This is a genomic window from Nostoc sp. C057 (assembly GCF_013393925.1).
GTDB lineage: Bacteria > Cyanobacteriota > Cyanobacteriia > Cyanobacteriales > Nostocaceae > Nostoc > Nostoc muscorum_A.
In genome coordinates, this window is the sequence record NZ_CP040281.1 from 2,208,708 (window position 1) to 2,439,393 (window position 230,686).

At 40.6% G+C, this 230,686-nt stretch carries 150 protein-coding genes and 12 pseudogenes (2 of these 162 only partly in view); 85 read left to right on the forward strand and 77 right to left on the reverse strand.

Annotation, left to right across the window (positions count from 1 at the left end):
- Together FD724_RS40310 and FD724_RS09935 are read right to left on the reverse strand one after the other, a co-directional pair.
- Positions 1-11,534: the 5' portion of a non-ribosomal peptide synthetase gene (locus FD724_RS40310; RefSeq protein ID WP_218651512.1), read on the reverse strand. 2,902 nt of this gene lie to the left of the window's left edge; the window shows 11,534 of its 14,436 coding nt (coding positions 1-11,534); its start codon is at positions 11,532-11,534; its stop codon lies beyond the left edge, outside the window.
- Positions 11,531-22,792: a non-ribosomal peptide synthetase gene (locus tag FD724_RS09935; RefSeq protein WP_179072498.1), complete on the reverse strand. Its 11,262-nt coding sequence runs from the start codon at positions 22,790-22,792 to the stop codon at positions 11,531-11,533. Before FD724_RS09935 ends, FD724_RS40310 begins: the two co-directional genes overlap by 4 nt.
- Positions 22,793-23,476: 684 nt before the next feature.
- On the opposite strand from FD724_RS09935, the gene FD724_RS09940 reads away from it, so the two are divergent.
- The 5 genes from FD724_RS09940 (at position 23,477) to proC (ending at position 30,113) form a co-directional block, all read left to right on the forward strand.
- Positions 23,477-25,495 (forward strand): ABC transporter ATP-binding protein/permease, encoded by a 2,019-nt coding sequence (locus FD724_RS09940; RefSeq protein ID WP_179072499.1) that lies wholly within the window; start codon positions 23,477-23,479, stop codon positions 25,493-25,495.
- A gap of 65 nt (positions 25,496-25,560) precedes the next feature.
- Positions 25,561-27,198, forward strand: coding sequence for a serine hydrolase (locus FD724_RS09945; RefSeq protein WP_256874513.1), 1,638 nt, complete (start codon positions 25,561-25,563; stop codon positions 27,196-27,198).
- 101 nt (positions 27,199-27,299) lie between these two features.
- The gene (locus FD724_RS09950) at positions 27,300-28,097 is read left to right on the forward strand and encodes a hypothetical protein (protein WP_179072500.1); all 798 of its coding nucleotides are present in this window, start codon (positions 27,300-27,302) and stop codon (positions 28,095-28,097) included.
- A 48-nt stretch (positions 28,098-28,145) separates the two neighbouring features.
- Positions 28,146-29,252 (forward strand): zinc-binding dehydrogenase, encoded by a 1,107-nt coding sequence (locus FD724_RS09955; RefSeq protein WP_179072501.1) that lies wholly within the window; start codon positions 28,146-28,148, stop codon positions 29,250-29,252.
- A gap of 39 nt (positions 29,253-29,291) precedes the next feature.
- A complete protein-coding gene (proC, locus tag FD724_RS09960; protein WP_179072502.1) occupies positions 29,292-30,113 on the forward strand; it encodes a pyrroline-5-carboxylate reductase in 822 nt (273 codons plus the stop codon).
- Positions 30,114-30,295: 182 nt separating this feature from the next.
- On the opposite strand, the gene FD724_RS09965 is transcribed toward proC, so the two are convergent.
- The 5 genes and pseudogenes from FD724_RS09965 to FD724_RS09985 all read right to left on the reverse strand — a co-directional run bounded on the left by FD724_RS09965 (position 30,296) and on the right by FD724_RS09985 (position 33,030).
- Entirely contained in the window at positions 30,296-30,472 is a 177-nt protein-coding gene (locus tag FD724_RS09965) for a hypothetical protein (protein ID WP_218651513.1), read from the reverse strand.
- A gap of 52 nt (positions 30,473-30,524) precedes the next feature.
- Positions 30,525-30,863, reverse strand: a pseudogene (locus FD724_RS09970) (hypothetical protein); the annotation flags it as partial.
- Positions 30,864-31,157: 294 nt separating this feature from the next.
- Positions 31,158-31,568: a peptidoglycan-binding protein gene (locus tag FD724_RS09975; RefSeq protein ID WP_179072504.1), complete on the reverse strand. Its 411-nt coding sequence runs from the start codon at positions 31,566-31,568 to the stop codon at positions 31,158-31,160.
- Positions 31,569-31,896: 328 nt separating this feature from the next.
- Positions 31,897-32,190 (reverse strand): annotated as a pseudogene (locus tag FD724_RS09980) (transposase); the annotation flags it as partial.
- Positions 32,191-32,406: 216 nt separating this feature from the next.
- Positions 32,407-33,030, reverse strand: a complete 624-nt coding sequence (locus FD724_RS09985; protein ID WP_179072505.1) for a class I SAM-dependent methyltransferase — start codon at positions 33,028-33,030, stop codon at positions 32,407-32,409.
- A 369-nt stretch (positions 33,031-33,399) separates the two neighbouring features.
- Here FD724_RS09985 and FD724_RS09990 point away from each other — a divergent pair, with 369 nt between their 5' ends.
- The 5 genes and pseudogenes from FD724_RS09990 to FD724_RS10010 form a co-directional block, all read left to right on the forward strand.
- Complete coding sequence (locus FD724_RS09990; protein ID WP_114082691.1) at positions 33,400-33,687, forward strand: Mo-dependent nitrogenase C-terminal domain-containing protein; 288 nt, start codon at positions 33,400-33,402, stop codon at positions 33,685-33,687.
- A gap of 150 nt (positions 33,688-33,837) precedes the next feature.
- The gene (locus FD724_RS09995; RefSeq protein WP_179072506.1) at positions 33,838-34,335 is read left to right on the forward strand and encodes a hypothetical protein; all 498 of its coding nucleotides are present in this window, start codon (positions 33,838-33,840) and stop codon (positions 34,333-34,335) included.
- 48 nt (positions 34,336-34,383) lie between these two features.
- The gene (locus tag FD724_RS10000) at positions 34,384-34,686 is read left to right on the forward strand and encodes a hypothetical protein (protein WP_179072507.1); all 303 of its coding nucleotides are present in this window, start codon (positions 34,384-34,386) and stop codon (positions 34,684-34,686) included.
- A 163-nt stretch (positions 34,687-34,849) separates the two neighbouring features.
- Positions 34,850-35,305, forward strand: a pseudogene (locus tag FD724_RS10005) (transposase family protein); the annotation flags it as partial.
- A gap of 135 nt (positions 35,306-35,440) precedes the next feature.
- Positions 35,441-35,809: pseudogene (locus tag FD724_RS10010) on the forward strand (transposase family protein); the annotation flags it as partial.
- Positions 35,810-36,043: 234 nt separating this feature from the next.
- Here FD724_RS10010 and FD724_RS10015 read toward each other — a convergent pair.
- The 3 genes from FD724_RS10015 to gatB form a co-directional block, all read right to left on the reverse strand.
- Positions 36,044-36,355, reverse strand: coding sequence for a hypothetical protein (locus FD724_RS10015; RefSeq protein ID WP_256874514.1), 312 nt, complete (start codon positions 36,353-36,355; stop codon positions 36,044-36,046).
- A 74-nt stretch (positions 36,356-36,429) separates the two neighbouring features.
- A complete protein-coding gene (gene argJ / locus FD724_RS10020) occupies positions 36,430-37,671 on the reverse strand; it encodes a bifunctional ornithine acetyltransferase/N-acetylglutamate synthase (protein ID WP_179072508.1) in 1,242 nt (413 codons plus the stop codon).
- Between the two features lie 671 nt (positions 37,672-38,342).
- Entirely contained in the window at positions 38,343-39,818 is a 1,476-nt protein-coding gene (gene gatB, locus FD724_RS10025) for an Asp-tRNA(Asn)/Glu-tRNA(Gln) amidotransferase subunit GatB (protein WP_179072509.1), read from the reverse strand.
- A gap of 130 nt (positions 39,819-39,948) precedes the next feature.
- Between gatB and FD724_RS10030 the strand changes: the two genes are divergently transcribed.
- A complete protein-coding gene (locus FD724_RS10030) occupies positions 39,949-40,473 on the forward strand; it encodes a DNA topology modulation protein (RefSeq protein ID WP_179072510.1) in 525 nt (174 codons plus the stop codon).
- A gap of 356 nt (positions 40,474-40,829) precedes the next feature.
- Positions 40,830-41,180, forward strand: coding sequence for a hypothetical protein (locus FD724_RS10035; RefSeq protein ID WP_174710700.1), 351 nt, complete (start codon positions 40,830-40,832; stop codon positions 41,178-41,180).
- A gap of 312 nt (positions 41,181-41,492) precedes the next feature.
- Here FD724_RS10035 and FD724_RS10040 read toward each other — a convergent pair whose 3' ends face one another.
- Entirely contained in the window at positions 41,493-42,503 is a 1,011-nt protein-coding gene (locus FD724_RS10040) for a cyanophycin synthetase (protein ID WP_179072511.1), read from the reverse strand.
- 383 nt (positions 42,504-42,886) lie between these two features.
- Between FD724_RS10040 and FD724_RS10045 the strand changes: the two genes are divergently transcribed.
- The 3 genes from FD724_RS10045 (at position 42,887) to FD724_RS10055 (ending at position 48,982) form a co-directional block, all read left to right on the forward strand.
- A complete protein-coding gene (locus tag FD724_RS10045; protein ID WP_012408924.1) occupies positions 42,887-43,123 on the forward strand; it encodes a hypothetical protein in 237 nt (78 codons plus the stop codon).
- Between the two features lie 775 nt (positions 43,124-43,898).
- Entirely contained in the window at positions 43,899-48,017 is a 4,119-nt protein-coding gene (locus FD724_RS10050) for a PAS domain S-box protein (protein WP_179072512.1), read from the forward strand.
- Positions 48,014-48,982, forward strand: a complete 969-nt coding sequence (locus FD724_RS10055) for a PleD family two-component system response regulator (protein WP_114084403.1) — start codon at positions 48,014-48,016, stop codon at positions 48,980-48,982. The genes FD724_RS10050 and FD724_RS10055 overlap by 4 nt, the downstream gene beginning before the upstream one ends.
- A gap of 272 nt (positions 48,983-49,254) precedes the next feature.
- On the opposite strand, the gene FD724_RS10060 is transcribed toward FD724_RS10055, so the two are convergent.
- Positions 49,255-50,133, reverse strand: a complete 879-nt coding sequence (locus tag FD724_RS10060) for an alpha/beta hydrolase (protein ID WP_179072513.1) — start codon at positions 50,131-50,133, stop codon at positions 49,255-49,257.
- Positions 50,134-51,372: 1,239 nt separating this feature from the next.
- Here FD724_RS10060 and FD724_RS10065 point away from each other — a divergent pair.
- Positions 51,373-52,581, forward strand: coding sequence for a hypothetical protein (locus FD724_RS10065; RefSeq protein WP_256874515.1), 1,209 nt, complete (start codon positions 51,373-51,375; stop codon positions 52,579-52,581).
- 66 nt (positions 52,582-52,647) lie between these two features.
- Here FD724_RS10065 and FD724_RS40760 read toward each other — a convergent pair whose 3' ends face one another.
- Positions 52,648-52,770 carry a hypothetical protein gene (locus FD724_RS40760; protein WP_256874516.1) on the reverse strand — a complete coding sequence of 41 codons (123 nt, stop codon included), beginning with the start codon at positions 52,768-52,770 and terminating at the stop codon, positions 52,648-52,650.
- A 34-nt stretch (positions 52,771-52,804) separates the two neighbouring features.
- Between FD724_RS40760 and FD724_RS10070 the strand changes: the two genes are divergently transcribed.
- Together FD724_RS10070 and FD724_RS10075 are read left to right on the forward strand one after the other, a co-directional pair.
- Positions 52,805-55,114, forward strand: a complete 2,310-nt coding sequence (locus FD724_RS10070; protein ID WP_179072515.1) for an FAD/NAD(P)-binding protein — start codon at positions 52,805-52,807, stop codon at positions 55,112-55,114.
- A gap of 205 nt (positions 55,115-55,319) precedes the next feature.
- Entirely contained in the window at positions 55,320-60,656 is a 5,337-nt protein-coding gene (locus FD724_RS10075) for an ATP-binding sensor histidine kinase (protein WP_179072516.1), read from the forward strand.
- A 37-nt stretch (positions 60,657-60,693) separates the two neighbouring features.
- On the opposite strand, the gene FD724_RS10080 is transcribed toward FD724_RS10075, so the two are convergent.
- On the reverse strand, positions 60,694-62,322 hold the full coding sequence (locus tag FD724_RS10080) for a NuoF family protein (protein WP_179072517.1): 1,629 nt from the start codon (positions 62,320-62,322) through the stop codon (positions 60,694-60,696).
- Positions 62,309-62,842: a bidirectional hydrogenase complex protein HoxE gene (gene hoxE / locus FD724_RS10085; RefSeq protein WP_179072518.1), complete on the reverse strand. Its 534-nt coding sequence runs from the start codon at positions 62,840-62,842 to the stop codon at positions 62,309-62,311. Before hoxE ends, FD724_RS10080 begins: the two co-directional genes overlap by 14 nt.
- Before the next feature lie 395 nt (positions 62,843-63,237).
- Between hoxE and FD724_RS10090 the strand changes: the two genes are divergently transcribed.
- The gene (locus FD724_RS10090; protein ID WP_179072519.1) at positions 63,238-64,338 is read left to right on the forward strand and encodes an ATP-dependent 6-phosphofructokinase; all 1,101 of its coding nucleotides are present in this window, start codon (positions 63,238-63,240) and stop codon (positions 64,336-64,338) included.
- A 135-nt stretch (positions 64,339-64,473) separates the two neighbouring features.
- Here FD724_RS10090 and FD724_RS10095 read toward each other — a convergent pair whose 3' ends face one another.
- Positions 64,474-64,863, reverse strand: coding sequence for a response regulator (locus FD724_RS10095; RefSeq protein ID WP_179072520.1), 390 nt, complete (start codon positions 64,861-64,863; stop codon positions 64,474-64,476).
- A 919-nt stretch (positions 64,864-65,782) separates the two neighbouring features.
- Here FD724_RS10095 and FD724_RS10100 point away from each other — a divergent pair.
- Together FD724_RS10100 and ppsA are read left to right on the forward strand one after the other, a co-directional pair.
- On the forward strand, positions 65,783-68,707 hold the full coding sequence (locus FD724_RS10100) for a PAS domain S-box protein (protein ID WP_179072521.1): 2,925 nt from the start codon (positions 65,783-65,785) through the stop codon (positions 68,705-68,707).
- Positions 68,708-68,855: 148 nt separating this feature from the next.
- Complete coding sequence (gene ppsA / locus FD724_RS10105; protein ID WP_179072522.1) at positions 68,856-71,297, forward strand: phosphoenolpyruvate synthase; 2,442 nt, start codon at positions 68,856-68,858, stop codon at positions 71,295-71,297.
- A gap of 261 nt (positions 71,298-71,558) precedes the next feature.
- Here the strand turns inward: ppsA and tnpA are convergent, their stop codons facing one another.
- On the reverse strand, positions 71,559-71,939 hold the full coding sequence (tnpA, locus tag FD724_RS10110; protein WP_218651532.1) for an IS200/IS605 family transposase: 381 nt from the start codon (positions 71,937-71,939) through the stop codon (positions 71,559-71,561).
- A gap of 86 nt (positions 71,940-72,025) precedes the next feature.
- Here tnpA and FD724_RS10115 point away from each other — a divergent pair.
- Positions 72,026-72,628: pseudogene (locus FD724_RS10115) on the forward strand (RNA-guided endonuclease InsQ/TnpB family protein); the annotation flags it as partial.
- A 59-nt stretch (positions 72,629-72,687) separates the two neighbouring features.
- On the opposite strand, the gene FD724_RS10120 reads toward FD724_RS10115, so the two are convergent.
- A complete protein-coding gene (locus FD724_RS10120; RefSeq protein ID WP_179072523.1) occupies positions 72,688-73,518 on the reverse strand; it encodes an IS5 family transposase in 831 nt (276 codons plus the stop codon).
- Positions 73,519-73,534: 16 nt separating this feature from the next.
- Between FD724_RS10120 and FD724_RS10125 the strand changes: the two are divergent.
- Positions 73,535-74,170 (forward strand): annotated as a pseudogene (locus FD724_RS10125) (RNA-guided endonuclease InsQ/TnpB family protein); the annotation flags it as partial.
- 39 nt (positions 74,171-74,209) lie between these two features.
- Here FD724_RS10125 and FD724_RS10130 read toward each other — a convergent pair.
- The 5 genes from FD724_RS10130 to FD724_RS10145 all read right to left on the reverse strand — a co-directional run bounded on the left by FD724_RS10130 (position 74,210) and on the right by FD724_RS10145 (position 81,526).
- Complete coding sequence (locus FD724_RS10130) at positions 74,210-75,241, reverse strand: dihydroorotate dehydrogenase-like protein (protein ID WP_179072524.1); 1,032 nt, start codon at positions 75,239-75,241, stop codon at positions 74,210-74,212.
- Between the two features lie 17 nt (positions 75,242-75,258).
- Positions 75,259-78,894 (reverse strand): pyruvate:ferredoxin (flavodoxin) oxidoreductase, encoded by a 3,636-nt coding sequence (gene nifJ, locus FD724_RS10135; protein ID WP_179072525.1) that lies wholly within the window; start codon positions 78,892-78,894, stop codon positions 75,259-75,261.
- Positions 78,895-79,535: 641 nt separating this feature from the next.
- Positions 79,536-79,721: a hypothetical protein gene (locus tag FD724_RS10140; protein ID WP_179072526.1), complete on the reverse strand. Its 186-nt coding sequence runs from the start codon at positions 79,719-79,721 to the stop codon at positions 79,536-79,538.
- 87 nt (positions 79,722-79,808) lie between these two features.
- Complete coding sequence (locus FD724_RS40315) at positions 79,809-79,973, reverse strand: hypothetical protein (protein ID WP_218651514.1); 165 nt, start codon at positions 79,971-79,973, stop codon at positions 79,809-79,811.
- Positions 79,974-80,032: 59 nt separating this feature from the next.
- On the reverse strand, positions 80,033-81,526 hold the full coding sequence (locus FD724_RS10145) for an alpha-amylase family glycosyl hydrolase (protein WP_256874517.1): 1,494 nt from the start codon (positions 81,524-81,526) through the stop codon (positions 80,033-80,035).
- Between the two features lie 266 nt (positions 81,527-81,792).
- Here FD724_RS10145 and FD724_RS10150 point away from each other — a divergent pair, with 266 nt between their 5' ends.
- Positions 81,793-83,013, forward strand: coding sequence for an ISAzo13 family transposase (locus tag FD724_RS10150; protein WP_179072527.1), 1,221 nt, complete (start codon positions 81,793-81,795; stop codon positions 83,011-83,013).
- Between the two features lie 556 nt (positions 83,014-83,569).
- Here FD724_RS10150 and FD724_RS10155 read toward each other — a convergent pair.
- Positions 83,570-84,543: pseudogene (locus FD724_RS10155) on the reverse strand (transposase).
- Positions 84,544-85,001: 458 nt separating this feature from the next.
- Here FD724_RS10155 and FD724_RS10160 point away from each other — a divergent pair.
- The 18 genes from FD724_RS10160 (at position 85,002) to FD724_RS40765 (ending at position 120,214) form a co-directional block, all read left to right on the forward strand.
- Positions 85,002-89,282 (forward strand): SDR family NAD(P)-dependent oxidoreductase, encoded by a 4,281-nt coding sequence (locus FD724_RS10160; protein ID WP_179072528.1) that lies wholly within the window; start codon positions 85,002-85,004, stop codon positions 89,280-89,282.
- Positions 89,283-94,094, forward strand: a complete 4,812-nt coding sequence (locus tag FD724_RS10165; protein WP_179072529.1) for a non-ribosomal peptide synthetase — start codon at positions 89,283-89,285, stop codon at positions 94,092-94,094.
- 142 nt (positions 94,095-94,236) lie between these two features.
- Positions 94,237-94,833, forward strand: a complete 597-nt coding sequence (locus tag FD724_RS10170) for a LysR family transcriptional regulator (RefSeq protein WP_147262558.1) — start codon at positions 94,237-94,239, stop codon at positions 94,831-94,833.
- A gap of 9 nt (positions 94,834-94,842) precedes the next feature.
- Complete coding sequence (locus FD724_RS10175; protein WP_179072530.1) at positions 94,843-95,541, forward strand: cupin domain-containing protein; 699 nt, start codon at positions 94,843-94,845, stop codon at positions 95,539-95,541.
- Between the two features lie 12 nt (positions 95,542-95,553).
- A complete protein-coding gene (locus FD724_RS10180) occupies positions 95,554-96,348 on the forward strand; it encodes an SDR family oxidoreductase (RefSeq protein WP_179072531.1) in 795 nt (264 codons plus the stop codon).
- A 93-nt stretch (positions 96,349-96,441) separates the two neighbouring features.
- Complete coding sequence (locus tag FD724_RS10185; RefSeq protein WP_179072532.1) at positions 96,442-101,379, forward strand: non-ribosomal peptide synthetase; 4,938 nt, start codon at positions 96,442-96,444, stop codon at positions 101,377-101,379.
- Positions 101,380-101,431: 52 nt separating this feature from the next.
- Positions 101,432-102,448 carry a fatty acid desaturase gene (locus FD724_RS10190; protein ID WP_179072533.1) on the forward strand — a complete coding sequence of 339 codons (1,017 nt, stop codon included), beginning with the start codon at positions 101,432-101,434 and terminating at the stop codon, positions 102,446-102,448.
- A 29-nt stretch (positions 102,449-102,477) separates the two neighbouring features.
- The gene (locus FD724_RS10195) at positions 102,478-103,647 is read left to right on the forward strand and encodes an aldo/keto reductase (RefSeq protein ID WP_179075465.1); all 1,170 of its coding nucleotides are present in this window, start codon (positions 102,478-102,480) and stop codon (positions 103,645-103,647) included.
- A 19-nt stretch (positions 103,648-103,666) separates the two neighbouring features.
- Positions 103,667-105,466 (forward strand): ABC transporter substrate-binding protein, encoded by a 1,800-nt coding sequence (locus FD724_RS10200; protein WP_179072534.1) that lies wholly within the window; start codon positions 103,667-103,669, stop codon positions 105,464-105,466.
- 20 nt (positions 105,467-105,486) lie between these two features.
- Positions 105,487-106,416, forward strand: coding sequence for an isopenicillin N synthase family oxygenase (locus FD724_RS10205; RefSeq protein WP_179072535.1), 930 nt, complete (start codon positions 105,487-105,489; stop codon positions 106,414-106,416).
- A gap of 23 nt (positions 106,417-106,439) precedes the next feature.
- Positions 106,440-108,083 carry a glycosyltransferase family 39 protein gene (locus FD724_RS10210; RefSeq protein ID WP_179072536.1) on the forward strand — a complete coding sequence of 548 codons (1,644 nt, stop codon included), beginning with the start codon at positions 106,440-106,442 and terminating at the stop codon, positions 108,081-108,083.
- A gap of 54 nt (positions 108,084-108,137) precedes the next feature.
- A complete protein-coding gene (locus tag FD724_RS10215; RefSeq protein ID WP_179072537.1) occupies positions 108,138-108,632 on the forward strand; it encodes a GtrA family protein in 495 nt (164 codons plus the stop codon).
- Positions 108,633-108,641: 9 nt separating this feature from the next.
- The gene (locus FD724_RS10220) at positions 108,642-109,778 is read left to right on the forward strand and encodes a hypothetical protein (RefSeq protein ID WP_179072538.1); all 1,137 of its coding nucleotides are present in this window, start codon (positions 108,642-108,644) and stop codon (positions 109,776-109,778) included.
- Positions 109,779-109,910: 132 nt separating this feature from the next.
- A complete protein-coding gene (locus FD724_RS10225; RefSeq protein ID WP_179072539.1) occupies positions 109,911-111,359 on the forward strand; it encodes an MBOAT family protein in 1,449 nt (482 codons plus the stop codon).
- A gap of 109 nt (positions 111,360-111,468) precedes the next feature.
- Positions 111,469-116,112 (forward strand): non-ribosomal peptide synthetase, encoded by a 4,644-nt coding sequence (locus tag FD724_RS10230; RefSeq protein WP_179072540.1) that lies wholly within the window; start codon positions 111,469-111,471, stop codon positions 116,110-116,112.
- Between the two features lie 256 nt (positions 116,113-116,368).
- Positions 116,369-117,742 (forward strand): MFS transporter, encoded by a 1,374-nt coding sequence (locus FD724_RS10235; protein WP_218651515.1) that lies wholly within the window; start codon positions 116,369-116,371, stop codon positions 117,740-117,742.
- A 229-nt stretch (positions 117,743-117,971) separates the two neighbouring features.
- Positions 117,972-119,984, forward strand: coding sequence for an ABC transporter ATP-binding protein/permease (locus FD724_RS10240; protein ID WP_179072541.1), 2,013 nt, complete (start codon positions 117,972-117,974; stop codon positions 119,982-119,984).
- A gap of 95 nt (positions 119,985-120,079) precedes the next feature.
- Complete coding sequence (locus FD724_RS40765; RefSeq protein WP_256874518.1) at positions 120,080-120,214, forward strand: hypothetical protein; 135 nt, start codon at positions 120,080-120,082, stop codon at positions 120,212-120,214.
- Positions 120,215-120,375: 161 nt separating this feature from the next.
- On the opposite strand, the gene FD724_RS10245 is transcribed toward FD724_RS40765, so the two are convergent.
- Both FD724_RS10245 and FD724_RS10250 read right to left on the reverse strand, forming a co-directional pair.
- On the reverse strand, positions 120,376-123,183 hold the full coding sequence (locus FD724_RS10245) for a bifunctional acetate--CoA ligase family protein/GNAT family N-acetyltransferase (RefSeq protein ID WP_179072542.1): 2,808 nt from the start codon (positions 123,181-123,183) through the stop codon (positions 120,376-120,378).
- A 31-nt stretch (positions 123,184-123,214) separates the two neighbouring features.
- Positions 123,215-123,670: a hydrogenase maturation protease gene (locus tag FD724_RS10250; RefSeq protein WP_179075467.1), complete on the reverse strand. Its 456-nt coding sequence runs from the start codon at positions 123,668-123,670 to the stop codon at positions 123,215-123,217.
- Positions 123,671-124,309: 639 nt separating this feature from the next.
- Between FD724_RS10250 and FD724_RS10255 the strand changes: the two genes are divergently transcribed.
- On the forward strand, positions 124,310-125,380 hold the full coding sequence (locus FD724_RS10255) for a Photosystem Q(B) protein 1 (RefSeq protein WP_179072543.1): 1,071 nt from the start codon (positions 124,310-124,312) through the stop codon (positions 125,378-125,380).
- 168 nt (positions 125,381-125,548) lie between these two features.
- Here FD724_RS10255 and FD724_RS10260 read toward each other — a convergent pair whose 3' ends face one another.
- The 7 genes and pseudogenes from FD724_RS10260 to FD724_RS10295 all read right to left on the reverse strand — a co-directional run bounded on the left by FD724_RS10260 (position 125,549) and on the right by FD724_RS10295 (position 132,268).
- Positions 125,549-126,304 carry a TspO/MBR family protein gene (locus FD724_RS10260; RefSeq protein WP_179072544.1) on the reverse strand — a complete coding sequence of 252 codons (756 nt, stop codon included), beginning with the start codon at positions 126,302-126,304 and terminating at the stop codon, positions 125,549-125,551.
- 187 nt (positions 126,305-126,491) lie between these two features.
- The gene (locus FD724_RS10265) at positions 126,492-127,940 is read right to left on the reverse strand and encodes a Ni/Fe hydrogenase subunit alpha (protein ID WP_179072545.1); all 1,449 of its coding nucleotides are present in this window, start codon (positions 127,938-127,940) and stop codon (positions 126,492-126,494) included.
- Between the two features lie 102 nt (positions 127,941-128,042).
- Positions 128,043-128,681 (reverse strand): CP12 domain-containing protein, encoded by a 639-nt coding sequence (locus FD724_RS10270; protein WP_179072546.1) that lies wholly within the window; start codon positions 128,679-128,681, stop codon positions 128,043-128,045.
- A 71-nt stretch (positions 128,682-128,752) separates the two neighbouring features.
- Positions 128,753-129,298, reverse strand: coding sequence for an oxidoreductase (locus FD724_RS10275; RefSeq protein WP_179072547.1), 546 nt, complete (start codon positions 129,296-129,298; stop codon positions 128,753-128,755).
- Between the two features lie 405 nt (positions 129,299-129,703).
- Positions 129,704-130,366: pseudogene (locus FD724_RS10285) on the reverse strand (DUF3122 domain-containing protein).
- Between the two features lie 178 nt (positions 130,367-130,544).
- Positions 130,545-131,261 (reverse strand): bidirectional hydrogenase complex protein HoxU, encoded by a 717-nt coding sequence (gene hoxU / locus FD724_RS10290; protein WP_179072549.1) that lies wholly within the window; start codon positions 131,259-131,261, stop codon positions 130,545-130,547.
- Between the two features lie 356 nt (positions 131,262-131,617).
- Positions 131,618-132,268 carry a DUF938 domain-containing protein gene (locus FD724_RS10295; protein ID WP_179072550.1) on the reverse strand — a complete coding sequence of 217 codons (651 nt, stop codon included), beginning with the start codon at positions 132,266-132,268 and terminating at the stop codon, positions 131,618-131,620.
- Between the two features lie 203 nt (positions 132,269-132,471).
- Here FD724_RS10295 and FD724_RS10300 point away from each other — a divergent pair, with 203 nt between their 5' ends.
- Positions 132,472-133,521, forward strand: coding sequence for a J domain-containing protein (locus FD724_RS10300; protein WP_179072551.1), 1,050 nt, complete (start codon positions 132,472-132,474; stop codon positions 133,519-133,521).
- Between the two features lie 6 nt (positions 133,522-133,527).
- Here FD724_RS10300 and FD724_RS10305 read toward each other — a convergent pair whose 3' ends face one another.
- The 4 genes from FD724_RS10305 to FD724_RS10320 all read right to left on the reverse strand — a co-directional run bounded on the left by FD724_RS10305 (position 133,528) and on the right by FD724_RS10320 (position 139,359).
- Positions 133,528-134,649, reverse strand: a complete 1,122-nt coding sequence (locus FD724_RS10305; protein ID WP_179072552.1) for an ABC transporter permease — start codon at positions 134,647-134,649, stop codon at positions 133,528-133,530.
- A 157-nt stretch (positions 134,650-134,806) separates the two neighbouring features.
- A complete protein-coding gene (locus tag FD724_RS10310; RefSeq protein WP_179072553.1) occupies positions 134,807-135,913 on the reverse strand; it encodes an ABC transporter permease in 1,107 nt (368 codons plus the stop codon).
- A gap of 24 nt (positions 135,914-135,937) precedes the next feature.
- Positions 135,938-137,986, reverse strand: a complete 2,049-nt coding sequence (locus tag FD724_RS10315; RefSeq protein ID WP_179072554.1) for an ATP-binding cassette domain-containing protein — start codon at positions 137,984-137,986, stop codon at positions 135,938-135,940.
- The gene (locus FD724_RS10320; RefSeq protein ID WP_179072555.1) at positions 137,983-139,359 is read right to left on the reverse strand and encodes an HlyD family secretion protein; all 1,377 of its coding nucleotides are present in this window, start codon (positions 139,357-139,359) and stop codon (positions 137,983-137,985) included. Before FD724_RS10320 ends, FD724_RS10315 begins: the two co-directional genes overlap by 4 nt.
- Positions 139,360-139,468: 109 nt before the next feature.
- Here FD724_RS10320 and FD724_RS10325 point away from each other — a divergent pair, with 109 nt between their 5' ends.
- Together FD724_RS10325 and FD724_RS10330 are read left to right on the forward strand one after the other, a co-directional pair.
- The gene (locus FD724_RS10325; protein ID WP_179072556.1) at positions 139,469-140,107 is read left to right on the forward strand and encodes a TetR/AcrR family transcriptional regulator; all 639 of its coding nucleotides are present in this window, start codon (positions 139,469-139,471) and stop codon (positions 140,105-140,107) included.
- Positions 140,108-140,442: 335 nt separating this feature from the next.
- Positions 140,443-140,892, forward strand: a complete 450-nt coding sequence (locus FD724_RS10330) for an Hsp20/alpha crystallin family protein (RefSeq protein ID WP_179072557.1) — start codon at positions 140,443-140,445, stop codon at positions 140,890-140,892.
- Positions 140,893-141,039: 147 nt separating this feature from the next.
- On the opposite strand, the gene FD724_RS40770 is transcribed toward FD724_RS10330, so the two are convergent.
- Both FD724_RS40770 and FD724_RS10335 read right to left on the reverse strand, forming a co-directional pair.
- Positions 141,040-141,165, reverse strand: coding sequence for a hypothetical protein (locus FD724_RS40770; protein WP_256874519.1), 126 nt, complete (start codon positions 141,163-141,165; stop codon positions 141,040-141,042).
- Positions 141,166-141,168: 3 nt separating this feature from the next.
- On the reverse strand, positions 141,169-141,876 hold the full coding sequence (locus tag FD724_RS10335) for a hypothetical protein (RefSeq protein WP_242060622.1): 708 nt from the start codon (positions 141,874-141,876) through the stop codon (positions 141,169-141,171).
- Positions 141,877-142,390: 514 nt separating this feature from the next.
- Between FD724_RS10335 and FD724_RS10340 the strand changes: the two genes are divergently transcribed.
- Complete coding sequence (locus tag FD724_RS10340) at positions 142,391-142,702, forward strand: hypothetical protein (protein ID WP_306297086.1); 312 nt, start codon at positions 142,391-142,393, stop codon at positions 142,700-142,702.
- On the opposite strand, the gene FD724_RS10345 is transcribed toward FD724_RS10340, so the two are convergent.
- From FD724_RS10345 to hisG, 6 genes are all read right to left on the reverse strand, one after another.
- On the reverse strand, positions 142,699-142,935 hold the full coding sequence (locus FD724_RS10345) for a hypothetical protein (protein ID WP_179072558.1): 237 nt from the start codon (positions 142,933-142,935) through the stop codon (positions 142,699-142,701). The two genes, FD724_RS10340 and FD724_RS10345, sit on opposite strands and share 4 nt — an antisense overlap.
- A 55-nt stretch (positions 142,936-142,990) precedes the next feature.
- Positions 142,991-143,902, reverse strand: a complete 912-nt coding sequence (locus FD724_RS10350; RefSeq protein WP_179075470.1) for a hypothetical protein — start codon at positions 143,900-143,902, stop codon at positions 142,991-142,993.
- 182 nt (positions 143,903-144,084) lie between these two features.
- Positions 144,085-146,373 (reverse strand): response regulator, encoded by a 2,289-nt coding sequence (locus FD724_RS10355; RefSeq protein ID WP_179075471.1) that lies wholly within the window; start codon positions 146,371-146,373, stop codon positions 144,085-144,087.
- A 5-nt stretch (positions 146,374-146,378) separates the two neighbouring features.
- Complete coding sequence (locus tag FD724_RS10360; RefSeq protein ID WP_175586658.1) at positions 146,379-146,804, reverse strand: response regulator; 426 nt, start codon at positions 146,802-146,804, stop codon at positions 146,379-146,381.
- Positions 146,805-146,821: 17 nt separating this feature from the next.
- Positions 146,822-149,383 carry a GAF domain-containing protein gene (locus FD724_RS10365; protein WP_179072559.1) on the reverse strand — a complete coding sequence of 854 codons (2,562 nt, stop codon included), beginning with the start codon at positions 149,381-149,383 and terminating at the stop codon, positions 146,822-146,824.
- A gap of 451 nt (positions 149,384-149,834) precedes the next feature.
- Positions 149,835-150,479 carry an ATP phosphoribosyltransferase gene (hisG, locus tag FD724_RS10370; RefSeq protein WP_179072560.1) on the reverse strand — a complete coding sequence of 215 codons (645 nt, stop codon included), beginning with the start codon at positions 150,477-150,479 and terminating at the stop codon, positions 149,835-149,837.
- Between the two features lie 66 nt (positions 150,480-150,545).
- Between hisG and rppA the strand changes: the two genes are divergently transcribed.
- Entirely contained in the window at positions 150,546-151,244 is a 699-nt protein-coding gene (rppA, locus tag FD724_RS10375) for a two-component system response regulator RppA (protein WP_179072561.1), read from the forward strand.
- Positions 151,245-151,448: 204 nt separating this feature from the next.
- On the opposite strand, the gene FD724_RS10380 is transcribed toward rppA, so the two are convergent.
- The 5 genes from FD724_RS10380 to dpdE form a co-directional block, all read right to left on the reverse strand.
- Entirely contained in the window at positions 151,449-152,174 is a 726-nt protein-coding gene (locus FD724_RS10380) for a biotin/lipoate A/B protein ligase family protein (protein ID WP_179072562.1), read from the reverse strand.
- 38 nt (positions 152,175-152,212) lie between these two features.
- A complete protein-coding gene (locus FD724_RS10385; RefSeq protein ID WP_114082430.1) occupies positions 152,213-152,692 on the reverse strand; it encodes a YbjN domain-containing protein in 480 nt (159 codons plus the stop codon).
- Positions 152,693-152,817: 125 nt separating this feature from the next.
- On the reverse strand, positions 152,818-153,768 hold the full coding sequence (locus tag FD724_RS10390) for a MoxR family ATPase (RefSeq protein WP_114082403.1): 951 nt from the start codon (positions 153,766-153,768) through the stop codon (positions 152,818-152,820).
- A 72-nt stretch (positions 153,769-153,840) separates the two neighbouring features.
- Positions 153,841-154,935, reverse strand: a complete 1,095-nt coding sequence (locus FD724_RS10395) for a DUF4350 domain-containing protein (protein ID WP_179072563.1) — start codon at positions 154,933-154,935, stop codon at positions 153,841-153,843.
- A 237-nt stretch (positions 154,936-155,172) separates the two neighbouring features.
- Positions 155,173-158,484 (reverse strand): protein DpdE, encoded by a 3,312-nt coding sequence (dpdE, locus tag FD724_RS10400; protein WP_179072564.1) that lies wholly within the window; start codon positions 158,482-158,484, stop codon positions 155,173-155,175.
- Between the two features lie 694 nt (positions 158,485-159,178).
- Between dpdE and FD724_RS10405 the strand changes: the two genes are divergently transcribed.
- Positions 159,179-159,433 (forward strand): RNA-binding S4 domain-containing protein, encoded by a 255-nt coding sequence (locus FD724_RS10405; RefSeq protein ID WP_012412565.1) that lies wholly within the window; start codon positions 159,179-159,181, stop codon positions 159,431-159,433.
- A 45-nt stretch (positions 159,434-159,478) separates the two neighbouring features.
- Positions 159,479-159,895, forward strand: a complete 417-nt coding sequence (arfB, locus tag FD724_RS10410) for an alternative ribosome rescue aminoacyl-tRNA hydrolase ArfB (protein WP_114082400.1) — start codon at positions 159,479-159,481, stop codon at positions 159,893-159,895.
- Between the two features lie 3 nt (positions 159,896-159,898).
- Here the strand turns inward: arfB and FD724_RS10415 are convergent, their stop codons facing one another.
- The 6 genes from FD724_RS10415 to FD724_RS10440 form a co-directional block, all read right to left on the reverse strand.
- Positions 159,899-160,507 carry a Uma2 family endonuclease gene (locus FD724_RS10415; protein WP_114082399.1) on the reverse strand — a complete coding sequence of 203 codons (609 nt, stop codon included), beginning with the start codon at positions 160,505-160,507 and terminating at the stop codon, positions 159,899-159,901.
- Positions 160,508-160,653: 146 nt separating this feature from the next.
- Positions 160,654-161,970 carry a GTPase family protein gene (locus FD724_RS10420; RefSeq protein ID WP_179072565.1) on the reverse strand — a complete coding sequence of 439 codons (1,317 nt, stop codon included), beginning with the start codon at positions 161,968-161,970 and terminating at the stop codon, positions 160,654-160,656.
- Positions 161,971-162,062: 92 nt separating this feature from the next.
- A complete protein-coding gene (locus FD724_RS10425; protein WP_179072566.1) occupies positions 162,063-162,386 on the reverse strand; it encodes a type II toxin-antitoxin system RelE/ParE family toxin in 324 nt (107 codons plus the stop codon).
- On the reverse strand, positions 162,386-162,613 hold the full coding sequence (locus FD724_RS10430; protein WP_114082397.1) for an addiction module protein: 228 nt from the start codon (positions 162,611-162,613) through the stop codon (positions 162,386-162,388). The genes FD724_RS10425 and FD724_RS10430 overlap by 1 nt, the downstream gene beginning before the upstream one ends.
- 85 nt (positions 162,614-162,698) lie before the next feature.
- Positions 162,699-165,341, reverse strand: coding sequence for a PAS domain S-box protein (locus FD724_RS10435; RefSeq protein ID WP_179072567.1), 2,643 nt, complete (start codon positions 165,339-165,341; stop codon positions 162,699-162,701).
- A 177-nt stretch (positions 165,342-165,518) separates the two neighbouring features.
- The gene (locus tag FD724_RS10440) at positions 165,519-166,220 is read right to left on the reverse strand and encodes a rhomboid family intramembrane serine protease (protein ID WP_179072568.1); all 702 of its coding nucleotides are present in this window, start codon (positions 166,218-166,220) and stop codon (positions 165,519-165,521) included.
- A 214-nt stretch (positions 166,221-166,434) separates the two neighbouring features.
- Between FD724_RS10440 and FD724_RS10445 the strand changes: the two genes are divergently transcribed.
- From FD724_RS10445 to FD724_RS10455, 3 genes are all read left to right on the forward strand, one after another.
- On the forward strand, positions 166,435-168,564 hold the full coding sequence (locus tag FD724_RS10445; protein ID WP_179072569.1) for a tetratricopeptide repeat protein: 2,130 nt from the start codon (positions 166,435-166,437) through the stop codon (positions 168,562-168,564).
- Positions 168,565-168,992: 428 nt separating this feature from the next.
- Positions 168,993-171,419, forward strand: a complete 2,427-nt coding sequence (locus tag FD724_RS10450) for a hybrid sensor histidine kinase/response regulator (RefSeq protein WP_256874520.1) — start codon at positions 168,993-168,995, stop codon at positions 171,417-171,419.
- Positions 171,416-172,711 carry a response regulator gene (locus FD724_RS10455; RefSeq protein ID WP_179072570.1) on the forward strand — a complete coding sequence of 432 codons (1,296 nt, stop codon included), beginning with the start codon at positions 171,416-171,418 and terminating at the stop codon, positions 172,709-172,711. The genes FD724_RS10450 and FD724_RS10455 overlap by 4 nt, the downstream gene beginning before the upstream one ends.
- A gap of 355 nt (positions 172,712-173,066) precedes the next feature.
- On the opposite strand, the gene FD724_RS10460 is transcribed toward FD724_RS10455, so the two are convergent.
- Entirely contained in the window at positions 173,067-174,836 is a 1,770-nt protein-coding gene (locus FD724_RS10460) for a serine/threonine-protein kinase (protein WP_256874589.1), read from the reverse strand.
- Positions 174,837-175,392: 556 nt separating this feature from the next.
- Complete coding sequence (locus FD724_RS10465; RefSeq protein WP_179072572.1) at positions 175,393-176,943, reverse strand: YcjF family protein; 1,551 nt, start codon at positions 176,941-176,943, stop codon at positions 175,393-175,395.
- Between the two features lie 371 nt (positions 176,944-177,314).
- On the opposite strand from FD724_RS10465, the gene FD724_RS10470 reads away from it, so the two are divergent.
- From FD724_RS10470 to FD724_RS10480, 3 genes are all read left to right on the forward strand, one after another.
- Positions 177,315-179,036, forward strand: a complete 1,722-nt coding sequence (locus FD724_RS10470; protein ID WP_179072573.1) for an ATP-binding protein — start codon at positions 177,315-177,317, stop codon at positions 179,034-179,036.
- Between the two features lie 156 nt (positions 179,037-179,192).
- Positions 179,193-179,717, forward strand: coding sequence for a DUF937 domain-containing protein (locus tag FD724_RS10475; protein WP_114082384.1), 525 nt, complete (start codon positions 179,193-179,195; stop codon positions 179,715-179,717).
- Between the two features lie 238 nt (positions 179,718-179,955).
- On the forward strand, positions 179,956-180,522 hold the full coding sequence (locus FD724_RS10480; protein ID WP_114082383.1) for a pyridoxamine 5'-phosphate oxidase family protein: 567 nt from the start codon (positions 179,956-179,958) through the stop codon (positions 180,520-180,522).
- A gap of 218 nt (positions 180,523-180,740) precedes the next feature.
- Here FD724_RS10480 and FD724_RS10485 read toward each other — a convergent pair whose 3' ends face one another.
- Entirely contained in the window at positions 180,741-180,917 is a 177-nt protein-coding gene (locus FD724_RS10485; protein WP_179072574.1) for a hypothetical protein, read from the reverse strand.
- Positions 180,918-181,132: 215 nt separating this feature from the next.
- Positions 181,133-182,365, reverse strand: a complete 1,233-nt coding sequence (locus FD724_RS10490; protein WP_179072575.1) for a DUF4336 domain-containing protein — start codon at positions 182,363-182,365, stop codon at positions 181,133-181,135.
- A gap of 582 nt (positions 182,366-182,947) precedes the next feature.
- Here FD724_RS10490 and FD724_RS10495 point away from each other — a divergent pair.
- The gene (locus FD724_RS10495) at positions 182,948-183,409 is read left to right on the forward strand and encodes a hypothetical protein (protein WP_179072576.1); all 462 of its coding nucleotides are present in this window, start codon (positions 182,948-182,950) and stop codon (positions 183,407-183,409) included.
- On the opposite strand, the gene FD724_RS10500 is transcribed toward FD724_RS10495, so the two are convergent.
- On the reverse strand, positions 183,406-183,804 hold the full coding sequence (locus FD724_RS10500; protein ID WP_179072577.1) for an ankyrin repeat domain-containing protein: 399 nt from the start codon (positions 183,802-183,804) through the stop codon (positions 183,406-183,408). The genes FD724_RS10495 and FD724_RS10500 overlap by 4 nt on opposite strands.
- Positions 183,805-183,922: 118 nt before the next feature.
- Between FD724_RS10500 and FD724_RS10505 the strand changes: the two genes are divergently transcribed.
- Together FD724_RS10505 and FD724_RS10510 are read left to right on the forward strand one after the other, a co-directional pair.
- Complete coding sequence (locus tag FD724_RS10505; protein ID WP_179072578.1) at positions 183,923-184,888, forward strand: acetamidase/formamidase family protein; 966 nt, start codon at positions 183,923-183,925, stop codon at positions 184,886-184,888.
- Between the two features lie 23 nt (positions 184,889-184,911).
- Positions 184,912-185,283 carry a TSUP family transporter gene (locus FD724_RS10510; protein WP_179072579.1) on the forward strand — a complete coding sequence of 124 codons (372 nt, stop codon included), beginning with the start codon at positions 184,912-184,914 and terminating at the stop codon, positions 185,281-185,283.
- Positions 185,284-185,288: 5 nt separating this feature from the next.
- On the opposite strand, the gene FD724_RS10515 is transcribed toward FD724_RS10510, so the two are convergent.
- Together FD724_RS10515 and FD724_RS10520 are read right to left on the reverse strand one after the other, a co-directional pair.
- Entirely contained in the window at positions 185,289-185,867 is a 579-nt protein-coding gene (locus tag FD724_RS10515) for an NADPH-dependent FMN reductase (protein WP_179072580.1), read from the reverse strand.
- Between the two features lie 335 nt (positions 185,868-186,202).
- Positions 186,203-186,739, reverse strand: coding sequence for an isochorismatase family cysteine hydrolase (locus FD724_RS10520; RefSeq protein WP_179072581.1), 537 nt, complete (start codon positions 186,737-186,739; stop codon positions 186,203-186,205).
- A gap of 331 nt (positions 186,740-187,070) precedes the next feature.
- On the opposite strand from FD724_RS10520, the gene FD724_RS10525 reads away from it, so the two are divergent.
- A complete protein-coding gene (locus tag FD724_RS10525) occupies positions 187,071-187,559 on the forward strand; it encodes an NUDIX hydrolase (protein ID WP_179072582.1) in 489 nt (162 codons plus the stop codon).
- Here FD724_RS10525 and FD724_RS10530 read toward each other — a convergent pair.
- The 9 genes from FD724_RS10530 to FD724_RS10570 all read right to left on the reverse strand — a co-directional run bounded on the left by FD724_RS10530 (position 187,556) and on the right by FD724_RS10570 (position 196,950).
- Positions 187,556-188,290, reverse strand: coding sequence for an amino acid ABC transporter ATP-binding protein (locus FD724_RS10530; protein WP_179072583.1), 735 nt, complete (start codon positions 188,288-188,290; stop codon positions 187,556-187,558). The two genes, FD724_RS10525 and FD724_RS10530, sit on opposite strands and share 4 nt — an antisense overlap.
- Positions 188,283-189,764, reverse strand: coding sequence for an ABC transporter permease subunit (locus tag FD724_RS10535; protein ID WP_179072584.1), 1,482 nt, complete (start codon positions 189,762-189,764; stop codon positions 188,283-188,285). The genes FD724_RS10530 and FD724_RS10535 overlap by 8 nt, the downstream gene beginning before the upstream one ends.
- Positions 189,765-189,911: 147 nt before the next feature.
- Complete coding sequence (locus FD724_RS10540) at positions 189,912-190,904, reverse strand: 2-dehydropantoate 2-reductase (protein ID WP_179072585.1); 993 nt, start codon at positions 190,902-190,904, stop codon at positions 189,912-189,914.
- Between the two features lie 44 nt (positions 190,905-190,948).
- Complete coding sequence (locus FD724_RS10545; protein WP_179072586.1) at positions 190,949-191,818, reverse strand: inositol monophosphatase family protein; 870 nt, start codon at positions 191,816-191,818, stop codon at positions 190,949-190,951.
- A 476-nt stretch (positions 191,819-192,294) separates the two neighbouring features.
- Positions 192,295-192,933 carry a glutathione S-transferase family protein gene (locus tag FD724_RS10550; protein ID WP_179072587.1) on the reverse strand — a complete coding sequence of 213 codons (639 nt, stop codon included), beginning with the start codon at positions 192,931-192,933 and terminating at the stop codon, positions 192,295-192,297.
- Positions 192,934-193,243: 310 nt separating this feature from the next.
- Positions 193,244-193,360, reverse strand: a complete 117-nt coding sequence (locus FD724_RS10555; protein ID WP_179072588.1) for a VOC family protein — start codon at positions 193,358-193,360, stop codon at positions 193,244-193,246.
- A gap of 669 nt (positions 193,361-194,029) precedes the next feature.
- Positions 194,030-194,854 (reverse strand): SIMPL domain-containing protein, encoded by an 825-nt coding sequence (locus FD724_RS10560; RefSeq protein WP_179072589.1) that lies wholly within the window; start codon positions 194,852-194,854, stop codon positions 194,030-194,032.
- 134 nt (positions 194,855-194,988) lie between these two features.
- A complete protein-coding gene (locus FD724_RS10565) occupies positions 194,989-195,366 on the reverse strand; it encodes a hypothetical protein (RefSeq protein WP_114082370.1) in 378 nt (125 codons plus the stop codon).
- 519 nt (positions 195,367-195,885) lie between these two features.
- Positions 195,886-196,950, reverse strand: a complete 1,065-nt coding sequence (locus FD724_RS10570; protein ID WP_179072590.1) for an NAD(P)/FAD-dependent oxidoreductase — start codon at positions 196,948-196,950, stop codon at positions 195,886-195,888.
- A gap of 138 nt (positions 196,951-197,088) precedes the next feature.
- Here FD724_RS10570 and FD724_RS10575 point away from each other — a divergent pair, with 138 nt between their 5' ends.
- The 7 genes and pseudogenes from FD724_RS10575 (at position 197,089) to FD724_RS10605 (ending at position 205,014) form a co-directional block, all read left to right on the forward strand.
- Entirely contained in the window at positions 197,089-197,931 is an 843-nt protein-coding gene (locus FD724_RS10575; protein ID WP_179072591.1) for a hypothetical protein, read from the forward strand.
- On the forward strand, positions 197,913-199,241 hold the full coding sequence (locus FD724_RS10580; RefSeq protein WP_179072592.1) for an O-antigen ligase: 1,329 nt from the start codon (positions 197,913-197,915) through the stop codon (positions 199,239-199,241). The genes FD724_RS10575 and FD724_RS10580 overlap by 19 nt, the downstream gene beginning before the upstream one ends.
- Before the next feature lie 970 nt (positions 199,242-200,211).
- Positions 200,212-200,733: a Ycf51 family protein gene (locus FD724_RS10585; protein ID WP_179072593.1), complete on the forward strand. Its 522-nt coding sequence runs from the start codon at positions 200,212-200,214 to the stop codon at positions 200,731-200,733.
- 705 nt (positions 200,734-201,438) lie between these two features.
- Complete coding sequence (locus FD724_RS10590; protein ID WP_012411383.1) at positions 201,439-202,629, forward strand: iron-containing alcohol dehydrogenase family protein; 1,191 nt, start codon at positions 201,439-201,441, stop codon at positions 202,627-202,629.
- On the forward strand, positions 202,626-203,837 hold the full coding sequence (locus tag FD724_RS10595; RefSeq protein ID WP_179072594.1) for an aspartate aminotransferase: 1,212 nt from the start codon (positions 202,626-202,628) through the stop codon (positions 203,835-203,837). Before FD724_RS10590 ends, FD724_RS10595 begins: the two co-directional genes overlap by 4 nt.
- Before the next feature lie 282 nt (positions 203,838-204,119).
- A pseudogene (locus FD724_RS10600) lies at positions 204,120-204,206 on the forward strand (aquaporin); the annotation flags it as partial.
- A 256-nt stretch (positions 204,207-204,462) separates the two neighbouring features.
- Positions 204,463-205,014: a hypothetical protein gene (locus FD724_RS10605; protein ID WP_179072595.1), complete on the forward strand. Its 552-nt coding sequence runs from the start codon at positions 204,463-204,465 to the stop codon at positions 205,012-205,014.
- A 40-nt stretch (positions 205,015-205,054) separates the two neighbouring features.
- On the opposite strand, the gene FD724_RS10610 is transcribed toward FD724_RS10605, so the two are convergent.
- Together FD724_RS10610 and FD724_RS10615 are read right to left on the reverse strand one after the other, a co-directional pair.
- Complete coding sequence (locus FD724_RS10610) at positions 205,055-208,792, reverse strand: PAS domain S-box protein (RefSeq protein WP_179072596.1); 3,738 nt, start codon at positions 208,790-208,792, stop codon at positions 205,055-205,057.
- A gap of 1 nt (position 208,793) precedes the next feature.
- Positions 208,794-209,048 carry a DNA-binding transcriptional regulator gene (locus FD724_RS10615; protein ID WP_114082362.1) on the reverse strand — a complete coding sequence of 85 codons (255 nt, stop codon included), beginning with the start codon at positions 209,046-209,048 and terminating at the stop codon, positions 208,794-208,796.
- Between the two features lie 597 nt (positions 209,049-209,645).
- Here FD724_RS10615 and FD724_RS42020 point away from each other — a divergent pair.
- A pseudogene (locus FD724_RS42020) lies at positions 209,646-210,832 on the forward strand (ISAs1 family transposase).
- Positions 210,833-211,174: 342 nt separating this feature from the next.
- On the opposite strand, the pseudogene FD724_RS10630 reads toward FD724_RS42020, so the two are convergent.
- A pseudogene (locus tag FD724_RS10630) lies at positions 211,175-212,089 on the reverse strand (IS630 family transposase); the annotation flags it as partial.
- A gap of 229 nt (positions 212,090-212,318) precedes the next feature.
- Between FD724_RS10630 and FD724_RS10635 the strand changes: the two are divergent.
- The 8 genes from FD724_RS10635 to FD724_RS10670 all read left to right on the forward strand — a co-directional run bounded on the left by FD724_RS10635 (position 212,319) and on the right by FD724_RS10670 (position 219,511).
- Positions 212,319-213,359 (forward strand): 1-acyl-sn-glycerol-3-phosphate acyltransferase, encoded by a 1,041-nt coding sequence (locus tag FD724_RS10635; RefSeq protein WP_179072600.1) that lies wholly within the window; start codon positions 212,319-212,321, stop codon positions 213,357-213,359.
- A 385-nt stretch (positions 213,360-213,744) separates the two neighbouring features.
- Positions 213,745-214,167: a hypothetical protein gene (locus FD724_RS10640; protein ID WP_256874521.1), complete on the forward strand. Its 423-nt coding sequence runs from the start codon at positions 213,745-213,747 to the stop codon at positions 214,165-214,167.
- A 226-nt stretch (positions 214,168-214,393) separates the two neighbouring features.
- On the forward strand, positions 214,394-214,720 hold the full coding sequence (locus FD724_RS10645; RefSeq protein WP_179072601.1) for a DUF6464 family protein: 327 nt from the start codon (positions 214,394-214,396) through the stop codon (positions 214,718-214,720).
- Positions 214,721-214,946: 226 nt separating this feature from the next.
- Positions 214,947-216,191, forward strand: a complete 1,245-nt coding sequence (locus FD724_RS10650) for an ABC transporter substrate-binding protein (protein ID WP_179072602.1) — start codon at positions 214,947-214,949, stop codon at positions 216,189-216,191.
- A gap of 7 nt (positions 216,192-216,198) precedes the next feature.
- Complete coding sequence (locus FD724_RS10655) at positions 216,199-217,149, forward strand: branched-chain amino acid ABC transporter permease (protein WP_163927698.1); 951 nt, start codon at positions 216,199-216,201, stop codon at positions 217,147-217,149.
- Positions 217,150-217,163: 14 nt separating this feature from the next.
- Positions 217,164-217,766 (forward strand): Uma2 family endonuclease, encoded by a 603-nt coding sequence (locus tag FD724_RS10660; protein ID WP_179072603.1) that lies wholly within the window; start codon positions 217,164-217,166, stop codon positions 217,764-217,766.
- 15 nt (positions 217,767-217,781) lie between these two features.
- Entirely contained in the window at positions 217,782-218,744 is a 963-nt protein-coding gene (locus FD724_RS10665; RefSeq protein ID WP_179072604.1) for a branched-chain amino acid ABC transporter permease, read from the forward strand.
- A complete protein-coding gene (locus FD724_RS10670) occupies positions 218,741-219,511 on the forward strand; it encodes an ABC transporter ATP-binding protein (protein ID WP_163927702.1) in 771 nt (256 codons plus the stop codon). The genes FD724_RS10665 and FD724_RS10670 overlap by 4 nt, the downstream gene beginning before the upstream one ends.
- Positions 219,512-219,526: 15 nt before the next feature.
- Here FD724_RS10670 and FD724_RS10675 read toward each other — a convergent pair whose 3' ends face one another.
- Both FD724_RS10675 and FD724_RS10680 read right to left on the reverse strand, forming a co-directional pair.
- A complete protein-coding gene (locus tag FD724_RS10675; RefSeq protein WP_179072605.1) occupies positions 219,527-220,408 on the reverse strand; it encodes an Rpn family recombination-promoting nuclease/putative transposase in 882 nt (293 codons plus the stop codon).
- 93 nt (positions 220,409-220,501) lie between these two features.
- Positions 220,502-221,362, reverse strand: coding sequence for a DUF4351 domain-containing protein (locus FD724_RS10680; protein WP_179075474.1), 861 nt, complete (start codon positions 221,360-221,362; stop codon positions 220,502-220,504).
- A 224-nt stretch (positions 221,363-221,586) separates the two neighbouring features.
- Between FD724_RS10680 and FD724_RS10685 the strand changes: the two genes are divergently transcribed.
- The 9 genes and pseudogenes from FD724_RS10685 to FD724_RS10725 form a co-directional block, all read left to right on the forward strand.
- On the forward strand, positions 221,587-222,318 hold the full coding sequence (locus FD724_RS10685) for an ABC transporter ATP-binding protein (protein WP_179072606.1): 732 nt from the start codon (positions 221,587-221,589) through the stop codon (positions 222,316-222,318).
- A gap of 33 nt (positions 222,319-222,351) precedes the next feature.
- Positions 222,352-222,915: a Uma2 family endonuclease gene (locus tag FD724_RS10690; protein ID WP_179072607.1), complete on the forward strand. Its 564-nt coding sequence runs from the start codon at positions 222,352-222,354 to the stop codon at positions 222,913-222,915.
- Positions 222,916-223,209: 294 nt separating this feature from the next.
- On the forward strand, positions 223,210-223,857 hold the full coding sequence (locus tag FD724_RS10695) for a histidine phosphatase family protein (RefSeq protein ID WP_179072608.1): 648 nt from the start codon (positions 223,210-223,212) through the stop codon (positions 223,855-223,857).
- An 84-nt stretch (positions 223,858-223,941) separates the two neighbouring features.
- Entirely contained in the window at positions 223,942-224,967 is a 1,026-nt protein-coding gene (locus FD724_RS10700; protein ID WP_179072609.1) for a glucokinase, read from the forward strand.
- A gap of 45 nt (positions 224,968-225,012) precedes the next feature.
- Positions 225,013-225,615 carry a hypothetical protein gene (locus FD724_RS10705; protein ID WP_179072610.1) on the forward strand — a complete coding sequence of 201 codons (603 nt, stop codon included), beginning with the start codon at positions 225,013-225,015 and terminating at the stop codon, positions 225,613-225,615.
- A 336-nt stretch (positions 225,616-225,951) separates the two neighbouring features.
- Positions 225,952-226,343 (forward strand): annotated as a pseudogene (locus FD724_RS10710) (fasciclin domain-containing protein).
- A 1,136-nt stretch (positions 226,344-227,479) separates the two neighbouring features.
- Positions 227,480-229,792 carry an NACHT domain-containing NTPase gene (locus tag FD724_RS10715; protein ID WP_179072612.1) on the forward strand — a complete coding sequence of 771 codons (2,313 nt, stop codon included), beginning with the start codon at positions 227,480-227,482 and terminating at the stop codon, positions 229,790-229,792.
- Positions 229,783-230,028 (forward strand): hypothetical protein, encoded by a 246-nt coding sequence (locus FD724_RS10720; RefSeq protein ID WP_179072613.1) that lies wholly within the window; start codon positions 229,783-229,785, stop codon positions 230,026-230,028. Before FD724_RS10715 ends, FD724_RS10720 begins: the two co-directional genes overlap by 10 nt.
- 408 nt (positions 230,029-230,436) lie before the next feature.
- Positions 230,437-230,686, forward strand: partial view of a two-component system response regulator gene (locus tag FD724_RS10725; RefSeq protein ID WP_179072614.1) — the 5' portion only. Its footprint extends 206 nt past the window's final position; only the first 250 of its 456 coding nucleotides appear in the window; its start codon is at positions 230,437-230,439; its stop codon lies beyond the right edge, outside the window.

The window sequence follows — 230,686 nt, forward strand, 5'->3', positions numbered from 1 at the left end:
ACACCCAATGAGCGCAAGTAATGCGCCAACTGGTTAGCACGACAATTCAACTGGTGGTAAGTCAGTTGTTGATTCTCAAATACCACCGCCACGGCATCGGGTGTACGTTCCACCTGTTCTTCAAACAACTGATGAATACATTTATCTTGGGGATAATCTACGCTTGTATCATTCCACTCAACTAATAACTGCTGTTGCTCAGATGCTGTTAACATTGGCAATTGTGAAATGCGATCGCTGGGATTAGCAACAATACCTTCTAGCAATGTCACAAAATGACCCGTCATCCGTTCGATAGTGCTGCTATCAAACAAGTCAGTGTTGTATTCCCACCCTCCCACTAGTCCAGTGCTAGTGTTTTCCATTGATAAAGTTAGATCAATCTTTGCCGTGGAACTTTCTATTGGCAAGGAACTGACAGTTAACCCAGTCAACTCTATTTCAGACATGGGAGCATTCTGGAGACCAAACATCACCTGAAATAGTGGTGTATGACTCATGTCTCTTTCTGGTTGCAGAGTTTCCACCAACATTTCAAAGGGCAAATCTTGATGTGCGTAGGCGGACAGTGCCATTTCTCGGATACGTGGGAGTAATTCGTTAAAACTAGGATTAAGAGATAAATCAGTCCGCATCACTAAAGTATTGACAAAAAAGCCAATTAACCCTTCTATCTCGGTGCGATCGCGGTTAGCAATTGGTGTCCCCACCAAAATATCTGTTTGTCCTGTGTAGCGATAAAGCAGGGTATTATATGCCGCTAACAAGGTCATAAACAAAGTTACCCCTTGCTGTTGACTCAGTTTGGTCAGTTGTTGAGTTAGTTCACCAGACAAGGCAAACTCAAGATATGCGCCATTGAAAGTCTGCACAGCAGGTCTAGGTCTATCTGTGGGTAATGGCAAGAACGTGGGTGCATTTGCCAATTGTTGTTCCCAGTAACTCAATTGGCTCTTCAGTACTTCTCCTTGCAACCATTGTCTTTGCCATAAGGCAAAATCTGCATACTGAATCGGCAGTGGTGTTAAAGGTGACGGTTGACCTTCAGAATAAGCATTGTATAGTGCTTGTAACTCCTGGACAAACACACCTATTGACCAGCCATCAGAGACAACGTGGTGCATACACACTAATAACCACTGTTCTGTCTTGGACAGTATCATGAATGTCGCTCTGATTAATGCTTCATTTGCTAAGTCAAAAGGCTGAATTGCTTGTTGTTGAACTAATTGCTGTGCAGCGATTTCTTGTTCTGTTACGGGTAAATGCTGTAAGTCAACAACTGCAACTGTCCAATTCGTTTGAGTTTGAACAATTTGTGAAAGCTTTCCATCAACGGCAACAAAGTTAGTACGTAATGCTTCGTGGCGATGAATAATTTCAATTAAGCTTTGTTCTAAGGCAACAACATTAATAGTTCCGACTAAGCGCAAACCAACGGGGATGTTGTATGAGGCACTGTTCGGGTTTAACTTGTCTAAAAACCACAAACGCTGTTGAGCATAAGACAGTGGTAGTTCTGCATTCTCTACCCGCTTTAATATGGGTGGTGCAACAACTTCTAAGTCTTGTTGCTGCAACTGTTGAATGTTTTGGGACAATTGAGAAATTGTTGGTGCAGCAAATAACTCACGTAATGGCAGTTCTACTTTCAAGTTGGTGCGGATGCGGGAAACCAGTTGCGTTGCTAGTAGCGAATGTCCTCCAAGTTCAAAGAAGTTATCATGTATGCCTACAAGCTCTAATTTCAGCACTTGCGCCCAAATTAGTGACAAAATTTCTTCAATTGGGTTACGTGGAGCAATATACTGGTCTGATAATTGACTGTGTAAATCAGGTGCAGGTAAAGCGCGACGGTCTAATTTTCCGTTGGAGGTAATTGGTAAAGCTTCCAAGATAACTATTGCACTTGGCAGCATATACTCTGGTAACTTCTCCTTCAGGAAGCTACGCACAACGTTTACAGAGACTCTCTGCTCTGGCTGTGGCACAATGTAAGCGACTAAGCGTTTATCACCTGGGGTATCTTCTCGCACAACCGCACAAGAAGCTTGTACATTAGTATGTTGGCTCAGTACTGCTTCAATTTCGCCCAACTCGATGCGGAAACCGCGAATTTTCACCTGATTGTCAATGCGTCCCAAGTATTCGATATTGCCATCTGGCAGATAACGTGCTAAATCCCCAGTTTTGTAAAGGCGCTCAGAAGAGGCAGAGGGGCAGAGGGGATAGGGGGCAGAGGGGAAAGACTGCTCCTCTGCTACCCTGCTCCTCTGCTCCCCTGTTCCCCTGCTTCCACCGAAGGGATTTGGGATGAATTTTTCTTGTGTTAACTCTGGGCGGTTCAAGTAGCCTCTGGCTAAAAGCACACCAGCAATGTACACTTCCCCTGGTACACCAATGGGTACAGGCTGTAAATATTTATCTAGGATGTAGATTTGAGTATTAGAAATGGGTCGCCCAATTGGAGGTAGTAGCGGCCAAGTGTCTACTAAATTAGGCAAAGTAAAACTGGTGGCTACATGGCTCTCGGATGGCCCGTAATGATTGTGCAGAGTACAGTTACTTAGCTGACTCAGCCACTTGGAAATGGCAGGAGTAATCTGCAACTGTTCCCCAGCAGTAATGATTTCCCGCAAATGAGTATTTACTAACTCACTACCAACAGCGAATTCTGCTAGTTGTTGTAATCCCACAACGGGGAGAAACATTCTTTGAATTGCTTTTTCTTGGATTACTCTTAACAAATTTGAGGTATCGTGGCGTAATTCCTTAGTTATTAAGAACAATGTACCGCCAGAACACCAAGTAGTGAAGATTTCTTGGAAGGAGACATCAAAGTTAATCGAAGCAAATTGTAGGGTTTTTGCTCCACGAGCAATTTTCAGATTGTCTGGATGCCACAAAATCATATTGCAAAGGGCAAGCTGATTCATGGCTATACCCTTTGGTTGACCTGTAGAACCAGAAGTGTAAATTATGTAACCTAAGTTATTAGCTTGTACGCCAGTGATGAGATTATCCTGGCTGCACTGAGAAATTAATTCAGCGTCAGTATCTAGGCAAACAAGCTGTGTTTGATAAGAAGCAGGAAGACTCAAAACCTCCTCTTTCCCTTTGGTTGAAGCCCTATCCCTTGTAGATGGACTTTCTCCCCTGCTCCCTGCTCCCTGCCCCCCTGCTTTTTCACACTGGGGCAGTCGGTCAAGAAGCGATCGCTGGGTGAGCAAGACTTTAACTTGAGTATCCTCTAAAATAAAGCTCAAACGCTCAGTTGGATACTCTGGATCAAGTGGTACATACGCTCCCCCTGCTTTGAGAATTCCCAACAGTCCAATGACCATCTCCAAAGAACGTTCTACACACAGACCAACTAAGGTATCTGGTTTTACACCCAAAGACTGCAAGTAGTGCGCCAACTGGTTAGCGCGATCGTTTAATTGGTTGTAAGTAAGTTGTTGCTCTTTAAACTCCACTGCCACTGCATTGGGTGTCAGTTTTACCTGTTCCTCAAACAACTGATGAATGCACTGATCAAGGGGATAATCAACTTGAGTATCGTTCCACTCAAAAAGTAATTTTTGTTGCTCAACTTCACTCAGCAGAGGCAATTGTGAGATTTGCTGTTGAGGATTAGCAACAATGCCTTCAAGCAAGGTGACAAAATGACTTGTCATGCGATCGATAGTACTAGCGTCAAACAAGTCAGTGCTGTACTCCCACAATCCTATCAGCCCAGTAGGACTGTTCTGCATGATTAAGGTTAAATCAAACCTGGAAGTTGTCAGTTTTACTGGCAATGGACTGACATTTAGCCCAGTTAGGTCTAATCCAGATGCAGTGGGCGCATTTTGGAGGACAAACATTACCTGAAACAGTGGTGTATGGCTAAGATTCCGTTCTGCCTGTAATGCTTCTACCAGCATTTCAAAAGGTAAGTTCTGATGAGCGTATGCCTCCATTGCCATGTCACGGACGCGAGTCAATAATTCGCTAAAACTGCGATCGCCTGATATCTCTGTCCGCATGACTAAGGTATTGACAAAAAAGCCTATTAACCCTTCTATTTCGGAGCGATCGCGGTTAGCAATTGGCGAACCCACCAATATATCTTCTTGTCCCGTGTAGCGATAAAGCAGGGTATTATATGCTGCCAACAAAGTCATAAACAAAGTCACCCCTTGCTGTTGACTCAGTTTGGTTAGTTGTTGAGTTAACTCAACAGATAGAGCAAACTCAAGATATGCACCATTGAAAGTCTGCACAGCAGGTCTGGGTCTGTCTGTGGGTAGTGGCAAGAAGGTGGGTGCATTTGCCAATTGTTCTTTCCAGTAACTCAATTGGCTGTTGAGTAGTTCCCCGACTAACCATTGTCTTTGCCATAAGGCGAAATCTGCGTACTGAATTGGCAGTGGTAATAAGGGTGACGGTTGACCTTGAGAATAAGCATTGTACAGTGCTTGTAACTCCTCGATAAATACACCTATTGACCAGCCATCACTAACAACGTGATGGATAGACACTGATAACCACTGTTCTGTAGGAGACAACACCACTAATGTGGCTCTGATTAATGCATCATGAGCTAAGTCAAAAGGCTCAATTGCTTGTTGTTGGACTAATTTCTGTGCAGCTTTTTCTTGTTCTGTTAAGGCTAAATGCTGCAATTCAACAACTGTCAGTGACCAATTTGGTTCTATTTGAATGATTTGAGTTGGTTTTCCATCAACGGAAACAAAATTAGTGCGTAATGCTTCGTGGCGATGAATAATTTCAATTAAGCTTTGTTGTAGCGCGGCAATATTCACACTTCCGACAAAGCGCAACCCAATTGGGATGTTGTAGAAGGGACTGTCCGGCTCGAACTGGTCTAAAAACCACAAACGCTGTTGAGCATAAGACAATGGTAGTTCTGCATTGTTTGTCCGCCTTAAGATGGGTGGTGCGGCAAGTTCTAAGTCTTGTTGCTGTAATTGCTGAATTAATTGTGCTAACTCTGCAATTGTTGGTGCAGCAAATAACGAACGTAATGGCAGTTCTACTTTCAAGCTGCTACGGATACGAGAGACGAGTTGCGTTGCTAATAGGGAGTGTCCTCCCAAGGTAAAAAAGTTATCATATCTGCCTACAAGCTCTATTTTTAGGACTTCTTGCCAAATAAGTGCCAGGATTTCTTCTAGGGGCGTGCGTGGAGCTACATATTTATCTGATAATGTACCACTTGGCTCTGGTGCTGGTAAAGCGCGACGGTCTATTTTGCCGTTGGAGGTTAGGGGTAAAGATTCTAAGATGGCGATCGCACTTGGTACCATATATTCTGGTAGCTTTTCTTTGAGGAAGCTACGCAGTTCTTTAACTGTGGTTGTCTGCTCTGGTTGCAGTACGATGTACGAGACTAGGCGCTTATCACCAGGAATGTCTTCGCGGACGATGACTACAGATGTTTGCACATCTTTATGTTGACTTAGTGCTGCCTCGATTTCTCCCAATTCGATACGAAATCCACGGATTTTTACTTGATTGTCGATACGACCCAAGTATTCGATATTGCCATCTGGTAGATAACGAGCCAAATCTCCGGTTTTATACAGGCGAGGACTGGCAACTGGAGATTGCACTATTTTTCTCCTCCGCTCCCTTACCCCTCTGCTCCTCTGCTCCTCTGCTCCCCTGCTTCCACTGAAAGGGTTGGGGATGAATTTCTCTTGTGTTAACTCTGGGCGGTTGAGGTAGCCTCTTGCTAATCCTGCACCACCTATGTGTAACTCTCCTGGAACACCCACAGGTACTGGTTGTAAGTTTTGATCGAGTATGTAAATTTGCGTATTGGAAATTGGGCGACCAATAGGCACGGTCTTCAAATTGCTCTCTGGTTGACATTCCCAGAAGGTGACATCAATTGCCGCTTCTGTCGGCCCGTAGAGATTATGCAATTGACACCCTAAACAAGCAAAAAAGCGTTCCTGAAGTTCTTTTGGCAGTGCTTCGCCACTACAAATAACTTGCTTCAAGCTACTGCAATCTTTTAAACCTTGTTCTTCTAGAAAAATCTGGAGCATCGAAGGAACAAAATGCAGTGTAGTAACTTGCTGTTCTAGTATTAGGTTGACCAAGTAACCACTATCTTTATGTCCACCTGGTTTAGCTACAACTAAACGCGCTCCAGTCAATAATGGCCAGAAAAACTCCCAAACGGAGACATCAAAACTGAAAGGAGTTTTCTGTAAAACGCAGTCTATTTCTGTTAATTGATATGCTTGCTGCATCCACAGGAGGCGATTGCAAATCCCTAGATGCGTATTTATCGCTCCTTTAGGCTTTCCGGTAGAACCCGAAGTGTAAATTACATAAGCCAAGTTACTAGCTTGCACACCAGTGATTGAATTTTGCTGATTCGACTGAGGAATGATTTGCCAGTCGGTATCTAAGCAAACAACACGCGCCTGATGTTCTGGTAATTTCTCAACTAATTGCTGCTGACTCAGTAATACTGAAACTTGAGCGTCTTCGAGCATAAAACTCAAACGGTCTTGGGGATACTCTGGGTCAAGCGGTAAGTAAGCCCCACCAGCTTTGAGAATGCCCAACAATCCCACCACCATCTCCAAAGAGCGCTCTACACATATCCCCACTAGCACATCTGCGGACACTCCCAAAGAACGTAAGTAGTGCGCCAACTGGTTAGCACGACAATTTAATTCGTGATACGTCAATTGTTGATTTTCAAACACCACCGCGACTGCATCGGGTGTACGCTCTACTTGTTCTTCAAACAAATGATGAATACATTTATCTTGGGGATAATCTACTTGAGTATCATTCCACTCCACTAATAATTGTTGTTGCTCAGATGCTGTGAGCATTGGTAATTGAGAAATCCGCTCTTGGGGATTGGCGACAATACTTTCCAGCAGTGTCACAAAATGACCAGTCATGCGCTCAATGGTGCTGCTATCAAATAAGTCAGTGTTGTACTCCCACCACCCGACGAGTCCATTGTTAGTGTTTTGCATTCCTAAGGTAAGGTCAAACTTAGCGATCGCACTTTCTATTGACAATTCACTGACACTTAACCCAGTCAACTCTACTTCAGATGTGGGCGCATTATTAAGAACAAACATCACTTGAAACAGTGGTGTATGGCTCAAGTCCCGTTCTGGTTGCAATGCTTCCACTAGCATTTCAAAGGGCAAATCCTGATGAGCATAAGCGGATAATGCCATTTCCCGGATACGTGGGAGTAATTCGTTAAAACTGCGATCGCCTGATATCTCAGTCCGCATGACTAAGGTATTGACAAAAAAGCCAATTAACCCTTCAATTTCGGTGCGATCGCGGTTAGCAATTGGCGAACCCACCAATATATCTTCTTGTCCTGTGTAGCGATAAAGCAGGGTATTATAAGCCGCCAACAAAGTCATAAACAAAGTCACCCCTTGCTTTTGACTTAACTGCACCAATCGTTGAGTTAGTTCACCAGACAGAGTAAATTCTTGATATGCACCATTAAAAGTTTGCACAGCAGGTCTGGGTCTGTCTGTGGGTAGTGGCAAGAATGTGGGTGCATTTGCCAATTGTTGTTTCCAGTAACTCAATTGGCTGTTGAGTACTTCCCCCTGCAACCATTGTCTTTGCCATAAGGCGAAATCTGCGTACTGAATTGTTAGTGGTAGCAGGGGTGACGGTTGACTCTGAGAATAAGCATTGTACAGTGCTTGTAACTCCAGGGCAAACACACCTATTGACCAGCCATCAGATACAACGTGGTGCATACACAATACTAACCACTGTTCTGTATTAGACAGCATCAGTAATGTTGCTCTGATTAATGCTTCTGACTCTAAGTCGAAAGGAAGAAGTGCTTGTTGTTGGACTAATTTCTGTGCAGCAGTTTTTTGTTCAGTTAAAGGTAAATGCTTTAACTCAACAACTGATAGTGTCCAAGGTATATTTTCCTGTTCCCTGTTCCCTGTTCCTTGTTCCCTCCAATTGTGAATGATTTGAGCAGCTTGTCCATCAACAGTAATAAAGTTAGTACGTAATGCTTCGTGGCGATCAATAATTTCAATTAAACTTTGTTGTAGCGCGTCAACATTAAGAGTTCCGACTAAGCGCAACCCGAAGGGGATGTTGTATGAAGCACTGTTCGGCTCGAACTGGTCTAAAAACCACAAACGCTGTTGAGCATAAGACAGTGGTAAGTTTGCATTCTCTGCTCGCCTTAAAATGGGTGGTGCAGCAATTTCTAAGTCCTGTTGCTGTAACTGCTGAATGAATGGCGCTAATTCCGTAATTGTTGATGCAGCAAATAACTCACGTAATGGTAGTTCTATTTTGAAGCTAGTGCGGATGCGTGAAACCAGTTGCGTTGCTAAGAGTGAGTGTCCCCCAAGTTCAAAGAAATTATCGTAAATACCCACTTGCTCTACTTTCAAAACTTGCGCCCAGAGGAGTGCAAGCATTTCCTCAACGGGTGTACGCGGGGCGACATATTTTTCTAGAAGTGCGGTGTCTAAGTCTGGTTTTGGCAGGGCGCGGCGGTCTACTTTGCCGTTGGGAGTCAAGGGAAAAGATTCCAAGATTACTATTGCCGAAGGTATCATGTAATCTGGTAACTTTGCTTTGAGGAATTGACGTATTTCACCCATCGTAGGTTGACAGTCTTGATGCGTTACGATGTAGGCGACTAAACGTTTATCTCCAGGGGTATCTTCGCGCACAATCACACAAGCTCCCTGCACATCGCTGTGTTGGCTCAGGACTGCTTCAATTTCGCCCAACTCAATCCGTAAACCACGTATTTTTACTTGGTCGTCGATGCGTCCTAAGTATTCAATATTTCCATCGCTTAAATAACGTGCTTTATCTCCGGTTTTGTAGAGGCGCTCAGAAGAGGCAGAGGGGAAAGACTGCTCCCCTGCTCCCCTGCTCCCCTGCTCCCCTGCTCCCCTGCTTCCACCGAAGGGGTTTTGGATGAATTTTTCTTGTGTTAACTCGGTGCGGTTAAGGTATTCCCTAGCTAGACCATCTCCACCAATGTATAATTCTCCCGGTACACCAATACCCACTGGTTGTAGTTGGGAATCTAACAAATAGATTTGTGTGTTAGAAATTGGTTGCCCGATGGGAATAGTTGTCGCGCCTTCTGGCACATCCTGTACCAAGTACCAGGAACTAAATGTTGTATTCTCTGTTGGCCCATAAACATGGAGTAGTCGCTGCGGCGCACCATTGTTGAGTACTTCTTTAACCCATTTAGGATCGACAGCCTCGCCGCCAAATAGAAGATGCCGTAGTGAATTGAAAGCAGAGGGGACTTCTTGAGCAATTTGATTGAACAAAGCAGTCGTCAAGAATAATACACTGATACTTTGCGATCGCATAAAGTCCGCAAAATCTTTGGGCGAAAGTGCCAAATCTTTGCTCACCCCTACCAACCGCGCTCCGTTCAGTAACGCTCCCCAAATTTCAAAGGTAGCAGCATCGAAGGCGTGATTTGAGGCTTGGGCAATTACGTCATCAGCAGAAATGTTGATATAGTTGGTTTCTTTGACCAGTCGAACTACACTTCGATGGATAATGCTCACACCTTTGGGTTGACCTGTAGAACCGGAGGTGTACATTACATAAGCTAAGTTATCAGCTGTGACGCTGGTAGTTGGGTTATTTTGTGTTTGTTGATTGATGATATCCCAGTTTGAGTCTAAGCAAATTACACTAGCGTTGCGTTCGGCAAAGCCGCGCCGGAGGCGTTCGCCTAGTTTATTAACTAGTTTTTCTTGAGTCAATATGACTGATAACTGAGTATCTTCGAGCATGAAGGTCAATCGCTCTTGAGGATATTCTGGGTTAAGTGGCACATAAGCACCACCCGCCTTGAGAATCCCCAATAGTCCCACGACCATTTCTAAAGAACGCTCCACACATATCCCCACCAACGCATCAGCTTTCACACCCAAAGACTTCAAGTAGTGCGCCAATTGGTTAGCACGGCTGTTCAATTCGCGGTATGTGAGATGTTGATTCTCGTACACCACTGCTACAGCATCGGGTGTAAGCTCCACCTGCTCCTCAAACAACTGATGAATAGATTTATCCTGGGGATAATTAGATTGGGTATCATTCCAGTCAACTAATAGCTGTTGCTGCTCAGATTCTGTTAGCATTGGCAACTGGGAAATTCGTTGCTGAGGATTAGTAGCGTAGACGCAAAGCGGCTTGTCGTCAGACATCGCCTCAAGCATTGTTACAAAATGACCCAGCATCCGGCTAATCGTTCCATCTTCAAATCGACTAGCATCGTACATCACCCTCAGCGATAATTGCTCACCAGGGGAAACTAAAACCGCCAGAGGATAATTTGTTTGTTCAATCCACCTAAAATTCGAGAGGGAAAAATTGCTATTGCCTTGTAGAACAGCAGTATCAATAGGATAATTCTCAAAAACAACAATACTCTCAAACAAAGACGTACCTTTGGGAACATCACTTAGCCCCTGAATCTCTGCCAATGAGCTATAGGAAAATTGCTCAGATTCAATCTGTTGCGCCTGTAAATCCTTTAACAAACCGAGCAATTCAGTCTGCTCAGAGATTTGCACCCGCACTGGCAGAGTATTGATAAATAACCCCACTATCGACTCTACACCAACAAGTTCAGGCGGACGACCAGATACAGTTGCACCAAAAACCACATCTGTTTCTTGACTGTAGCGAGACAGCAACAATCCCCAAGTCGCCTGCACCAAATTACTCATCGTCAATTGATGCTGTCTGACAAAAGACACCACTGCTGCTGTCGCTGGCACAGTTAAGTCAATTTGTTGTTCGCTATAGCCCGAATGCTTCTCCCGCATTGACAATGGTTTATCCACAGTCAAAGGAGTTGGTGTAGTAAAACCTTGGAGTTTTTGTCGCCAAAATTCTTTAGCTAAATCTCGATTCTGCTGCTGTAACCAAGCAATATAGTTGCGGTAGCTGACAGTTCCAATGTTAGATAAACTTTTACCTTTAGAAATAGCTTGATAAAACTCCAACAGGTCTTGGAAAACCAAAGGTGACGACCAGCCATCAAGTAATAAATGATGATGACACCAAACAAACTGATAAGTATTCCCATCCAACTGGATTAGATGTAGACGCATCAATGGCGCTTGCGACACTTGGAAACCCTGTTGTCGCTCCGAATCCAGAAAAGTTTCTAATTGCTGTTGCTGCTCTTGTGTAGATACCTCCCGCCAGTCATAAGTTTCGACTGTCACATTTACCTGTCGATACACCACTTGAACTGGCTGGCTCAAAGACTCCCATAGAAACGCTGTGCGGAAGACGGGATGCCGAGCGACGACTTGCTGCCAAGCTTTCTCGAAAGTTTTTACATCTAGGTTTCCCGTCAAAATGCAAGTTATCTGCTCAAAATATACGCCTGAGTCTGGAGCATATAAACTTTCAAACAGCATCCCCTCTTGCATGGGAGATAAGGGATAAATATCTTCAATATTTTGGCGATTAGTTTTGCTAAGTTCTAATTTCATAAATTTTGTAATATCTGATCTATTTCTAGTTGGTTAAGTTGAATTAATGGGAAATCTGTAGGCGTATAACCTGCATTTTCTGTTAATAAACAATGAGCAATTAACTCTTGCAAAGTTTCGACAAATTCTTGAGCAACATTCTCAATCGTTTCGAGCTGATGTATATTGCTGCTGTATGTCCAATCTATTTGCAGTTGTTCGTTGATAACGATGGCATTAATGTCTAGCAAACAATGGCGCTGACCTTGTAAACTCTGGCTATTTCCGCTAGGTTCATTAGCTATTTGCATTAGAGAAGATGTATTCACAACTTGAGCAAATTGTCCCAAATAATTGAAGCTAATTTCTGCCTGGGGAATTTTTTCTAATTGGGTGCTAATTTCTGAATCAATATTTAGATAACGCAATAAGCCATAGCCAATGCCTTTATTAGGAATTGCACGTAATTGTTCCTTGACGGATTTTAACGCAGTACCAAGATCATCTATAGTTCCCAGTTCCACAACAACTGGGAAAATCGTTGTAAACCAACCAACGGTGCGTGATAAGTCTACACCATCAATGATCTCCTCCCGCCCATGACCTTCTAAGTTGAATAACACTGACTCAGAGTTAGTCCATTCGCTTAACACCAGTACTAAGGCAGTTAACAAGATATCGTTTATTTGCGTTTTATAAGCTTTCGGAACATCTTGCAGGAGGGAAAGTGTTTCGGTTTCGTTTAATGATACTGATACTGTCCTAGCAGATGCAGTAGTGTTTATTCCTTGTGCATAGTCTACTGGGATGGAATCAACTGCATCGTAAGATGGACTCAACCAATAATCTAGTTCTGATTTCAAGACTTCTGATTGTGCATATTCTGTCAGTTGTTGCGCCCAATCTTTGAAGGATGTAGTTTTTGCAGGTAGCTGAATGGTTTTGCCTTGACTGAGTTGCTGGTAAGCTGTCTGCAAATCTTCTAATAATATCCGCCAAGAAACACCGTCTACTACGAGGTGGTGAATAATTATCAGTAATCGCGCTTTTTTGTCAATACCCAACCAGAAAAATGCTATTTGTACGAGATTTTCTGAAAGATTTAAACTCGCCTGTAATTTATTGGCTGTGGTTTCAATGACAGTTTCTATCTCAGTTTCTGGAACTGTGGATAAGTCAAAACGGGGGATAGTAATATTATCAGTTGGCGCAGCATGAATCTGCTGCCATATTGTGTCTGTTCGAGTGAATCTTAGCCTAAGAGCATCGTGATGTTTTAGTAGTTGCTGCCATACTTGCTCTAATATTTCTAGGTTGAGGTCTGATGGTACTGTGAGGAGAAATGATTGATTAAAGTGGTGTTTCTCTGGTAATTTCTGCTCGAAAAACCAGTGTTGAATTGGTGTTAGGGGTAATGTCCCTGTGACTAATCCTTGTTCAATTGCAAGTGCTTTTGTTGTACCTGCGACTGTGGCTAATTGGGCGATGGTTTGATTGGCAAATAGTTGTTTGATTGTCAGTTCTATTCCGGCAACTTTTGCTCTGCTGATGATTTGAATACTGAGGATGGAATCTCCTCCTAGTTCAAAAAAGTTATCGTGTATGCCTATTTGCTCTACTCTTAATACTTGCTCCCAAATTCGGGTTAATTTTTCTTCAATGGGGGTACGCGGTGCTACTAGGCTGCTTTCTATTCCTGTGCGTGCTTCTGGTTCTGGTAAGGCGCGACGGTCTATTTTGCCGTTGGGAGTAAGCGGTAGGGATTCTATAATGACGATCGCACTTGGTACCATATATTCTGGTAGCTTTTCTTTGAGGAAGCTACGCAATTGGCTAACTGTGGGTGTTATCTGTGGCTGCGGTACTATGTAACCGACTAGACGCTTATTTCCAGGAATGTCTTCGCGGACAATGACCACAGATGTTTGCACATTTTGATGTTGGCTTAGTGCTGCTTCGATTTCTCCCAACTCGATGCGGAAACCCCGGATTTTTACTTGGTTATCGATGCGACCCAGGTATTCGATATTTCCATCTGGTAGATAACGTGCTAAGTCCCCTGTTTTATACAACCGTTCTCTCCCCCTGCTCCCCTGCTCCCCTGCTCCCCTGCTTCCTTGGAAGAGGTTGGGGATAAATTTTTCTTGCGTTAACTCTGGACGGTTGAGGTATCCTTTTGCTAATCCTGCACCACCAATATGCAGTTCTCCTGGTACACCCACAGGTACTGGTTGTAAGTTTTGGTCGAGTATATATATCTGGGTGTTGGAAATTGGACGACCAATAGGGATAAGTTGTGGATAAATCTCACGCTGACAATTCCAGAAAGTTGCATCAATACACGCCTCTGTTGGGCCGTAGAGATTGTGTAAATTTACATCTAGTTTACTTAACAAGCTTTCTTGCAGAGTAATGGGTAAGACTTCACCGCCACAGAAGACGTGTTTGAGGGAGTGACAAGTTTCGATTCCTCCCTGCTCTAAAAGCATTTGCAGTAAAGATGGAACAAGTTGAATAGTAGTTACCTGCTGCTGGGCAATTAACTTTAAGAGATAAGCACTGTCAGTATGACCTCCGGGTTCAGCTATTAACAACTGTCCACCTGCTAACAATGGAGCGTAGAATTCCCAAACTGAGGCATCAAAGCCAAAAGGAGTTTTTTGCAGTACTTTGTCTTTTTCAGTCAGGGGGAATGTTGTTTGCATCCAGAACGTATGGTTGCAAAGGTTACTGTGAGATAGTATTACCCCCTTCGGTTGACCAGTAGAGCCAGAAGTAAAAATAACATAGGCTATATTACTAGCTTGCACCTGGGCAATTGGATTCTCTTGGCTAGACTTAGCGATCGCAACCCAGTCTTTATCTAAGTGGACTACACGCGCTTGATGTTCAGGTAATTTCTCAACTAGATGCTGTTGGGTAAGTAGCACCGAAACTTGAGCATCTGCGAGCATAAAACTCAGACGGTCTTGGGGATACTCTGGATCAAGTGGTACGTAAGCCCCACCCGCCTTGAGAATACCAAGTAATCCCACCACCATCTCTAAAGAACGCTCCACACATATCCCTACCAGCACATCGGCGGACACTCCCAAAGACTGCAAGTAATGCGCTAACTGGTTAGCACGACAATTCAACTCGTGATACGTCAATTGTTGATTCTCAAACACTACCGCTACAGCATCGGGGGTGCGTTCCACCTGTTCTTCAAACAACTGATGAATACATTTATCTTGGGGATAATCTACGCTTGTATCATTCCACTCAACTAATAATTGTTGTTGCTCAGATGCAGTGAGCATTGATAATTGAGAAATCCGCTCTTGAGGATTAGCAACAATAGCTTCTAGCAATGTCACAAAATGACCAGTTATCCGTTCAATTGTGTTGCTATCAAACAAATCAATGTTGTATTCCCACCCTCCCACTAGCCCAGTGCTAGTGTTTTCCATTGATAAAGTTAAATCAAACTTGGCGATCGCACTTTCTATAGGCAAGTCACTGACAGTTAACTCACTCAACTCTATTTCAGATGTGGGCGCATTATTGAGAACGAACATTACCTGAAATAGTGGTGTATAGCTGAGATCCCGTTCTGGCTGCAATGCTTCCACCAACATTTCAAAAGGCAAATCTTGATGTGCATAGGCGGATAATGCCATTTCCCGGATACGTGGGAGTAATTCGTTAAAACTAGGATTTTTAGATAAATCAGTCCGCATCACCAAAGTATTGACAAAAAAGCCAATTAACCCTTCTATCTCGGTGCGATCGCGGTTAGCAATTGGTGTCCCCACCAAAATATCTGTTTGTCCTGTGTAGCGATAAAGCAGAGTATTATATGCCGCTAACAAAGTCATAAACAAAGTCACCCCTTGCTGTTGACTTAACTGCAACAACCGTTGAGTTAGTTCACTCGACAAAGCAAACTCAAGATATGCGCCATTGAAAGTCTGTACCGCAGGTCTAGGTCTATCTGTGGGTAATGGCAAGAACGTAGGTGCATTTGCCAATTGTTGTTTCCAGTAACTTAATTGGTTTTGTAGAACCTCCCCTTGCAACCATTGTCTTTGCCAAATTGCAAAATCTGTGTACTGAATTGGTAGTGGCAACAAGCGTGATGATTCACCTTGAGAATAAGCGTTGTACAGTACTTGTAACTCCTGGACAAACACACCTATTGACCAGCCATCAGAGACAACGTGGTGCATACACACTAATAACCACTGCTCTGTAGAAGACAGCACCATTAATGTCGCTTTGATTAATGCATCATGAGCTAAGTCAAAAGGAAGAAACGCTTGTTCTTGGACTAATTTCTGTGCAGCAGTTTTTTGTTCTGTTAAAGGTAAATGCTTTAAGTCAACAACTGCAACTGACCAATTTGGTTGTGTTTGAATGATTTGAGCAGCTTGTCCATCAACAGTAATAAAGTTAGTACGTAATGCTTCGTGGCGATGAATAATTTCAATTAAGCTTTGTTGTAGCGCGGCAACATTAAGAGTTCCGACTAAGCGCAACCCGAAGGGGATGTTGTATGAGGCACTGTTCGGCTCAAACTGGTCTAAAAACCATAAACGCTGTTGAGCATAAGATAGTGGTGTTTCTGCATTCTCTGCCCGCTTTAAAATGGGTGGTGCGGCAAGTTCTAAGTCTTGTTGCTGCAACTGTTGAATGTTATGCGATAGTTCAGCGATCGTTGGTGCAGCAAATAGCGATCGCAATGGCAGTTCTACTTTCAAGCTGCTACGCACACGGGAAATAAGTTGCGTTGCTAATAGTGAGTGTCCCCCTAGCTCAAAGAAGTTATCATGTCTGCCTACAAGGTCTACTTTTAGGACTTGTTGCCAAATCAGTGACAGTATTTCTTCGATGGGGTTGCGTGGGGCGACATATTTCTCTAATAATTCACTACTTGGCTCTGGTGCTGGTAAAGCGCGACGGTCTATTTTGCCATTGGGGGTTAGGGGTAAAGACTCCAGGATAACTATTGCCGAAGGAACCATGTAGTCTGGTAACTTTTCCTTGAGGTTGCTACGTAGTTCGCTAATTGTGAGTGTTACTTGTGGTTGAGGTACGATGTAGGCAACTAAGCGCTTGTCACCAGGAGTATCTTCACGAGCTATGACATAAGATACTTGAACATGGGGATGTTGGCTTAGTGCTACTTCTATTTCTCCCAACTCAATGCGGAATCCCCGGATTTTTACTTGGTTATCGATACGTCCCAGGTATTCTATATTTCCATCTGGTAAATAACGAGCCAAGTCCCCAGTTTTGTAAAGTCGGGGACTGGGGATTGGGGACTGGGAATTGGGAAGAACTTCTGCCCCCCTGCTCCCCTGCTCCTCTGCTCCCCTGCTTCCACTGAAGGGGTTGGGGATAAATTTTTCTTGTGTTAACTCTGGTCGGTTCAAGTAGCCTCTTGCTAATCCTGCACCACCAATGTGCAGTTCTCCTGGTACACCTACAGGTACTGGTTGTAAGTTTTGGTCTAGTATATATATCTGGGTATTAGAAATTGGGCGACCAATAGAAATCAAGCTCTCACTGGATTCGAGTTGACATATTGATGACCAAATAGTAGCCTCTGTTGGCCCATAAAGGTTCCACAAAGAAGCGCTCCTAGCAAGCAATTTACTAACTAGATCCCAAGGTAAAGCTTCACCCCCGCAAAGTATTTTTAGATCGCTAAATTGGTAGTTGGAGTCTAAAAGCAATCTCCAAGTAGCTGGAGTTGCTTGCATAATTGTTGCCTTAGACTTAACTAGCAAATCACATAACTCTCTTCCATCAAGGGTCGCGTCACGACGGGCTATGACTAGACATGCACCTACAGTTATAGGCAGAAAAATTTCTAAGGCAGCAATATCAAAGGAAATAGTAGTGACCGCAAGCAGTGTATCTTGTTTTGTTATTCCTGGGCGCTGCTGCATAGCAGATAGGAAATTGCTCACAGCCGTATGTGAAATTTGCACACCTTTGGGCTGGCCTGTAGAACCGGAAGTATAAATCACATAAGCTAAGTTACTAGCTTGGACATTAGTGATGGGATTTCCTTGAGGTAACTGAGAAATAAACTGCCAGTTAGTATCTAAGCTTACAAGCTGCGCCTGACATTCAGGTAATTTATCAACTAAATGCTGTTGGGTTAGCAGCACGGAAACTTGAGCATCTTCTAAGATAAAGCTCAGACGGCCTTGGGGATACTCTGGGTCAAGTGGTACGTAAGCGCCACCTGCCTTGAGAATCCCAAGTAATCCCACCAGCATCTCTAAAGAACGCTCCACACATATCCCCACCAGTACGTCGGCTCCCACACCCAAAGACCGCAAATAATGCGCCAACTGGTTAGCACGACAATTTAATTCGTGGTACGTCAATTGTTGATTCTCAAACACCACTGCGACGGCATTGGGTGTACGCTCTACTTGCTCTTCAAACAACTGATGGATACATTTATCGTGGGGATAATCTACGCTTGTATCATTCCACTCCACTAATAACTGTTGCTGCTCAGATGGTGTGAGCATTGGCAATTGGGAAATCCGCTCGTTGGGATTTGCCACGATCGCTTCAAGTAGTGTCAGAAAATGACCAGTCATCCGTTCGATAGTGCTGCTATCAAACAAGTCAGTGTTGTATTCCCACCACCCAAAGAGTCCATTGGGAGTATTTTCCATTGATAAAGTTAAATCAAACTTTGACGTGGTGATTCCTATTGGCAAGCCACTGACACTTAACTCAGTCAACTCTATTTCAGACATGGGAGCGTTCAGGAGAACGAACATCACTTGGAACAATGGTGTATAGCTGAGATCCCGTTCTGGTTCCAATGCTTCCACCAACATCTCAAAGGGCAAATCTTGATGAGCGTATGCTCCTAATGCCATTTCCCGGATACGTGAGAGTAATTCGTTAAAACTGGGGTTCCCTGCTAAATCAGTCCGCATTACTAAAGTATTGACAAAAAAGCCAATGAGTCGTTCTAGCTCGGTGCGATCGCGGTTGGCAATTGGTGTCCCCACCAAAATATCTTCTTGTCCGGTGTAGCGATAAAGCAGGGTATTATATGCCGCCAACAAAGTCATGAACAGAGTACAACCTTGCTGTTGACTTAGCTCCAACAACCGTTGAGTTAACTCAACAGACAGAGTAAACACATGATATGAGCCATTGAAAGTCTGCACAGCAGGTCTAGGTCTATCTGTGGGTAGTGGCAAGAATGTGGGTGCATTTGCCAATTGTTTTTCCCAGTAACTCAAATGGTTCTGTAGAACCTTCCCTTGCAACCATTGTCTTTGCCAAATTGCAAAATCTGCGTACTGAATTGGTAGTGGCAACAGGGGTGACTCTTGACCGATTGAATAAGCATTGTACAGTGCTTGTAACTCCTGGACAAACACACCTATTGACCAGCCATCACAGACAACGTGGTGCATACTCACTAATAAGCACTGTTCTTTTGGAGACAGCACCACTAATGTTGCTCTAATTAAGGCATCATGAGCTAAGTCAAAAGGCTCAATTGCTTTTTGTTCTAGTAATTTCTGTGCAGCAGTTTGTTGTTCTGTTACTTCTGCTGAGGCAGAGGCTTCGCCAACGGCTTCGCTCAGTACAAGTGTCGGTAAATGCTGCAAGTCAACAACTGCAACTGTCCAATTTGTTTGAGTTTGAATTATTTGTGTTGGCTTTCCATCAACAGTAACAAAATTGGTGCGTAAGACTTCATGGCGATCGATAAGTTCTTTTAAACTTTGTTCTAAGGCGGCAACATTAAGAGTTCCTACTAGACGCAAACCAATGGAGATATTGTATAAGGCACTGTTCGACTCTAACTGGTTTAAAAACCATAAACGTTGTTGAGCAAATGACAGTGGTATTTCTATATTCTCTACCCGCCTTAAGATGGGTGGTGCTGACAGTTCTATATTTTGCTGCTGTAACTGCTGAATTGATGGTGCTAACTCGGCAATTGTTGGTGCAGCAAATAACTCACGCAATGATATTTCTACTTTTAATCTGCTACGCACACGGGAGATGAATTGCGTTGCTAGTAGGGAATGTCCCCCTAGTTCAAAGAAGTTGTCATGTCTGCCTACAAGCTCTAATTTCAGAATTTGTTGCCAAATTACTGCGAGGATTTCTTCGATAGGGGTGCGCGGAGCTACATATTTCTCTGATAATTCACTACTTGGCTCTGGTAAAGCGCGACGATCTATTTTGCCGTTGGGGGTTAGGGGTAAAGATTCTAAGATGGCGATCGCACTTGGTACCATGTATTCTGGTAGCTTTTCTTTGAGGAAGCTACGCAGTTCTTTAACTGTGGCTGTCTGCTCTGGTTGCAGTACGATATAGGCTACTAGGCGCTTGTCATCAGGAGTATCTTCACGGGCTATGACACATGATGCTTGCACATGAGGATGTTGGCTTAGTACTGCTTCGATTTCTCCCAACTCAATGCGAAATCCCCGGATTTTTACTTGGTTGTCGATACGACCCAAGTATTCGATATTGCCATCTGGCAGATAACGAGCTAAATCCCCAGTTTTGTAGAGACGTTCTCTCCCCCTGCTCCCCTGCTCCCCTGCTCCCCTGCTTCTACTAAAGGGGTTGGGGATGAATTTTTCTTGTGTTAATTCTGGGCGATTGAGATAACCTCGCGCCACTCCCGCACCACCAATGTGCAGTTCTCCTGGTACACCAATTGGTACTGGTTGTAATTGTGAATCTAAAATGTAGATTTCTGTATTGGCAATTGGACGACCAATGGTAATTTTTTCGTCCTCTGGAGTGCATTTGGCCACTGTTGCACAAACACTCGCTTCTGTCGGGCCGTAGGCGTTGAAGAAGTTTCTGCCTTTTGACCATTGTCGCATCAGTTCCAGAGGACAGGCTTCTCCGGCAACAACGATCGCTTGCAATGTTGGCAGTTCTTCTACTGGCAGGACTGCTAAGGCTGATGGTGGTAGGGTAACATGGGTAATGCCATCATTCTTTAATCGCTCAATTAAAGGCATACCCGGCATTATCGAGTCTTTTGTTCCTAAGTAAAGTCTTGCCCTAGATCCCAAAGCCATCAGGATTTCTGATATGCAAGCATCAAAACTGAAGGAGGCAAACTGGAGAACTCGACTATCACCAGACAAGCCGAAAACCTGAATTTGAGCTTGAGCAAGATTGCACAATCCACTATGCTCAACCATTACCCCTTTGGGTTTGCCTGTGGAGCCGGATGTGTAAATCACATTCGCTAGATTGCTACTCTTTACTACCTCAATCAGGTTGTTCTGTTTGTTTTGCAGAATTTCTGACCAGACTTCATCTAAACAAATCAGTTTTGCCTGATACTCAGGTAGTCGATCCAGGAGTCGCTGTTGACTTATTAATACTGGAACTTGAGCATCTGCAAGCATGAAGTTCAGACGGTCTTTGGGATATTCTGGGTCAAGTGGTACGTAAGCTCCACCCGCCTTGAGAATGCCAAGTAGTCCCACCACCATATCTAAGGAGCGCTCTACACAAATCCCCACCAGCACGTCGGGTTTCACACCCAAAGACTGCAAGTAATACGCCAATTGGTTAGCACGGCTGTTTAATTCGCGGTACGTCAATTGTTGATTCTCAAACACCACCGCCACAGCATCAGGTGTACGCTCTACTTGCTCCTCAAACAACTGATGAATACATTTATCGAAGGCATAGTCTACTTGAGTATCATTCCACTCAACTAATAACTGCCGTTCCTCAAATTGTGTGAGCATTGGTAATTGGTCAATTCGTTGCTGTGGATTTGCCACAATTGCTTCGAGCAAAGTTACAAAATGCCCCATCATCCGCGCGATCGCACTGTCATCAAATAAGTCGGTGTTATAATTCCACGTACCTTTGAGTGAGTCTGTGCCCTCAAGAATAGTTAAGGTTAAATCAAAGGCAGCCCCTTTAGACTCTGAAATCAATGATTCCAAAATCAAACCATCATTAATGTCTATATTCTGGTAAGAGCGATCGCAGACGAAGGCTACCTGATAGAGTGGCGAAAAACTGGGGTTGCGGATAGGTTGCAATTGCTCTACCAGCAGGGGAAAGGGATAATCTTGATGGTCTTGGGCATCTAATACACAAGAGTGCGATCGCTCTAGCAACTCTTTAAAAGTCGGTTTTCCTGAAATGTCTCCTCGCAAGACCACAGGATTAGTAAAATAACCCACAATATTTTCAAACTCTGAACGGCTCCGATTCACCATTGGAGAGCCAATTAAAATATCTTCTTGATTGGTATAACGTCGTAATAGTATTTGTAATGCTGTTAATAAAAGGATATATAGAGAGGCACTTTCTCTCGTCGCCAATTCTGTGAGCTTTTGCCGCAGTTCTTTCTCAACAGTAAAAAAGCGGGAAGCACCATTGTAGGTTTTGGTCTGAGGTCTTGGTCGATCTGTTGGCAAATTTAGTAATGGCAACTCACCAGATAGTTGTTGCTGCCAGTAAGCCCACAAACTTTCTCCATGTGAACTAGCGAGCATTTGCTCTGAGCATTTGACGTAATCTTGATATTGATAATTTTGTGTTGATAGTTGGGCTGTTTCACCTGTGGCGTAGGCGTAGCCCGTCGTAGACATCGCTTTATACAAAGCTCTCAGTTCGCCAATTATGATTTCTAAAGAACAGAAATCTCCCACTATCTGATGTAGCGCGATTAAGAGAATATGTTCTTTTGTTGCTAATTTATCAGTTTTAATATGGTTAATTAATAAATCAAACCGCAATATCGGCCCTTGTTCTAAGTTGAAAGGGCGATCGCTCTTTTCTGAAAGCCAGTTGTTTACATCATCTTGTCCAAGATCGGAAGCTTCTTGGATGCTAAAGTCAACTTGCTGATTTTCGTGAACTGTTTGCACAGGTTCGCCGTCAATGGTTGTAAAGGTAGTCCTCAAAAGTGGATGCCTTTCAACTAGAGCTTGTGCTGCCTGCTTTAGGGCAAGAATATCTAAACTTATAACTAATTTTGCTGCATACGTGACATTGTAAGCAGTACTGTTGGGTGCTAATTGATATAAAAACCAGAGTGACTTTTGACCGTGAGAGAGGGGATAAGTTGCAGCCTGAGCGGTACTCTGGGATAAAATTTGGATAATTTCTGGTTCAGATTGCTGAATTTCGCGCAATAACTCAGGGGTTAGGGAGTTTTCAGGCGAGCGATAGCGCAGTTTGTCTCCATCAACCCAAAGTTCAACATTCTTTGCTGAAAGATTTTCTAGAAGCTTTATTAAATTCATGATTCTACTCTAATAATCGATACTAATTTTAATAAATTAATATTTTCCTCTAAAGCTATCTTGAATTTTTACAGTCTTAGCTAAGAGTAAAGTTAATATTAACTAGACTTTCTGATAGTAATAAGTATCAAAAATTTGCTTTTCAAATGATATATTTTACTAGTTTTCAATAAAAGTTGACTTTTAAATAAGCGGAGTTTGTTTATTTAAAGCTGTACTTTTTAATTGAACTTATGAATTATCTCACCTTAGTCAACAAAATACAATACCAATTAAGACAGTTAAGCGGACAGTTAAGACAGTTAAGACAGTTAAGAGATATCCGCTTGGTAAATTGGGGTAAAAACAAAAAATAAAATGTAAATTGGTTTATACTGCGTTATAGAATATGAAACATTGCTGAAAACTTATTAACTGCTGTCAACTCTCGACACCAAGGTGCTTACAGCAGATTAATAAATGGGTTAGTTAGTAGAAAAGTTGGGCTAAATAATACCTTCACAAGCATGTTTACCGATTTGTGATAAAAAGCCTATTTTTCTCCAAAAAACCCAATAATTACACTAGGACAATTTGCTACTTTCTTTATGGCTATAATGCTTATTTAGTAAGGAATTGAGCCTTAAGATAACTTCCATATAACTATTTTAATTATTAGCTAAAGTCTTAGTTTAGTCTCACAATATGCCAACCCAAGTTGTTCAAGCTCAACCTTCAACAAATGCTTTTTTAGGTTTCATTCAATTTTGGAAAGACGTAAAAGCAGTCGCACAACCTTACTGGTATCCAAACGAGCCAGGAGATAGAGCATTCTCAGAAGTGATTCGCTCATGGGGAATGCTTATTCTCCTAATATTATTAATAATTGTCCTTGTTGGTGCAAATGTTTTTAATAGCTTTATTAATCGCTATTTGGCAGATATCATCATTCAAGAGAAGGAAATCTCTAAATTTTATGATGCTTTACTGCTTTATGGTTCAGCTCTAGCATTGGGAACTCTCTTAGCCGGGTTCTCCAGACTAGTGAGAAAAAAAATTGCTTTAGATTGGTATCAATGGCTGAATAATCAGATTTTATCAAAATATTTAAACAGTCGAGCTTATTATAAAATTAACTTTACATCTAATATTGATAATCCAGATCAACGCTTATCTCAAGAAATCGAACCCATTGCAAGTAATGCTTTAAGTTTTTCAGCTACTCTCCTAGAAAAAATCCTGGAGATGACAGCTTTTTTATTAGTTCTTTGGTCAATCTCTCAGTCTGTTGCACTGATTTTAGTTAGTTATACGGTTATAGGCAATTTTATTGCTGTCTACTTGACCCAAGAATTAAATAAAATTAATCGACAAGAACTCGAAGCGAAAGCTGAGTACACCTATTGCCTGACTCATTTCCGCACTCATGCTGAATCAGTAGCTTTCTTTAGAGGAGAGAACCAAGAATTAAATATTATTAACCGCCGATTTAGCAATTTGATAAAAAATGCTAAACGCAAAATTGATTGGGAGAAGAACAATGAGATTTTTAATAGAGGTTATCAATCTGTAATTCAAATATTTCCATATATAGTATTTGGGCCTTTACAGATTAGAGGTGAAATGGAGTTTGGAGAAATTATCCAAGCGTCTGTATGTTGCTATTTTTTCGCTAATGCTTTGGGTGAGTTAATCAATGAATTTGGGAATTCTGGAAGATTTTCTAGCTATGTTGAACGGTTATCCGAATTTTCAGATGCGTTAGAAGCTGTTACCAAAGAACCAGAGCATATAACTACCATTAAAACAATAGAAGAAAATCAGATCGCTTTTGAGAATGTCACTTTACAAACGCCCGATTATGAACAGGTAATTGTTGAAGATTTATCACTGTCTGTCAAAGCAGGAGAAGGTTTATTGATTGTTGGGCCGAGTGGCCGAGGTAAAAGTTCTCTATTGAGAGCGATCGCTGGTTTGTGGAATGCGGGGACTGGCCGTTTGGTGCGACCTCCATTAGAAGAAGTTTTATTTTTACCCCAACGTCCTTACATAATTTTAGGAACCTTGCGCGAACAGTTGCTTTATCCTACTACAAATAGTCAGATGACTGACGCAGAACTTACAAAAGTTTTGCAACAAGTCAACCTACAAAACTTGCTAAGTCGAGTCGATAGCTTCGATACAGAAGTTCCTTGGGAGAACATACTATCGCTAGGAGAACAACAACGTCTGGCTTTCGCACGATTATTAGTTACCCATCCAAGGTTCACGATATTAGATGAAGCAACAAGTGCCTTGGATTTAAAAAATGAAGGAGGTTTATACCAACAGTTACAAGATACGAAAACAACGTTTATTAGTGTTGGGCATCGAGAAAGTCTATTTGATTATCATCAATGGGTTCTGGAACTTACAGAAGATTCCAGTTGGCAACTTATGAGAGTACAAGATTACCGGGAGCAGAAAAGTCAAAAAGTAAGTATTACTAAATCCACCGCAAATGTCCAAATAAAAATAGATGATTCATCTCAAGATAAGTCCCTAAATGATTCAGAGAGCAGCACAACTAAAAAGCTCAGTCATAAGGAAATGAATGAATTAACCTACTATTCTGTTTCCACTATTAGAAGTAAGGCAAGCAAAGGGGAGTTTATCACTACTAGGGATGGCGTTACATATGGATATGATAAAGATCCAAAAATATTGAAATGGGTGAGACTTTAGTGGCTGAAGGTAATTTAGTTTTTTCCTATAAAAGGTAAAAGTAGCGGTGTGATGTAGAAGATATTGTGAGATGGAAATATATCAATCAGAAAGAAATCATGTTGCTAATTACCAAAGTCGATGAATTATTCATCCGGTGGAATAAACCTAATTCCCCTGGCTGTGCTATTGCTGTTATTCAGAATGAGGAGATAATTTACCAACGCGGTTATGGTATGGCTAACTTGGAATACAACATTCCCATAACCTCTAATTCTGTATTTGATATCGCTTCCAACTCCAAGCAATTTACAGCAATGTGTATCGTCTTACTAGCCAGACAAAAATTGCTTAACTTAGATGATGAGTTACAAAAATATATTCCAGAAATTCCTCAATATAGTCACTCTATTACTATCCGCTATTTAATCGACCACACCAGTGGTTTGCGTGACTATTTACATTTAATGTTATTTGCTGGAATGAGGTTTGAAAATAAGTATTCAAACGAAGAAATTATTGCCTTAATTGCTCGACAACAAAGCTTAAATTTCGAGCCTGGAACTGAGCAATTATACTGTAATTCTGGCTACATTATACTAGCAGAAATTGTGAGACGCGTCTCTGGCAAATCTTTACGTGTATTTGCCCAAGAACATATTTTTGCCCCGCTAGGAATGAAAAATACCCATTTTCACGATAACTTTAGAGAAATCGTGAAAAATAGAGCCGATGGATACGCTCCAAAAGATGGAGGGGGTTTTCAGATCGATATGTCTTTTCACGATTTCTGTGGAGATGGACAGCTTTATACAACTATCGAAGATTTACTACTTTGGGATCGAAATTTCTATCACAATATCTTAGGTGGATATGGACAAGATTTAATTGAAGAGATAACTACTCCACGCCAACTCAATAATGGCGAAATTATATCAGGTGCATTTGGGTTGCAGATTGGCGATCGCGGCGGCTTAAAAACAATTAGTCATGGAGGCTCTTGGACGGGTTATCGGAGTGATTTTATTCGATTTCCCGAACGCCAGTTTTCTGTTATCTGTCTGGCTAATTTAAGTACGCTTAACCCGACTAAATTAGCTTTTCAAGTTGCTGATATATATTTAGAAAATGATTATATTGAAAATATTACTAAACCTATTTCGCGTTCTATTAGCTATATTAATTTACCTGTAGAGGAGCTACAAATCAAAGTTGGATTTTATCATAACCCCACGACTGGAAGCATATTGGAATTGGAGATAAAAGATGAAAAATTAATGGCTAAACTAGCATCGATGTATTTTCAACTTATTCCAATTGACAACAATCATTTTCAATCTGTCGATAATGAAATTGACTATAGTATTGAGTTTTCTGAAGATATTATTCGCCTGATAGAAAAATTAGATATTGGTGATGGTATTAAAACCTACACCTTTGAAAAAATACTAGATTCTCCAAAAGATATATTAGCCGATTATCCTGGTACTTATTATTCTGCTGAATTAGAGTGTGACTTTAAAATAAATCTACTAGATAATAAATTATATTATAAGAGCAAAGGCTATCCACCATCTCATCTCATAGTTGCTGGAAAAAATGCTTTTCTTAGATATTTTACATATGTAGATAAGTTTGAATTGGTGCGAGATCGAGAAGGTCAAGTTATCGGTTTATATCGTTGTTGTGACAGGGTACGAAGACTGTATTTTAGTAAACAGTAAATAATCAAGTTTGCACTCATCACAAGCAAACATAGCGTTGCTGAATATGAATTGAGTTTGACTAAAGCTGAAGTTTAAATTTAAATGCAAGGAGTTGTATTATGGCTGCTACTTCTAACCAGATTAAATCCAAAGTTTGGGACAATAAGCAAGAGTATCCCTTAACTATAGAGTCTTTAAGAATGTTGTGGGAAAACCGAATTCCTTTAATTCGGCTAAAAGAATTTGCTACACCCCAAGAGTGTGAGATGTTAGTCAATCAAGCTGAATTATTCAACTTTGATTGCTATCAAAATGTGAATCCCAAGATTGAGAGAATTGGTATCACAGTGTTTGAATATAATCGCATTAGTAAAGCAGCTTATTTTCAAGCAGTAGAACGCACAACTAAATTAAGAGACTGCATTATGGCAGCCTCTTTTAATCCATTAGAACGCTTAATGGTGAAAATTCGAGATTGTACAGGCGCGACTGTACGAATTGCTTCGGAACCACTCTATGGTAGTTATTATGCAGGACTGATCAGAAAAATAGAGCAGGGTACTCAACTTCATATTGATTATGCTCCGTTAGAACAATCAAAATGGGAAATTGGTACAGTTATTTATCAACTTTCTTGGAATTTGTACTTGAAATTTTCTCCAAACAATCATGGTCAAACACGCATCTATGATCGCCAGTGGAAACCAGGAGATGACCAATATAAACTCGACTCCTACGGCTATGGTGATACAGTAATTGCAGATGCAGACGCGATCGCCTTCCAACCTTATGTAGGAGATGTGTTCATTTTCAATACACGCAACTATCACACTGTTGAGCCGATGGATGGACAACGTGTGACTTTCACCTCTGCGATCGGATTACTTCCTAACGGTGAAATCATTTTGTGGTCTTGAAGCTGATAAGTAGGAAGCAATTTGGTAAACATAGTGAGGAACTGATTCATGCCCTTAGCAGCTGTGATGACTGCACCTAATCAACCAGTTGAAATCCAACAATTAGCAGAGCCGATTCTGGAAAAGGGTGGAATCATTCTTGAAACCTTATATTCTGAGGTTTGTGGAACTGATGTACATTTACTACATGGGCGTTTAGAGGGAGTACCATATCCCATCATCCCTGGACACTTCTCAGTTGGTCGTGTGGTGGAAACAGGTGGAGCAGTTAGTGATGTCAATGGTAAATTAATTCAGCCTGGAGCGATCGCAACTTTTCTGGATGTCCACGAAACCTGTTACAACTGCTGGTATTGTCTAGTAGCCAAAGCATCCACTCGCTGTCCACAACGCAAAGTTTATGGTGTCACCTACTCAGCCAAAGATGGGTTACTAGGTGGTTGGTCTCAATTAATTTACCTCAAACCAGGAGTTAAAGTTCTCACTTTACCCGAAGAAGTCTCACCAAAGCAATTCATTGCTGGAGGGTGTGCTTTACCAACTGCATTACACGCTATTGATCGAGCGCAGATTCAAATTGGTGATGTCGTCGTGGTGCAGGGTTGCGGGCCTGTGGGTTTGAGTGCGGCAATTCTAGCTTTGCTCTCAGGTGCAGGCAAAGTAATTGTAATTGATAAATTTGAGAGCCGATTAGTAGTTGCCAAATCCTTTGGTGTCGATGAAACCCTTGCAATTAGGGCTGATGATCCACGACAACATATTGAGCGAGTTTTGGAATTGACAAACGGACACGGTGCTGATGTCACTATTGAAGCCACAGGCATTCCTATTGCTGTCAAAGAGGGCTTAAATATGACCAGGAATGGAGGCCGCTATGTTATTGTCGGGCATTACACAAATACGGGTGAAATACTCATCAATCCCCACCTGGAAATTAATCTAAAACATATTGATATTCGCGGAACTTGGGGAATTGATTTTAGCCATTTTTACAGAATGATTGAATTACTAAAACGTCATAGTGATTCCAGGAAAAATATTGCTTGGTCAAGCATAATTAGTCGTTCATATACACTACAAGAAATTAATCAAGCGCTGGCAGATGTAGAGCAAGGCTCTGTATTAAAAGCTGTGATTCAACCTAATCTATCTTGATGCCAATATATCAAATGACTTAGATAAGAGAGAGAAGAGATGCTCGAAGATTTACAAATTGCCTTTATCGGCGGTGGCACGATGGGCGAAATGATAATGGCTAGATTGTTATCAACGAAAATTGTTCCCAAAGCCGATATAATTATAGTCAGCGATCCAGTTTCTGCGCGATGCCTTCATTTAGAAAGTGAATATGGAGTACGTACTACAACCTCCAATATAGAAGCGGTTGTTGGCGCGTCTATTGTGATATTGGCGGTGAAACCGCAGGTTTTAGCAGAGGTTCTGGCTATACTTAAGGGTAAAATTCCACCTGATGCTTTAGTAATTAGTATTGTGAGTGGAGCGAGTATTCCATCTCTGTGCGAAGGGTTGAATCATCCAGCTGTTGTTCGTACAATGCCCAATATTGCAGTACAAGTTGGGCATGGGACTACGGTTTGGAGTGCATCATCAAGTGTGACAGAAATACAGCGATCGCATACTCAAGTCATTTTACAAGCGTTGGGCAAAGAATTTGTTACCCAAAATGAACATTACCTTGATATGGCAACGGCGTTGAGTAGCGCAGGGACTGGATTTATATTTCTGTACATAGAGGCGATGATTGATGCTGGGGTTCAGATGGGTTTAACTCGGACACAAGCCCAAGAACTAACATTGCATACAATTGCTGGCAGTGTAGAACTGATGTTTCAGACTGATGAACATCCAGCAGTCTTACGAAACAAGGTAACGAGTCCTGGGGGAGTGACTGCTGTTGGCCTTTACGAGTTAGAAAAAGGTGGTATGCGAACTCTCATCTCTAATGCAGTGCTTGCTGCTTTGAGTCGCACTCAACAATTAGGTAATATCAGTTGAAATATGCTCGACTGCAAAGATAGTTCCGAGTTGCAAGTGCTGAGGAGAGGTTCCTCAGTCGGTACTTATTACTGATTATCCCGCGCTAAAAATAACTAAATTTGATAAAAGATTTGTTATTACTCAGCTCAAAGGACGAATGGCACTAAGAAAAGCTGAAACACTTGTGATTATGCAGTTTTTTATTGCTTTCGTAATTCACGCCGGGGTTTAGTCATCAAGGGATAAATTTTTGGGCGACGTTTGCGGACTCGTGGTTCGCTTCTACCTGGGCGATCGGGAACAGCCTTGTGAGCAATAACTTTTAGCAAAGTGCGATAAATTCGGAGACGTTTTTGAGAATAACCCTCTTTTGTCACTCTAGGCAGAGAAAAAATAGAAATAAGGGATATTGAAGTTTTGAAAAATTGAGCGCTCAAATAATTCAGAAGGGAAAACTAAAAATCTTTCTGATAGAGACTGTTGAGCAACTTTAGTAACTCCACACCATAACAAACCTTCTCGTGCTAATAGACGATTTAACTCTTGAACGCCAGGAACTTGTTGCCACAACAGTGTTAATACTGCTGCCACCATTAACGACAAATTTAGAATTATATTTCGTAATCCCAACTGCTTATAATATTTTTGTTGAGCAAAAACTGCTGGGGTTAATAAAGCTTCTAAATGATTAGCGATCGCTTCATTATCTATCGTGGGAGTATTATGCCGTTGTGCGTGATCAGAGTTTTGTTTTGGTTGCTTGGGCATGACAGTAAATCAAACTTTTCATTACCTCGTTTGATAATTGAATTTACCTAAGAATTAAACACACTTTTGACAAAGTTATTTTCTCGTTACAATACTTTTTCATCCCCTATTTAAGTTGTCAAAAATTTCAAAGATAATGATAATCAAATAAGGGGAAGAAGGCAAGCGCCGCTTGCCTTCTTCCCCTACCTAAGCACGATTATCATTTTCAATCAGACTATTTTGAGTATTTTAACTGATTGACAAAAGAGGCTTTATCTTAACCTCTCACCGATGGGATATTAGTAAACTGTTTTATTTCAGAGCTGCTAAAGTCCGGTGTCCAATTATTCCGTCTGCTCTTAATCCTTTAGACTTCTGAAATTTGATCACAGCGGCCCGAGTCTTGTTATCAAACACACCATTCACACTTGCTGTATAGAATCCTTGTTGCTTTAAAGAATTCTGAACAGTTTTCACTGTATCTCCCCTGCTACCTACTGTTAATACAGTACCAGTACTACGCTTTGCCACATTATTGGACTTGTGCTTGGCATTAACCTTTGGTACAGCATTAGGTTTTTTCATGGTGTTGCCTTGCTGAGTACTTTGGGCAATGTGGGTAGCAGGAGCTGAAGTTTGGCTTCTATTATTAGTTAAAGAGTAAGCAGGCACAGCAGTAGCTAGAGTCAAAGCAGGGAGCAAAGCAATTACCTTCCAATTCATCTTCTTGTTCCTTCCAACTGTATGAGATTTTGTAATTTCTATTTGAAGAGTCATCTTGATAAGGGACTGTGCCTTAAGTAGATTTTCCTCTGTAGATTCTGGTGTGTGGGTTTAGTCTGAGACTATTTCCGAAGCCAGAGCTATAGCATCACACGTTGTATTGACAAAGTTATTGCAAAACTGTGACAAAAGCATGACTAAATGTATTAAAATTTATGTCGCACTAAATTGCGCTCTTGATTTATGAAAATTTCCCTAATATCTTTCTGCAATAAGTAAAATTGTATGTCCGTCAGAGTCTTTTATTAAATAACCTTGCTTATCAGAGATTACTTCTTATCGCTACAACATAATCTAGTTTATATTCAGCTAGGTTTCTAATAAATTGGCTACTTTCACCATATAAACTATCCGCTAGTACTAATTCAATATTAAAGCCTGATTCAATTAGCTCTGTAATAATTTCTGATGCTAATTCTATTTTAGTTTGATATTTATCTCCTTCTTTTAGCGTCCCTTTTGGTTTGAATATTTTTACACTTAAAGGAAAAGTTATATTAGAGTAAAGTCCATAAGCATTCACTGAAACTATTCCATTATCGACTTTTCCGACACTCCCTAAATTTGTCGCAATTAGCTAAAAAGCTGCTCAAAGTTCCTGTGGTGTTTATGGAATATCGAGGTCATACTAATTCGTAATTCGTAATTCGTAATGGGCAACTCTTGAAGATGCTAAAAGCGAACGCCCGCCACGCTAACGTAATTCGTAATTAAGATATAGAGAATAATGACTGATACAAGCTGTTTACAATCTTTTACTGTTTCCAATTTTCTATTTTCAAATCGGAGGTTTAGCAAAAATTGTTAGTAAGACTGGCCCTAATAAATAGTGGTGATTCAAACACAATAGCCCAGCAGAAGAGCCAAGAAGTTGACGTTGATTAGGGCTGTAGAGTCTAATTCCACGGGGAGTAAGTGGCAATAATTGAGGTTCTGCGTCTTTTTTAGAAGTAATGTTAATGTCAACTAAGTAGAAACGTCCACCGGGAGAAAGTACCCGTGCTATCTCACTAACTACCTGTTTCGGTTCTAAATAGTGCAAGAAGCTGATAGTGCTGAAGACAGCATTAAATTGACCATCAGCAAAGGGAAGAGACTCAGCTTTACCCTCAATATAAATTAAACGTGGACGGTGGTGGTTGCTCTGTCTTGCTAACCGCAACATATTAGCAGAGAAATCCAATCCAGTACCCCGCAGGTCAGGAAACTGAGTAGCAAGGCGCTCAAGTAAGCGGCCAGTACCACAACCGATATCAAGTACATTTGCTGGCTTTGGTAAATCGACATACTCCAGCAAGCGTTTGTGAATGGCTCGATAAAACACTGAAGGAAAGAGCCAATCATAACTTGGTGCCCATCGGTCAAAAAGTAGCTTTTTGTTACTGAAGAAGTTATCAGTCATAAGTTTTCGCAGCTTTCTTAAAGCTTGATGCTTTTTTAGGGTAAGTTTAGCTGCGCCTCCCAGAATTTTGTTATATTTTGCAGTTCGGTAATATCTAGCCTAGCGTTTGGCACAATATAGCGGTTATCGACGCAGTGAGATAGAGCTTTAGCCGATTCATTTGTTGCAAAAGTTTTTGGAAATTGTAGAAATCATCAGGAATTTTGACCCTTGAATGTGTAGTTTACAGTGTACCTAGAGATTCATTCTATCTTTGTAGAGAACGAACTAGGAATCAGTGCATAAAACTATAGAACCTAAGTGTATGTATTTATATAGGTTCAAATAGAACAAACTCAATCTAGTTTGAAATTATTAAGGTGAAAAATTATGACAAGCTTTATTCAAGTACGGTCACACAATGATTTACTACACCCAGTACGCGAGTGGTTGGAAAAGATAGAAATTCATAACTCTAAATTGGCTCATTTCTTGTGCAAAGCTATTCCTGCTCAGTGTCCCTTTGAGCAAGATATCACACTGTTTGGTCGGAAGCTATTTCATATTCCTCCGATGTGTAAATTAAATCCACTATACGAGGAAGTGGTTGGTTTGCGTTTTAAAGCACTCTGTTATCTTGCCGATAAATGTGGTGAAGATGTCACAAGCTATTGCTAATAGTCAGTTTGATTGTTCTTTGATTAAGCAGCCATCGGTATTTTCAAATATACTGTTGTTACTTACTCAGGTTTATCTCAGGATAAACGCATATATGGATAAAGGTTGATTTATGATATCTTTGCTCTATAGGCGTTCCAAGCATCATTTATGGCACAATCTCAGATCCCCCTAACAGAATTTGGGGAAGCAATTAGAGAGATTTATAAAAATCCTGATCTACCTACAGAAGTATTGCCAGAGTCTAAAATTACACCTAAAGAAAACGAAGCACTTAGAGAAAAGTGGACAAAAATTATCTTCAAAAAGAATAATGTAGGTGCTAAAAAGGGTTTATCTCTAGATGACTTTATTGAATTAATTAAAGAATTTTTTGGCTTTCCTGCTATAAATCGAAGTTTACTGGATCGTTTGATTCACACAGGTAATCCAGCTAGAGATCATTATGCCAAGGAAGTACGTGAAGATAGTTTAAAAATCGTTAGTTTGTTTACTAAAAAATATAGTTTTGATGACTTGTTATCAATTGGTAACAAAGTCTTGAAAGAACGTGAGAATGAATTTCGTACTTATCCCGTAGGTCAGGGCGAACGCACGGGATTTCTGAAACCCTTGCTGGGCAAGGATCTTGATGAAAAAATAGGCTAAATTAAAAAACGCCAAAACCCTTGCTATTAAAGGATTCTTATACTTTAGATGCGTTTGCCCTGTCCCGTAGGTGCGATCGCATCTGAACCAAAACCCGATATAAAATCTGATATAAAACCAAAGTTAGAACAAAAACCAGATTATAATTTAAAATCTTTAATTAAAAAGCATATAGATAAATATGGCTATAAATCTTTAGTTGGTGAAGATAAAATTAGTTGCACTGATTTATTAGAAATTCTGTTTGAGGATCACCCCAAATTAACTTTAGCAACATTTTTAAAATTGCCTAACATTTTAGGCATAAGTAACGATGATTTTATAGAATTAGCTAAAAAAGATATAGAATAAGAATAGGTTTAATTCATGCGCCACCTCTGGCATTAAAAAACCACCTAAGCCAAAAAATCTGCTTAGGTGGTTTTTTAATGACTGAAAGTATTAGAACTCTTGCAAAAGTGTTTTGTGGTATAATTAGGGGTTTGGCAATTTGTGATTAGGACTTTGAGGAGCAGTGAAAATAGAGAAAGCCAAGCAGCTTACTGCAAAAAAATTTAAGCGAATGACTGGAGTGAGCCGTAAAACCTTTGAATTAATGGTTGATGTAGTTAAAGCTGATGCTCAAAAGAAGAAGAAGCCTGGTCGCCGTCCTAAATTAATTATTGAAGACCAAGTTTTAATGGTCATCCAATATTGGAGAGAGTACCGCACTTACTATCATATTGGATTAGATTTTGAGCTTTCAGAATCTGCGGTTTGCCGAATAGTTTTTAAAATCGAAAATATTTGAATTAAGTCCAGAAAGTTTAGTCTACCAGGGAAAAAACAATTATGGAAAATATCATCTGAGGAAGGTTTAGTCGTAATGGATGTTACCGAGAGTCCAATTGAAAAACCTCAGAAAGGTCAAAAAGGATTTTTTAGCGGAAAACAGGGAGAACATACTTTAAAAACGCAGGTAGTAATCCAATACTGCTCGGTTAAGCATTTTTAACTCGGCATTGGGTTTGGGGAAAAGGTTAAAGGGTAAAGGTTAAAGGTTTTTTCTTGCCCCTTTCCCCTTCCCCTTTTCCCCTTAACCGACAAGTATTGGGTAGTAATCTACCAAAAAAGCAGCCAAATCATCTGTTTGGGGCATGATAAGGAAAAAATCCATGATTTTCGCTTATTTAAAAATAGTGGAATAAAATTTGGAGAATTAGTTAAGGTAATAGCGGATAAAGGCTATTAAGGAATTGCTAAAATTCATCAATTAAGTGAAACACCAATTAAAAAACCGAAAGGAAAAAAGTTGACGAAAGAACAGAAAAAATACAATCGGGAACTCAATCGATTAAGAATTGTTGTTGAACACGTAAATCGTCGTTTAAAGATATTTAAAATTTTGTCTGATAGATATCGAAATCGTCATCGACGTTTTGGGTTAAGATCGAATTTAATTGCGGGAATTTATAATCACGAATTAGCCATATAAATCGGATATAAATTGGATAAAAAATCGAATTAATCCAATAACTTCAGTATTAATCAATAACTGAAGTGATGTTTACTGCCATCTTCTTGACTAGCGGTAAGCGAAGCCATGCCGTAGGCTTATCGCCAGATAATACTTGTTAGAAGAAAATCATAATCTCTTACTATTTTAATGTCCCTAAATTGAAAATAAAAATAACCCTTAATTATACCACAAAATATTTATGCAAGAGTTCTAGTAAGTCGGTAGGTTATAAAGGTTTCTGGTGGAGAACAGGTTATCAAATTCGATATTTGTAACCGGAACACGTTTCACAAAAACTTTGGATTCACCAAGGACGATGGTGTGATTCGTTCCCCAACCCGTACTCGACTCATTTGACTCACTATTGTCAAACAGAGAACGCAATTGTCTATTATCCAACTGAGCGATTTGTGAACTGAGCTTGAAGTACCTCTTCCTTCTAAGTTCTATATGCTTCTTAGGCATTTTTCCCCGTCCAGCCACAGCATGAGAAACTGTCAGACTATTCTGATACCAATTCAATTAATGATTGCAAAACATCCTTGACTCAAGACGCGATGAATCGCGTCTCTACAACGCAAACAATTGGGAGTAGTTTACGTAGTGTATTCGGCGTTAATCTTCACGTAGTCATAACTCAAATCACAACCCCAGGCTTTACCCACACCATAACCATTGCCAACATTAACGGAGATTAACACCGTATCCTGTTGCAGATAAGCACCAACCGATGCTTTTTTCAAATAAGCACTTGCTGCTGCACGGTCAAATTGTAGAGGTTGTCCATTTTCTAACATTAAGAAATTTCCTAGCTTAATTTGCAGATTTTCTTGCTCAAAGGGTATACCTGCACGTCCGGCGGCGGCGGCGATGCGTCCCCAATTTGGATCGCGTCCAAAGATTGCAGATTTAACTAAGGATGAACCAGCGATGGTTTTGGCAATTTGACGGGCTGATAGTTCATCATGAGCGCCAGTTACTTCCACTTCAATTAGACAAGTTGCGCCTTCACCATCACGAGCGATCGCTTTGGCTAAATGCTGGCAAACTGCTGTTAACATCGCCTCTAATTTCTCTGCTTCTGCGCCCCATTCTATAATTGCTGGGGTGCGAGATTGACCATTTGCCAAGGCGATTAAGCTGTCGTTGGTGCTGGTATCGCCATCCACGGTAATGGAATTAAAGCTTCTATCAGCCGCCCTTGCTAACATTTGTTGCCAAAGAGCTGGCGAAACCACAGCATCACAAGTAACAAATGCCAACATAGTTGCCATGTTGGGGTGAATCATGCCGGAACCTTTAGCAATACCGCCAATTCGTACCGGGCGATCGCCTACAGTTGTCTCTAGGGCAATAGATTTTGTTACCAAGTCTGTAGTGATAATCGCCCCAGCTGCGGCATCTGAACCTGTTGCGGATAGTGCTGCTACTACTTTGGGAATTCCACTTCGCAAAGCATCCATCTTAATTCTTTGACCGATCACACCAGTGGAAGCCAATAAGACAGATTCAGACGAGATGTTTAGTGCTTGGGCTATTGCCAGAGAAGACTCTAGGGTATCAAGGTAGCCTTGATTACCTGTAGCGGCATTTGCTTGTCCAGCGTTGCAAAGGATGGCACGAGCGCTAGGTTTGGCTTGCAAGCGTTGGCGACAATATTCGACACAGGCAGCTTTAACTTGACTGGTGGTGAATACACCAGCTGCGATCGCTTCCACCTCTGAGAATATCAAAGCTAAATCTGGCAACCCCGAAGGTTTCAATCCTGCGGTTATTCCCGCCGCCTGATACCCCCTTGGTGCTGTGATGCCACCTGTGATTTTTTGCCAATCTGCCATTTTCTTCCTTATAACTATCAGGTTGGATAGGTCAATTTGTGCTTTAAAAAAGTGCGAAGAGACGCGATTAATCACGTCTTTACAAGAGTTATGAGTTTCCCCCCAGTTCCCTTGCTCCCCAATTTCCAATGACTATTATGAGTTTATTTGCTGATGGCAATAATAATGCACTAGTTGGCGATTAGCATAATTGTTTTACCTTTCTTATGACGAAAGACAAATACGAAAAAAGAGAGCAACTTCGGTCGCTCTCCAAATCATTACGGTGCATCTTTTACTCACAGTACATATTTGATTATCTAAGAGTTAATACTTATTGATTAAGATTTCTTCTAAAATTTTAATGAAGCTGCTCCGTAAATACCACAGACTAGATAAAAAAGAGAGCTACTTAGGCAGCTCTCCAGATCATCAGGGTGCATCTACTTACCACACTATATCATTTTAGGTATGCGGGTAGTCACCAGCTTTTATATGAAGATTTTATGAAGAAACACCGAGAAAATACTTACCTTGGATTTCTCACAAGTGAGAAATCCAGGAGTGTGGGAGGTGTGGGAGGTGTGGGAGGCGTGGGAGGATGGGGAAGAAGTCTTACCCCCCACACTCCCCACACTCCCCACACTCCTCTACCCAAACCCAGGGATGAGATGTTTTTTTACTGGAAGTCCCTAAGCATTCAGTTTCTTTTCTACCAATTCGTTAGTCAGCTTAGGATCGGCACGTTTGGCTGTTTTTTTAAGAACTTGTCCAACAAAGAAGCCTTTAAGGTTGGTGTTACCGTTGCGATACTTTTCTAGTTCTTTGGGATTGGCGGCTATGACTTCATCAACGATAGGTTCTAGTACACTAGGATCAGTGATTAACTCTTGACCTGCAAAAGCTTTTTCAGGAGAAATCCCACTGAGCAAATCTGGTAACTTTTCTTTAGCTTGAGCATTGCTAATTTTGCCCGTTTCAATGCGAGTAATAATCTCAGCTAAATTGGTAGGAGTCAGCCCGATTTGAGTAATACTGAGTTTTTGCTTATTAAGGTAGGCGGCGATATCTTGAGTAATCCAGTTTGCAGCAGCTTTGGGATTTGCTCCAGATGCGATCGCAGTTTCAAAATATTCCGCTACTGGACGATCTTCTGTCAACACTCGCGCATCATAAGCCGAAAGCCCCAACTCACTTTCATAATGATGGCGTTTTTGGGCTGGTAATTCTGGTAATTCGCTGCGCCACTTCTCTAATTCTGAATCCGTCACCTCAATTGGTGCTAAATCTGGTTCGGGAAAGTAGCGATAATCGCTAGAACCTTCCTTCACCCGCATACTACTTGTACGTTGAGCGCCTTCTTCCCATAGCCGAGTCTCTTGGATGATGCGATCGCCTGCTTCGATGGCGGCGATTTGGCGCTCAATTTCGTAGTCAATCGCTCGTTGGATGGCGCTGAAGGAGTTCATATTTTTAATTTCTACCTTGGTGCCAAATTCCTCTCGTCCCACAGGACGCACAGAGATGTTGACATCGCAACGCAGAGATCCTTCTTGCATATTGCCATCACTCACGCCGAGATAGCGCACAATCCGGCGTAACTCTTCGGCATATTCAGCAGCTTCTAATCCAGAACGTAAATCAGGTTCCGAGACAATTTCGACTAACGGTATACCTGCGCGATTGTAGTCTACCAGAGAATAGGAAGAACCGGAAAGGCGATCGCTACCGGCGTGTACCAATTTTCCTGCATCTTCTTCCATGTGCAGACGCGTGATACCAATGCGTTTGCGGCTGGGATTGCCCTCGGCATCTACCAATTCAATTTCTAACCAACCATGTTCTGCGATCGGTAGATCGTATTGAGAAATTTGGTAATTCTTAGGTAAGTCAGGATAAAAATATTGTTTCCGGTCAAACTTACTATATCTAGCAATTTGACAATTCAGTGCCAAACCAGTTTTGACAGCGTATTCTAATACTTTTTCATTGAGTACAGGTAAGACCCCAGGTAAACCCATACAAACCGGGTCAATGTTAGTATTTGGGTCAGCACCAAATGCCGTAGAGCTATTAGAGAAAATTTTGGTCTTGGTACTCAACTGACAATGGGTTTCTAGACCAATAATCGCTTCATACTCAGTTTTTACAGTTGTAGCAGTCGTCATAATATCACTAATTTCGGCATAATCCTTGTAGTGGTACTATTGTAGCGGCGTATTGAGCTGCGCTGAAGACGGTTCTTTGGGTGAGTAATGCTTACCCTGATGAGCTTGAAAAGGAAGTTGTAAACCTAAGATGAAGAAAATCTTGATTATTGGTTCGGGGGGTGCTGGTAAATCTACCCTAGCCCGCGAACTGGGAACCATCTTAGGCTTAGAAGTCATTCACTTAGATACTTGGTACTGGAATCCTGGCTGGGTTGAGACTCCAAAAGCTAAATGGCAAAGTATTATCCAAGACCTAACCTTGCGAGAATCTTGGATTATGGATGGTAACTATGGCGGTACTCTCGACATTCGTTTATCGGTTGCAGATACGGTAATATTTTTGGATTTTTCTCGGATTTTATGTTTGTCGCGGGTGATTAAGCGTCGCTTCATGTATGCTGGACAATCCAGACCTGATATGGCATCAGATTGTCCTGAAAGATTGAATTGGGAATTTCTCAAATATATCTGGTTATACCCAATTACTCGCCGTCCTATAATTTTAGAAAAACTTAATCAACTAACACCAAATCAGCAAGTCATTATCCTCCACGAGCCCAAAAAAGTTAGAGAGTTTTTGCAAAAATTTTCTCACTATAGCAATCCGATTTGACTTCTGTTCGCGCAGCGTGGCGTAGCCATATTTATTTTTGTGGGCAGGCAACAGACAATAGGCAAGAGGAAAGAAGGCTCTTTGAGCTATACTGAATTTTTTCAAAAATCAAATATGAGTCCTATCTAATTAAAAATGTATACAAATTTTAATCAATGTTTTAAACTATTTAATAATAAATTAAAATTTCAAAATTTAGCACTCAAAGCTTGTTAGTGCTAATATCCAACTGAACTTTAATACCTATGATATAAACCAAAAGTCTACTTTTTATAGATGCTTAAGTTAGGTTAAAAGTATTATAATAGAGAAAAAGTAAAGCTTCCTGCAAGTAATTTATAACTCGGAGTACTAGCATGAAATACACTTTTGATATTGTAGGAGTATCTCCACTTTTGCAGTTTTTTAATCACCAACAGCAAAATGAGCAAAAACCACCCCACCAAGGCGTGGAATACTTGGGGATGTATACGTGTACACTAGATACCTTTCTAGAATCGGTAGAATCCGTTCCAGCCAAGTGGGGTTGGAATCTAGATCAAGTGGTAGATACCGTGATTCAGTTTTGGCTGAACAACTCAGACAGTATTAGTTATTGGAAAGTACGTTTAAGTAATGCTGGTAAAGATAATTTACTAGTCGCAAGATTGGCAGATATAACCGCCTTACAAGCTGAATTTGAATCCCTTCTAGATAAGAAGTGGTGAATAGATAGCTAGATATACAGGGCAAACGCATCTAAAGTATAAGAATCCTTTAATAGCAAGGGTTTTGGCGTTTTTTAATTTAGCCTATTTTTTCATCAAGATCCTTGCCCAGCAAGGGTTTCAGAAATCCCGTGCGTTCGCCCTGGCTAGATATAGGACTCATATTCTATTTTTGAAAAAGCTCAGTACAACTCAAAAATCCTTCTTGCCTCTTGCCTGTCAACGCAAGTAAGTATGGCTACGCCACGCTGCGCTAACAAAAATCAAAGCGGATTCCTATGAGAGTAGGGATTGCTGCGCCTCCAAGCAAAATCAATGATTTTCTCTGTTATTTTCGTTTTCAATTATTTTGAGAATTTTGAGATATAGATTTTCTACTCTTTTGGTCTGAACTTCACCAAATGATGCATAGTGACTTAAGCTAGGAGCGCCATTTACTTCAAGGATTGTATAATCTACTATTGGTGAGGTTATATCACTAGCAAGAATGTCCACACCTGCTAATCTCAGTTGCATATCTTTTGTAATACTTACTGCGAGTTTTTGAAAATCAGGATGAATGCTTTCTGTAAAGTCTACTGCCTCGCCTCCAGTCGATAAATTTGCGTTGTCTAAAAGATATACAATATTATTTTTAGGTATCACACTACTAAAATTTAGCTTCCGTCTTCGCAAGTTTTTTTTAATTCTGTAATCTTCAAAATCTATAATTTCTTTTCTACCATTTTTGATAAAACTTTCCTGCTTCTGTTGCATAAGTTCTAAAACATTAGACTGACCATCCCCGGTTATAAATAGGGGAATTCTTTGATATGCCGAAACTACTTCATCATCAAGTACTACAATTCTATAATCATTGCCACTATAAAATCGTTCTACAATAAAGCCTGAGACTTTTTGCAAGATTTTTTTGGCTATTTGATAATATTCTTGCTTATTATAAATCTTGGTAACAAATATTCCTTGACTAAGATTAATTGGCTTGACAATTACAGGAAATCCCAACTCCTTAGCATAATAGAATCCTTGATCTATATTTCTGATATTATCTATTTCTTCGCATAATTCTTCACTAAAAAATGTTTTTCCTTCGGTAACTTTGTAGCCAAAATTTTTCAAAAAAAAGCTGGAAACACTTTTATCTTTTGCTATTGCTGTTGAACCCGAAGAATTAATACTAAATCTGGTATTCCTAAAAAAAGTTTTATTCCCATTTTTAAAGGTAATCAGTCCTACAAAGGTGCATTCTGGATCTACTAAAACTACTGCTCCTATTTCCTCTGCTACTTTTTGAATGATTGATGTTACAAATGGTGTTTCCATTATGATAACTATAATTTTATCGGGGGAACTTAATATTAATTCTTAAATGAGTTTTTGATAGTCTCTTTTAAGACATTAGCGTTAAGTTTACCACTGATACTGGTTTTCCTTCTGCGTATGCAAACAAATCATGAAAACTCAATATTTGGCAAACCTTCTGCTTGAAGATTTTTTGGTGCTGAAAACAGTTGCAAATTAAGGCTTTGAGATTCATAGCTACCTGAAAATTACAACTTAGTTGGTCTAAAATTTAGCGCTAAGTGTTGACAACTTATTAATAATCGAATAACAAGGTGGCAGCAGCATAAAAAAAAAGCGTTAGTGCATTCCTACTTAGAAACTAATTAACGCCCTTCATTAAACTTCATACGGATAACATCATTATGCCAGAAAATACGGTTAACCAAGCTTCTAAATCAGACAATCAGCCTATTGCTTATAAAGAACGCCTCAATTCTTGGGCGATCGCTCGTCAGCTTCCTAATACCCAACGGGAAATTGTTGCTCGCTTCCGCAGTCGTTCTGATGCCGATGGCTATATGCGACACCTCCCCCAGGAAATACCAAATGCTTCATATATGGTTGTTTTTGATTGCCAACGCGAAGCATCTGTGATTTAAAGTACAAATTTCGGCAATAGACCTATTTTGAAAATAGGGAACAGAGAAAGAAATTTTCGTTCTAGATTGTGTTTGCGTAGGGGGTGCTTTGTCCTTACTCTGTTCATTAGTATCTTTTTACATTCTTGTGGTGAAAAAGGAAGGGTTAAGGGGAAAATCCAATCCCTTTAACCCTTGCTCTTAATGTATCTTTTTGCCAGCAAAAAAATTAAAAATGTGTAGGTGTAGTTCGTCGAAAGCGAACAGCGCTCACTACAAACTAATTTCAATACAGCAGTTTTCCTTTGCATAAAGTACAAAGTTACTGGTTTAGAGGCAGGAGACAGGAGGCAGGAGGTAGAAACTCTTTATATATGATGCGTGAATTCTGCATTATGTACCTCACTTACTGCCAATCCACTGTATTTATTACATTACTTAATTTCCTTTGATTATTCTCGCTTACTTACTTAATTAGAAGCAGAAGTTATTAAATTTTTTTACCATTATATTAAACCTCATCTATGTTGAAACCTAGAGTTTTTTAAAAAATATATTTATTGATGTAGGTTGGGTGGAGTGAAACGCAACATTACCACCTTATTTATGTTGGGTTACGCGATCGCTGCACCCAACCTACAAAACTACAAAACTACACTTGGTCTTTCCTGTCAATGCCTAACTCATAATTACTTAAAAAAATCCGTAATTGCCCCCTTGCTATTGATATTTTAAATTACTTAAAAGTAAAGGTTAGTGTAATAAGCCCTGAAAGAAAGTGCTTGAGGGTTAATAAGTGGTCAAACAGTGCCGATATCACTGGTTAAAAGCTGTAATATTTTTCCACAAAGAAAAATTACTAGCTTTATTGCTAGGGATCTTCTTCTCAATCTCTGTAGTTTTACTCTGCCAGCAACTTTCAATTCAGACTCCAAGGTTATTAACACAAGTAGTATTGATTACAGGGTTATTGGTTGTCACGCTGACATTACCAATCTGTTTAGTCCTGGTGATAAAAGCAATAAATCAGGATTTAACTCACAAGATTTTTGAACAGAAACAAATAGAACTTGCCCTTCGTTGCAGCGAGAAGCGTCTGCACCAGTTACTGGAAACTGTCAAAGTCATCCCTTGGGAATTAGACTTGAAAACTGGTCGATTTACCTACGTTGGGCCGCAAGCAGTAGACTTGCTAAATTATGCGATCGCAGAATGGTACGAGAAAAATTTTTGGTACAATCATCTGCATCCAGACGATCGGGAAAAATCCGTTCGTTTTCGTCAAGAAGCAACTGCTAGGTGCGAGAATCACGAATTAGAATACCGGATGCTAGCAGCCGATGGGCGAGTTGTTTGGCTGCGAGACGTTGTTAGGGTAGTTGAAACAGCAGAAACTCCTACTACGCTGAAGGGGTTTATGTTTGACATTAGTGATTTAAAGCAGATTGAAGAAACCTTGAGGCTGAAGGAGAGGGCACTTGCTGCTACCAATAATGGAATTATCATTGCCGATGCTAGACTTCCCTATAATCCAGTAATTTACGTCAACTGCGCCTTTGAACAAATAACAGGTTACAGCGCTACTGATGTGATTGGGCAAAACTGTAGATTTTTGCAACGCGCAGATATACAGCAATCAGGACTCAATGAACTGCGCTCATCTATTCAAGCTGGAACAAGTTGTAAAGTTATTCTCCGTAAATATCGCAAAGATGGTATCTTATTCTGGAATGAATTGGGTATTTCTCCTATTGATGACGAAAATGGGAAGTTAAGCCACTTTATTGGAATTCAGACAGATATTAGCCACCGCAAGGAAGCTGAAGCCAGCCTGCATCAGCAAGCTCTCACTTTTGAAAACATGAATGATGGCGTAATTATCACAAATTTAACCGGAAATATTATTGACTGGAATCCTGCTGCCCAAAGCATGTTTGGTTATACTAAAGCTGAGATTTTGGCTAAACATATCAGTATTTTGCATCAACCGGAAGTAGCCGCAACATTAAGCACTAAAATTCTCGAAACAGTCAACCAGCAAGGACGCTGGTCAGGGGAAATACACTTTCTTGGTAAAGATGGCAGTGAGAGAATTTGCGAAACAACTGTAGTCCCTTTACAGGATGAACAGGGAAAAACTGTTGCCACTGTTGGCATAAATCAAGATATTACCGAAAACAAACGAGCTAAAGAAGCATTGCAACGCCAATTGCATCGCACCCTACTACTTGAACAAATTACTCAAGAAATTCGTCAAAGTCTTGATACCAGCAAAATCTTTGAGACAGCTGCTACCCAAATTGGACAAGCGTTTAAAGTTGATCGCTGTCTGATCCATTCTTATGTTTGCGACCCCATTCCGAAAATTCCTTTAGTAGCACAGTATAATACACTTTCTAGTCCCTGCTCAGTGTTGGGATTGGAAGTTCCCATGACTAATAATCCCCATGCAGAGAAGATGATGGCACAAGAAACTGCGATCGCCTCTCCTGATGTGTATGCCGATCCTTTACTTAAGGCGGCCGAACCTATCTGCCGAAAAATTAAACTGAAGTCTATGCTGTCAATCCGCACCTCCTATCAAGGAGAACCCAATGGTGCGATCGGATTACATCAGTGCAGCTATTTTCGCCAGTGGACACCAGACGAAATCGAATTACTAGAAGCAGTAGCGGCTCAACTGGGTATTGCTCTAGCACAGGCTCACTTACTGGAACAAGAAACCCGCCGACGGGAAGAACTTACCTTGAAAAACTTTGCTTTGGAGCAGGCAAAACGTCAGGCTGAAGCCGCAAATCGGGCAAAAAGTGAGTTTTTAGCAATGATGAGCCACGAAATTCGGACTCCAATGAATGCTGTTATTGGCATGACCGATCTTCTGCTGGATACTGACCTCACCCCGCAACAGCAAGACTTTGTAGAAACAGTTCGCAGTAGCGGAGATGCTTTGCTCACTATCATCAACGACATTCTAGATTTCTCCAAAATTGAGTCGGGAAAGCTGGAATTAGAAGAACAGCCTTTTGATTTGAGAGCTTGTGTAGAACAGGCTATTTCTCTATTAGCCCCGAAAGCTGCCCAAAAAGATATCGAACTAGTTTACCTAATCCAACCGCAAGTTCCGACTCAGATCGTTGGCGATATGACACGTCTGCGCCAAGTCTTAATGAATCTCCTCAACAACGCCATTAAGTTTACTGAATATGGAGAAGTGTTACTCTCTGTTGAACTGGGGGCTGGGGATTCAGGGAAGCAGGGGGAAAATTCCTCTCCTCTGCACCCTTCCCCCTGCTCCTCTGCCTCTTCTGAGTCCCCAATCCAAATTCAATTTGCCATCAAAGATACAGGTATTGGCATCACACCAGAGAAAATAGAGCGGTTATTTCATCCCTTCACTCAGGCTGATGTCTCCATGACTCGACGATATGGCGGCACAGGGCTAGGGTTAGTCATTAGCAAGCGGCTTAGTAAGATGATGGGGGGTACTCTTTGGGTGGAAAGCCAAGGGATTGTTGGTGGCAATCCTAGCCCTAGATGGAAAAGTAGAAAATCATTATCATCTCCTTATTCTTCCCAAGGTTCAACATTCTACTTCACCATTACTGCCCAAGTGCCTGCTGTTCCAGAAGGTGAACTTAGTAATTCGTCGATGCAGCTTCAGGGAAAGCGCCTGTTGATTGTGGACGATAATCTGACTAACTGTCAAATTATCAGCTTGCAAGCAGAGTCTTGGAAAATGGAAACTTATGCTGCCAAATCTGCGAAAGAAGCGTTAGCTCAACTTGCTCAGGGAACACAGTTTGACATTGCCATTTTAGATATGGAAATGCCAGCAATGGATGGCATAACCCTAGCTCGTCAAATCCGCAGGCAATCTGGTTGTCAAAATCTACCTTTAGTGATTCTTACTTCTTTAGGTAGAGGAGAAACATTCTCTGACTTTGGTGATCTCGATGTTGCCTTTTTGAGCAAACCCATCAAACAGTCTCAACTCTACGATGTTATGACCCGTGTTTTAGGAAATCAGCCAAGCCAAGCGAGTATTTCTGATTTTCCCTTGGTTGATCGGCATTTGACCCATCCACTGCCATTACGGATTCTTTTGGCAGAAGATACGGTTGTCAATCAGAAAGTTGCCTTACTGATGCTACAGAAAATAGGTTATTCAGCTGATGTCGTAACTAATGGGGTAGAAGTACTCAAGGCTTTGCAAAAACAGCCTTATGACCTAGTGTTGATGGATGTCCACATGCCCGAAATGGATGGGTTAGAAACAGCTCGGAGAATCTGTCAAGAATGGGAAGTTGGTTTTCGTCCGCATATCATTGCGATAACTGCCAATGCGATGCGAGGCGATCGCGAAATTTGTCTTGCTGCTGGTATTAATGACTACATTAGCAAACCGATTCAGCTTCAAAAATTAGCTCAGGCACTCAGCAAATGCCCACGCCAAAGAAGTCTTGAAGTCACTTCCATAGTCAAACAAGATCGAGCGATGTACTTAGAATTGCAACCTTGGCAAAATATTCTCCAAGAAGGGCAAAACCAGACATTAAAAAGTGCCAAAATTGATGCCAAAATTCTCCAATCCTTACGGGATATCGTCAGAGGCGATCGTGTTGTATTTGCTGAACTAATTAAGTGTTATCTTACAGAGACACCGAGACTGGTACAAGATATTAGCACTGCGATCGCAAATCGGGATACCCAGACTATATGGAAGGTAGCCCATCAACTGAAGTCTAGCAGTGCCTCTATTGGAGCGATCGCTTTAGCACAGCTTTGCAAGGTTTTAGAAGCACAGGGACGGAGCAGTGAATTAGAAAACACCGTAGAATTACTCCCGCAGTTATACCAGGAATATGAACAAGTTAAAACTGCGTTAGCAAAAGAACTTGCGAAGGAAATACCATGACAGCTACTGCTCAAGAAAGCCAATCTTTAGTTCTAATTGTTGATGATGAGCCTTTTATCCGGATGATACTTCGGCATTTCTTGGAGCGGGAAGGCTATAAAATAGCGGAAGCTCAAAATGGCAGAGAGGCTTTAACTGCTTTTAAAGAACTGCGCCCTGACATAATACTTCTTGATGCCATCATGCCGGATATGGATGGGTTCGAGTGTTGCACTAACTTAGAACTTCTTGATTGCAGCAAGCACACTCCAGTTTTAATGATTACAGGACTTGAGGATCAAGAGTCAGTTGACCGGGCATTTGCAGTGGGAGCAATGGACTATGTTACCAAACCGATTCACTGGCCAGTTTTGCGACAACGGGTAAAACGCTTGATTCAGCAATCTCAGTTACAACGAAAACTGGAAACCGTTAATTTGGAATTGCAGCGATTAGCTACTATTGATGGATTAACTCAAATAGCTAACCGCCGACGCTTTGAAGAGTATTTTAACCAAGAGTGGCAGCGTCTAAAACGGGATCAACGGCCTCTTTCCCTGATTCTTTGCGACGTTGATTTCTTCAAATTATATAACGATACTTATGGGCATCGAGTAGGCGATCGCTGTCTTCAAGAAATTGCTAAGGCCATCAAATATATTATTAAACGTCCCGGAGATTTAGTTGCCCGTTATGGTGGGGAAGAATTTGCTGTGATTTTACCTAACACAGACACCGAAGGGGCGACTCATGTTGCCAAGAAAATTTGCCATACTGTCCGAACATTAGCAATACCTCATGAAAATTCCCAAGTTAGTCCTCATGTAACCATTAGTGTCGGGTTTACGACAGAAATTCCTCAGTCAGATTCTGACTTGGAAGAAATGATTGCCGCAGCAGATCGGGCATTGTATCAAGCAAAGGCAGCAGGACGCGATCGCTTTGTGCAAAATATTCTACTACCCAAAAATAAAAATTTCCGCTAGTGCGCCAAACTGTCAGGCAGGGGAGTGTGGGAAGTGTGGGAAGTGTGGGAAGTGTGGGATTTGTGAAGTAGTGCGATCGCGGCTTGATTCATTAGAAAAGCGATCGCGGTTCCGTATGAGCGATCGCTAGATTAATCCCTAACCACAGGGATTGATGATGACAATTATATTTGTTGCAGTACTTTAAAGATTGCAGTGCTAGCCCCCTCATCCCGACGTTCTTAAAAGATAAAAAGAATTGCTCTACTGTAGTATTAGAAGAAACTAAAGCTTCAAAATTTGGGTTCCTTTTCCAATACCATTATTTGTCTCAAAATAGCCGTACACAATGGACTGTCACTATCTAAAAAACCATTCACGATCGTAAAGTGGTTTTCATTAGGGTGTGGTAAATATTCACCAGGCAATTCTTTTTCTTTCCATGCAGCCAGAAAATCTAGCGATTGTCGTTCAAACTCTGAAGTCTCTTTGCCGCCATAAGTTACAAGTAGAGAACCAGCTTTTTCAGGAAGATGGCGGATAGGACTATTGCGAAGAACTTCACCCCAAGTAAATTGGATTTTGGGTTGTAGCCAAGTGTAGGGAAATGGCATCAAATCAAACAAACCGCTAATAGCACAACCACTTTTAATGATGTCATCTGGTAGTCCATAGTCGTTTTTCCAGTCTGTAGCCATGAGCATCGCAGTTAAGTGACCACCGGCTGAGTGACCAGCTACATGGATGCGATTGGGGTCTGCACCAAAGCTTTCTGCATTATTATAAATCCAGGCGATCGCTGAACGATTTTGGCGGACAATCTCATCAATGGTTACTTTGGGACACAAGGCATAGTTGACCACCACCACTGTAACATTGGCAGCTACAAGACCTTGGGCGACAAAGCTAAAATCTTTACTGTCGGACATTATCCAATAGCCACCGTGGATAAATACCAAAATTGGTGCTTGTGGTTGCGTGGCAGGAAAAATATCTAGATGTTCGACTAAGGTAGAACCAAAAAAAACATTTAGATGACAGCGCAATTTTTCACGCACCTTAGCACTGTTTGCGGCATACAAATTCATGTATCCAGGTATATCAAGACCTAGTTCACTGGGATTGTACTGGTAATCTAGCTCGGCTTGAGTTTGAAAATTTTGATACAGCATTGAGTTTTCTGGTTTAGGGCAAGTGATTTTAATCAAAACGAATTCATTCTGTTAGCGGATAGCTAGGGTTTAGCCCATTCTGACTCCTGACCGAAAGAGCCGCCTAAGAGGTTGTTTAAAAAGTAGTTGGCTGTATCTTTGCACTTATTGATCTCCCCCTAACCCCCCCAGTCGCTCCACTACAGCGCTTCGCGCATCCTGCGGCGGGGGAGACCCCATCGCTTTTAGCGTCTCCCCTTGGGAGAAGACCGCGCTGGCTCCCCTTAAAAAGGGTGGAACCGGAGTCAAAGTCCCCCTTTTTAAGGGGGATTTAGGGGGATCTAAAGGCTTTGTTACCGAGAAGAGGACTTTTCAAACATCCTCTAAAACCTGCGGCATAGCAATTAGAGACCCTATACATAGCTTGCTTCTTTGCAGGAGTATGCTTAGAGCGAGTTTACGATAGCGAGTATTCTAGCCTCGCGTCTTGATTCTGACTTCTGAATTCTTCTCCAACTAAATTTTTGAATGAATTAATTCCTTATAAAGTCTTACGTTGCTTTAAATTAGTCAGTATAATCACTAGCCGATTATATGAACTGTGATGTGAAAAATAGCCTATGATATGACTGGAATATTCATCATAAAAAGTAAGTGATAGTACAGAAGGCAAAACCTTTACACCACGCATTACATTACTTGATTTCATAGGATATTCCTAAAGGATTTAAAACATTTATTCACACAAATCAAGAAGATACAAAAGGTAAATAATTCAGTACAATTTCGGTGTAAGTCTTTTGAGCAATTTACTGCTTCTACGTCCTATTACGCAAGTTTAAATTTTATTCTTGAATAAAATTTCACTATTTTCTGACCTTTGTAAAGTTAACATCAAATTATTGGTAATTATGGTGGGAACCTCTACCTGAGCAATGTTTAGCTGGAGCAAGACAAACTAAAGAGGTTAATTCATGTTGCTCAAACGGTTGAACTGGGCACCAGAGAAGTATATGACACAGCATCCCTGAACCAGAGAAAAGCTTAAAACGCACTTAATATAAGCATTTTTAAGCATTTTTCCAAAATTTCTAATTTTAATAAGGACAAATTAAAACTCCTTTGACACAATAGGACAGAAACAGAGAGGTATCTAATATTCTCATCTCTCTGTATATATGATTAGGCAACTAGACTGGTATAAAAAGAACCAAGCCACTTACCCAAAATACGATGAACCCCAACAACCCTTTGCAGACAATGCAAACAAGTTTCCATACAGCTTTAGGTGCTGTTAGTGAATTTACGGCCCTACTTCAGGAGCCCCAAAAACTCACGAATTACTTTACCCGGATGCAACAAAAGCCGGATCAATTGTTCCAAGATTTAGCAGTAAAAGGCAAAAATATGGAACAAGATATGAATAGTTTTTTCAAAAATTACTTTTGCGGAGGTGGTGACAAATCACCATATCCCAAATATATAGAACGGGCAGATGGACAGGCTTTTAACCAACCCTATGAAATCAAAGGGACAAAAATGTACGGCTTTGTCGTTGAGGGTTCAATGGCGAAGTTGCAAGAGGTGTGTGATAAATATCTCAACGATCCCAATAATGGAGAGATTGAATATCGCCCAGCCATGAACTATCTCGTCCTGACCTTCAACAAGATAGATTCTTTAAGTTCCATCTATCCTCCCGACTATGACAAAGGAACTGTGCATGAAGAAGAAGCCATCTTTTGGATGTTGACAGTGGTAGGTAAAAGAGTCGGGCCTTTATTCATAGCCGAACGCCTAGCTTGGTTTATGCCTTACGTGTACGTGAATAATTCTCCCATCCTAGTTTCGGGTAGAGAAGTCTATGGCTTCTTTAAAGAACTTGGCCTATTTCAGATCCCTGAATTAAATAAAGAACCGGATTTATTTACTGTAGATACCTTAGTATTTAAAGAATTTTCTCCTACAAGCCAATCTATAGAGGCTCGCCTGCTGGAAGTTCAACGCATCAATACAGAAGAGAAACATCAAGCCATCAAGACATGGGACACCTTTGAGGAAGCAGCAAGAGCGATCGCTAGTTTATTATTTGACAATAATGAAATTCTGATTCCTGGCTTACAGTTACCCTTCAATCTCCTCGAATATCTCCTAGAAAAAATCGTCCCTCTCGTTACCCTCAAACAAATCCGCGACGTAGAAAACAGCAAAAAAGCCTGCTATCAAGCACTGATTGAATCCCCCATGCAGCTACAAACCTTCTATGGCGGAAAACTCTTTGGCGATCAATTTCAACTAAAAATCAATAATTTCGCTAGCCAACCAATCGTCCAAGACTTAGGACTACACAAAGGCTATCCCGCAGGTAGCGAATCCATAACTATCCCCGTAAAACTTGGTTTCGTACTGCACTTCGACTTCACCCTCAAAGATGGGAAAGCCGTTTGGCAAGCACCACAGAAAAATTAGCATTGGGCAAATATATAATTCCCTACTACACAAGCAAAGTCCATCTAATGCAAAATCAAGGGTTTACTAACCTGCGAAGGCAGGTTTTGCCTGTGTAGCCAAGCCAGTGCGTTGGGCGGCTTTGCCGACTTGTTCGCTCTTAGCGTTCCCGTAGGGTAGCACCTGGCGTGCGACTTCTAGTCGCCCCAACTTTCTCAACTCGCATCTATCAGGAAAAACAAATATGTCTGAAACCTTGAAGCCCAAAAAAATCGCTATTTTAGGCGGTGGAATATCATCCCTAACCACCGCTTATGAATTAACCAGTCAACCAGGGTGGGATAGTCTCTACGATATTACTATTTATCAAACAGGTTGGCGTTTGGGTGGTAAATGTGCAACTGGACGCAACATCAAACCCCATACACCCAATTCTGAACCAGACTATCGCATCGAAGAACACGGACTACACATTTTTTTTGGATTCTACGAAAATGCTTTTCGTCTACTCAAGCAATGCTACGACGAATTAGGTGGTAACGGGCCTTTCAGCACCATAGAAGATGCATTCAAACCCCACAGTCTCATCGTCCTAGAAGAATACATCAATAAAAATTGGAAAACTCTGCCTTTTGATTTTCCTACCAATACTCTAGTTCCTTGGAAAGGTGGCGGCATTTCTTCCCTTTGGGAACATATCTGCACAACCATTGAATTCGTCATTCAGACTTACGGAGTAATTGATGATTATAGTCAGTCAAAGTCTACCAAAAGTTCTTCAACATCTCTTGCCAAACAAATAGCATTAGGCAAAGAGGTAATGGAATTTTTATCAGATAGTGGTCTCTTACAGTTTCCTAGCGAGTTGATTCAGTTATTTATCCAACAACCCATGTTTTGGGGAGGATGGCTGAACAATATCAACCAATTTATTGGTAATATCCTTCAAAACCTAGATTTTACTTCTGAAAAAGTATTCTTAAATCTTGCCTACAACCTAGCTAAATCACTGCCCAAAAATACCAAAAATCACAGACGCGAACATCATCAGCTAATTATTAAGCTCATAGACCGCTTTAAAGAACAGTTAATCTGTCAGATAGAATGTAAGATTGGGCAAAACCCTGATATGCTTTGGCGTTTAACACTCATCGATTTAGCATTAGCAAACATCCGGGGTTTGTTTGTGGATGAGATCATTCATTTTCGTTCCCTAGATAGTTTAGATGAGTACAACTACAGAGATTGGCTACTAAAACACGGAGCTAGAGAATCAAGCGTTAAATCAGCATTTATTCGCGTCTTATACGATTTAGTGTATGGTTTTCCAGAAGGTAATACCGATAGACCCCAACTAGCAGCCGGAACAGCTATTCGTATCCTCACCACTATCTTGTTCAAATACAATGGCGCAATCATGTGGAAAATGCAATCAGGGATGGCAGAGGTAGTCATCACTCCACTATATGAAGTGCTAAAGCGTCGCGGTGTAAAATTCAAGTTCTTCCATGTTGTCAAGCAGTTGCATTTGGATCACAATCAGCAATCAATTGCCAGTATAACTTTGGCTCGTCAAGTAAATTTAAAAAATCCAAAGCAAGAATATCAACCACTTATCACAGTTAAAGACATTGGTTGTTGGCCTAGTGAACCTCTTTATGATCAGATTGTCGATGAAGAAGCCCAAAAACTCCAAGACCAAGAAATTAACCTTGAGTCATATTGGACACCTTGGCAGAATGTAGACACAATTACCCTCACCAAAGGCAATGATTTTGATATTGTGTTGCTGGGAATTTCTATAGCCGCCTTACCCTCCATTTGCAGTGAATTGCTCCATGCTAAAAAAAATCCGGCTCACCAAAAATGGAGCGATATGTTAATGCAAGTCAAGACAGTAACTACTCAAGGGGGACAAATATGGCTTAAGCCTACCTTATCGCAATTAGGATGGCAACAATCTAGCCCTGTACTAGGAGCTTACGTTGAACCACTCGATGTCTATGCAGATATGAGCGAGTTAGTACAACGAGAAAATTGGCCTTCCGATCATTATCCTTACAATGCAGCTTATTTCACCGGTGTAATTCCAGATCCAGGGATTCCTCCCCACACAGCTTATGATTTTCCAGCTAAAGCCCAAAAAAAGGTAGAACAAGAAGCAATTAACTTCCTCAACAATCACATCGGACAGCTTTGGCCTGATGCTACTCAGTCAAAAAATCCCCAAGGTTTGAATTGGGATTTACTAATAGATTTTCAAAATCGTCAGGGAGTAGAACGCTTTAAAGCTCAATACTGGCGAGTTAACATTAACCCATCAGAACGCTATGTACTGTCTGTACCTGGAAGTAGCAAGCATCGACTCAAAACTGATGAATCTGGGTTTGATAACCTTTATCTAGCTGGCGACTGGATTAACAACGGTTACAATTCCGGTTGTGTGGAAGCTACAGTTATGTCTGCAATGCAAGCAACACGAGCCATTCTAAACCAATGCTTCAATATAAAATACACCAAAGAAATTATTGGTGAGTGGGATTCTTGGTTATAAGGGTATATTCAAATTAATCAAGAGCATTTTGACAAATTTAACAGAATTTAGCATTATTGAGGTTGCTAAAACCTAGACTATTTCGTAAACCGATACATTTTTAAAGTTTGTTGTACAATGGACTTTAAAAATGTATTTATTATTCTCTGAATAATAGGATCGTTAGTTAAAACTTTGAAATGTTATTCAAATATTAGTATTACCAATGATTACATTATCAAATTATCAAATTATAGAATTAATTGATGAAGGGATAAAAACTGCTGTTTATCGAGCTAGGAGAAATAAAGATGGTCAAATAGTAGTTATTAAGCTTTTAAAAACAGAATACCCTGAGCTAAGAGATATAGCAGCCTTTAAACATGAATATGAGCTAATCAAAGATTTAGATATTCCAGGAGTTATTCAAGCTCATAGTTTAGAAAAATACAACAATGGTTTTGCTATTGTTTTAGAAAACTTTGATGGCATTTCTCTCTACAAAACTATCCAGACAGAAAAAATTGAATTACGAAATTTTCTCAATATAGGCATTCAAATTACTCAAGCTTTAGGTGAATTACATCAAAGTTATATTATCCATAAAGATATTAAACCACAAAATATTATTGTTAATTTAGCAACCTGTCAAGTTAAAATCATTGATTTTTCTATCTCATCATTACTTTTTCAAGAGAAACCCAAACTCAGTAATCCTGGTTTGCTTGAAGGAACTCTAGCCTATATGTCTCCAGAGCAAACTGGAAGAATGAATCGGTCAGTTGATTACCGTACAGACTTTTATTCTTTGGGTGTAACTTTTTATGAAATGCTCACAGGTCAGTTACCATTCTCAGCAACCGATCCAATGGAGTTAGTTCATTGTCATATTGCTAAACAACCCATAGCAGTAGAACAATTAAATCCACAAATCCCTCAAGTAATTTCTGCAATTATTATGAAATTACTCAGCAAAACTGCTGAGGGAAGATATCAAAGTGCTTTTGGGATTAAAGCGGATTTAGAAACCTGTCTCGATCAATTAGAGCAAACTAACTCTATAACCAAGTTTGCTATTGGTCAGCATGATCATTCTAGCCAACTGCAAATTCCCGAAAAGTTGTATGGACGAGAAGCAGAAATAGATATCTTAATGAATGCTTTTGAAAAAGTTAATCAAGGAAATAAAGAATTAATATTGGTTGCAGGTTACTCAGGTATTGGTAAATCAGCATTAGTTAACGAAATTCATAAACCTGTTATCAAAAACAGAGGCTATTTTATTGCTGGTAAATTTGAGCAATTTCAGCGCAATATTCCTTATGCTTCCCTGATTCAAGCATTTCAAGAGTTAATGCAGCAATTACTGACAGACAGTGAAGCACAACTATCTACTTGGAAAGAAAAACTTTTAGAGGCTTTAGTTCCGAATGCTCAAATTATTATTGATGTCATTCCTGAACTAGAACTGATTATTGGAAAACAAACAGAAGTCCCACAACTAGCTTCAGCAGAAGCACAAAATCGCTTTAACTTGGTTTTTCAAAAGTTTATCAATGTGTTTGCTCAAAAAGAACATCCATTAGTTGTATTTTTAGATGATTTACAATGGGCAGATTTAGCTTCATTAAAATTAATTCAGTTATTGATTACAGATGCTGAAATCCAATATTTATTGCTCATCGGAGCTTATCGAGATAATGAAGTTGATGCTAGCCATTCTTTAATGCTAGTTTTGCAGGAAATTGAAAAAAATAATAGCCCTGTACAGATTATTCACTGTCAAAATCTAAAAATTACTCATGTTTGTAAATTGGTTAGTGACACTCTAAAATCTAGTTTAGAGAACTCCAAAGAATTAGCAAAATTGATTTTCAATAAAACTGCTGGCAATCCATTTTTTATCAATCAATTACTCAAGTTTATTCATCAAGAAAATTTACTTTTGTTTGATTTTCTTACTGGTCAATGGCAGTGGGACATTCAGCACATTCAGGCGCTAGAAATTACTGAGAATGTTGTTGAATTGATGATAGGTAAAATTCAGAAGCTCAAAGACACTACACAAAATATTTTAAAAATAGCTGCCTGTATTGGCAATCGATTTAATTTAAATATACTTTCTTGTGTTAACGAAAAATCTCATAATGACACAGCTTTGGAGATTTGGGAAGCATTACAAGCTGGTTTAATTCTACCTTTAAGCGATAATTATAAATTACCACATCTATTAGATTATGTTGATATTTTTGTAATTGATTATAAATTTCTTCACGATCGTGTGCAACAAGCGGCTTATGCTTTGATACCCCATGAGCAGAAAAAGGAGATTCATTTAAATATTGGTAGACTGCTATTAAAGAATATAGACGAAAGTTTACTAGAAGAAAGAATCTTCGATGTTGTTAACCAATTCAATATCGGGATTGAACTGATTACCTCTCTAGAAGAAAGATATAAAATAGCTAAGTTAAATCTTATTGCTGGGCGGAAAGCTAAGGATTCTGCTGCTTACGAATCTGCTGTAAAGTTTCTGAGGCAAGGTCTAAGTTTACTTGCAGTCGATTGTTGGCAAAACTATTATGAACTAACTCTTAACCTCCATGTAGAAACCGTAGAGGGAGAGTATTTAAATACAAATTTTGAGCAAGCAGAAGCATTATTTGTCAGTGTTATAAGCAATAGTAAAACTATTCTTGATGCTGTTAAAGTATATGAGAAGAAAATTCAGTTTTATGTTGCTCAAAATCAAATGCGAGAAGCATTAGATTTAGATTTGCAGGTGCTAGAGATGCTGGGAGTTTCTTTATCTCAAACTCCACCAGCAGAGTTAAAAGTTGAAGAATTAGTCAATCTGCCAGAAATGACTGATGCTCATAAGCTAGCTGCTATGAGGATACTAATGACAGCTATGCCTCCCGCTTATTTAGCTGATCCTGCACTTTTACCATTGATTGCTTTTACGATGGTTGATTTATGTGTGCAGTATGGCAATTCATCTTTTGCAGCTTATGCCTATGGTTTTTATGGGCTAATTTTATGTGGGCCTCTTAAGGAAATTGAATCAGGTTATAGATTTGGTAAATTATCTTTGCAGATTTTAGATAAATTCAACGCTAGAGAAATCAAATCTAAAGTTTATGCACTCTTTAATATTTTTGTTAGACATTGGAAAGAACATATTAAAGCAACTATAGAACCTTTACAAGATGGTGTTCAAAGTGGTTTAGATACAGGTGATATTGAGTATGTGGGTTACAATGGATTATTAGTTTGTTGGCATCCTTTTTGGGTTGGAGAAAACTTAGAGATTGTTGAGCAAAGACTAGAACAATATATTAATTTAGCACACAAAATAAAACAGGAGCATTTTACCATTTGTTTGCTGATATTAAAACAGATGGTAATCGAATTAGTTCAAGGAACTGATAATAATTCTTACTTAGAAGGTGATAGTTTTAATGAATCTGTAATGCAGAGAATGGCAGAAAATATTACAGCTATCTTTTATAGTTATCTTGCCAAAAGCATTTTGAGTTATTTCTTTAAAGATTATAGTCAGTCTGTTAAAAATGCTCAATTAGCACAACAGTATGAAGTTGCTGTTGGTGGGACTGTTTATCTATGTGAATATAAATTTTATTATTCTCTGGCATTATTAGCCTTCTTTTTAAAGACTACCTCTCAAACAGATACAAAAGCTGCTATGGAGATAGTAGAAGAAAATCAAAAACAATTAAAACAATGGGCAGATCATGCACCTGTAAATAATCAGCACAAATACGATCTAGTAGAGGCAGAAAAAGCCCGATTTTTAGGCAAAGTGTTAGTGGCAATGGAACACTACGATCGCGCCATTCAAGGCGCTCATAATTTTGGATATATTCATGAAGAGGCGCTAGCTTATGAATGTGCAGCAGAATTTTATCTCAGTCTAGGAAGAAATGAATTTGCCTCACTATACATGACAAAGGCACATTATGGTTATCGACGTTGGGGAGCAAGTGCTAAATTTAAGAATCTGGAATTAACATATCCAGAATTAATTACTAAGGTTTCCACTCACTCTCAACTAGGCTTTACAAGTAATACTATTACTACTTCTACTGCTAATGAAAACTCAAGCGGACTAGATTTTATTACAGTTATTAAAGCATCGCAAGCTTTATCAGAAGTAATTTTATTGGAAAGTTTGCTAGAGAAATTAATGACAATTGTAATTGAGAATGCTGGCGCTCAAACTGGTATTTTACTTCTAGAGAAAGGAGGAAAATTATTTATTGAAGCTCAAGCAGATGTAGACCAAGATGATTTAACTGTTGGTCAATCAATACCAGTTGAAAATAGTCAGAAATTACCTGTATCTGTGATTAATTATGTCACAAGAACAAAAAAAGATGTGGTTTTATCTGATGCCAGTAGTGAAGGAAGTTTTACGATAGACCCGTACATTATTGAGCATCGGATAAAATCTCTTATGTGTACTTGCATTGTGAATCAAGGCAAACTAATTGGCTTACTTTACTTAGAAAATAATTTAACAGTGGGAGCCTTTACGTCTGATAGAATACAAGTATTAAAAATACTATTTTCGCAAGCAGCTATTTCCTTAGAAAATGCCCGACTCTACGCAAACTTAGAGGAAAAAATCGAGGAAAGAACGAGGGAGGTAAATGAAAAAAATGTGCGATTAAATCAAACACTGCATGAATTAAAATTAGCTCAAGCTCAACTTATTCAAACAGAGAAAATGTCCAGTTTGGGTCAAATGATTGCTGGGATTGCTCATGAAATTAATAACCCTGTAAGCTTTATTCATGGCAACTTAGATCACATTAATAATTACACACAGGATTTACTTAGTTTAATTAATATTTATCAAAATGTCTACCCCAATGTAACACCAGAGATTGAAGAGTTTTTAGAGAATATTGATGTTGATTTTATTAAAGAAGATATACCTAAAACTTTATCTTCGATGAAAATTGGTACGCAACGCATTCGAGAAATTGTGCTGACATTGCGTAATTTCTCTCGGTTAGATGAGGCTGATATGAAACCTGTTAACATTCATCAGGGAATTGAGAGTACGTTACTAATTTTGCAAAGCCGTCTTCAAGTCAAACCAGGTAAGCCTGCAATTGAGATTATCAAAAATTATAGTGAGTTGCCAAACGTGGAATGTTATGCTGGGCAACTAAATCAGGTATTTATGAATATTCTGAATAATGCGATTGATGCTTTAGAAAGATCAAATCAGAAAACAACAGCAGAGGAAATTAAGAGTGATTGTAGTGTGATCGCTATTCGTACCCAATTAGTCAATCCTGATTTAGTCGCTATTTTCATTAGGGATAATGGGGTTGGGATGAGTGATAGTGTCAGACAAAAAATATTTGATCCTTTTTTCACTACTAAACCTGTGGGACAAGGTACTGGTTTAGGATTATCAATCACTTATCAAATTGTAGTAGACAAACATCACGGGACAATAGAGTGCATTTCAGCACCTGGACAGGGTGCAGAATTTATTATTCAAATTCCCTGTCGGCAAAAGCGGTAATTTAGCATAAAATAACGCGATGTACGACCTATTCTTGTCATGTAATGGGTTTGTCGATCAAAGCCAAATACTCATCACGGAAATAACGTAAGGTACTAAATACCGGATTGGGTGCAGATTGACCAAGACCACACAAACTAGTATGCTTCACCATATCGCATAGTTCTTCCAACAATTCCAAGTCAGCAAGAGATGCTTTACCTTCACTCATCTTTGTTAACAACCGATACAACTGCACCGTTCCCACCCGACAGGGAATGCACTTACCACACGATTCATCCATACAAAATTCCATGAAAAAGCGGGCGACATCCACCATATTGGTAGTTTCATCCATGACAATCATGCCGCCGGAACCCATCATCGAACCCAATTGAGTGAGTGATTCATAATCTACCGGACTATCAAAAGCTGTGGCTGGGATACATCCCCCGGAAGGGCCGCCAGTTTGTACTGCTTTTACCACACCGCCATCTGGTACGCCACCGCCCATTGTTTCCACAATCTGCTTTAATGAAGTTCCCATCGGTACTTCTATCAAACCTGTGTTACGGATTTTGCCTGCCAATGCAAAAACCTTTGTGCCTTTACTCTTTTCGGTGCCAATGCTGGCGAACCAGTCAGCACCGTTGCGAATAATGGGTGCAATATTGGCGTAGGTTTCAACGTTATTAATTAAAGTAGGATGGCCCCATAAACCAGACTCAGCAGGGTAGGGCGGACGGGGATGAGGAGTGCCGCGTTTACCTTCAATAGAAGCCATTAAAGCAGTTTCTTCACCACAAACATAAGCCCCAGCACCGATACGAATATCAATCTTAAAATCAAATCGAGAGTTGAAAATTTGAGTGCCCAAAATGCCAAGGCGTTGGGCTTGACGAATGGCAATTTGCAGACGATTGATAGCGATGGGATATTCTGCCCGAATGTAGATGTAGCCTTGATTTGCCCCTACAGAATATGCTGCGATCGCCATTCCTTCCAAAACGCGATGAGGATCGCTTTCTAAGACGCTGCGATCCATAAATGCCCCCGGATCTCCCTCATCGGCGTTACAAATTACGAATTTGCGATCGCTTTGTTCGTTACTTTTTGCTTTCGCAACTGTTGCCCATTTTAAACCAGTAGGATAACCAGCACCACCACGTCCCCTTAAACCACTGCGGGTAATCGCATCTACTACTTCATTGGGTGTCATCTCCCGTAAGACATGGTAAAGCGCTTGATAACCTTTGGTAGCAATATAAGATTGAATGCGTTCTGGGTCGATTTTGCCACTGTTTTCTAAAACAATCGGCATCTGAGCAGTAAAAAATGGATGAGTTAAATCACCTTGTTGAACTGTTGTTTCTCCTCCATTGAGAGCAGTGATAATGGAGGAGGCATCACCAGGTGTAACTTTCTCATAAAGCGTACCTAGACTTTCTGGTTCGGTGTTTTTCCTAACCTGTACTAATGGGCCTTTACAGCACAAACGCATACAGCCAACGCCACGAACTTCTACTGTTTCTGCCAAATTTTCTGCTATAACAGCCTCTTCCAAATGCTGTTTGACGGCTTGTGAATTGGCAGATAGACAACCAGCTGCAACACAACAACGAATTTGCACAGGTTTCTCTAAAGCACGTTCTTTTTCGGAAATTTCAATTAATTCAGGTAGATCCATCTTGCAACCATCCTTTGATGCGCTCAAGGACTGATTCAGCAGTTTGATTGCCTAAAACAGTGCCATCAAAAACTACAGCAGGCGCAATTCCACAAGCACCCAGACATCTTGCTGTTAACAGTGAAATTTGACCATCTGCTGAGGTTTCACCAGCGTGAATGTGAGTAGACTTTTCTACATTTGCCAGGATAGCTGGAGCGCCTTTGACGTAACAAGCTGTACCCGTACACACTACACAGGTATGCACGCCACTAGGTGCAAGTGAAAACAAATGGTAGAACGTGGCAACACCATAAACTCGACTAGGTGGCAGTTTGAGACTATGAGCAATGTAAATTAATATATCGTTTTCTAAATAGCCAAAAAGTTCCTGCGCTTTATGCAATATTTCAATCAGTGCATCCTGTTCATACTGGTAGCGTTTGATAGTTGCTTCCAGCATTTTAAAGCGCTTATTACCGTGAGTTAGAGAAGATATTTTTGTTGTGTTGTTACTTTTAACACCAGATATTGAATTCATCCTTTGAGCCTCTCCTCTTTTCAGGATATTATGAGTCTCACAGTTTTGATGATAGGAAAACAACTTGAGGAACTTGTGAGGATAGTAAGTAAATTTTTGGCTTTGCTGGATAAGGATACGATTTAACCAGGCTCTAGGCGCAGAGATCCAGAGAAAAAACTAATGATTTCGGAAAGAATGCCTAATTTTCGTCACTTTATCAATGCTATAAGTTTATATCCTCACAACTTCCACAGATTTTTAGCTTAACCTCAAGATATAGACAAAACAGGGTTTAAACGCCGAGGCAGAAGAAATCCTAATCTTCCGCCTCTTACTTTCTGCCACGCCACCTGCTACAACAGATAGAACGTAGTCAGTGGTTCCTCTACTTTTATTGTTGAGGTGTGATGACTATGCAAAAACGACTTGGCATTCTTACCAGTGGTGGCGACTGTCCCGGACTTAATGCTGTGATTAGGGCAGTTGTTAGTCATGCCACCCTCACCTATAACTGGCAGGTAGTGGGTATTCCTTATGCAACTAGAGGGCTTTTAGAAAGAAAGGCAATTCCTCTGAGGATACATGGTCTAGACCTACGTGGGATTGACCCCTTGTTGAATATGGGGGGTACGATTCTGGGTAGCATCAACAAAGGTGATACTCTAGCTCATATTGACGAGATTGTTGCAGGCTATCATGCTTTAGAACTAGATGCCTTAATTGGTATTGGTGGAGATGGCAGTTTAGCAATTCTCAACCAACTACAAAGTCAGGGGAACTGGCAGTTTATCGCCATTCCGAAAACAATTGATAATGATGTCGGCAAGACAGAAAGAGTAGTTGGGTTTGATACGGCGGTTAATACGATTGTTGATGCTCTAAATCGTTTGACATTTACAGCAGCCAGTCACGATCGCGTCATGATTGTTGAAGTTATGGGACGCAAAGCAGGTCACTTAGCACTACACTCCGGTATTGCAGGTGGTGCAGATGTGATTTTGATTCCCGAAATTCCCTACACAATTAAAGGTGTGTGCGAACATTTAGCAGAATTGCGCGATCGCTGGGAACGCAGATTTGCAATTGTCGTTGTGGCAGAAGGCGCTCAAATAGCAGCCGATTCATCTAGCCCTCCATCCTGCGAAAAGCCATCCTGTGGTATGGGTCAATATATTGCCGATGAGCTTCGCTGTTGCAGTAACCATCAAATTGACATTCGGGTTTCCGTTTTAGGACACATCCAGCGAGGTGGTATTCCCTCAGCTTTAGACCGTTTGTTAGCAACCGCTTTTGGCAAAGCTGCGGTAGATTTATTAGCTGATGGACAATCTGCACAGATGGTAGCTTGGCAAAATGGACAAGTTGTAGCAGTTCCTTTAGAGGCAGTCTTGGCTTGTAGTCCATGTTTTGTAGATCCCAATAATTTCTTAGTGCAAACTGCGCGATCGCTTAGTACTTACATTGGCGACATTCCTCCAGCGATCGTCAAGACAAAATTTAATGATACTTTGTAAAAATCCAGTTCAAAATTTCCTGAAGCTGAAAATTAGCGAGGGTTTTACATTGAGAGAACTAGCCATTAGAATAATCTATGTAGAGTCTTTAAAACTGTAGTCTACATTTTGATACTTTTATAAAAGTCGTTTAGTTTATAGATGGATAACTGGATTCCAATTAAGAATCTTACAGATGTCATCAACTAATTCTTGGGGTAGACAAGGCTTAGTAATTACCCCTGCTACTCCTAAATTTCTCAACTGCTGTTGTTCTTGAGGTTGAGCTTTAGCTGTCAGCATAATAGTAGGAATTTCACAGGTTGTAGCAGTTGCCTGTAGCTGCTTAAAAGTAGTCGGCCCATCCATACCAGGCATCATTACATCTAGTAAAATGGCATCAGGATGCTCAGATTCTGCAATTTTTATTCCCTCGCTACCTGAAGATGCTGTTAATATGTCCCAACCAGCTACTGACTCTAACGAGATTTGAATAATTTCCCGCAGACTATCTTCATCATCAATTACCAGTAATCTTTTTGTCATATTTGACACTCCCTTTTTGTCTACAGATACTTTTATCAATCAAAACCCTAGTATTTTTTAGAAAACTTTAGTTTGATTGTGACTTCAAGTAATATGGCAGGAAAATTATTCTAATACCCTGACAATAACATACTAAACAATAATTATGAAGATTTCGTGAGTAAGGAAAAATTTCAATAAATACAATATAAATCGCCATAAAAATATCTCACAACTCAATATTCTTCCCAATTTGCTAATTAGTATAATGAGGTTAATAAAGATAAGAATTTTTTCCTGTAAATGAATTTATTTGGATAATTCTGATAGTCGCAAGGCAGTAATTGTGTCAGATATTTATTATTAGAGCATTTTGGGGTAGCACTACAATCGCATCTGAGTTAACACAACAGCTTTGTTGAAAATGATAGCCATTTTAAATTAGCACTAATTCACATAATCTATTGGTTTTGACAAAAGATTACACTCCTTCATAAAATCCTCACAAACTTTCTATAAATTAGTATATAGCGGTTCCCAATTGCATGGAATACAGACCTAACCCCCAGCCCCTTCCCTTCAAGGGAAGGGGAGTAAAATTCAAAGCCTCTCTCCTTTTAGGAGAGAGGTTTGGAGAGAGGTAAAAACTGTACTGTACCCAAGCAAGAACCGCTATAAGCAAATATCACTGAGATAATTTTTAGAGTTAGTTTTTACTGGAAATACTAGCCCCTAATGTTGTGATTACTCTCAAGTAAGCATTTCGGTGAGATATGAATAAAGAAAAGCCTTCTTTTCTATTGCCTATTGCCTTCCCACGCAAGTAAGTTAAAAATCAAAGCGGATTGCTATATTATGTAGACGATCGCAGGGAGGCTTCTCGAAGAGTACGGCTCACCGCAGGCTATTACAGATTATAAATTTGTTTAGGATGATTGCAGTGAAGACACGCCAAGAACTTGAACTAGAAAATATAGCTCTACGTAATCAAGTACAAGTATTAGAAGAGACTTTTAGAGCTATCAGAATGGGTGAGGTAGATGCTTTAGTTGTATCTAGCGCTCAAGAAGAACGAATTTTTACTTTGCAAGATGCTGATTATCCTTACCGTGCTTTTTTGCAAGAGATGCATGAAGGCGCTGTGACGATAGACGATCGTGGAACAATTCTTTACTGTAATCACCCCTTAGCGGTAATGCTCAAAAAGCCACTAGAGAAAGTAATCGGCTCTAACTTTGAGGATTACATAGCGCCACAAGAAAAACAGGTATTTCAAGGATTATTTCAGCAAGCAAGACAGGTATTTTGTCGAGGAGAAGTTTACTTAATTGCTGAGGATGAGACTCAAATACCTGTTTATTTGTCTTTTAAACCATTGCAAATAGACGACATAGCCGTTACTTGTATAGTAGTAACCGACTTAACCGAGCAAAAACGTAATGCGGAAATTGTAGCAGATGAAAGACTAGCAAATTCTATTCTGGAACAAGCAGGCGAAGCAATCGTTGTATGCGATCGCAGTTGGCAAATTATTCGCGCCAATCAAGTAGCACAGAAATTGTGTGGTAATAATCCATTATTTCAACAATTTGATTTGTCGTTTCCACTGCAATGTAGTTATTGTAATGGCTATCAAAATATAGAAAAATGTTTATTTATTGACAAATCAGCAAATTGCCAGCAAAAGCAAGAAGTATTTTCACTATCTAGCTTGCTACAAGGTCAATGTTTCCAAGGAGTAGAAGTATTATTAACCCGCCAAGATGGTAGCAAATTCAATTTATTGCTGAGTGCTACTCCATTATTAAATTTAGACAACCAAATTATTGGTAGTGTAGTGACCCTAACAAATATCACAGAGCGCAAGCAAGCAGAAGAAAGAATAGCACAAATGATAATCCGTGAACAAGCTGCTTGTGCAGAAGCGGAAGCAAACAAAAATCGTTTATTTAATATATTAGAGAGTATTAGTGATGCTTTTGTAGCAATTGATGCTAATTGGTGCTATACATACGTTAATCAAAAAGCAGCAGAAATTGTCGGGAAGAAAGCAAAGGATTTAATTGGTAAAAATATTTGGCAAGAATCTCCCGATTTACTTAGTCAGAATTCTTACAATGATTATTTACAAGCTTTAAATGAACAAAGTTTTATTCAAGTAGAAAAATTTTATCCATCAAGCCAACGCTGGTTTCAAAAGCGCATTTATCCTTCTGTGGGAGGTATATCAATTTTTTTAAAAGAAATAACTAAAGAAAAACAGACTGAGATTGCTTTGCAGGAAAGTGAAGAACGGTTAAGGTTAGCTTTAGAAGCAGCACAAATAGGAACTTGGGATTGGAATATTTTTACTAACCATCTCAAGTGGTCAAGTCGTCAAGAGCAATTATTTGGTATAACTCCAGGTACGTTTACAAGTAGCTATGAAGCTTTTCTCACCTACGTCCACCATGAGGATAGAGAAGCAGTTCACCAAGCAGTAATGGGTGCCAAAGACAATAGATCTGAATATTATGTGGAATACAGAATTGTTTGGTCTGATGCTAGCATTCACTGGATTGGAGCTAAAGGAGAATGTATCTATGACGATGAAGGTACAGCATTACGAATGCTTGGTACTTGTTTAGATATTACCCAACGCAAGCAAGCAGAAGCAGCTTTGCAGCAAGCAAAAGCAGAATTAGAAATTAAAGTTGCAGAGCGAACTGCTGAATTATCTCAAGCAAATACACACTTGCATAGATTAATCAATATTCTAACAGCAACTATTAACCAACAAACAAAAATTGAAGCTCAACTGCGTGAAGCAGACCGCCGTTGGCGTAGCTTATTAGAAAATGTGCAGTTGTTAGTTATTGGACTGGATAAGACAGGGAAAGTTGAATACGTTAATCCTTTCTTTTTAGAATTGAGTGGTTATACCCAAGAAGAAATTTTAGGTAAAGAGTGGATTGCCAATTTTATACCGCAATATCAGCAAGATAATATCCAAAAGATTTTTGTAGAAACGTTAGAGCAAGAATTACATTCTCACTACCAAAACGAAATTATTACTAAGTCTAGAGAAGAACGTGTAATTGCCTGGAACAATACAATACTACAAGACTCACAAGGTGCAATAGTAGGTACTATGTGTATTGGTGAAGACATCACCCAACGTTATACTTTAGAAAAAATCAAGAATGAGTTTATCTCAGTTGTTAGTCACGAATTACGTACACCCATGACTTCAATTCAAGGAGGTTTAAGCTTATTGAAAACTGGTTTGATAAAACTTGATTCTGACAAGGGTAAACGCATCATTCAAATTGTTTCAGAAAGCTCTGAACGCTTAGTTAGGCTAGTAAATGATATTTTAGATTTAGAAAGATTACAATCTGGAAAAATTACTTTAAATAAAAAACAAGTTAATGCTGCTGACTTATTAACAGAAGCTACAGAATTAATGCAAATAATGGCTAATAATTCTGGAATCAATTTGTTAGCCTTACCTCAAAATATTAACTTAACAGTTGACAAAGATCGGATTATTCAGGTACTAACTAATTTGCTAAGTAACGCGATTAAGTTTTCACCTCAAGGGTCTACTGTATCAATAGCAGTAGAAGAAATTAAAGGAAAAGATGGTCAAACTTCAGATGTGTTATTGAAGGTACAAGACCAAGGTAGAGGCATTCCTGCTAACAAGTTAGAATCTATTTTTGAGCGGTTTCATCAAGTAGATGCTTCTGATTCTCGCAAGCAAGGTGGAACAGGTTTAGGTCTAGCTATTTGTCGCAATATAGTAGAGCAACACAACGGGCAAATTTGGGTTGAAAGTAAAATAGGATCAGGTAGTATTTTTTACTTAAAGCTACCTTTGTAAATTAAGCATAGCTACTTACCTATATTTGCAGTATTTTTCTGTAAATTATTTAGCTATACCCTCACAAGTTCCTCAAATAATCTTTCTATAACCATAAGTATGAGACGACTATAACCCTCATGATTAGCTTGATAAAAGGAAATTTTCCATGCCAGAAGCACTAGTTAATCAAAAAACTACTCATCAAATTTCCCAAGACAAAGACTTGGTATTACCTTTAAACGAAGTTGGAATTGCTGATATACCCCTAGTGGGTGGCAAAAACGCTTCTTTGGGAGAAATGATTCAACAGCTTGTACCCAAAGGCATTAAAGTTCCCACAGGATTCGCCACTACAGCTTACGCTTATCGCTACTTTATCTCTTGTGCTGGTTTGGAACCTAAATTGCAGCAATTGTTTGCCAATTTAAATGTAGAAGATATGAACAATCTCCATTTTATTGGTCAGCAAGCACGGTCTTTAATACTGCAAACTCCATTTCCCCTAGAATTGCAACAAGCAATTACCCAAGCTTATCAAGACCTTGAAAAACAATATGGCACAAACACAGATGTTGCAGTCCGTTCTAGTGCCACAGCAGAAGACTTACCTGATGCTAGCTTTGCCGGACAGCAAGAAACATACCTTAATGTCCACGGGTTACAAGCTATACTAGAAGCCTGTCACAAATGCTTTGCTTCGATATATACTGATCGTGCTATTTCTTACCGTGAACTCAAAGGTTTTGACCACTTTAGTATAGCCCTCTCAGTAGGCGTACAAAAAATGGTGCGTTCTGACCTAGCAACATCTGGTGTGATGTTCTCAATTGATACTGAGACAGGTTTTCAAGATGTAGCACTGATTACTGCTGCTTATGGTTTGGGAGAAAATGTAGTACAGGGAGCGGTCAATCCAGACGAGTACTTGGTATTTAAACCTACGCTTAAGCAGGGATATCGCCCAATTTTAGAAAAGCGCCTGGGTACAAAAGAAATCAAGATGGTCTACGATGTCGGCGGATCGAAATTGACCAAAAATATCAGTGTTGTTGCCAGCGATCGCTTAAAATATGCCCTTAGTGATGAAGAAATTTTACAACTAGCCCAAGCTTGCTGTCTGATTGAAGAACATTACTCAAAGGTTCGTGGTGTCTACACACCAATGGATATTGAGTGGGCCAAAGACGGGATTACCAATGAACTTTTTATCGTGCAGGCGCGTCCCGAAACAGTACAATCTCAGAAATCAAAAAATGTTCTCCGCACTTATCAATTACAACAAAAAGGTGAAGTATTGAGTACAGGGCGGAGTGTGGGTGAAATGATTGGTCAAGGTAAAGCCAGAGTTATTCTGGATGTGCAGCAAATTGACCAGTTTCAGCGTGGAGAAGTGTTAATCACAAATCGCACCGATCCTGACTGGGAACCAATCATGAAACGTGCTAGTGCAATTATCACTAATCAAGGTGGGCGTACTTGCCATAGTGCAATTATTGCTAGAGAAATAGGTATTCCGGCAATAGTTGGTTGTGGTAATGCCAGCACCGTTTTGAAAACAGGACAAGAAATTACTGTTTCTTGTGCAGAAGGTGAAACGGGCAAAGTTTACCAAGGTTTATTACCTTATGAAGTGAAAGAATTAGCGTTGGAAAACTTGCCCCACACTCGTACCAAAATTATGATGAATGTGGGTAATCCAGAAGAAGCATTGAGTTATGCCGATATCCCTAATGATGGAGTGGGATTAGCGCGAATGGAATTTATTATTGCTAATCATATTAAAACGCATCCACTGGCGTTAATTCACTTTGATAAATTAGAAGATGAGTTTGCCAAATCTCAGATTGCTGAGTTAACTGCCCAATACAAAGATAAAGCAGCATACTTTATCGATAAACTAACTCAAGGTATTGGCACGATCGCAGCTGCTTTTTATCCCAAACCTGTGATTGTGCGCCTGTCAGACTTCAAGAGTAACGAATATGCTAACCTTTTGGGGGGCAAGCAGTTTGAACCCCAAGAAGAAAACCCGATGTTGGGGTGGCGTGGTGCTTCGCGCTACTACGATGAACGCTATTGTGAAGGCTTCGCTTTAGAATGTCTAGCGATGAAAAATGTGCGCGATCGCATGGGTTTAACTAATGTAATTTTAATGGTGCCATTTTGTCGGACTCCCAAAGAAGGTCGGCGTGTGCTATCAGAGATGGCCAAGCATGGTTTGGTGCAGGGAGAAAACAGTTTACAAGTTTATGTGATGTGCGAGTTACCTAGTAATGTGGAATTAGCGGATGAGTTTTGTGAAATCTTTGATGGTTTCTCAATTGGCTCGAATGACTTGACACAATTGACATTAGGAGTAGATAGAGATTCGGAATTAGTAGCGCATTTATTTGATGAACGGAATGAAGCGGTGAAGCTGATGATTGCCAAAGCCATAGCCACAGTTCAAAAGCACGGACGTAAAATTGGTATTTGCGGTCAAGCACCGAGCGACTATCCAGAATTTGCCCAATTTCTGGTTCAGCAAGGTATTGATTCTATCAGTCTTAACCCTGACTCCGTATTGAAGACTCTTTTAGAAATAGCAAGTGCGGAAGAAGGTAACTGAAAAAGAGGCAGGGGAGCAGGGGGCAGGGAGCAGGGGTAAATGTGTTAATCGTCGTCGCCCTATGCCCACCCTCAACTCGAAGTCACGGGTGGGGACTTCCGCGACACGTTAAACTTTTAACTAATTTCAGCAGAAGTCCCACATCTCACTTTTAGGAGTGTGGGATGAATGCTGTGTGAGTTGACGACTGTCCTCTGACCGATATTGAGCGTAGGCGAAATCAAGGAAGAGGACATGGAGGAAACGAACAAATTCTTACGTTTATTCTGCGGGTGATTCTTGCGCTTCAATGTATTTTCTAAGAGTTGATACGGTAACACCACCACAACTAGCAACAAAATAAGAACCGCTCCAGAACACATCTTTCCAGTAAAAACTTTCTAGGTGTTCTGCAAATTCTTGCCGGAGTTTTCTAGATGATACAGACTTCAAATTATTTACTAATTTGCTCAATTCAACATCTGGATGATATTGAAAAAGTAAATGTACATGGTCATCTTCACCATTAAATTCTACCAGTTTACAATCCCACTTTTCTAGCAATTCTTGCATTACAGTATTTAGTTTACTTAGCATCTCGGATGTAAATGCTTTACGCCGATATTTAGTAACCAGCACTAAATGTACTTTCAGGTCGCTAATAGACCTTCATTTTGAAACAAAATCATCTTTCATATTATGCCTAAGTCAGTGTATGCTAAAAAAGCAACACTTAATTGATCGAATAAGTGAGAATCTCTTATCAGTACCGATTAAAACCAACGAAAGAACAAGCATTGCATATTGATAAAACATTAGATATGCTGCGATGCCAGTATAATTATCAGCTTGCTCAGAGGTTTGATTGGTATGAGCAAAACAGATGCCCTATAGATAGATGCTCACTTGTTCTTTGTCATATCCCAGAGTTAAAAGATAAGCCTAATCGCTTTAGTCAACAGGCAACGCTAACCCAACTAAAAAAAGACAGACCTTGGTACAAAAGCATTCATTCTCAAGTTCTACAAGAAGTTCCTAAAAAAGTTGAATTAGCTTTTGATCGTTGGCTAAAAGGTGATAATACTGGCAATCGTAGCGGTAAACCTAGACTCAAAGGTAAAGGGCAGTATAAAACTTTTACGTATCCACAATTCAAAAAGGAGCATTTTCAAAACGATAAAATAATATTGTCAAAAATAGGTGCTGTAAAAGTAATTGTTCATCGTCAAATGCCGGAAGGGTTTGACATTAAAACTGTAGCTGTTACCAAAAAAGCTGATGGATATTATGTAACTCTGAGCTTAGAAGATAAAACTGTACCGACGGTCAAACCGGATTTTGACACTAACAATAGACCTCTTGCAAAAAAGTTTTGTGGTATGATTGAGGGCTGACTAAATCCAAGAGAAATTTAGGCTTCTTTTTGAACTTCATAATTATAAATCCCAGCAATTAAATGACAGCGCAATCCAAAACGTTTCCTACGATTGCGGTAGCGCTGACTTAAAATCCGAAAAACTTTTAAACGCCGATTAACATGTTCAATCACTACTCGGCGACTCGCTAAAGCGCGGTTGGATTGCTTTTGTTCCTTGGTTAACTTACCTCCTTTAGGTTTCTTCTGAGGTAAGTGACTATTAGTGTGTAATTTAGAAATTCCTTGGTAGCCACTGTCTTCTAAGCTTTCGGTTTCGGAGTGAAAACGAACCTTACTCTCTACAAATAGTTTGTAGTCATGTTTGCGGCCAGAACCGTTTACAATACAACGAATTTCTTGGGTTGTTAGGTCAATTATCAATTGAGATTTGAGAGTATGCCGTTTTTGTTTACCACTATAAAAGCGTTTTTGCCCGTGTTTCGGACGTTCAATTTGACTCTCTGTTACATCCATCACAGCTGTTTTCGGTTTCTGTGATGAGATCAACAAGGACTTTTTTCCTCCTAAACGGAATTTTCCAGAACTGATTAATGTGCTTTCAACCCAATGTACTATCCGGCAAACCGTTGATTCTGATACTTGCCAGTCACTAGCAATGTGGAAGTAAGTCCGATATTCTCTCCAATACTGTAGGCAAACTAAAGCTTGGTCTTCCAAGCCTAGCTTGTTCGGATAACCTCGTGTTTGCTTAAAACTGGTTGTATGTTCTAATACCTTAACCATCTCATCGAAAGTACGTCGTTGTACCCCGACCAAACGTTTGAACTGCCGATTCGATAACTTTTTTGTTTGCTCGTATCGCATAAGTAGTATTGATTCAAGCGACAAAACTTTACATCATACCATAAAATATTTTTGCAAGAGGTCTAATATTGTCGGAATTGATGTTGGGCTGATAGATTTTTATGTTGCCTCTGACAATACTAGAATTGCTGCACCAAAATATCTTCGCAAAGCTGAACGAAAATTAAAGTCAGCGCAGAGAAGAGTATCAAGACGCAAAAAAGGCTCTAATCGTCGTAAAAAAGCTATTATAAAGTTAGGTATCCAGCATAAAAAAGTAGCGGATACCCGTAAAGATTTTCATTTCAAGGCTGCTAACAACTTACTCAAAAAGTATGATGTTATCGCAGTAGAAAAACTGAACATCAAAGGACTGGCTAAATCACGACTTGCTAAAAGTGTAAACGATGCTGGTTGGGGACAATTTATTTCGATACTGACAGTCAAAGCCGAAAACGCTGGACTGAAAGTTGTTGCTGTAAATCCAAACGGCACAAGCCAAGAATGCTCTAATTGTGGCACTAAGGTAATAAAGCCACTATCAGAAAGAACGCATAATTGCCCTAATTGCAAGGTTAGTTTGTGTAGGGATCTGAATGCAAGCCTGAATATAAAAGCGCGTGGGGCACACGCCTTAAAAGCTCAGATAATGTCTTCATTGAAGAGTCTCTGAGAAGCTCGCGCTTACCTGTACTCAGGAAGCGCGAGTATGTCACCCGAAGTAATAGGAAGTGTCGTGAATTGTTGCCCATTCAGGTTTATAAGTGGCAAGAGAGCGCATATATTGGGCACGTTCAAAAGCGCTGGGATTTGGACAATGCTTTTGACTCATACTCCCCTGCATTTGTTGGACTGATTCATATTCATGTTTTTGCATCCATTCGCGCATTTCCTGCTCGATGACTCTAATGTGGTTGATCCCATTTCGTAACAGTGCCGAGCAAAGCATCGTAATCTTGGCACCAGCCATGAGCATTTTTAACGCATCATCACCCCTCTGAATACCACTTGTTGCTGCCAAATCAGCATGAATACGACCATAGAGAATGGCAATCCATCGCAGAGGTAATCGCATTGATTGCGGTGTACTTAACAGTACATTGGGTTCAACATCAAGGAGATTGAGATTAATATCCGGCTGGTAAAAGCGGTTAAATAGTACTAAAGCATCAGCACCCACCTCATCCAAACGTTTTGCCATATTTGCCATATTGGTGAAGTACGAGCTGAGTTTGACTGCTACGGGGATAGTTACTGCTGCTTTGACTGCACAAAGAATATTAATATAGGTTTGCTCAATTTCATTGCTTGTTAGTTCCATATCAGTAGGGACATAATAAATATTCAATTCCAGCGCGTCTGCTCCCGCTTGCTGAATTTGTTTGGCATAGTTTGTCCACCCACCAACAGATGAGCCATTGAGACTGGCAATAATTGGAATGCTCACCTTCTGCTTGGCTTTGTGGATATGCTCTAAATAAGTTTCTGGGCCTACCCGAAAGTTAGCTGAGTTAGGGAAGTAACTTAAGGCTTCAGAAAAACTTTCAGTTCCTTGAGTGAGGTGATGGTGGAGTTCATCACGTTCTAAGCGCAACTGTTCTTCAAATAATGAATGCATCACCACTGCGGCTGCACCTGCATCTTCCATGCGTTGGATGTTGTCAATATCCTCTGATAAAGGGGATGCAGAGGGAACAAAAGGCGATCGCAATTTCATTCCCATATAAGTTGTAGTTAAATCCATGATGAGTACTCCAGTTTTCAATAATTTCTTGCAGCTAAATATTGATACATCTGCCAACGGGTATTCACATCTGCTTGAGCTTCTTTAAGTAATTGCTGTGCCGCTTCTTCGTTACTCTTAGTCAACATCTTGAAGCGGTTTTCTAGATACATATATTGCTCTAGCGGTAACTTTGGTGTGCGTGAATCAAGTTGTAGTGGGTTTTCTCCTTGCTTGATGCGGTCTGGATTAAACCGATACAGCAACCATTGACCAGAATCGACAGCAGCTTTTTGATTCTGCATTGCTGTACTCATGTTGATCCCGTGGGCAATACAATGGCTGTAGGCAATAATTAGCGATGGGCCTTGATAAGCCTCAGCTTCTAGGAATGCCTTGAGAGTGTGTTCATCTCGTGCGCCCATTGCGACGCTGGCAATATAGACATTGCCATAAGTCATGGCCATTAAACCCAAGTCTTTTTTAGGCGCAGCTTTACCCCCAGATGCAAATTTGGCTACAGCGGCTTTGGGAGTGGCTTTGGACATTTGTCCACCTGTATTGGAATAAACTTCAGTATCGAGAATGAGAATATTAACGTTGTGTCCACTGGCTAAGACGTGATCTAATCCTCCAAAGCCGATATCGTAACCCCAGCCATCACCACCGATAATCCAAACGCTCTTTTTCACTAAATAATCAGCTAGCGATTTTAGATTTTGAATTTTTGATTTTTGATTGGGGTTTGGTTGATGATTGACGATTTCATCTAATCGTTTTTTCAGCAATGCTATTCGTTCTCGCTGTTCCCAAATATCAGCTTCATCTTTTTGTTCGGCATTGAGGATACTATTTGCCAGTTCTTCACCCACATCTGTTATCAGGTCTTTGAGTAATTCTGCGGCAAATTCGGCTTGTTTATCAATCGAAATGCGAAAACCGAGGCCAAATTCGGCATTATCTTCAAATAACGAGTTTGACCAAGCTGGCCCGCGTCCTGCGGCGTTGTGCGTCCAAGGTGTGGTAGGTAAATTACCACCATAGATAGAAGAACAACCAGTGGCATTGGCAACAATCATGCGATCGCCAAATAACTGCGTTGCTAACTTAATATAAGGTGTCTCGCCACAACCAGCGCAAGCCCCAGAAAATTCAAATAATGGTTCTTGCATCTGCTGTTGGTTAATATGAGTCAGCTTCAAATGGCTTCTATCTGGATTAGGAATACTCAAAAAGAAATCCCAATTTTCCCGTTCTTGTTCGCGTAATGGTCTTTGCGGTTCCATATTGATTGCTTTGCGGCGTAGTTCTGATTTATTCTTCGCCGGACAAACATCTACGCAAATTCCGCAGCCAGTACAATCTTCTGCTGCCACTTGGATAGTATATTTCAAACCTTGCCAATCATGGTCTTTGGCATTGGCACTCTTAAACATCAATGGTGCGTTTTCTAACTGCTGTGGTTCGTAAACTTTACTACGGATGACACTGTGAGGGCATACCATGACGCACTTGCCACACTGAATGCAGACATCTGTATCCCAAACTGGTATTTCTTGGGCAATGTTACGTTTTTCCCATTTCGCTGTACCAGTGGGATAAGTACCGTCTGCTGGTAAAGCGCTAACAGGTAGTTCATCCCCTTCACGGACAATCATTTTACCAAGAACATCACGGACAAATGGGGGTGCAGCATCAAGAATTGGAGATTGTTTTCCTTTCCCATTTCCTATTCCCAATTCCCTATTCCCCACTTCAAACAAATTTTTTAAAGTGGTATCTACTGCTTTGAGGTTCATCTGCACAATTTCGTCGCCTTTCTTGCCGTAACTCTTGCGAATAGAGTTTTTGATTTCTGCAATCGCTTCTTCTCGTGGTAGTACACCCGATAAAGCGAAGAAACAAACCTGCATGACTGTGTTGATTCTGCCAGCCATGCCTGCTTGACGAACAACTTTATAGGCATTAATTACATAAAATTTCAGATGCTTTTGAATAATTTGTTCTTGTACTGATGGCGGTAGATGATTCCAAACTTCATCCTTTTCATAAGGAGAATTAACTAAGAATGTTCCATCTGGTACGATGTCTTTCAAAATAGGAAATTTTTCAATAAATTCCCATTGGTGACAGGCAACAAAGTTAGCTTTGCTGATTAAATAGGTCGAGCGAATTAATTGTGAACCAAAGCGTAGATGCGAAACTGTGACGGAACCTGATTTCTTGGAATCGTAGACAAAATAGCCTTGAGCGTAATTGTTTGTTTCTTCTCCAATAATTTTGATTGAGTTTTTATTAGCGCCCACTGTACCATCTGCACCTAAACCATAAAAAATCGCCCTTACCGTGGTGTCTGGTTCAATACTAAAGTCAGGGTCATAATTCAAACTGGTGTAGGTGACATCATCATTAATGCCGATAGTAAAATGATTTTTTGGTTCAGCCGCAGCCAGGTTATCAAAGACAGCTTTAATCATTGCTGGCGTGAATTCTTTAGAAGATAAACCATAACGACCACCGACGACTTTAGGCAGAGGGGCAGCACTTCGGCTACGCTCAGTGACCGAGGAGCAAAGGGGCAGAGGGGAATCTAATCCTAATTTCTCCCCTGCTCCCCATACTTCATACAAAGCTGTAACTACATCAAGGTAAAGGGGTTCACCAGATGCGCCTGGTTCTTTGGTGCGGTCTAAAACTGCAATGCTACGGGTAGTTGCCGGCAAAGCGGCGACAAATCGCATCGCATCATAAGGGCGATATAGTCGTACTTTCAAAACGCCTACTTTCTCACCATTAGCGTTGAGGTAATTGACTGTTTCATGTACAGCCTCACAACCGGAACCCATCAGCACAATGACTCGTTCGGCTGCTGGGTCGCCGTGGTATTCAAATAGTTGGTACTGTCGCCCAGTCATCGCAGCAAATTCATCCATAACTTTCTGGGTGATGTCTGCACAAGCTAGATAGTAAGGATTGACAGTTTCTCTGGCTTGGAAGTAAACATCAGGATTTTGTGTTGTCCCGCGCAAAACGGGTTTATCGGGGGTGAGGGCACGTGAACGATGGGCGAATACTAATTCATTGGGAATGAACTCTCGCAAATCATCTTCTGTTAAAGTTTCTACTTTGTTAATTTCGTGGGAAGTACGAAAGCCATCAAAAAAGTGCAGAAAGGGTATTCGTGATTCTAAGGTTGCTCGTGTTGCGATTAAAGCAAAGTCTTGTGCTTCTTGCACTGATGCGGCACACAGCATAGCAAAACCAGTTCCACGCGCTGCCATGACATCACTGTGGTCGCCGAAAATAGAGAGAGCTTGGGCGGCTAGCGATCGCGCGGCAATATGAAATACTGTAGGTGTTAATTCCCCAGCAATTTTGTACATATTGGGGATCATCAACAATAATCCCTGTGATGCTGTAAATGTGGTTGTCAGTGAACCAGTCTGCAAAGCCCCATGTACAGCACCAGCCACACCTCCTTCACTCTGCATCTCTACCACCGAGGGAACAGTACCCCAAATGTTGGGTTTGCTTTCACTAGCCCAAGTATCTGCCCACTCAGCCATTGGTGAAGAAGGAGTAATGGGATAAATCGCAATGACTTCATTGAGTCGATAGACGACTTGGGCAACAGCCTCATTGCCGTCTATAGTTGCAAAGCTTCTCTTGTTCATTTTCTTGCACCTGTGTCTTTAAGGGCTAGCAATGACTAAGCTGGATCTACTTTTGACATTAGGATAAGAAGTTGAGAAACTTGTGAAGACTCACCTTTGGCTATGATTCAGTTTGTGCTCATAATTCTTACTTTGTCAAAGAAAACATAGCTGTTAACCAGGAAATTTTTGCTAAGAACATACTGGCGTGACTATTAGAAACAGTTACAGAATACACATATTGTTTTTAAATCTGGAGGGAGCTTTCTGAGACGAATAAGCCAATCCACTGAATTGCCCGATCAACATCACGCCCCCCACCGCCTAAGTCATAGACCATCCCAGATAAAAGTGGATTCAATACTTTTCGGTTAAACCCAATAATCTCTCTTTTGGTCTGGGGAAAGGTTAAAGGGCAATGGCACTAAGAAAAGCTGAAACCTCCTTGCTGGCATGGTGTGGGAGGTGTGGGAGGATGGGGAGGCAATGCAGCATTTGTTGATATGCAGTTATTCAATTTCTCCTCTTTCTCCCCACACTTCCCCCACTCCCCACACTCAAAAAGCAAGTTATATCAGGGCTTTGCGATTAACTTAGTGCCATTCGGTTAAAGGGCAATGGGGAAAGGGAAATTCAAACCCTTTCCCTTTCCCCTTTCCCCCTTAACCGAAAAGTATTGAGAGTGGATTGACATCAGCAGGATTACCTTTCTGGTATTGCATAACTCTGGTTTGTGCTGATGTGGGAAAGACAGCGATCGCAAAACAGAGAGTCAGGATGAACACGCCTAATGATTTTGCTAGATATTTAAATCGGTTTGAGGGAAAATAACTGTTTTTCCTGTTCACCTTCATAGTTTCCTCCTATTCTCCTGGTGGGAAATCAGTCAGTTGTTTGGCATCTGCGATCGCAAAACCTCAGCTTGACCTCAGGGATCAGGGATAATTCGTCAGAATCAAAAATTCGGATGCTGAAATCGGTTGGATCTCAACATAGGCAGTCCCATCTTCTTGCTGCACCAACACTTTAGATCCCACTTTGTGAGGACCTGTGTAACTCGGCAGATTTGCCACTTCAGCCGTATTCAGAATCACCGTCATTAAACTTCCATAGGACTTACGCAAAACTACACACGGTAGGGGCAATTCATGAATTGCCCCTACTTGAGAATCAGGGTTTCAACTATTGTTTGCGTAAGTCCTATTCCAATCACGTTCAGATTGGCATCCACCAAAACTCTTGCTCCCCGATTATCAGTTCCATGACTGTTTAGCACACAAACCGCCTCTTCATCATCTAAAACCCGTGACCAAGCAATAATTTCCCCACTCCGTCCGTGATCACCAAAGGGCAAGTTTAAGAAGGGAATCGCGATCGGTCGCAAATACTGCCGTCCCAATCGCAGCACTGGGAACTGCTTACGGATTGCTGCCATTGCCTTAATTCGGACATAGGCAGGGTGATTTGGCTCGAAACAATGAGTACCTGCTGTCCCAAATGGCCCGAAACCAGGTAAGTTTTGATCGAGGGCTTGCAGTCCCGCCACACCAGATTGTCGGGGATGCTCTGGACCAAACATCGCCTCCCGTAAATAGCGATCGGATTTCTTCCAGTCGGGCAACCACCTCCGTTCAGACGGTTCTGGCCCCGCCAATGCCTGCTCAGTTCCAGCGTAAATACAGGGCACTCCCAATGTAAACAGTTGCAATGCTACTCCGGCAATCACCTGATGATCCGATGCAGCTTCACTGGAAAAGCGGATTTTTTCACCAAATACATGATCGTGATCATCCAGAATTGAAACATGCCGCCGTCCGATATTCCGATGCGACCCCATTACAGCTTTCCCTGGATCAAACCCGTTAAAGTAGTCTCTTGGATCTATCAGCCCTTTAGCAACGAGGTTAAGATTTACCCGCATCTCGGCGATATCCAGAGCAGCGTTTAGATTTTGCCCCACCACATCCAGATAGCGGTCTTGGTTATAGTCTCCGCCTGCTATTTCTCCCACTAGAAAGAAGTCACTCTTACCTAGATTGGCTGCAAACTCCTTAATAGTTCCGCAAAAATTTCGGGCTTGTTCATAGGTTACATGCTTGAGTGTATCAATCCGAAAGCCATCACAGTCCGTCAGCGCAATCCAGTATTTATAACATCGGGCTAAGTTATCTAACAGATGGGGATACTCCAACTGGAAATCTCGTAGTGTGATGAAATCCGATCGCCGGAATTCGGCATTGGGATCATCCAAGTCTCCTCGCCCCAAATCTCCCTTGCCAGCACGAGTGTAGCAATCTGCTTCCTGAAGTTCCCTCGGCCACACTCCTTCTGCGCTCGTTTGAGGCTTTACCGCAATGGGTTGTCCGCGATCGCCTAGCCATGAGCCAAACTGATACCAACCAAACGTATAAGGTGGTTCCAATTCTCCCCCAGGAGTATCCGGAGCATAGAGCCAGTTAGATCCTGAATGGTTAAAAATGATATCTAGGATAATGCGTAGTCTCTTTTCGTGGGCTTTATTGACCAGACTGACCAAATCTTGGCGAGTCCCAAAGCGAGGATCGACCTCTAGAAAATCTTGAATGCCGTAACCGTGATAGCTATCCAAGTGACCCCGTTGTTGAAAAACTGGCCCTACCCAGATCGTCGTCATGCCCAGTTGCTTCAGATAATCCAGTTTCGACTCTAATCCTTTGAGTGTCCCACCCTGCCAGCGATCGCCTCCCGACTCTGCCCATTTATCAAATTGCCAAGACTGCCCATTCGGTAGATTAGGGCGGGCCAGATTCAGTTGCTGTCGATTCAGCAGAGGACGTGTATCCTCTTTACCATCGCTAAGGATTTAAGAAAAAATAAGTTGAACGTTTTTTGAAGATAGGCCTATGATCAAAGCATGGGAACGGGCAGGCATAGCAACCCATGTCAAAAGCAGAAATAGTTGAAGCAATCAAAACAAAGTATGAATATTTTTCTCCATATCTGAATGAGAAAACCCGTCGCATTTGGGCAGCAATAGAAGCTCAAATCCTGGGAAGAGGCGGCGTGAGCCAAGTATCTCTTGCCACTGGGCTATCGCGCACGACAATTTATGTAGGGCTAAAGGAACTAGACAATCAAAATCAATCAGCCAATCGAGAGCAAATTCGCTGCCCTGGTGGGGGAAGAAAACTAATAGAAGAGATTGACTTAACCCTAGTAAAAGACTTGCAATCTTTAGTAGAACCAACAACATTAGGAGATCCAGAGTCACCTTTACGTTGGACGAGCAAAAGTGGAGCGAAATTGGCAAGTGAATTGCAACGAATGGGGCACAAAGTTAGTTCACGGACAGTGCATACCTTGTTAAATTGGTTAGGGTATAGTTTACAATCGAATCGCAAAACCCTTGCTGGCTCGTCACATCAAGACAGGGATGCTCAATTTTTGTACATAAATCAACAGGTTGAACAATTCCAAAACCTAGGTCAACCGGCGATTTCAGTGGATACAAAAAAGAAGGAACTCATTGGTGAGTTTAAAAATCCTGGACAAGAATGGCAACCATCTGAACAACCAGTGGAAGTACGAATACATGATTTCGTTGACCCAAAATTAGGAAAAGCGATTCCTTATGGGATTTACGACCTCACGTTGAATAAAGGTTGGGTGAGTGTTGGCATTGACCACGATACATCTGAATTTGCCGTTGAATCTATCCGTCACTGGTGGTTTAAGATGGGTCAACCTTTGTACCCAGATAGTAAACATCTACTTCTCACCGCCGACTGTGGTGGCTCTAATGGCTATCGTACTAAACTGTGGAAATTGCGATTGCAAGATTTGGCTGATGAAACTGGTTTAACCATTCACGTAAGTCATTTTCCTCCTGGTACCAGCAAGTGGAACAAAATTGAACATCGGATGTTCTGTCACATTACGACCAACTGGCGGGGCAAACCTTTAACTAGCCTACAAGTAGTGATTAATCTCATCACTCATACCACCACAAATAACGGCTTAGAAATTCAGGCCATGCTAGATGAAAACCTTTATCCTACTGGTATTGAAGTTAGCCCTGAAGATTTGAATGCAATTGCAATTGAACGGCACGCTTTTCATGGTGAGTGGAACTATCAGATCAAACCAAGAACAATCAACTAATTGTTCAACTTATTTTTTCCTGACTCCTTAATGCTCAGATGCTGCGGCATGGAACAGGTTATCCCAAGGCGAATCGAGGCGATGAAGTTTGTAGATGCTGAGTTATCATTGTCTACTCTTACACTTGTACACTTAACCGTATTTTCTCGTAATTTCTTTCAAAAATCAAATAGGATTCCTATCTTAAGAAGTTAATATAAAGCCGTCAATTTCCTATATGAAGGTTAGTTAAATGTTTGCTCAACTGTCTTAACTGTCCACCTTATTATCTTCTTAACTGTTTTAACTGTCAAAACCCGGATTTCTCACAAGTACGAAAAAATCATTGAGATGAGTAAAATTTAGGAAAATATATTTTATACATCAGTGGATTCAATTCAGAAACCGAAGATAATCACGTATTATCCGAGTCTTTAAAGATAAATAAAAGACAAATAAAACGAAAAATACTGAAGTAAAAACTATGATTAGCAATAATTAGGCAGCCGAAAACAGGGTTAAATTCAGTAAACTCAACCCCAGTAAGCTAATCATTATGATGACAATTAAGTAAAAATTAACCAGGACAGGGTAAGAGAGATAAATAATTGTAGGCCAGAGCGAAAATTCCTTTATAGGGGCAATAACTACTAATTGAAATTAAGATTTTTCGGCAGTTAATCGTGATAGTTGCTCCTAACTTCAGTAACTTTGTCCGAATAGTGCCAACAGTAGCGTTTTGAAGTTCTGTTTTGGCTAAACACTTCTCTCGTAAAGCATTCATTAAAATATAGGCAACAGATGAAAACCACAACCGTAGTTGATTACCTGCAAATGTATGGGTGCTTGTTCTATCACTTTTTAGTTCTAGTTTTTGCTCTTTGAGACAATTTTCCATGTTGCCTCTTGGACAATATTTTTCTGTATAAAGTTTTCCAGGCGGGATTTTATTTATCGCTAGTGAAGTTACTACAAAACGAGTATCTACCCCTTGATTACTATATTCAACTTTAGCAACAACCCGACGATTTCGACTCCAAGAATATAGAGTTTTATAGTTAAGCGATGAATACCAAACTGAATTCTTCACAAATGCTGTTGCTGCGAGGTGTAAATCTGGTGACGGTGCCAATAAGGATTCAAAAAACTTAACTACTGGTTGCAGTTTTTGTTCATATTCTTGAGACGCACGGTATTTAATTGATTGTGAAAGCTGAATTAATCGACTATTTTTCCTAGTGCCAGAGCAAACATTGGGTCGTGACGTAGTTCCTCGTGGTCATTTAAGTCTTCATAACCCATTATCAAACCATATATTCTCTGCCCGATTAGACTTTTTACTGAATGATCAACTCTATTCATATTTCGGTAATCTTTGAAACATCTTGCTAATCGCGATGTAATTCCTCTTTTCCGGTCTAGCTCCGCAATTAAAGTTAACCCTGCATCTGATGTTACAGTCTCAGCCTTGAAATTAACTACGACTGGACATGACTTTACTTGTTCAAATTTGAACTGTTCCGGTATACAATCTGTTTTCTGAGGGGTCATGCTTAAAACTGCTGAAATTCATGTGCAATAGATATTTTGGCAGTTTTTAACTCCTCTTTTCTCCAGCTTCGTGAGAAATCCGGGTTAACTGTCTTAACTGTCTTAACTGTCTTAACTGTCCACCTTATTATCTTCTTAACTGTCTTAACTGCTATTGCATTTTATTGACAAAACTGAGATTATTTAAAATATTTAGGTTAAACAGACTAATTTAGACTAATTTCATAAAATTTGTACTTTAATAAAACAATATTTTCTAAATATTATCTATAGTAAATTGATATAACAAAAAAAGGCTATTTCTGAATTAATTGATATAAAATAAAAGCAAAATTTATATTTTGCAATATGAAACAGAGTAGTGTTTACAAGAGCTTTTCGGTTGCCTAAATTATAGATTGGTAAGTATAAAGTTGTAATTTTTAAGTATATTTAAATTATAGTAAAGAGTGTAAAAAATGAATTTTTTAGAAGAAGAGAGTTTATTTTTGAAGAAAATACAACAACTAAAAACTAAATTTGAATTAGTTTTATTGGAGAAAGCTCCATTAAAGGAATGCACAGTGATTGTGAATAAAACATATCCACTGGAAGTTGTACCATATATTGTTTCAAGCTCAAATAACTCGCTAAAGCAAATTTGCTCTTATCTTCAAAATGTGTCCGGGGAAGCATTATTACCCAAAGCCGTAGTACCAGTATCATATATACCTTTAACTGCCACAGGAGAGGTAGACGAATTGGCTCTGATGAACATTCCTATTGTTGATGAAAGTTTAATTGAGCAAGTAGAAAAGCAACTAAACTCGCATCACAAAATTGAACAGGCAGTGTTAGTGGTGCAGGAGTTGAGAAAGAATATCCCCTCACTCCATTTATCGGATTTGATCCCAGATTGGCAAGACAAGAACGCGATCGCCGGAGGCGGGGTTTTGCCCATCGCTAACGTTGCCCCAATTCCCATAGGCTCCCAAGCCAGTACACAACAACATTTCTCAGAGCCAAAGCCACTTGCCATCAGCCACGGCGGTATTCTACCGGATGATCCCAATGCACCTATTACCTTGCCCGAAGTTTTGCAAACAGCCGCGCAACAGGTTAAAAGTGCGGGAATTATTTACCTGTTGCCCGATGGCACAGAACTACGCCAATCATACGCTGAGTTACTGGAAGTTGCAGAGCGGATTCTTGCTGGTTTGAGAAAGTTGGGACTCAAGCCAAAAAACAAAGTCATATTGCAAATGGAACTTAGCTGTGACATTATTCCCGCTTTTTGGGGCTGCATATTGGGAGGCTTTGTCCCTGTAATCATGGAAGTGCCACCGACTTATAGAGAATCAAACAAGGTGGTGGATAAGCTTTGTCATATTTGGCAGTTCTTAGATAGTCCAGTTATCTTAACTACGGAAGCTCTCAAACCAGAGATAGAATTTCTATCGCAATGGCTACCAACAGAACGCATCAAGATAGGCACAATTGAAATATTAAAAAACAATACTGCCAGTAAACAATATCACCATAGTCAACCAGATGAGGTAGCTCTTTTCAACCTGACTTCTGGCAGTACAGGAATACCAAAATGTGTTCAATTGACTCATCAAAATCTCATTGCTCGCGCCAAAGGGGCTAACCTACTTAATCAACACGAGTCAGAAGATGTAATTTTGAATTGGCTGCCGTTCGATCACATTGGCAGCATTTCCGACTGGCATATTCGTGGTGTGGAATTAGGTTGCACGCTGGTTTATGCACAGAAAGAATATATTTTGGGTCGCATTCTCAACTGGTTGGATTTAATTAATAAATACCAGGTTACTCATAGCTGGGCACCCAACTTTGCTTATGCGATAGTTAATGACTCTCTCAAACAAGAACCAGAACAAAACTGGAACTTATCGTTCGTGAAATTTCTACTGACAGCTGGTGAAGCAGTATCTAGTAAAGCTGTGGAGGATTTTCGAGAAAACTTGGTTGTATATGGACTCAAAGCAACGGCAATTCGCCCAGCTTTTGGTATGGCTGAGATGGGTTCGGGAATTACATATTATCAGCCCCTTCAGGAAGCACCTTTGTTGTTCCATAGAGTAGACAAATCTATATTGCAAGGTACTATTAAACGAGTAGACATAGACCATCCGAATTACAGTATTTTTACCGATTTAGGCTCAGTCATTCCTGGAATTACCATTCGCATAGTAGATGAGCAAAACTCTGTATTAAGAGAAGACACCATAGGGCGTTTGCAAGTTAAAGGCGATGCAGTTTCTCCAGGATATTACAACAACCACAATGCCAACAATCAATCTTTTTTAAAAGATGGCTGGTTTGATACTGGAGATTTAGGATTTATTACCAACGGACAATTGGTGGTTACTGGTCGTGCCAAAGAAACTATTATCATCAATGGAGCCAACTACTACAGCCATGAAATTGAAGCAGTAGTTGAAGAAATTGCAGAAGTTGAAGTGTCCTACACTGCCGCTTGTGCAGTGTGCAATACTGATGATGCAACAGAGAAACTGGCTATTTTCTTCAGTTCGCCGATTACAGAAGAAGCAAAACTGCTAGAGCTAATAAAGAAAATTCGCCAAACAGTGGTGAACAAAATCGGCTTAAATCCTGATTATTTAATTTTATTAGCTAAAGAAGATATCCCCAAAACCGTTATTGGTAAAATTCAGCGATCGCAACTTAGCGATCGCTTCCATGCAGGTGAGTTTAACCCGATTCTCAAACGATTAGATATTTTACTAGGCAATACCAATACTATTCCTGATTGGTTTTACAAAAAAGTCTGGCGACGTAAGCAAGCCAAGGTTTTGAAGACTTTATCCCAAAATAGTCTGAATATAGTATTCCTTGACGAGCTTGGATTAGGTACATTTATTTGTCAGCAATTGCAGCAGCAAAACCTGCCATATCTGTGTGTCTCAACTGCATCGGATTTTGCTAAAAAAAGTTCTAATCATTTCTGTTTAACTCCTGGGAATGCAGACCATTATCAGAGATTATTTGAGACGATAAAGGCAGGCAACCAGAGAATTGGTCAGATTCTTCATTTGTGGAATTATCAAGAATATGGCGGAGAAATCAAAAGCATAGAAGCTCTTGAAAAATCTCAAGAGCAGGGAATTTACAGTTTATTATTTCTTATCAAAGCCTTAACAAAAACTCAGGTATCCCAAGATTTAGTTCAATTATTATTTGTTTCTAGCTACACCCAGTCTACGCAATCAAAAGACAAGATAGCTTATGAAAAATCTCCATTTCTAGGTGTAGTTAAAACTATTCCCCAGGAAATACCCTGGTTAAATTGTCGCCACATCGATTTAGCACCAAATTCGGCGCAGGTAGATGGGAACCATATTCTGCAAGAACTCCAGGTTTTATCAAAAGAGCAAGAGGTTGCTTACCGGGATGGACAGCGTTTTATTGCAGGTTTGGAAAAAGTCAAACTGCAAGACAAACCTAAACAGGAACTCCCCTTTAAACCAGGAGGAATGTATCTGATTAGCGGTGGACTTGGAGGTGTTGCGATTGAAATTGCTAAATATCTAATTAAATTTTTTAATGCCAAATTGCTATTACTAGGTCGCACTCCTCTTCCAAGTACAGACATTGTATCCAAAACAATATCAGACAAAATTAAAGCTTATCAAGAATTAAAGCAGCTTGGAGCGGTGGTTTATGAGGCAGTGGATATCTGCGACTTGCAAGCCACACAGCAAGTAGTAGAAAAAGTCAAATCTAACTGGGGAAGTCAGTTAGATGGGGTGATTCATCTGGCGGGAACTTATCACGAACAAATGTTAGTGGATGAAACACCAGAGAGTTTAGCTGCAATTTTACGTCCCAAAGTCTTAGGTGCTTGGGTACTGCATCAAGTTTTAGAGAAGCAAGGACAGGGGGTTTTCATTAGCTTTTCGTCTTTAGCAAGTTTCTTTGGTGGCGCTACCATTTCCGCTTATGCTGCTGCTAACAATTTTTTGGAAAGCTTTAATCAATACCAACGTTCTGTTGGTGGGTTGCACAGCTATTGCTTTGCTTGGACAATTTGGCATGATACAGGGATCAACAAGGGTTATCAGAGGCAAGAAATCACCCACGCTCAAGGCTTTTATGAGATGAGCCTGCAACAAGGGTTGTATTCCTTCTTGGCTGGTTTATATCATGACCAAGCACAGCTGATAGTCGGTTTAGATGGCAGTAATGCCAAAATTCGGCGTTTTACCTCGGAGTTTCCAGGGTTACAGAAATTAACTGCCTATTTCACTACGAGTAACGGTGCTGCCGTACCAGAATTATCAGATTTTACAGTGCGCGATCGCTTCACAACAACTGTCAACTGTGACTTCGTGCAACTATCACAAATGCCCCTCACTGCTAGCGGCGAAATTAATCGAGAATTATTGGCTAGGGGGATGACTCGTACAGAAGCGATCGCTCCCCGAAACGAAACGGAACGGCAAATAGCTCAAACCTGGCAAGAAGTTTTAGGAATACCCCAAATCGGCATTCACGACAACTTCTTTGAACTGGGAGGAAATTCTTTGCTAGCCTTCCAAGTCATTTCTCGGTTGCGCGAGACTTTTTCTGTTGAATTGTCGCCAAATCGCTTTTTTGCATCCCCGACTGTAGCTGGTTTGGGAGAAAGTATTGAGGCGTTACAAACTGTCGTCACCAAGTGGAATGCAGCTATGGATGACGCAGAAAAAGAATATGAGGGAGGCGTACTATAAATGACAATAATAGAATTTGTATCTTATTTAAATAGTTTAGGTATAAAAATTTGGCTGGAAGGCGGCCAGTTAAACTATCGCGCTCCCAAGGGAGTGATGAACCCAGACCTCAAAAACCAACTGCTAGGGCGCAAATCAGAAATCCTGGCTTTTCTAGAAGAAGCTCAGACTGCAACAGACTCTTCCTTTGAGCCAATACTATCTATAAAGCGTTCTGGAGACTTGCCTTTATCATTTGCCCAGCAGAGGATGTGGTTTCTCTATCAATTAGAAAGCCAAAGCCCCTTTTATAACGAGGGTTTACAGCTGCGCGTTGCAGGTGTACTCAACGTAGAAGCTCTACAGCAAAGTATCAACGAAATCATCCGTCGTCACGAAATTTTACGGACAACATTTCCCGCAGTGGATGGGAAACCCGTGCAAGTAATTTCTCCTAGCTTGGCGTTGGCAATGCCAATTTTAGACTTTCAAGGTATAGAAGAATCAGAAGTACAACAGATTGTCACCAAGGAAGCTCGCCAACCTTTTGATTTGAGTAATGGCCCTTTATTGCGGGTTACTTTACTGCGCCTGGGATCGGAGTCCCATATCCTGGTATTGATCATGCACCACATAATCACGGATGGCTGGTCAATGGGGATATTCATCCAAGAGTTGTCCACTCTCTACCGAGGCTTTACTCTTAATTCCCCTTTGCTTCTGGCTGAGTTGCCCATCCAGTATGCTGATTTTGCAGTTTGGCAACGACAGTGGTTGACTGAGGAAATTCAAAAACAGCAACTAAATTACTGGAAGCAACAGTTAGCCGATGCGCCACCCTTATTAGAACTACCCACAGACAAACCACGCCCCGCCGTTCAGACTTTCTGTGGTGCTACCCAGGAATTTCAAATTGACCAGAATTTGAGCAAGCAAATCAAAACCTTCAGCCAACAGTCAGGAGCTACCCTATTTCATACCCTACTGGCGGCTTTCGTCGTTTTAATGTTTCGTTACAGTGGTCAAGATGATATCTGCATTGGTAGCCCCATTGCCAATCGCAACCGCAGAGAAATAGAATCATTGATTGGCTTTTTTGTCAATACATTGGTACTGCGTAACCAGATCAAAGGAAATCCCAGTTTCAATGAGTTTCTCTCTCAAGTGCGACAAGTTGCAACGTCCGCTTACACTCACCAAGATGTCCCCTTTGAACAAGTGGTAGAAGCTTTGCAACCAGAACGTTCTCTCAGCTACAATCCCCTATTTCAAGTGGTGTTTGTCTTAGAGAATTTCTTGTTGGATACATTAGAATTGCCCGATGTCACCCTGACTCCTCAATTTGTAGAACGGGGCACATCTCAATTTGATTTGACCTTGGCCGTTTGGGAGACAAAAGCGGGACTGATCGGTTCGTGGGAATATAACAGCGACCTATTTGAGCCAGATACGATTGCAAGGATGACAAGTCATTTCCAGACTTTGTTAGCAGCGATTATTGCTAATCCGAATCAAGCCATTGGTGAATTACCACTGCTGACACAAACAGAGCGACATCAGTTGTTAGTGGAGTGGAATGATACTCATACGCCTTATTCTAAGAGTAAATGCGTCCATGAGTTATTTGAGCAGCAGGTAGAAAAAACACCAAATGCGATCGCAGTAGTCTATGAGAATCAGTCCCTCACATACCAACAGTTGAACGATCGCGCGAATCAGTTGGCGCATTATTTGCAAACTTTAGGTGTGGGTGCAGAAATCTTAGTAGGAATTTGCATTGAGCGTTCGCTCTTAATGTTGGTAGGATTGCTGGGCATTCTCAAGGCTGGTGGAGCATACCTACCCCTTGACCCAGCATATCCCCAAGAGCGATTGGCGTTCATGCTAGAAGATGCTCAGGTATCGGTGCTGCTGACACAGGAAAGTCTGGTGACAACGCTGCCGCCACATCAAGCGCAGGTAGTTTGTCTTGATAGCGCAACCTTCAGCGCGATCGCAGAGAATTTACCTCACACAGTCACAACTGACAATCTAGCTTATGTGATTTACACCTCTGGTTCTACCGGCAGACCCAAAGGAGTGCAAATTGAACATCGAGGATTATTAAATCTCGTCTTTTGGCATCAACAAGCTTTTGCCGTGTCGTCCCTTGACCGAGTAACACAAGTTGCTGGAGTAGCATTTGACGCTTGTGGTTGGGAAATCTGGCCTTATCTGACGGCGGGAGCTAGTATTCACTTTCCCGATGATGAAACCCGGCTTTACCCTGAGCAAATGCGAGATTGGCTGTTGTCAAAGGCAATAACCATTAGCTTCCTCCCGACACCAATGGCCGAGAAAGTTCTGTCATTAAATTGGCCGGCCAATGCTGCTTTGCGAACTTTGCTCACGGGTGGAGATCAACTTCATCAATATCCTTCGGTTTCTCATCCCTTTGAGGTGGTGAATAATTATGGGCCAACAGAGAATACTGTAGTCGCAACCTCCGGTAATGTTCCGAAAAGACAACAAGCTTACTTACCACCTGCGATCGGGCGAGCGATCGCAAACACCCAAGTTTATGTACTGGATTCCCGATTACAGCCTGTACCCATTGGTGTCATAGGCGAATTGCACATCGGCGGTGAGAGTTTGGCACGGGGTTATCTCCACCGTCCCGACCTAACCGCAGAACGCTTCATTCGTAACCCTTTTCAAAGAAGCAGGGGGCATACTTCGACTGCGCTCAGTAACCAGGGAGCAGGGGGCAAGGGGGAAACAGAAAACTGCGATCGCTTGTATAAGACGGGCGATTTGGTTCGCTACCAAGCTGATGGCAATATAGAATTCTTGGGTCGCATTGATCACCAAGTGAAGATTCGCGGCTTCCGTATTGAACTTTCGGAAATTGAAGCTATTTTGACTCAACACCCCCAGGTACGGGATGCTGTTGCGATCGCTAGAGAAGATATACCTGGTGTGAAGAGTTTGGCAGCATATATCATCCCAGAACTGACACAGCCAACCAGTAATGAGCTACGCCTGTTTCTCAAGTCAAAGCTCCCCAGTTACATGGTTCCTGCATCCTTCACAATTCTAGAAGTTCTGCCGATTACCCCCAACGGGAAAGTAGATCGTCGGGCATTACCAGTACCGGAGTTCGAGTCCGATGAATCCACTGGCTTTGTCTCTCCCCACACCCAGACTCAAGAAGTCTTGGCAAAGATTTGGCGGGATATTTTAGTCCTAAAACAAGTCGGCATCCACGACAACTTCTTTGAATTGGGTGGGGATTCGATCATTAGTATGCAAATTATTGCTAAAGCTAATCAAGCTGGACTCAAACTTACTCCAAAACAACTATTTCAACACCAAACAATTGCTGAATTAGCTCCTGTTGCTGGTATAATTAGCTCGGTTCAATCAGAACAAGGTTTAGTTACAGGGATTGTCCCTCTAACACCGATTCTGCACTGGTTCTTTGAGCAAAATCTGCCGGAACCTCATCACTTTAACCAATCCTTCCTGCTAGAAGTTCCCGCAAATTTGCAACCGGAATTATTAGAGCAGGCATTACAAAAGTTACTCTCCCATCACGATGCTTTACGACTGCGGTTTGTGCAGCAGGAGGGGCAATGGCAGCAGTACAACAGTGATGCAAGCGATGTATCGTTGGGCATTACAGATTTGTCATATCTGCCCCCAGCAGAATGGTTAAAGGCGATTGAAGCAAAAGCGGACGAAACACAAAGCACGCTGAACTTAGCAGATGGGCCGCTGATGCGGGTCGTTCTGTTTCACTTAGGCAATTCTCCCGGACGTTTACTCATCGTCATCCATCACTTGGCTGTCGATGGCATCTCGTGGCGGATTTTGCTAGAAGACTTATCTGAGGCATACAAACAATTAGAAGTTGGCAAAACTATCCAACTACCTACAAAAACCACGTCCTTTAAGGATTGGGCAATTCGATTGCAGGATTATGCCCGCAGTCAAGAACTCCATTCACAGCTAAATTATTGGCTGGACTCAATGCGGTTCCCAATTGCTCATTTACCGTTGGATTATGCTGCTGTTGCTCAAGATAACACTGTAGCTTCTAGTCGGATTGTATCTGTCTACCTGAGTGTAGAACAGACTCGCGCCCTGTTGCACGATGTCCCCGGAGCCTACAACACCCAAATTAACGATGTCCTGCTGACGGCATTGGTGCAAACTTTCACTCGTTGGACAAGTTCTTACTCCCTACTGATTGACTTAGAAGGTCACGGACGAGAGGACTTGTTTGAGGATGTGGACTTGTCCCGCACGGTAGGCTGGTTTACTAGTATATTCCCCGTTCTCTTAAAACTTGAGGATCGCAATGATCCCGGAGAGGTTCTCAAGTCGGTAAAAGAGCAACTGCGACGTATTCCCAACAGGGGTATTGGTTATGGCATCTGGCGATATCTTAGCCCGGATGAGAGCGATCGCAATCAATTACAAGTGTTCCCCAAAGCTGAGGTGAGCTTTAACTACTTAGGTCAATTCGATCAAACGCAGTTAGCAACCCTTGGATGGAAATATGCCCAAGAGTCTAGCGGTTCCATTCACAGCCCCAAAGGACAGCGCCGCCATTTGTTAACTGTGAATGGATTAGTTGTTGAAGGGAGGTTGAAATTAGAGTGGCAATATAGCGAGCATTTTCATTCCTGGGCCACTGTAGAAAATCTCGCTAATGAGTATATAGAAACCTTAGAAACTATTATTGCCCACTGCTTAACTCCAGAGGCAGGTGGTTATACTCCTTCTGATTTCCCAGAAGTTGAGTTTAGCCAAGAAGCTTTGGACGAACTGCTAGCAGAAATTAATTAAATAAAGTCGTTCACATCTAGAAAGTAGGTTTCTGTTTTAACAAGGTTTTCTGCAAATAAACTAAATTCCTGGAGGTTATCTATAACCAAATTGCCAATGACTCGCTACCAAAAAATATCATGATGATTACTCAGGAAAAACTATGCTGGAATTTCAGATTGAATTTCAACCTCGTATCCCTCCTTCAAAAAATTTAGTCATAGGTACTTTGGGGCCTAATGCTACTAGTAGTGACTACGCTGCCAAGCATATAACTAACCATCTGCTCTCAGAACAATTTACTGTATCAACTCAGTTATTTGATACTTTTATAGATGTCAAAGAAGCTTTACTACAAGACAAAGTAGATATGGCTTTAGTGCCTCATGCTTACGACCGAATTAATGAGTTTTACATGGAGCCAAGTTTTGATTTAGGCTTCATTTTTATATTTCCTACTCCAGTTTATGGATTGGCTAAGAAAAAAAATAAAGAGGTAGTTTTCAATGGTTCTAGAATTGTTACCCATCCGGCTCCTCTACCTCTGTTAACAAAACTCTTGCCAGACTCTCAAGATCAAACACAAATACAAGTGGATTTGTCTCCTTCTACCAGCGATTCAGCGATGCAGGTAATGCAGGGTTTAGCCGATTTTGCTATTACTAATGAGAATGCCGTGAAAGCCTACGATTTAGAATTTATTTCAATCTATGGAAACATCCGTATGAGTTGGTCGATTTTTCAGAAAAAATTAAATTAGCAAAAAGTTATGTCTAAATATTTTCCCCAGCCAAAAACCATCAAAATTAATTCTGATGTAGAGTTAATCGCATTTCAATGTCAAGACACAGTTGTGCAATTAGCTTCTATTCCCCCAGGAGCTACTTTTGAATTACATCGACATCCCGAAAGTCAAATTGGAATGCAAATTGCGGGACGTTTGGAATTTAACCTCAACGGGACAAAAGAAATTCTCGAACCCTTTGGGCAAGTTTATGTAGCTGGTTCTAATGTTCTTCATGGTTCTAAAAACCCTTTTTCAGAAACAGCATTAGCGTTTGATGTGAAACGCATCACAAATTCTGAGGAAGCTGAGGAGGCTATTCTGAAAGTTTCACCAACTCAAGATGAAATTACAGGTTTTGAGTGTCAGTCTGTTGTTGGTTCTTGGTTTGAGATTGTCATCACCAAAATTCCTCCAAAAGGAATAATCCCAATTCGCCAATTTGGTAATGAAACAATGGGAATAGTTCTTAACGCTCGATTGACGATCGCAGTAGAAGAACAACAGCAGAATTTAAAATATGGTAGTGTTTATTATGCTCCTGCCAACGCTCTTTATGGAGGACATAATCCTTCTGATGAAACAGTATCTGTGATTGAAATTTTGATTAAACCTCGCTCTAATTTCTCTTTTAAAGATGCTTTTTTAAAGACAGATGTAGTGCGATCGCTAACTACTTCATAAAGGATATTTATCATGGATTTAGGCTTAACACAGAAAGTAGCTTTAGTGACAGGAGCAAGTGCTGGTATAGGTTATAGCGTTGCCCAAAAGCTGGCAGCAGAAGGTTGTCAGTTAATAATTTGTGGGAGAAATTCTGAGCGATTAGAACAAGCTTATCAAGGTTTGATTGGTTCTCAAGCAAAAGTTATCCCGATTTGTGCTGATGTGCAAAATGCAACTGATTCTAAAAATTTAGTCCAAGAAGCTCTCAGCCAATTTGGAAAACTTGATATATTAGTCAATAATTCTGAGGGGGCGACCTTTTCTAATGAAGCTGTAGAAAATCTATCTGATGAAGATTGGTTGTCTGTCTTTGAAGGTAAGCTAATGGGCTATATTCGCATGACGAATTTGGTGCTACCGACAATGAAAAATCAGCAATGGGGACGCATTATTAATATTGTTGGGACATCAGGGAAAGAACCTTCTAGTCGTCTTGTTAAATCGGGTGTGGCAAATGCTGGATTAATCAATTTTACTAAAACTGTTGCTACGCAAGTTGCTAAGTGGAATGTTTTAGTTACCTGTGTTAATCCTGGTTTGATTGATACTCCAAGGCATAGAGAATATTTAGAAGTATTCGCCCAAGAGGAAGGTCGGACTGTTGATTCCATCATCGAAGGAACGAATAAGATGATTCCTCTTGGTCGTCGCGGTGTTTCTAGTGAGGTTGCTAATTTGGTTGCTTTTCTAGCGTCAGAATGTGCTAGTTATATTACGGGTGTTACTATTCCAGTTGATGGCGGATTGTCAACTTCTGCTTTTTAACAATTACTTTTTTAAACGAACCGCAGAGGCGCAGAGGACACAGAGAGAAGAAAGAGAGATAAATCACGTAATTAATATTATTTTTAAAAAACAATGGTAGTTGCACAAAAACAAAGTAAAAATAAAGATATTGAATCTATTTATCCTCTTTCACCTACGCAGGAGGGTATGCTATTTCATACTCTCTATGAGCCGGAATCGACAATCTATTTTGAGCAGTTTAAATTAACTATTCATGGCAATTTAGATCCAAATGTATTTGAACGATCTTGGCAAATTCTGGTAGAGCGACATTCGGCTTTGCGAACTCTTTTTGTTTGGAAGAATCGCAAACAATCTGTTCAGGTGGTGCGTAAAGAAGTGAATTTGCCTTGGTCTAATTTAGACTGGCGGATGTTTTCTAAACAAGAGCAAGAAATACTTCTCAATTCTTTCTTAGATTCAGATAGAAAACAAGGTTTTGAACTTGACAAAGCTCCATTAATGCGCTTTGCTTTAATCCGGGTAGCCGATGAAACTTATGAGTTTGTCTGGAGCTTTCATCACTTACTGGTTGATGGCTGGAGTTGGCCGATTATTTTCAAAGAATTGTTTGCTTTATATGAATCAATTCAGAATGGGCAACAGTTATATTTAGCTCCAAGTCGCCCTTTCCGGGATTATATTAATTGGTTGCAAAAGCAAGATTTGGCTGGGGCAAAGGCGTTCTGGCAACAAAATCTTGAGGGTTTTACTGCACCTACACCTTTGATGGTTGAGCGAACAATCGGACAGAGTTCTCACCAACAGCAAAATATTGAGGTGCGATCGCAACATCTATCAGCCGAGAGGACAACTACCTTAAAATCTTTTGCTCAACAACATCATCTGACGCTTGCCACCTTGGTACAAGCAGCTTGGGGGCTGTTACTAAGTCGCTACAGTGGTGAGTCTGACGTAGTTTTTGGCACTACTGTATCTGGCCGCCCTGCTAGTTTATCTGGTGTGGAATCGATGGTGGGGTTGTTCATTAATACTCTGCCGGCACGAGTAAAAATTTCTGACACAACTGATTTGTTAAGCTGGCTGGGGTTGTTGCAACAAGAATATATAGAACGGGAGCAGTATTCATACACCCCACTGGTAGATATTCAAGGCGTAAGTGAAGTTCCTCGCACTCAACTTTTGTTTGAAAGCCTCGTTGTATTTGAAAATTATCCTGTAAATGTAACGTTGCAGCAACTCCCTGGAAACTTGAGCATCGGGGAGCTACAAGACAGGGGACAAACCAATTATCCTCTCACACTGCTGGCAATTCCTGGCGAGGAAATGACCGTAAAAATTTACTACGATCGCCAACGCTTTGATGCAGACATTATTGATCGCATGGCTGGTCATTTCCTCACTCTGTTGAAGGGAATTACCATCAATCCTCATCGCACCGCAGGCGAGTTACCGCTACTAACTCCAGCAGAGCAAGATTTACTTTTAGTCGAGTGGAATGCTACCTCACCAGCGCATCCCATCAATCGTTGCATCCATCAATTATTTGAGGAGCAAGTCAAAAAAACACCCCAAGCTTTGGCGGTGGTATATGAAAACCAACAATTGACTTATGAGGAGTTAAATCAGCAAGCCAATAAAATTGCCCACTACTTGCAACGCTTCGGCGTGAAACCAGATGTTCCAGTGGGTATTTGTGTGGAGCGATCGCTAGCAGCTGCGATCGCTATCTTAGGAACTCTTAAGGCTGGGGGAGTTTGCGTTCCCCTCGATCCTACCTATCCACCAGAGCGTTTAGCCTTCATGCTCAACGATTCTCAAGCACCAGTCATTTTAACTCAAACATGTTGGAAGTCATTACTTGATGGTAACTTTGCTCATCGTCTAATTGTGTTGGATGAAGATGGGGACGAAATCAGCAAAGAATCTGAGAGTAATCTGCAAGTTGAAGTAGCAGCTGATAATTTAGCTTACATAATATATACTTCTGGCTCTACTGGCACTCCTAAAGGCACTCTTGTTACCCAGCGATCGCTCATCAATTTAGTAGAACACCATCAGGCAAAAATGGCTACAGGTATTGGTGTGCTTCAGTTTGCCTCCCTTAGTTTTGATGTCAGCTATCACGAAATATCCGTGGCGTGGGGCTTCGGAGGGACGCTGTATATCATTCCTGAATGCGATCGCAAAGATTTAGATAAATTAATCCACTTGCTTGCTAACAACCCCGTTGGTAAAGTTTTTCTGCCAGTTAGCCTTTGGCAGCAATTAGCGGAAATATACGGAGAGCAAGAACATTTATTTCAGAATATTAGGGAAGCGATCGCTTGTGGCGAACAACTCCAAATTACTCAGCCGATGATTAAGCTGTTTAAGCGTCTGGAAAATTGTACACTCTACAATTTTTATGGCCCCACGGAAGCAGACTTAGTTACAGCTTATACTTTTAGCCAAAAGCCAGATGAATGGCCGATTTATCCACCCATTGGTAAAGCTGCTGTCAACGTGCAAGTTTATCTGTTAGACAGTAATCTCCAACCTGTGCCAATTGGCGTTCCTGGGGAACTCTACGTGAGTGGTGATGGTTTGGCTCGTGGCTACCTCAACCGTGCAGATTTGACTAATCAAAAATTTCTACCCAATCCCTTTGGAAGAGGCAGGGGGGCAGGGGGGCAGGGGAGCAGAGGAGCAGAAATTCTCGCCAGTCCCCAGTCCCCAATCCCCAATCCCCAGTCCCCAGTCCCCAATCCCCGCCTCTATAAAACTGGCGACTTAGCCCAATATCTACCCGATGGGAATATCGAGTTTTTGGGACGGATAGACGATTTAGTAAAAATTCGGGGCTTTCGCGTTGAACTGGGAGAAGTTGAAGCCGTTCTGAGCAAACATCCTCAAATTAACCAAGCTGTAGCTAAAGTGCATGGGGAAAGTGCTAGGGAAAAATATTTAGTCGCTTACTTTGTTCCAATTCCGGGAGAGACAATCACAGTCGAACAACTGCGGACTTTCCTTACCAATCAGTTACCAGACTATATGATTCCATCGGCTTTTATAGAAATGGAATCGTTCCCCTTAACACCCAATGGTAAGGTAAACCGTCGCGCTCTACCAGAACCGACAACCAACCGACCGGAATTAGGCCAAACTTTTGTTGAACCGCGTACTCCCACCGAAGAAATTTTGGCTGGGATTTGGAGAGATGTTTTAGGGTTAGAACAAGTTGGCATTTATGATAACTTCTTTGATTTGGGGGGACATTCTTTACTAGCAACTCAGGTTATTGCTTTAACACGTAAAGCATTTGGGATAGAATTACCACTGTTAAGTTTATTTGAATCTCCAGCGATCGCACCTTTAGCCCAAAAAATCGCCACAGCTAAAGCACCAGATCATCAGGAGTTATCTCTAAAACGATTCCCCCCCCAAAACGAACCAATACCAATTTCTTTAACCCAGCTAGAGTTGTGGTTTTTTGACCAATTTTATCCAGGCAATTCCATCTATAACCTGCCTTTGGTCTATCGCATCACAGGTGCGCTTAACCAAAAAGCATTAGAGGAGAGTTTAAGAGAAATTGTCCACCGACATGAGACATTGCGATCGACTTTTCAGGTTAAAAATGGACAAGTTGTCTATGCTGTTATTAATGAGCCTATCTTTGACTTTTCAGTAATTGATCTCCAGCACCTCCCCGAAACTGAGCGCGAAGCTCAAGCCACACAACAGGCTGAACAGGAAATTAAGCATCCTTTCGATTTGGCACGAGGCCCTTTATTACGCAGCAAGCTTTGGCTTTTGGATGAACAAGAGTATCTATTCGTGGCCGTCACCCATCATATTGTTGCTGATGGTTGGTCTTTTAGTGTTCTAACTCAAGAACTGGCAAAAGTTTACGAAGCCTTTTGTGAGGGTAAGCCGTCACCTCTGACTGAGTTACCGATCAAATATACCGACTTTGCTCAATGGCAGAGGCAGTGGTTACAAGGACAAGTCTTAGAGTCTCAGCTTCAGTTTTGGAAAAAGCATTTAGGCACTAATCCGCCAATATTGAAGCTACCAACTGATCATCTCCGTCCACCAGCGCGAACCTTTAAAAGCGCAGGCCAACCGATAATTCTCTCCCAGAAATTAACCGATGCGCTGAAGGTACTGAGTCAACAGGAAGGCGTAACCCTATTTATGACCTTGTTGGCAGCATTCCAAACATTACTCTTCTCTTATACAAGACAGGAAGAGATCATTGTTAGTAGCGCCCTTGCCAATCGCACCAGAGTGGAAACTGAAGGACTGATTGGTTTCTTTGTCAATTTACTGCCATTTTGTACCAACTTAGAAGGAAATCCCAGCTTTCGGGAACTACTTGGCCGAGTACGTGAGGTAGCCTTGGGTGTTTACGCTCATCAAGAAATGCCCCTGATTAAGCTAATAGAAGAACTCCAGCCAGTCAGAGATCCTAGTTACACATTAATAAATCAAGTAATGTTTGTCTTTCAAAATACTCCAGAGGATAACTTACAATTTGCAAATCTCACTTTGAAGGAGCAGTTTATTGCTAGAGATACAAAAGATACCGCAGAGTTTGATTTAGAATTAACACTCGAAGAGACATCAACAGGTATTGAAGGTTTGCTTGTATACAGAATCGATTTATTTGAAGCTGCCACTATTACCAAGATGGTTGATAATTTCCAAACTTTGCTGGAAAAAATAACGACCAATTATAACCAACGTCTGGCTGAACTTATCTTAATATCTGAACCTCCAACGTCGCCCGCTAAAACTATTATCTCCCCAATATCGAGGGATTTTGTTACACCTCAAAATTCTATCGAAGAAGTTGTGTTAACTATCTGGAAAGAAATTTTAGGGATAGAGCAAATTAGCACTCAAGACAACTTTTTTGAACTGGGAGGGCATTCTGCTCAAACTCTTGAAGTTATATGCAAACTACAGTCAGCTTTCCCAGTAGAACTGCCGTTGATCTACCTGTTTGAAAAACCTACTGTATTTCAGCTAGCAGCAGCCATCCAAGACCAATTAAACAGTTAATAGGTTGATATCTGGTTTTTCAATTGTTATTGTCAACGTAGAGATGAACAACATGGAAATTACAAAAAATCATCAAATAATTGAGAATGCCAGGCCTAGTATTAGTGAAGTTACTCAAATATCTAACGAAGAACTTCGTATATTGCATGAAATTCCTACATTTAGACCGATTGTTCAAACATTCGTTGTCATTAGTACATATTTCATCGTATCAGCTATTGGGTTTTGGTTGAATAACTGGGCAGTGTGGTTATTAGTCTGGTTTGTTCAAGGATTTTTATTTGTCTGTTTTTTTGCGGCAATACATTATTGCTCTCACTATAGTTTGTATAAGTCAAAAAATACTAACCGATTCATGGGGACTTTCTTATCATTAGTATTATTGATGAACTTTTCATTTCACAAATATATTCATATTGGACATCATAGAGAAGCAAAAATTAAAGGTAAAATCGTAGGAGATACCTCAGCATGGCAAACCTTTCCTAATATTAAGACCTATCTCCTGGCCTTGACATATTTTTATCCTCTTGCCGTATGCAAGAATTGGTGGGTTGTTACCAAAGATTTATATTTAGAATCTTTGAAAACACATACTGAAGAGGAATCAGTCTTACCAACTAGCTTTTATTTGAGCTATTTTAAAACACCAGAACAACGCCAATTTGTCTTACAAAATAATTGGCTACTATTGGGTTGGGTTTTATTAATGGCAGGATTAACCGTAATTTTTCCTCGGACTTTATTCTTTGGTTACTGGATACCATTAATAACGTTTGCTTCTCCATTCGGGTTTATTTTCAGCATTACAGATCACTATGGCTGTGAGTCTGACTTAAACCACAACCTATGGAATGATACACGAACAATGATTTCTAACCCGATAATTAGGTTTTATTACTGGAATAATAATTACCATGTAGAGCATCATATCTACCCAAGTATGCCACCGTGTAACTACTCCAAGATACATGAGTTAATTCAACCTCACCTGCAATATCTGGAAAAATCATACTTGATGTTTCATCTCAAAGTAATGCTGGGTTTGATTTCGGCAAAAAGTCATTAATGAATCGCTCTTATCAAAACACATTTATGATGCAATATCGTAGATTTGGGCGTACAGAATTACCAATGCCAGTGTTTTCTTGCGGCGGAATGCGCTACATATATACTGAATCTGAAGAACTTACTCAAGATAAAATTCCCGATGAAAATCAACGGAATCTAGAAGCTACTATTCGCCGTTCTTTAGAAGTCGGCATCAATCACATCGAAACTGCCCGAATGTATGGGACTTCTGAGATGCAATTAGGAGCGATTTTACCTAAATTGCCTAGAGAAAAAATTATTGTGCAAACTAAGGTTGCTCCTACATCTAACTCTGGAGACTTCCGCCGTTTGTTTGAGCAATCTTTGGCTTTGTTAAAGCTAGATTACGTTGATTTATTAACACTGCATGGCATTAATTATGACCAACAATTTGAAGATAGTATTCGTCCCAATGGTTGTTTTGATGTAGCGCGACAATTGCAATCTCAGGGTAAGGTAAAGTTTATTGGTTTTTCTACCCACGCGCCAACAGACTTAATTATCAAAACCATTGAAACCAATCAATTTGATTATGTAAATCTCCATTGGTACTACATTAATCAATTTAATTGGCCTGCTATTGAAGCCGCCACACGTCACGACATGGGGGTGTTTATCATTAGCCCATCAGACAAAGGTGGTATGCTCTATAAGCCTCCACAAAAGTTATTGGACTTGTGCTATCCACTGAGTCCGATGATGTTTAACGATCTCTTTTGTTTGAGCCATCCTCAAGTACATACTCTCAGCTTGGGCGCATCTAGACCATCAGATTTTGACGAACACTTGAAGGTTATAGAACTTTTAGATCGAGCAGATGAAATTTTACCACCAATTTTAAACCGTTTGGAAAAAGCAGCGATCGCCACATTAGGCAAAGACTGGTACTGTAACTGGCATATAGGTTTACCCAGATATCCAGAAACCCCTGGCGAGATTAATATTCCAGTTATTTTATGGTTGCGAAATTTAGCGATCGCTTTTGATATGTGGGAATATGCCACAAGGCGCTACAACCACTTAAATAATGCCGATCCTTGGTTTCCTGGCGTGACAGCAGAACGAGTTAGACAATTCGATCTGGGCGATTGTCTGCGTCATAGTCCCTATGCTGACAAAATACCAGCTTTATTAGAAGATGCCCATAGGTTGTTATCTCAACCTGGTCAAGAATAAATTGCGGAGTAGTTTCACGATGTCATATTATAAGTTTTTAAAAAATAATAAAAAATATACTTTAATTCGTCATCGTTGGCTAGTAATTTTGCTGGCTTTAATAACTGCGATCGCAATAATTATTTCTAATCAAATTAACTTAAAAAATCAAGCAACAGCAATATCTCAAGTTATTGTCTCCTTCCCAATTGAACCCACAACTTTTAATCCAGCTTTAATCGTAGAATCAGCTTATACTTTAAACTATACTTATGAGGGGCTAGTTAAAGAAAATGGACGAGGAGAAATTGAACCTAGTCTTGCTGAATCTTGGCAAACTTCTCCAGATAAAAAACAAGTAATTTACACCCTCAGAAAAGGCCTAAAATGGTCAGATGGAAAGCCACTAACTGCTGAAGATGTGGTTTTTACCTACAATGAAATTTATAATAATTCAGCCATTCCTACTTATGCTAAAGACTTCTTCATAATTGGCAAAAATCGTACCTTTCCTACTGTTCGGAAACTTGATGATTTGCGAGTTGAATTTAGATTACCTGAACCATTTGCGCCATTTATCCGGGCTACAAAACTGGAAATTTTACCAGCCCATATTTTCCGAGAAAGCGTCAAAATAAAAGACCAGGAAGGCAGACCTAAATTTATGTCTACTTGGGGGATTGATACTCCACCAAAAAATATTATTGTTAACGGCCCTTATACAATAGAATCTTATACTCCCAGCCAGCGAATAATTTTCCGAAAAAATCCTTATTACTGGCGTAAAGATGCTCAAGGCAATTCGCAACCTTATATCGAGCGTGTGATTGGGGAAATTATTCCTAGTCAAGATACTTCTTTAATCCAATTCCGTTCTGGAGGATTGGATTACGTCAGCGTTAATACCAATTATTTTTCATTATTAAAACATGAAGAAGGCAAAGGAAAGTTTACTATCTATAATGGCGGTCTTTTTATAGGGTCAACTGCTATTACTTTTAATCTCAACAAAGGTAGTAGGAATGGTCAACCACTGGTCGATCCCATCAAGTCTCGTTGGTTTAATACAGTGGAATTTAGACAAGCAATTGCCTATGTAATTAATCGCCAACAAATACTTAACAATATCTATAAGGGATTGGGTCAACTGCAAAATTCACCGATTGCTGTACAGAGCAAGTATTATTTACCCGTCCAAGCAGGTTTAAAGGTCTATGAATACAATCTTCAAAAAGCGAAAGAATTACTGCTCAAAGCAGGTTTTAAATACAACAACCAAGGTCAGTTATTAGACGAGCAAGGAAATCTTGTCCGCTTTAGCCTCATGACGAATGCTAACAATAATATATTGCAGGCAATGGGAGTACTCATCAAACAAAATTTGAGTGATGTTGGCATAACTGTTGATTTCAATCCTGTAGCTACTAGTATTTTTATCAACAAACTAACTCAAACTTTCGATTGGGAGTGTCAAGTGCTTGAAGTTGCTGTCGGTCAAGAACCGAATGATTGGGCTAATGTTTGGTTGCCTGAAACTGGTTGGCACTTTTTTAATCAAAAATCCCAAGCAGGACAAACGCCGATAACGGGGCGACAGGTAGCAGATTGGGAACAGAAAATAGGTGATTTATACATTCAAGCAGCCTCTGAGGTGGATGAAGCAAAGCGTAAAGCTATCTATGCAGAAACCCAACAAATTACTCAGGAGTATCTGCCATTTATTTATCTAGTTAACCCTTTATCAATGGTGGCAGTACGAAATCGTATCCAGGGTATTCAACACTCTGCCCTCATAGGAACATTTTGGAACTCCTACGACCTGAAACTGACTGAAGATTAGCTAAAGAGGATATCGTTTGTATGCAAATTCCTATCATTGACTTCAATCCTTTTATTAATGGTGACACAGTTGCAAAAGAAGCTGTCGCTACACAAATTTCTCTTGCTATTCATGAGGTCGGATGTTTCTACCTCAAAAATTATGGTATTTCTAAGACTCTAATTACTCAAGTCTTTTCACAAGCCGAGTGCTTTTTTGCACTACCGGAGAATGAAAAAGAACAAGTATCTTTCTTTCCAGATCGTAATCTTCGCGGATATCATAATTTTAAAAAGAGTGAAGATAATCACAACGCCAATGAACTAATGACTGAAGGCTTTCATTTTGGTAAAGAAATTTCTCTAGATGAAGTTGGTATTATCGAAGATCCTTTTTTTGAACCGAATAAATGGCCTCATAAGACTAACTTTCGTGAAATGATGATGGAGTTTTTCACGGCTTGTCACGAAAGCGCTCTAAAAGTATTCCAAGCTTTGGCTATTTCCCTAAAATTACCAGAAGACTACTTTACAAATTTATATTCAGAGCAAAATCACGGTATAGTTTGGCATCATTACCCATCTATATATCAGCCTCCAGAACTTGGAAAAGTTTATCTGGCAGAACATACCGACATAGGTACTCTCACATTTTTATTTCAAGATTCAGAAGGATTAGAAGTATATACAAATTCTGGAGAATGGGTTTTAGCGCCCTTCATTCCTGATGCAATTATCGTATTGGTTGCAGATTTAATGCAGCGATGGACGAACGATAAGTTTTGTGCCACACGACATCGAGTTGTAGTTCCAACTCAATCTCACAGTGCTAAACAAAGATACTCATGTGCCTTTTTTACAGGACCCAATTACGATACTTCAATTAACTCCATTCAGACTTGCTTAGATATAGATGAAGTGCCTAAGTATCCACCAATTCTTGCCCATGAATATTTCAAGCAACCCAAATGATAGCCACGGATTAGAGATAATAAATGGACAAATTACAATTGCTAGCAAAGTCAAAACCTCCAACATGGTTAAAAATTTTGGTAATTAGCCTGATGGGGTTAGGTATTTTCTTTCGCTTTACCCATTTGGGGCAAAAAGTATATTGGTATGACGAATTTGCGACATCACTGGCAATATCTGGTCATACGCTAGCTGAGGTTAAACAAGAGGTTTTTAGCAATTGGAGCAATGATGGAGGCGTAATTCCTGTTATTACTTTAGACAAATATCAACACATTAACCCAGATCGAACTGTGGCTGATACAGTTCGCTACTTAATAACTTCAGACCCACAACATCCACCTTTGTATTATGTAATGGTGAGATTATGGGCGCAAGTCTTTGGGGATTTTCCGACGGGAGTTAGGAGTTTATCAGCAGTAATTAGTCTGTTGGTATTTCCTAGTGTGTATTGGCTGTGTTTAGAGTTGTTTGAGTCTTCACTAGTTGGGTGGGTGGGAATGGCCGTAATGGGGATTTCTCCCTTACAGATTTTCTTTGCCCAAGATGCACGAGAATACGGTTTATGGATGGTGACAATTCTAGTATCAAGTGCTGCTTTATTGCGAGCTATTCGCCAGGAAAGTTCCTTGAGTTGGGCTGTGTATGCTCTCACCCTAGCCTTGGGATTCTACACCCATTTATTAACGGCAATGGTTGCGATCGCTCATGTCATATATGTGGTTATTAAGCAAGAGTTTCGCTTCAACAAAACTCTGCGTAATTATTTACTGAGTTCCATAGTAGCTTCCTTGATGTTTTTACCTTGGCTAATGGTAATCATTACCCAGATTCATAAAGCAACAAATCTCTTGTCATGGATCGCATTTAAAACAGATAGTCATTTCGACCTAATTGGGATTTGGCTCAGTCGGATTAGTAGAATATTTTTTGATTTTAATTTGGCTTCTGATGATGCTTGGGTCAATAATTTACCTGCGGAAAGCCCTTTAGCTTATAGTATTCCTACGATAATAGCGAGCTTATTTTTAATTATTTACATAATCATTTTTTTTATAAAATATCTCTCAACGAACGCTAGTTTATTTATTGCTTTATTAGGGGGATTTCCAGGGTTAACATTGCTTTTCTACGATCTAATTTTTGGGGGAATTCGCTCTATTCATTTTCGCTATCAGTTACCGTTATACCTCAGCATCCAAATTGCTGTAGTGTATATTTTAGCTTTCCATCTTTTATTGGCGAAGAACTGGCAGAAAAACTTTTGGAAAGTCATTGTGGTAGGGTTACTCATCTTTGGGCTAGTTTCTGATGTCAGATTTTTTCAGTCTGAAACTTGGTGGCCACAAATAGGTGCTAAGAATTTGCTAGCAATGAGTCAACTTATTAATCAATCTAATAATAATATTTTATTGATAAGTAGCAAAAATGATTATAACTTGGGAGTTATTCTCACCTTAAGTCATAATTTAGAGCCAAAAGTTCGCTTACTTACCATACAAAATGACCAGTTACCAATAATGCCTCAAAACTATAAATCTATCTTCTTTGTTGACGACCTTGAAAATAGTTTAGCCCATCAACTTCAGCAGGATAAAACTAACTCACTTAAATTAGTCTACCCACTTGAAGGATTTTGGCAACTCGACAAAAATCAGAAAACGTGAAGATTACTTATTGTAGCAGTCTCAAATAAAAAACATTAATAGAGTAGAAACTGAATGAAGCAATATCTTGAATATTTTAATATTATTTTTCTGATAGATAAAATCTACTTTTATCTTCATTCGGCGCTTTTTAGTCGGTTTATTCGCTTTGCTGTAGTTGGTTTGAGTGGAGTATTTGTAGACTTGGGGGCATTCTATTTTTTACATAGCTCATTATGTTTGGCGTTAACTATGAGTGCAATGCTTTCCACAGAAATAGCAATTATTAATAATTTTATGTGGAATGATTTATGGACGTTTGGTGATGTGTCTCTCCAACAAAAAATTAGTCAAAAGTTACAACGTTTCGTCAAGTTTAATCTCATTTGTTTGGTTGGGCTTATTTTCAATAGTCTAATTGTAAATTGGCTATTTTATCAATTCCAAGTGAATGAATACATAGCTAAATTGGTAGCGATCGCTTGTGTAACACTTTGGAATTTCTGGCTCAACCTGAAGATGAACTGGCAATTAACAAAGACAGAAGTAGATGTAGTTGTAGATATTTAAGAAAAAATCATGTTAAGACCACTAGTTATGTTTGGTTATAGTTTAATTTTTATAATTACTATAATTTTTTCTTCAGGATTATTGAATGTAATTTTACCCTATTACAAGACTATCCAAAATCTTGGAGAAATCAGTGTTAAATGGCAATACTTGACTGAACACAAGGATGATTATGATGCTATTTTTCTGGGGCCAAGTACTACTTATTTTGGCGTGATCCCGAAATTGTTTGATGAATACCTGACGACAGAGGGGAAGAGTGTAAAATCTTTCAACTTTGGTATAGCAGGTGCAAACGTATCAGAAGTGGATTTTTACTTACAAAAAATTCTGGAGTTAGAACCAGCAAACTTAAAGTGGATATTTCTAGACTGTTCAGTTGACTTATTTACAAACATTGGCTCTACTTCCGCTCAAGAGATATATTGGCATACTCCTCGTAAAACGTTAGAAAATTTCCAATTAATTCTGGAATCATCAATCGATAGTTGGAAAGTCAAAGTTCCATATATATATGCTAACTTTCAAAGCTTTATTTACCGATGGCTAGGAATTGGTCAGCTTTCTACTTTCTGGCAGGAAGCAATATTAAATTTGGATCTATCAAATTCAGATCCATTAGCAAAAGTATCTGAGGATAGGCTCATACAAGAATCGGGATATTACGCAATAGATTGGCAAGAAAAAGCTGAGAAGTGGAAGACTATATTTAGAGCAAATGGTTTGGATACTTATCAAAAGAATCTCAAAAATGAACAAACAAAATTAGCAAATTTAAATTCAGAAAATGCGTTTAACGAGCCATCCACAATATATGGAGCGAAAATGATGAAAAATATTGCTGCCCGGATTGAACAACAGCAAATTAACAACAAGAAAATGGAAGCTATATTTTTTATTCCTCCAATTCTAGAAGCCGATTCCAACCCATCCGCTATTTACAGAGCATATAAATCAGGAGATATCGATACTTTATTTACTTTTAATAATCCCAATGATTTTACTAATCTATATGAACTAGATCGCAGAATTGATAGCGCACATCTAAATTATCAAGGCGCTGAAGAATTCACACTTTTACTGGCATCACAATTTTCCCAGTATTTGAATAATTCTGGAGAAAAACTTATCAGTGGTAAACTTTGAATACCCAGTCACTATTACCTAATCACTAATTAAATATAAATAAATATGGTATTCACAGAATTTAGATTTGTATTTTTCTTCTTGATTGTTTTCTGCATTTATTGGGCTTTGGAGAAACACAATCATCGAAAAATGTGGCTGCTAGTCTGTAGTTATATATTCTATAGTGCTTGGGATTGGCGCTTCCTTTCTTTGCTCTTGCTATCGACAGTTATTGATTACTTTGTCGGTCTAATGCTGTCTAGACCACAGGTTAATGATTTGCAGAGCGCCATATCAGAGCCGGCAATCCTAACAACCGATAATATAGTCGAGAAGAAAAAAAATACAAGTTTTTGGAATTTGGATGCCTTGCTGAATAAGCCACAAAATCAGCAGCAACGCCAAGCATGGTTAATACTTAGTTTAGTAGCAAATCTAGGAATATTAGGGTTTTTTAAGTACTATAATTTCTTCACTGAGTCTGCTGCAAACTTATTAGCTTTTTTGGGTTTACCTATAAACCTGCAAACCCTCAAAATTATTCTGCCAGCAGGCATTAGTTTTTATACTTTTCAAACTTTAAGTTACTCCCTTGATGTCTATCTAGGTAAACTCAAACCTGTTCGGAATTTTTGGGATTTTTCTCTATTTGTAACTTTTTTTCCTCAACTGGTTGCAGGGCCAATTGTCCGTGCATCTACCTTTTTACCTCAACTACTAACCCCAAAAAACTTAAGCGAGGTTGATTTTCGCGGATGTTTAATACTTTTTTTCGTAGGGTATTTCAAGAAAGCCTGCATTTCGGATAATCTTTCGCCTTTAGTAGAACAGTATTTCACGAATCCAGAAAATTATACTTTCTTGAGTTGTTGGATTGCTGTTATTTCTTTCGTCATCCAGGTATACTGCGACTTTTCTGGCTATTCAGATATGGCGATCGCTTCAGCAGGGTTACTTGGATACAAACTACCTCTGAACTTTAATTTTCCCTACCTTTCCGGCAATATCACTGATTTGTGGCAACGTTGGCACATTACCCTCTACAGTTGGTTGCGAGATTATGTTTATATTCCTCTAATGAGAAAGCGACCAAAAGCTGAACGAACAGAACTATTTGGGTATAAAAATCTTCTCATTTTGATGCTTCTGTCAGGACTCTGGCATGGAGCTGCTTGGCACTTTGTAGTTTGGGGTGGATTAAATGGATTCGCTTTAGTTGTTCACAAGCAATGGTTATCTCGGATCGCTCCCTATAAGGGATTGCTAACACTGAGAAAGATGCTAGGTATTCCCTTAACAATGTATTGGTTTTGTGCGTCTGCCATCTTCTTTCGGAGTAACGATCTCAGCAGTGCCATACAAATAGAAAAATCCTTTTTATTCTTGAATTCTCTTGGCTCTCAAAACCTAAATCTCCAAGTTGCATGGATTTTTGTACCTTTAATTATACTCCATTGGGCGACTTATAAAGGTTGGTTTTCCGATTGGTGGCGTAAAATTCCTAGTTGGATTTTTGCTGTTTGCTTTGGGGTTTTAGTTTCAGCAATATTTCGGCTGACAGCAATCAATCCTCAACCTTTTGTCTACTTTCAGTTTTAGTGTTTGATTATTCTTTTACTGTCAAAAGAGTAGTTAATTTTTAACGAACCACAGAGGCACAGAGAACACAGAGGAAGAGAGAAGATAGGTAGTTTATTAATTACGAATTATGATCAAGCTGCAAATAATTAAAAATAAAAATATTGAATCTATTTATCCTCTTTCTCCTATGCAGCAGGGTATGCTTTTTCATACTTTGTATGAGCCAGAATCAGGGGTGTATCTTGAGCAGTTCTGTCTAACGCTCTCTGGAAATCTAGATATTACAGTGCTTCAGCAGGCCTGTGTGCAAGTAATGAAGCGTCACCCAGTTCTGCGTACCCTTGTGGTTTGGGAAAAACAAGAAAAGCCTCTCCAGGTAGTATGTAAACAAGTGGAGTTGCCTTGGCAGAACTATGATTGGTGCTCCTTATCTTTAGCAGAACAAGAAGAGCGTTTAAAAGCTTTCTTACAAGCAGATCGAGTTCAAGGCTTCGTTCTTGACAAAGCTCCACTTATGCGATTTAGCTTAATTCAAATCGCTGATGATATTTACGAATTTGTCTGGAGCTTTCATCACCTGCTGATTGATGGTTGGAGTTGGCCAATTCTCTGCAAAGAAGTTTTTGCATTCTACAATGCCTTACTTAAAGGCAAATATTTATATTTAAATACTCCCCGTCCTTACCGAGATTACATCAATTGGTTACAGCAACAAGATTTAAGAGCAGCAGAAATATTTTGGCGGCAACAACTTCAAGGTTTTACTAACCCTACCCGTTTACAACTAAATCGGGATGAGGCGCAACATTTTCCCCAGTCAAAAACTTACTACGAGCAGCAGTGCTGTTTATCGGCAACTATAACTGCTGCTTTACAATCCCAGGCACAGCAGTATCATCTGACACTTTCGACTTTCGTGCAAGCAGCTTGGGCACTTTTACTCAGTCGCTACACTGATGAGTCTGAGGTAGTATTTGGAGCAACTGTGTCCGGCCGTCCTCCCACTTTATCGGGGGTGGAATCTATGGTGGGACTATTCATTAATACTTTACCAGTCAGGGTGAAAGTTTCAACAGCAACTCCTTTATGGCAATGGCTTAGGAAATTGCAGGCTCAACAGGTAGAGCGATCGCAATATTCTTGGTTTCCATTAGTAGAAATTCAAGCTCTTAGTGAAATTCCCCAAGAATTACCTTTGTTTGAAAGCATCGTGGTGTTTGAGAACTATCCACAAGATCCGTCTTTATCAAATCTAGGTAGCACCATCCAGATTACCAAACGACGAGTCATTGAACAAACCAATTATCCGCTCACAGTCATAGCTGTACCAGGACAAGAGTTATCCCTACGCATTCTTTATGATGGTAGCCGCTTTGATAACGAAACAATTAACCGGATGATGGGACATCTTGTAACTTTGTTAGAGGGTATGGTTACAAATGTCGAGCAGACAGTAGGAGAGATACCCATGCTAACTGCTGCTGAACAGTACCAATTAGTCGAGTGGAATGACACCCAAACAGATTATCCCAATAAATGTATCGCTCAGTTGTTTGAAGAACAGGTGGAACGGACACCGGATGCAGTAGCAGTTTCGTTTCAATCCCAACACCTGACTTACCAGCAGTTAAATTGTCAGGCTAACAAGTTAGCGCACCATCTACAAAAACTTGGGGTAAAACCAGAAGTGCGGGTAGGGATTTGCGTAGAGCGTTCTTTATCGATGGTAGTAGGACTTTTGGCAATCCTCAAAGCTGGTGGTGCTTACGTACCTTTAGATCCGCGATCGCCCCAAGAACGCTTAACTTATATGTTGAGTGATTCTCAAGTGTCGGTGTTGCTGACAGATTCATCAATTACTTTATCTGAGCAACCATTAACAGTAGTTTGCTTAGATACATCGGATTTCTGCCAAAACAGTCAGGAAAATCCTGTTAGTGGAGTGATACCAGAGAACTTGGCTTATGTCATGTATACTTCTGGCTCAACCGGCAAACCCAAAGGTGTAGCCATGAATCACAGTTCTCTGGTGAACCTTTTATATTGGCAAATGGACGAAAGTGCTTTAAGTTGTGCCAAAACTTTGCAATTTGCTTCTATCAGCTTCGATGTCTCTTTTCAAGAAATCTTTTCTACTTGGTGTAACGGTGGAACCTTAGTTTTAATCACCGAAAAAATACAGAAGGATGGGTTTGCATTATTACATTTAATTGCCCAAGAAAAGGTAGAAAGACTATTTTTGCCCTTTGTCGCCCTTCAGCAATTAGCCCATGCTGCCTCTATTACTCAATCCTATCCTGCATCTTTGCGTCAGATTATGACAGCAGGAGAACAGTTACATATTACCCCTGTTTTAGTCAACTTTTTTAAAGAGCTTTCTGGTTGTACGCTCCAAAATCAGTATGGGCCGACGGAGAGCCATGTGGTAACAAGTTTTACCTTAAAAGATGTGGCAAGCAGTTGGTCGCCACTTCCGCCTATTGGTCGGGCGATCGCAAATACGCAAATCTACATCCTTGACCGCCATCTGCAACCATTACCAATTGGAGTTCCTGGAGAACTATATATCGGCGGTGTTGCGATCGCTAGAAGTTATATTAATTCCCCGGAATTGACGGCTGAGAAATTCATTGTGAAGGATGGGAATCGTTTGTATAAGACAGGCGATCGCGCTCGATATTTATCTGATGGCAACATCGAATTTCTCGGTCGAATTGACAATCAAGTGAAGGTGCGGGGTTTTCGCATTGAACTGGGAGAAATTGAAACCGTACTCGCCGCACACCCCCAGGTAAAAGAAGCAGTAGTTATCGCCAGAGAAGATGAACCAGGAAACAAGCGTCTAGTCGCCTACATTGTCCCCAAACAACACTTAGACACCAGCGAACTGCTTTGTTACCTCAAACAAAAGTTACCCGAATATATGCTACCTTCTGCTTTTGTAAAGTTGCTGGATGCTCTACCTCTAACCCCCAGTGGTAAAATAGAGCGCCGCGCTTTACCAGCACCTTTGAGTCGGGAAACACGGAACATCTCTACAGACTTGATTCCACCCCGTACTGCAACTGAAGAGGTTTTGACAGGAATCTGGAGCGATGTTTTAGGGCTAGAAAAAGTTGGTATCCACGACAACTTCTTTGCATTAGGAGGGCATTCCCTATCAGCAATGCAAGTCATTGCTCGGTTGCGAGAAACTTTCAAAGTAGAGTTACCTATAAGCTGTCTGTTTGATTACCCGACAGTAGTCGAGCTAAATCGGCAAATTTCAGAATACCGCCAAAAAGAGGCAGGGGAGCAGGGGAGTAGGGGAGCAGGGGAGCGGGGGAGCAGGGGAGAAATAATCATTCTTTCTCATCCCCCTCTGCCCTCTTGTAAAAATGACTTGACCCCATCTCTTAAACCAGTACCTCGAAATACAAAAGAGTTGCCAATTTCTTTGACTCAGCTTGAGTTTTGGATATTAGCTCAATTGCATCCGGGTATTCCCGTCTATAATATTCCACTGGCTTATCGCTTGACGGGTTTACTCAACGTCACTGCTTTAGCACAAAGCCTCGTGGAAATTGTCCGTCGTCACGAAGCTTTGCGAACTACTTTTGCGATCGCAGATCGGCAAGTGATTCAGAAAATTGCTCAACAGCCCATATTGCCATTTTCGGTAGTAGATTTGCGAAAACTTTCTGAATCTAAAACTGAGCGAAAAGCTCTGGCTCAAAAATTTATCACTGAGGAAAAAAACCAGCCTTTCGATCTAGAACAAGAACCTTTGTTACGCATCAAGCTACTGCGGCTCTCTGATGCCGAGCATTTACTAATAATAACTATCCATCATCTGGTTTGTGATGGTTGGTCTGTGGGTGTGTTTTTACAGGAGCTAACAAAATTATACGCAGCATTTTGTCATGGTCAGTCCTCACCGCTTCCTGATTTACCCATCCAATATGCTGACTTTGCCCATTGGCAACAGCAGTGGGTTGCTCGTCCTGCTTTTGTGTCTGACCTTAACTACTGGAAGCAGCAACTAGGCAATAGCAAACTTTTACTACAGTTACCTACTGACCGTCCGCGTTTACCAGTACGAACTTTTGAGGGTGCAAGTCAAACTTTCATCATCCCTAAGAGCCTAACAAATGCTCTTAAACATCTGAGCCAACAGCACAATGTAACTCTATTCGTGACTCTGTTAACAGCCTTTAAAATAGTGCTATTTTATTACACCGGGCAGTCAGATATTATTGTGGGCACTCCCTTTGCCAATCGCCAGCAATTGGAAACTAAAGGGCTTATTGGATGCTTCATCAACACATTACCAATACGTACACATTTGGGAGGTGATCCAAGTTTGAGCGAGTTGCTGTATCAGGTGCGTGGATCTTTTTTAGCAGCCTCCGATCGACAACAAATTCCCTTCGTGAAGTTAGTAGAAGCACTACAGCCAAAACGAGAACCAAGCCATTCTTTGCTATATCAAGTGATGTTTAACTTCTTGCCACCATCAGATTTAAAACTGACAAATTTGACTGTTCATCCCTGGTCAATTGAAAGTAAAACAGCAGAGTTTGATTGGGATATTTATCTTCAACAAACAACATTAGGAAGTATTGAAGGGAAATGGTGCTACAAAATCGATTTGTTTGATGCTTCTACTATTAGTCGTGCGGTAACTCAGTTTCTAGTGTTGCTTGAGTTGCTAATTACTAATCCAGAATGTCGTCTGACTGACCTTTCCTTACTATTTCAGCGCCATAATTCTCAATGCCGTGCAATGTAGGTACATATAAGAGGTTGTTTGAAAAGTGTTTCGCTGTGACTTTAGGCACTTTTAGATCCCCCCTAGCCCTTAAAAAGGGGGGAACCGGAATCAAAGTCCCCCTTAAAAAGGGGGATTTAGGGGGATCTAAAACTTTTGATACCGGCAATAGAACTTTTCAAACATCCTCTAAGAGCAGGGAGCAGGGGCAACAGAACAAGAATAGGTGTAATTAATTCTGTTTAGGTACTTAACTTATATGTCAGATGTACAGATTATGGAAAAAACAAGACTGACTGTTTTGCGGGAAATGCGACTCTTTCTCATTGTTTGGGTAGGACAGTTGATCGCCTTAATTGGTTCGAGTACCACTGCCTTTGCCTTAGATATCTGGGTTTACGATCGCACCGGTTCAGTTACCCAATTTGCTTTAGTTTCTCTGTTCAATACTCTCCCGCTAATCTTAATTTCCCCGATCGCTGGGCCTCTGGTAGATAAGTGGGATCGCCGAAAGACAATGATTATCGCTGATGTCTTGGCGTGTTTGGGAACGATCGCGATCGGCGTTTTATTTGTCATCGGTCGGTTAGAAGTCTGGCACATTTACCTAGCCAATACCTTCACTGCTGTTTTCATGGCTTTTCACACACCTGCTTATACAGCATCAACAGTCTTACTAGTGCCGAAACAGCACCTTAATCGTGCCAATGGGCTAATGAGTCTGATGTTTGGTATTTCCCTAATCATTGCACCAACTCTCGGAGGCGTTTTACTAACCATTGTGCATTTGCAAGGGATTATTTTGTTTCACGTAACGGCTATATTTATTGCTGTTGTTTCCCTGATGCTGGTTCGGTTCCCGGAAGTCAACACAAGTGCTGTTGCAACTGTAAAAAGTTCATTCCTAAGTGAAGCAACTTACGGATTGACATATTTGATCGCTCGACCAGGACTGCTGGGACTAGTATTATTCTCAGCTTCCAGCTTTTATATTGTGGGAGGTATTAATGTCATCACTATCCCGCTAGTCTTAAATTTCGTTTCAGTCAGCTTTTTGGGAACTATTCTTTCGCTATTTGGCATTGCTATTGTAGCAGGTGGCTTGCTTGTCAGCATCTGGGGAGGGCTAGAACGCAACATATATGCCATATACGGGTGTATGCTTTTGAGTGGCGTATTTATTTTCGTCGCCGGTTTGCAACCCTCTCTTGTCATTTTCACTGTTGGTATCTTCTTATTTTTCCTAACACAACCGATCGTTTCCAGTTCCACGCAGTCTGTCATGCAAAATAAAGTAGAACCTAGTGTGCAAGGTAGAGTTTTTGCGATCAAAGGAGCGATTGAAGCAGCCGCTTTCCCTTTAGGCTACATCACGATTGGGCCTTTAGCCGAGAAAGTTTTTGAACCCTTAATGGCTACTAACGGTTTTTTAGCAGGAAGCATCGGACAAATCATCGGTGTTGGGTCAGGTCGTGGGATGGGACTTCTACTGATGATTATGGGAGTCTTGACCATTTTAGAAACCTCTATTGCCTACTTGTACCCTCGCTTACGGTTTGTGGAAGATGAACTGCCTAATGTTAGTAATGCAGTTGCAATGGCTGCTGATACAGCTTCTAGTAAGAATGACACAGTTTCTTTGATATCCTAAATTTGGCGTTGCATAGTGGTGGTTGATTAAAAACTCTACTAATTTGCAATTATTATTTTATTTTCGGAATTTTCGATTTTTGAAAATTGGTAATTGTTAACTTAGTCTATAAATCGGAAAATTTTTGTATCTAGATTCAAGATTTCTACTCTAGATTAAATCCTGTGTTTTTTCATCAGTTAGTATTTTTGTATTTCAATCAAAAAAGATGTTCAGCTTATTTTAGAATATGCAAACCAAAGTTTCTCGCGGTCAATCCTTAAAGAATGATCATTCTCCTCCGGCTTCTAATAATTTTTGGGAGAATGTAAGAGCGATCGTTCAGCCTTACTGGTATCCAACAGAGTCCGGGGAAAGAGTATTTCCAGACGTGATTCGGATATGGGGGATGCTGATTCTCCTGATTTTATTAATAATCGCGCTAGTCGGCGTAACTGCCTTTAATAGCTTCGTTACTCGCTATATAACCGATGTCATTGAAGAGAAAGATTATCCTAACTTTATTAATACGATAGTAGTTTTCGGCGCTGCTCTTGTCTGCATAACACTCTTAAACGGATTTTCTAAACTTGTCAGAAAAAAAATCGCTCTTGATTGGTACAAATGGTTAAATAATCACATACTATCAAAATATTTGAGCAATCGTTCCTATTATAAAATTAACTTTAGAGCCGATGTTGATAACCCAGATCAACGAATATCCCAAGAAATCGAACCCATTACCAGTAATGCTCTGAGTTTTTCAGCTACTTTCCTAGAAAAAGTGCTGGAAATGACTACTTTTTTAGTAATTCTTTGGTCAATTTCCCAATTTATTGCAATTGTTTTGGTTGTTTATACAATCGTAGGCAACTTGATTGCTATTTACTTAGGTCAACAATTGAATAAAATTAATCAAGAAGAACTAGAACTGAAAGCAGAATACAGTTATTCTCTGACTCATGTTCGTAATCACGCTGAATCGATAGCTTTTTTTCAGGGAGAGAAGCAAGAATTTAATATAATTCAACGAAGATTTATTAATCTCCTGAAAAATGTCGAACGCAAGATTAATTGGGAGAACAATCAAGAACTTTTTGACGGAGCATATAAGTCTGCTATCCAAATATTCCCATATCTGGTACTCGCACCTTTATATATGAGCGGTCAAGCTGATTTCGGAGAAGTTGTCCAAGCCAGTGTAGCTTGTAATCAGTTTGCCTCGGCTATGGCAACATTAATTAGAGAATTTGGGACTTCTGGACGATTTTCCAGTTATGTTGAGCGTTTATCTGAGTTTTCAGATGCATTAGAAGCAGTTACCAAACAACCAGAGAATGTCAGTACTATTAAAACAATAGAAGAAAACCGTTTAGCTTTCGAGAATGTCACCTTACAAACGCCAAACTATGAACAGGTAATCGTTGAAAATTTATCACTTTCTGTTCAACCAGGAGAAGGCTTATTGATTGTTGGGCCGAGTGGACGAGGTAAAAGTTCTCTGTTGAGAGCGATCGCAGGTTTGTGGAATGCGGGAACGGGTCGCTTGGTACGACCTCCCTTAAAAGAAGTATTATTCTTACCCCAACGGCCTTATATCATTTTAGGGACTTTGCGCGAACAGTTACTTTATCCTAATACGAATCGTCAAATGACCGACGCAGAACTCAAAGACGTTTTGCAACAAGTAAACTTGCAAAACTTACTAAGTCGAGTTGAAGGCTTTGACACTGAAGTTCCTTGGGAAAATATATTATCGATAGGAGAACAACAACGTCTTGCTTTCGCACGACTGTTAGTTACTCATCCGAGCTTTACTATATTGGATGAAGCAACAAGTGCTTTAGATTTGAAAAATGAAGGAAGTTTATATCAACAGTTACAATCAACGAAAACAACATTTATTAGTGTTGGGCACCGGGAAAGCCTGTTTGATTACCATCAATGGGTTTTAGAACTTGCACAAGATTCCAGTTGGCAACTTGTAACTGTCCAGGATTATCGAAATCAAAAAGCAAGTATAACTAAATTTCCGTCAAATACTCAAATCAAAATAAATGATTCGCCTGAAGACAAAGCGCAAAATGAGTCAAAAATCAGCACAAGCGAAAAACTTACTCATAAGGCAATGAATGAATTAACATCCTATTCACTTAGCACTATTAGAAGCAAGGCAAGCAAAGGAGAATTTATCACTACTAAGGACGGCATTATTTATCGCTATGATAAAGATCCCAATGTTTTGAAATGGGTTTTAGTTTAGCCGTCACTCATACTTTTTGAAATTGTAAATTATTTCCATTGGGAGATTAAAGCGTCCTAGTCCAAGCTGCGACTGTAAATCCCAAGTAAAAGAAAGTGACAAAGAAGCAGAGCGAAAAGTCTGCCAACATTCAAACTACCCAACCAAAGGGTGAGAATGCTGAAACAACCCAAACTCAGGAAAGCAAAGTTTCAGCCAATATCCAAAAGCGGGAACAACCGCGAACATAAACTCAGGAGCGATCGCTAAAAACTATGAATACGAAAGCTAATGCCAAATATAAAATCCTTGCTATAGATGGTGGTGAGAGTCGGGGCATCATCTCAGCACTAGTACTAGCAGAAATTGAAAAGAGTATTAATTTTATGTGAGTCTCCAACGGAGGCGCACGTTAATTTTTGGGGTGAAATGTTTTGATATCGATTTCGGTTTTCAGTACAGTTGGATCATCTGTGTGTTGAATACGAAAACCTAGTTTTTCACAAACTTTTTGCATACCATAATTGTCAACCAAAATATCAGCAGTGATAGTGCTGAGTTGCTCATCTCGACTGACTTGCAGTAACCTTTGTAGTAACTCGGTTCCTATACCTTGGCACTGATAGCGATCGCACACCACAATAGCAAATTCTGCTTCATTCGTACCATGTATTTTACTTAACCGCCCGACTGCCAATATTTGCCGTGTCTGCGTTTCGGGGTTTTGATATTCTACAACTAGGGCTATTTCGCGATCGTAATCAATAAAGCAGATACGTGTTAGGCGTTCATGGGCTACTCTTGACTGGAGTTTAATTAAGTGAAAATACCTGAAATAAACACTTTGCTCTGAGAGTGTCTTATGAAATTGCACCATCAACGGCTCATCTTCTGGACGGATGGGACGGATGGTAACTGGAGTGCCATCTTTCATCGTCCATTTGCTGACATATTTTGTAGGATATGGTCGAATTGCTAACTTTGGTAGTTCGTTTTGTTTAACATTCGGCTCATGAAGGATAATTCGAGCATCGAGGGCAATTAATTGTTCAGATGAAGCCAGCAACGGGTTAATATCGATTTCCTTAATCCAACGCTGTTCTACAACTAATTGACTAAATACCACCATTAATTGTTCAAGGGCAGCCATATCAACACTTTTGCGTCCCCGGACTCCTTTCAGCGCTTTGTAAATCTGCGTTTGCTCCATCATGCGGCGGGCTAAAGTTGTATTCAGGGGTGGAAGTGCGATCGCGCGATCGTGAAAAACTTCAACTAGTTGTCCCCCTGTGCCAAAAAGCAACACCGGGCCAAACTGTGCATCCAGACTACTGCCAATAATTAGTTCATAACCAGCCATTTTCACCATTGGCTGCACAGTTACACCTAAGAAGAGTGCTGAGTGCTGAGTGCTGAGTAATGAGTAATGAGGGTCGTGTTGTAGTTTATCGTGTAAGGATAATTTAATAGCGTTGTAAGCATGTCGTACAGCTTCAGCATCTCTTAGATTTAATTGCACACCGCCAACATCAGTTTTATGAGTGATTATCTCGGAAAACAGCTTTAAAACAACTGGATAACCAATTTTTTCAGCACATTGAACTGCTTCATCCTCACTTTTAGAAACGCAAGTTGCAACCACCGGAATACCATAAGCAGCTAAAATTTGCTTCGATTCAAACTCTGTAAGAATAGTTCGATGTGTCTGACGTGCTGATTGGATAATTTTTTCCACACAGTTACGGTCTGGTATCCCTGAAGCAGAATCAAGTGCAGGCATTATGGGAGTTTCGTAGATACCGCGCAGGTTATAACTAGACTGCCACATATAACTAAATATTCGAGCAGCAGTATCAGGATAAGGATATGTGGGAATATGGTTGCGATTGAGAATCATCTCACCTGCTGCAATATCCGCTCCTCCCATCCAACTAGCAAGGATGGGTTTACCAGCTATCTGTGCATAAGGTTTCAATTGCTCGGCTGTTTGGGTGGGGTCTGTCATCGCTTGAGGTGTGAGAATCACCAATAAGCCGTCACTATTTGGGTCTTTAGCAGCAATTTCCAACGCTTTGGTATATCGCTGTGGATCAGCGTCGCCCAGAATATCAATTGGGTTGCCGTGACTCCAATGTGCTGGTAATAGTTGATTAAGGGATGCGCTAGTTTCTTCAGAAATTGGTGCAACTTCTCCACCCGCAGCAATCAAAGCATCAGTAGCAAGTACTCCAGGCCCACCTGCGTTAGTCAAAATTGTCAGCCGTGGCCCTTGGGGACGGGGTTGTTTTGCCAGCACCTCTGCCATATCGAACAGGTCAGAGATGCTATTTACGCGCAACACCCCACAACGCCGGAAAGCTGCATCCAGAACTTCATCACTTCCTGTAAGTGCGCCAGTATGGGAAGCTGCTGCTTTAGCTGCGGCTTCAGTCCGACCTGCTTTTATGACAATAATCGGTTTAGTTAAAGCAACTTCCCGCGCTGCTGACAAAAACGATCGCGCATTCCCAATTGATTCCATGTAAATGACAATACTTTTGGTGTGCGGGTCATCACCCAGGTAGTAAATCAAATCTCCCCAACCCACATCCAACATTGAGCCAAGGGAAATAAAGGCGCTAAAACCAACGTTTTCCCGAAAACTCCAATCAAGGATAGCCGTACAAAGCGCTCCACTTTGACTAATGAAGCCGACATTCCCAGGACGCGCCATTGTGCTGGCAAAAGTTGCATTTAAACCTGTGCGTGGACTCATTACACCCAAGCAATTAGGGCCAATAATCCGCATTTTGCCACGCTGCGCTTGCTCAAGTATTTGCTGTTCTAAAGCTACACCCTCAGCACCAGCTTCTTTAAAACCAGCACTAAGGATAATTGCACCTTTGACACCTGCATCCACGCACTCAGCAATAATACCTGGAACTGTTGTTGCGGGGGTGGCAATAACTGCTAAATCCACTTTTTCGGGTACATCAAAGATAGTCGGGTATGCTTTGATTCCTAGGATGCTGTGCCGCTTGGGATTAACAGGGAAAACAGTTCCACCAAAAGGATTGCTAATCAAGTTCCATAGTAGAGTGCGTCCAACACTACCAGCTTTTTCGCTAGCACCAATTACAGCCACACTTTTTGGTGCAAAGATCGCATCAAGGGGATTTGCTTTCTCAGTTCGCAAAATATCATAGGCGCGATTGCTGGATGATTGGATAGGTTTTTGCATGAGTTGCTACTACCTGTGGTGGAAATATATTTTAAAGAAGTAAGCTAAAATTTTCGTCTATAATTTGGGTAATTTTTTGTAAAGCGATCGCTACTCCAATTTCAGCAAATGGTGATAAGTAGCAACCTAATTCAAAATTTACTCCTGGTACTTTTATCCACCAAGCTTGTGGAGAACGATTATAAAGGGCTTGAGTGAGAGCTAAGAGCGATCGCGGATCGGCTGTATGTCCGGCAATAATGTTGAAAGATTCAGATGAAAGCGATTGTACTTGCACCTGGGAACTTTCAGAGGTGAAACAAGCATCGATAAAGATTGCCAAATCAGCATGGGCTAAAGCTTCAGCAAGTTCAGGGGTGAGTTGATGGACAGCCAGAGATTTCACGTTTGATAGATGCAACGCCTTAGCTACTCGTTGCCCAATGCCATCGTCACTACGCAACTCATTACCGTAACCAATTGCGTAGGCGTAGCCCGTCGTAGACATCGCTTCCGGCAGAGCATAGCCCATCGCATTAGAATTCATATTTTTAGCTGTCCAACACTATTTTAAAGTTAGATAAAAAACTTGAGAAACTTGTGAGGAGATAGAGAAACTTGGAAGTAATGCTCACAATTTCCTCAGATTGTTGACATATAAATAAAACTGTGAGGCAATATTACATTCCCTAATATGACTTAACCTGAAGTGAATTCGACGGCTCATATAGTATCTGTCTACTTAGCTGAATCAAAAGACCTCTCCCTGATTTTACTACGCAAAACCTTCCCTCTCCGACTCGGAGAGGGACAGACTTGAACTTTAGTTCAAGGCAGGGAGAGGTTCATTGCAAGCTCACGTTAGCCTGAGATTTTTGACGCAACATCCCCCAGTTCCCTGATACTTTCTGCTTTTTTGCGGATATGTGAATCTGAGTCCTGACAAAATTTAAGTTGTAATAAACACTGTATTTCCTCACAAGTTCCTCAAATTCTTTTTCTAACTTCAAGATAAAGATGCCCAACTATTGCATTAATTAGCTTGAAAATTTGTGAAGCAAGAAACATAGGTTAAGCAAAAGAGATAGGCATCTGCCAAAAGTAGTGAAAAAATTTTGAACTTGGAATTGCTTAGGAGCTACACACCATGAGTACCATTGTTCAACCTCAAAGAGAATTTAATTTTTTTGATTTCTGGGATAGTTTTTGTCGCTGGATTACTAGTACAGAAAATCGGATTTACATCGGCTGGTTTGGTGTGTTGGCGATTCCCACCTTGTTGGCTGCCACCACCTGTTTTATTTTGGCTTTTATTGCCGCTCCCAGCGTAGATATGGATGGCATTCGTGAGCCAATCATGGGTTCACTGATGGATGGTAATAACTTAATTACAGCCGCAGTTGTACCGACTTCTGCTGCCATTGGTTTGCACTTTTATCCGATCTGGGACGCGGCATCAATGGATGAATGGCTCTACAATGGTGGGCCATATCAATTGATTGTGCTGCATTTTCTTATTGGTATTTGGTGCTATCTAGGGCGATTTTGGGAACTAAGCTATCGTTTGGGAATGCGCGCCTGGATAGCAATTGCCTATTCTGCACCCGTCATCGCTGCTACTTCCGTTTTGCTGGTTTATCCTATTGGTCAAGGTAGTTTTTCTGATGGTTTACCTTTGGGAATCACTGGAACTTTCCACTTTATGTTGGCTTTCCAAGGTGATCACAATATCCTTATGCACCCGTTTCACATGTTGGGTGTAGCAGGTATATTCAGTGGCGCACTATTTAGTTCTTTACATGGTTCTTTGGTGACTTCAACACTCATTCGAAAGACCGATGACAATGAATCAATTAATGCCGGATATAAGTTGGGTCAGAAGAAATTTACCTACAAGTACCTAGCAGGACACTCTAGCTTTTTGGGACGATTATTGATTCCTCTCTTTGCTAGTAAAAATCATCGTGCTTTCCATTTATTATTAGCAGCATTCCCAACGATAGGTATTTGGTTTGCAGCGATGGGTGTATGTTCGATGGCGTTTAATATCAATGGATTGAACTTTAATCATTCCATCTTAGATAGTCGGGGTGAAGTAATTAGAACCAACGCTGATATCCTGAACCGTGCCAATCTGGGGATAAATGCAATGCACGCTCCTAACGTCCATAATTTCCCTTTAGTTTTGTCTAGTGGTCAACCTATTCCAGTTAGTTAAAGATTGCATCAATCCATTTTTATAGTGGTTTTTAACCTGCCTGTAATTCTTCTAGTATTAGTCAATATTGCAGGCAGGTTTTTCATCAGAATAATTTTGAATGCGGTACTAAAAAGTCAAGTGATCTATCTTTTTCCTTGCTTTCATGTCAAGGTGAATTTTGGGTATTTATTTCTCCAGAGGTGTTAGTTTTAAAGGATACAATGGCTCAGATCCATTTAATTGCCAAATTCTAAATACCAATACAGCAGCTACAGTTAGCCATACACAAGAAAATGATAAAGTCATTCCCGCTACAGAATTAGTTTGCCAATAAATTGCCGTCACTACTACAGCAGATAACCAAGGGCCTAAAATAACTACAGGAACAGCAGCACCTAATCTCCGTTCTACAGTAAAAATCGTATTCCAAGTATCCCCTAAAGCCAGATGTACCACAAACAAAATTAAAGGCAGCACTAAAAATTGATGATTCATTTGCTGCCAAACCAATACAGAAGAAATTACCCGCAAAACGGCAATTATCATCCAAACTATGGGAAATACTAAAGGTGGAGGAGACCATCTTGGTCTAATTACCTGGTCATAAGTCTGGCGAGAACGGGTATTATCTAAAAGAGAAAAAATCCGTGAACGGATACTTAAGAGAGCAAAAAATAATCCAGTCAATAAAGTGCTAAACCAACTAGGAAAAGAAGAATTGCTATCAATTAACATTACTAATTTTTCCATTCCTAGTAAGACGAGAATCATAACTACTATTTGTAGAATAGTTCCTAGCGTATAAACTAAAATTGCTCTGATATCTAGTTCTTGTGTAGTAGCTATTGATGTATCTCGATACTGTTGTTGATTCCCAGCTTTTACCCCCATCACTGTATTGACAAACTGTTCAAGCATTCCACTATTATTGGATTTATTCATAATTAAGAGATTGTGCCTAGTTTGTAATTAGTAACAATAGGTGATTATATCGCTATTCCATTACTCTAGGCAGAAGAAAATAAGAAATCTTTAGATTCAGAAGTATCTGCGATAAAATCTCGCATTCGATTCATTAATTCAGTTATCGAAACAGATTCAGGAGTAAGGAGCGAGAATTCAGAATAGATTAATCTCGCCAAACTTCATTTACAATATTCCCATCTGTCCCAACTAATTGAATATGCAAAGGCATTTGTCCTGCGGCATGAGTTGAACAACTCAAACAAGGATCAAAGGCTCTGATTCCCGCTTCAACGCGGTTTAACATCCCTTCAGCAATTTCTGAACCGTGAATAAAATGTCGGGCAATTTGCGCGACTGTGCGATTCATTGCCAAATTGTTCTGACCTGTGGCAATTACTAAATTTACTTTCTGAAGTAACCCATTTTCATCAACTTGATAATGGTGAAATAATGTACCGCGTGGTGCTTCACTTACACCTACTCCTTCTAATTGGTTGATGCCAGCATCAGCACGTAATTTTTTAGACATTAAATCTGGGTCATCTATTATAATTTCTATGCGTTCAATGCAAGCCAGAATTTCAATTAACCGGGCGTAGTGATAGAAAAATGATGAAGTGACAGTGCCTTGACCTCTGTCTCTAAATTCTCTCAATTCTGTATCAGCTAAAGGCGTACCAATATGACTGCAAACATTCAGACGTGCTAGCGGCCCTACCCGATAAATACCACTATCTAAACGACAATGGTCGCTCTGGTCAGGATAACCTAAAGGGCGATAGTAAGGAGACTTTAAATAGGAATCTGGTTGAACTGCTTCACCAATAAATTCTTGATAATGAGTTGCATCGAGTTTATCAGCAATAATATTTCCCGCGCTATCTACAAAACGAATATGTCCGTCGTAGTTCTCCCACAAACCATCAGGAGTGACTAAACCCATAAATAAACTAGGAAAATTCCCGAAGGTTTGCACTTCTCTTTGATAATCATTGAGTAAGTCTTTAAATTTACCCAGTGCATATAATATTGTGGTGCGTGCTTCTGGGATGCGGTTTTGAATATGGGTGCGTCCTTCTATCGATAAGGGTTCGCGGACACCACCAGGAACCGCCCATGATGGATGTATCTTTCGCCCTCCCAATTGTTCAATAATCTCTTGTCCAAATTGACGTAAGCGAATTCCGCCACGCGCTAGTTCTGGTTCGGCTGCAATTAAGCCAAATACATTGCGTTTTTGGGGGTCGCTATCCATCCCTAATAATAAATCTGGGGCGCTGAGGTGGAAGAAACTTAGGGCGTGGGATTGGATAATTTGTCCCAAGTTCATCAAACGGCGCAATTTTTCCGCAGCTTTGGGAATTATAACAGCAAGGATGCGATCGCCTGCCTTTGCTGATGCTAACAAATGGCTTACCGGACAAATGCCACAAATTCGCGCCGTAATTCCTGGCATTTCCCAAAGCGGGCGACCCTCGCAGAACTTTTCAAAACCACGAAATTCTGTGACATGAAAGCGAGCATCGCTCACTTGTCCTGTATCATCCAGATAAATACTGATTTTGGCGTGTCCTTCAATTCGGGTAACTGGGTCGATGATTACTTTTTTCATAACTATCTCAGATCAACCACTAGTAGTTCGCTTTCGTGACTTGGCGGGGTAAAGGGTAAGGGGGAAAGGGTTTAAATCCCTTACCCTTTCCCCAGTCCTCACTTAGCATTTTTGGGTTGGCAGACTACTAGACCAGTTGTCATAAATTCCTTTAGCTTCTGGATATTCATCGCAGTATTCTTCAAAGGCTGTTTTCACGACTTTCTCGGCCCTTTGATGTGCGATTTCGGCTTGTAATTCCTCGATCGCATCCCAAGCAACAGCACATTCTTCTGAATGGATACCTTGGCGATCGCAAATGACACGAGCTTTTTGAATTTCGTCCTGAAGTTGTTGTTCTAGCAGGAAAGTATGGGGTTGCTCAAGAAAGCTACTATTAGCTAGAATGTCAACTAGGGAAATGATACCCAGTAGTTCGCCCTGAATAACGGGCGCTCTCTGCAAATTATGGTCAGCAAATAACCGCGCTACGTATTCTAAGGCAAGTTCAGGATTGACAACGATACAAGGCTTGGTCATCACTTCATGAACACGCACACTAAAGGGATCTTTACCATAAGCAATCACTTTATATACAATATCTTTCTCAGTAATCATGCCGTAGGCATCGTGTTCATGGCGGCGATCTACAACCAGCGCTTTCCAGTCCCTTGCTCTCAAGAGTCTAACTGCTTCAGCCACTGTTGCTGAACTGTGAATTGTAGCAACATCTCTAGTCATAATGTCAGATGCTTTTAACATAATTGCTTCTAAAATTATTTTGTGATTGCCTCTCTTTCAAGTTAGATAAAGAATCTGAGTAACTTGTGAAGTTAACCAAACTTGATAAATTCACGTCCTTTTAACTGTGGTTTTTCTCCCCTTAAGAGCGCTTCTAACACTGCTTTAATCTGAGTTGCGGAGGGTGGACAACCTGGCAAATAAATATCAACTGGCACTACTGTATGCACTGGTATCACCCGATCTAGTAAGGTTGGTACAATGCCAGGCTCATGGGGAATAGCGCCGTGAATATCTGCTGCTTCGATGTAACAACGTTGCAGAACAGGTTCGGCACTACCTAAAGGATTGCGTAAAGCAGTAACATTACCAGTAACAGCACAATCACCAAAAGAGACAAGAATGTGCGATCGCTCTCTGACTATCTGAATCATTTGCAGGTGATCTTCATTAGCAATTGCACCCTCAACTAACACCACATCTACCCCTGGGGGATATTCTTTAGCATCAGCAAAGGGACTGTAAACTAAATCTACTTGTCCTGCTAAATCAATCAGCCATTCATCCAAATCGAGAAAAGACATGTGACAGCCAGAACAGCCGCCTAGCCAAACTGTTGCTAATTTTAAACGAGTCATTTTATTTTTTAAATGAATTTTGACCTTAGAGGTTGTTTGAAAAGTATTTCGCTGTGACTTTAGACACTTTTAGATCCCCCCTAACCCCCAGGGCGAACGCACGGGATTTCTGAAACCCTTGCTGGGCAAGGATCTTGATGAAAAAATAGGCTAAATTAAAAAACGCCAAAACCCTTGCTATTAAAGGATTCTTATACTTTAGATGCGTTTGCCCTGCCCTAACCCCCCTTAAAAAAGGGGGAACCGGAGTCAAAGTCCCCCTTTTTAAGAGGAGCCAGTGCGGTCTTCTCCCAAAGGGAGAGGCTCGCGCCAAGGGGGTTTCCCCATGAGCAACTGGCGTGGATTTAGGGGGATCTAGAATGTTTTGCTACCAAGAAGAGGACTTTTCAAACATCCTCTTAGCACTCAGGACTTTAGTGCAATTTCTTGCCATTCCTGCACAACATATTTTGGGATTGAAAGATTGATGAAGTGTTGTTTACCTACAGGTATACCAATCAACAATTCTTGAGTTGACAATTGAGGCAAAATATTCTTGAAGTCATACTGAGCGATGGTTGGTGCTGGTCAGGGCAAACGCATCTAAAGTATAAGAATCCTTTAATAGCAAGGGTTTTGGCGTTTTTTAATTTAGCCTATTTTTTCATCAAGATCCTTGCCCAGCAAGGGTTTCAGAAATCCCGTGCGTTCGCCCTGTGGTGCTGGTGCTTCATCTGGGAATATATCGGGAGCAGTTAATACTTGGCCTGTATCTGTAGTAATCTTTAGAGGTAAGGGATGGGGCAATTCCTGAGAACTAGGAAATCCCACCAATCGGAGATTTATTGAAGATATTTTATTGCTATTAGAATTAACTCGCTTAAACAAAATAACTTGCCAATAATTTCCTAATTCATCATTTAATTTTTGCTGTGAGCGATAAAGGATTTCTTCTGGCGTATCTTCTAATTGCATAACAGCAGCAATTACCTGTTGAGATGTGAAGCTTGCTAAACCCAGGTATATATATATTGTTAATATTGCCAGCAATAGGAGCCACCAAAAAATCTTTAGGATGCGGCGTAACATTAGGTTTACCTCGTTGTGCTAATTTATGAACAGAATTCAGGAGTCAGGAGCCAGAATTCAGAATGAATTCTGTACGAAAAAGCGGATAGCCCAGCGTCTCGTAGAGAGCGTCTTGATTCTGACTTCCGAATTCAGAATTCAGAATTCGGAAGTCAGAATTCTTCTTCAAGAACAGTAGCTAAACAAGCCATTGCTGCTTTTCTCTTGCTGTAAGTAGGAAATCAAGCTTGGCGCGATCGCGTTTCATTTCCCCGACGCTCGAACCTTTGTCAAAAAGCGCACCTGTAGGGCAAGCATTAACGCATTTGCCGCAAGAAGTACAAGTATCTGAGGTTCCCCAAGGCTGATTTAAATCAGTGATCACATGAGAATTTGTCCCTCTACCGGCCATATCCCAAGTGTGCGCTCCTTCGATTTCGTCACAAACACGGATGCAACGAGTGCAAAGAACACAACGGTTGTGGTCAACGCCAAAGCGAGCGTGAGAAATATCGACTTTGCGATCGGGGAAATGATAATCTAACCGCACATGATCCATGCCCATCTCAATTGCCAAGTCTTGCAATTCGCAATTACCGTTAGCTACGCAGACCGAGCAAATGTGATTACCTTCAGCAAATAGCATTTCTATAATGGTGCGACGATATTTTTGCAGGCGATCGCTATTTGTTTGGACTTCCATACCCTCAGCAACTTTTGTTACACAAGCAGGTTGGAGTTTATTACTCCCAGCAATTTCTACTAAACAAAGCCGACAAGCGCCAACATCTTCGACTCCTTGCAAGTGGCACAAAGTAGGAATGTGAATCCCTGCATCTTGCACCGCTTGGAGAATAGTTTCTTCCTCACGGGCGCTAATAAGTTTGTCGTTGACTGTTAAAGTTTTGACTGACATTGCCTCTAGCCTCAATCAAAATGAGCCTTTCGCTTCTGAAATGCCCTGAGTCTTGAATTGTAGACAAATAGTTTGAGGAACTTGTGAATAGCTTGGATAGTTTTGTGATCAATTGCTTTCCAAGCTATAGGAATCCGCTTTGATTTTTGTTCGCGCAGCGTGGCAAGGAAAGAAGGGAATAGGCAAGAGGCAATAGGAAAGAAAGCTTTTTGAGTTGTAGGGAGTTTTTTCACGCAATCAAATACGAGTCCTATATCTAGCCTTGAGGTAGCAAAGCAGAAAGTAGCCAGATTTACATATCTGCAACTATTTTGAATTGAATTAAATTATGTCCACTAAGAAATTATTTCCAGGAATTATTCATTAGCGGCACGTTCAAACACTACTGAAAGATTATTGGCTGGCATTTGGTAAATTTGTTTCAAGATGAAATGTTCTGCCCTAGCTGCTGCCACTACATCATCCAAGTTCCGCACGCCCCACTCCTGGTTTTGGGTGTGTAAATATTCGTCAAAAGCTGCATTACTCGCTGCTGTATGTTCTCCACCTTGTTTGAAGGGCCCATATAAATAGAGGATACCTCCTGCTTTTAGGATACGACCTGCCCCTGCCATTAGCCCCAAACAGGCTGACCACGGTGAAATGTGAATCATATTAATATTGACGATCGCAACTATTGGCTCCTTATCAAGCCACTGAGTTACTTCCCCTTTCTCCACTGCCCAAACTGGCTCTCTAACATCTAGCTCAAGCGGTGGATAAACATTATCAGAGGCATTGTGTTCAGTCCATGCACTAATGCTGGCTCGTAACTCTAAATTTGCATCTGTTGGTAGCCACAGGCGAGGACTTAACCTGGATGCAAAAAAGACTGCGTGTTCACCAGTACCACTTGCTATTTCTAAAATAGTGCCACTTTCGGGTAATACCTGCAAAAGTATTTCTAGAATTGCTTCTCGGTTGCGCTCAGTTGCTGGTGCGTATTGTCGTGCGTCTTGTGGTGTCATTCTTATCGTGATATTTTATAATTTTTCTCGCATAGTGCGCTTCCCGATAGTAACAATATAGATGATGTGGCCTATGTCCATTACAGTAATTCTTGACAAAAACGTATCCACAGTTCATGTATTATCACTAGATACGTTCTTTTCGCATTGACGAAACAACTTTGGCAATTACATTTTAAACCTTAAACTTACATACGTGTTTCATGGCTCGCAAAAAATCACTTCCATTACAATCAACTGAAGTAACTCCATTAGCCCTCTCTCAATTACATATCCGCTTGGAGTTTTTAGAAGCAGAACACAAATCGCTACTTAAACAGATTAAGAGAAAGCGAACAGAATTGAATAATTTTGTCGAGCAAATGCGAACTTTTGCCATAGAAATATTTCATCAAGCTAGTCCCCATGTTCAAAAAATGGCTGAGTTAGACCGAGATATCCATGCTCTATTTGATGAAATTTTTACCACTAGAAAGTTTGGCAAACAAACCATCAAAAATATAGAGGCAGTTTACCTTGAACTCCAGTTGACAGGGATTATTAGTCCAAATGCGAATCGCAAACAATTCAATACGGAGTTAAACGAACTATTTAATAATTCCGAATCCGAATCAGATTTTTCAGAGGAAGCGGCTGAAGATAGTCATCAATATTGGCAAGCACAACAGTCTGTGGAATCTCCCTCTGTAGCGAGAACAGAGGATAAGAGAAAAATTCGGGAAACATTTCTCAGATTAGCTGAAATCTTTCACCCTGATAAGACAAGAGACAGCGAGACACAGATATATCATACAGAAATCATGAAATCAATTAATAAAGCTTACCAAGAGGGAGATTTGGCAAGACTTTTAGAAATTGAGCGAATTCAGCAGGTGGGAGAAGTTATTGATCTTAATAACGAGGATGATTTAACTCGCAAATGTCGAACTATAGAGCAGCAAAATCAAATTCTACTCACTCAATATGAAAACTTGAAACTGGAACTACGTTTAGTAAAAAATACTCCAGAAGGAGCTATGGTAAGCGATTCTCGCAAAGCTGCTAAAAAAGGCATTGACTCTATGGCTTTGATGGTAAAAACAATAGAATCTCAAATAAATGTTATTTCTCAAATCCGGGATTTTGTCAAGGACTTTAGAGAGCATAAGATTACTATCAAAGAATTTCTCGGTGGCCCACCAACTCCACACTCCTTAGACGAAGAAATTATGGAAGATATTCTTGAACAGATGTTGTCAGAATTAATGAGATAGTACAGTTTAACTTAACTGACTCCGAAATTTATGAACACTAATAGTTAATAAAACAACGGCAAAACCAAGCAATGCTAGAACATTCAACCACAACACATCTAAGCCAACTCCTTTGAGTAAAATACCTCTAACAATAGTAATGTAATGACGAAGTGGATTAAAGAGAGAGAGAAATTGAAATAAAGGAGGCATGGATTCAATAGGAGATATTGCCCCAGAAGTTTGGATCATTGGTAAATTTATAAAAAAAGATGTGAGTAATACTTGTTGTTGAGAACCGCAAATAGTTGCTAACATAATGCCTAAACTAATTCCCACAAATACATACATACTTGATAAAGCAAGAAAGAGCAGGAAACTCCCACGAAAGGGTAGACTAAATACGACTGTTCCCAAAGTTAAAGCTAGTAGTACATCTCCCATGAGCAGGAATGCTAACGGGATAATTTTAGCTAATAAAATTTCCCAGTTGCTAGAGGGAGTCATTAACAGTTGCTCTAAAGTTCCTGTATCTTTCTCGCGTACAACGGTTACTGCTGATACTAATGTACCGATTAATGTCAGGACTAAACCCATAACTCCTGGTACGAAAAACCAACTACTTGTAAGTCCAGGATTGTAAAGAAAAACGACTTCGGTTGAAACTGGCGGACTGACTTGACCCTGTACCAAACTGAAATTATATTGTTGGATAATCTGATTAACATAGTTAGCAGCAATTCCGGCTGTATTTGCATTCACTCCATCGATAAATACTTGAATTTCTGCTGATTTTTTGGCTAGTTGGCGGGGAAAATTTGGTGGAATTATTAGTCCTACATCTAGCTTACCTTCTTCTACTTGGCGGCTTAAATCTTTTTCACTTGTTGGTACACTTTCTAAGTTAAAAGTGTGATTGGATGTCATTGCTGAAACTAGTTCTCGACTGGCGGAGACATTAGCATAGTCAATTACACCCAGTCGTAAATTATGGACATCCGGGTTAAGTGCAAATCCGTAAAGCAATAATTGTACTGTTGGTGGCACAATTAATAAAACAATCAATTGCCTGTTTCGCAGAATTTGATTAATTTCCTTACGCACTAATGACCACAACGGACTATCAAATAATTGCCAAATATATTTCATATATGATTAAGAGGTTGTTTGAAAAGTGGTTAGCTGTGGTTTTAGGCACTTATTGATCCCCCCTAACCCCCCTTAAAAAAGGGGGGAACCGGAATCAAAGTCACCCTTTTTAAGGGGGATTTAGGGGGATCTAAAACGTTTTGCTAATGACCAATGACTATTGACTAATTTGCATTCGACTTAAAAGCCGACGCGATACGTTGAAAAATACAAATCCCAAAACTGCAAGCATGAGTAAGTCAAACCAAACTCCTGTCCATCCCGTACCACGCACAAAAGCATCACGGGTGATATCAATGAAATAACGGGCAGGAAATACGTTAGGTGTTAGTGAAAGGGGAAAAGGAATATTACTCAGGGGATAAATAAAACCAGATAGCAATAAAGATGTAATAAAACCGACAAGAGAAACAATTTGCACTGCGGAATTTTGGTTACTGCTACGTACCCCTACAAGTAAACCAAAGGAAACACTATCTATTAAAAAGAGTAGAGTTCCTATTAATAAAGTAATCGGGTTATTAATTATGCCGATATGAAAAATTATTGACCCTAATCCCATCACTATTAAAGCTTCTGTAATCGCAATTAGCAGGTAAGCTAGTCCTTTGCCAAGTAACAGTTCGGTTGCACTAATGCTAGAAGCATAGACTTGTAAAATTGTACCTTTTTCTTTTTCACGTACCATTGCGATCGCTGTTAGCAATGAGGGAAAAATCCACAATACTACACCATAGGTTCCTGGTACAATGTACAGCGACTCCAATCTACCAGGGTTAAACCACAAGCGGATTCGTGGTGTAATAATATTTTTATCTGGTAGTAGTCCTTGGTCTTGCATGAAGAAATTAGTGACTCTTTGAATGTTACCTCTAATTACACGAGCATTATTAACATCTGTGGCATCAATTAATACTTGCACCTTTGCATTTCTACCAGCTTGAATATCTCGGCTAAATTGGGGAGGAATAACCACTGCCGCTTTAGCAATACCTCTGTCAATTGCATCCCGTACCGGATTACCACCTGACCATTGCTTAGGTACAAATTGATTGGTAGCATACAACCGCTCAATATAGCTGCTACTCAGGTTTGTGCGGTCAAAATCCTGGACAATCAGGGGAATATCTTTACTTTCTAAACGAATCGCAAACCCAAAAATCAATAGAGTTAAAAATGGCAACAAAAATGCTAAACCTAAAGTTAAGCGATCGCGCCGAAATTGCGCTATCTCCTTCACACATTGGGAAAAAATTCTTTTCATGATTTATTCTCAGTTTTCATGTTCCTAATTCCCTACTGCACGTTCAACGATACCAATAAAAGCATCTTCCAAAGAGAAAGGAATGGGACGCAGAGATTCAATAGTCAGGTGTGCGGATTGTAAAAGCTGAGTTATTTCGGGAATTTCTTTTTCCGGGTGATCAAGAACAACGTGTAAACTATCGGCAAAAATCGAGACACGCCACGAATCAAGATGTTGTTTAAGTATCTTGGAAGCGGCTTGATTTTGGTTAACGATAATTTCTATAAGTTGTCCTGGTTGAGAAGCTTTGATAGAACTAGGTGAACCTTCGGCGGCGATTTCCCCGGCTACCATAAAACTCATACGGTTACACTGTTCAGCTTCTTCTAAATAGTGCGTTGTCACCAAAATAGCTGTACCATTGCGAGCAAAGTCATTAATTAGCTTCCAAAACTGACGACGGGCTAAAGGATCTACCCCGGATGTCGGTTCATCTAGAAATAAAATATCTGGTTCGTGCATTACAGAAGCGCCAAAAGCTACTCGCTGCTTCCAACCACCGGGTAATTGTCCGGTAAGCATCTGTTCTTGTCCCTCTAAGCCACAGGTAGCAATTACCCAATCAATCTTTTCTCGCCTAAGTTTGCGGGGTACGCTGTAAATCCCGCTATAAAATTCTAGGTTTTGCAGAATTGTCAGATCGTCGTAAAGAGTGAATTTCTGGCTCATATAACCGATACGTCGCCGTAAGTCACGACTACGCAGATTTCCTGTTTCACCACCAAGGGAAATGTCACCACCACTAGCTGCTAGTAATCCACACAGCATTTTGATGGTAGTCGTTTTTCCGGCTCCATTCGCACCTAAAAGCCCGAATATTTCGCCATAGCGGACTTCGACATTAACGTTTTTGACTGCTTGGAAGTTACCAAATACACGGTTGAGATTGTGGGCGTAAATAGCGATTTGAGAGGAAGAAGGTGACAGGTGATAGGTAACAGGTGACAGTGTAGAAGAATTTTCTCTTATTTCTTCCTTCTTCCTTTCTTTTCTTTTCCCTCTGTCACCTGTTACCTCTTCCCTGTAACCTTCTTTCTTATTTCCCCCACGAGAACGAGGAAAGGACAAAAATGCTGGTGCTGAACCTTGTTGTCGGAGACGGGTGACAAAGACGTTTTCTAAGGTGGGTTCGCCACGTTCAATACTGGGGTGATGCTGTTGTAGTAGTTGATTTACCTGGGTTTCACCAAGAGTTACATCTTGAACGAGAACATCCAAGCGATCGCCAAATGTCTGCACATCGACTATATTTGTTTGCACATTCTCCAAGAGAATTTTCTCGGCTATCTCTAGATTTGCTGTTCTGACTTCTAGGCGATGTAAGCCTAAATTGGCGCGTAATGCTGCGGGTGTACCAATTTCGTGAATTTGACCGCTATACATTAATGCCACGCGATCGCAGCGTTCGGCTTCATCTAGATAAGGTGTGGCGACAACAATGGTCATCCCATCGGCAGAAAGTTCTGCTAATACATCCCAAAATTCCCGTCGGGAAACTGGATCAACCCCTGTGGTAGGTTCATCTAATAACAGCACTTCCGGCTGGGAAACCAAGGCACAACACAGCGCCAGCTTTTGTTTCATTCCGCCGGAAAGTTGACCCGCCAAGCGATCGCCAAACTGTTCCAAACTCATTAATTTTAAGTATTTCTGGCGGCGTTCCCGCAATAAATTATCACTCACTTGGCGCAATCCCGCCGCATAACGCAAGTTTTCATCAATACTGAGATCCAAGTACAAGGAAAACTGTTGTGTGAGATATCCCGTCCTTAAACGTGCGTCTCTTGCCGGCTGACCAAATACTTGCACTTCTCCCGCCGTCGCTTCCATTACCCCACCTAAGATGTGAAAGGTAGTAGTTTTACCTGCACCATCAGGGCCAATTAACCCAAACATCTCACCCTGATTGACAGTAAAATCAATTCCCCGGACAGCGATTAGTTGTCCATAATGTTTATGTAAATTACTAACTTTAATAGTAGTGGTTGAGTGATTAGATAATTGCAGTGGTTTAGGAGTTGATAATTTCATTTGCTGACCTCTTTACCCTGCAACGCAATCTCTGCATCTGCTGGCATTCCAATTTTGGCACAGGGCAAATCTGAACCAGAGTAGGGATTTTCTGGGTTAAAGCAGCCAGGAGGGTTTTGTAACAGAATACGCACGCCTACTACTTGCCTAACCCGATCTTTTTGGAAGTAGATATTCTCTGGGGTAAAAGAGGCTTGAGGATCAACAGAAATAACTTTGCCCATAAGGGGTTTTTCCGGCGCAGAATCAAGAAAAATTTTGGTGGTTTGTCCTAAGCGCACTTTACCAATATCACCTTCGGGAATAAAACCCCGCAAATACACTGTATTAGGGTCAACTACTGTCAAAATTTTAGTTTGACTACTCACTACAGTCCCGATCTCTGCACTGCGGGCAGTTACTACCCCATCTAAAGGACTAACAACATTTAAATCTTTTTTCGAATCTTCTATTTGGGTCAGAATTTGCTGTTTTGATGCTAAGGCATCTTTTACTTTGGCGTGAGCAGATTTTACCTTTGCTTGGGCAGATTTTAGTTGAGCAAAACTCTGATCTTTTTTTCTGTTTAATGCTTCTATTTGGGCATTGCGAATACCAGGATTGAAACTTGTAGTTTTAGCTTGGGTTAATGCCCCAACAACAGCGCGTAATTGTTCTTGTCCAGCATTTACTGCTGCTTTTCGTGCTTCTAACGTGGCTACTGCTGTGTCAAAGGTAGTTTGTGCTTGGTCAAATTGTTGTTGATTAATAGCACCTTCTGTTACGAGTTTGGCATAGCGATCGCGATTCATTTTCGCTAATTTTACTTCTGCTAGTGCCTGCTTTGTCTGTGCCTGCGCTTGTAATAATTGTGCCTTGGCTGTTGCTACGTTAGATACTGCCTGTTGAACTCGTCCTTGGGTATCTCCTTGGGATTGGTGATAATTAAGTTTTGCTTCACTGATTTGGCTATCAATTTGTTCAATCCCACTTTCTACTTGAGTAGCATCGGAAATTGCTTGCTGTTCATCAGATTGAGCAGATGCAACCCTAGCCTCAGCACCCCGCAGTTGTTCTTTTAGCAGTTGGTCGTTACTGTCATCCAACTTGATTAATTCTTGCCCCTTTTTTACTGCTGCCCCTTCCCGGACTGCAATTGAAACAATTCTTCCCGAACGCTTCACCCCAATTTCAGTTTCGTAACCCTCAATCCTTCCACTCAATTTCAGTATATTTCCTGCTACTTGCCGTTGACTATGCCATAGAAAATAACTAATACCACTTACGATAATCACCAATCCTAACAACAAAATCGGTTTCTTCCGTTTCTGCTTAGATGCTGGCACTGGAACATTTATAATCCCTTCTGGAGATGTCGAGGCAGTCTGAGACATGGTAACAGCCTATATTTTTATCATTAAATATTTACTGGAACTATCATACTAGACTGTATGGTATGATTCTCCAAGAGACAAGAAATATGTAAAAAAATTTACGTCAAGTATGCCCAAAACCTCTGGTTCCCAACCTGAAACTTTATCTCGTTTAAGAGCTTTGACTCAAAAACAGGAGCAAATTTTGCGAGGAGCCATGCAGGTATTCTTGAGGGATGGCTATGCTGGAACCAGTATGGATCGGGTAAGTGCGGAAGCTGGAGTATCTAAGCAGACAATATACAGTCACTTTCAAGATAAAGAAAGATTATTTAAGGCGTTGATCGAAAGGGTAACAATTGCTAGCTTTCAGGGAATTTTTTGTACAGAAGATTTGTATGGTGAGCCAGCGATATTATTGCGTGAAATTGCTGAAGCCTATCTGATAAAAGTTGCCGATAATCCTGACTACTTAGGACTATTCCGCTTGATTATCACCGAGTCGCAACGCTTTCCAGAATTGGCAAAATTATATACTCAAACCGTGATTCAACGGGGACGGCTATTACTGAGCCAGTATTTAGCTTCTCACCCAGAATTAGGCATTACTGACCCAGAAGCAACAGCGCAAATCTTTTTTGGCTCACTGGTATCCTATGTGATGGTACAGGAAATGCTCTATGGCAAAGAAATGATGCCGCTGTCACGCGATCGCATTTTAGATAGTTTAATGAGTTTGGTACTCGCCCATACAAGCAAAGATCACTAAAAGAATTGAAATTGAACTTAGTTTTGAAGTGGCGCAGTCAGTTCAATAAAGAAAAGTGGGAGCGCAGGGATAACCATTTGGGTACAAGAAAGTAAAGCTTAGTGTTAAAGTAGATCCCCTTTAACAGCTATTATTCGGTTTACCGAACCGAGAAATGCGAGTAACCCGTAATATGTTTTTTACTGCCTAATCTGGTGCGGAAATCATCCATTGTTTGGTGAGAATAACCGAATTTACAAACTTGTTATTTCTCAATATTATGGAAATCAAAGCAAGGATTTAAATCCAAAGTTGGTTGAGTCAAAAACTACTACTGATACAAGGGATAAATTAATATGTTATTTCGTTACAACTCTGCACAAGATTTCAACACTTTAGAAAGTTACATCAACGGTCTATTGGGAGACACTAAAGTCCCATCTGCACAGTTTGAAAAAGGCTCTGTCAAAGTTCCGGCTGCTGAACTGCAAGAAACTGATGATGCAATTTATCTGAAGCTAGAACTGCCAGGGCTGGAAGCTAAAGACCTAGATATTCAAGTTACAGAAGATACTGTTCACATTAGCGGTGAACGCAAGTCTGAAACCAAAACCCAAAACAATAGCACTACCAAGAGCGAATTCTACTATGGTAAATTCCAACGTGTAATTCCTCTATCTGCTCGGGTTCAAAATACTAATGTCACCGCAGATTATAAAAACGGTATTTTGAATTTGACACTGCCCAAGTCCGAGCGAGAAAAGAACAAAGCTGTCAAGATTAATCTAGAGCAAACTGCTGTTTAATTGATATTGAGGAAACTACTCTATCTCCAATAATTGATTGAGATAGCTAAAAGCCCAGTTAAAATATGACTGGGCTTTTTTATGGAAAAAAAGTCTGGATTTGATTTTTGTTCGCGCAGCCTGGCGTAGCCATTGAATGAAATCAGATTAAATGTAAAGAATATTTACACAATTAATCTTATTAAATTTAACAGGCTCAAGACCAGCACAACTTAGGGCAAGCGCAGTTTCAGCACCGCCAATTCCAGCATAGATAATAATTACTTTTTTCATAAGTTACCTGTTTATCAACAGACTTTCCCTTATACTTTTTTGTTTCATTTTTTGGGAAAACTCCTCAGTTAACAGTAAACCTATAGCCATAACAAATTCAGATGCACTACCAGCAAGTGTACCTACTGTATCTGATGGCAAAGCATTACCAAAAAAGGAAAGCAATGTTCCTAAAAATAACCAAGGCCATTTCAGTCGGAACCAAATACCAATGCCAATTAGTAGGACAAATATATTAACTACAATCGTGATAATTGGCGGGCCACTCAAGTTGGCAACATGATAGCGTAGAATTCCCGCAAACTCTATTGGAACTAGTTCCAACCCTATATAATGGGTGGCAATATCTATCGCTGCAAGTCCCAATGCAACGATCGCAGATAAAACCCGCATTACTCCATTGGCCCAACCAGCTCCGGCACGGTGAGCGAGTTCAACACCAATCACAATGAATAGCGGTACAACTAAATAATGTAATAGAAAGCGCAGCATACTGAGAGTTTTCAAAAGCTCTCCTGCACCAATCAGACTTCCTATTGAAAGAATGAGATTGTCATAGCTAATGCTCAATAGCACTATAGGCAACACTATCATTGCGAAGCTGGTTGATTGCTGCCACAGACGAATTGCCCAGCCTATTAACACCCATTCGATCAAGGCAAGACTTAGATGTGTTAGGGGATAAATTATTGACATAAGTAATGTATTCATATAGCTTCATATATTCAAAGCACAAATATTGAGTTCTGAAGCTGATTAAAGATAATTTGTACCTGGAATAAAAGCTAGAGCCACTTATTCACAAGATTTGTGGCTGTAATTACGCTTGAAACTGGTTATTTTGTTGAACCTGTAATTTTTAATGCTAATTAGAGAAAAGATTGCCTCCATCGCTGTGCTTCAAAGCTACGATATCAACTAAAAAATTTATTTAATAGTACCCTTGAGGGTACTATTAAGTTGAGTTTTATTTCATGACAGCTTCGATTTTTCTCTTTTCTCTACAAAAAGCTTTCTTACGAAACGCTATATATGCGCTTGAATGCAGTTGTTATACCAATTTAATATGAAGTTGCACATATCTTGATCCCCCTAAATCCCCCTTAAAAAGCAGGGTGGATTAATTGTCGAGAGAGAAAATATAACATAGAAGGATGATTCCTTAAGAAAAAGACTAAAACCAGAGGAAAGTTAGGAATGAATTTAATATCGTGAAGTACGCTCTTTGCGACTAACAGATGATACTTGGAAGGCTCTTGATATTGCTTCGGAATGCTTAGGCTTAACCCGTGCTGACTATTTAGAACACATTGTTAGGCATAACACCAGCCCTTGTATTACACGGGAGAGGGATTTGCATCAGACATCTGATAGTGCAAACGTAAAAGATTCTGTTGGGTTGCTAACGGTAAGAGAACTTGAAATTTTACGTGACCATGTTTTGTTTGAACTGAAGTTAGGTAAGCAAGCTACTGGGTATAAAACTGCTCAGAAGGTTCTCAACCGTTTCATTGCTGAACTAATCGGTTCAGTTTAGCTGTTTGGGGAATTCGCCAACGGTATCCGGTGGGCGGGTACGCCATCGCACTGTAAACCTTGACACTCCTTAAGGGAGTTGTTAGGCGATCGCAAATAAACGCAAATAAACCAGTAAGGGATCTGCGGGTTAATAGTATCCCAACTAGACGGGTTTCGACTGCGCTCAACCCTCAGCCATCGAGAGTTGAGCGCAGTCGAAACTCGGTTTACTGGTACTTTATTTTTACGCAAGTCCCTAATCTGTTTTCAGATAGCAGTTTCCACAGGTTATTAAAGGACATATCGCTCAGTTACTCCCACCCACCATGTATACATAGGAACCCAAATTCTCATCATCCGTACCAATAATCACACCGCCTTCTGCACCGGGAACAAGTTCCATACCTTCAATTTTGTGATAATCAGAGCGGTAAAGAGGAACAAGTTGAGAATTTTGCTGCCATACAATTTTGTGATCACGCAATCCCAGATAACCAGCGACATACACAGCTGACTGAAATGGGCCATCGTCTCCGGCATCATTTGCTGAGGTGATGTACACAATTCCTACAGGGTCTACCTTAATGTCTGATATATGACGTACATTGCCAGATGGAAACGGTACTTTCAGATTGGCAGAACCTGCGAGATTAATTTGATATTTAGCCAAGTCAAACACTCCCCAAAATATAGTTGCTGGTTGTTCATCTTCGCCTCGATGTGCCCAAATAGCAACTAATTTTCCGTCTATATTTTGTAATCCAAATCCTTCAAAATTATTTCCTTGAATAATTTCTGGTAGATTGAATTCTTTGAGAACCAAGATAGTTTGATTGGCAGGGTTTAACCTGATAAAATAAGCTTTGCCAGAACTGCTTAAAGCGATAAAAGAGAATTTTGTTTTCTCAGGAATAGATGTTAAAGCTTCTAAGTCGATGGGCAATTCTATGTTACTTGGCCACTTTAATGGGAAATATTCAAGTTGGTTTTTTCCTTTAATACTAATAATTGCTAAACGGGTTTGATTGGGTTTTTTGTTGTCATGGACGATCAGAAAATCTAGGGTATTGCTTTGCTGCTTTATCAAAGCCATACCACTGATCCCGAAAGGGATACCACCGCGAACTGGTCGCCAATCTTGCGCCCAAACTTGCACAGATATGAGTAACAATGCACTCAAGACTACTATATTTATAATTAACTTGAGAAACCGAGGCATATTAAAAGGGATTGGGCATGGGGTATTGAGCATTGGGTGTGGGGTTAAAAAAACTCTTCCCACTCGCTACACTCCGTAATAGAAGTGTGTTGGTCGATGCCCAATCATATCAAATCCGAAAAATTTTCACCTGCACAAGCAAGTAGTATTCTATCCCTATATTTAGCAGTGTGATTACGTATTTAGTTGGCTTCCGATAGTACTTTCTGTAAAGAAACCAATAATTCGTTGACAGTATAGGGCTTGACCAAAAATGTATTGACACCAATAGCAGCTACTGAACTGAGCTTATTTTCAGACATAAGTCCACTGCTGGCAATAATTCTGACTTTGGGGTTAATTTTTTGCAGGGTACGGATGGCAGTTAAACCATCGAGTGAAGGTAGCATAATATCCATCAGTACGGCACTAATTTTATCCCGGTTTTGAGCGTATACCGCGATCGCTTCAATGCCATCATTGGCAATTAGGGTTTTGTAGTTATGAGTTTCCAGTGATGTTTTGGTAATCTCTTGAATGGCAACTTCATCATCCACAATCAAAATCAATTCTCCATGTCCCGTCTGTGGTGGCAATTCTTCGGGAGTAAATGTTTCCATTCCCTCCACTGCTGGCAAGTAAACCTTAAAGCTAGTGCCACTTCCCACTTCGCTATAGACATTCACAAAACCACCGTGGCTTTTAATAATTCCCAGCACGGTGGAAAGTCCTAACCCTGTGCCTTTTCCAACATCTTTTGTGGTAAAGAATGGCTCGAAAATTCTATCTAAGATTTCTTTAGGAATCCCAACTCCCGTATCGGAGACAGTAATTACTATGTAAGGCCCCTCTTTGGCTTCCAGGTTCATGCGGGCATAATTTTCATCAATCAACAGATTTTCAGCAATAATACTCAAATTACCGCCATTTGGCATTGCATCGCGGGCATTAACGCAGAGGTTCATCAATACTTGGTGTAGTTGGGTGCTATCTCCAGAAACCATCCATAAATCTTGCAGGACATCAGTGCTGATTTGTATGGATCTGGGAAATGTCTCTTTAAGAATCTTGGCAACTTCCACAATCAGATGTCTGAGTTGCAAAGTGATACGCTTTCCTTCTACACCCCGTGCAAAGGACAGCACCTGTTTGACTAAATCAGCCCCGCGTCTAGCGTTGATTTCCAAAATTTCCAGTAGATGGCGAGTCCGCTCATCTGCATCGGGAAATTTGAGTGGTAAGAGTTGCGCTCCTGCCAAAATCGGTGTCAGGATATTGTTGAGGTCGTGAGCAATGCCACTAGCTAGAGTGCCAATACTTTCCAAGCGTTGGGCGCGAAATAATTGGGCTTCTAGATGTTTTTTATCGGTAATATCTGTGTCCACGGTGAGAATCGCTTTAGGTTTTCCTTGTTCGCTGCACACCAAACTCCAGCGACTCGCAACAAGGATTTCTTTACCCATTTTAGTCAGTTTAGTTAACTCGCCCTGCCACTTACCTTTACTAGTAGCTTGTAAAAGAGCCGCTTCGATTTCTGGTGAAGGTTCGTCAAACAAAAGCTCAGTAGCATTTTTGCCCCAAGCTTCTGTAGCTTTCCAGCCGTAAAGTGTTTCTGCGCCTTTGTTCCAGAAAATAATTTGATTGTTTAAATCTCGCACGCAAATGGCATCTGTGGTGACATCTAGTAATGCTGCTTGTTCGCGGATTTTTTCTTCTGCCAATTTGCGTTCGCGTAGCGCAGCTTGTCGTTCGCTAATATCAATACTGGCGCATGTCACGCCGAGAATTTCTTGCGACTCATTCCGCAATGGCTCAACTGTCAAATCGTAATATCGAGTTATATCTTTGATTGTAATTGATACTTCCTCTCGCGTTCCTATACCAGTGGTTAGCACCCCACGTTTAATTGTGGTAAGACGTTGAGCATCTTCACCTGGGATAATATCCAAGTCTTGTTTCCCTAATATTTCCTCAACTGTCAATCCAGATGGCGGATTATAAACCCAGGTGTAGCGTAAATCTATATCTTGGTTGTAGACAAAGATGGGAGAGTTTTTGAGGGCCACCCGAAATCGCTCCTCACTATGGCGCAATGCGTCGTCTGCCCGTTGACGTTCGATGGCATAACGCATGGAACGTACCAGCAAGTCGCCAGTTACTTGCCCTTTCACCAAATAATCCTGCGCTCCTTCTTGCATCGCCCTAATTGCTAGGGTTTCATCATTTATACCCGTCAGCACAATTATGGGAGTAGCTTTAGCCTGATGGTGAGCGATGACAAAGGTTTCTAGCCCCTGGCTATCTGGCAGCGAGAGGTCTAGTAGAATCACATCAAAAATTTCCTTTGCTAAGTAGTTAATTGCTTCCGAAAGCCGCTCAACGGGCATCAAATCAACTACAACTGTGGTAACTTCCTTTAAAAGCTCCTGTAATAAAAAAACATCACCAGGGTTATCTTCTACTAACAAGACTTTAATATTTTTACCTGCCATTTCCACTACTCCGGTGGCAGTTTTACGATCGCAAACCAAAAATTTTCTATTGATTGTACAATTTTAACGAATTGATCGAAATCTACTGGCTTAGTTATATAACAGTTTGCACATAAATTATATGCTTTGAGGATGTCTTCTTCAGCTTGGGAAGTCGTCAGAATTACCACAGGAATTCGCTTGAGCTTTTCATCTCCTTTGATTTCTGCCAGTACCTCCCGCCCATCTTTTCTGGGGAGATTTAAATCGAGCAACACAATATCGGGATGGACTGCCTTAACATATTTTTCTTGTTTTCGCAAGAATGCCATCGCCTCCACACCATCTTCGACGACGTTGAGGTTAATCGAGATTTTACTATCTTCTAGGGCGATGCGTGTAAGTTGGGCATCGCCAGGATTGTCCTCTACTAACAAAACCTCAATAGGCATAATCGCTGTTATAACGCTCACGATTGCTTACCTGCTCTATCTGGAATTGTGAAGTAGAAAGTCGAGCCTTGACCCGGTTTCGATTCAACCCAGATCCTGCCGCCGTGACGTTCTATAATTTTTTTACAAATTGCCAGACCAATTCCAGTACCAGGATACTTGTCTCTACCGTGCAAGCGCTGAAAAATTATAAAAATACGTTCTGCATACTGGGATTCCAAACCAATCCCATTATCACGTATCGAGAATAACCATTCATCTGCCAATGGTATAGAATTTAAACTTTCTTCGTCTGAGTTTGGATTTGGCTTGGCTACCCCAATGTGAATTTGTGGCTGCTGATTCTGGCAAAATTTGATCGCGTTGCCAATCAGGTTTTGAAATACTTGTGTGAGTTGGGTAGTATCAGCCATCACTTCAGGAAGAGAATCGTAAGTGACAATTGCCTGACTATCTGCGATCGCAATTTGGAGATTAGCGATCGCCCGTTGTAAGATTACATCACAATCAACTAATTTAAAGGGCTGTCCACGGGTGCTGACGCGGGAATAGTTCAACAAATCGTTGATTAGGGTCTGCATTCGCCGCGCCCCATCTACTGCGTAGGTGATAAACTGATCGGCATTGGCATCAAGTTGATTTTTGTATCTTCGCTCTAGTAGCTGTAAATAACTTGTTACCATCCGTAACGGCTCTTGTAAGTCATGGGAAGCCACATAAGCAAACTGTTCCAATTCCGCATTAGAACGGACTAGTTCTTGGCTTTGCTGGGTTTCTTTTTCTAATAGTTGCGCTTGAGATAAAGCAATGCCAATTTGGTTGGCTAATTGCTGTAACAACTCCGTCTCAAAGTTATTCCACTTTCGAGGTGCGGCACACTGATGAGCCAGCAACAAGCCCCAAATGCCATCTCTGACGAGAATTGGTACTACGAGATTAGCTCTGACAGCAAACTGCTGAAGAAATTCTCGATGGCATGGTTGAATGTAAGCAGTTTCAATGTCTTCCATAGCACTGACTCTGCCCTGGCGATATCTTTCTATGTATTCTTCTTTAAAGCAGGGGTCAAAAAGATTTTTTCTCAGAATTACAGGCCAACCAGGTAGCACCGCCTCTTGTACTACTGTTCCCGAACCATCAGCTTCCAGTCGAAAAATTAAAACTCGGTCAGCGTTTAATAATTTTTGTACCTCTGTCACTGTGGTTTCGAGAATTTCATCTATTTGTAAAGATTCTCGAATTTTCAGGGTGATTTCTGCAAATAATTGCGATCGCAAATTCTGCCGCTTTAATTCTTCATCTGCCTGCTTGCGATCTGTGATATCTGTATAAGAACCCACCATGCGAACTATATCACCCAATGCGTCCCAAAGTGCTTGTCCTCGATCTAGAATCCATTTATAGCTGCCGTCTTGGCACTGGACTCGATATTCACAGACATAAAACGGTGTTTTCTTGGCAAAGTGGTCTTGGAAGGCTTGAAGTACCCAATCTCGCTCATCGGGGTGGATTCGTTTTATCCATTCGTCCCAACCGTTGGAAACTTCGTGGTCTTTATAACCGAGTATTTCCTTCCACCGAGTTGAGAAGAACACTTCATTAGTCTTAAGGTTCCAATCCCAAATGCCATCATTATTACCATGTAATGCTAATTGCCAACGTTCTTCACTTTCTCGTAGTGCTTCTACTGTTCGCCGCCGTTCAGTAATGTCTTGAAAATAAATAGACAAGCCGTCTTTTGCAGGATAGGCATGGACTTGAAGCCAGCAGTTTAGTGGTGGATAAAACTCCTCAAATTCCACACTCACCTGTTCTAAGATTGCCCTGTGATACTCACGGTAAAATGTTGTGCCGATGATTTCTGGAAACACTTCCCAGATGTTTTTACCCAGAAGCTCATTTTGTTTTTTTCGCAACAGCCGTTCTGCTTGACCATTAATGTAGGTGAATCGCGACTTTTTATCCAGGGCAAAAAACCCATCAGTGATGCTTTCAAGAAGATTATGAATGCGGGTTCTCGCCGCTTCAGACTGGACGCGGGCTGCTTGCTCCTGTGCCATGAGCTTTTCAGTAACTTCAGATACTTCAGTTACATAACGCCTAAGTTCTAGTTGGTCGATTACCAAGCGACTCAGAGCCACAAGCGCCTCTACTTGTTTTTGGCTCAATTCTTTTGGAACTTGGTCAATTACACACAGAGTTCCCAGCATATCTCCCTTGGGAGTAATTAAGGGTACACCTGCATAAAACCGTATGTATGGATAGCCAGTTACTACCGGATTATTTGCTAATTTTTCGTCAGCTAGGGTATCAGGAACCACCACAACGTTACGCCGCTCTTGACAAAGGTAAGATAACCCAATACTCCGAGGCATTTCTGATACATCTAAACCTACTTTTGCCTTAAACCATTGACGGTTTTCATCAATAAAATTTACCAAAGAGATAGAAGTACCACAAATAGATGCTGCTAACTGAGCAAGATTGTCGTAAGCTTCTTCGGGTTCAGTGTCAAGAATTTGATACTGGCGGAGGGCTTCTAGCCGCGCTATTTCTGTATCAATTTGTCCAGCTTTCATTAATTTTTATGAAAAATCTAAATGTAATATTTCAGTCAACAGGATGACTGTCTCAAGAGTAGCTTAACTTTTGTTAACAATTATTAGTCATTTCCCCGCCTTTGGCTGTTCAGGGAATTCTGTTTCAATTTTGTCGTACTTCTACGGCAGGCGGGTACGCCATCGCACTAATCCTAGTGTAAACAAATTTTCTCCGTATTTGACATACTCCCTGGCGTGTTCGCCCTTGGCGTTCCCGTTCGCGCAGCGTCTCCATCAGGAGAAGGGTACGCACTCTTAAGAAGGAGTAATGAGTAATAAGTAATAAGTAAATACCCATTTTTCATCCACTCATTACTCATTACTCCTTACTCATTACTTTAAAGCATTGCGTGAAGCACGGGGTTTCAGACCCATATTTTTGATGACAGCCTTAGCCAGTTAGCTTTAATTGCGCCGACCAACTTAACTGTTAAACCTCTACCAAAACAGCTTCCCGCAGCTTGGCAATTACATCACTCACATTACCTGTGTTCATACGGTAACTCAGAGGATGGGCAATCAACCGCGCCGTGCTTTCATACAGGGTAGCGATTTCAATTAAACCATTTTCGCGCATAGTCCGTCCTGTAGAAACCAAATCCACGATCGCTTCTGACATTCCAGTAATCGGGCCTAATTCCACTGAACCATACAACGGTACGATTTCCACGGGTAAATCTAGACTGTGAAAATATTCACGAGCGCAATTCACATATTTTGAAGCAACTCTACCATGCGGTGGTAAATCTAAAGGCGATCGGTAAGAACTTGATGCTTGTACCGCCACTGACATCCGACAATACCCAAACTGCAAATCTACCAAGTGGGCAACTTGCGGCTGCTTCTCCCGCAGCACATCGTAACCAACAACACCCAGTTGTGCTTGACCATATTCCACATAAACAGGCACATCCTGCGCCCTCACCAACAAAGCTTTTGCAATTCCCTTAGTATCAGGAATTTGAAGTTGGCGAGTTCCTGAATCTAAAAAAGCGCTAAAATCTAATCCCACAGATTGTAGCAAGCGGATGCTATTTTTAAGGAGTTCCCCTTTTGGCAATGCAACAGTCAGCATTCTTTTTCTTAATATCCTTGGCGATCCAGCAGTTGAATAATATCTCTATATGCTTACCACAGCAGCATGAGAATTTTATTAGTTGATGATGAAGTTGAACTAACTGAACCCTTGAGTCGCTTGTTGACTCGTGAGGGTTATATTGTTGATGCCGCTTTCGATGGCACAATTGGCAGCGAATATGCACAAGTAGGCAGTTATGACCTACTAATTTTAGATTGGATGCTGCCAGGAAAAACGGGGTTAGAGATTTGTCAGCAATTGCGACGACAAGGCAAAACCACTCCCGTGTTGTTTCTCACAGCTAAAGATACTCTCGATGACCGCGTACAAGGTTTAGATGCTGGCGCTGATGACTATTTAGTTAAACCTTTTGAACTACGGGAGTTACTAGCTAGAGTCCGGGCTTTATTGCGTCGTTCTGGTTCCCAAACCTATGAAACCACCACCGGACGTTTAACCGTCGCTGATTTAGAACTAGATTGTGAAAATCAAGTCGCCTATCGCCAAGGACGAATAATTGAGCTATCGCAAAAAGAAAGCCAGTTGCTGCAATATTTTATGGAACACACTGGACAACTAATGACTCATGCCCAAATTATGGAAAATTTATGGCAAGAGGAAGAACAACCCAGTAGTAATGTGATTGCAGCATTAATTCGTTTGCTGCGTCGTAAGATTGAGGTAGGTAGAGAAACTGCACTGATTCACACAGTCTACGGCAAAGGCTATCGTTTCGGTGCTTCCTCTGTGGAGTCTGTTTAGCCTGGATTTCTCACAAGTGAGAAATCCAAGGGGTGTGGGAGGTGTGGGAGGTGTGGGAGGATGGGGAAGAAATCTGACCCCGCACACTCCCCACACTCCCCACACTCCCCACACTCCCCACACTCCCCTTCCCTTGCAGGGAAGGGGCTGGGGGTTAGGTCTGTATTTAACTCAACCCAGAAGCGCTATAACTTAGTAGGAAAATCATAGTTTTGCCAAGATTTCTTCCCACTCAGAGGGCGATAGGGGTTGTAACTCTATCTGCATATTAAAACAATCACTAGCTGCGGTGATTAAATCTGCAATAATCTTTTCCACACTCAGACTTTGAGGTAGTTGTACAGTCGTAAAAGATTCTGCACCAAATACTTGAGCAAACAGTTCAGCATCGGGTTGCAAACGGATGGAACCATGTTGCAAAATTGCTCCACTACGTCGCAGTTGAGCGCTACCAATGAGTTTGGCACCATCTGGCAAAACTAAATCTGCACTGGTTGCTGTGCCAAAACAGTTAGGGTTGTGGATGTAACCTCGCCCTTCTTTACCGTAATGTAATTCTACGCCGAGCGATCGCCATCCTTGAATCAAAAACTCACAAATTTTTTCATACACCTGGAGGCGATTACCCATAATTCCAGATGTGATTACGGCGTAAGTTAAATCACCTTGGTGTAATACGGCCCGTCCACCAGTAGGACGTTGCACTAAATCCAATTTCTGCCCTTCCCAAGTCAAATTTTGCCAATATTCAGGGTATTGGCGTTGATGATAGCCAAGAGAAATGGCAGATGGCGACCAGGTATAAAAGCGCAGAGTTGACGGATGCTTTCCAGACTGGTGCTGTTCTAGTAACCAGTTGTCAATGGCCATTTGCACATTACCAGCCGCCTCTAGCAAAGGAATTAGTCGCCACACCTGCTTGCTATACATCTAATACAGTATTAGCCCAATCCAAAATCCAAAATTCCTTAAGTTGCACCAAATTCAGTTTGTAAGGCTTCATCGTTGTTATCAGCGATTGTTGCCACAATGGTAATCAACCGAGACACTTCGCCGGGAGATAACTCCGCTAAGGTGCGTGTTGAGATCACAACCACTCTGTTTTCTATAATACCAAAACGCGCTTCAAAAGTGCTGGAGCAGTTCAACTCCAACAGATAACGCAGCAATCTGGGTTCATCTTTAGCAGGTAAATTTAGCACCGCAGACCAAACCGTTATGGTGTCTTCATCGGTTGTACCGTTGAGTTGGACATATACCTGCACACTTCCATACTTAAACTTCCAGAGATAGCCACCCTCTGGAGTATGGCTAACCATCGCACTATCATCTTGTTCTAAAGAGTCGATGACATTTTCAATCACCTCCAGATGGTTAATGCCTGTCGTCTCGGCGATTAGCTCATTAATGGATTCGTCACTAGTTACGGTTTCTTGGTAGCTTGCCATACAGATTTTTTTCTCGATATACTCGCTGTTTCATCTACACATACTTTATAACTTGTGGAGGCAGTTAGTTTGAGCTTCCTTTTGGGTCTACTTTCCAAATAGCTTGGAATATAGCAAGAATTTTTTCACCTTGGAACTGGTACTTGATTAATTACCGACGCAATTACCGCATCCATTTGTAAACCATCCAGCATTGCTTCTGGTTTCAAAATGAGGCGATGACGCAGCAATGGCGATGCAACTGCTTTTACATCATCTGGCGTGACAAAATCTCTGCCAGCTAACCACGCTAATGCTTGAGATGTCTGCAACCAAGCACCGGCGGCGCGAGGTGATGCACCCAAAGTTAAATCGGGATATTGACGCGATATTCTCACCAAGGCTAACAAATAATCAACGATCGCTTCTGATACTTTAACTTCTTTAACTGCTTGTCGTGCTTGTAAAATGTCGGCTACTGTTGCGATTGGTTTCAAACGGCTAATATCCAAACGCCTTGCTGAAAACCCAGCCTGACGATTGAGTAACATTTGCTTTTCCGCAGCTTGATCTGGGTAATCTACCACTAACTTAAATAAAAATCTATCTAATTGCGCTTCTGGTAAGGGATAAGTCCCCTCAAATTCCAGGGGGTTTTGGGTTGCAATCACCCAAAATAAATCTGGTAAGGGCAAACTTTCACCATCCAGCGTTACCTGCATCTCTTCCATCGCTTCCAGCAATGCTGCTTGTGTCTTGGGAGGAGTACGGTTGATTTCGTCTGCTAACAGTACTTCGGTAAATATTGGCCCTTTTTTCAAAGTGAAATTGCGGCTATTCAAGTCAAAAATATTTGTCCCAGTAATATCTGAAGGTAAAACATCTGGTGTTAGTTGAATTCGGCGAAAATCTCCTTGAATTAACTGCGCTAATACTTTTACCAGGAGAGTTTTACCAGTTCCCGGTACTCCTTCTAAAATTACGTGCCCACCCGCTAGTAGTGCTACTAAAAGTTGTTGTATTAGGCTCGATTGCCCAACAACTACTTGATTAAGACCTTGACCAAGGCGAATTAAGATAGGATGAGTTTCGCTCATTTTTTTGCTTATAAATAATTTACTCAGAAGTACTCAGGCACAGAAATATTATGCACAGTTTCAAAAAAAGAATTACGAATTACGAATTTTCCTAATGCTTCGCCATTTGCCCAACCAGCTTAACAGTTCTCGTTCACTGATGGGTTGTTTGTGGGATTGTAGCTTTAAAACTACATCCAGTTCTGCTGCACTTGTGCCTGTTTTTTCTTTCCAGAAATTGATTAAGGCTTGACGTTCTAAAAGTACTTGTCCTAATCCCAAGGCTTTTTGTAGTTGGAGTTGTTCTTGTTTACCCACCATCTCGACAACAAAGTCGGTGGTATCAGCTTTCTGCAAGACTCCCGCTAAAGCTTGGATATATGCTTCGCTATTATCCGTCACTGGTGTATCTAAAGCCACTGGCTTCCCAAAGCGGCGATTCTGGGCCCAAGTTAGCACCAATAGCAGAATACTTACCTGCACTAATATTGGAAATAAAGGAGTTTTAGCAAAAAAGCTAGATAAATTACCTTCGCTTTCTTTTTTTCTGACATCAGCATCTTTATAACCGTGGATGTATTCATCAACAAATACTGTGTTACTATTTTCGGTTACTAAACTAGCTAAATACTTGAAATTACTTAAATAATCTTGGTAAGCGTTGGCAGCCAAATAAGGAGTAGTAGAAAAAATTACCTTTCCCTGGTTGTAAGTTTTTTCCCAGACAACAGCACCAAAGCGATCGCCTAAATCAACTTGCTTGGAGTTAGCTTTCTGATATCGTCTACGTGTATCAATTTTGATATCGCCTTGAGGAGATTTTTGCATAGTGCTAAACTCTACTTCTGTAACCCGCGCCCCCGCACCCAAAATTACCAAAGTATTCCCTTTTTCTACCCATTCCCGCTCTTGACCATTCAATGCTGTCTCCCTTGGATAGGCGCTTACCTGTAGAAAGGTAACTGGGCTATTTTCTGGCTGAATATCACTAAAAGGTTTTTGCCAACGCTTGATAGAAATTCCTTTCTGTTGCATAAAAGCATACCAAGCACCATATCCATCAGAGGCGCGGTTATAAGTAGAGCCAGTGCTAATTTTTGTATTATTGGGAGCCACTAACAAAGTAAGCAAAACGATCGCAGCTAGTGCGATCGCTCCCATCCAAGCAAGGCGATTTGAACGTTTCATTTTCGACTTTCACAATAATCACTTTGTTTCTGTATCACAAGTGTTAATACTTACTTATTTTTCCGGGAAAGTCAAAAATATCATTACTTTTCTTAAACCTGCATTAAAACACTTGCAGTAATAAAAAATACAAGCTATTTAAATAAAAATACTCTTATTTGGAAGTCGTAAAAAACCCCACCTTTTTTACGGGGTGGGGTTAGTATACTGACTAAGGCTATTTAACCTCACATAATATCATTCAAATTGCACAAGCGATCGCCCCGATACAACAATAAAACCGACAGAATCAAGCCTAATCTGGGGTTGGCTAATTCCTTGGAGAATGGCTGCATTTAAAGCAGTTTCTATCTTCAATTCTTCAGCTAGGGCATTATCCCAGCTTTGTTGGTTTAGACGCAGACGTAATTGCTCTACTCGATTGGCTAATTTCTTTTCGGCGACTTTAGCACAACTTTGGCACAAGTCAATAAAATCGGGACGATTTGAAAGTAATTCCGCAGAAGTGTTACGTACTTGATAGCAGAAATTTTGCCATTTACTAGGGTCAACAAAATCGTCAATAATTCCTAAGCGCTCTTTTGCCAGATTGTAATCTCGTCCTTGATTATTGTTTTTATCTTTATATGAACGTTGCAGAATACTTAAGAGAGCTTTATCTTCAACAACGCGGATTGGCTCATTGCGACCATCAACATAGATAGTTTCTATAATTGGCGGAAATAGAGCATCAACACGTCGTTGCAAGTTTTTGAATTGAGAACTATCGAGTTTGTTATCTAGTAAAACTTGTTTGGCAATTCTTAAATTTGCCTCGACTACATAATTGCATTGAAAACCAAACCACTCTTTCCCTTCTTTCGCATCCCAAGATGAATCGGTGCGCCACATTGCAAAGGCTTCACCTCGGTCATCCCAGTTTATATAGTTCCATAGTGCTTCAACAAATCCTTCCCCAACTCGAAAGAGTTTAATACCAGGATTCTGGTTTGCCACCCTGCGATTATAAGTACCAAATTGGTCTAGGTAACTATCAGCAAAACGGTTTTTTAACTCATTTATGGGAACTAATGTCCGCGTTGAGGGTTGATAACGTCGCATCTCTGATGAGTCGGGGTTATTGAGTCCTCGAAATCCAAGCGCCTCACAAATCCAGCCTTCAATTGCTCGTTTCATTTCTAGATGACAAGCATCGTAATTATCGAGGTCTTGAAAATACTCGGTGGCAATTTCATCGTTAGCGTCAATTTCATCTAGAGCATTTTGTTCGCTAATTTTTGCAATTTCGGCTTCAATTTGCTCTTGAATTGGTGAAATCATCTCTAACAATCCAGCAGCACTTGATTGAAACAAAGCTGTTTCTAATTCTGCAAGTTTATCATCTACATAAAACTGTAAACTCGCAATTGATTGCTGGAAAATACCAAATCCATCTTTTAATACTTGATACCAAGCATTGTGAGGACTATCTTCCAAATAGGGGCCAATCAAAACACAAGATTGAACTCCAATTTTGCTACCAATGCGGTCAAGTCTGCCAAGTCTTTGCTCTAGTTGATTAGGCGACCAAGGAAGGTCAAAATGAATTAACCAATCGGCAAATTGGAGGTTCAGCCCTTCTTCTCCTGAGCGATCGCATACTAGAATAAAGCAGTTTGGATTATTCCTAAACTTATTTAAGCCTTCCTCAACTTTGTCTGGTGATTCTCCAAATTGATGTTTGACGATTGTCTCTGCACCAAAGGTATCAGACAAATACCGGACTATTTCGCCACAACTTTGGGCAAAACTGGTGAATACAATAAATTTGGGCAGAATATCGCCAGTAATTGGTCTTTTGATTCTCTGCTGTATTCTCGTGATGAATTCCTTTTGATTCTTCCGAACGTTTGCGGGAATTTTGAAGTATGTACCTAGCTGATTCAGCAGTACAGTTTTCAAATTTTCCGTCCGTCCTCCATCCTCTTGGGGTTGACGAATAATTTTAAGGAAGGATTGCAGAATCTCTTCTTCCCCTGAGAATTTGGGGGTTGTAGTTAAGACGCGAAGATCATCTTCTTTAAACTCCTGGATGAGTTTAGCATGAGGCTTACCAGTTAAGCGGGCGGTAATTACCTGCTCTAAAATGCCTAACCAAGTACCAGCAGCGAGAAATAACAGCAGAAAAATTCGCTGATATGGCTTTTCAGCAGGAGCAACACTACGCCATTGATTGAGTAGTTCGTGGATATCAGGCGATCGCTCGTCTAAATCATACTCTTCTTTGGGTGTAAAATTGCGGTCAAATATCACATCTTCCACCGCCGCGCGACGGTTGCGAAGCATTCGGCGGTGTAGTCGATAGATATCGCTGACGTGAGTACGAATCGCTTGGACGATTTGGTCTTGCTCTGAAGAATTTGTTTGTAAACAATTTTCTAAATCATCCGCCAGCTTCAAAAAATACTCATCCTCAGCTAAGAGGTTTCGTAGTTGCTGCAAGTTGCTTTTGAGAACAACAGGTTCAGCATCTTCTTTGAAAGAAAGCAGAAGTCTACCAATTTCCTGACGGCTTTCAACTTTGGCACGAAAACCTTCTAAATCACCAATTTTATAGGTTGCTGGGTCGAGCAAGTGCAACATTGCCAAGAAATCTTGCTCATGATTGAGAACAGGAGTGGCAGATAATAAAAGTAAGCGATCGCTTTTATGAGCCAGTTCTTTACAAGTCTGAAAACGCTGGCGCACTGTTGCATCCTTGGAAGTCGCCATTGCTGCGATATGATGAGCTTCATCTAAAATTAAGCAGCCTATCCTCGCTTTCAGGTTGATTTTATGGATATCTTCAACCGCCAGCACCGCTACCCGTTTGCCAAAATGGGAAATGTAAAACTTGTTTTCTAACTCAGTCCGCCATTGTTTGAGTAAATATTGCGGAACTAATACCACTGCACCCTTTTTCGGTTCATCCAAGAGAAATTGACGCAGAATCGCACCAGCTTCGATGGTTTTTCCAAGTCCTACCTCGTCTGCTAGCAAGTAGCGTTGAATTGGGTCTTCCAGTACCCGCCGCACTACTTCAACTTGGTGAGGATAAAGATTAATATTTGCCGAAATCAGTCCTGTCATCCCGCGACTGACAGCGCGTTGCTTAATCAAGGATTTGACGAAAGCCAATCTTTTGTCGTGGAAGTAAGGCGTTTCGTGACCCTTCATCGCTAGAGTTTCGATGGGGTCTGTGTTTGGGAGATTACAACGAACGTAAATGTCTTCTTCAGTAGCGATCGCAGTTTTCTTATCTGGTAAATCAATTTGATACATTTCTGTATCTTCATCCCAAATGAAAACTCTCCCAACTATCCATTTATCCTGAGTTTGGTACTTAATATAGCATCGAGCCTGTGGTTCAAGTCTGACCTCAGAGAGCGAACTTAAAGGTAAAGTTTTTTGAAGACGTTGCCCTATAGAGCAAAAATACTCAACGTTTGCATTGGTATCAGATATTTCCGTAACTTTGCCGATACCCAAAGAGTTATTCTGGGACTGTACCAATAAACCGAGCTTAATCATAGATCCAGTCCCCTGAACACACTAAAAGAACCTTCCAGACTAGTTTTTTCACCTATATCTGGTAGTTTTGTCGATCAACATTATAGATAATAAACTGGCATTACTGTTTTTCGTTTTAGCGATATCTACGATGGGCTACGCCTACGCTCCACCACACCTAACTAGTAAAATCAGCCTAAAGGTTGATTTGCGTTTTAAATGCATCAGGACGGATTAGCATTGTCAGCCGACGCATTGGCATTGCATTGCAGGGTATTAAGTATCTAGGCATAAATAAATTTATTGTTTGTAGTAAGGACTTTAGTCCTGTTGACATCCTCACCGCCGTGAACGCACTCTTAAGAAGGAGTAATGAGTAATAAGTAACAAGTAATGAGTAAATACCCATTTTTCATCCACTCATTACTCATTACTCCTTACTCATTACTTTAAAGCCGTGCTGGATGGTTACTGAGCGTAGCCGAAGTAAACACGGGGTTTTAACCCATTTTTCTGATAATCCTTGCTCTGAGCGATAAATCGCTCACTCCAAACTAAGAGTTTATTTTATATTTAATTATGTCTACTTACTTACCAAATTAATTAGCTACGAATTCAATGAAATACTGTACTTAGGTGATTATGTGGCGCAATAGATTCACGCTTTGCCTTGATAACACCAGGGTACAATTAAGATGATGTAGTTTTATTTAGTATGAAGAAAATCCGAGACAACACAATTAAGTTAAACCAATATTTAAAGTTGATGGGTATAGTGCCAACTGGAGGACAAGCCAAGCTAATGATTCAAGGTGGCGATGTCCAAGTAAACGGTATGCTGGAAACCCGACGAGGGCGGAGGCTAGTACCGGGTGATAAAGTGACAATAGAAGGAAAGACTTTAGAGGTGAATTTGGATAACAATGAAGACCAAAATGTAGTAATAGATTTTCCCGAACAAACCGAGTAAAAATTTTATCCCAAATTGAAAAGTTCCTCTTTTGCCTTGTGAGCGATGCTGCAAATTTCCAACAAAGTTATAATCCCCCAGAGTGATATTGAAATTAGTGCGATTCGTTCGCAAGGAGCAGGAGGCCAGAATGTAAATAAGGTTTCCACAGCGATTCACTTACGCTTCGATATTGTCGCTTCATCATTACCAGATTATTATAAAGAACAGCTTTTAAAGCTGAACGATCGACGCATTACCCAGGAAGGAGTTGTTGTCATCAAAGCACAGGAACACCGAAGCCAAGAAAACAATCGGGAATCAGCTTTGAAACGACTTCAAGAACTCATTCAAAGTGCAGTTGTCGTAACGATAAAACGCAAACCCACGAAACCAACTCGCAGTTCTCAAAGAAAGCGCCTTGACTACAAAACTAAGCGCGGACAGGTTAAGTCTAACAGAGGACAGGTGACAGAATTTTAGATTTTAGCTAGCTTTAAAAATCTGTTCAGCAGTTAAATTTAACTCTGGGAAAGTAGGCGAGACGATGGGATCGCTACCTCTAAATTGAGTAACTTGGTACTCACCATCGATTAATTGATAAATGGATATAGTAGGCAGTTTAGGATTGCCAATAAACTTTCTAGCGCCTATAGCCGCATAATCTATAATCCAATATTCAGGAATACCTATAGCTTCATAATCAGCTAATTTTTTGTAGTAATCATCCCGCCAATTACTACTAACAACTTCAATAACTAATGGAATAGATACCGCTTGAGATACAGTCGATTCCTTTTTCCATAAAGGCTCATTCACTAAATTTGGTCGATTGATTATTAATATGTCTGGTGAATAAGCTGATTCACCTTCAAGTGGTTTTACTAATACGGTTTTTGGAATGTAATAAGGTAAATTTAGACGCTTGATATCAGCAGATATTTCTAGTGCCAAAAAACCGACAACATCTTCATGATCACCCGTTGGTTGTGCCATTTCAACAATCACGCCATCATGTAATTCGTATCTGCTGCCCTCGGGCCGCCATGCTGCAAAATCTTCAAAAGTTACTAGTTTACGTAAAGCTTGAATCATAATTTATTGTCCCCCTAAGTAAGTTGCTAGAAATAAACAAAATTATGTTATGAAACGTAAACAGGCTTAAAGTCCTTACCAATGACAAAGGACAAATGACAGCCCTTGCCAGTTAGCTTTAATTGCGCCAACCTACTTACCCCCGATTAGAGATTACGAACTTTCTTAAACCGTTCTTGCGCCGCCTGAAACGCTTCTTGCATTACTAACTGAATTCTCTGGGGATCGGGTTTCTTACCTCCCATTAAATCACCAAAATAAACGCAGGCTGCTTCCCCTAGTGCCCAGGTGTAGGCGGCTGCCCAAGATGCAGCGATCGCACTCCCGAAACCTGGTATAAATTTAATTAATTCCCGTGCAATTGCCTGTGCTAAGAAACCACCTGCGATCGCACTGACAACACCCCCCGCCTGTGATGGTGTAATTGTCTGTCCATATAATTTACCCAACAGACCCACCATTGATACTTGCAAGGCAGTTAGTACAGGCATTGTGGCAAAAGGCAGAGGTACAGCCGCAAGGGTAGCAGACATAATCGCAAATGGCAAAATATAACGGCGTGCGGCATCTCTATAAAGGTTGCCAAGTTGCTTTCCGGCTTCTTCTCGATCTAATAGCTGATAAATTGCCTGTGCTTCTGCTTGCGGGAGTAGTTCTGCTAAAGAATCTCGCAGTGCTTCTAAGCCATAAAATACCGGATTGTAGCCATCTTCTTCTAGGGTAAAGTCAATTAGTACAGAGCGGTCAGTTATCCCGGCGAAGGCTTGCTGCATTGCTGCAAATGCGCGGTTGACTTCTTGATAATCTGGCGGATAGGCAGGATGATCGACAATATCAGCAGGATAAACCTCATGCAAGCAAGTAACTACTAGCAGACAGGGAATATTTGGATACTGCTGGCGTAACTTTTGAGCAATTTGTCGGAGTGTATCAGTTGCAAAATCATTGATTTTGACAGTCAACAGGAGGATTCTGGCGGAAGCAGTTTCTTTTTGTAAATCGCCAACTAACTCCTGAATGATTGTTTGGGTATCTTGGTTAACATCACCTAGTCCCACAGTATCAGTAAAAACTAGTAACGGCAGGTCATTGGAAGGATAGGCATAGCGCTGCGTGTGTTGCGTGTGAGGACGAAAACCCTGACCAATAATCTCAGCCGAAACCCCTGTCAATCCCCGCACAATTGAACTTTTTCCGGCTTGGGGTTTACCAATCAGCAGTGCTTCTGTGGTTGGCAGTTCGGCTCGAATTTTCTCTAAAATCTCTGCAACTTGGGTTTCACTGACGCTAAACCATCCAACAACCGTTTGCGCCAGTTGTTCTACGGGTAGGAGTTTGGTTAAACGTGTTGTTGCTGTGTTCCAGACACCACCAATGCGGTTTGTCCAAGAATTATCGACCGACTTGGTAGTTGCTCCATCGGTCGGTTCACTCAATTGCTGAGAATCATCTTGCTCAGTCATTCCCATGAAAACGGTAGATAGAATTCAAACTACATCTTGTCTATCTTTATCGTACTGTTAAACTTGGCTCAGTTTAGGTTAATTTACTCATCCTAAAGTTCAGTTTCTTCACCCGATGGTTTCTCTTTAACACGCTCTTTCCAATATCCTGGTTCACGGCTACAGTGCATCACCGCCAAAATCAAAATGTAATCTTCCTCAATGGTGTATAAAATTCCATAGGGAAATTTACGCGTTAAACATCGACGAATATCTTCGTCAATAACAGCCCAGCGAGTCGGTGACTGAATGATTCGGAAAATTGTATCCTCAACCGTATTTATAAATGCCTGTGCTAATTCAACTCGACGCTCTGCATAAAACTTGACCGCTTCGCCATATTCAGTTAATGCTGTTGGATGAAAAACGTATTTCATTACTCCAAAAGTTGTTTCACCCTAGCTAAGGCTTCCTCTCCAGGAATGGGTATAACTGTACCACTTCGGACTTCATCTCTACGCTTCTTAGCTTCATCTGTCCAAAGCATTTGAAGTGTTTCATCTACATCAAATTCAAGACTTTCAACCAGTTTTTCTGCCAACAATGCTCTTGATGCACTGGGCAAAGCTAACGCTTCTTTCATGATCTGCTCAACAGATGACATAATTCCTGAAAGCATAGGACTATCCAGAGTCTAGCAGGAAAGTAGTAGACGTGGTAGCTGAAAGCCCCTCAGACGCTTACCTGTATCAGCTTGGCTCGATCAAATCAACGATCGCTTTCACCAATACATCTGGATCTACTGGTTTAGAAATGTGCATTTGAAATCCGGCTGCTAGTGCTTGCTGCTGATTCATTTCACCTGCATAAGCTGTCAGAGCGATCGCTGGTACGCTTCCTCCTTCTTGCGGCGATCGCGATCGCACTTCCCGCATCAGCATATAACCGTCTGTCTTTGGCATTCCAATATCACTAATTAAAACATCTGGTATCGACTCAGATAACGCTTTTAATGCTTCCTGTGCTGAGGATACAGCAGTTACTTGTACACCGTAGTCTTGCAAAATGAAGCTCACTAAGTCGCGGATATCTGGTTCATCGTCCACCACTAAAACTTGAGTGTCCGAAAGGAGTGAGGATTCAGGCTGAGAATCTAAAGACTCATTCTCTTCTCGCCGAACTTGTTCACTTCTCACCAAAAGCGGTAGTTCAACAGTGAAGGTTGCACCCAATCCTTCTCCAGGACTTTCGGCTTGAACTTTTCCCCCGTGCATTTCTACAACCTTACGCACGATCGCTAATCCTAAACCTAGTCCGCCAAATGTGCGTGTAGTTGTGCCATCAGCTTGGCGAAAGTAATCAAACACATAAGGCAAAAAGTCTGGATTAATTCCCTTACCTGTATCGCTGACTTGAATTTGAATCTGATTACTAGCTTCCATGAGTCGAATTCCTACTCGTCCTCCGGTTGGTGTAAATTTTACCGCATTAGAAAGTAGATTCCACACAACTTGCTGGAGCCGATTTGGATCGCCCATAACTTGTCCTAAACTGGCATCAAATATGGTCTGAATTTGAATTGATTTAGCTTCTGCTGCTAGCCGTACTGTTTCTAGTGCTGCTTCAACTACCATTACCAAGTTCACTGGACAGATATTTAAGTTTAATTTTCCTTGGAGAATGCGAGACACATCCAACAAATCTTCGATTAACTGGGTTTGTAACTTGGCGTTGCGTTCAATGGTTTCTAAGGCGCGGTTAGTAGTTTGTTCATCAAACTTGCGACTCCGTAACATTTTCGACCATCCCAGGATAGGGTTGAGTGGGGTTCGCAGTTCATGGGAGAGAACCGCCAGAAACTCATCTTTAATTTGGTTGGCGATCTCTGCTTCTTGGCGTGCTGTTCTTTCGCATTGGAGGAGGCGATCGCATTCGTTTTCGGCCAATTTGCGATCAGTAATATCTAGTACAAAAGCAACACCATGATCTTGGGAGTCATTCAGCAAGGCTATCCCCAAAACAATTGGTACTCGCTTACCATTGCGGTGGATGTACTCTTTCTCGTAAATTTTTGAAACTCCAGTGGTTTGCACCTCTAAAATGGCGCGATCGTCTAAATACTTGTATTCAATAGGAGTGAGTTCTCGCCAATTAACTTTACCTAAAAGAGTAAACTCCTCATGAGTGTAGCCAGCTAGTTGAAGAAAGGCATCATTGGCATCAATAACGAAGCCATTTACATTCCAAAAAGCAACCCCGATTAGGTTAGACTCAAACAAACGCCGAAATCGAGCTTCACTTTCGCGTAATGATTTTTCTGCCCGTTTGTGTTCGGTAATATCACGAGAAACAGTAATTACACCTTCAATACTTTGGTTTAAATTCCGTAATGGTGTCAGAATATATTCATAATAATGCACTCCATCAGCAGTTACATATTTACACTCATCCTTAATTGGCTGCCCAGTTTTAATCACAGCTTTTAGTTGATTATCTACCTGTTCTACAAGGTCTGTGGGTAAATCCAGTTCTTGCAAAGTTTTTCCGACAATATCCTGGGGTTTAAAACCTAATATAGTAGCTGCATCACGACTAACATACTGATAGCAACCTCTGCGATTAAAGATATAAATGTGATCCACTGAGGCGGTGAGGATGGCATTTAAAATATTTGCTTGTTCTTGGACTTGTGTGGTTAGTTCGCGAGTACTTTCTTCAGCCTGTTTGCACACAGTAGTTTCCATACAAACGCCGATCATTCGCACCGCTTTTCCCTGCTCGTCATAGATAAATTTTCCCTTAGCAGAAATCCAATGTACACTTTGGTCTGAGCGAATTATCCGAAATTCATCGTTGTAGTCAGTTTTTTGTGCCAAAGCCTGGCCGATCCCTTGCATTACAGATTGCTTATCTTCGGGATAAACGCACTTCTGAAACGTTTCATAAGGGCCATCAAAACTACTTGGAAGTAGACCAAAAAGCAGTTCATAATTTTCAGACCAAATGACTTGATTGGTTAAAATATTCCAATCCCACAAGCCCATCTGAGAAACATCTAAAGCTAGCCTCAGCCGTTCTTCACTATCTTTCAGGATTACTTCTAACTGCTGTCGCTGTGCAATTTCTTGTTGGAGTTGCTCTAAAGTCACTGCCACATCTGTTGTCACATTAAAGCCTGTAGACTTCTCCTGCTCCAGATGGCATTCAATCTCATATTCTAAAACTGAAATATGCGAACTTTGTGCCGATGCTGCCAGTTTTCTTAATTGCTCTTCTAGTGCTACTTGCCTTTGCTGATAAAATATTTCTGCTTGCTCTAACTCAGCTACACGCTGCCGTAAAACCGCTAATTCATCAGTAAGTTTAGAATTAATTTTATCAACATTTGGCATTTGAATAAACCGCTAACAACTAAAAAGAACACCGACTTGAAGAGTAGGCATACCCTAGTTTTAGCAGTATGAATTTTAAAGCTAAAAAATGCAATCCATCCAAAGGCACATAAGAGTTTTAGCCAAAAGATATCCTCTGGTATTTAAGAGCCATGTCTAAAGATTAAGATAAATTAATTATCTCTTCAATCGTATGAAAGCTGCACCACTAAATAATCCCACAACCTGCCCCCAGAAGACAACACTCGATTGATTTACGCCAATGGGGGGAATGTTTAAACTGCCAATACCATAAAATAACTGTTGCACAAACCACCAAAATATATAGAGAAAGGCGGGAAGTTCGATAGGAATATACACAATAATTAACGGTAAAATGGTGTCAATTTTAGCTTTAGGAAACTTCATAATGTATGCCCCTAAAATAGCTGCGATCGCGCCATTGCCCCCAATTAATGGTACTGTCAAACTCGGTGCAGCTAGAATTTGTACGACCCCTGTTAAGATGCCAGCCGCCAGATAAAATCCGAGATAGCGTCTGTGTCCCAAGATATTTTCTACAGTCTTACCAAAAACCCACAGAAATAGTAGATTTCCCAATATCTGGCTAAAACTACCGTGCAGAAATATTCCAAAAAGTAGTGAAAATACCCGCCAAATTACAATTATCCAAGCAGCAGAGTTGTTGAAGAAGAATACATTTGTAATCGCCCCACTAATCTGGGCTGGAATCACACCCCAACTATTGACAAAAGGGCCCAAAGTATCACTAAATTCTAGTTGAATTTCCCATAAAAATACGGCAATATTAATGCCAATTAGCCAATAATTAATAATCGGCTTATTCCAACAACGAATATTATCACTAATAGGAATCATATAAATTTGTCATTGGTCATTAGTCATTGGTCACTTGTACTGAGCGTATCGCTACAAAAGCTCCGCTAACGCATAGCCTCTCGTAGAGAAGTATTAGTCATTAGTTATTAGTTATTCTCCCCCTGCCTCCCCTGCCTACCCTCCCTCCCCCTATCTTCCTTAACGTGTGGCAAGATTGAAATCAGATCGCATCGCACTTAAGTAGGCAAACGAGATGCTAGGAAACACACTTGTTGGAAGATACCAAATTATTAGTAACTTGGGAGGAGGGGGTTTTGGTGAAACCTTTGTTGCTTATGATACTCAATTACCCGGTTCACCTCAATGTGTGGTCAAAAAACTCAAACCCCAGGCAAACGATCCGGTAACTTTAGAGACGGCTAGGCGTTTATTTGATACAGAAGCACAAGTTCTGTATAAATTAGGAACTCACGATCGCATTCCCCAACTTTTAGCTTATTTTGAGGAAAATGCCGAATTTTATCTCGTACAGGAATTGATCGAAGGTCATGACCTGAGTCAAGAATTAATACCAGGTAAAACCCTTAGTCAAGAGCAAGTAATTTCGCTTTTACAAGAACTTTTGACAATTCTAGAATTTGTCCATCAACAGAATGTAATTCACCGTGATGTCAATCCTCGAAATATCCTCAGACGACACCCAGATGGCAAATTAATCTTAATTGATTTTGGTGCGGTTAAACAAATTACTACCCAAGTAATTACTCCCGAAGGTTCAACTAAAGGTACTGTTGCCATAGGTACGCCTGGATATATTCCTGGAGAACAAGCTCATGGTACGCCAAAATTAAGCAGTGATATCTATGCTACGGGAATCATTGCTATTCAAGCTCTCACTGGATTATTACCAGAGGAAATAATAAAAGATGCTGAGACTAATGAAATTATCTGGCGCGATAAAGCCACAGTCACGCCAGAATTTGCTCAATTCTTAGATAAAATGGTGTGCTACGACTTTCGACAGCGCTATCCTTCGGCTACAGTAGCATTAAAAGCACTGAAAGAGTTAACACTACCTCCGGTCGAAACAATAGCGTTAACTCCTATTTCTCTACCCAAAAATATAACCAAACCACAACCGAAAAAAGGCATTTTAGGTAAAGTTTTACTAACAATATTTTTAGTTGGAATAAGTGGAGTTGCATCAATATTTATTTTTAATCACATTAATTCAAATAACGCTATAGAATTATCCAAACAAGGAAATACACTTTTTGATTTGCAACGCTATCAAGACGCATTAGAAGTATATGAAAAAGCCGTTAATATTAGACCAGATTATCCTCAAGGATGGAATGGCCAAGGCAAAACGCTGTATAAATTAAAAAAATCGAAAGAAGCATTAGCTGCGTATGATAGAGCAATCCAAATTAAGCCAGATTATTTTGAAGCTTGGAGTGGACGCGGTTTTGTCTTGGCAAGTTTACAGCGATATCAAGAAGCGATCGCATCTTTTGACAAAGCCTTACAATTAAATAATGAAAGCTCGGAAGTCTGGAATGCTAAGGGTGAAGCTTTTAGTAACTTAAAGCAATATGACCAAGCAATTAAAGCCTATGAAAAAGCGATTGAATTAAAATCAGATAATTATGAAGCTTGGTACAAGAAAGGATTAGCTTTACAGAATTCTAACCGATATGAAGAAGCGATCGCAGCATACCAAAAAGTCGTTGACTTAAAACCAGACTATGAACAAGCTTGGTATAATCTGGGTAATGGGCTAGTTAATTTGCAACGCTATCAAGATGCATTCAACGCTTATGACAAAGCTGTACAATATAAGTCAAATTATTATCAAGCTTGGTTTTCTAGAGGCAACACATTGCTGAATCTGCGACGTTATCCAGAAGCAATTGAATCTTTTAATCAAGTAATTAAATATAATCCTAGTAACTATCAAGCATGGTATAACTTGGGTTGGTCGCTGCATCAAAACCAACGCTATGAAGAAGCAATCAAAGCTTACAATAAAGCTGCGACACTTAAGCCAAGAGACTATCAGCTTTGGTACAATCTGGGAAATTCACAATACATTTTACAAAAATACGAAGATGCGATCGCATCTTATAATAAAGCAGTTCGTTATAAACCAGACCATTCTGAAAGCTGGTATAGCAGAGGCAATGCTCTACTAAATTTGAAAAGGTTTCAAGATGCGATCGCGTCTTACGATCAAGCAATAAAATACAAGCCTAATTACCAACAAGCTATAGACGGTCGCAATCAAGCCCAGATTCAACTGCAATCCGAGAAACCTAAGCCGATAATTGTGCCAGTTATTCCAGTTCCTAATCCTATTAATCCACCGCAGACAACGCCCTAATACACTCAGGATTTACGCAAAATAATGAAAAAACGAACCGCATAGACGCGGAGCGGCTACTCTTCGAGAACGCCAAGGGCGAACCCGCAGGGTAGGACGCATACTCCTACGGAGAAGCAAGCTACGCGCAGTGTCTCGTCAGAGAAGGACACAAAGGAATAAGAGTTTGAGAGAGTTATTGCGTAAGTCCTAACACTAAACAATTCGTAATTAATAATTACGAATTGTTAATAACACTTCTTCTAGCCAATAATTGGAATTTTAGTTGATTTTAAAGAATATTTTGAGATCGTAATTTATAATTCGTGGCATTACTATAAATTTCTTGTTTATTTTACCAAAAGCTGTGAGCATCGGTAACTTCTTGGGCAATCTAAAGATAACCTAGAATTTTTTATTACCGAACTATGCGATTAAGGAGCTAACCCTTGATACAACCAAACTCCAGTCTATCAGCAACTAATAGAGAAAATCATCCTTTACGAAATTTACTAATTCGATTTATTCTTGGTGGTACTACCCTTATAGTCAGTATTTCTGCCTATTTCAGCTATCAAGCCACTAGAAATCTGATGCTCAAAGATTTGAGACATAGTGCTTTTTTAGAGGTACAGAGAGGGGGTGATGAAATTGAAGAGTGGTTACATCTTCGCCAAGCGGAGGTACAAACCCTGGCTAATACTTTAACTGTCCGCTCCTTAAACTGGTCTGTAGCAGAACCCTATTTAAAGTCAGAAGTCAAGCGGATCAATGAATTTTTCTTTTTCCAAATAGTTAACCCAGATGGTTCATTTTCTAATACAAAAGTTGGTCGATCCAATAAAAATATTCAGGATCGAGACTTCTTTCAAAAAGCAATTGCAGGAAAGAGCAACATTTCTGACCCTTTCATCAGCCGTTCTACAGGAATTCCTTTAATAGCGATCGCCACCCCAATCTCTTCAAATTCTGCTAGCAGCAGTTCACCGATTGGAGTTTTCCACGGCAATGTGAGAGTCGATCACATTGCAGAGGTTGTTAATTCCCTGCAATACGGCACGAACAGCTATGCTTTTGCTCTCAATTCGCAAGGACAAGCGATCGTTCATCCTAACTCGGCGTTGATGTCAACCGTAGAAAAACCTGCACCCAGCCTGTTGAAAATTGGCGATCGCAATTTAAATGCGATCGCCCAAAGGATGGTAAACAAACAACAGGGAATTGAGTTGATGGAAATTGACGGCACTAAACAGTATGTCGCTTATCTGCCGTTGCAAGCTGCTAATTGGTCTGTAGCTTTGGTGATTCCCCGCCAAAATATCGAATCTCGATTGCAATTCCTCGATTTGATTGCCTTAATTGTCGGTGGACTGACACTCACCATGATTACTGTCTTGTGGCAAGTGCAAGCATTTGAACAACGTGAACTGAAAAAATCTAAAGCTGCGGCTGATACAGCCAACCATGCTAAAAGCGAATTTTTAGCTAACATGAGTCATGAACTGCGAACACCTTTAAATGGCATTCTCGGTTGTGCCCAAATTTTACTGCGTTCCCCAGTTTTACCTAAGCAAGAGCAATATCACGTCAATATTATTGAACAATGTGGCTCTCATCTGCTGACTTTAATTAATGACATTTTGGATCTCTCCAAAATTGAAGCGAAAAAGTTAGAATTGCATCCTTATGATGTACATTTCCCTTCCTTTCTTCAAGGAATTGTCGAAATCTGCCACATTCGGGCAAAACAAAAGGGCATTTCGTTTATCTATAAACCCCCGATTAACTTGCCTACAGGGGTTTATGTCGATGTCAAAAGATTACGTCAGGTACTATTGAATCTGCTGGGAAATGCCATCAAATTTACAGATGAAGGTCAGGTTACTTTCAATATTGAAGTAATCGATCAATCTCCCAATGATGGGCAGATAATGAAACATCGCCTTCGCTTTAATGTAGAAGACACAGGAATTGGGATAACTACCGCAGAATTGAGCCAAATTTTCTTACCATTTGAACAAGTAGGTGAGAAAAAGCGCCAAGCTGAAGGTACAGGGCTGGGTTTAGCTATTACTCGGCAGTTGGTACAAATGATGGGTAGCGATATCCATGTTCAGAGTCAAATTGGTAAGGGTAGCAGCTTTTCGTTTGAGTTAGAGATACCCGAAGCGACTGACTGGGTACAATCTGCGATGACTGCCTCAGAGAAACAAATCATTGGCTTTGAGGGTGGCCCCTACACCATCCTGATGGTTGACGATCGCTGGGAGAATCGCACAGTGATTACAAACTTACTGCAACCACTGGGTTTTAATGTGGTTGAAGCCAGCAACGGTAAAGAAGGTTTAGAAATAGCGATCGCCCTCAAGCCAAACTTAATCATCACAGATTTGCTGATGCCAGAAATGGATGGGTTTGAATTAATTAAACACCTGCGTCACACTTCAGAAATTCAGGATGTATTAATTATCGTTTCTTCAGCTAGTGTCTTTGAAGCTGACCAAAATCGCAGTCTGCAAGCTGGAGGTAATGCTTTCTTGAGCAAACCCATACAAGTAGATGAATTATTGCATCAACTAGAACAATACTTAAATTTGGTATGGATTTACAAGCAATCTCAGACTGATGGAGAAAAAGCCAAAGAAGCAACGACAGCAACTACTCAATTAACCTCTCCTTCTCCTCAGGTGTTGCAAGAACTAACCACTTTAGCCAGTAAAGGTAACTTCAATGCCATTCTCAAGTGGGCCGATCAGCTAGAAGAAACAGATACAAATTTTGCACCATTTGCTAATGAATTACGTCAGCTAGCAAGGCAATTTGATGAAGATTTAATTATAAATTTTTTGACTAAATATGCGGTGGAAATGGTATGAAAACTATTATTGAAAACCAAAATCACTCTATCAATTATGCTCCTTTAAGGGGAATTGTTTTAGTCGTTGATGATAACCCTGCCAATTTACAAGTTTTATCCAGCTTTCTGGATCAGTCTAGCTTCGAAGTTTGGGCAGCCCGCAGTGGAGAAAAAGCCCTTCAGCGATTAGAAAATGGTGATTTACCTGATTTAATCTTGCTGGATGTAATGATGCCGGGTATAGATGGTTTTGAAACCTGTAAACAGCTAAAAAGCAATCCTCGCGTCCAAGATATTCCAGTCATTTTTATGACAGCCCTTTCAGAAACTGCTGATAAAGTCAAAGGTTTGCAATTAGGAGCCGTAGACTACATTACAAAACCTTTCCAGCATGAAGAAGTATTAGTGCGGATTGAAAATCACCTCAAACTGAGAAATTTGACAAAAACCTTAATTGCTAAAAACGCCGAATTACAACAGACTCAAACTCAATTGATTCAATCAGAAAAGGTAGCAGCTTTAGGTCAACTAACAGCAGGAATTGCTCATGAAGTTAATAATCCCATCAATTTTATAGCTGGCAACTTAAATTTTGTTGAAAAGTATGTACAAGAGGTAGTTAGTTTATTGCATCTCTATCAAAAATATCTGCCCAATCCACCAGATGAACTTCACACTGCAATAAAAAAAAGCGATCTTGAATTTTTGTTAGATGATTTATCTAAAATTATTAAATCCATGCAAGTTGGTACAGATCGCGTTACAGAAATTGTGTCATATTTGAACAACTTCTCGCGTCACAGAGAAGCTGGAAAAAAACTAGCTAACTTGCATGAAGGATTAGAAAGTACATTACTCATTCTTGGACATCGGTTTAAGGGAAATGCTCATCACCCAGCTATCAAACTAGTTAAAGAATATGGGGACTTGCCACTTGTTGAGTGTTTTCCTAGCGAGATTAATCAGGTCTTTATGAATTTAATTTCTAATGCGATCGATGCAATTGAAGAAGCAAATAAAAATAAAGATATTGATACAATTTCTAGAAATTCTGGGGTGATTAAAATTAAAACTGAGGTAATTGGAGAGCAAGTGATTTTAAGAGTTGCTGACAATGGTTCAGGGATAAAAAACGCAGATACAACAAAAATATTCGATGCTTTTTACACAACAAAACCTGTCGGTAAAGGAACAGGGCTTGGTCTATCTATTGCTTACCAAATTGTGGTTAATAACCATCATGGCAAGCTCACATACGATTCCAAGCCAGGTGAAGGTATAGAGTTTATTATTGAACTACCTATTCGATAAATGAAAATCCTAAACTAATTGAAGAAGAATTCGGAAGTCAGAATTCAGGAGTCAGAATCAAGACGCTCGATAGCGATGCACTGAGCTATTAGTTGTATCACACAGAATTCAATTCTGTTAGCGGTAGCGTGGCGTTTAGCCCATTCTGGCTCCTGACTTCTGAATTCTGTTTTGATAAAAGCAATCATCGTTTCTTTGTGTACAAATACGTTTAGTTAAAGATTTTTGTTAATGATTTTAAACTTGTAGAGATGCGTTAGCGTGGCAGGTCATTCGAAGCCAGCCCAGTACATTTTCGCATCTCTACTTAAACTTGCTCTATGTAACAAGTAAATTTATCTAAAAATTGCTGTAACTATCGAATATTCACTTCTTGCAAATAATTTACTTGCTGAAGATATTCAATCTTAGTGTCTGAATTTTTAGAGACAAATGAATTTGTTCTTTTTGCAGAAGCTATCTTTTGATTGCCAGCCTGCACGCGTTGCTTTTGAGTATACTCATTCAATTTAACTTGAGCTTGAGCATAAACTAGAGCATCTTGGGGAATATTTCGGAGAAATTTTACAGCCCGATCAAAATCACCTACAGATGCTTTTTTGTAAGCGTTCTGTAAAAAATAAGCTGCTCTGATTTGGCGCTTTCGATTATACTCAGCCAGCTTTTCTTGAACTAAAGCCCCCGCACGACTTTCTTTAGGAATTTCCCGCAGATATTGTAATGCAGTAGAAAAATCTCTGATCTCGGCACTTTCGTAAGCTTTTGCTAATAAATCTTGTGTCTGTGCTTCAATGTTAACGTATGCTTGCTGAACTAGTTTATCTGTTTTAGATTGCCAATATGAAATATTGGGAATTTGAGAAACAGCATCAAGAACATCTGACCATCGGCTCTCATGAAAAGCTATTTGAGCTATTTGGTATTGTTGTGCAGCAACTTGCCATTGCTCTTGCCATTCTTCAATTGTGGCTTGGGCTTCTGGATAAACATTGCTGTGGGAGGGAATTGATTTAGCAAGTGCGATCGCTTCTTGCAAATCCCCAGCTTGATATTCTTTTGTTGCTTTATATAAAGTATCGGTTTCTGAGTATGCCGGTGCAGTATTAACTAAAGAATATACACCAAACCCCATCAATAAAGAATTAGCTGCTAGTCCGACTTTCATTCCTGTCAATAACGGGGATGATGTGCCAGATGTAAGATTTTGAAAATCATTATCCTCAATCGCAACTTCTTCTAGAAAAAATTCAGAATCTTCCTCTAATATTTGTGCTGGCTGATCCCATGTTATTTGTTTGAGTACCCGCAGTACCTCAGTCGCAGACTGGAAGCGATTTTGAGAATCGTAACGGATCATTTGGCTGAGAACAGCAGCTAGATAATCGTTAACTGGCGTGTCTTGAGAACGCCAAAAAATTTCATTAGTATGAGGATCAACTTTTAATTTTAGTGGTTCTAACCCAGTTAAAGCCTGGATAGCAATCATTCCCAAAGCATAAATATCGCTGTTAGGCTGTGTTTGACCAATAAATTGCTCTGGCGGTATATATCCCAATGAGGTGACAGGAATTCTATAAATCGGCAATTCCGCACCTATGCCAAAATCGATAGACTGGATTGAGCCAAAGTCAATCAAAACTAACTTGCCATCGCTATTACGTCTAATCAAGTTTTCTGGTTTGATGTCACAATGGATCACGCCTTGAGAGTGAACAAATTCTAGAATACTTAAGACATCTATCAAGAATTGTACAACTTCCCTTTCACTCCACAGACACCCCCACTGTTGAGCAATGGGCAATTCCGCAGTCAGCGCATGTCCTTCAATTAGCTCTTGTACTAAATAAAACTGGCTGTTTTCTTCAAAGCAGGCGATAAATTCAGGAATTTGTTGATGGCTTCCTAGAAGCTTGAGGGTTTCAGTTTCAGTTAGAAACATTAACCTCAGCATCTCCAAGTACCCAGGTTCGGAACTGCTAACTTTTATCTGCTTAATAACACATTTAGGATTCTGTGGAAAATCTACGTCTACAGCTATATATGTTTGTCCAAATACCCCTGCACCCAGGCTTTGGACGATTTGGTAACGCTCTTGTAATAATTTACCGATTATGTGGTTGGTCATGACCTGGTTACTCAGTAAGTCCTTATTATTTAGTTTTTCTGACATTCCCTCCTGTTTCCGGAATGCTTTAGAAATAAATAACCAGAGTTTTTATACCTTGAATGTAAGTTTAATTTGTTAAGTATTTTTGCGTAAAAACATATAATTTTTTATTAAAATTTGTATTTTTATTCGAGAATCAACATAGATATACTTAATTGTTGAGAATTAAAATCCGTTTAGTAATTATCAGAGTTAATTTCAGAAAAAATTATCTAAAATTGCATTATTTAAACTAACATCATATTTGTCTAGTGAGCGCGATGTTTTAAACATCCTCACGTGGAAAGTTTATCCAAACTTGTTGCCACATTTGTGTAATATCTGATTCAGAAATATTACTACCTCATCAAAATCCTTATATAGGAAGCCGGTTTGATTACTGTTCGCGCAGCGTGGCGTAGCCATAATCACTTGCGTAGGTAGGCAATAGGCAAAAGACAATAGGCAAGGGGGTTTCAGAAGATTAATGTGTACCAAATTTTTTTCAAAAATCAAATATGAGTCCTATAGGACATTAATTAATTTCTTCATCTTTTTCAACTACTTCAGATTTATCTTGTAACGGCTTCACTACCCGTGCGATCGCTTCTTGAATAAAAGCTTTAATAAATTCATCTCGGCGATTAATTTGAAACTGTTTCTGCACAACTTCCGTCATTCCACCATCACCCCAATCTTGATCGTGACGAAAATATTCAATAAAACTTTTACCAGCAATTCGCGTTAAATAAGCTGCTGTCACACCTTGAATCGCCCGACCAATCAGAAAGGTAGCAACATTTAGTTGCAACGCTGTAGATAATAATTGAATTGCTCCCTTGACAATGCCCAAACTAGCAATAGTTTTCGCTAAAGAAAGAGCTAACTCTCGTCCCCGTTCCATATTTAATTCACAGCCGTAGACTCTGCCAATTTCCACAACCATTTGAGCATTAACAGCTGCTGTCGCTAATAAATCTACTACTGGTATTGGCGTGACTGACACCACACCAGCACCAATCCATTGAAACCGTTCTACGATTTTGTCAGCTTGACGGCGACGCTGACCATCGATGAGTTTTCGCGCCTCATCTCCCAATCGCAGAGATTGCAAAAGAATGTTATCCGCCACCAAATCTTCACCTTCGGCGCGTAAAACAGCAGCCGTGCGCCGCAGTAAAGGGACAATATCGGGTTCCGGCTGGTAGGTTTCGCCAGTTTCTAGTTGTGCAGATTGGGGATTAGCTGCGATCGCCACCACATCATTAGTAGCAATAAATCCCCGTACCCGTTGACGCAACCTAGCGAGGATGGATTCTTTATCTTCATCTGTATATAAATCGGTTTTGTTGAGAACTAGGAGCGATCGCTTCCCAATTTCTGCTAATCCCCGCAACGGCTCATATTCTGAGCGTCGTAAGTCATTATCCACCACAAATAACAGCAAATCTGCTTCTGTTGCCAGTTCTCGCGCCATTTGTTCCCGTTCCGTTCCCGCCACACCCGCTTCTAAAATCCCTGGCGTATCTGTAATTAAAATCTTGCGTTCTAATCCCTTCAACCGCAGACAATAGGTTTCTCCAACCTGGGTTGTACCCATCGGTGCATCCACTTGACCTACCATGCGTCCCATAATCGCATTCACTAGGGAAGTTTTGCCAGCACTCCCCGTACCAAATACCACTACTTGAATTTCACCCCGTGCTAAGTTCGCTTCAATCTCCCGCGATCGACTTAATAAAGCCTGACGTGTGACTTCATCTTGAATTTGCGCTACCTGTTGGCGCACAGCTTGGAGAGTTGTAGAAGCAGCGTCAGATTTAGCAGCAGGAATTTGCGCCGCAGTTACTCGCTTGGGGTTGCGACGCGATCGCTTTTCCCCAGATTGAATTACCAATACATAATAGACAAAAGCCGCAACCAAGGCTCCTATAAGGACAATTAGCAGCAACAGCAGCAAATTGCCAAGCAACGGCGAATAGGATAATTGCCAATAGAGGCGTGATAGGGAATCAATTAGCCATAGGGCTAGCCCCAAAATGACTATCAGACCAACAATTAGCGTTACTATGCGCGACAGAGGCATGGCTAGGAAAGATTAGTGGGTATTTCAGTAGGTAGATGCTTCTGATCTTAATAGTTTCGCCTGGATTTCTCACTAGTGAGAAATTAAGGAGTGTGGGAGGTGTGGGAGGATGGGGAAGAAATCTGACCCCGCAAACTCCCTACACTCCCCACACTCCCCACACTCCCCACACCTCCCACACTCCCCCTGCTCTCCCTTCAGTAGGCAGATACTTATAATCTTCATAGTTTCAGTATTTTTGACCAGGGTAGAAAAAACCCCTTTTGATAAACTAAGAGCGAATTTTGTATTAAATGTGTTCTCACTTGCGGCTGGATTTCTTGTTTTTGATGAAAAACCACGTAGTAAAAAATTCAACAACGAGTAATACCATGACTGCGATACCTAAATTAAAATACTTTAACTGGGTTCAACAGAGATTTCATCGCCTTAGTATTCGGCAAAAAATTTTTTATGGATACGGTTTGGCTTTGGGAGTTGCAGTTTTAGGAACGACAGCAGGGTTGGTAATAGGCGATCGCTACTTTCAACAAGCCAGACAACAGATTATATTGGTAGACGAAGAAGGAAGCTTGTTAAGTATTTTGCAAGGCGAACTGTTAGAAATACAGATCCACCAAAAAGAAATAGTGCCTTTTTTACAGCAGCCACAAGCGTTGCAAAGGGGAATCTCTCATTTCAAAACCGATCTAGCGGATGCAGAAACGCTGATTTCTCAGGCACAAGAATTTAGTCAAAACAGTTCCCAAGAGGATTTACAAGCTCTGCTTACAAAGCATAACAGCACAATAGCCAAATATTTTGAACAACTCAGGTCGCTGATTCGGCAAATTTTGCCATTAACTTCACAATCAGAGGGAGCTATAAAAGTACAGCAATTAATCTCGAAATTCAGCCAAAGTCAGGATGTTCTAAAATTTTACCAATTTGCCCATGAGTTAACTGATTTTGCCAAAACGCTTCAAAAACGCCAAGAGGAAGCTCATTTAGCCCAGAATCAGGCTGCACTCATCCAAGCTCAGATTATTCTTGGTAGTATGCTGCTGTCAATAGCGATCGCTGCTATCCTAGCTTTCTACACCAGTACAATCATTGCTTATCCGATTAAAGCGGTGACAGATATCGCCCAAAGAGTTAGCCAAGAAGCCAATTTTGACTTGCAAGCGCCCGTAATTACTCAAGATGAAGTTGGAGCTTTAACTAATTCTCTTAATCAGCTAATTCGACAGGTGAAGCACCTTTTAGAAGAACAACAAGCTGAGTCCCAAGTACGACTAATTCAAAGTGAAAAAATGTCTAGTTTAGGAAGAATGCTGGCTGGTGTTGCCCACGAAATTAATAATCCTGTAAATTTCATTTCTGGCAACCTCGTACACGCAAAAAACTATACTGACGATTTATTAGCATTACTGCAAGTATATAAAGCCGAAGTTCCTCAGCCTTCCACTGCCGTGCAAAGTCTCGCAGAAGAAATTGATTTGGAGTTTCTAGAAGTCGATTTGCCAAAGCTCTTTAATTCAATGAAAGTTGGCGCTGAACGCACGCGAGAAATTGTCCGAAGTTTGAAAGATTTCTCTCGTTTAGACGATGGAGAAGCACAGTTAGTCGACCTACACGCTTGTCTAGATAGTACATTATTGATTCTGAATAATCGCCTGAAAAATGGCATTAACCTTGTTCGTAGCTATGGAGAGATTCCAGAGGTTCCAGGTTATACAGGTTTACTTTATCAAGTATTTATGAATCTTCTCAGCAACGCACTTGATGCTTTAGAGCAAAAATCAGATGAAAATCCCGAATTTGTCCCTGAAATCACTATTATTACAGAATGCTGGGAGAATGATTTGGTAATAGTGCGAATTGCCGACAACGGCCCTGGTATTTCACCAGAAAATCAGAAAAAGATATTTGAAACATTTTTTACCACCAAGCCACGAGGCATTGGTACTGGTTTAGGGCTAGCGATCGCATATCAAATTGTGGTAGAAAAACATCAAGGTAAGATTACCTGCCAATCTGAGTTAGATAAAGGTACAGAGTTTGCGATCGCTCTGCCCACCGCAGGTATAACTTTACCAATTTCTCATCCTTAAGTTAGTAGCTTTTCAAAGTTAATTTTTTCATAATAATCAACAGCAAGTATAAGGTTGCGTGTTTAAATCTTTTAGTGGACTGACGAAAGTTTGCCTACACAAACACTTCAAGCCAGTTTTGGCAAGCTTTTTGAGAACAAAGGGAGAAATAAATTTATGGGACTTTTCGATCAAATTCTTGGTGCAGTTGCTAATCCCAATCAACAGGGAAGCTTAGGGCAACTGGGAGGAATTATTAACACTGTACAGCAATTGAGCCAAAGTACTGGTGCAGATCCTTCTACCATTCAATCAGTCTTGTCAATTGTCGGTGGTCAAGTGCGTTCCGCTTTACAAGACAAGCAAGCCACAGATGGTAATGAAGCCGCACAAAGTTTAGTGAATCAATATGCTGGGACTTCGCCTAATCCCCAAGCCGTCAATTCGCTGTTTTCTCCTCAGATACAACAACAGGTAGCTCAGATTGCTGCCCAGCGCACTGGATTGGATGCTGGTGTAGTTCAACAATTGCTACCTTTAGCAGTACCTTTAGTCCTGAATTTTTTGCAATCAGGTGCAAATGCTCAAAATCCCCAAGCTGGCGGTAATCCTGTACTGAATTCCTTCTTGGATGCTGACGGCGATGGTGATGTAGATATCGCTGATGCCATCCAAATGGCTAGTCGGTATATGAGACAGTAAGTAAGTTGGCACAATAAAATCAAACTATGTAAATAAAAAGGAACTAGGCTAAAACCCTTATACCTATTGCCTATTTCCTTATCCCAAAGACAATTATTTACGCCCACTTACTTAATACTTTTCCTAACTCCAAACTCCCATTTGTTCAGACATCGGCAATTGGGCCTTGCTAGATATTTAGCTAAGGCATAGGCTGAGAAGATGAGAAATTTGTATGTGAATATAAATCAGACAGTCTATGTCTAAACTTTTTGACTGTATTACAGACGAACTGCAAGACTTTATTGCAGCCCAACACCTGTTCTTTGTTGGCTCTGCACCCTTGAGTCCTACGGGTCATGTTAATCTATCTCCTAAAGGTTTAGGATGCTTTCGTGTTCTCTCTCCCAAGCAAGTAGGTTACGTAGACCTTACAGGCAGTGGTAACGAAACCTCAGCCCATTTGCAAGAAAATGGGCGGATAACCTTCATGTTTTGCGCCTTTGAAGAACCTGCATGTATCCTGCGTCTTTACGGTCAAGGAAACACGATTTTACCGGGTTCTCCAGAGTGGGACTCTCTGTACTCTCTGTTTTTACCAATGCCTGGAACTCGCCAAATTATCGTCGCTGATATTGAAAAAATACAGACTTCTTGTGGTTTTGGCGTACCACTTTATGAATATCGAGGTCAGCGCCAGACTTTAGTAAACTGGGCTAGTAAAAAAGGTGAAGAAGGAGTTCGAGAATATCAACAGAAGAAAAATCTTGTCAGCATTGACGGTTTACCAACACCGCTAAGTAAATTATCAGAAAAATGGGTTTAAAACCCCGTGCTTCCATCACGGTTTTAAAGTAATGAGTAATGAGTGGATGAAAAATGGGTATTTACTCATTACTTATTACTTATTACTCATTACTCCAGAATCATCGTGCGTTCACGGCGGTGAGGATGTCAACCTAAATTTTACAAAATCACTACAATTTTTCCTCCCCCTGCTCCCTGCCCTTAAAGCGATGGGATATTTTTTTATTTTGAAGTCCCTTATGACCCTTTTGGGTTTGTGTCACCAGCAATTATTGCTTGAAATAAGTTTCCAAGTAAAGAGAAAAATGCCGAGACTAACACTACCAGCATCAAACTAGCAAGGGCAGCAAAGGGAGAAATGATGAATAAGAGTAACAGTGCAAGCATCAAAATCGTTAGTAATGTCTTATTCATCTTTTTTCATCTTTAATAGTTGCTATTCTCAAGTTAACCAACTAATCTATGAACTTGACCACAGTCAATAGAAGGAATTAGTCTTAGTTCTCTGGTAAGAATTTACAAGCTAATTGAGTGCCAAAGTTTAATTTAGAAATCAAAAATAGAACCACTATATTTTTGCAGTCATAGCAATTTCTGATTCTTTAGCACAGCAGTTACAAAAAATTCTCCTACACCTTCTCCTTTGGTGCTGGCACAATCCCAAATTTATTTAAACCTACATCGATTTCTTTAAGTAGTTTAAAATCCTCCTCTGGTAAGGGATAGCTGCTACTGCTGAATAAACCCCCACTAACAGCAGGCTGCTTTTCCAAAAAAGAGAAAGCTTGACGAAACTGATACGCTTGGGCTTTTATCGGTGCATCAAAGTGGCAGGGAATAATCCACTCGAAGTCCCAACTAGCAACTTTATCAGCCCAGTCAATGGTTTCCTTCGGTGCGCGGTTGAGAATCAACGTCTGTAAAATTGGTGCAACAAACAACCGCCCATTACCTCGCAGGGCATCAAACGATCGCAGCCAATCTGAATGCCATTGAAAGGGGTACAATCCAAAATAAGCTTTCCTTGAGCGTTCTGGGGCTTTCAAGGCATCTTGCAACACCTGATTCCATTGGGGTATATTTAGTGCGCTTGGTTGAAAGTACAAAGCAAACAGACAGATGCGCTGCCAACCCTTACGGCGATTTATCTGAATGTCTGCAACAATATCAGAAGCACGATCCTTGGCATGGAATAGTAAGGGATATGGATCTAATAAAACGATCGCAGGTGGATCGTCTGGGATAGAGAGTACAGAATCTGTTACTAAAAGAGTATGCGATCGCTTGTGGAAAAAAGCAACTTCTGCAAATCGACCAGGGCCAAGGTCGATGGGGCCCAGCATCGCATAATCAAACTCGTCAGCAAAGGGTGTTTTGCTACTATCTTCTGGGAGTACCTGAGTCCGTTTTGGGGGTAAACCAAGCCAGCTAAGGGGCAGATTTAGCGGGAAACTCCACTGATGGGGAGCTACAAATACCTGTGCAGTCGGAAAATATCTGGCGAAAGGGCCGACGAATACCTTATGTTCTATGCCGGAGATAGTCGGCAGGATGATGTACTTAACATTACCGTGTTCCGCCACCAACTCATTCACAAGCCGAATGCACTCTGGGGTTGGTGCAACAGGCGCATAGATAAGAAGACCCCCAGCTTCGAGTTTAACTACAGTCATGCGAATCGGCACAACAACGTAGAAAATGCCCTGAATCTGGTCAAAACTCCAGATTGTCTCCTTAATCACTTCTTTGCGGATTGTCTGCCGCCTGCCATAAGGGTAGAGTGGCAGAACAGGCCATAATCCCCATGAAAAGTCTTTTGGATTTATCTGTTGTGCATTGACTATGCGTTCATCATCAGCCACTCTGCAACCCCCTCCAAATTCCCTGCTCAAATTGTTTTATTTACTATCCCCAAAGTTGGAGTTTAGCAAATTGTTGAGATCATCAGATCAATTCTTAATTTCTAATTGTAATTCGTAATATTTCCTGCGTAGTTCATTCCCGATAAAATTATGCGTAAATATAGAATTTTAAAACCCGATCAAAGTTACACTTTTAGTCAATACTTTTTATTACCTAATCCAACTATAGATGTAGTAGCTGAGTTTGAGTACAGTTACGAACGCACAGAGCTAAAATTACCAAGATATTTTGCTGAGGTTAGCTATTTAGAATTTTTACAAAATTACTTACAGCGCAATATTATGCCTACACATCATATTTAAAACGATTGTTCATACTTGCTCTCAAAAACTGTTTTTACCAGGTTATGCTTGCGAAAAAGCCTAAAGTACAGGGCAAACGCATCTAAAGTATAAGAATCCTTTAATAGCAAGGGTTTTGGCGTTTTTTAATTTAGCCTATTTTTTCATCAAGATCCTTGCCCAGCAAGGGTTTCAGAAATCCCGTGCGTTCGCCCTGGCCTAAAGTAAATGTATGTTATTATGACTGACCCACAGCGACATGAAGAGAATAATGAAAAAGCAGTGGAAAAATTAGCTTGGACAATTCAAGCTTCTCAAGGGCAGTTTAAGCTGATTCTTGCACGGTGTAATTATGCTAGTATATACGATACCATGATAGAAAAATTACATAAAATTTGTGAATGTGATATTAACGTTTTCTATCTAAAGGAATCCGAAATGGATCTTTATAACATCATTCGTGAAGAATCCAATCATGAGGTACAAGTCCTAATGATTCTAGGTTTGGAATCCTTGTACAATCCACCTCAGTTTTGGACTTCGGCTAATTATATGCACAAGGAGTTTTTCAATAATTTTTCTTTTCCTTTAGTGCTGTGGATCAACAACGATGTTTACCAGCAGATGAAGCAGTTAGCTCCAGATTTGGAGAATTGGGCGACTACGATAAATTTCCTATCCTGTCTATTTCCATCAAGCTAATTCCTCCGATTTAGAGTTCTCTGTGCAATTTCTTTTAGTTCTGGCAAAGTTAGTGGAGCCAAGTAATCAAAAATCTTTTTATTACGAACAAATTCATTAGTATGAGAAAAAGCATTATTGAAAGCGTAAGCAGATAGATTTAAAGGAAATTCATCTGGATCTGAGCCTCTAATGTTGACATCTGCGCCAGCCTTAACTAGCAATTTAACTATATCTAGAGATTCTTCAAAAACTGCATACATTAAAGGAGTCCAATAAAGTTCGCTGCTGTCTCTAGCATTGATATCTTGCTGAACGGAAATAAGAGCTTGAACTTCTTCCAAGTAATGAAAGCGAATTGCTCGAATCAGTGCTTCGGCAAAATCTTCATCAGGTATAATGTAGTCTCCATACATTATTTTTTCCTCCTGCTAGTTTTTAGAATTATTTAGTACAAGTAAGTGAGCGTAAGTAAATAACTAAAGGTTTGTAGTAAGCGGCTCTTGGTAATTTAGACATATTGCAAGAATAGCGATGATTCATTACATTTTAAAAGCTACCAAGGAAACTGTACATCTGGGTGGTTTCTCCCATCTGCTAGAACCAGCACTCACTATTGATTCTGGTGATACGGTTGATGTGGAAACTTATACTGGTTACTACGTTTACGACAAAGCACCACCTGAATTTGTCACACCAGAATTTCTCGACATCTGCCAAAATCTTTTACCAGAACGCAAGATTGCTGGGGGGCCGCATTTACTCACAGGGCCGATTTATGTGCGTGATGCCGAACCAGGGGATGTTTTAGAAGTACAATTAGATGCGATCGCACCTAGTGTACCCGTTGGCTTCAATGCCATTCGTCCAGGTTGGGGAGCTTTACCACATCAGTTTCCTCAACCTGCGTTGAGATTCATTCCTCTAGATTTAGTCAACAATATCGCGGAATTTCCGGCGGGTACTGGCATAAAAATTCCCCTTAAACCGTTTTTTGGAATTCTTGGTGTCGCTACCCCAGAAATCTCTCTAACTTCTGTCCCACCAGGTTCTTACGGTGGTAATATCGACAACCGGGAATTACAAGCTGGTTCTCGTTTATTTTTGCCGATTTTCGTACCAGGTGCATTATTTTCTATTGGTGATGGGCATTCTGCACAGGGAGATGGCGAAGTAAATGTCACCGCCATTGAAACTTCCATGAATGGTAGAATTACCCTCAAACTTCGCAAGGATTTACAGCTAACAACACCAATTGCCGAAACTCCAACTCATATCATTACAATGGGGTTTGCTCAAACATTAGATGAAGCTTTAGAACTGGCTTTAAAGAATATGATTAATTTTCTGGAACGCTTTGCAAATTTGTCGCCAGAAGATGCTTATGTATTGTGTAGTATAGCTGTAAATTTTCATATTACTCAAGTTGTGAACAGTCCCCAAAAAGGTGTACATGGAATGCTACCAAAATCAATCTTTTCCCAGAAAATTAATTTATAATTTCCAAACTAGCGACCACCTTTATGTCTAATATCTTTATCCAACTGTTGTTAATCGGTTTAGTTTCTGGTATTGCTGGCGGAATGTTTGGTATCGGTGGCGGCGCAATTATGATTCCGGCAATGGTGTTAGTAATTGGTTTAGATCAGAAGTTAGCTACAGGAACATCTGTGGCTGCTCAAATTTTGCCAATCGGGATTTTAGCAGCCTTGGTTTACCAGCGCAATGGTAATCTTAATATCAAATATGCTCTGATTATTGCAGTTGGTTTAATCGTGGGTAACTTCTTCGGGGCATTGTTTGCAAATCAGCCATTTATTAGCAGCGAGTTGATGAAAAAGCTGTATGGCATTTTTGTCTTAATGATAGGTATTCGGTATTTACTGTCAAATTGAAGAGTTTAGTTGAGCTTTAGCAATATCTTTGTTAAGCCAGCGCCTAACTGCTCAATAGATTCTTGCTGTTTAGGATCTTTTAGCGTGCCATCACCATTAAAGGCTTCGTAAGCTTTGGATACTGCTATTTGATCGGGTAGTACCAAAACTTTGATGTTTCCCAAAATAGACCGCAAGTGAACCAACCCGCGCAAACCACCAAGAGCGCCTGGGGAAGCACTCATAATCGTAGCAACTTTACCTGCAAAAGCAGCCAATGGTGCTTCATTTGGGGCTGGACGGGATGCCCAGTCAATGGCGTTCTTCAAAACTGCTGTGAGTGAACTGTTATATTCTGGCGAAGCAATCAGGAATCCTTGATGAGAAATCATCAAATCCTTGAAAGTACGGGCGTTGGCAGGTAGTCCTTCTTGAGCTTCCAAGTCTTCATCAAACAGAGGTAGGGGCAAATCGCGGAGGTCTATATAAGTCACTTCTGCGCCTGCTGCCTGAGCGCCAGATGCCGCGATTTTTACCAATTTTTTGTTGTAAGAATCAATCCGGGTGCTGCCGGCAAAGGCGAGGATTTTAGGTGTAGATGCCATAGTTCTAGATTGAATGGGAAGGATTAAACCTGTTCAACTGCATTATCCTGTTTTCAGGCGATCGCTATTTGCTACCTTAAGATTTTCTTTAAGTTACATAATTACATTAATGATGGTGAATGCTAAAAATCCTGCCTCTAAAGTCGGAATATGAACAATTCACAAGATAGAAGTCGTTTTAACTTAAGATGTGGCTATTACTCTGCGGGGTTTACCCTTTCATACCAGGGAAGCTGTGAAAGTTATTATTCTGAAAGCTAAAACCTAACAGCAATAAACAGCCTGTTTTGTCAGAACTTTTATCTGAAATTATGTTCAGAAATTAGAGAAAATTCTTATACTAACTGTAAATATTTATTTAAATTTTGCCTGTCTAAAGGTTCAGTTACAATATTATTTACCCCAATCATCTGGCTTAATACTAAAAGACCTGCTTGGTGGATTTTATCACCGCCTGTTGATGCTGAGTAATATTTTAAAATATAAGGATTGATATTGTTCTCAAAAAAATCAATGGCAGTTTTTAAAACACAAGAATCAGTGTCTAAACCACAAATAAATACTTTTTGAATATTATTTTTATTTATAAAATTGAGTGTCTCTGTATTACAAGCAGTATATATAGTTTTATCAAAAACTACTTGAGCAAATGGTTCAATTTTATTAACAATTTTTTGCTCAAATGGTGATGTGAGATTGTGCCAATTTAGATATTTGATATAAGGGCTATTAGGGGTATTTATAAATCTTGTGAAAATGACGTGTTCAAAGATGTTTTGCTCTAATAAAGATTTAACTCTTTGTGGAATATGGCTTGTATTTGGAGTGATAAATCCATTTTGAATATCAATGATAAAGAGACAGAAATTCATATATTAACTACTGTACTTGATTGGTTGGTTCTGAAGACATTTTTTTGAATTTTGGCAGCTTGCTCTTCAATTCCTCCCTCACTAGTTATACCATTTCACGAAATGCTTGATACAAATGATTTGTCTCTAATTCTTTCTCCCTGCTACCTATTTGTATTAACCTTAAAGTCAAATGGTATTAGAGCCAGGTTAATACCCAGTATGCTAATAATAGCAAATGTCCTTTGCTAACTTCAGATGCGAAGATTCTTAACTATCCTGATGTGCAAACGCTGAAGTAAATTTAGATGCTATTTGCTACCTTTAGAGTTTCTTTACAAACTTTCTCGTTATGGCGAATTGGTCAGACTCTTATCTTGGCAAGTTACGACAAGTTGTAGGCCATCGCTTACTTCTGTTATTTAGCGTATACGTGATTATCGAGGATAACTTGGGGCGCATTCTGTTGCAAAAACGAAGTGATTTTAAACTTTGGGGGCTACCTGGTGGCTATCCAGAAGTAGGTGAATCTGCCGAAGAATGTTCAGCACGAGAGGTTTTTGAAGAAACTGGTTTAACGGTTAAGCATTTTGAAGCTGTGGGGTTTTCTTCCAATCCAGCCTTTGAAACTGTAACTTATCCCAACGGCGATCGCGTCCAAACCTTCAATTTGATTTTGCGATCTGTTGAATGGGAAGGCAGTCTCGCTTGCCTAGATGGAGAATCGCTGGCACTGGAATTTTTTGATTTGGCGGACTTACCGACGTTAATGCCAAACGATCGCAGTGTTTTGGAAAAGTTTCAAGAATACCAAAAAAGCGGCAAATTTCTGATGTTCTAAAGCATTTTTTCTAAAAACTGCTTGGCGCGATCGCACTGAGGATTTTGGAAAAACTCGTTAGGAGTAGTGTCTTCTGCTAAAATCCCCTGGTCGAGGAACATAATCCGATTGGCAACTTCCCTCGCAAACCCCATTTCATGAGTAACAATCGCCATTGTCATCCCAGATAGCGCTAAAGCTTTCATCACTTCCAACACATCTTTGACCATTTCTGGATCTAATGCAGAGGTGGGTTCATCAAACAAAATCATCTCTGGTTCCATTGCTAATGCCCGCGCGATCGCTACTCGCTGTTTTTGTCCCCCAGATAGTTTGGATGGGTACACAGACACTTTTTCTTCTAAACCTACCTTAGCAAGCAATTCTAAGCCATGTTGTTCTGCTTTTTGCTTGTTTATTCCTTTCACCTTTATAGGTGCGTAGGTGACATTTTGCAGCACATTCATGTGAGGAAACAAATTAAAATGTTGAAATACCATCACCAATTGCTGACGTACTTTAGCGATGTTTGCCTTGGGATTGGTGATTTCTTGGTCGTGAAAATAAATTCTGCCTCTGGTGGGTTGTTCTAGCAAGTTTATGCATCGCAGAAAGGTAGACTTACCTGAACCAGAAGGGCCTAATATAGCAACCACTTCCCCCTGGTAAAACTCAGTGGAAATATCTTTGAGTACATCGAGTTTGCCAAAGGATTTACATAAGAATTCCGTGCGAATTACTACATTACTCACTTTCTCGTAACCTCTTTTCTAAAGCGGATGCACCCAAAGTCATACCCATTACCAAAACATAGTAGATTAACCCTGCAAATAACAGTGGTTCAAAATAAATATACTTATTTGCACCAACGATTTGGGCACTGCGTAATATTTCCACTACCCCAATGGTTGACACCAGCGCGGAATCTTTGAGCAATCCGATAGTTTCATTTACCAATGCGGGGAGAATATTCTTCAATGCTTGCGGCAAAATCACATCCCACATCATCAACCAATAGGGAACACCCATAGACATCGCCGCTTCACTTTGTCCTTTATCCACCGCTTGAATCCCACCCCTAATGGTTTCCGACATATAAGCGCCAGAATTCAGGGTAAAAGTTAACACCCCAGCCTCCAATGCGGAAATATCATAGCCTGTAAGCTGGGGTGTTGCGTAGTAAACCAATGCCAACTGTAATAGCAAAGGTGTACCTCGAAAAACAGAGGTGTAGGCGTTAGCAACCCAGGTAAGCGGTTTGATGCCGAGAATTTTTAATAGAGACAGGATTGTTCCCCAAATTAACCCCAAGGTTACAGATAATAGCGTGAACAACAAAGTTAAAGGGATTCCCCGCAGAATAAAGGGAATATCTGGAAGAATTCTGGTGAAGTCGAGATTTAATCCGCCTTTGGCAGGAGTTGAGGATACAGGATTGGTGGTGTTCTCTGAAAACCATTTGGCGACAAGTTTATTCAATGTGCCATCATCCTTCATTTCTTGAAGGACTTTGTTAAAAGGTTCTACAAAAGAAGAACCTTTGGGAAAAGCGATCGCCGATCCACTTGCCTCCTCTGAGGGAATTGTATTAAATTCTAAATCTGGGTTAGCTTGGGCAAATCCCTTAGCGACGGTATCTTCAACAATTGCGGCATCAATTCGCCTAGATTTGATTTCTTGAACTACTTCCGGCACTTTGTTGAGTTGCTTTAGCTGAATACCCGCGACTTTTTTAGCAATTTTCTGAGCATTTTGTTCTTGTATGGTTCCTAGTTGTACCCCAAGTTTTTTTCCTGATAAGTCTTGGGGTTGCTTCAGGTTGCTACCTTTAGGAGCGACAATTGTATCTTTGGCTTCGTAATAAATAATTGAAAAATCAATATTTTTTTGACGTTCTGGAGTCGGAGTCATCCCAGCCATGACAAAATCAGCCCGATTCGCTTGGAGTGCAGGGATTAATCCATTAAAATCGGATTCCATTATTTGAAGTTTAAACCCTAGTTTTTCAGCAAGGGTTTTGGCAATATCTATATCAAAGCCAACGATTTGGCGATCGCCTCCTTTCGTATCATAAAACTCATAGGGAGGATAATCTGGGGAAGTAAGCATCGTCAGGGTGTCTTTTCCTAAAGGTGAGGCAGCTTTTAGAGAATTACTATGTCCGATGATGCTGACTACTAATGCTACAACCAATATTGTTAATAGCCATACTTTCTTTCTCTTCATAAACTTGATAAGTATAGGACTAGCACTATCAATGTGACTCGTAATCTTCTCTCTGTGTACTCTGTGCCTCTGCGGTTAATAAATTCTTTTTTTAACCACAGAGACGCAGAGTACACAGAGTAAAGAGGAATTTTTTAACCAAAATTTCTACCCATGTTGAAAAATTCTGACTTTTGTCGCTTCCAGTAGCTTAACGCTGGCATAAATAGCATCAATATGAGGTGTAGGAATTTGAGTAAGTTTTCCCAATTCTGCCACCGCGCCAACGATCGCATCTATCTCCGTAGCGCGTCTGGCTTCAATATCTTGTAACATTGACGTTTTATGGGCACCAACGTTTTCTGCCCCATTAATTCGCTGTTCCAAAGTGATGCCAAACTTTATACCCAAATTTTCTGCGATCGCTTGAGTTTCAGTCATCATTTGTCGTGCTAGTTCACGGGTGAGGGGATAGCGACAAATATCCTCTAGAGTCGCACCAGTTATGGCACTGATGGGATTAAATGCCACATTCCCCCACAACTTGATCCAAATTTCCGTGCGAATTTGATTGCGGATTGGTGCTTTGAATCCTGCCTGTTTTAAAGTCTGTGCCAATAATTGGATGCGTTCTGTTTTACTACCATCGATTTCACCGAGAGTAAAGCGATCGCCTTCAATATGCTTAATTACACCTGGTTCAATTATCTCAGTTGCCGGGTAAACAACACAACCGATAGCGCGGTCAGCACCAATACTAGCTTCAATAATCCCATCTGGATCAACAGATTGAATCCGCGTACCTTCATACTCACCGCCATATTGACGAAAGTACCACCAAGGAACGCCATTTTGGGCTGTCACCACCATTGTGTGAGAATCGTATAGTGCAGGGAGAAGAGGTGCGATCGCAGGCACACTGTGAGCCTTCACAGTTAAAATTACTACATCCTGTAGCCCCGCTTCTTGAATATCGCTAGTTGCCAAAAAAGGAGTAGCAATTTGGCTAGAACCGTCTGCCATAAGCAACTTCAGACCATTTTTTTGAATCGCCTCCAAATGAGAACCACGCGCAATCAGCGTCACTTCTTCACCTGCTAGCGCCAGTTTTGCCCCTAAATATCCACCAATCGCACCCGCGCCAACAATACAGATTTTCATTTTGTTTAGGGATAGTTAGCAAATAATTAACTACTTATTTACCCTCAAACAGCTAGGTTTTGCATCGCTTTCAGTAAATCTTGATGAACAGATTTTGAGGCAGCTACTATCAATCCAGGCAGGCTATAGTTTTGGCAAGTATGCAGTGGCGGTAAAGTCGAACCGTCCAGAGTCGTTACAATCCAACCAGCCTCTCTCGCAATAAAAGCGAGTGCAGCAACATCAATAAATTTACCCGCTTTAATCACTGCTCCACTCAAGTCACCACTGAGAATACCATTAAGATTAGGAATTTGAATATCACTAGAGTAATCAGTCGCTATATCGATTACTTGATATTGATCTTTTAGTAAATTTCCAATAGAATTCATTGCCCATCCTAACAAAATAGCAGGTTTGGCAGATGTTATATGTAATGGGGCACAGGCTTCTAGGCTCATGTCCAGAGTCCCTTTAAAAGCACCTTCACCTCGAAGGGCATAAAAATAAATGTTTTGGGCAGGAGAAATGGCGATTACGGCTTCAAAGTCATCTGAATTTAGAATACTGAGAATAATTTGGTAATTAGAATGTCCATCCATGTAAAACTTTGTACCATCGATTGGGTCGAGTGTGACTAAGTAATCACCTTCTGAACCGAGTTCGGTAGCACGAAAATACTTGGTGTTGTTAGAACTTGCATACTCTTCTCCATAAAAGCGAATATCTGGAAAAGTGCCCAGTAATACTACTTCTACTAGATTTTGAATAGCCACATCCGCATCAGTAAGTGCAGCACTAAAAAAGTTGTTTCCTTCTCCTTTGGCGGGAAGTGCAGCAATTTTTGGTTGAAGAAAATGGGCATAAGCTGCTGCTACTTTCAGATGGGGGAGTAAAGTCTCCAAAATTAGTCGAGTAGTTGGTGTTGTGGACATTGCAGCAAACTCCTTTCAGAAATAATCTACCGTTGGCAGAGCGATAGAATTCTATATCTAGACAAAATTACGGTATCATTGTGGTGCAATGATACCATAATCTTTACCAATCTACCGGACGTTCAAGGAACTACGGCACTGATTGCAGAAACTGCTAGTTAATGCCTATAAATGTAAAAGCTGTTGCTGCTTCAGCAGGATTTGTGGAATTGGGGGTGGCTGTCAATACTTCTCGGTTAAGGGGAAAAGGGGAAAGGGAAAAGGGAAAGAAAAAACCCTTTAACCTTTTCCCCAAACCCGATTCCGAGTTAAAAATGCAAAACCCGAGCAGTATTGGGGTGGCTGTTTTTTATCTAACTTCTGAAAATAACTCCAAAAGCTCCTGGCAACTTCTACTGAGTTAGAAGAAGATGCGATTGATGATGTTCTAAATGCAACATTAACCAGTTTCTAATTATCTGAAATGGGTACAAGAATTATTGAATGCCATTGGCAAAGTCGTATCTGCCTCCACGTTCAAGAGCGCGTTTGTAAGCAGGCCGCGCATGGATGCGCTCGATAAATTGCTTAATTTTCGGTCGGCTTGAGATGAGTTCGGCTTCCATAGCGACTATTTCCAAAGGAAAGCTCATTTGGATATCGGCGGCGGTGAATTCTTCGCCTACAAACCATGTATTTTTACGAAGTTCACCTTCTATATAGTCAAAGTGAAGCTTAATCTGGGGTGCGATAAATCCTTCGTTTACGCTATCTCCTACACCAAAACGGTTAAAGACGAGATTCATTACCAGAGGTGGCATTGCAGAGCCTTCGGCATAATGCAGCCAATAAGTATAGCGCAAACGCTCTGGTGTAACAGATGGTGGGATTAGCTGACCATTACCGTAGCGTTCGACGATGTATTCAATGATAGCGCCTGACTCAGCAACAGTATTTTCTGCATCTGTGATTACTGGTGACTTGCCGAGGGGATGGACTTCACGCAGGGATGCCGGTGCCAGCATCGTCTTCTGGTCGCGTTCGTAGAACTTAATTTCATAATCGATCCCTAATTCTTCAAGCAGCCATAGTACGCGCTGCGATCGCGAGTTGTTAAGATGATGGACAACGATCATAATAGCTACTTTTTTACAATGGAGTTATTACTGACTTTTCATCATCTGAAACTACCATCAGCTGACTAATTATTCATCTATCTAATGGTTTGTTTTGGGTAGTGCTAAATCAAGCACTTATTTCTGGATTTGGAAGGGTATCTATTAATACTGCTCGGTTAACCATTTTTAACTCGACATTGGGTTTGGGGTAAAGGTTAAAGGTTTTTTCTTTCCCCTTTCCCCTTCCCCTTTTCCCCTTCCCCTTTTCCCTTAACCGACAAGTATTAGGGTATCTATAGATTACCCTGTCCGTGTATCACTCAATTATTTATTGACAGACTAATAGCTCCAAGCCCAGCATTTGCTCGTAGAATTGTGTAGAGGCATTGAGATTATGGGTGTAAAAGAAGGTAATTTGCTGTTCTATTTGCGGATGAGTAGACATAAATACATTTGAGTATATACCCCAAGGACATCTGGCGATCGCAGATGTAAAAATTGATTGATGTTAGAAACCTGTTACTACTCCAGAATGCCTTAAGTGCATCTGGAGTTTCTTTTTGAAAAAGCGATGTCTACGACAGGCTGCGCCTACGCAATTTTTCAAATCATCCTGATAAGCCAAAAGACGGCTGAATAGGGATGCATACTGAATTATTTATATTTAACATAGGGCATCATTGTTGATGTACCCCCATCCTAGCAAACAACTCTCGCAAAGCAGCCTCAGATTTACTGGGGCTGTTTTGCGTTACTTCAATAAGAGTTACGCAAAATCCCATGTTTCAAACTCGCATTTCTCTGCGCCTTTGCGGTTCCTTATTCCGTAACTTGTGCGTAAGTCCTATTCAAACAGAAAATTTGTGTAAACAAAGCAGTTAATCCTCAGACATTCTTTACTGTATTTGAGTGTATACCCTGATGACGTAGGATACTCTCACGGTGAAAATTTGGTATAGGTAAATGCGTATCTTTCCTGACTCCAGATTTGTCACAAACATTTCTGGAGTTTTTTCATTATTGGAGTTATTGATTCGGCTCAGAAGAAAATAGTTAAGCGATCGCACTTATCATCTTGATTAAATTAAAGTGCGACACACTTAAATATAAATGCTTATTTAGTTGTATATGTCACAAAAATATCCTTTTTCATCTCAACTTCTGCTGGGGCATCTGGATTATAAGTCGGTGATAATAAAAAACTAGCAAATGATGGTAAAGGAACTCCAGTTTTAGAACTACATGAGGGATAAAATAATGTGTAAAATGGTTCGGCTACAGAAGGAACATCAAGTTTAACACTCATAGCAGTTGCTAAAGCCTGAGCGCGACTTTGAGCATCTTTCATCGCTGATTGATAAACTGAACTCTGCAAAGCCTGACAGTCATTTACTGCGTACTCAACGCCCACACTCTTGACGGAAATATTTTCAAGTTGGCTTGTCGCTTTGTTCGCTGTAGCAACAATTTCCTGGACACGCTCGCGTGTTGGTTTTTCCAACCTCACCAATATTTTGGCGTTATTTTCGCTGGAATTTGGGTTAATTTGTACTTGAATTTTATCAACATTAATTCCTTTGGCAACTAGGCTATTAACTACAGGCTGGAGAGTTGCTTTAGTTAGTGATTTTTTGCTTGGTGAAGATTCTGCTACTGTTTTGTAATTTAAGAATAGAGTTGGTGAGGAAATGCGGCGGGTTTGCGGTAGAGATGATGGTTGCGTTTCTGACTCACCATTGCTACTTTCGCTACTGAATACCAGTTCAATATCGGCTGTATCTGCTGGCACTTTCACTACTCCTTGACCGATTACCATTAATGAATGGCGATCGCTTGCTGGTGGATAAAATAATTGGGCATTAGTAACTTTGGGCGTTAATACTCCCACGCCGACAGTCACGGTAATACTTACCAACATTAGAGCAGTTATTTTTCTCATGTCCTGGGAATGTCCTTTGAACCTAATTGTCAAAGTTTACACCTCAAAAGCAGGATACTTACAAAAATATTGAGCTAACCCCACGACTAAACACCGTTAGATTAGCTCAAAAATTAAAAATTCACTGCGAACTATTAACCAAACCAGTGAGAGGCTTCACAAGCTGGCTGAACTGTTTCACAAACATGATCGTTAATCCAATCTGACTTTTCTTGAACGATTAAACAAATGCCTTGGTGAATCAAATTCTGTAGGTGGAGTTGCTGCTCTAAGGGTTTACGAGGCAATTTGTAATAGGCCAAGCTTCCTTGTTCAGCCTCCGCTAGGGAAATATGTCCCTCAGAGATAGCGCCGTCAAAAGAGGGAAGACGGGTGAGGACGAAAGCAATTAGCTCTTGGCGTAAGTCAGGAATCGCAAAGGCTTTTTGATATGGATGGTATGGATATGTATCCAAAACACTTTCAATCTCTCCTACTACTGTTTGCTGTGTTAAATTAACTACCGTTTTCATGATTTTTAAACTCCTTTTTTAATTCCAGTCAATGATTGGTGGAGAAAACAAATTTTTTAGATGAAAATCAGTTAAAAGTAATTCAACTGATAGATGCAATAACCCCTGTAACTAGCCTTTTATCTTGGTTTAATATCAGACATTTGGCTTTGCTTATTTTAGTTAAAGTTTATACTGATTTACAGCATGACTTATTAAAACAGCAATCCAATATGCTGGTAGGTTAGCGACATTTTATATTTATAATCCTAATTATTTCAAATTTTTGCCAAAAAGGCAGAAATCTACATAAAACGCAGCATCAAGGCTAGGGGATCAAAATTAACGGCAATAAAAATCTTGAATTAGGAACAAGTTTTTAATGAAGATAAGCTTTGTTGGTAATTTATATCACATTTTATTTTGACTGTGAGATTTACTGTTTCATCTAAAAAACTTATTTGTTGCACATTGCTTTAGTAAGTCAGACAAATAGCGACTCAAGAGAGCGCAAAATCAGTCTAGCGACTGATGAAATGATCAGACAAAAACGTTGAAAAAGTTCACATTGTCTAAAGGTAGATGACGCAGCTGATGATTAATTTCATCTGCCGCCGCTAATCCAGAAAGCATCGCACCTTCTGCAAGATTGCCGCCACACCAATCACCACAGCAAACTAAAGGTAAGGGAGTTTCGGCAGACAAAAAAGCTTCGTGCCAAGGACGGCTAGGAAAGGCATAACGCCAACGATGTACCTGCATCCATTCAGGAGTATTCAGCCAGGGAAGGGCAAGAGATTCGGCTGCTCGTTGCAATATTAGCTTTCCAACAGGTTCTAAATCCTGGGATTCTAGATGGCGTTGGGCAAAATCAGCGCTACTTTGCACTACAAAATGTGGTTGTTGAGGGTTAGGACGCTTGCTACTGTCCAAACCAATCCATGCTAAATCAGCATCATCTACAAAAGTTAGAGCTTTCCACTGAGGGAGTGGTTGAGATGTAGAAGGATATCCAGCGATCGCACTAATGGAAGGATAAAATTCTACAGAACGCAAGTTATCAAGAAAGGCTGTATCTAATACACCTTCACCCAAAGATTCCAACAGCATCACCGCTTGGGGTGCAGGAATGGCGACGACTATAGCTTTTGCAGTTAATTCTTCGTTGCTAGATTCAAGAGTGATCCGCCAACTCTTTTCGGGAGTTGGGGTAATCGCAATGACACGCTGATTCAGTAATATTTCTAAACCTGGAGCGAGGGATTTAGCGATCGCACTCATTCCACTAGGTGCAACATATCGCGGACTACGGTTTTTCGGTTCAGATAAAGGAGCGCCTGCTGTGAGTTCGTAAACTTCCTCTGTCCAAACTTCGAGGATATGGCGCGATCGTAATATCTCCACAAAACGTTTAAATAATTCACCCTTTGGCTTCAGGTAACAAGCCCCATGATCGGCGCAAGTTCCATGCAAGCGGCGTGTAGCCAATCTTCCACCCAAACCACGGGACTTGTCCACTACTAGCACCGAATATCCAGCTTGACTTAATTGCTGGGCGCAGACTAAACCGGCCATTCCGGCACCAATCACTGCAATATCAGTCATAAGTCCATAATCCTTAGTCATTAATTATTAGTTATTGGTCATTAGGTTATTATCAAAGGACAAAATTACTACTAATGACTGCTGAAAGCTAATAGTAGAATAAGGTACAGAAAGCTGCACGGAAGGGAGGAAGGGAAATTGGATGAAATGAGGGCGGCGCTAGAGTTAGCGACCGAAGAAGAATTGCAAGATTTAACGGCAATTTTATTTAGTCGTAAGTTCAATCCCCTAGACTATGTACACACACCCGAACCCATCGAAGTGCAAAGCCAAGACCGCAAAGCTTGGTTAGATTCACTAGAGGGACGCTTTCGCTTTTTGGCGGCAGATGGGATGACAGTATTACGGGGACGTACAGGCCAGGTAACTTACCGACAAGCCTTAGTTCAAGTATGTAAGTATCTAAAAATTCCCTATTCTCATCAGCTGCCAACTATTGATTTAGAAGCAGAAGTATTTTTGCATCTACTAGGACAGGTATGGAAAAAATTACCTGAACAGGAAAAGCAAAAATTGACTCTCAGAGTGCAGCGTCACCTTGTGCAATCAGAACTAAAAGAACCGTTACCACTTTTATTACAGCCTGACCCCTTGGGTTTGCTTTTCAAAGGCGGTGGTGCGATCGCGGTTACTTCACTTCTCCAGCCAATGGTACTTAAGCAAATTGCTCGTCAATTTGCCATCCACTTTGCTACTTATGAAGTAGCAAAACAAGCGGCGATTACAGGCTCAGAAGCTGCTGCAACGCAATTTCAAAGCTATGTAGCTATGCAAATGGCGCAACGGGGTATGACAGTGAGTGCAGCTCGTTATGGGGCAGCCCGCACGATGTTTGCCGTGATTGGGCCAATGATGTGGACTTGGTTTTTTGCAGATTTAGGGTGGAGAGCGATCGCCACTAACTATGGTCGGATCATTCCGACTATTTTCGCTTTAGCTCAAATTCGCCTCACTCGTGAGGAATGTTGGGAGCCAGCTTGAACAAGGTTTCTGATTATTTCAAGTCTCGCTGGCAATCTTCTTGGAACTACTCTCTATGGGCATTGTTAATCTTCCCATTGAGTCCATTGTTGGGGGCTGTGACTATTGGTTTTGTCTCATTAATAACTTGGCTGAAACAATCCCACAAAATTAATCGCCGCCCCCTCAATTGGGGATTTGCCCTTTTGAGTCTGTTGCTAATCGTAAGTGCTGGATTTGCCGATGACAAAACAGCAGCTTTCCTTGGCTTATTTAATTTATTACCATTCTTTTTACTTTTTGTTGCCCATAGCGCTCTAATTCAAACATTTGTCCAATTGCGCCAAATGTCATGGGTTTTAGCGATCGGTTCCATGCCAGTGATAATTCTTGGTTTGGGACAGTTATTTTTAGGCTGGAGTTTGAAATTAGAAATTTTGTGGGTTGTGTTGAATTGGACGATCGCACCAGGAGGAAATCCGCCAGGTCGCATAGCCTCACTTTTCTTGCACGCTAACACCTTTGCCGCTTATCTAACAATAGTTTTCATCCTTAGCTTAGGGTTGTGGCTAGAACAATGGCGATTGTATCGAGAATTGGGTATTAGGAAGAATTCACTTCCCTTGATCTTCTTAACTATTGCGGTGATTACAAATTTCATTACCTTGATTTTCACTAACTCACGCAATGGCTGGGCGATCGCTATTTTTGCCTGTTTAGCTTATGCACTCTACCAAGGCTGGCGCATTCTTGTGGGTGGTGTCGCTGCGATCGTCTCTAGCGTGCTTTTGGCAGCTTTTGCTCCCTCGCCAGTCGCTCAAATTTTTCGCCGGGTAGTTCCTGCCTTCTTTTGGGCAAGGTTAAATGACGATATGTATCCAGATAGACCAGTCGCTTTAATGCGAAAAACTCAATGGGAGTTTGCCTGGTCTTTAGCCAAAGAACATCCTTGGACTGGTTGGGGATTACGCAGTTTTAGTGGACTCTACAAAGCGCAAACGCAGATTCCCTTGGGTCATCCCCATAACTTGTTTTTGATGTTATCTGCTGAAACTGGTTTTCCTAGTACTTTTTTATTTTGTGGCTTACTTGCTTGGATTTTGATTACAAGCGTGCAATTATTACGAAAGTCTAAATATATAAATACAGAAGATAGATTGATATTTTTCAGTTATCTTCTGGCCTTTATTGGTTGGGTTTTATTGAATACAGTAGATGTAACCCTCTTCGATTTTCGTTTGAATGTAATTTCATGGTTAATTTTGGCTGCCATTTCTGGAGTAGTACATCGTTATAAGCAACAATACAGACTTGAATCTCATCCAAATTAGTTAGACGTGGATAATAGCTATTAGTTATTTTTCAGTGTATGCACTGGGGACACTTCGAGTTTTTAGTTAATAAGATTACTATGTGAGTGTAACTAACACTTAATTAGTCACACTCGATGTTGCTGATTGTTGGGAAGGTGTAAGGACAACCCTTTGGGGTTTTCTTGCATGACGGGCATCTCTTGTAGATGCCCTTTTGTATATTTATTATTTTTCTTCAGTTAAGCACAAATAAAAAAATATTCAATTTGACGAAATATCTGAAAAGATTTTAGCTTTAATCAAGGAATGTCAGACATGGTTACTGAAATTAAAGTGGAATAGAGATGCTGATTGGCTAGGAATTATTGATAGTGTTCAAACTAAGTTCAAACATCTATAAATTCCCATATTGTCTCTGTTGACATACTCCCCGGCGTGTTCGCCCTTGGCGTTCCCGTTCGCGCAGCGTCTCCGTCAGGAGAAGGGTACGCACTCTTAAGAAGGAGTAATGAGTAATAAGTAATAAGTAATGAGTAAATACCCATTTTTCATCCACTCATTACTCATTACTCCTTACTCATTACTTTAAAGCATTGCGTGAAGCACGGGGTTTCAGACCCATATTTTTGATGAGGCAATACTGTTCTGAATAACTTAGGAATGATGTGAATTTTCGCTATGGCTCTAAGCCTTGGCGACGTTTTTCTTGGATGACTTGTTGTAGCTCATCTACTGTTCTGAAGTTGGCTCCATTTCACCACTAAACTTAGGCTAAACGCAAGTTTAAACTTTATTAAAACTACGATGTCTGGCGACAAGCCGCAAATCTTGAAGATGCTCCCCGTAGCTTGCTTCGGCCTAGAAGTACGCATCTAACCACCCAATATTCTGATTAGCATTAAAGACATACGATAACCCTTATGGTGTAAGCTCTCAGTAAAATGGATATGTCAGTAACGAAAAAAAAGACGCATCCATAACCTACCCTATGCTCACAACAGCTAACTTTCTTCAGTACACCCAATGGTCAGGTATAGCTACCTTGGTATTCGCTGCCTTAACAGTTTTGGCTTTTATTCTCAAATGGGGCATCCGCTTTCGGCTGGTGGGTACGACTGGCTTTATGCTGGTGCTGACAGGTGGTTTATTTGCACTGTCGATAGTCCCCTTGAGTCGGGCTGTGATTCCAGGAGCGACGAAGTACACTCTAGTTTATGACAATGGCTCAACACAAGCGGTTATTACTACATCGCCCAAAATTACACCTACGCAATTAGAAGCAACTTTACGTCAAGCAGCTAGTAATCTATTTTCTTATGGTCGTTCAGGTACACGGGAAGACGACAAGTTGACAGTTCGCGCCCGCGTCATTATCCACCCAGAAACAGGGGTTTCTGTACCAGTTTACTTGGGTGAGGCCAAGCGATCGCTAGTTTCTCATCAAAATTCACCAGTCACAGTGGAAATTTACACAGACAAATTCGCCCAATTGCCAAAATCTAACGGTTAAGGGAATGGGGAATGGGAAAGAGGCAGAGGGCAGGGGGGACAAGGGGACAAGGAGAATTGGGGATAAGGGGAAAGACTTGTTTCAAGTTCTCACCTCTTGTCCCCAAGTCCTCTTCCCAATTCCCAATCCCCAATCCCCAATCCCCAATCCCCAATCCAATGCTTGTTATCAGAATGACATAATTTATTTTGTATTTACCGATACATTAATAGTTATTATTAGATTAAGATGTTCACACTTTCGTGATTCTACTGTGGAAAAAGATCGATCAGCCTGCGGGTAATGGATACTGACAGTTGTGATTTGTCGGTTGTTATTGTAATTGCCACTATTGACATTTTTACAATTTTTTGCAGCCAAATGCAACGCTGTGGGAGCGGACATCGATCTGTAAACCCTAACGCATCTATCCATAGCTGAAATGACCATCGACAGACGATTCAGTTCTCAATCACTTTTCTTGAGAATCTGAGAGTGGTAATGTTAGTTAATCATACGGTTATTCAAAACTTTGATAGTTCGGAATTTCAGGCTAATGGACACAACAGATTCAAGCAACGTCGTTAAATGGCTTAACCAGTTAGCGATTAGATCGGTTAAAACCTAGTTGAGTCAGATGTAAGTTTTTAGCCATCTGGCAACAAGTATCTTTTGTTGCAAGTCTATTAGATTAAGAAATATCAAGTTTTTGGCAAACTAGATTATATGTCTAATCAACTTTCTACTCAACCTTCTTTGTCTACTCAAACCTCTAGTTCATTATTTACGCTCACAGTTGCCCCGGCAAAAGTCATCCGTGGTTCTGGGGTGTTGCAAGCAGCCGCAGCAGAGATTGCCTGTTTGGGAAGTCGTCCCTTAATTGTGGCAGGTGAATCGACTCTCGCCATCAGCCGAAAGAATTTGCAACCAGTTTTAGAAACGCAACAGTTACATCCTGTTCAAGCTTCTTATGGTGCAGATTGCTGCGAAGCTAGCCTGAAATCTTTACAGAAGAAGGCAAAAGAACATAAAGCTGATGTGATTATTGGTGTTGGTGGCGGCAAAGCCTTAGATACAGCAAAATTACTCGCGCAGCAGTTACAGTTACCAGTGGTGACAATTCCGACATCAGGGGCTACCTGTGCAGCTTGGAGTGCCTTGTCGAATGTTTATTCGGAAAATGGGGCGTTTCTCTACGATGTAGGACTGTCTCGTTGTCCCGATTTACTGATACTCGATTATGACTTGATTCAAACTGCACCACAACGGACTTTAGTAGCTGGAATTGGTGATGCGATCGCTAAGTGGTATGAAGCCTCTGTTAGCAGTGGGCATTTGCAAGACACTTTAATTATTGCTGCGGTGCAACAAGCAAGAGTTTTGCGAGATATCCTCTTGCAAAAGTCAGCCGCCGCCTTGAAGGAACCAGGTAGCGAAGTTTGGCGAGAAGTCGTAGACGCAAGTGTTTTATTAGCTGGGGTAGTTGGAGGACTTGGAGGGGCGCAGTGTCGCACAGTTGCTGCCCATGCCGTGCATAATGGTTTAACTCATATTTCAGGACATGGCAGTATTCATGGCGAAAAAGTCGCTTTTGGAATTTTAGTGCAACTGCGTTTAGAAGAAATGCTACAAGGCAATCAACTAGCAGCATCAGCACGACAACAGTTGTTAAAGTTCTACACAGAAATTGGACTACCCCAAAAATTAAGTGATTTGGGATTGGGCAATATTACATTAGGTGAGTTACAAACAGCCGCCGAAATTGCTCTAGTTCCTAATTCTGACATCCATCGACTACCATTTAAAGTCGCGCCAGAACAGTTGATGGCAGCAATGGTTTCCACCACTGCACCTATAGATAGTAAAGACATGAATCGAGTTTCGCCCAAGGGAATCAGTGACGAGGTTGAAGAATGAGTTTAAATTGGATTGTCCCAGCAGAACGCATACAAAAACTACCACCTTATGTATTTGCCCGTTTAGATGAACTAAAAGCGAAAGCACGGGAACAAGGGTTAGATTTAATTGACTTGGGTATGGGAAACCCCGACGGTGCAACACCAGCACCAGTTGTTGAAGCAGCGATCGCAGCCTTGAAAGATCCCGCCAATCACGGTTATCCGCCCTTTGAAGGGACTGCTAGTTTTCGTCGGGCGATCACCAATTGGTATCATCGCCGTTATGGTGTGGTTTTAGATCCCGATAGTGAAGCCTTGCCATTGCTGGGTTCTAAAGAAGGATTAACCCATTTAGCGATCGCCTACGTTAACCCTGGCGATTTAGTTTTGGTACCTTCCCCAGCTTATCCCGCTCATTTTCGCGGCCCGGCGATCGCAGGCGGCAAAATCCACAGTTTGATTCTTAAACCAGAGAATGACTGGTTAATCGATTTAGCTGCCATTCCTGATGAGGTTGCAAGACAAGCTAAAATTCTCTATTTCAACTATCCCAGCAATCCCACTGCTGCCACAGCCCCCCGCGAATTCTTTGAAGAAATCGTCGCTTTCGCCCGTAAATATGAAATTTTACTGGTGCATGATTTATGTTACGCCGAGTTAGCTTTTGATGGTTATCAACCCACTAGCTTGCTAGAAATTCCCGGCGCGAAAGATATTGGTGTAGAATTCCACACCTTATCTAAAACCTATAATATGGCTGGTTGGCGCGTTGGTTTTGTGGTGGGGAACCGCCATGTAATTCAAGGTTTACGGACACTAAAAACTAACTTGGATTACGGTATTTTTTCCGCCTTGCAAAAAGCAGCCGAAACCGCCTTGCAATTGCCAGATGTCTATTTACACGAAGTACAACAACGCTACCGTACCCGCCGCGATTTCCTCATTGACGGGTTAGGAGAGTTGGGTTGGGATATCCCCAGAACCAAGGCGACAATGTATCTTTGGGTGAAGTGTCCCGTTGGTATGGGTTCCACTGATTTTGCCTTGAACGTGTTGCAACAAACTGGCGTTGTTCTGACTCCAGGTAATGCCTTTGGGGTTGCGGGTGAGGGTTATGTAAGGATCAGTTTGATTGCCGATTGCGATCGCTTGGGTGAAGCTTTACATCGCTTCAAACAAGCCGGCATCCGCTATCAACCTGAAGTTGTAGTCTCTGCCTCACAATGAAAATAGCATAACCTTATCGAAATCTAATTCATGCAACCCTACCCTGCTAGGATGCTCATTTAATTGCTGCGGGCTTTTACTTCCTTTGCAATAATCGTCGCGTAATTTAATCTATGCGTCCCTGCTGCCATTAGTGGCAAGTGTAAGTAAGCGGGATGGTTTCGACTTTCCAACATTTGGCGTACAGTTGGGTCAAACAAGTACGCAAAGTAAAAGCCTCAAGTAATTAAAGTCATTACTGAGGCATTTAAAAATAAATCCAAGGTAATTATACCCATGAAGTTGATTTACTCTTTAGGGTATATTCGCGGCGCACACTTCAACCCAGCAGTGACATTAGCATTTTGGACAAGTGGTTTTTCCCAAAAGAGCGAGTAATTTGTCGCAGTGAGTGCGATCGCAGCTTGGGCACCCCGCTACGCTAAGGTGTATCTACAGAGGATTTCTGGCTTAACTGAAAGATATTGATGTATATTTGCTGTGCCGAAAAAGCTTTGAGCCAACTAATGAAGTAAGTATAAATCAAGTCGGGAATTATCCGGGTCGACAGATGACACTAGTGTAATTACTAAATACAGAGGGTTAAACAAATTACAACACTAGTTGATTGAGTCTAAACAATTTTATGTTGTCTGATTTAGATTTAGTTAGAGAGTTCGTATGCAACTCTATCCAGAAAAAAGATATTTTATTGGCAAATCGTTCCTTAACAGCACAAACAATTTATAATACTAACCGTCTGGCAACAAAGGCTGAAGGCATAATTGCCACTGCCCAACTAAATCCCACACAAACGGAATTCTTGATTTTGTCTAATTCATCCCATTGGGAATTACTGAATCAGGCTTTGCCAGAATATAATTATCTCCTTAAAGGAAACATAGATAGTCGTGGTTTCTATCACTATCAATACTGCCAAATCCCTAAAGACTATAGCTTGCAATGTACTAAATCTGTCCTTTTATGGCGAGCTTGGTGGAAATATCGCAAGAATACTTTACAACTAGGAATTCCATCGGGTCTTTTAATCCAGACAAGAGATTCATGGTATCCAATCCTAGATTTAACCATTAGTAAGGGACTGCTGTATGTAAAAACTTTAGGAAGTGAGATAGAAATTCATGCAGATGACCTAGTAATTTGGTTAAGCAAAATTGAAGCAAATTCTCAAAATTAGTCATTAGTCAAAAACTTCACCTCTCCCTACCCCTTATAAGTCAGCTACGACTATAAATTAGGTTTGCGATCGCTCGAACTAATTTAGCTGGCTCCACAGGCTTGGTGATATGCTGCCCAAATCCGGCGGCGATTGCCTGTTGGTAATCAGCCTCACCAGCATAAGCTGTAAGAGCGATCGCTGGAATTGTCCCTCCTTGTTCTGGTGACATCGCTCTGATTTGACGCATCAACATATAGCCGTCTATTTCTGGCATTCCAATGTCGCTTAACAGCAGATTTGGTTGGAACTGAGGCATAGTTTGTAATGCTTCCACAGCCGATGCTGTCTGATTTACCACCGCGCCAGATTGCTCCAAAATGAAAGCAATTAACTCTCGCGTATCACGCTCATCATCCACAAGTAGAACTTTTACCCCATTTAGATTGGGTAAATCATCAGGTTGTATACGAATCTGGTGGCTATCTGGGTGAATCTTAATCGTTGGTAGTATGACTGTAAAAGTTGCTCCCTGTTCTTCGCCTAAACTTTCTGCCTTAACTGTGCCTCCATGTAGTTCGACGATATGGCGAACAATAGCTAATCCTAATCCCAATCCCCCGAATTTTCTCGTAGTTGCACCATCAGCTTGTCGGAAGTAGTCAAATACGAATGGTAAAAAATCTGGGCTAATTCCCTTACCTGTATCACTGACTCGAAGTTGAACCTGAGAACCAACAGACTGTAAACTAATTTCTACCTCTCCACCTTGCGGTGTAAACTTAATCGCATTGGAAAGTAAATTCCAGATAACTTGCTGCAATCGACCAGAATCACCAGTTACTAGGAATTTTGAATCGCACCTTTGGGATGCTGGAAGCGTAACTTGGATTTGGGAGTTAAAATCGATAGATTCTAAATTTCCGTGAGAATTTTCTAATCCAAAATCGTTCGCGTAGTGTTCCGCAGGAAAGTCTAAAATCGTAAATTGCAAATTGATAGATTTAGCTTGGGCGGCTAGACGCACAGTTTCTATTGCAGATGCGATCGCAATTTCCAGATTTACAGGAGCAATATTCAAACTCAGTTTACCTTGTAAAATGCGAGAGACATCCAGCAAATCTTCAATTAATTGAGTCTGAAGCTTGGCATTACGCTCAATGGTTTCGAGAGCGCGAGTGGTGGTTGCTTCATCATACTTTTTAGTTTGCAGTAACTTTGACCATCCCAAAATCGGGTTTAGCGGCGTGCGAAGTTCGTGGGAAAGAACCGCCAAAAATTCATCTTTAATCCGGTTAGCTTGGATCAATTCTTCTTTGCGTCGCTGTAACGAAGTCATTAACTCGGCGCGTTCCAAAGCAACCGCTATCTGATCGGAGGTTGCTTGTAGTAGAGCAATCTCCCCAGAGGTAAAGTGGGTACGGGTGCGACTGGCAAAGGAGAGGACACCAAGCAGCTTTCCCTGAGCAATTAACGGTTGACCGGCGTATGCTGTGATTTCCAAAGACTTGAGGATGTGGGAATTTGGATGAGTAGAGTTCAGCACATTGTTGACGACAATTTGACGGCGTTCTTGCGCTATTAGTCCGCACATCCCTTGATTAAATTCCAGGTATTCAATTGCTTGAAATACTTCATCAGTAATACCATTCCAAGCTACTAACCGAAGTTTCTGCTGATTTTCGTGTGTCTCAATTAGATAGTGGAAGTAAAAATGCAAATCCATTTGCGCCGAAAGTTTATTAAACAAACTGTTCATTAAATCCAACGGACGCTCGGTTGAAAGCAAATCACTGGTGGTTTCAGAGAGCAGTTTGAGTCTTTCACTGCGCTCTTGCAAAGCAAGTTCTGCAAGCTGGCGTTCACGAAGGATGCGTTCGCGTTCGGTGATGTCAACTGCAACCCCTCCTACTAGACGTTGCCCTGTCGCATTTGCAATGGGAAATTTATATACCAAAAATTCCCCTAGAGTGCCATCTGTGCGTGGGGCAGACTCGATGGTTTCAACAACCTGATTCGTTTGGGCAACTATTCGAATGTTATCAAGTAAGGGTTGAGCTATTTGGGCTGGATATAGGTCAAAAATGTTTTTATTAATCGCTTTTTTGGTTGCTACATCAAATATGGTCAGATAAGTTGGACTGAGGTAAAGTATACGCCCGTCTGCATTGGTAATCCATGCTGCGGCGGGAATATTGTCCATAAAAGCTTGAAATTGCTCTTGACTCTGACTCAGCGCTTTTTTAGCTTGCTTGAGGTCACTAATATCAAGAATAAATGCAACTGATTTCTGCCCAGATTCTCCTAAAAGAGAGTAGCCAACTACAACTGGGACAATAGAACCATCTTTGCGAATACATTCCTTCTCATAAGGTGTACAGGTTCCCTTTACTGTTGCCTCGGCAATAGCTAGTTCATCTAAATATTGATACTCAGGAGGCGTAATATCACTCCACCTTAACCTTCCTGCCTGAATATCTGCTTGGGTATAGCCCACAATTCTCAAGAATTCGTCATTGGCTTCAGTGATACTACCATTCACATCACCAAAGATAATGCCAACTATATTTGCTTTGACAAAACTCCTGAGTCGTTCTTCACTTTCTTGGACTGCTTTCTCTGCTTGTTTGCGTAAGCGAAGCTCGTCGTAGACATCGCTAATATCTGTAGTGCTGCCAACAATGCGTACTGGTTTTCCATCAGCATCCCGTTGCACCACTATTCCTTGATCCAGTACATAGACGTACTGGTTATCTTGGTTGCGAATGCGATACTCAGCAGTATAGCGATCGCTATTTGCCAGAGCGATCGCCGACTCCTCTTGTACGCGCTGCAAATCCTCTGGATGCACAAGTTCTCGCCACCAATTACCTGTTGGTTCTGCAATATCGAGAGAATAGCCCAAAATTCGGGTTAACCCATCGGTTCTTTCAACGGTATCCTGTTCTACATTCCAGTCATAAATAAGACAGTTAACCGCCGATGCTGCTAACTGAAAACGCTCGTTAGCTAACCTCAGACGTTCTTCCTTCTCCCGCAAGATTTGTTCGGCTTGTTTGCGTTCGCTCAAATCAACAACAAAGCCAATGACAGTTTCTTCGTTGTCTTCTACCAGGACAGAACCGAGCAAAACGCAAACTCTTGTGCCATCTTTGCAGATATATTCCTTCTCAAAGGGTTTACAGACTCCGGTTGTTCTCAGTTCTTCCACTGAACGCTCACTCAATAGAAGATACTCAGGTGGGGTAATTTCACGCCAGTTCATTTGGTTAGCAGACAAATCTTCTCGCGTATAGCCGACCATTTTTAGAAAAGCATCATTTGCTTCTATAATCGAACCGTTCTTAATATCAGTAACAATCATTCCAATGATGTTGGATTCTGCCAGTCTGCTAAACCGCATTTCGCTATTTTGCAACAATTTCAGGCTTGTCTCAGCCTTGCGTCTGGCAGTTCGCAACTCTGAAGAGAGGGCGGTAATTAAGAAGGATACTAGTGAGAATGTGGTTAATTGTACTAAAACGTTTAGGCTGAGAAAATCGAACGAGTAGACTGGCTCCAGCAAAAAATATAGCGCAGTTGTAACAGATAATGCGATCGCTAATACTCCAAGTATCATGCCGCCGTACCAGGCGCTGACTGCCACAGCAGCATAAAATAATGTAAATACGCTCGGATCAAAAACTGGTAGCAATAGTTGTGTCACCAGCAGCGCCGCTATGACTGCCAGAATCATCACGCCATAGGTTAGTAACCAAGAGCGGATCATCAAAAATTTTTCGGATACTTTCAGCATCATCTTAAGAGTCCTCCCGTTGCTCCGCTTTCAGGAGATACTCGTTCAGTAGTCTTTTGCCTGGTTCGCCCATCTTCTGTAACATTTCTTCAATCAGCTTTAGTGCCATCTGTGAAGGCACTGTAGATCCGTTCTCCCAGCGATTGACTGTTCGCAGGGAAACTCCCAACTTGGCTGCAAATTTTTCCTGAGAAAGATCCAGTTGCTGCCGAAGTTCACGGATTAAATCTGAAATTTTTAGTGGCTTTTTTAGTTCCATAATAGGAAGATTAGGACAAGTGTCTTGCCATCTGGCTCCAACTTGAGGAAGAATTTAAATAATCATTAGTTATTATCAATTTCATCTTTTGGCGAAACACCAATATCATTTATTAGTCTTAATTACTTGTTATTCACTGATTTAACTCCTCTGCCACAGTTCTGATGAATACTCACTGTTCTAAGGTTGTGCGACCTAAGAAGCTAACTATAAAATAAATATTAAATTTTCTTGCTGTGTGATGTCGAAATAGTATAATTCCCAAGCAATTTGATGATTTTCAAGCATTACGCATTCCTGCAAATTTATGGAACGTTAAATTGCTATGTTTCATACACAACTTAGTTTTTTACATTATAAATATTCTCTTGAGCGCAATAAGAGAATAGAGAAACTAACCGCATTAGCACAACGTCTTACAGAGGAAAGATAGTTATAAAGGGTTTGTGCCTTATACCAATTTTTTATGAAGCTGCATAGAATTCGATCCCCCCTAGCCCCCCTTATTAAGCAGGGTGGATTAATTGTCGAGAGAGAAAATATAACATGGAAGGATGATTCCTTGAGAAAAAGACCAAAACCAGAGGAAAGTTGGGAATGAATTTAATCGAAGCAATTCAAGGGGTTCCCGATTATAGACATGCCAGAGGGATTAGACATAGGCTTTGGATAATACTAACTATAGTTTTGTTAGGTAGTTGTACGGGATATTGGGGATACAAACCTTTAGCTGAGTTCACTAAAAATCATCGATTATCCCTAATCAAATTATTAGATTTATCTCCAGATATTCAATTTCCGTCAGCATCAACATTCAGAAATATTATGACTTCTATTGATTTTCAGATATTAGCTGAACTATTTAACATCTGGGCAGAGAATAGTTTGCCAATTAATTACAAAGAATTATTTGCCATTGATGGTAAATGTATTAAAAGTACTGTCACAGGAGGAAATAAATCTTATCAAAACTTTGTGAGTATCGTTTCAGTTTATAGTCATCAGCAAGGATGGGTAGTCAGACATCAAGCTATGGAGAATCACGAAAAAAGTGAGATTAGTGTGGTAGAAGAGCTAATTAAAACACTTTCTGGGCATCATATTGTGATTACAGCAGATGCACTACATTGCCAAAAAAAACTGTTGAGTTAATTATTGAGGGAGAAAATGACTACATTATTCCTATTAAAAAAAACCAGCCAAATCTACTGAAAGTAGCTACTGAGTTAGCTGAATCCTCAATCGCTATCGATACTAATTACCATGATGAAAATTTACATGGACGAAAGACTACTCGTCAAGTCAAAGTCTATCCAATTCCATTTGAGTCACTACCTGATTGGGTTGGTGCTAAAAGTTTAATAGAGGTTAACAGATATGGAACTCGACCTCAAGGAAAGAAAAGTCGTCGCCAGATTGTTGACTATCATGAACAACACTTTTATTTGAGTAGCTTAAATTGTTCAGCCTCAGAATTTGCTGAGGCTATTCGTGGTCATTGGTCAATCGAAAATCAGCTTCATTGGGTCAAGGATGTAACTTTAAATGAAGATAACTGTATTCATACTGGCGGTTTTTCACCAGCTAATTGGGCGATGGTCAGACAGTTTTTAGTTTCCCTGGCTCGTCAGTTAGACTCTCGGACTCTTCCCGAAGCGTTAAGGCTGATGGCTAAACAACTTCAAATGATTTTTGATGCCCTATTTAACCACTCCGACTCCTTTTGCCCAATGCCTGTGAGTCTAACGGTCGAGGGAGAAAACTTTTTCTCTCCCGACAATTAATCCACCCTGCCTAGCCCCCCTTATTAAGGGGGGAACCGGAAAAACATCTATCAAAGTCCCCCTTAAAAAGGGGGATTTAGGGGGATCAAGATATGTGCAACGTCACATTAAATTGGTATTAGTTCCGTGAATTTTTGAAAAATTGGGATGCTCCCAACGTAAGTAGGTAGGTGGGAAAATTTACAACTATGTAACGAAAGTTTAACCAGAGCCATTAGAGCCAAATTTAATACGTTTTGTACTGTGGTTGCCTTTTTCTCCCCTAGCTTTAACGCCATCAATCACCGCGTAAGCAAGGTCTAACTCATCATCAAATATTTGCCCACATAATTCATCTTTTTTCAGGTGCTGCCACTCCAATTCAATTGGATTCATCTCGGAGCAGTATGCAGGCAAAAAGAAGATGTACAAACCCATCTGTTCCCACTTTAACCATAGTTTTTGCACTTCAAGACATCGGTGTATCGGTCCGTTATCCTGCACAATTACCCTAGTGCGCCCGGTTTTTTGAGCTTCCGTCGCTTCAATTTCCATCATTTGAATGTAAGATTTACGACTAACACCACCAATAACTAGACCGTAAATAAAGCTGATTAAAGGTTGAAGAAACCCGATAATACTTAATCTCCGACCACGACGCTTGGTTTGCTCTAAGCGTTTTTGCTCACCTCTAAAGTAATAGGTGTAACCTGGTTCACTCCACACACAGAATCCTGATTCATCTAGATACTTTAGGTCTATTTCTCCGGTAGCTGCGGATAATTCCAACATATCTAGGTCTGCTTGTTTCTTCGCTCTGACTACGGGGTCTTGTTTTCTCTTGTGGCTCTTCTTGGCTCGCTTCCAATAGACCCCCTTTTTTTTGAGTACCCGTCTTAATCTGTCGGGACTCAATTTTATGTGGCGCTCGCTTTCTAATTTCCGGGAGAGTTGAAAACTATTGTATGTACGTGGTTCTTCTCTGAGGCATTTTTCCAACAATACTATGTCCTCCTCCTTCCACTTCGGTTTTCCTCCTCGACCTGGTAATTCCCAAAGCCCTTCTATACCTAACTTCTGCCATTTATGTAAGACTTCTCTTACTGTTTGAACACTCCAGTCAAAGTGAGCAGCTATTTTTTCTACGTACCAACCATGCGCGTTTAATCTGATTGCCTCTGCTCGATCTTTAACTTTCTGTGGTACATCCACAGTTCTCAGGTTTAACAGGGTTTGGTCTTGCTCACGCGTGAGGAATACCCTTAAGCGAGCGCCCATAACATTTGTTACCTCTGTAAGTACATTTTCCGTATTTATTTATCTTAATATAGTTGGGTTTTTTCCCACCCACCTACTTAATCACTGCTTGCTTATTTCAACAGGATAATTTTTCTAAAGCTCTTGTCAGTAGTGTTTGAGATGTCCTTAACCTGAGTCAGATACCAATGGGAAAACTATAAAGCTATAATGCACTTTTAATCAAATGTTTGCCTGAACTTTAACCGTTTTGATTAATCAACACTCCCAAAACCTCCTCGATACTCAACTGGAGAATGCACCAGGTGAAGGCTATATATTTAGCTGGTTTGATTGGTTTTGTCTTTGGTATCCTCCAGGCTGGCTAATTTTATTTAACCGCCATTGGCAGCACTATCATACCGATACAGACGGTTGGAATTGGCCCGAATATGGATTATTTTTAATTCCTGGCGGATTTTATCTAGCGATGCTGATTCGCTGGTTGCGTCTTGGTTTCCGTTCACCCCGAAAAGAACTTGGTGAATTTGATCCCAAATATCAACAAGCTTTTCGCAAAGAAGTTCTTGGCCCCATCGTCAAATACTATTTTCGGGGAGAATTAAAACAAGTCGAAAACTTGCCGCAAACAGGGCCATTGATTGTGGCAATGAATCACGCAGGGATGAGTTTCCCTTGGGATTTTTTGACTTTGGGTTATTTATTAAGTGAAGCTAGAGGATGGGTGGTACAACCCGTAGCAAGCCCAGCATTATTCGATCATCCTTGGGTTATTTGGTGGCTACCCCCTAAATGGTCGCAGGTTTTGGGTGGTGTGCGAGCCGAATTAGATGATTTTGAGGCAGCTATGGCCCAAGATAAAATCATCTTATATGCACCCGAAGGTATCCGTGGCCCTCTGAAAGGTTGGAAAAGACGCTATCAACTAGAAAAATTTGATGTGAGTTTTGTTAAGTTCAGCGATCGCTATCATATTCCTATTCTCCCATTAGTTTGCATCGGGAGTGAGTTTTTACATCCCTGGGCTGTTAATTTCCAGAAATTGCAACGACTAGTCAAATTACCATTCTTACCTGTATCGCCTTTGATGTTTGCCTTAATTCTGTTTCCTTCAATGGGAATTTGGGCAATGAGAACTCGCTTGCGTTACTATATTCAGCCTTTGGAACCAGCAGAATTACATAATTCAAACAAAGGGCGGACAGTAGCTTATCAGCAAGCACAACAATTACGAGAAAAACTGCAATTTAAAATTAATTCAGAGACTATTCATCGAGTAAGCAAATCTTAAGTAAGGTGTGTTATGGCTTTAGCCTAAGAGGATGTTTGAAAAGTGTTTGACTGTGATTTTAATTGCGTTGTTACCCCCCTTAGTCCCCCCTTGTAAAGGGAGGAAACAAGAAAAATCTGGTTCCCTCCCCTTTACAAGGGGAGGGTTAGGGAGGGGTAAAAAATATTTGATACATAAATCACAACTTTTAAAACATCCTCTAATGCACCGCTACATAAAACACCACTACAAAAGCTTTATTCTCAGTTATTGAAAGAAATTTAATACTATCGGTGGATTTAAGTCAATCTTTTAGAAGTAATTTACTTAATTATTAAATTGATTTTTCCATAATAAAATTTATTAGCTCTCGCTGTTGCAGCCTACACCTGTAACTACTGCAATAGTGCCACTGCAACCCCAACAGGAAAAAATCATCAGTGAACGGGAGCGTTTGATAACACAAGTAGAGCGCATCAATCAGATGGCGGGAGAGTTGGAAGCCGCGATATTGGAGTTGAAAGCGATCGCTAACACACTGAATAGTCAAAAACGTTACCCACTTTTGAAGAAGGAGCTAGGTAAACAAATTTGTCAGTATTTCGCAATTAGTGTCCCTTGGGTGAAACGAAAACCTGACGAATCATTTATTTTGACGACGCGAAAAGTTGATTTATTCCGAGCTGAAAGGGAAGCCGCACTGCTAGCACAGCAACTTCGTCAGCAAACCAAAAAAAGATTAGCATCGCAGCGACACAGAAAAAACAAGAATGGGGCGGAGACTGACACAAGACACTTTTGCAAAAAGGCATTAGTCAACAAATCTTAAAATTATCAACATTCAACGGCAGTTCACGCCTGGGGTTGTAACAGTTATGCTGATTGAAGTGGCAGAAGGAACTTCTTCGTTAAAATTGCTAAATACTACACTGCCATTGCTAATCGCCACCAACTATGGTTGCAATTAGGCAAAACTGCCCTAATATTTGCACTTCCGTAAACCAGAGTGCAACATCAGGGACAATCAATCAGCGCACAGAAGAGGTAAAAAGAAGGTGTTAAAGACACTTTTAGTAATTGCCGTTGGTTTTTTACCGTCCCTGATTTCTCTGTGGGCGATCCGCAAAACCCATGCGCGATCGCGCCTACGGATGAGGCAAGCAGCCATGAATTTTTCGGTAGTGCAGGGACGGCAAAACCTTAGACCGATTGACAGCGATCGCTATTATTTAGAAGGGGTAGGTTATCTAATTGGCGACATCAGCTGTAAATTTAATGCCCGTTCTGGTTATATGCGTTGTGCTGTTAATCCCGATGGCCCATGTAACGGTTGCCGTCACTACGAACCTAAAGGATTACCTGGTAGCGAAAAAGGGGTTTAAAAGTGCTTACTTAGGATTCAACTAAACTGATGGGGAATGATAAAATCATTACTAATTATAATAATTTGTATTTAGCAGCACTTTGAATATTTGTCTTTGCATGGTGAAATAAGAATGATTTAATAGAATTCGTGCAAAAGTATAAATCTGCGTCATTTTGTTTGTAGATTATGAACATTACTGTGAGCTTTTGCCGAATATCTAATAACTACATGATTATTTAACGATGAACAACGCGATCGCTCAGACAACAGCATTATTATCAACTTGCGCTTTGCTACTAACAGGCTGTGGTGGCGGTGGCTCTGTGACAAATACTCCAAATAGTAATCCAAATAACACTACCACTAACACCCCCCAGACAACGACTACATCGGGGGCGATTCCCATCGGTATTGCCTTAGCACAAACCAGCAACGTAGCATTACTTGGTCAAGAGGGATTTGTGGGAGCCAGAATTGCCGAAAAGTATTTCAATAGTAAAGGTGGTATTAATGGCACTCCGATTAAATTAATAGCCCAAGATACTAGCGGTGATGAAGCTGGAGCAATTAACGCTTTTCAAACTTTAATTAACAAGGATAAAGTTGTCGGTATCGTTGGCCCTACTTTGTCACAGCAAGCTTTTAGTGCTGACCCCATTGCCGAACGTGCTAAAGTTCCAGTTATTGGAGCATCAAATACCGCAAACGGAATTCCCGAAATTGGTGATTATGTAGCTCGTGTATCTGCACCTGTCTCTATAGTTGCCCCTAATTCGCTGAAAGCTGCACTAAAACAGAATCCTCAAATTAAAAAAGTGGCAGTTTTTTACGCCCAAAATGACGCATTTAACAAATCAGAAACAGAGATTTTTCAAAAAGCAGTTAAAGAACAAGGGCTAGAATTAGTAACAGTTCAAAAGTTTCAAACTACTGATACAGACTTTCAAGCCCAAGCTACCAATGCAATTAACTTAAAACCAGATTTAGTAATTATTTCGGGGCTAGCTGCTGATGGTGGTAACTTAGTGCGACAACTGCGAGAGTTGGGTTACAAAGGCATAATTATTGGTGGTAATGGTCTAAATACACCCAATGTTTTATCAGTCTGTAAAGCTCTTTGTGATGGTGTGCTGATTGCTCAAGCTTACAGCCCTGAATATCCTGGTGAGATTAATAAGGTATTTCGCCAAACCTATATTGAGCAATATAAGAAAGAACCAGCCCAATTTACTGGTCAATCTTTTGCGGCGGTGCAGGTGTATGTTGAAGCGCTTAAAGAGTTGGATAAAAAAACCAAAATCAGCACATTACCTCTTGATAAGTTGCGAACAGAATTGAACAAGCAAATACTAGCTGGAAAGTATAATACACCTTTAGGTGAAATTGCTTTTACACCAGTAGGGGATGTGATTCAAAAAGAATTTTACGTCGCCCAAATTAAGATGGATAAAGATGGGAACACTGGAAAATTCGTATTTATAAAATAGTTGCAACATGGATATCACTCTATTTCTGCAACAATTTTTGAACGGATTATCTATTGGTAGTATCTATGCAATTTTTGCATTGGGATATACCTTAGTTTATTCAATTCTGGGCATCATTAATTTAGCTCATGGCGCGATTTTTACCTTGGGTGCATATTTCACTTATGCCCTCATGGGTGGTAACTTTGGATTTAATGGCTTGCTAGCTAATGCAGCCTTGCCAATAAAATTGCCATTTGCTATAGCCTTAATCTTAGGAAGTACCTTGGCGGGATTGATTGGGGTAGTGATGGAACGGGTTGCTTTTCAACCTTTGCGCCGTCAAGGATCTGATCCCTTATTAACTGTTGTTTCCAGCTTGGGGGTAGCAGTGGTAATTGTGAACTTAATCCAGTATCTAGTAGGCGCAGAAAGTTACACATACCCCGCAGATACTTATGGTAATTTACCACCTTCGATTAATTTTGGTACTCCAGAAAAGGAAATTCCTATTCGCACTGTTCAGATAATAATTTTTGCTGTATCAGTTGCGATTGTAGCAATTATTACTTACTTTATCAATCGGACTAAGTATGGTAAAGCAATGCAGGCGATCGCAGAAGATCCAACTACAGCTAGTTTGTTAGGAATTAATAGCGATCGTTTTATCATCCTCACATTCTTCATCAGTAGTTTCTTAGCAGGATTAGCAGGAACCTTAGTCGCCTCTAGTGTTAGTATTGCTGGGCCATATTTCGGCATCGCTTTTGGGTTGCGGGGTTTAGCGGTAATTGTTTTAGGTGGTTTAGGTAGTATTCCCGGCGCAGTTTTAGGAGGATTACTCATTGGATTAGTTGAAGCTTTTGTGCCGGCAGAATATTCCGGTTACAAAGAAGCTGTAGCCTACGGAATATTATTTATCATGTTGTTAGTTAGACCCCAAGGCTTGCTAGGTCGTCGGTTTATTCAAAAAGTTTAAAGAGACGTAGCGCGATGAAAACATACACCAAACAAAAATTAACTTTCGATCAATTTTTGGAAGAGTGTCCAGAAGAAGGTTTATATGAATTTGTGGATGGAGAAATTGTAGAAGTGCGTGCAACTAGAAATCATGATGATGTCGCTGATTTTATATTGTTGAGTTTTAATGATGAAATTAAACGTCTAAATCTGAATTACGTAGTAAAAAACACAGCAGTTTTAAAAACCATAACTGCCAATGGAATCGAACAAGGACGCAAGCCTGATGTAAGTGTCATAGATAAAGATGTATGGCGCTCAAATCGTTCTGCTTATTCTGCACTTGAAGAACCCATCCAGCTAGTGATCGAAGTAACATCAACTAATTGGGAAGATGACTACATTGATAAATTAGATGAATATCAACGGTTAGGTATTACAGAATATTGGATTGTAGATTATTTGGCAATTGGTTCTAGAGAGTATTTGGGAAATCCCAAAGTTCCGACTGTGTTTGTTTTTTTATTAGATGCTGGGGGTAAATATCAACGCACATATTTTAGAGGTTCCGAACGAATTGTGTCATGCACTTTTCCTGAACTGGCGTTAACAGCAGAGCAAATATTAACAGCTTAATCAAAATATTTTACAATGGCTGAATTTTTCTCTACTTATGAATCACCAATAGTCTACATGGTATTGGAGGCTTTATTAGGATTATCGCTTTATTTACCACTGATGGCTGGACAATTATCTTTGGCTAGTCCTGGATTTTATGCTTTAGGTGGATATATTGCAGCAATCTTATCTACAAAAGTTTTTCCATCTAGTAATAATTTATTTCCCATTCCATTACTTTTATTAGAAATGTTAATTGCTGGTTTAATCTCCGGTATATTAGCTGTAATCGTGGGAATTCCGGCATTAAGGTTACGGGGAATTTATTTAGCGATCGCAACTATTGCTTTTGTAGAAGTATTGCGAGTTGTATCCTTAAATTTAGATATTACAGGCGGTGCTGTAGGAATTTTTGGTATTCCTCAACCATTCCAAAGCCAAATTGAATATTTGTGGATTGCTGTACCATTACTGTTAGTTAGTATGGTATTATTCTACCGTTTAGAACGTATTCGTACAGGTAGGGCATTCATTGCCATCCGCGAAGATGAATTAGCTGCCAGTGCAATGGGAATAAACCCCACCTACTACAAAGTTTTAGCCTTTACTCTCGGAGCAATGCTTGCCGGAATTGTAGGTGTAATCAGCGCTCATTTTCTCAATACCTGGAATGCTCGACAAGGTACTTTTGATGCTAGCATCACTTATTTGACGATTGTGTTAATTGGTGGTTCTAGAACTTTTTTAGGTTCGGTGGTAGGTGCGATTGTATTAAAAGTTTTATTAGAAATTGTTTTGCGAAGAATCGCCGATATACCAGGATTACCCAATTGGTTAGCCCAATTTTTACGAGATGGTAGATTAATTATTTATGGTATATTAATAGTCTTAGGAACTATATTTTTTCCCCAAGGATTTGTAACTCCAGATATTTTGAAAAAATGTAAAAAGCAATTGATAAAAGCAGCCGATTTGATTAAAGCCGCAGCGCAATGACAAATAACATTGTTTTAGAAGCCAAATCACTGACTCGCCGTTTTGGGGGTTTAGTGGCGGTAAATAATGTATCTTTTACAGTCAATCAACATGAGATTTTTGGACTGATTGGCCCTAACGGTGCTGGAAAAACAACACTGTTTAATTTGATTACAGCTTTTATTCCCCTTTCTAGTGGAGAGTTGCGCTATCAAGGTGCTAATATTTCCCAACTACGCCCCCATCAAATTGCAGGTTTAGGTATTGCTCGGACTTTTCAAAATATTCGCTTATTTGGTGAATTGTCAGCGCTAGAAAATGTAATAATTGCCCGACATTTAGATAATAAAAGTAATCTATTAACAGGAGTTTTGGGATTACCACCAGCGCGTCGGGAAGAGAAAAAAAGCAGGCGAAAAGCTTTACAATTATTAGAGATGGTGGGATTGAGCGATCGCGCTGACGAAAAAGCCAAAAACTTCGCTTATGGGGATCAGCGTCGCTTAGAAATTGCCCGCGCTTTAGCCCTAGAACCGCAAATCTTACTCCTCGACGAACCTGCGGCGGGGATGAATCCCAACGAAAAGCAGCAACTGAGTGAATTTATCCGTAGTCTGCGAGAACAGTTTAATTTGACAATTGTGCTGATTGAACACCATGTACCCTTGGTTATGGGTTTGTGCGATCGCATTGCCGTGTTAGATTTTGGACAGTTGATTGCTTTGGGTGAACCATCTATCGTTAGAAACGATCCAGCTGTAATTGAAGCTTATTTAGGAAATGAATGATAACTAACCAAAGAATTACAGAATCTGTTGCAATTCCTCAATAGTATTTGCAGTGACAATATTCCGTAAAATTGTTTTCAAACGCTCTAAATCCTGAATCTGGTTAATTTCTGGCATTAATTGTAAGCCGCGATCGCTAAATTTCAACTCTAAATTAATTTCAATCGCAGAAAGTATTCCTCGTAGTTCCCCGCTTGCTTTCCCGCGTTCTTCTCCACGCGCTTCCCCACGTGCTTCCCCTTCGCGCAAAATTTCTTGATACCAAGGTGACTCACGTAATACAGACATATCCCACCTCATGATTTCTTGAACGAGTGTATTCTCTAGAACAAACGTAGCAAAAAAAGCTAGAACTGTTTCAAGTTGGTTTAGTTGTTCATCAGCACGGGGAATTTGCAATGCTTCTCTAATAATAGATTCATTTTCACCACCTTTGAGAATGGGTACAAATGGCAGTAAGGATGGTAAGGGTTGTTGAAAAGCAATATTGACATCAATTTCCCACAGGTTAATTACTCGATAATCTTGGATTGCCCGTAATCCTGCAATATTTGATGTAAAGCTTGTGGGTATTTCGTTGTTACCAGTTTTAAGAATATTGATGAGAACGGGATATGTTGGTAAGTTATATTTTTCTTCTGCAAGTGCAGCATAAGCACGCATCCGACGTGGCATTTGGGATTTATAGCGTAATTGCAATTCGTTGAGAAGTAAAAATTCTCCATGTTGAGGACTACTAACACGGATTAAAACATCACTTTCCCGGCTAATCCACTGAAATTCACTATTTAGAATTTCTCCAGCAACAATATCAGGAATCTGCGTTACCCATCTCACCCAGTTATTGGGTGCGAGGCTGATTAATTTTTTGGTACTGACATCAGCAGGCTTCGTCATTAAGGTATAGATGCACTCAGTAAGTGAGATTTATGGTAACTATAAATTTAGCATTACACTCAAAAAATGCTTATCAAAGCGCATTAGTGAAATTTAAGCAGACAAAATTTTTATAAAATCTTCAAAAGAATTTACTGCGATACCTCCGGTAAGCTCCGCTAACGCACTATCCATTAAAATTTCTAATTGTTCTACATTTTTGCCCTCAAGCCTTACTTCTACCTCATGGGGAATTTCGCCAAAGCGTTGTTCCAATACTCGGATTAACTGCCGTCGCGCACCCTCTTGAATACCTCTTTGCTCAATCTCGTGATACCAAGGCGATTCTCGCAATATTGCCATATCCCACCTCATCATTTGTTGCACTAAAGGCGTTTCTAAAACAAAGCTAGCAAAAAATGCCAGTAATGATTCTAATTGGTTCAACTGTGCATCTGCTCGTAGTGCCTGTAATGCTCGTTGCACAACTGATACCTCTCCTCCCCCTTGCAGGATTGGCACAAAGGGTAACAACGATGGTAGTGGTTGCTGAAACACTATTTCAGCATCGATTTCCCACAAATTAATCACGCGATAATCTTGGATGGCACGTAATCCCAAAAATTCCTGTTCGTAGCTATTGACAATAGTTAAGGTGGATGGAGGCGGCAAAATATTGATCAGTACTGGATAAGTTGGCAATCGATAGCGTTCTTGTGCTAGGGCTGCATAGGCTCTCATCCGTAGAGGAATCTGTCTTGTGTAACGTAGTTGTAGTTCATTTAATACTAAAAAATCTCCGTGAGTAGGACTGTATGCCTTCACTAACACATCTGTTTCACGGCTAATCCACTGAAACTCAGAACCAAGAATTTCTTTCGCCACAACTTCAGGACGCTGTGTCACCCACTGTAACCATGCATCGGGAGCTAAATTAATTAGTCGTTTGCTACCAATATCTACTGCTTTTGCCACAGGACGCTTGATATCTTTATCAGTAATTAATAGTACATCATATAGATTGCAGTATTCTGGCATTGGTTTTTGGGGTCAAGCAAAAAGATTTTTAACCCACGGAGGTGGGTTTTATCTGTGTAGCCGCGACTGGAAGTCGCCAGGGCTTTTCTGCATCGCACTGTTTTCATAAATGTATGATTAATGTATGTTAGGTTTTGAATCAACATTTCTGTAAACCGCCGATGAAAGCCGATAGTAAACCAAATTATACAATTTTAGAAGTTCAAGAACTTGATGTAAATTATGGTGGTATCCAAGCTCTAAAAAAGATTAATTTGATTATTCAAAAAGGCGAGGTAGTTACTTTAATTGGTGCTAATGGTGCTGGTAAAACTACTACACTCCGTGCCATATCTAAAGTAGTTAATTCTAAGAGTGGCGTAATTTTATATAATGGACATAATATTACCCGCCGCCAAACTCACGAGGTTGTACAACTTGGTATCGCCCATTGTCCTGAAGGACGTAGAGTATTAGCGCGACAAACAGTATTTGATAATTTACTTTTGGGTGCTTATATTCGCTCCAATCAAGCCGAAATCAAAGCAGATATTCAGCGTCAATTTGAGCTATTTCCACGTTTGTCACAAAGACGCAATCAACTAGCAGGAACCCTCAGTGGTGGTGAGCAACAAATGTTAGCGATCGCACGGGCTGTCATGAGTAAACCACAACTCTTACTTTTAGACGAGCCTAGCTTAGGTTTAGCACCTGCGATTGTCCGGGAAATCTTCTCGATTATTGAAAATCTCCGTGCTACAGGCGTGACTATTTTATTAGTTGAACAAAACGCGAATTTGGCATTACAAATTGCCGATCGCGGTTATGTTTTAGAAGCTGGTTCTATTACTTTAACAGGTGCAGCATCAGAATTGATTAGTGATGAGCGAGTTAAAAAAGCTTATTTAGGGTAATTAATTAAATGAAATTTTTGGAGATACAAAAAGATGATAAAATCACTAACTAAAACCTTTACTTTAGAAGAATTTTTAAAGCTTCCAGAAACAAAGCCTAGCTCAGAATACATCAACGGTCAAATTATTCAAAAGCCAATGCCTCAAGGAAAACATAGTATTCTTCAGGGTGAACTAGTCAGTAATATCAATTCTGTAACCAAACCTCAAAAAATTGCCCTTGCATTTCCAGAATTGCGATGTACTTTTGGCGGACGTTCAATTGTCCCTGATATAGCTGTGTTTGCTTGGGAACGGATTTTATTAGACGAGCGTGGAGAAGTGGCAAATGTCTTTAAGACATCTCCAGACTGGACGATTGAGATTCTTTCACCCGATCAAAGCCAGACTAAAGTAACTGGAAATATTCTACATTGTTTAAAACATGGTAGTCGCTTCGGTTGGCTAATTGATCCAGATGAGCATTCTGTTTTAGTTTATCCACCAAAGCAGCAACCAGAACTTTTACAAGAAGAACAAGAAATATTACCAGTTCCAGATTTAGTGAACGGCTTTCAATTAACTGTAGGGCAATTATTTGGATGGTTAAAGTTATAAGCAATTGTAGAAATTCATATTTATCTTAATCTTATTGGATTTGTGAGAATTGCAACCCAGAGATCCCCGACTTCTTAAAGAAGTCGGGGATTTTGTTTCTGCGCGTTTGATTCAGGATTGCTATACCAATTGTGATGAATAAAACTACACTAACGCCGCTTATAACTTTTCCAAATAATTTATATTATTAATAATTATTACGATTTTTGTCTTATATTAATATTTGCAGCCCTCCTTGCAGATATCTATATATTTGTTTAGCGGCGAATTCTATTCACCGGAATCATTAAACCTATGAGTCAAATAGTCTGGATAGCAAGACACGCTAACCGCCTCGATTTCGTAAACCCCGATTGGTTTCTCACCGCCGAACGACGCTACGATCCACCTTTGTCTGATGATGGGATGGTACAGGCACAGCAGTTAGCTAGACGATTGAAAAAAGAAAATATTGGTCATATTTTTGCTTCCCCTTTCCTGCGAACCGTACAAACGGCAAACGCAGTTGCAGAATTGCTCAACTTGCCGATTAAATTGGAAACAGGTTTGAGTGAATGGCTAAATCCAGCTTGGATGACAGAAGAACCCGAAAGACTTTCAGCTCCAGCATTAGCAAAATTATTCCCCAGAATTGACACCAGCTATACCTCGCGCATCGCCGCCAAATATCCTGAAACTCACGAAAAAGTGCGAGAACGTTCTGGGCAAACTGCCAGATGTTTAGCTACTGAGTTCTTCCCAGAGGATATCCTGCTAGTGGCACACGGTGCATCTGTGTTGGGGGGAGCAATGGGGCTGGTGGGGGAAATTGCCAAAACAGAAGTCAAGGCTTCTTTATGTTCATTGGTAAAAGTGGTACGAGAAGAGCCAGAATGGTTATTAGAACTAACGGGAGATACTTCCCATTTAACCCACATAGAAGAAGTTATTCGATTTGCTTAAACCTCTGATAGAGATTTGTGTTCATAGGTTCTGCTAGGTTGGGTATATCCTACAAATAAAGTCATTAATCCGCAAATAAGTTCTATGACATTGTTACTAGCAGGAGACATCGGCGGTACGAAAACTATTCTGCGATTGGTTGAAACATCAGATTCACCAGCTTTACATACTATTTATCAGGAAAGTTATCACAGTGCTGATTTTCCCGATTTAGTACCCATAGTGCAGCAGTTTTTAATCAAAGCTAATACACCAATACCAGAAAAGGCTTGTTTTGCGATCGCAGGGCCTATTGTCAAAAATACTGCCAAACTTACCAATTTAGCCTGGTACCTAGATACCGAACGTTTAGAAGAAGAATTGGGTATCCCACATATTTCTTTGATTAACGACTTCGCCGCCGTTGGCTATGGCATTTCAGGTTTACAAAAACAAGACTTGCACCCGTTGCAAGTTGGGAAACCTCAACCCGAAACCCCGATTGGAATTATTGGTGCTGGTACTGGTTTAGGGCAAGGATTTTTAATTAAGCAGGGAAACAACTATCAAGTTTTTCCTTCAGAAGGTGGACACGCTGACTTCGCGCCTCGGAACGAAATCGAGTTTCAACTGTTGAGATACCTGTTGGGTAAACATGATATCCAGCGCGTTTCTGTGGAACGGGTGGTTTCTGGAATGGGAATTGTGGCGATTTACCAATTTTTGCGCGATCGCAAATTTGCCACCGAATCACCAGAGATCGCTCAAATCGTCAGAACTTGGGAACAAGAAGCGGGACAGGAAGAGAAAAGCGTCGATCCTGGTGCTGCTATTGGTACAGCCGCACTGGAAGGTAGCGATCGCCTTTCCGAACAAACCTTGCAATTATTTATAGAAGCTTATGGTGCAGAAGCCGGCAATCTCGCCCTTAAACTCCTACCTTATGGTGGCTTATACATTGCTGGTGGGATTGCTCCCAAAATTCTCCCCTTAATTCAAAATAGCGGTTTCTTGTTAAACTTCACCCAAAAAGGCAGAATGCGCCCCCTCCTCGAAGAAATACCTGTGTATATTATCCTCAACCCGCAAGTGGGGCTAATAGGTGCTGCTTTATGTGCTGCTAGGTTATAACAGCTAGCATCATCAGTGAGATTAGCATCTCAAAAGGTAAAACTTATGACAGTTAAAAGTCTGTTGCCATTAATCGCCGCCACCTTTATCTGTGGTGGTTCTATTCTCGTGGAAGCGCGTCAACCTAAACCTCCGGTGGTTGTTGTCAAACCAGCCGTCCCTAAAATCGTGCAGCCACAATGGAAGGTATACACCGCTCCAGATGGTCGCTTTACTATTTTGATGCCGGGAAGACCCAACAGAAATACTGAATACCAAAAAACTTATATGGGGGAAATTGCCTTAGAAATATTTGCCGCACAACCCCCAAAACAGGAAGTAGCATACATAGTTGTTTACAATGATTTTCCTTATAGTTATGGTAAAATAACTGACCCACAAGCTGTACTGAATAATGCACGAGATATGGCTTTAAAGACTACGAAAAGCAATTTAATTAGTCAAAGAAATATTCGTAGTTATAATAATCATCCTGGCAAAGAAATTGAGTACATCAATTCTGGAGGAAAAATCACTAGAAGTAGAATGTATGTTGCCGAAGGAAGGTTATATCAAGTAATGGCAATAACTACAAAAAAACAGCAGAAAACATTAGCTAAAACTATTACTGGGTATTTAAATTCCTTCAATTTAGTTTTGAAAAAGTGAATTGAAGAAGAATTCAGAAGTCAGAATTCAGAAGTCAGAATAAAGACGCGACGCTCGGTCCTCTCTACGAGACACTGTGCGAACGCTAACGCTGCGCTATTCATTCTGAATTCTCACTCCTGACTCCTGAATTCTGTTTCGATAAAAAATCTTGGATTTTTGCTAATAAGATTTTTCCATTGATTCCTAAGTTCTGCTCTATTTTAATTATTTAATTTTTTTAGCTCATTTTATACAATTTATACGCTACTCAACCGCTTACTCAAACATGATTTCTAACGCTAGGATGTCATGATAAAAATTGTTAGCAAAATTACACGCAACCAAGTGAAATAAATGGCTGATATTAATGATCGTGCCGTTAACGCTGGTTCTTTTAGCACCCTAGTTGATGCAATCAAGGCTGCCAATCTCATAGATACTCTCAAAGGGGTTGACTCGTTTATCGCCTCTGCATCTACAGATCAAGCATTCGCAAAGCTTCCAGCCGGTACTATAGAGACATTGCTTGAAAATATTAATAAGATCCAGGAACTCCTGACGTATCACGTCGTTTCCGGTAAGGTGATGCCCATAAAGCCGATTGAAGGTTCAAGTTTTAAAATGGACCCTTTCAATAGTTTCAATGCAGATTATAATTCACAGGCTCAAAATCCGATGCTGCTGATGATAACTGTGTCATCCACATCATTGTTGATTCCTCGGTGAATAAATATATAGATAGATAGGGAATAACATCTGTGAGTTAGAAACTATTTATAGTCACTATCTCATTACTATAGGAATCCGGTTTGATTTCTGAAAATATACTTAATGCCGTGGCACAGCTAAAATACAATACAGTTCAGATAAGACCAAAACACTTGTAGAGACGGCGATTTATCGCGTCTCGAAAACCCAAAATTTTTGCCAGTAGCCCTTAACCCAAGCGTATTGAGCTAAAATAGTGCAATCGAAAAATTTCTAAATAATTTGACATTTTATATATAAATATTTCTGAAGTTTTGGTTATCCTATACTTCCTTGAAGTATAAGCTAATTCAGAAATTTGAATAACTTTATATATTTTTTTAATTGATAATAAAATCATATTTTTATGTTAAACCTCGTCTACCTTGAGAAGCGTATTTTTGTAGGTTGGGTGCAGCGATCGCGTAACCCAACATAAATAAGCTGTTACGCAAATAAGATTGCACATCAACTGGTGAGGTTGTCCTTTTTCAATTGTCCTTGGTAAACACAAATGACTAATGACTAATGACTAATGACGGTCTACACGGAAAATATTGAAATATGTAGGCGCGTTAGCTTATATCTTTTAAAAAACTCTAGGTTTCAACATAGATGAGGTTTAGTACTTGAGTCCAATAACGCAAATCTAAGAATAGAGATAATTTAGCCAGTTGTATAACTACAATTTTCTAAGCGTTGCTGATTAGATATATGAATCTTGGTGTAGAGACGTTGCAATGCAACGTCTCTACAGAGGTTTTGAAATCATGCAAAATTATTTTCATATCTGAATTCAGCAACGCCACTTTCTAAATACAAAATATATATTTGGATGATATCTATGTAATGCAACTATGATTTGAAATCAAGCAAATGATTAGCAAGTAGCCCTATAAAATCTACTTAAGTATTACAAACAAATGTTTGAATTTATGTATTGTCAAAAGATTGAAATGTATAAGCTCAGTGTATAACGTTTGAGTTTGACACAAAAATTTAAAAACTTGAGAGCATACTCTGGGATTTTGTATAACTTTAAAAGAGTAAAATGCTATTATCACAACAAAAGCGATAGGATTGCAGATATTAATAAAAGTTAAAGTTAATGATTTGAGGAGCAGGTTTTTGTCCTATGGTCAAGCGATCGCTCCAAGCATCACTCATCGGTATTGAACAGGCTAAAAGAGCATTTGCTCTCAAGGGGTGGACTCAAGACAATTTGTCAGCCGAAGTGAACCTCAAGACTAGACAACCGATTTGGCGATTTTTTAGTGGTCGTCCAGTTGAGCGTCATACTTTTATTGAAATTTGTTCTGTATTAGAACTGGATTGGCGGGAGATTGCTAGCAATCCACCGGCAGAATTCATGGAACTAGAAGAATACGGCCGGCCACCTGTGCTGGATATTGATGGCTTGGTGGAAAAAGTGCGATCGCAACGCTTCGACAAAATTCAAGACCAGTGTGGGATTTTGCAGTTATTGGATATCAGCCGTCCCGTTGCGATCGATGACATATATATAGATGTGAATATTTTGGAGGAGATTGCCAGTCAACAGTGGTTAGAAATCACTGCGCTGCAAAACCTAGATCCCAAACAATTTGACCGTTTTGGCTTAGGTGAGGCCGATCAAAACCAGATACCTGGTACACAGGCAGTTGAAACATACTCTAAGCTCAGGGTACTAGGCAAACCTGGGGTAGGTAAAACCACCTTTTTACAATATCTCGCCATTCAATGTAACCAAGGCACATTTGCAGGGAACTTAGTTCCGATCTTCATCACCCTGAGAAATTTTGCTGAAGAATCTAAAGTCACCAACGAGTTCAGCCTATTAAAATACATCCGCCAGGAGTTCCTCACATCTGGAGTTTCCGATTCCTCTGCTATAGAAACTTTACTTAGTGCAGGCAGAGTCTTAATTTTGCTTGACGGTATGGATGAAATTCTTAACCAACAAAGCAATACTGTCTTAAGCGAAATTCGCAGGTTTTCAGAAAAATATCACAAAAATAAGTTTGTGGCAGCCTGTCGAACAGCATCTCAAAAACTCAGACTCCGAGGCTTCACCGATGTTGAGATTGCCCCGTTTACCTCAGAACAAATCATCGCCTTTGCTCAAAAATGGTTTGTGGCCTTTACCAAAACCAACATTCAAGACGGTCAAGCGCTGTCCGTTCAGTTTGTTGAGAAGTTGGACTTAGATGAAAACTGGCAATTTCGCCAACTCGTAGTTACACCCCTATTTCTGCATCTTGCTTGCTGGGTGTTTCACGGCCAAGAAAAATTTCCGACTAAGCGGACTGACTTTTATAAGCAAGGTTTAGACCTTCTATTGGGCAAATGGGATGAAGCCAGAGGTATTGAACGTGATGAAGTTTACCGAGGGTTTTTATTACCACAAAAGCTCAAGTTATTGAGTCAGATTGCAGCAGCGACATTTGAGCAAGGTCAGTACTTTTTTGAGCAACGCATCGTTGAGCAATACATTGGTGACTATATTCAGAATCTGACCAAAGCGCCAATGGATGCCGAAGAACTGCAAATAGAAAGCGAAGCAGCGCTGAAAGCGATCGAGGCTCAACATGGGCTACTAGCAGAACGGGCGCGGGGAATTTTTTCCTTCTCCTATCTGGCGTTTCAAGAATACTTCACAGCAAGAAAAATCGTTGCCAGCCATAATCTAGAGGCATTTGGGGAAGCTTTAGAAGGATTAGTTAGTCACATTACAGACCCGCACTGGCACGAAATTTTCTTGTTAACAGCTACCATGCTCCGAAGTGCAGACTCTCTGGTACAGTTGATGAAGCAACAGATTGATGCACTGGTTGCCCAAGACCCTTATTTACAAGAGTTTTTAGCCTGGGCGAGCCAAAAATCTCGCACTATTCCAAGTCAACCAAAAGAGGCAACAATTCGAGCATTTTACCTTGCCTTGAGTCGGACTCCTCACATAGCTTCTCATTTTGCCCTAGCCAGCAGCCTAGATCAGGGAATGTTTCTGGATACAGCTTTAGATGACCTGCTGGTCGAATGTGCAATTGATGGGAGCCAGGACTTTGCCCACATTCACGCCTGTGGAGATGCTCTCTCAAACATTTTGGGTATAGTTCTGGATGTTGGACTTTATAAATCCCTACAACAACTCTCTGACCAATTGCCAAGTTCTCGTCAAAATCAAGAACGGCTTAGGCTATGGGGGCAGACAAACTATTCAGCCTGGGCTGAACAGTTAAAGATGACGGTCATTAATTATCGCAACATTAACCACCAGTGGCAGTTTAGCATCGAACAACAGCAAGTTTTGCAACGATACTACGATGCCAATAAGTTACTACTCGATTGTCTGCATAGCAATTGCGAAGTGACGGCTGCTATCAGGCAGGAAATTGAAGCCACCTTATTGTTACCTCAAAAGGAACTTGAGGACAGGGAATGGCAATAATACTTTTGGTTAATTATCGAAACAGAATTCAGGAGTCAGGAGCCAGAATTCAGTTGGGTATTCTGTGCGACTGGTGGATAGCGCAGCGTAAAGCCTTCTCTTCTCTTTCAGAGACGCTAACGCGAATGAGAGGCTGCGCCAACGGCATGGCTGTCTTGATTCTGATTCCTGTTAGCGGTAGCGGGGCGTTTAGCCCATTCTCAAGACGGTTCTCACTTCAATGCAATACAGTCTGAACATCACCCCGTATTTGAGTAAAGTAAATACTCTCCTTCTTCTTGCTAAGGAGAGGGATTGGGAGTGAGATTTATTACGTTTTATATCGTAGTTAATCAACTAACTTAGAAAATCAAACAATGCTTTGCGATATTACAAAAGGAAAATTTTTCGGTTTGATTTATAGCAAAAATTCTTCTTTCGATACTTTTCTTTGTTGACTACTCTTATATTGAGCCAAAATCTGCTTGTAGCTGTTTCCAATAGACTTCTTGCAGAAGTCGCGAAAATCTCTCTTGCAATGCCCAATGCCCCATTTTCAATGAATGCACCTTTTGACCTCATACAGTAGAGACGCGAAAAGTAGCATCTCTACTACGGATTTTTCAGTCCACTTTGCACTTAAATCCCTCATCGCAGGTCTTGTTATGAATTTAATCAATGGCTTTTGCTTGGCGGCTGGGATACTCAAGGGTGTAGAAGTACTCGTTGTAGACAACGATCGCGATAGTAGAGATTTGTACGCATTTTTACTCAAAGACCAGAGTGCAAATGTGATTACTGCTGGTTCAGTAAAAGAAGCGTTAGAAATCCTGAGTTGGTTCACACCCAACATTATTGTCTGTGAAATTAGGTTTTTAGGTGAAAGTATTTATACATTGCTAAATACATTGAGTG

Bases quoted from the DNA above. Each gene is read 5' to 3' on its own strand.
- FD724_RS09935 (WP_179072498.1), bottom strand. From the start codon at position 22,792: ATGAATTTAATAAAGCTTCTAGAAAATCTTTCAGCAAAGAATGTTGAA.
- FD724_RS09940 (WP_179072499.1), top strand. From the start codon at position 23,477: ATGCCAACCCAAGTTGTTCAAGCTCAACCTTCAACAAATGCTTTTTTA.
- FD724_RS09950 (WP_179072500.1), top strand. From the start codon at position 27,300: ATGGCTGCTACTTCTAACCAGATTAAATCCAAAGTTTGGGACAATAAG.
- FD724_RS09955 (WP_179072501.1), top strand. From the start codon at position 28,146: ATGCCCTTAGCAGCTGTGATGACTGCACCTAATCAACCAGTTGAAATC.
- proC (WP_179072502.1), top strand. From the start codon at position 29,292: ATGCTCGAAGATTTACAAATTGCCTTTATCGGCGGTGGCACGATGGGC.
- FD724_RS09975 (WP_179072504.1), bottom strand. From the start codon at position 31,568: ATGAATTGGAAGGTAATTGCTTTGCTCCCTGCTTTGACTCTAGCTACT.
- FD724_RS09985 (WP_179072505.1), bottom strand. From the start codon at position 33,030: ATGACTGATAACTTCTTCAGTAACAAAAAGCTACTTTTTGACCGATGG.
- FD724_RS09990 (WP_114082691.1), top strand. From the start codon at position 33,400: ATGACAAGCTTTATTCAAGTACGGTCACACAATGATTTACTACACCCA.
- FD724_RS09995 (WP_179072506.1), top strand. From the start codon at position 33,838: ATGGCACAATCTCAGATCCCCCTAACAGAATTTGGGGAAGCAATTAGA.
- FD724_RS10000 (WP_179072507.1), top strand. From the start codon at position 34,384: ATGCGTTTGCCCTGTCCCGTAGGTGCGATCGCATCTGAACCAAAACCC.
- argJ (WP_179072508.1), bottom strand. From the start codon at position 37,671: ATGGCAGATTGGCAAAAAATCACAGGTGGCATCACAGCACCAAGGGGG.
- gatB (WP_179072509.1), bottom strand. From the start codon at position 39,818: ATGACGACTGCTACAACTGTAAAAACTGAGTATGAAGCGATTATTGGT.
- FD724_RS10030 (WP_179072510.1), top strand. From the start codon at position 39,949: ATGAAGAAAATCTTGATTATTGGTTCGGGGGGTGCTGGTAAATCTACC.
- FD724_RS10035 (WP_174710700.1), top strand. From the start codon at position 40,830: ATGAAATACACTTTTGATATTGTAGGAGTATCTCCACTTTTGCAGTTT.
- FD724_RS10040 (WP_179072511.1), bottom strand. From the start codon at position 42,503: ATGGAAACACCATTTGTAACATCAATCATTCAAAAAGTAGCAGAGGAA.
- FD724_RS10045 (WP_012408924.1), top strand. From the start codon at position 42,887: ATGCCAGAAAATACGGTTAACCAAGCTTCTAAATCAGACAATCAGCCT.
- FD724_RS10055 (WP_114084403.1), top strand. From the start codon at position 48,014: ATGACAGCTACTGCTCAAGAAAGCCAATCTTTAGTTCTAATTGTTGAT.
- FD724_RS10060 (WP_179072513.1), bottom strand. From the start codon at position 50,133: ATGCTGTATCAAAATTTTCAAACTCAAGCCGAGCTAGATTACCAGTAC.
- FD724_RS10065 (WP_256874515.1), top strand. From the start codon at position 51,373: ATGCAAACAAGTTTCCATACAGCTTTAGGTGCTGTTAGTGAATTTACG.
- FD724_RS10070 (WP_179072515.1), top strand. From the start codon at position 52,805: ATGTCTGAAACCTTGAAGCCCAAAAAAATCGCTATTTTAGGCGGTGGA.
- FD724_RS10075 (WP_179072516.1), top strand. From the start codon at position 55,320: ATGATTACATTATCAAATTATCAAATTATAGAATTAATTGATGAAGGG.
- FD724_RS10080 (WP_179072517.1), bottom strand. From the start codon at position 62,322: ATGGATCTACCTGAATTAATTGAAATTTCCGAAAAAGAACGTGCTTTA.
- hoxE (WP_179072518.1), bottom strand. From the start codon at position 62,842: ATGAATTCAATATCTGGTGTTAAAAGTAACAACACAACAAAAATATCT.
- FD724_RS10090 (WP_179072519.1), top strand. From the start codon at position 63,238: ATGCAAAAACGACTTGGCATTCTTACCAGTGGTGGCGACTGTCCCGGA.
- FD724_RS10095 (WP_179072520.1), bottom strand. From the start codon at position 64,863: ATGACAAAAAGATTACTGGTAATTGATGATGAAGATAGTCTGCGGGAA.
- ppsA (WP_179072522.1), top strand. From the start codon at position 68,856: ATGCCAGAAGCACTAGTTAATCAAAAAACTACTCATCAAATTTCCCAA.
- FD724_RS10120 (WP_179072523.1), bottom strand. From the start codon at position 73,518: ATGCGATACGAGCAAACAAAAAAGTTATCGAATCGGCAGTTCAAACGT.
- FD724_RS10130 (WP_179072524.1), bottom strand. From the start codon at position 75,241: ATGGATTTAACTACAACTTATATGGGAATGAAATTGCGATCGCCTTTT.
- nifJ (WP_179072525.1), bottom strand. From the start codon at position 78,894: ATGAACAAGAGAAGCTTTGCAACTATAGACGGCAATGAGGCTGTTGCC.
- FD724_RS40315 (WP_218651514.1), bottom strand. From the start codon at position 79,973: ATGACGGTGATTCTGAATACGGCTGAAGTGGCAAATCTGCCGAGTTAC.
- FD724_RS10145 (WP_256874517.1), bottom strand. From the start codon at position 81,526: ATGACGACGATCTGGGTAGGGCCAGTTTTTCAACAACGGGGTCACTTG.
- FD724_RS10150 (WP_179072527.1), top strand. From the start codon at position 81,793: ATGTCAAAAGCAGAAATAGTTGAAGCAATCAAAACAAAGTATGAATAT.
- FD724_RS10160 (WP_179072528.1), top strand. From the start codon at position 85,002: ATGAATTTTTTAGAAGAAGAGAGTTTATTTTTGAAGAAAATACAACAA.
- FD724_RS10165 (WP_179072529.1), top strand. From the start codon at position 89,283: ATGACAATAATAGAATTTGTATCTTATTTAAATAGTTTAGGTATAAAA.
- FD724_RS10170 (WP_147262558.1), top strand. From the start codon at position 94,237: ATGCTGGAATTTCAGATTGAATTTCAACCTCGTATCCCTCCTTCAAAA.
- FD724_RS10175 (WP_179072530.1), top strand. From the start codon at position 94,843: ATGTCTAAATATTTTCCCCAGCCAAAAACCATCAAAATTAATTCTGAT.
- FD724_RS10180 (WP_179072531.1), top strand. From the start codon at position 95,554: ATGGATTTAGGCTTAACACAGAAAGTAGCTTTAGTGACAGGAGCAAGT.
- FD724_RS10185 (WP_179072532.1), top strand. From the start codon at position 96,442: ATGGTAGTTGCACAAAAACAAAGTAAAAATAAAGATATTGAATCTATT.
- FD724_RS10190 (WP_179072533.1), top strand. From the start codon at position 101,432: ATGGAAATTACAAAAAATCATCAAATAATTGAGAATGCCAGGCCTAGT.
- FD724_RS10195 (WP_179075465.1), top strand. From the start codon at position 102,478: ATGCAATATCGTAGATTTGGGCGTACAGAATTACCAATGCCAGTGTTT.
- FD724_RS10200 (WP_179072534.1), top strand. From the start codon at position 103,667: ATGTCATATTATAAGTTTTTAAAAAATAATAAAAAATATACTTTAATT.
- FD724_RS10205 (WP_179072535.1), top strand. From the start codon at position 105,487: ATGCAAATTCCTATCATTGACTTCAATCCTTTTATTAATGGTGACACA.
- FD724_RS10210 (WP_179072536.1), top strand. From the start codon at position 106,440: ATGGACAAATTACAATTGCTAGCAAAGTCAAAACCTCCAACATGGTTA.
- FD724_RS10215 (WP_179072537.1), top strand. From the start codon at position 108,138: ATGAAGCAATATCTTGAATATTTTAATATTATTTTTCTGATAGATAAA.
- FD724_RS10220 (WP_179072538.1), top strand. From the start codon at position 108,642: ATGTTAAGACCACTAGTTATGTTTGGTTATAGTTTAATTTTTATAATT.
- FD724_RS10225 (WP_179072539.1), top strand. From the start codon at position 109,911: ATGTGGCTGCTAGTCTGTAGTTATATATTCTATAGTGCTTGGGATTGG.
- FD724_RS10230 (WP_179072540.1), top strand. From the start codon at position 111,469: ATGATCAAGCTGCAAATAATTAAAAATAAAAATATTGAATCTATTTAT.
- FD724_RS10235 (WP_218651515.1), top strand. From the start codon at position 116,369: ATGGAAAAAACAAGACTGACTGTTTTGCGGGAAATGCGACTCTTTCTC.
- FD724_RS10240 (WP_179072541.1), top strand. From the start codon at position 117,972: ATGCAAACCAAAGTTTCTCGCGGTCAATCCTTAAAGAATGATCATTCT.
- FD724_RS10245 (WP_179072542.1), bottom strand. From the start codon at position 123,183: ATGCAAAAACCTATCCAATCATCCAGCAATCGCGCCTATGATATTTTG.
- FD724_RS10250 (WP_179075467.1), bottom strand. From the start codon at position 123,670: ATGTCTACGACGGGCTACGCCTACGCAATTGGTTACGGTAATGAGTTG.
- FD724_RS10255 (WP_179072543.1), top strand. From the start codon at position 124,310: ATGAGTACCATTGTTCAACCTCAAAGAGAATTTAATTTTTTTGATTTC.
- FD724_RS10260 (WP_179072544.1), bottom strand. From the start codon at position 126,304: ATGAATAAATCCAATAATAGTGGAATGCTTGAACAGTTTGTCAATACA.
- FD724_RS10265 (WP_179072545.1), bottom strand. From the start codon at position 127,940: ATGAAAAAAGTAATCATCGACCCAGTTACCCGAATTGAAGGACACGCC.
- FD724_RS10270 (WP_179072546.1), bottom strand. From the start codon at position 128,681: ATGTTAAAAGCATCTGACATTATGACTAGAGATGTTGCTACAATTCAC.
- FD724_RS10275 (WP_179072547.1), bottom strand. From the start codon at position 129,298: ATGACTCGTTTAAAATTAGCAACAGTTTGGCTAGGCGGCTGTTCTGGC.
- hoxU (WP_179072549.1), bottom strand. From the start codon at position 131,261: ATGTCAGTCAAAACTTTAACAGTCAACGACAAACTTATTAGCGCCCGT.
- FD724_RS10295 (WP_179072550.1), bottom strand. From the start codon at position 132,268: ATGACACCACAAGACGCACGACAATACGCACCAGCAACTGAGCGCAAC.
- FD724_RS10300 (WP_179072551.1), top strand. From the start codon at position 132,472: ATGGCTCGCAAAAAATCACTTCCATTACAATCAACTGAAGTAACTCCA.
- FD724_RS10305 (WP_179072552.1), bottom strand. From the start codon at position 134,649: ATGAAATATATTTGGCAATTATTTGATAGTCCGTTGTGGTCATTAGTG.
- FD724_RS10310 (WP_179072553.1), bottom strand. From the start codon at position 135,913: ATGAAAAGAATTTTTTCCCAATGTGTGAAGGAGATAGCGCAATTTCGG.
- FD724_RS10315 (WP_179072554.1), bottom strand. From the start codon at position 137,986: ATGAAATTATCAACTCCTAAACCACTGCAATTATCTAATCACTCAACC.
- FD724_RS10320 (WP_179072555.1), bottom strand. From the start codon at position 139,359: ATGTCTCAGACTGCCTCGACATCTCCAGAAGGGATTATAAATGTTCCA.
- FD724_RS10325 (WP_179072556.1), top strand. From the start codon at position 139,469: ATGCCCAAAACCTCTGGTTCCCAACCTGAAACTTTATCTCGTTTAAGA.
- FD724_RS10330 (WP_179072557.1), top strand. From the start codon at position 140,443: ATGTTATTTCGTTACAACTCTGCACAAGATTTCAACACTTTAGAAAGT.
- FD724_RS40770 (WP_256874519.1), bottom strand. From the start codon at position 141,165: ATGAAAAAAGTAATTATTATCTATGCTGGAATTGGCGGTGCTGAAACT.
- FD724_RS10335 (WP_242060622.1), bottom strand. From the start codon at position 141,876: ATGAATACATTACTTATGTCAATAATTTATCCCCTAACACATCTAAGT.
- FD724_RS10350 (WP_179075470.1), bottom strand. From the start codon at position 143,902: ATGCCTCGGTTTCTCAAGTTAATTATAAATATAGTAGTCTTGAGTGCA.
- FD724_RS10355 (WP_179075471.1), bottom strand. From the start codon at position 146,373: ATGGCAGGTAAAAATATTAAAGTCTTGTTAGTAGAAGATAACCCTGGT.
- FD724_RS10360 (WP_175586658.1), bottom strand. From the start codon at position 146,804: ATGCCTATTGAGGTTTTGTTAGTAGAGGACAATCCTGGCGATGCCCAA.
- FD724_RS10365 (WP_179072559.1), bottom strand. From the start codon at position 149,383: ATGAAAGCTGGACAAATTGATACAGAAATAGCGCGGCTAGAAGCCCTC.
- hisG (WP_179072560.1), bottom strand. From the start codon at position 150,479: ATGCTGACTGTTGCATTGCCAAAAGGGGAACTCCTTAAAAATAGCATC.
- rppA (WP_179072561.1), top strand. From the start codon at position 150,546: ATGAGAATTTTATTAGTTGATGATGAAGTTGAACTAACTGAACCCTTG.
- FD724_RS10380 (WP_179072562.1), bottom strand. From the start codon at position 152,174: ATGTATAGCAAGCAGGTGTGGCGACTAATTCCTTTGCTAGAGGCGGCT.
- FD724_RS10385 (WP_114082430.1), bottom strand. From the start codon at position 152,692: ATGGCAAGCTACCAAGAAACCGTAACTAGTGACGAATCCATTAATGAG.
- FD724_RS10390 (WP_114082403.1), bottom strand. From the start codon at position 153,768: ATGAGCGAAACTCATCCTATCTTAATTCGCCTTGGTCAAGGTCTTAAT.
- FD724_RS10395 (WP_179072563.1), bottom strand. From the start codon at position 154,935: ATGAAACGTTCAAATCGCCTTGCTTGGATGGGAGCGATCGCACTAGCT.
- dpdE (WP_179072564.1), bottom strand. From the start codon at position 158,484: ATGATTAAGCTCGGTTTATTGGTACAGTCCCAGAATAACTCTTTGGGT.
- FD724_RS10405 (WP_012412565.1), top strand. From the start codon at position 159,179: ATGAAGAAAATCCGAGACAACACAATTAAGTTAAACCAATATTTAAAG.
- arfB (WP_114082400.1), top strand. From the start codon at position 159,479: ATGCTGCAAATTTCCAACAAAGTTATAATCCCCCAGAGTGATATTGAA.
- FD724_RS10415 (WP_114082399.1), bottom strand. From the start codon at position 160,507: ATGATTCAAGCTTTACGTAAACTAGTAACTTTTGAAGATTTTGCAGCA.
- FD724_RS10420 (WP_179072565.1), bottom strand. From the start codon at position 161,970: ATGACTGAGCAAGATGATTCTCAGCAATTGAGTGAACCGACCGATGGA.
- FD724_RS10425 (WP_179072566.1), bottom strand. From the start codon at position 162,386: ATGAAATACGTTTTTCATCCAACAGCATTAACTGAATATGGCGAAGCG.
- FD724_RS10430 (WP_114082397.1), bottom strand. From the start codon at position 162,613: ATGTCATCTGTTGAGCAGATCATGAAAGAAGCGTTAGCTTTGCCCAGT.
- FD724_RS10435 (WP_179072567.1), bottom strand. From the start codon at position 165,341: ATGCCAAATGTTGATAAAATTAATTCTAAACTTACTGATGAATTAGCG.
- FD724_RS10440 (WP_179072568.1), bottom strand. From the start codon at position 166,220: ATGATTCCTATTAGTGATAATATTCGTTGTTGGAATAAGCCGATTATT.
- FD724_RS10445 (WP_179072569.1), top strand. From the start codon at position 166,435: ATGCTAGGAAACACACTTGTTGGAAGATACCAAATTATTAGTAACTTG.
- FD724_RS10455 (WP_179072570.1), top strand. From the start codon at position 171,416: ATGAAAACTATTATTGAAAACCAAAATCACTCTATCAATTATGCTCCT.
- FD724_RS10460 (WP_256874589.1), bottom strand. From the start codon at position 174,836: ATGACCAACCACATAATCGGTAAATTATTACAAGAGCGTTACCAAATC.
- FD724_RS10465 (WP_179072572.1), bottom strand. From the start codon at position 176,943: ATGCCTCTGTCGCGCATAGTAACGCTAATTGTTGGTCTGATAGTCATT.
- FD724_RS10470 (WP_179072573.1), top strand. From the start codon at position 177,315: ATGACTGCGATACCTAAATTAAAATACTTTAACTGGGTTCAACAGAGA.
- FD724_RS10475 (WP_114082384.1), top strand. From the start codon at position 179,193: ATGGGACTTTTCGATCAAATTCTTGGTGCAGTTGCTAATCCCAATCAA.
- FD724_RS10480 (WP_114082383.1), top strand. From the start codon at position 179,956: ATGTCTAAACTTTTTGACTGTATTACAGACGAACTGCAAGACTTTATT.
- FD724_RS10485 (WP_179072574.1), bottom strand. From the start codon at position 180,917: ATGAATAAGACATTACTAACGATTTTGATGCTTGCACTGTTACTCTTA.
- FD724_RS10495 (WP_179072576.1), top strand. From the start codon at position 182,948: ATGACTGACCCACAGCGACATGAAGAGAATAATGAAAAAGCAGTGGAA.
- FD724_RS10500 (WP_179072577.1), bottom strand. From the start codon at position 183,804: ATGTATGGAGACTACATTATACCTGATGAAGATTTTGCCGAAGCACTG.
- FD724_RS10505 (WP_179072578.1), top strand. From the start codon at position 183,923: ATGATTCATTACATTTTAAAAGCTACCAAGGAAACTGTACATCTGGGT.
- FD724_RS10510 (WP_179072579.1), top strand. From the start codon at position 184,912: ATGTCTAATATCTTTATCCAACTGTTGTTAATCGGTTTAGTTTCTGGT.
- FD724_RS10515 (WP_179072580.1), bottom strand. From the start codon at position 185,867: ATGGCATCTACACCTAAAATCCTCGCCTTTGCCGGCAGCACCCGGATT.
- FD724_RS10520 (WP_179072581.1), bottom strand. From the start codon at position 186,739: ATGAATTTCTGTCTCTTTATCATTGATATTCAAAATGGATTTATCACT.
- FD724_RS10525 (WP_179072582.1), top strand. From the start codon at position 187,071: ATGGCGAATTGGTCAGACTCTTATCTTGGCAAGTTACGACAAGTTGTA.
- FD724_RS10535 (WP_179072584.1), bottom strand. From the start codon at position 189,764: ATGAAGAGAAAGAAAGTATGGCTATTAACAATATTGGTTGTAGCATTA.
- FD724_RS10540 (WP_179072585.1), bottom strand. From the start codon at position 190,904: ATGAAAATCTGTATTGTTGGCGCGGGTGCGATTGGTGGATATTTAGGG.
- FD724_RS10545 (WP_179072586.1), bottom strand. From the start codon at position 191,818: ATGTCCACAACACCAACTACTCGACTAATTTTGGAGACTTTACTCCCC.
- FD724_RS10550 (WP_179072587.1), bottom strand. From the start codon at position 192,933: ATGATCGTTGTCCATCATCTTAACAACTCGCGATCGCAGCGCGTACTA.
- FD724_RS10555 (WP_179072588.1), bottom strand. From the start codon at position 193,360: ATGTCTACTCATCCGCAAATAGAACAGCAAATTACCTTCTTTTACACC.
- FD724_RS10560 (WP_179072589.1), bottom strand. From the start codon at position 194,854: ATGAGAAAAATAACTGCTCTAATGTTGGTAAGTATTACCGTGACTGTC.
- FD724_RS10565 (WP_114082370.1), bottom strand. From the start codon at position 195,366: ATGAAAACGGTAGTTAATTTAACACAGCAAACAGTAGTAGGAGAGATT.
- FD724_RS10570 (WP_179072590.1), bottom strand. From the start codon at position 196,950: ATGACTGATATTGCAGTGATTGGTGCCGGAATGGCCGGTTTAGTCTGC.
- FD724_RS10580 (WP_179072592.1), top strand. From the start codon at position 197,913: ATGTTGGGAGCCAGCTTGAACAAGGTTTCTGATTATTTCAAGTCTCGC.
- FD724_RS10585 (WP_179072593.1), top strand. From the start codon at position 200,212: ATGCTCACAACAGCTAACTTTCTTCAGTACACCCAATGGTCAGGTATA.
- FD724_RS10590 (WP_012411383.1), top strand. From the start codon at position 201,439: ATGTCTAATCAACTTTCTACTCAACCTTCTTTGTCTACTCAAACCTCT.
- FD724_RS10595 (WP_179072594.1), top strand. From the start codon at position 202,626: ATGAGTTTAAATTGGATTGTCCCAGCAGAACGCATACAAAAACTACCA.
- FD724_RS10605 (WP_179072595.1), top strand. From the start codon at position 204,463: ATGTTGTCTGATTTAGATTTAGTTAGAGAGTTCGTATGCAACTCTATC.
- FD724_RS10610 (WP_179072596.1), bottom strand. From the start codon at position 208,792: ATGATGCTGAAAGTATCCGAAAAATTTTTGATGATCCGCTCTTGGTTA.
- FD724_RS10615 (WP_114082362.1), bottom strand. From the start codon at position 209,048: ATGGAACTAAAAAAGCCACTAAAAATTTCAGATTTAATCCGTGAACTT.
- FD724_RS10650 (WP_179072602.1), top strand. From the start codon at position 214,947: ATGAACAACGCGATCGCTCAGACAACAGCATTATTATCAACTTGCGCT.
- FD724_RS10655 (WP_163927698.1), top strand. From the start codon at position 216,199: ATGGATATCACTCTATTTCTGCAACAATTTTTGAACGGATTATCTATT.
- FD724_RS10660 (WP_179072603.1), top strand. From the start codon at position 217,164: ATGAAAACATACACCAAACAAAAATTAACTTTCGATCAATTTTTGGAA.
- FD724_RS10665 (WP_179072604.1), top strand. From the start codon at position 217,782: ATGGCTGAATTTTTCTCTACTTATGAATCACCAATAGTCTACATGGTA.
- FD724_RS10670 (WP_163927702.1), top strand. From the start codon at position 218,741: ATGACAAATAACATTGTTTTAGAAGCCAAATCACTGACTCGCCGTTTT.
- FD724_RS10675 (WP_179072605.1), bottom strand. From the start codon at position 220,408: ATGACGAAGCCTGCTGATGTCAGTACCAAAAAATTAATCAGCCTCGCA.
- FD724_RS10685 (WP_179072606.1), top strand. From the start codon at position 221,587: ATGAAAGCCGATAGTAAACCAAATTATACAATTTTAGAAGTTCAAGAA.
- FD724_RS10690 (WP_179072607.1), top strand. From the start codon at position 222,352: ATGATAAAATCACTAACTAAAACCTTTACTTTAGAAGAATTTTTAAAG.
- FD724_RS10695 (WP_179072608.1), top strand. From the start codon at position 223,210: ATGAGTCAAATAGTCTGGATAGCAAGACACGCTAACCGCCTCGATTTC.
- FD724_RS10700 (WP_179072609.1), top strand. From the start codon at position 223,942: ATGACATTGTTACTAGCAGGAGACATCGGCGGTACGAAAACTATTCTG.
- FD724_RS10705 (WP_179072610.1), top strand. From the start codon at position 225,013: ATGACAGTTAAAAGTCTGTTGCCATTAATCGCCGCCACCTTTATCTGT.
- FD724_RS10715 (WP_179072612.1), top strand. From the start codon at position 227,480: ATGGTCAAGCGATCGCTCCAAGCATCACTCATCGGTATTGAACAGGCT.
- FD724_RS10720 (WP_179072613.1), top strand. From the start codon at position 229,783: ATGGCAATAATACTTTTGGTTAATTATCGAAACAGAATTCAGGAGTCA.